193 protein-coding genes, 3 tRNA genes, 3 rRNA genes, 8 pseudogenes and 1 riboswitch (2 of these 208 only partly in view) are annotated in these 230,686 nt (G+C 69.8%); of the genes and pseudogenes, 135 read left to right on the forward strand and 72 right to left on the reverse strand.

Going from position 1 to position 230,686, the window contains the following annotated elements:
• Window positions 1–222, reverse strand: partial view of a hypothetical protein gene (locus BDK92_RS29805; RefSeq protein WP_147457155.1) — the 5' portion only. 69 nt of this gene lie to the left of the window's left edge; only the first 222 of its 291 coding nucleotides appear in the window; the start codon lies at window positions 220–222; its stop codon lies beyond the left edge, outside the window.
• Between the two features lie 1,143 nt (window positions 223–1,365).
• Here BDK92_RS29805 and ruvC point away from each other — a divergent pair.
• The 8 genes from ruvC to BDK92_RS29845 all read left to right on the forward strand — a co-directional run bounded on the left by ruvC (window position 1,366) and on the right by BDK92_RS29845 (window position 11,150).
• A complete protein-coding gene (gene ruvC / locus BDK92_RS29810) occupies window positions 1,366–1,920 on the forward strand; it encodes a crossover junction endodeoxyribonuclease RuvC (RefSeq protein ID WP_121159731.1) in 555 nt (184 codons plus the stop codon).
• Window positions 1,917–2,519 (forward strand): Holliday junction branch migration protein RuvA, encoded by a 603-nt coding sequence (gene ruvA, locus BDK92_RS29815; protein ID WP_121159733.1) that lies wholly within the window; start codon window positions 1,917–1,919, stop codon window positions 2,517–2,519. Before ruvC ends, ruvA begins: the two co-directional genes overlap by 4 nt.
• Window positions 2,516–3,574, forward strand: a complete 1,059-nt coding sequence (ruvB, locus tag BDK92_RS29820; RefSeq protein WP_121159734.1) for a Holliday junction branch migration DNA helicase RuvB — start codon at window positions 2,516–2,518, stop codon at window positions 3,572–3,574. Before ruvA ends, ruvB begins: the two co-directional genes overlap by 4 nt.
• 147 nt (window positions 3,575–3,721) lie before the next feature.
• Entirely contained in the window at window positions 3,722–4,060 is a 339-nt protein-coding gene (gene yajC, locus BDK92_RS29825; RefSeq protein WP_121159735.1) for a preprotein translocase subunit YajC, read from the forward strand.
• Between the two features lie 160 nt (window positions 4,061–4,220).
• Window positions 4,221–6,137 (forward strand): protein translocase subunit SecD, encoded by a 1,917-nt coding sequence (gene secD, locus BDK92_RS29830; RefSeq protein WP_211349413.1) that lies wholly within the window; start codon window positions 4,221–4,223, stop codon window positions 6,135–6,137.
• A 72-nt stretch (window positions 6,138–6,209) separates the two neighbouring features.
• Complete coding sequence (gene secF / locus BDK92_RS29835; RefSeq protein WP_121159738.1) at window positions 6,210–7,421, forward strand: protein translocase subunit SecF; 1,212 nt, start codon at window positions 6,210–6,212, stop codon at window positions 7,419–7,421.
• Between the two features lie 105 nt (window positions 7,422–7,526).
• A complete protein-coding gene (locus BDK92_RS29840; protein WP_121159740.1) occupies window positions 7,527–8,090 on the forward strand; it encodes an adenine phosphoribosyltransferase in 564 nt (187 codons plus the stop codon).
• A 633-nt stretch (window positions 8,091–8,723) separates the two neighbouring features.
• Window positions 8,724–11,150, forward strand: coding sequence for a RelA/SpoT family protein (locus BDK92_RS29845; protein WP_246017591.1), 2,427 nt, complete (start codon window positions 8,724–8,726; stop codon window positions 11,148–11,150).
• A 142-nt stretch (window positions 11,151–11,292) separates the two neighbouring features.
• On the opposite strand, the gene BDK92_RS29850 is transcribed toward BDK92_RS29845, so the two are convergent.
• Together BDK92_RS29850 and BDK92_RS29855 are read right to left on the reverse strand one after the other, a co-directional pair.
• Window positions 11,293–12,132: a peptidylprolyl isomerase gene (locus BDK92_RS29850; RefSeq protein WP_121159741.1), complete on the reverse strand. Its 840-nt coding sequence runs from the start codon at window positions 12,130–12,132 to the stop codon at window positions 11,293–11,295.
• 64 nt (window positions 12,133–12,196) lie between these two features.
• On the reverse strand, window positions 12,197–13,090 hold the full coding sequence (locus BDK92_RS29855) for a peptidylprolyl isomerase (RefSeq protein WP_121159742.1): 894 nt from the start codon (window positions 13,088–13,090) through the stop codon (window positions 12,197–12,199).
• Between the two features lie 367 nt (window positions 13,091–13,457).
• Here BDK92_RS29855 and BDK92_RS29860 point away from each other — a divergent pair, with 367 nt between their 5' ends.
• From BDK92_RS29860 to BDK92_RS29870, 3 genes are all read left to right on the forward strand, one after another.
• The gene (locus BDK92_RS29860) at window positions 13,458–14,177 is read left to right on the forward strand and encodes an MBL fold metallo-hydrolase (RefSeq protein ID WP_121159743.1); all 720 of its coding nucleotides are present in this window, start codon (window positions 13,458–13,460) and stop codon (window positions 14,175–14,177) included.
• A 65-nt stretch (window positions 14,178–14,242) separates the two neighbouring features.
• Window positions 14,243–15,571, forward strand: coding sequence for a histidine--tRNA ligase (gene hisS, locus BDK92_RS29865; RefSeq protein ID WP_121162712.1), 1,329 nt, complete (start codon window positions 14,243–14,245; stop codon window positions 15,569–15,571).
• A gap of 100 nt (window positions 15,572–15,671) precedes the next feature.
• Window positions 15,672–16,616 (forward strand): acyl-ACP desaturase, encoded by a 945-nt coding sequence (locus tag BDK92_RS29870; RefSeq protein ID WP_246017319.1) that lies wholly within the window; start codon window positions 15,672–15,674, stop codon window positions 16,614–16,616.
• A gap of 93 nt (window positions 16,617–16,709) precedes the next feature.
• Here BDK92_RS29870 and BDK92_RS29875 read toward each other — a convergent pair whose 3' ends face one another.
• The 12 genes from BDK92_RS29875 to BDK92_RS29930 all read right to left on the reverse strand — a co-directional run bounded on the left by BDK92_RS29875 (window position 16,710) and on the right by BDK92_RS29930 (window position 27,347).
• Window positions 16,710–19,079 (reverse strand): ABC transporter permease, encoded by a 2,370-nt coding sequence (locus tag BDK92_RS29875; RefSeq protein ID WP_121159744.1) that lies wholly within the window; start codon window positions 19,077–19,079, stop codon window positions 16,710–16,712.
• Window positions 19,076–19,801: an ABC transporter ATP-binding protein gene (locus BDK92_RS29880; protein ID WP_121159746.1), complete on the reverse strand. Its 726-nt coding sequence runs from the start codon at window positions 19,799–19,801 to the stop codon at window positions 19,076–19,078. The genes BDK92_RS29875 and BDK92_RS29880 overlap by 4 nt, the downstream gene beginning before the upstream one ends.
• Entirely contained in the window at window positions 19,798–20,322 is a 525-nt protein-coding gene (locus tag BDK92_RS29885) for a PadR family transcriptional regulator (protein WP_121159747.1), read from the reverse strand. The genes BDK92_RS29880 and BDK92_RS29885 overlap by 4 nt, the downstream gene beginning before the upstream one ends.
• Window positions 20,323–20,489: 167 nt before the next feature.
• Window positions 20,490–21,329 (reverse strand): SGNH/GDSL hydrolase family protein, encoded by an 840-nt coding sequence (locus BDK92_RS29890; protein WP_121159748.1) that lies wholly within the window; start codon window positions 21,327–21,329, stop codon window positions 20,490–20,492.
• A 174-nt stretch (window positions 21,330–21,503) separates the two neighbouring features.
• Window positions 21,504–22,193: a DUF998 domain-containing protein gene (locus BDK92_RS29895; RefSeq protein WP_121159750.1), complete on the reverse strand. Its 690-nt coding sequence runs from the start codon at window positions 22,191–22,193 to the stop codon at window positions 21,504–21,506.
• Window positions 22,194–22,269: 76 nt separating this feature from the next.
• Entirely contained in the window at window positions 22,270–22,593 is a 324-nt protein-coding gene (locus BDK92_RS29900; protein WP_121159752.1) for a DMT family transporter, read from the reverse strand.
• Between the two features lie 47 nt (window positions 22,594–22,640).
• On the reverse strand, window positions 22,641–23,399 hold the full coding sequence (locus tag BDK92_RS29905) for an urease accessory protein UreD (protein ID WP_246017320.1): 759 nt from the start codon (window positions 23,397–23,399) through the stop codon (window positions 22,641–22,643).
• Between the two features lie 20 nt (window positions 23,400–23,419).
• A complete protein-coding gene (gene ureG, locus BDK92_RS29910; RefSeq protein ID WP_246017592.1) occupies window positions 23,420–24,136 on the reverse strand; it encodes an urease accessory protein UreG in 717 nt (238 codons plus the stop codon).
• Between the two features lie 85 nt (window positions 24,137–24,221).
• A complete protein-coding gene (locus tag BDK92_RS29915) occupies window positions 24,222–24,884 on the reverse strand; it encodes an urease accessory protein UreF (RefSeq protein WP_121159756.1) in 663 nt (220 codons plus the stop codon).
• Window positions 24,885–24,889: 5 nt separating this feature from the next.
• A complete protein-coding gene (locus tag BDK92_RS29920) occupies window positions 24,890–26,599 on the reverse strand; it encodes an urease subunit alpha (RefSeq protein WP_121159757.1) in 1,710 nt (569 codons plus the stop codon).
• Complete coding sequence (locus tag BDK92_RS29925; protein ID WP_121162714.1) at window positions 26,596–27,006, reverse strand: urease subunit beta; 411 nt, start codon at window positions 27,004–27,006, stop codon at window positions 26,596–26,598. Before BDK92_RS29925 ends, BDK92_RS29920 begins: the two co-directional genes overlap by 4 nt.
• A 38-nt stretch (window positions 27,007–27,044) precedes the next feature.
• Window positions 27,045–27,347 carry an urease subunit gamma gene (locus BDK92_RS29930; protein WP_121159758.1) on the reverse strand — a complete coding sequence of 101 codons (303 nt, stop codon included), beginning with the start codon at window positions 27,345–27,347 and terminating at the stop codon, window positions 27,045–27,047.
• A gap of 229 nt (window positions 27,348–27,576) precedes the next feature.
• On the opposite strand from BDK92_RS29930, the gene BDK92_RS29935 reads away from it, so the two are divergent.
• On the forward strand, window positions 27,577–28,182 hold the full coding sequence (locus BDK92_RS29935) for a YbhB/YbcL family Raf kinase inhibitor-like protein (protein WP_170208735.1): 606 nt from the start codon (window positions 27,577–27,579) through the stop codon (window positions 28,180–28,182).
• Window positions 28,183–28,345: 163 nt separating this feature from the next.
• Here BDK92_RS29935 and BDK92_RS29940 read toward each other — a convergent pair whose 3' ends face one another.
• On the reverse strand, window positions 28,346–28,540 hold the full coding sequence (locus tag BDK92_RS29940) for a helix-turn-helix transcriptional regulator (RefSeq protein WP_121159761.1): 195 nt from the start codon (window positions 28,538–28,540) through the stop codon (window positions 28,346–28,348).
• Between the two features lie 356 nt (window positions 28,541–28,896).
• On the opposite strand from BDK92_RS29940, the gene BDK92_RS29945 reads away from it, so the two are divergent.
• Both BDK92_RS29945 and BDK92_RS29950 read left to right on the forward strand, forming a co-directional pair.
• On the forward strand, window positions 28,897–29,214 hold the full coding sequence (locus tag BDK92_RS29945) for a hypothetical protein (RefSeq protein ID WP_425462324.1): 318 nt from the start codon (window positions 28,897–28,899) through the stop codon (window positions 29,212–29,214).
• Between the two features lie 49 nt (window positions 29,215–29,263).
• A complete protein-coding gene (locus BDK92_RS29950; RefSeq protein WP_147457157.1) occupies window positions 29,264–29,521 on the forward strand; it encodes a hypothetical protein in 258 nt (85 codons plus the stop codon).
• A gap of 15 nt (window positions 29,522–29,536) precedes the next feature.
• Here BDK92_RS29950 and BDK92_RS29955 read toward each other — a convergent pair whose 3' ends face one another.
• From BDK92_RS29955 to BDK92_RS29980, 6 genes are all read right to left on the reverse strand, one after another.
• Window positions 29,537–30,325, reverse strand: coding sequence for a DUF1684 domain-containing protein (locus BDK92_RS29955; protein WP_121159768.1), 789 nt, complete (start codon window positions 30,323–30,325; stop codon window positions 29,537–29,539).
• On the reverse strand, window positions 30,322–31,158 hold the full coding sequence (locus tag BDK92_RS29960) for an ABC transporter ATP-binding protein (RefSeq protein WP_121159770.1): 837 nt from the start codon (window positions 31,156–31,158) through the stop codon (window positions 30,322–30,324). The genes BDK92_RS29955 and BDK92_RS29960 overlap by 4 nt, the downstream gene beginning before the upstream one ends.
• Window positions 31,155–31,952 (reverse strand): ATP-binding cassette domain-containing protein, encoded by a 798-nt coding sequence (locus tag BDK92_RS29965; protein WP_121159771.1) that lies wholly within the window; start codon window positions 31,950–31,952, stop codon window positions 31,155–31,157. The genes BDK92_RS29960 and BDK92_RS29965 overlap by 4 nt, the downstream gene beginning before the upstream one ends.
• Window positions 31,949–32,854, reverse strand: coding sequence for an ABC transporter permease (locus BDK92_RS29970; RefSeq protein WP_246017321.1), 906 nt, complete (start codon window positions 32,852–32,854; stop codon window positions 31,949–31,951). Before BDK92_RS29970 ends, BDK92_RS29965 begins: the two co-directional genes overlap by 4 nt.
• Complete coding sequence (locus BDK92_RS29975; RefSeq protein ID WP_121162716.1) at window positions 32,851–33,801, reverse strand: ABC transporter permease; 951 nt, start codon at window positions 33,799–33,801, stop codon at window positions 32,851–32,853. Before BDK92_RS29975 ends, BDK92_RS29970 begins: the two co-directional genes overlap by 4 nt.
• 123 nt (window positions 33,802–33,924) lie before the next feature.
• The gene (locus tag BDK92_RS29980) at window positions 33,925–35,487 is read right to left on the reverse strand and encodes an ABC transporter substrate-binding protein (protein WP_211349414.1); all 1,563 of its coding nucleotides are present in this window, start codon (window positions 35,485–35,487) and stop codon (window positions 33,925–33,927) included.
• A 457-nt stretch (window positions 35,488–35,944) separates the two neighbouring features.
• Between BDK92_RS29980 and aspS the strand changes: the two genes are divergently transcribed.
• The 4 genes from aspS (at window position 35,945) to BDK92_RS30000 (ending at window position 40,642) form a co-directional block, all read left to right on the forward strand.
• Window positions 35,945–37,753: an aspartate--tRNA ligase gene (gene aspS / locus BDK92_RS29985; RefSeq protein ID WP_121159773.1), complete on the forward strand. Its 1,809-nt coding sequence runs from the start codon at window positions 35,945–35,947 to the stop codon at window positions 37,751–37,753.
• Between the two features lie 19 nt (window positions 37,754–37,772).
• On the forward strand, window positions 37,773–38,594 hold the full coding sequence (locus BDK92_RS29990) for an SDR family oxidoreductase (RefSeq protein ID WP_121159774.1): 822 nt from the start codon (window positions 37,773–37,775) through the stop codon (window positions 38,592–38,594).
• A gap of 96 nt (window positions 38,595–38,690) precedes the next feature.
• Window positions 38,691–39,287, forward strand: a complete 597-nt coding sequence (locus tag BDK92_RS29995) for a winged helix-turn-helix domain-containing protein (RefSeq protein WP_246017322.1) — start codon at window positions 38,691–38,693, stop codon at window positions 39,285–39,287.
• The gene (locus tag BDK92_RS30000) at window positions 39,287–40,642 is read left to right on the forward strand and encodes an MFS transporter (protein ID WP_121159777.1); all 1,356 of its coding nucleotides are present in this window, start codon (window positions 39,287–39,289) and stop codon (window positions 40,640–40,642) included. Before BDK92_RS29995 ends, BDK92_RS30000 begins: the two co-directional genes overlap by 1 nt.
• On the opposite strand, the gene BDK92_RS30005 is transcribed toward BDK92_RS30000, so the two are convergent.
• Window positions 40,552–41,325: a GNAT family N-acetyltransferase gene (locus tag BDK92_RS30005; protein WP_121159779.1), complete on the reverse strand. Its 774-nt coding sequence runs from the start codon at window positions 41,323–41,325 to the stop codon at window positions 40,552–40,554. The two genes, BDK92_RS30000 and BDK92_RS30005, sit on opposite strands and share 91 nt — an antisense overlap.
• A gap of 106 nt (window positions 41,326–41,431) precedes the next feature.
• Here BDK92_RS30005 and BDK92_RS30010 point away from each other — a divergent pair, with 106 nt between their 5' ends.
• The 13 genes from BDK92_RS30010 (at window position 41,432) to BDK92_RS38595 (ending at window position 67,635) form a co-directional block, all read left to right on the forward strand.
• The gene (locus tag BDK92_RS30010) at window positions 41,432–41,638 is read left to right on the forward strand and encodes a hypothetical protein (RefSeq protein WP_121159781.1); all 207 of its coding nucleotides are present in this window, start codon (window positions 41,432–41,434) and stop codon (window positions 41,636–41,638) included.
• Between the two features lie 75 nt (window positions 41,639–41,713).
• A complete protein-coding gene (locus BDK92_RS30015; protein WP_121159783.1) occupies window positions 41,714–43,273 on the forward strand; it encodes a replication-associated recombination protein A in 1,560 nt (519 codons plus the stop codon).
• Between the two features lie 2,534 nt (window positions 43,274–45,807).
• Window positions 45,808–46,461 carry a hypothetical protein gene (locus BDK92_RS41295; protein ID WP_425462325.1) on the forward strand — a complete coding sequence of 218 codons (654 nt, stop codon included), beginning with the start codon at window positions 45,808–45,810 and terminating at the stop codon, window positions 46,459–46,461.
• A gap of 154 nt (window positions 46,462–46,615) precedes the next feature.
• On the forward strand, window positions 46,616–47,083 hold the full coding sequence (locus tag BDK92_RS30035; RefSeq protein ID WP_121159787.1) for a DUF948 domain-containing protein: 468 nt from the start codon (window positions 46,616–46,618) through the stop codon (window positions 47,081–47,083).
• A gap of 42 nt (window positions 47,084–47,125) precedes the next feature.
• Window positions 47,126–47,431 (forward strand): hypothetical protein, encoded by a 306-nt coding sequence (locus BDK92_RS30040; protein ID WP_121159789.1) that lies wholly within the window; start codon window positions 47,126–47,128, stop codon window positions 47,429–47,431.
• A complete protein-coding gene (gene alaS, locus BDK92_RS30045) occupies window positions 47,428–50,112 on the forward strand; it encodes an alanine--tRNA ligase (RefSeq protein ID WP_121159790.1) in 2,685 nt (894 codons plus the stop codon). The genes BDK92_RS30040 and alaS overlap by 4 nt, the downstream gene beginning before the upstream one ends.
• Window positions 50,113–50,198: 86 nt before the next feature.
• Entirely contained in the window at window positions 50,199–50,660 is a 462-nt protein-coding gene (gene ruvX, locus BDK92_RS30050) for a Holliday junction resolvase RuvX (protein WP_121159791.1), read from the forward strand.
• Entirely contained in the window at window positions 50,657–51,862 is a 1,206-nt protein-coding gene (mltG, locus tag BDK92_RS30055) for an endolytic transglycosylase MltG (protein ID WP_121159792.1), read from the forward strand. Before ruvX ends, mltG begins: the two co-directional genes overlap by 4 nt.
• Window positions 51,859–52,680: a shikimate dehydrogenase gene (locus tag BDK92_RS30060; protein ID WP_121159794.1), complete on the forward strand. Its 822-nt coding sequence runs from the start codon at window positions 51,859–51,861 to the stop codon at window positions 52,678–52,680. The genes mltG and BDK92_RS30060 overlap by 4 nt, the downstream gene beginning before the upstream one ends.
• 582 nt (window positions 52,681–53,262) lie before the next feature.
• The gene (locus BDK92_RS30065) at window positions 53,263–56,670 is read left to right on the forward strand and encodes a LamG domain-containing protein (protein ID WP_147457158.1); all 3,408 of its coding nucleotides are present in this window, start codon (window positions 53,263–53,265) and stop codon (window positions 56,668–56,670) included.
• Window positions 56,671–56,963: 293 nt separating this feature from the next.
• Window positions 56,964–60,338, forward strand: a complete 3,375-nt coding sequence (locus BDK92_RS30070; RefSeq protein ID WP_147457159.1) for a LamG domain-containing protein — start codon at window positions 56,964–56,966, stop codon at window positions 60,336–60,338.
• Between the two features lie 203 nt (window positions 60,339–60,541).
• Window positions 60,542–67,384 (forward strand): polymorphic toxin-type HINT domain-containing protein, encoded by a 6,843-nt coding sequence (locus BDK92_RS30075; protein WP_121159797.1) that lies wholly within the window; start codon window positions 60,542–60,544, stop codon window positions 67,382–67,384.
• An 11-nt stretch (window positions 67,385–67,395) separates the two neighbouring features.
• Window positions 67,396–67,635, forward strand: coding sequence for a hypothetical protein (locus BDK92_RS38595; protein WP_147457160.1), 240 nt, complete (start codon window positions 67,396–67,398; stop codon window positions 67,633–67,635).
• 281 nt (window positions 67,636–67,916) lie between these two features.
• Here BDK92_RS38595 and BDK92_RS38600 read toward each other — a convergent pair whose 3' ends face one another.
• The gene (locus BDK92_RS38600; RefSeq protein ID WP_147457161.1) at window positions 67,917–68,180 is read right to left on the reverse strand and encodes a hypothetical protein; all 264 of its coding nucleotides are present in this window, start codon (window positions 68,178–68,180) and stop codon (window positions 67,917–67,919) included.
• A 30-nt stretch (window positions 68,181–68,210) separates the two neighbouring features.
• Between BDK92_RS38600 and BDK92_RS38605 the strand changes: the two genes are divergently transcribed.
• The 6 genes from BDK92_RS38605 (at window position 68,211) to aroQ (ending at window position 73,189) form a co-directional block, all read left to right on the forward strand.
• Window positions 68,211–68,573: a hypothetical protein gene (locus BDK92_RS38605; protein WP_147457162.1), complete on the forward strand. Its 363-nt coding sequence runs from the start codon at window positions 68,211–68,213 to the stop codon at window positions 68,571–68,573.
• Window positions 68,574–68,745: 172 nt separating this feature from the next.
• Window positions 68,746–69,588: an aldo/keto reductase gene (locus tag BDK92_RS30080; protein WP_121159798.1), complete on the forward strand. Its 843-nt coding sequence runs from the start codon at window positions 68,746–68,748 to the stop codon at window positions 69,586–69,588.
• Between the two features lie 305 nt (window positions 69,589–69,893).
• Window positions 69,894–71,072: a chorismate synthase gene (gene aroC / locus BDK92_RS30085; protein ID WP_121159799.1), complete on the forward strand. Its 1,179-nt coding sequence runs from the start codon at window positions 69,894–69,896 to the stop codon at window positions 71,070–71,072.
• Window positions 71,072–71,575 carry a shikimate kinase gene (locus BDK92_RS30090; protein ID WP_121159800.1) on the forward strand — a complete coding sequence of 168 codons (504 nt, stop codon included), beginning with the start codon at window positions 71,072–71,074 and terminating at the stop codon, window positions 71,573–71,575. Before aroC ends, BDK92_RS30090 begins: the two co-directional genes overlap by 1 nt.
• An 82-nt stretch (window positions 71,576–71,657) precedes the next feature.
• On the forward strand, window positions 71,658–72,737 hold the full coding sequence (gene aroB / locus BDK92_RS30095) for a 3-dehydroquinate synthase (RefSeq protein WP_121159801.1): 1,080 nt from the start codon (window positions 71,658–71,660) through the stop codon (window positions 72,735–72,737).
• Window positions 72,734–73,189 (forward strand): type II 3-dehydroquinate dehydratase, encoded by a 456-nt coding sequence (gene aroQ / locus BDK92_RS30100; protein WP_121159802.1) that lies wholly within the window; start codon window positions 72,734–72,736, stop codon window positions 73,187–73,189. Before aroB ends, aroQ begins: the two co-directional genes overlap by 4 nt.
• On the opposite strand, the pseudogene BDK92_RS40505 reads toward aroQ, so the two are convergent.
• Together BDK92_RS40505 and mptB are read right to left on the reverse strand one after the other, a co-directional pair.
• Window positions 73,097–74,320, reverse strand: a pseudogene (locus BDK92_RS40505) (glycosyltransferase 87 family protein); the annotation flags it as partial. The gene aroQ and the pseudogene BDK92_RS40505 overlap by 93 nt on opposite strands.
• Window positions 74,317–75,912, reverse strand: a complete 1,596-nt coding sequence (gene mptB, locus BDK92_RS30110; RefSeq protein WP_170208736.1) for a polyprenol phosphomannose-dependent alpha 1,6 mannosyltransferase MptB — start codon at window positions 75,910–75,912, stop codon at window positions 74,317–74,319. The gene mptB and the pseudogene BDK92_RS40505, both read right to left, overlap by 4 nt.
• A gap of 168 nt (window positions 75,913–76,080) precedes the next feature.
• Between mptB and efp the strand changes: the two genes are divergently transcribed.
• Both efp and nusB read left to right on the forward strand, forming a co-directional pair.
• Window positions 76,081–76,638, forward strand: a complete 558-nt coding sequence (gene efp, locus BDK92_RS30115; protein WP_121159803.1) for an elongation factor P — start codon at window positions 76,081–76,083, stop codon at window positions 76,636–76,638.
• 23 nt (window positions 76,639–76,661) lie between these two features.
• On the forward strand, window positions 76,662–77,072 hold the full coding sequence (nusB, locus tag BDK92_RS30120) for a transcription antitermination factor NusB (RefSeq protein WP_211349415.1): 411 nt from the start codon (window positions 76,662–76,664) through the stop codon (window positions 77,070–77,072).
• A gap of 99 nt (window positions 77,073–77,171) precedes the next feature.
• On the opposite strand, the gene bldD is transcribed toward nusB, so the two are convergent.
• Window positions 77,172–77,660, reverse strand: coding sequence for a transcriptional regulator BldD (gene bldD / locus BDK92_RS30125; RefSeq protein ID WP_121159805.1), 489 nt, complete (start codon window positions 77,658–77,660; stop codon window positions 77,172–77,174).
• A gap of 285 nt (window positions 77,661–77,945) precedes the next feature.
• On the opposite strand from bldD, the gene pyrR reads away from it, so the two are divergent.
• From pyrR to BDK92_RS30215, 18 genes are all read left to right on the forward strand, one after another.
• A complete protein-coding gene (gene pyrR / locus BDK92_RS30130; protein WP_121159806.1) occupies window positions 77,946–78,530 on the forward strand; it encodes a bifunctional pyr operon transcriptional regulator/uracil phosphoribosyltransferase PyrR in 585 nt (194 codons plus the stop codon).
• Window positions 78,527–79,453: an aspartate carbamoyltransferase catalytic subunit gene (locus tag BDK92_RS30135; RefSeq protein WP_121159807.1), complete on the forward strand. Its 927-nt coding sequence runs from the start codon at window positions 78,527–78,529 to the stop codon at window positions 79,451–79,453. The genes pyrR and BDK92_RS30135 overlap by 4 nt, the downstream gene beginning before the upstream one ends.
• Window positions 79,454–79,481: 28 nt before the next feature.
• Window positions 79,482–80,759 carry a dihydroorotase gene (locus tag BDK92_RS30140; RefSeq protein WP_121159808.1) on the forward strand — a complete coding sequence of 426 codons (1,278 nt, stop codon included), beginning with the start codon at window positions 79,482–79,484 and terminating at the stop codon, window positions 80,757–80,759.
• Window positions 80,759–81,946, forward strand: coding sequence for a glutamine-hydrolyzing carbamoyl-phosphate synthase small subunit (gene carA / locus BDK92_RS30145; RefSeq protein ID WP_121159809.1), 1,188 nt, complete (start codon window positions 80,759–80,761; stop codon window positions 81,944–81,946). The genes BDK92_RS30140 and carA overlap by 1 nt, the downstream gene beginning before the upstream one ends.
• Window positions 81,939–85,313: a carbamoyl-phosphate synthase large subunit gene (gene carB, locus BDK92_RS30150; RefSeq protein ID WP_121159810.1), complete on the forward strand. Its 3,375-nt coding sequence runs from the start codon at window positions 81,939–81,941 to the stop codon at window positions 85,311–85,313. Before carA ends, carB begins: the two co-directional genes overlap by 8 nt.
• Window positions 85,310–86,320 carry a quinone-dependent dihydroorotate dehydrogenase gene (locus BDK92_RS30155; protein WP_121159811.1) on the forward strand — a complete coding sequence of 337 codons (1,011 nt, stop codon included), beginning with the start codon at window positions 85,310–85,312 and terminating at the stop codon, window positions 86,318–86,320. Before carB ends, BDK92_RS30155 begins: the two co-directional genes overlap by 4 nt.
• On the forward strand, window positions 86,317–87,591 hold the full coding sequence (locus BDK92_RS30160; RefSeq protein WP_121159812.1) for an adenosylmethionine--8-amino-7-oxononanoate transaminase: 1,275 nt from the start codon (window positions 86,317–86,319) through the stop codon (window positions 87,589–87,591). The genes BDK92_RS30155 and BDK92_RS30160 overlap by 4 nt, the downstream gene beginning before the upstream one ends.
• A gap of 88 nt (window positions 87,592–87,679) precedes the next feature.
• A complete protein-coding gene (gene pyrF, locus BDK92_RS30165; RefSeq protein ID WP_121159813.1) occupies window positions 87,680–88,522 on the forward strand; it encodes an orotidine-5'-phosphate decarboxylase in 843 nt (280 codons plus the stop codon).
• Between the two features lie 171 nt (window positions 88,523–88,693).
• Window positions 88,694–89,011: an integration host factor, actinobacterial type gene (gene mihF, locus BDK92_RS30170; protein ID WP_121159814.1), complete on the forward strand. Its 318-nt coding sequence runs from the start codon at window positions 88,694–88,696 to the stop codon at window positions 89,009–89,011.
• A 25-nt stretch (window positions 89,012–89,036) separates the two neighbouring features.
• Window positions 89,037–89,579 carry a nucleoside/nucleotide kinase family protein gene (locus BDK92_RS30175; RefSeq protein WP_121159815.1) on the forward strand — a complete coding sequence of 181 codons (543 nt, stop codon included), beginning with the start codon at window positions 89,037–89,039 and terminating at the stop codon, window positions 89,577–89,579.
• Between the two features lie 20 nt (window positions 89,580–89,599).
• Window positions 89,600–89,863: a DNA-directed RNA polymerase subunit omega gene (gene rpoZ / locus BDK92_RS30180; RefSeq protein ID WP_007075826.1), complete on the forward strand. Its 264-nt coding sequence runs from the start codon at window positions 89,600–89,602 to the stop codon at window positions 89,861–89,863.
• An 18-nt stretch (window positions 89,864–89,881) separates the two neighbouring features.
• On the forward strand, window positions 89,882–91,090 hold the full coding sequence (coaBC, locus tag BDK92_RS30185; RefSeq protein WP_121159816.1) for a bifunctional phosphopantothenoylcysteine decarboxylase/phosphopantothenate--cysteine ligase CoaBC: 1,209 nt from the start codon (window positions 89,882–89,884) through the stop codon (window positions 91,088–91,090).
• An 87-nt stretch (window positions 91,091–91,177) separates the two neighbouring features.
• Window positions 91,178–92,371, forward strand: coding sequence for a methionine adenosyltransferase (gene metK / locus BDK92_RS30190; protein ID WP_121159817.1), 1,194 nt, complete (start codon window positions 91,178–91,180; stop codon window positions 92,369–92,371).
• Between the two features lie 65 nt (window positions 92,372–92,436).
• On the forward strand, window positions 92,437–94,506 hold the full coding sequence (locus BDK92_RS30195) for a primosomal protein N' (RefSeq protein WP_246017323.1): 2,070 nt from the start codon (window positions 92,437–92,439) through the stop codon (window positions 94,504–94,506).
• Window positions 94,507–94,683: 177 nt separating this feature from the next.
• On the forward strand, window positions 94,684–95,682 hold the full coding sequence (locus tag BDK92_RS30200; protein ID WP_121162719.1) for an AAA family ATPase: 999 nt from the start codon (window positions 94,684–94,686) through the stop codon (window positions 95,680–95,682).
• Between the two features lie 361 nt (window positions 95,683–96,043).
• Window positions 96,044–96,604: a peptide deformylase gene (gene def / locus BDK92_RS30205; RefSeq protein ID WP_121159819.1), complete on the forward strand. Its 561-nt coding sequence runs from the start codon at window positions 96,044–96,046 to the stop codon at window positions 96,602–96,604.
• A 5-nt stretch (window positions 96,605–96,609) separates the two neighbouring features.
• Window positions 96,610–97,554: a methionyl-tRNA formyltransferase gene (gene fmt, locus BDK92_RS30210; RefSeq protein WP_121162720.1), complete on the forward strand. Its 945-nt coding sequence runs from the start codon at window positions 96,610–96,612 to the stop codon at window positions 97,552–97,554.
• Window positions 97,551–99,101, forward strand: coding sequence for an RsmB/NOP family class I SAM-dependent RNA methyltransferase (locus BDK92_RS30215; RefSeq protein WP_121159820.1), 1,551 nt, complete (start codon window positions 97,551–97,553; stop codon window positions 99,099–99,101). Before fmt ends, BDK92_RS30215 begins: the two co-directional genes overlap by 4 nt.
• A 129-nt stretch (window positions 99,102–99,230) precedes the next feature.
• On the opposite strand, the gene BDK92_RS30220 is transcribed toward BDK92_RS30215, so the two are convergent.
• Entirely contained in the window at window positions 99,231–100,124 is an 894-nt protein-coding gene (locus BDK92_RS30220) for a septum formation family protein (RefSeq protein ID WP_121159821.1), read from the reverse strand.
• Window positions 100,125–100,389: 265 nt separating this feature from the next.
• On the opposite strand from BDK92_RS30220, the gene BDK92_RS30225 reads away from it, so the two are divergent.
• The gene (locus BDK92_RS30225; protein ID WP_246017324.1) at window positions 100,390–101,397 is read left to right on the forward strand and encodes an NAD-dependent epimerase/dehydratase family protein; all 1,008 of its coding nucleotides are present in this window, start codon (window positions 100,390–100,392) and stop codon (window positions 101,395–101,397) included.
• Window positions 101,398–101,535: 138 nt separating this feature from the next.
• On the opposite strand, the gene BDK92_RS30230 is transcribed toward BDK92_RS30225, so the two are convergent.
• On the reverse strand, window positions 101,536–102,408 hold the full coding sequence (locus tag BDK92_RS30230) for an isocitrate lyase/PEP mutase family protein (RefSeq protein WP_121159822.1): 873 nt from the start codon (window positions 102,406–102,408) through the stop codon (window positions 101,536–101,538).
• Entirely contained in the window at window positions 102,405–103,445 is a 1,041-nt protein-coding gene (locus BDK92_RS30235) for a cytochrome P450 family protein (protein ID WP_121159823.1), read from the reverse strand. The genes BDK92_RS30230 and BDK92_RS30235 overlap by 4 nt, the downstream gene beginning before the upstream one ends.
• 156 nt (window positions 103,446–103,601) lie before the next feature.
• Between BDK92_RS30235 and rpe the strand changes: the two genes are divergently transcribed.
• The 6 genes from rpe to ribH all read left to right on the forward strand — a co-directional run bounded on the left by rpe (window position 103,602) and on the right by ribH (window position 109,222).
• Window positions 103,602–104,282: a ribulose-phosphate 3-epimerase gene (rpe, locus tag BDK92_RS30240; protein WP_121159824.1), complete on the forward strand. Its 681-nt coding sequence runs from the start codon at window positions 103,602–103,604 to the stop codon at window positions 104,280–104,282.
• Window positions 104,279–105,241 (forward strand): GGDEF domain-containing response regulator, encoded by a 963-nt coding sequence (locus BDK92_RS30245; protein WP_121159825.1) that lies wholly within the window; start codon window positions 104,279–104,281, stop codon window positions 105,239–105,241. The genes rpe and BDK92_RS30245 overlap by 4 nt, the downstream gene beginning before the upstream one ends.
• Before the next feature lie 162 nt (window positions 105,242–105,403).
• Window positions 105,404–105,581, forward strand: a riboswitch (FMN riboswitch).
• Between the two features lie 169 nt (window positions 105,582–105,750).
• Window positions 105,751–106,812, forward strand: coding sequence for a bifunctional diaminohydroxyphosphoribosylaminopyrimidine deaminase/5-amino-6-(5-phosphoribosylamino)uracil reductase RibD (gene ribD, locus BDK92_RS30250; protein ID WP_121159826.1), 1,062 nt, complete (start codon window positions 105,751–105,753; stop codon window positions 106,810–106,812).
• 3 nt (window positions 106,813–106,815) lie between these two features.
• Window positions 106,816–107,421 carry a riboflavin synthase gene (locus BDK92_RS30255; protein ID WP_121159827.1) on the forward strand — a complete coding sequence of 202 codons (606 nt, stop codon included), beginning with the start codon at window positions 106,816–106,818 and terminating at the stop codon, window positions 107,419–107,421.
• On the forward strand, window positions 107,418–108,719 hold the full coding sequence (locus tag BDK92_RS30260; protein ID WP_121159828.1) for a bifunctional 3,4-dihydroxy-2-butanone-4-phosphate synthase/GTP cyclohydrolase II: 1,302 nt from the start codon (window positions 107,418–107,420) through the stop codon (window positions 108,717–108,719). The genes BDK92_RS30255 and BDK92_RS30260 overlap by 4 nt, the downstream gene beginning before the upstream one ends.
• A gap of 2 nt (window positions 108,720–108,721) precedes the next feature.
• Window positions 108,722–109,222 carry a 6,7-dimethyl-8-ribityllumazine synthase gene (gene ribH, locus BDK92_RS30265; protein WP_121159829.1) on the forward strand — a complete coding sequence of 167 codons (501 nt, stop codon included), beginning with the start codon at window positions 108,722–108,724 and terminating at the stop codon, window positions 109,220–109,222.
• 27 nt (window positions 109,223–109,249) lie between these two features.
• On the opposite strand, the gene BDK92_RS30270 is transcribed toward ribH, so the two are convergent.
• Genes BDK92_RS30270 through BDK92_RS30280 form a run of 3 tightly spaced genes read right to left on the reverse strand, consistent with a single transcriptional unit; the run spans window position 109,250 to window position 111,753 of the window.
• Window positions 109,250–110,047: an amino acid ABC transporter ATP-binding protein gene (locus BDK92_RS30270; RefSeq protein WP_121159830.1), complete on the reverse strand. Its 798-nt coding sequence runs from the start codon at window positions 110,045–110,047 to the stop codon at window positions 109,250–109,252.
• Window positions 110,048–110,050: 3 nt separating this feature from the next.
• A complete protein-coding gene (locus BDK92_RS30275; protein ID WP_246017325.1) occupies window positions 110,051–110,902 on the reverse strand; it encodes an amino acid ABC transporter permease in 852 nt (283 codons plus the stop codon).
• Window positions 110,899–111,753: an ABC transporter substrate-binding protein gene (locus BDK92_RS30280; RefSeq protein WP_121162722.1), complete on the reverse strand. Its 855-nt coding sequence runs from the start codon at window positions 111,751–111,753 to the stop codon at window positions 110,899–110,901. The genes BDK92_RS30275 and BDK92_RS30280 overlap by 4 nt, the downstream gene beginning before the upstream one ends.
• Before the next feature lie 165 nt (window positions 111,754–111,918).
• On the opposite strand from BDK92_RS30280, the gene BDK92_RS30285 reads away from it, so the two are divergent.
• From BDK92_RS30285 to argH, 19 genes and pseudogenes are all read left to right on the forward strand, one after another.
• Window positions 111,919–112,482 (forward strand): SigE family RNA polymerase sigma factor, encoded by a 564-nt coding sequence (locus tag BDK92_RS30285; RefSeq protein ID WP_211349416.1) that lies wholly within the window; start codon window positions 111,919–111,921, stop codon window positions 112,480–112,482.
• Window positions 112,479–113,441 (forward strand): GerMN domain-containing protein, encoded by a 963-nt coding sequence (locus BDK92_RS30290; RefSeq protein WP_121159832.1) that lies wholly within the window; start codon window positions 112,479–112,481, stop codon window positions 113,439–113,441. The genes BDK92_RS30285 and BDK92_RS30290 overlap by 4 nt, the downstream gene beginning before the upstream one ends.
• A gap of 71 nt (window positions 113,442–113,512) precedes the next feature.
• Entirely contained in the window at window positions 113,513–113,776 is a 264-nt protein-coding gene (locus tag BDK92_RS30295; RefSeq protein WP_121159833.1) for a phosphoribosyl-ATP diphosphatase, read from the forward strand.
• Window positions 113,777–113,839: 63 nt separating this feature from the next.
• Window positions 113,840–114,688 carry an ATP phosphoribosyltransferase gene (gene hisG / locus BDK92_RS30300; RefSeq protein ID WP_121159834.1) on the forward strand — a complete coding sequence of 283 codons (849 nt, stop codon included), beginning with the start codon at window positions 113,840–113,842 and terminating at the stop codon, window positions 114,686–114,688.
• A 95-nt stretch (window positions 114,689–114,783) separates the two neighbouring features.
• On the forward strand, window positions 114,784–115,197 hold the full coding sequence (locus BDK92_RS30305) for a PH domain-containing protein (protein ID WP_425462326.1): 414 nt from the start codon (window positions 114,784–114,786) through the stop codon (window positions 115,195–115,197).
• 335 nt (window positions 115,198–115,532) lie between these two features.
• On the forward strand, window positions 115,533–116,147 hold the full coding sequence (gene infC / locus BDK92_RS30310) for a translation initiation factor IF-3 (RefSeq protein ID WP_121159836.1): 615 nt from the start codon (window positions 115,533–115,535) through the stop codon (window positions 116,145–116,147).
• A gap of 19 nt (window positions 116,148–116,166) precedes the next feature.
• The gene (rpmI, locus tag BDK92_RS30315; protein ID WP_121159837.1) at window positions 116,167–116,361 is read left to right on the forward strand and encodes a 50S ribosomal protein L35; all 195 of its coding nucleotides are present in this window, start codon (window positions 116,167–116,169) and stop codon (window positions 116,359–116,361) included.
• Window positions 116,362–116,395: 34 nt separating this feature from the next.
• Window positions 116,396–116,788, forward strand: a complete 393-nt coding sequence (rplT, locus tag BDK92_RS30320; protein ID WP_121159838.1) for a 50S ribosomal protein L20 — start codon at window positions 116,396–116,398, stop codon at window positions 116,786–116,788.
• A gap of 29 nt (window positions 116,789–116,817) precedes the next feature.
• Window positions 116,818–117,696 carry a TrmH family RNA methyltransferase gene (locus tag BDK92_RS30325; protein WP_121159839.1) on the forward strand — a complete coding sequence of 293 codons (879 nt, stop codon included), beginning with the start codon at window positions 116,818–116,820 and terminating at the stop codon, window positions 117,694–117,696.
• Between the two features lie 171 nt (window positions 117,697–117,867).
• Window positions 117,868–118,929, forward strand: a complete 1,062-nt coding sequence (locus tag BDK92_RS30330) for a phenylalanine--tRNA ligase subunit alpha (RefSeq protein ID WP_121162724.1) — start codon at window positions 117,868–117,870, stop codon at window positions 118,927–118,929.
• A gap of 40 nt (window positions 118,930–118,969) precedes the next feature.
• Entirely contained in the window at window positions 118,970–121,492 is a 2,523-nt protein-coding gene (gene pheT / locus BDK92_RS30335; protein WP_121159840.1) for a phenylalanine--tRNA ligase subunit beta, read from the forward strand.
• 253 nt (window positions 121,493–121,745) lie between these two features.
• Window positions 121,746–122,753: an N-acetyl-gamma-glutamyl-phosphate reductase gene (gene argC / locus BDK92_RS30340; RefSeq protein ID WP_121159841.1), complete on the forward strand. Its 1,008-nt coding sequence runs from the start codon at window positions 121,746–121,748 to the stop codon at window positions 122,751–122,753.
• 58 nt (window positions 122,754–122,811) lie between these two features.
• Entirely contained in the window at window positions 122,812–123,984 is a 1,173-nt protein-coding gene (gene argJ, locus BDK92_RS30345; protein WP_121159842.1) for a bifunctional glutamate N-acetyltransferase/amino-acid acetyltransferase ArgJ, read from the forward strand.
• Entirely contained in the window at window positions 123,981–124,916 is a 936-nt protein-coding gene (gene argB / locus BDK92_RS30350; RefSeq protein ID WP_121159843.1) for an acetylglutamate kinase, read from the forward strand. Before argJ ends, argB begins: the two co-directional genes overlap by 4 nt.
• Window positions 124,913–126,133 carry an acetylornithine transaminase gene (locus BDK92_RS30355; RefSeq protein WP_121159844.1) on the forward strand — a complete coding sequence of 407 codons (1,221 nt, stop codon included), beginning with the start codon at window positions 124,913–124,915 and terminating at the stop codon, window positions 126,131–126,133. Before argB ends, BDK92_RS30355 begins: the two co-directional genes overlap by 4 nt.
• Window positions 126,130–127,134 (forward strand): ornithine carbamoyltransferase, encoded by a 1,005-nt coding sequence (gene argF / locus BDK92_RS30360; protein WP_121159845.1) that lies wholly within the window; start codon window positions 126,130–126,132, stop codon window positions 127,132–127,134. Before BDK92_RS30355 ends, argF begins: the two co-directional genes overlap by 4 nt.
• A pseudogene (locus BDK92_RS30365) lies at window positions 127,131–127,607 on the forward strand (arginine repressor); the annotation flags it as partial. The gene argF and the pseudogene BDK92_RS30365, both read left to right, overlap by 4 nt.
• A gap of 103 nt (window positions 127,608–127,710) precedes the next feature.
• Window positions 127,711–128,922 (forward strand): argininosuccinate synthase, encoded by a 1,212-nt coding sequence (locus BDK92_RS30370; RefSeq protein WP_121159847.1) that lies wholly within the window; start codon window positions 127,711–127,713, stop codon window positions 128,920–128,922.
• An 8-nt stretch (window positions 128,923–128,930) separates the two neighbouring features.
• Window positions 128,931–130,394 (forward strand): argininosuccinate lyase, encoded by a 1,464-nt coding sequence (gene argH, locus BDK92_RS30375; protein ID WP_121162725.1) that lies wholly within the window; start codon window positions 128,931–128,933, stop codon window positions 130,392–130,394.
• A gap of 126 nt (window positions 130,395–130,520) precedes the next feature.
• On the opposite strand, the gene BDK92_RS30380 is transcribed toward argH, so the two are convergent.
• Both BDK92_RS30380 and BDK92_RS38610 read right to left on the reverse strand, forming a co-directional pair.
• A complete protein-coding gene (locus BDK92_RS30380) occupies window positions 130,521–130,796 on the reverse strand; it encodes a hypothetical protein (RefSeq protein ID WP_121159848.1) in 276 nt (91 codons plus the stop codon).
• Window positions 130,796–130,981 carry a hypothetical protein gene (locus tag BDK92_RS38610; RefSeq protein WP_147457163.1) on the reverse strand — a complete coding sequence of 62 codons (186 nt, stop codon included), beginning with the start codon at window positions 130,979–130,981 and terminating at the stop codon, window positions 130,796–130,798. Before BDK92_RS38610 ends, BDK92_RS30380 begins: the two co-directional genes overlap by 1 nt.
• Window positions 130,982–131,282: 301 nt before the next feature.
• Between BDK92_RS38610 and BDK92_RS30385 the strand changes: the two genes are divergently transcribed.
• From BDK92_RS30385 to BDK92_RS30400, 4 genes are all read left to right on the forward strand, one after another.
• Complete coding sequence (locus BDK92_RS30385) at window positions 131,283–131,897, forward strand: DNA-3-methyladenine glycosylase (RefSeq protein WP_425462327.1); 615 nt, start codon at window positions 131,283–131,285, stop codon at window positions 131,895–131,897.
• Window positions 131,898–132,233: 336 nt separating this feature from the next.
• Entirely contained in the window at window positions 132,234–133,289 is a 1,056-nt protein-coding gene (locus tag BDK92_RS30390) for an alpha/beta hydrolase family protein (protein WP_121159849.1), read from the forward strand.
• Between the two features lie 163 nt (window positions 133,290–133,452).
• The gene (locus tag BDK92_RS30395; protein WP_121159850.1) at window positions 133,453–134,247 is read left to right on the forward strand and encodes an SIR2 family NAD-dependent protein deacylase; all 795 of its coding nucleotides are present in this window, start codon (window positions 133,453–133,455) and stop codon (window positions 134,245–134,247) included.
• A gap of 90 nt (window positions 134,248–134,337) precedes the next feature.
• Window positions 134,338–134,721, forward strand: coding sequence for an ABC transporter permease (locus tag BDK92_RS30400; protein ID WP_246017326.1), 384 nt, complete (start codon window positions 134,338–134,340; stop codon window positions 134,719–134,721).
• Window positions 134,722–134,744: 23 nt separating this feature from the next.
• Here the strand turns inward: BDK92_RS30400 and BDK92_RS30405 are convergent, their stop codons facing one another.
• The 6 genes from BDK92_RS30405 to BDK92_RS30430 form a co-directional block, all read right to left on the reverse strand.
• Entirely contained in the window at window positions 134,745–135,605 is an 861-nt protein-coding gene (locus BDK92_RS30405; protein ID WP_121159851.1) for a metal ABC transporter permease, read from the reverse strand.
• The gene (locus tag BDK92_RS30410; protein ID WP_246017327.1) at window positions 135,602–136,501 is read right to left on the reverse strand and encodes a metal ABC transporter permease; all 900 of its coding nucleotides are present in this window, start codon (window positions 136,499–136,501) and stop codon (window positions 135,602–135,604) included. Before BDK92_RS30410 ends, BDK92_RS30405 begins: the two co-directional genes overlap by 4 nt.
• Window positions 136,501–137,283, reverse strand: coding sequence for a metal ABC transporter ATP-binding protein (locus BDK92_RS30415; RefSeq protein WP_121159852.1), 783 nt, complete (start codon window positions 137,281–137,283; stop codon window positions 136,501–136,503). Before BDK92_RS30415 ends, BDK92_RS30410 begins: the two co-directional genes overlap by 1 nt.
• Window positions 137,276–138,241 carry a metal ABC transporter substrate-binding protein gene (locus tag BDK92_RS30420; protein ID WP_121159853.1) on the reverse strand — a complete coding sequence of 322 codons (966 nt, stop codon included), beginning with the start codon at window positions 138,239–138,241 and terminating at the stop codon, window positions 137,276–137,278. The genes BDK92_RS30415 and BDK92_RS30420 overlap by 8 nt, the downstream gene beginning before the upstream one ends.
• 327 nt (window positions 138,242–138,568) lie before the next feature.
• Window positions 138,569–139,495: a sulfite exporter TauE/SafE family protein gene (locus tag BDK92_RS30425; RefSeq protein WP_121159854.1), complete on the reverse strand. Its 927-nt coding sequence runs from the start codon at window positions 139,493–139,495 to the stop codon at window positions 138,569–138,571.
• Window positions 139,496–139,772: 277 nt separating this feature from the next.
• The gene (locus BDK92_RS30430; RefSeq protein WP_121159855.1) at window positions 139,773–140,186 is read right to left on the reverse strand and encodes a PaaI family thioesterase; all 414 of its coding nucleotides are present in this window, start codon (window positions 140,184–140,186) and stop codon (window positions 139,773–139,775) included.
• A 114-nt stretch (window positions 140,187–140,300) separates the two neighbouring features.
• On the opposite strand from BDK92_RS30430, the gene tyrS reads away from it, so the two are divergent.
• The 4 genes from tyrS (at window position 140,301) to rrf (ending at window position 147,453) form a co-directional block, all read left to right on the forward strand.
• Entirely contained in the window at window positions 140,301–141,614 is a 1,314-nt protein-coding gene (gene tyrS / locus BDK92_RS30435) for a tyrosine--tRNA ligase (protein WP_425462275.1), read from the forward strand.
• A 657-nt stretch (window positions 141,615–142,271) separates the two neighbouring features.
• Window positions 142,272–143,787: ribosomal RNA gene (locus tag BDK92_RS30440) — 16S ribosomal RNA — on the forward strand.
• 361 nt (window positions 143,788–144,148) lie between these two features.
• A 23S ribosomal RNA gene (locus BDK92_RS30445) occupies window positions 144,149–147,258 on the forward strand.
• Window positions 147,259–147,336: 78 nt separating this feature from the next.
• A 5S ribosomal RNA gene (rrf, locus tag BDK92_RS30450) occupies window positions 147,337–147,453 on the forward strand.
• The 16S, 23S and 5S rRNA genes sit together here, the layout of an rRNA operon.
• Before the next feature lie 219 nt (window positions 147,454–147,672).
• On the opposite strand, the gene BDK92_RS30455 is transcribed toward rrf, so the two are convergent.
• A complete protein-coding gene (locus tag BDK92_RS30455; RefSeq protein WP_121159857.1) occupies window positions 147,673–149,394 on the reverse strand; it encodes a hypothetical protein in 1,722 nt (573 codons plus the stop codon).
• Here BDK92_RS30455 and BDK92_RS30460 point away from each other — a divergent pair.
• On the forward strand, window positions 149,383–150,306 hold the full coding sequence (locus tag BDK92_RS30460) for a Replicase polyprotein 1ab (protein ID WP_246017328.1): 924 nt from the start codon (window positions 149,383–149,385) through the stop codon (window positions 150,304–150,306). The genes BDK92_RS30455 and BDK92_RS30460 overlap by 12 nt on opposite strands.
• Entirely contained in the window at window positions 150,303–151,358 is a 1,056-nt protein-coding gene (locus tag BDK92_RS30470; RefSeq protein WP_121159858.1) for an HAD-IIA family hydrolase, read from the forward strand. Before BDK92_RS30460 ends, BDK92_RS30470 begins: the two co-directional genes overlap by 4 nt.
• A gap of 165 nt (window positions 151,359–151,523) precedes the next feature.
• On the opposite strand, the gene BDK92_RS30475 is transcribed toward BDK92_RS30470, so the two are convergent.
• Window positions 151,524–151,862 carry an SCP2 sterol-binding domain-containing protein gene (locus BDK92_RS30475; protein ID WP_121159859.1) on the reverse strand — a complete coding sequence of 113 codons (339 nt, stop codon included), beginning with the start codon at window positions 151,860–151,862 and terminating at the stop codon, window positions 151,524–151,526.
• A gap of 113 nt (window positions 151,863–151,975) precedes the next feature.
• Between BDK92_RS30475 and BDK92_RS30480 the strand changes: the two genes are divergently transcribed.
• From BDK92_RS30480 to BDK92_RS30585, 22 genes and pseudogenes are all read left to right on the forward strand, one after another.
• A complete protein-coding gene (locus BDK92_RS30480) occupies window positions 151,976–152,638 on the forward strand; it encodes a phasin family protein (RefSeq protein WP_246017329.1) in 663 nt (220 codons plus the stop codon).
• Window positions 152,635–152,898: a hypothetical protein gene (locus BDK92_RS30485; protein ID WP_121159860.1), complete on the forward strand. Its 264-nt coding sequence runs from the start codon at window positions 152,635–152,637 to the stop codon at window positions 152,896–152,898. The genes BDK92_RS30480 and BDK92_RS30485 overlap by 4 nt, the downstream gene beginning before the upstream one ends.
• 34 nt (window positions 152,899–152,932) lie before the next feature.
• On the forward strand, window positions 152,933–153,772 hold the full coding sequence (locus tag BDK92_RS30490) for a TlyA family RNA methyltransferase (protein ID WP_121159861.1): 840 nt from the start codon (window positions 152,933–152,935) through the stop codon (window positions 153,770–153,772).
• Window positions 153,769–154,653, forward strand: a complete 885-nt coding sequence (locus BDK92_RS30495) for an NAD kinase (protein WP_121159862.1) — start codon at window positions 153,769–153,771, stop codon at window positions 154,651–154,653. Before BDK92_RS30490 ends, BDK92_RS30495 begins: the two co-directional genes overlap by 4 nt.
• A gap of 281 nt (window positions 154,654–154,934) precedes the next feature.
• Entirely contained in the window at window positions 154,935–156,692 is a 1,758-nt protein-coding gene (gene recN / locus BDK92_RS30500; RefSeq protein WP_121159863.1) for a DNA repair protein RecN, read from the forward strand.
• Window positions 156,693–156,820: 128 nt separating this feature from the next.
• A complete protein-coding gene (gene steA, locus BDK92_RS30505) occupies window positions 156,821–157,999 on the forward strand; it encodes a putative cytokinetic ring protein SteA (RefSeq protein ID WP_121162728.1) in 1,179 nt (392 codons plus the stop codon).
• A gap of 27 nt (window positions 158,000–158,026) precedes the next feature.
• On the forward strand, window positions 158,027–158,959 hold the full coding sequence (locus BDK92_RS30510) for a copper transporter (protein ID WP_121159864.1): 933 nt from the start codon (window positions 158,027–158,029) through the stop codon (window positions 158,957–158,959).
• Entirely contained in the window at window positions 158,956–159,825 is an 870-nt protein-coding gene (locus BDK92_RS30515; RefSeq protein WP_121159865.1) for a hypothetical protein, read from the forward strand. The genes BDK92_RS30510 and BDK92_RS30515 overlap by 4 nt, the downstream gene beginning before the upstream one ends.
• Window position 159,826: 1 nt before the next feature.
• On the forward strand, window positions 159,827–161,515 hold the full coding sequence (gene murJ / locus BDK92_RS30520) for a murein biosynthesis integral membrane protein MurJ (RefSeq protein WP_121159866.1): 1,689 nt from the start codon (window positions 159,827–159,829) through the stop codon (window positions 161,513–161,515).
• A 79-nt stretch (window positions 161,516–161,594) separates the two neighbouring features.
• Window positions 161,595–162,740 (forward strand): glycosyltransferase family 4 protein, encoded by a 1,146-nt coding sequence (locus BDK92_RS30525; protein ID WP_121159867.1) that lies wholly within the window; start codon window positions 161,595–161,597, stop codon window positions 162,738–162,740.
• On the forward strand, window positions 162,740–165,097 hold the full coding sequence (locus BDK92_RS30530; RefSeq protein WP_246017330.1) for a hypothetical protein: 2,358 nt from the start codon (window positions 162,740–162,742) through the stop codon (window positions 165,095–165,097). The genes BDK92_RS30525 and BDK92_RS30530 overlap by 1 nt, the downstream gene beginning before the upstream one ends.
• A 119-nt stretch (window positions 165,098–165,216) precedes the next feature.
• A pseudogene (locus BDK92_RS30535) lies at window positions 165,217–166,953 on the forward strand (CTP synthase); the annotation flags it as partial.
• A gap of 95 nt (window positions 166,954–167,048) precedes the next feature.
• Window positions 167,049–167,660, forward strand: a complete 612-nt coding sequence (locus tag BDK92_RS30540; protein WP_246017331.1) for an NUDIX domain-containing protein — start codon at window positions 167,049–167,051, stop codon at window positions 167,658–167,660.
• Window positions 167,661–167,944: 284 nt separating this feature from the next.
• Window positions 167,945–169,060 carry an alanine dehydrogenase gene (gene ald, locus BDK92_RS30545; protein ID WP_121159869.1) on the forward strand — a complete coding sequence of 372 codons (1,116 nt, stop codon included), beginning with the start codon at window positions 167,945–167,947 and terminating at the stop codon, window positions 169,058–169,060.
• Window positions 169,061–169,118: 58 nt separating this feature from the next.
• Window positions 169,119–170,162, forward strand: a pseudogene (locus BDK92_RS30550) (site-specific tyrosine recombinase XerD); the annotation flags it as partial.
• Between the two features lie 188 nt (window positions 170,163–170,350).
• Complete coding sequence (locus tag BDK92_RS30555; protein WP_121159871.1) at window positions 170,351–171,280, forward strand: ParA family protein; 930 nt, start codon at window positions 170,351–170,353, stop codon at window positions 171,278–171,280.
• Window positions 171,281–171,320: 40 nt separating this feature from the next.
• Complete coding sequence (locus BDK92_RS30560; protein ID WP_246017332.1) at window positions 171,321–172,355, forward strand: segregation and condensation protein A; 1,035 nt, start codon at window positions 171,321–171,323, stop codon at window positions 172,353–172,355.
• The gene (scpB, locus tag BDK92_RS30565) at window positions 172,352–173,362 is read left to right on the forward strand and encodes an SMC-Scp complex subunit ScpB (RefSeq protein WP_121159872.1); all 1,011 of its coding nucleotides are present in this window, start codon (window positions 172,352–172,354) and stop codon (window positions 173,360–173,362) included. The genes BDK92_RS30560 and scpB overlap by 4 nt, the downstream gene beginning before the upstream one ends.
• Window positions 173,349–174,173 (forward strand): pseudouridine synthase, encoded by an 825-nt coding sequence (locus BDK92_RS30570; protein ID WP_121159873.1) that lies wholly within the window; start codon window positions 173,349–173,351, stop codon window positions 174,171–174,173. Before scpB ends, BDK92_RS30570 begins: the two co-directional genes overlap by 14 nt.
• Window positions 174,174–174,553: 380 nt before the next feature.
• Entirely contained in the window at window positions 174,554–175,234 is a 681-nt protein-coding gene (gene cmk / locus BDK92_RS30575) for a (d)CMP kinase (protein WP_121159874.1), read from the forward strand.
• A gap of 64 nt (window positions 175,235–175,298) precedes the next feature.
• Complete coding sequence (gene der, locus BDK92_RS30580; RefSeq protein WP_121159875.1) at window positions 175,299–176,699, forward strand: ribosome biogenesis GTPase Der; 1,401 nt, start codon at window positions 175,299–175,301, stop codon at window positions 176,697–176,699.
• A 180-nt stretch (window positions 176,700–176,879) separates the two neighbouring features.
• A tRNA-Pro gene (locus BDK92_RS30585) sits at window positions 176,880–176,953 on the forward strand.
• Window positions 176,954–177,037: 84 nt separating this feature from the next.
• On the opposite strand, the gene BDK92_RS30590 is transcribed toward BDK92_RS30585, so the two are convergent.
• From BDK92_RS30590 to BDK92_RS30615, 6 genes are all read right to left on the reverse strand, one after another.
• Window positions 177,038–178,243 carry a tyrosine-type recombinase/integrase gene (locus BDK92_RS30590; RefSeq protein WP_121159876.1) on the reverse strand — a complete coding sequence of 402 codons (1,206 nt, stop codon included), beginning with the start codon at window positions 178,241–178,243 and terminating at the stop codon, window positions 177,038–177,040.
• Window positions 178,243–178,425, reverse strand: a complete 183-nt coding sequence (locus BDK92_RS30595; protein ID WP_121162731.1) for a helix-turn-helix domain-containing protein — start codon at window positions 178,423–178,425, stop codon at window positions 178,243–178,245. Before BDK92_RS30595 ends, BDK92_RS30590 begins: the two co-directional genes overlap by 1 nt.
• Before the next feature lie 176 nt (window positions 178,426–178,601).
• Entirely contained in the window at window positions 178,602–179,930 is a 1,329-nt protein-coding gene (locus BDK92_RS30600; protein ID WP_121162732.1) for a DUF3631 domain-containing protein, read from the reverse strand.
• 872 nt (window positions 179,931–180,802) lie between these two features.
• On the reverse strand, window positions 180,803–181,579 hold the full coding sequence (locus BDK92_RS30605) for a bifunctional DNA primase/polymerase (RefSeq protein ID WP_246017595.1): 777 nt from the start codon (window positions 181,577–181,579) through the stop codon (window positions 180,803–180,805).
• Entirely contained in the window at window positions 181,510–182,436 is a 927-nt protein-coding gene (locus BDK92_RS40510) for an IS3 family transposase (RefSeq protein ID WP_121153561.1), read from the reverse strand. Before BDK92_RS40510 ends, BDK92_RS30605 begins: the two co-directional genes overlap by 70 nt.
• Window positions 182,433–182,744: a transposase gene (locus tag BDK92_RS30615; RefSeq protein WP_121153559.1), complete on the reverse strand. Its 312-nt coding sequence runs from the start codon at window positions 182,742–182,744 to the stop codon at window positions 182,433–182,435. The genes BDK92_RS40510 and BDK92_RS30615 overlap by 4 nt, the downstream gene beginning before the upstream one ends.
• 70 nt (window positions 182,745–182,814) lie before the next feature.
• Here BDK92_RS30615 and BDK92_RS39245 point away from each other — a divergent pair, with 70 nt between their 5' ends.
• Both BDK92_RS39245 and BDK92_RS30620 read left to right on the forward strand, forming a co-directional pair.
• A complete protein-coding gene (locus BDK92_RS39245) occupies window positions 182,815–182,967 on the forward strand; it encodes a hypothetical protein (RefSeq protein ID WP_170208737.1) in 153 nt (50 codons plus the stop codon).
• A 77-nt stretch (window positions 182,968–183,044) separates the two neighbouring features.
• Window positions 183,045–183,230: a hypothetical protein gene (locus BDK92_RS30620; protein ID WP_147457164.1), complete on the forward strand. Its 186-nt coding sequence runs from the start codon at window positions 183,045–183,047 to the stop codon at window positions 183,228–183,230.
• Window positions 183,231–183,270: 40 nt separating this feature from the next.
• On the opposite strand, the gene BDK92_RS30625 is transcribed toward BDK92_RS30620, so the two are convergent.
• From BDK92_RS30625 to BDK92_RS38615, 5 genes are all read right to left on the reverse strand, one after another.
• Entirely contained in the window at window positions 183,271–184,107 is an 837-nt protein-coding gene (locus tag BDK92_RS30625) for an IS5 family transposase (protein ID WP_121159878.1), read from the reverse strand.
• Window positions 184,108–184,402: 295 nt separating this feature from the next.
• Window positions 184,403–185,308, reverse strand: coding sequence for an IS3 family transposase (locus BDK92_RS30630; protein WP_121159879.1), 906 nt, complete (start codon window positions 185,306–185,308; stop codon window positions 184,403–184,405).
• On the reverse strand, window positions 185,305–185,598 hold the full coding sequence (locus tag BDK92_RS30635; protein ID WP_170208738.1) for a transposase: 294 nt from the start codon (window positions 185,596–185,598) through the stop codon (window positions 185,305–185,307). The genes BDK92_RS30630 and BDK92_RS30635 overlap by 4 nt, the downstream gene beginning before the upstream one ends.
• Window positions 185,599–185,776: 178 nt before the next feature.
• Window positions 185,777–186,127 (reverse strand): hypothetical protein, encoded by a 351-nt coding sequence (locus BDK92_RS30640; RefSeq protein ID WP_147457165.1) that lies wholly within the window; start codon window positions 186,125–186,127, stop codon window positions 185,777–185,779.
• 409 nt (window positions 186,128–186,536) lie between these two features.
• Entirely contained in the window at window positions 186,537–186,962 is a 426-nt protein-coding gene (locus tag BDK92_RS38615) for a hypothetical protein (protein ID WP_147457166.1), read from the reverse strand.
• A 785-nt stretch (window positions 186,963–187,747) separates the two neighbouring features.
• On the opposite strand from BDK92_RS38615, the gene BDK92_RS30650 reads away from it, so the two are divergent.
• Window positions 187,748–188,128, forward strand: coding sequence for a hypothetical protein (locus BDK92_RS30650; protein ID WP_121159883.1), 381 nt, complete (start codon window positions 187,748–187,750; stop codon window positions 188,126–188,128).
• Between the two features lie 322 nt (window positions 188,129–188,450).
• Window positions 188,451–190,727: an AAA family ATPase gene (locus tag BDK92_RS30655; protein ID WP_121159884.1), complete on the forward strand. Its 2,277-nt coding sequence runs from the start codon at window positions 188,451–188,453 to the stop codon at window positions 190,725–190,727.
• A gap of 21 nt (window positions 190,728–190,748) precedes the next feature.
• Here the strand turns inward: BDK92_RS30655 and BDK92_RS41300 are convergent.
• Both BDK92_RS41300 and BDK92_RS30665 read right to left on the reverse strand, forming a co-directional pair.
• Window positions 190,749–190,940, reverse strand: a pseudogene (locus tag BDK92_RS41300) (transposase); the annotation flags it as partial.
• A gap of 790 nt (window positions 190,941–191,730) precedes the next feature.
• Window positions 191,731–193,299, reverse strand: a complete 1,569-nt coding sequence (locus BDK92_RS30665) for an ISL3 family transposase (RefSeq protein WP_121159886.1) — start codon at window positions 193,297–193,299, stop codon at window positions 191,731–191,733.
• A 436-nt stretch (window positions 193,300–193,735) separates the two neighbouring features.
• Between BDK92_RS30665 and BDK92_RS30670 the strand changes: the two genes are divergently transcribed.
• Window positions 193,736–194,980: an IS110 family RNA-guided transposase gene (locus tag BDK92_RS30670; RefSeq protein WP_425462200.1), complete on the forward strand. Its 1,245-nt coding sequence runs from the start codon at window positions 193,736–193,738 to the stop codon at window positions 194,978–194,980.
• Window positions 194,981–195,005: 25 nt separating this feature from the next.
• On the opposite strand, the gene BDK92_RS30675 is transcribed toward BDK92_RS30670, so the two are convergent.
• Window positions 195,006–196,169 (reverse strand): IS110 family RNA-guided transposase, encoded by a 1,164-nt coding sequence (locus BDK92_RS30675; protein ID WP_121161597.1) that lies wholly within the window; start codon window positions 196,167–196,169, stop codon window positions 195,006–195,008.
• Window positions 196,170–197,204: 1,035 nt separating this feature from the next.
• Here BDK92_RS30675 and BDK92_RS30680 point away from each other — a divergent pair.
• The 3 genes from BDK92_RS30680 to BDK92_RS30690 are packed head-to-tail and all read left to right on the forward strand — an operon-like array spanning window position 197,205 to window position 201,398.
• Entirely contained in the window at window positions 197,205–198,404 is a 1,200-nt protein-coding gene (locus tag BDK92_RS30680) for an EfeM/EfeO family lipoprotein (protein WP_121159887.1), read from the forward strand.
• Window positions 198,401–199,657, forward strand: coding sequence for an iron uptake transporter deferrochelatase/peroxidase subunit (efeB, locus tag BDK92_RS30685; RefSeq protein WP_121159888.1), 1,257 nt, complete (start codon window positions 198,401–198,403; stop codon window positions 199,655–199,657). The genes BDK92_RS30680 and efeB overlap by 4 nt, the downstream gene beginning before the upstream one ends.
• A 34-nt stretch (window positions 199,658–199,691) precedes the next feature.
• Window positions 199,692–201,398: a phospholipase C gene (locus tag BDK92_RS30690; RefSeq protein ID WP_121159889.1), complete on the forward strand. Its 1,707-nt coding sequence runs from the start codon at window positions 199,692–199,694 to the stop codon at window positions 201,396–201,398.
• Window positions 201,399–201,484: 86 nt separating this feature from the next.
• On the opposite strand, the pseudogene BDK92_RS30695 reads toward BDK92_RS30690, so the two are convergent.
• Window positions 201,485–202,198 (reverse strand): annotated as a pseudogene (locus BDK92_RS30695) (IS256 family transposase); the annotation flags it as partial.
• Window positions 202,199–202,288: 90 nt separating this feature from the next.
• On the opposite strand from BDK92_RS30695, the gene BDK92_RS30700 reads away from it, so the two are divergent.
• Both BDK92_RS30700 and BDK92_RS39785 read left to right on the forward strand, forming a co-directional pair.
• A complete protein-coding gene (locus BDK92_RS30700) occupies window positions 202,289–203,548 on the forward strand; it encodes an ISL3 family transposase (protein WP_211349417.1) in 1,260 nt (419 codons plus the stop codon).
• Window positions 203,478–203,840 carry a transposase gene (locus tag BDK92_RS39785; RefSeq protein WP_211349418.1) on the forward strand — a complete coding sequence of 121 codons (363 nt, stop codon included), beginning with the start codon at window positions 203,478–203,480 and terminating at the stop codon, window positions 203,838–203,840. The genes BDK92_RS30700 and BDK92_RS39785 overlap by 71 nt, the downstream gene beginning before the upstream one ends.
• Window positions 203,841–203,846: 6 nt before the next feature.
• Here the strand turns inward: BDK92_RS39785 and BDK92_RS30705 are convergent, their stop codons facing one another.
• Both BDK92_RS30705 and BDK92_RS30710 read right to left on the reverse strand, forming a co-directional pair.
• Complete coding sequence (locus BDK92_RS30705) at window positions 203,847–204,551, reverse strand: reverse transcriptase/maturase family protein (protein ID WP_246017334.1); 705 nt, start codon at window positions 204,549–204,551, stop codon at window positions 203,847–203,849.
• 479 nt (window positions 204,552–205,030) lie between these two features.
• The gene (locus BDK92_RS30710; RefSeq protein ID WP_246017335.1) at window positions 205,031–206,638 is read right to left on the reverse strand and encodes an alkaline phosphatase D family protein; all 1,608 of its coding nucleotides are present in this window, start codon (window positions 206,636–206,638) and stop codon (window positions 205,031–205,033) included.
• Window positions 206,639–206,845: 207 nt separating this feature from the next.
• Between BDK92_RS30710 and BDK92_RS30715 the strand changes: the two genes are divergently transcribed.
• Window positions 206,846–207,133, forward strand: coding sequence for a hypothetical protein (locus BDK92_RS30715; RefSeq protein ID WP_211349419.1), 288 nt, complete (start codon window positions 206,846–206,848; stop codon window positions 207,131–207,133).
• A gap of 71 nt (window positions 207,134–207,204) precedes the next feature.
• Here BDK92_RS30715 and BDK92_RS30720 read toward each other — a convergent pair.
• The 4 genes and pseudogenes from BDK92_RS30720 to BDK92_RS30730 form a co-directional block, all read right to left on the reverse strand.
• Window positions 207,205–207,896 (reverse strand): annotated as a pseudogene (locus BDK92_RS30720) (IS6 family transposase).
• Window positions 207,897–207,929: 33 nt separating this feature from the next.
• Complete coding sequence (locus tag BDK92_RS39250) at window positions 207,930–208,100, reverse strand: hypothetical protein (protein ID WP_170208739.1); 171 nt, start codon at window positions 208,098–208,100, stop codon at window positions 207,930–207,932.
• Between the two features lie 417 nt (window positions 208,101–208,517).
• Window positions 208,518–212,774, reverse strand: coding sequence for a S8 family serine peptidase (locus BDK92_RS30725; protein WP_170208740.1), 4,257 nt, complete (start codon window positions 212,772–212,774; stop codon window positions 208,518–208,520).
• A gap of 17 nt (window positions 212,775–212,791) precedes the next feature.
• Window positions 212,792–216,418 carry a S8 family serine peptidase gene (locus BDK92_RS30730; protein WP_147457167.1) on the reverse strand — a complete coding sequence of 1,209 codons (3,627 nt, stop codon included), beginning with the start codon at window positions 216,416–216,418 and terminating at the stop codon, window positions 212,792–212,794.
• Window positions 216,419–216,586: 168 nt separating this feature from the next.
• On the opposite strand from BDK92_RS30730, the gene BDK92_RS30735 reads away from it, so the two are divergent.
• From BDK92_RS30735 to BDK92_RS30760, 5 genes are all read left to right on the forward strand, one after another.
• Window positions 216,587–217,282, forward strand: coding sequence for an ArsR/SmtB family transcription factor (locus BDK92_RS30735; protein ID WP_121159893.1), 696 nt, complete (start codon window positions 216,587–216,589; stop codon window positions 217,280–217,282).
• Between the two features lie 889 nt (window positions 217,283–218,171).
• Window positions 218,172–218,245: transfer RNA gene (locus tag BDK92_RS30745), tRNA-Met, on the forward strand.
• 331 nt (window positions 218,246–218,576) lie between these two features.
• Window positions 218,577–218,975 carry a hypothetical protein gene (locus BDK92_RS30750; protein WP_121159894.1) on the forward strand — a complete coding sequence of 133 codons (399 nt, stop codon included), beginning with the start codon at window positions 218,577–218,579 and terminating at the stop codon, window positions 218,973–218,975.
• Window positions 218,959–219,183 carry a hypothetical protein gene (locus BDK92_RS30755; RefSeq protein WP_121159895.1) on the forward strand — a complete coding sequence of 75 codons (225 nt, stop codon included), beginning with the start codon at window positions 218,959–218,961 and terminating at the stop codon, window positions 219,181–219,183. Before BDK92_RS30750 ends, BDK92_RS30755 begins: the two co-directional genes overlap by 17 nt.
• Before the next feature lie 4 nt (window positions 219,184–219,187).
• Window positions 219,188–219,481, forward strand: coding sequence for a hypothetical protein (locus BDK92_RS30760; protein ID WP_121159896.1), 294 nt, complete (start codon window positions 219,188–219,190; stop codon window positions 219,479–219,481).
• On the opposite strand, the gene BDK92_RS30765 is transcribed toward BDK92_RS30760, so the two are convergent.
• From BDK92_RS30765 to BDK92_RS39795, 3 genes are all read right to left on the reverse strand, one after another.
• Window positions 219,439–220,536 (reverse strand): integrase core domain-containing protein, encoded by a 1,098-nt coding sequence (locus tag BDK92_RS30765; RefSeq protein ID WP_121159897.1) that lies wholly within the window; start codon window positions 220,534–220,536, stop codon window positions 219,439–219,441. The genes BDK92_RS30760 and BDK92_RS30765 overlap by 43 nt on opposite strands.
• A 452-nt stretch (window positions 220,537–220,988) precedes the next feature.
• The gene (locus tag BDK92_RS40515; protein WP_246017336.1) at window positions 220,989–221,843 is read right to left on the reverse strand and encodes an integrase; all 855 of its coding nucleotides are present in this window, start codon (window positions 221,841–221,843) and stop codon (window positions 220,989–220,991) included.
• Between the two features lie 21 nt (window positions 221,844–221,864).
• Window positions 221,865–222,041 (reverse strand): hypothetical protein, encoded by a 177-nt coding sequence (locus BDK92_RS39795; protein WP_246016790.1) that lies wholly within the window; start codon window positions 222,039–222,041, stop codon window positions 221,865–221,867.
• A 357-nt stretch (window positions 222,042–222,398) separates the two neighbouring features.
• On the opposite strand from BDK92_RS39795, the pseudogene BDK92_RS30775 reads away from it, so the two are divergent.
• Window positions 222,399–222,548: pseudogene (locus tag BDK92_RS30775) on the forward strand (acyl-CoA dehydrogenase); the annotation flags it as partial.
• A 1,850-nt stretch (window positions 222,549–224,398) separates the two neighbouring features.
• Here the strand turns inward: BDK92_RS30775 and BDK92_RS41305 are convergent.
• The 4 genes from BDK92_RS41305 to BDK92_RS41310 all read right to left on the reverse strand — a co-directional run bounded on the left by BDK92_RS41305 (window position 224,399) and on the right by BDK92_RS41310 (window position 226,888).
• On the reverse strand, window positions 224,399–224,779 hold the full coding sequence (locus tag BDK92_RS41305; RefSeq protein ID WP_147457168.1) for a transposase domain-containing protein: 381 nt from the start codon (window positions 224,777–224,779) through the stop codon (window positions 224,399–224,401).
• Window positions 224,780–224,905: 126 nt separating this feature from the next.
• Window positions 224,906–225,574: an alpha/beta hydrolase gene (locus BDK92_RS30790; RefSeq protein WP_170208742.1), complete on the reverse strand. Its 669-nt coding sequence runs from the start codon at window positions 225,572–225,574 to the stop codon at window positions 224,906–224,908.
• A 301-nt stretch (window positions 225,575–225,875) separates the two neighbouring features.
• Window positions 225,876–226,445, reverse strand: coding sequence for a hypothetical protein (locus tag BDK92_RS38620; RefSeq protein WP_147457169.1), 570 nt, complete (start codon window positions 226,443–226,445; stop codon window positions 225,876–225,878).
• Window positions 226,331–226,888 carry an integrase core domain-containing protein gene (locus tag BDK92_RS41310; protein WP_425462276.1) on the reverse strand — a complete coding sequence of 186 codons (558 nt, stop codon included), beginning with the start codon at window positions 226,886–226,888 and terminating at the stop codon, window positions 226,331–226,333. Before BDK92_RS41310 ends, BDK92_RS38620 begins: the two co-directional genes overlap by 115 nt.
• A 324-nt stretch (window positions 226,889–227,212) precedes the next feature.
• Here BDK92_RS41310 and BDK92_RS30805 point away from each other — a divergent pair.
• The 3 genes from BDK92_RS30805 to BDK92_RS30825 all read left to right on the forward strand — a co-directional run bounded on the left by BDK92_RS30805 (window position 227,213) and on the right by BDK92_RS30825 (window position 230,051).
• Window positions 227,213–227,300, forward strand: a tRNA-Leu gene (locus BDK92_RS30805).
• Window positions 227,301–228,470: 1,170 nt separating this feature from the next.
• Window positions 228,471–228,692: a hypothetical protein gene (locus BDK92_RS30810; protein ID WP_121159902.1), complete on the forward strand. Its 222-nt coding sequence runs from the start codon at window positions 228,471–228,473 to the stop codon at window positions 228,690–228,692.
• A gap of 1,089 nt (window positions 228,693–229,781) precedes the next feature.
• Window positions 229,782–230,051, forward strand: coding sequence for a hypothetical protein (locus BDK92_RS30825; protein WP_121153555.1), 270 nt, complete (start codon window positions 229,782–229,784; stop codon window positions 230,049–230,051).
• Between the two features lie 401 nt (window positions 230,052–230,452).
• On the opposite strand, the gene BDK92_RS30835 is transcribed toward BDK92_RS30825, so the two are convergent.
• Window positions 230,453–230,686, reverse strand: partial view of an NUDIX hydrolase gene (locus tag BDK92_RS30835; protein ID WP_121159904.1) — the final stretch only. It continues 267 nt past the right edge of the window; the window shows 234 of its 501 coding nt (coding positions 268–501); its start codon lies beyond the right edge, outside the window; the stop codon is at window positions 230,453–230,455.

The raw sequence follows: 230,686 nt of genomic DNA on the forward strand, positions 1-230,686 counted from the left end.
GACGGTGTGGCAGTCGCTGTCGGACCAGTTGTTGACGAGAACCTTGGCGTTCACGTCGTAGCCGCAGGTGTTGTCGACCGAAACGGAATCGACACCAGGCGCCCAGCCGAGATTGACGCAGGAGGGGAGGGTTCCGGCCATTGCCGGGGAAGTCCCGCCGGTGACCAGCGTGCCGGTTGCGAGCGCCAGCATTGCGGCGCCGGACATGATGCGTCGTGACATTCGTTGCATGGTTTTTCCCTCCGTGAATGCGATGAGCAGCGCACGTCGCGCACTGATTGGCGTCAACGATCTTGCGGCTCCGTGACGCGACTATGGCATAGGCCGGGAGTACGTGTCTAACCCTTGTCGTGGTCGAGTGTGGAATCCCTGCGGCCGGTTGGCGCGATTACAGAAATCACCCTCCGTGACTGCCTATTGCAATTACGGAATGTAGTTTGGGTGATCACCGGGGTCGACGGTGTCGTCGAGGGTGAGCGGGGCATCGCGTGGAGTGATGATCGTCCGGGCTCTCCGTTGTCATACTGCCGCGCGCGGCCCGGTTGAAGAATCCCTTGACCTGGGAAGATGGATCGATCCCGAGATTTGGGTGATCTGGGTCACGTTCGGAGGTGCGGCTGCTTCCCGGTTCGCTGTCTCCGGCGCAGCGCACTGCGGCCAGCTACGCCCCGCCGGGAGCGGCTACTTTCAGATCGGGTCATGTGTCGGGCGAAACGACCGGCCGGAAGCACGTACGTCGGAGTCCGCCTCGGCCTGCCTCCGTCCGCTCCACAATGGCGTGGATCGCTGTATTCGATTGGCGGATCAGACGTGATGTTCCCGTGGCCCCGATAACGTCCGACGGACACCCGTGTACGGGAGGGTGGTTGCCTCCGCTCCATGCGGACTCATTCTGCAATCGAGTGGAGGACTATTCTTCAGTGACAGTCGTAGAATCCTCGCGACGAGTCCCGGACGAGTCCCGGACGAGCGCTCATCCACTCTGGATGACGTCTACGAAAGGTCGCTCGTCGCACTCTCCTGGTCACGGAGGCTCCGGCATCTCGTATGCCAGCGGGCCCGTCGGTCCCGGCCAGCGGGCGCCCCGCCCGCCTCTCCATGAGACGTCGGCCCCGCGACGCGTCGATGGGTGGCCGGTAGCTCGGCGTCGGTGGGCCTCGGCGTACCCGGAGGGCACGCCCGCCCGCGCCCGAGTGGATGCCGCGACGTGTACACCCAGGAGGGCGCGGGACCCGGGTCTGACGGTCCGGCAGCGCCCCGACGGGCTTTTGTGTGCACGACTGAGGGTCGTGACACCCTGATAGGTGGTTCGGGAGACTATGGTGTCGAACACGTGTACTGCCGGTGCGTAGGGGAGGGGGCGGCGTGCGGGTGCTTGGCGTCGACCCGGGGCTGACCCGGTGCGGGGTCGGTGTGGTCGAGGGTGTGCCCGGCCGACCGTGCACCCTGGTCGCCTACACCGTGGTACGGACCGACCCGGCGGCTGATCTGTCGCTGCGGCTGCTGCACCTTGACCGGGCGTTGACCGAGCTGGTCGCCGAGCACCGGCCGGAGAGCGTGGCCGTCGAGCGCGTGTTCAGCCAGTCGAACACCCGGACCGTGATGGGCACCGCCCAGGCCAGCGCGATCGCCGTACTGGCCGGCGCGCGGGCCGGGCTGCCGGTGCAGACGTACACGCCGAGCGAGGTGAAGGCGGCGGTGACCGGTTCGGGCCGGGCCGACAAGGATCAGGTCACCGCGATGGTGACCCGCCTGCTGCGGCTGGCCGCGCCGCCGAAACCGGCGGACGCGGCGGACGCGCTGGCGTTGGCGATCTGTCATGTCTGGCGGGGCGGGACCCGCGCCCGGCTGGCCGCCGCGGCCGACGCCGCCGCGCGGCGCACAGCGGCGGACGCCGCCCGAGGTGGAGGAACACGATGATCGCCAGTGTGCGGGGCGTGGTGGCCGGGCTGGGTCCGGACACCGCTGTGATCGAGGTGGGTGGGGTCGGGCTGGCGGTGCACTGCGCGCCGGGCACCCTGGCCGGACTGCGGCTCGGCAGCGAGGCCCGGCTGGCCACCACTCTGGTGGTCCGGGAGGATTCGCTGACCCTCTACGGGTTCGCCGCCGACGACGAGAAGCACCTCTTCGAGTTGCTCCAGACGGCCAGCGGGGTCGGCCCCCGGCTGGCCCAGGCGGTGCTGGCGGTGCACTCTCCGGACGCGATCCGCAAGGCGATCGCCAACGCCGACCTTGCCGCCCTGACCCGGGTGCCCGGGATCGGCAAGAAGGGCGCCGAGCGGTTGGTGCTGGAGCTGCGGGACAAGATCGGTCCGGTCGCCATCGGTCCGGACGGCGCGGGTGGCGTGGTCGGCGGGGCGTGGCCGGAGCAGATCCGGCAGGCGCTGGTCGGGCTCGGCTGGACGGTCGCCCAGGCCGACCAGGCGGTGGCCACCGTGGCGGAGACCGTCGACGGTCCGACGCCGCCGGTTCCGGTCCTGCTCAAGCAGGCGATCCGGCTGCTCGGTAAGACCCGATGACCGATTCCGAGGACCTGGTCTCGGCGTACGCCGACGACGCCGAGCGGGACGCCGAGGTCAGTGTCCGACCGAAGCGGCTCTCCGACTTCATCGCCCAGCACCGGGTACGTGACCAGCTCGACCTGCTGCTCCAGGGTGCGATGCGTCGGGGTGCGCCGCCGGACCACATCCTGCTCTCCGGTCCTCCGGGACTGGGCAAGACCACCCTGGCCAACATCGTCGCGGCGGAGCTCGGCACCGGGATCCGGGTCACCAGCGGGCCGGCGATCGAGCGTTCCGGTGATCTGGCCGCGATCCTGACCAGCCTCGCCCCTGGTGACGTCTTCTTCATCGACGAGATCCACCGGATCGCCAAGCCGGCCGAGGAACTGCTCTACAGCGCGATGGAGGACTTCCGGGTCGACGTGGTGGTCGGCAAGGGGCCCGGTGCGACCGCGATCCCGATCGAGGTCGAACCGTTCACGCTGGTTGGCGCGACCACCCGGTCGGGGCTGCTGACCGGTCCGATGCGGGACCGGTTCGGGTTCGTGGCGCACCTCGACTTCTACAGCCCGGCGGATCTGGAGATCCTGCTGCACCGCTCGGCGCGGATCCTCGGCGTACCGATCACCGACGAGGGGGCGGTGGAGGTGGCCCGCCGCTCGCGTGGCACGCCCCGGATCGCCAACCGGCTGCTGCGCCGGGTCCGGGACTTCGCCGAGGTCCGGGCCGAGGGTGTGGTCACCCTGGAGACGGCCCAGGCGGCACTGAAGGTGTACGACGTCGACGCGCTCGGGCTGGACCGGCTGGACCGGGCCGTGCTCAGCGCCTTGATCGACTCGTTCCGGGGTGGGCCGGTCGGCCTCTCCACGCTCGCGGTGGCGGTCGGGGAGCAGCCGGACACGGTCGAGGAGGTCTGCGAGCCGTTCCTGGTCCGGGCCGGGTTGCTGGCCCGTACGCCGCGGGGCCGGGTGGCGACCGAGGCGGCCTGGCATCATCTCGGCCGTACGCCCCCGAATGGTACCTTTAGTAGTAGTTCGGGCCCAACGCCCGATCTGTTCACTGCTGAGTCGTAACTGTCGTGATCTGTTTGTGATCCGTGCCGCATTCGGCGTACACAGACTCACCGACTAGACTTCGCCGCGATCTGTCTGTACAGACAGGAGATTTCGCTTTCGCCGTGACGTACCACGTCGCGACGGGGCCAATGGGAAGGTCATAGCGTGCGTTACCTAGCGGCAGACGGCGGCGGTGGAGCCGGTAGCTTCACGCCGATCCTCGTGATGGTCCTGTTCTTCGGTGTCCTGTACTTCATCATGATTCGGCCCCAGCAGAAGCGGCGCCGCGAGGCCGAGCAGATGCAGTCCTCGATTGGCCCTGGCGACGAGGTGGTCACCATTGGTGGGCTGTACGGCACCGTCGCCTCCGTCGACGACGAGACGGTGACCCTCGAGGTGGCCCCCGGCGTGCACACCAAGTACGCCCGCCCGGCCATCGCTCGTGTGGTCAATTCGGCGCCGAAGCTCGAGTCGATCCCGGATGAGATCGAAGCGAAAGAGTGACCGATCCTCGGTGACACCGGGATCGATCTTCGATCGAAGATAGTAAATAGCGGTACCGGCGTGTGACACACGTCGGAGAGGTACGCATGTCGCCGGGCATGCCGGCGCCCCATCGCCGCCCATCACCAGCGGCCGAACCGTGCAGGGAGACAGGACAGCCGTGGCACCACCTCAGGGACAGATGCACCCCGGGCGGCAACTCGCCGTACTCGGGGGCATCTTTGTCGTCCTCTACCTCTTAGTCTTCTTCGCCGGCGGTGCTAGCGGGAGCTTCCGCGACCGGTTGGAGCCGAAGCTCGGTCTCGACCTGGTCGGCGGCACCCGGATGACGCTTGAGGCCACCAGCCTGAACAACCAGCCTCCGACACAGGAGAACCTGGAGCGCGCCCGGCAGATCATCGAGAACCGGGTGAACGCCCAGGGCGTCTCCGAGGCCGAGGTGGTGACCGAGGGCAACCGCAACATCGTCATCTCGCTCCCCGGTCAGAGTCGGGACCTGACCGAGGTCGGCAACGCGGCCGAGCTGCGCTTCCGCAAGGTGCTCAAGACCGCGGACGGTGGGGCGCCGAGCGCGGTCGCGCCGACCCCGCCGGCGGCCGGCGCCACGCCGGACCCGTCCGGCACGCCGAACCCGAGCGCGTCGGCCGGTGCGCCGAGCGGTACGCCGTCCGCCGGTGCGCCGAGCGGTACGCCGTCCGCCGGTGGCCAGGGCGGGATGGCCCCGGCGCCGACGCCGAGCGCAGCCGCCACCAGCGCGCCGCCGGCCACGCCGACCCCGAGCGCCTCGACCTCGTCGGCCCCGGTGTCGCAGAGCGTCGAGCAGCAACGTGCCGCGGTCCAGCAGAAGGTGGGCCCGGAGGCATGGGCGGCGGCGAGCGCGCTGCAGGCGCCGGCCGACCTGACCACCGACCCGACCCTGCTCGACAAGCTCAAGCCGTTCGGTGAGCTGACCGGTCGGGAGGTCGCCGCACTGCCGGCGGCAATGCAGTTCAACGTACCGACGATCACCTGCGAGTTGCTGGAGCAGCGCCCGCCGGCCTCGATCAGCGCCAAGGACCAGCAGGTCGTGGCCTGTGAGGGCCCGGTGAAGTACCTGCTCGACGTGGCCAAGGTGCAGGGCACCGACGTCAGTGACGCCAGCGCCGTGCTGGACCAGAACAGCCAGTGGGTGGTGAGCCTCAACTTCACCGGCCCCGGGCAGAAGAACTGGACCAACCTGACCCGCGAGGCGTTCAACAACGACGGCGGTGCCTGCGACCAGAGCGCGGTCGGCCCCGACGGCAAGTGCCGGGTCGCCGTGGTGCTCGACAACACGGTCGTCTCCTCGCCGGAGATCCAGGCCGTGCTCACCGGTGACTCGCAGATCACCGGTAACTTCACCAGCAAGGACGCCAACACCCTCGCCGGTCAGCTCCGCTTCGGTGCGCTGCCGGTGACGTTCGAGCCGCAGGAACAGGAGAGCGTCTCCGCGACGCTCGGCTCCAGCCACCTGAAGGCCGGTCTGCTGGCCGCCGGTGTGGGCCTGCTGCTGGTCGCCATCTACTCGTTCTTCTACTACCGCCTGCTCGGCACGGTCATCATCCTCAGCCTGGGGCTTTCCGCGCTGCTGGTTTTCGGCGCGCTGATCGTGCTCGGCCGGCAGATCGGCTTCACGCTGACCCTCGCCGGCATCGCCGGATTCATCGTCTCCCTGGGTGTCGCCGCCGACTCGTTCGTGATCTATTTCGAGCGACTCAAGGACGAGATCCGCGAGGGGCGCAGCCCGCGTAGCGCGGTGCCGCGCGCCTGGGCCCGGGCCCGGCGGACGATCATCTCGGCCAACGCCATCTCCATCCTGGCCGCGGTCGTGCTCTACGTGGTCTCGGTCGGCACGGTGAAGGGCTTCGCCTTCGCGCTCGGTCTGGCCACCATCCTCGACCTGGTCGTCGTCTTCCTCTTCCGGCACCCGATCATGACGATGTTCGCCAACACCAGGGCGTTCCTGTCGCCCCGGGTCAGTGGGCTCGGTCGGGTGCTGCAGCACAAGAACGAGGCCGCGCCGACCGACCCGCGCAACCCGCGGGCCAAGGAGGCCTAGCATGAGCGAGCCAGTCATCCAGGGCAGCGCCACGGCCTTCCCGGTCGGCGCCAAGCAAAGCGAGGTAGCGGCATGAGCGGCCGTAGCGGTCTGGCCACCCGGCTCTACCAGGGTGAGGCCGGTCTCAACATCATCGGACGCCGCCGGCTCTGGTTCGGCATCGCGGCCGGCCTGGTGCTGATCGCGATTCTGGGCATCTCGATTCCCGGGTTCAAGCTCGGTATCGAATTCTCCGGCGGCAACTCGTTCCAGGTGCCGGCCAGCATCGGCACGATCACCCACGCCGAGGAGCAGGTCGACGCGGCGCTGGGCGATCTCGGTGGCGCCGAGCCGGCGCACGTCGTCTCCACCCAGACGGTCAACGGCGTCGGCGGCTCGTTCTACGAGTTGCGCACCACGGAGCTGAACACCGAGCAGTCCAACGAGGTGCAGGCCGACCTGGCCAGCCGGTTCGGCATCGCCGAGGACCAGATCAGCATCAACCAGGTGAGCGCGGCCTGGGGCGACCAGGTCACCGAGCGGGCACTGCTCGGTCTGGTGGTCTTCGTCGTACTGGTCATGATCTACCTGATCCTGCGGTTCGAGTGGCGGATGGCGGTCGCCGCCGTCTCCTCGCTCTTCCTCAACCTGGTGCTGACCGCGGGCATCTACGCCCTGGTCGGCTTCGAGGTGACCCCGTCGACCATCGTCGGCTTCCTCACCATCCTCGGCTTCGCGCTCTACGACGTCGTCGTGGTCTTCGACAAGGTCCAGGAAAACACCCGGGGCATCACCGCGAGCAGCACCCAGACCTACGGCGAGGCGGCCAACCTCGCGATCAACCAGACCCTGATGCGGTCGATCAACACCGGTCTGGTGGCGCTGCTGCCGGTCGGTGGTCTGCTCTTCATCGGTGCCGGCCTGCTCGGCGCGGGCACCCTGGAGGACCTGGGCCTGGTGCTCTTCGTCGGTATGGGGATCGCGGTCTACTCCTCGATCTTCTTCGCGACCCCGGTGCTGACCCTGCTCAAGGACTACGAGCCGCGGATCCAGACCCACACCAAGCGGGTCCTGGGCCGGCGCTCCACCGGTGCCACCGGCCGGCCGGCCCGTCCGGTCGCCCAGAGCGGCACTGAGCCGTCCGACGAGACGACCGACGGCCAGGACGTCGACGAGGCCGCCGCGCTCTCCGGCGCCGCACCGAAGGTCGGCGCCCGCCCGGCGGGCAAGCGCTCCGCGGGGGCACGCGGTGGCCGCCCCGGTGGCGGCGGCGGAAACCGGCCAAGTGGGGCCAAGCGCCGCTGACCCTGGCGGAAGAGGCGACAAGGGCGTCCGGCATGCTGAGTTACACGGCGTGCCGGGCGCCCTTCGTATTGGCGCGACCGGCCCACCTCCGGTGAGAGGAGCAGCGTGACGGAGACCCAGACCGGGGTACGGGGCGACAGCGGCCCGGCCACCGCGGAGCTCGTGGCCAGTCGGGTGCTGGACGTACCGGACTTTCCCCAGCCCGGGGTGGTGTTCAAGGACCTGATGCCGCTTTTCGGCGACGGTGAGGTCTTTCGGCAGGTGATCGACGGGATCATCGCGTACCACGGGCGGGACTCGTTCGACGTGGTGGCCGGGATCGAGGCCCGTGGCTTCGTGCTCGCCGCCGCGATCGCGTACGCGACCGGGGTCGGTGTGGTGCCCGTACGCAAGGCCGGCAAGCTGCCCCGCGCGGCGTACGCCGCCTCCTACGCCCTGGAGTACGGCGAGGCCACCCTGGAGGTGCACCAGGACGCCTTCACCGCTGGTCACCGGGTACTGGTGGTGGACGACGTGCTCGCCACCGGGGGTACGGCGGAGGCGACGTTGGGGCTGGTGGAGCAGGCGGGCGGCACGGTCGCGGGCTTCTCCGTACTGCTCGAACTCGCTTTCCTCGGGGGCCGTGATCGGTTGGCTCCCCGTCCCGTCCATGCCCTTCTGACTGTTTAGTGGTCCTTGTCGTTCGGGACCGATCCGGTGCGTGCGGGGGAGCGGCATCCGGCCGTCGGGACGGGTAGCATTGCCTTTCGCTGACCAGGTGGAGGCCGTTCTACCGGGCTGGCGCCGGACCTGGCCGACCGGTTACGGTCGGCTCGTCCCAAGCGAGGTGTGAGGAGGCCGGTGTCCCACGATGTCGCCCCTCCGGCGGAGGGCACGGTGCAATCGACCAGCGAGGCCGACGGTGTCACCAAGCCGGTGACCACGCCCGCCAGCGGGCCGGTCCCGACAACCGCCGGTACCAGCTCCGTGGCGAACGGGTCGGCCGACGAGGCTGAACCCGTAGCCGGTCAGACCGCCCAGGACGGCGGTTCCGTCGCCCGTGGCGGCGATTCCCGTCCGGCCACCACCGACAACGGCGCGGCCGGTGTCAGCGGTGCCGGGCGTACCGGCGCTGCCGCCCCCTCCGGTGGCCCGGACGGCGCGGTAATCGGCGAAGCGGACACAGGCGCACCTGGCACCACCACACCGAGCGGCGTGGGCAAGGCCGGCGCGCCCGCCGCCACCCGTACCCCGACGGCGGCCAACGGCTCCGCCCCGCACGCCCCCGCGTCACCAGTGGCGGCCGGCGGCACTCCCGCGGCGGTGGTCCCGGTCGCCGTCACCCCGCCCACCGGACCGGCGAACGGTCCGGGCGGCACCGGCGGTGTGGCGTTGCCCGGCCCGGCCGGTGGCGTGGTGGTGCCGGTCGGTGCGGCCGGTCGACTCGTCACCGCCGACGAACCCGGCTCGCCGACGTCGAGCTTCGGTCTGGCCAGTGCGCCGACCGGGCGGCGGGTCCGCGCCCGGCTGGCCCGGTTCAACGCCCCGTGGCAGACGCCGCAGGTGAGCGAGGTGCTGGAACCGCTGATCGCCACGCACCGGGCGGCCCATCCCAAGATGGACGCCCGACTGCTCCAGCGCGCGTTCGACATGGCCGCCCGCTGGCACTCGGGGCAGTACCGCAAGTCCGGTGACCCGTACATCACCCACCCGCTCGCGGTCGCCACCATCCTGGCCAACCTCGGCATGGACACCACCACGCTGGTGGCGGCGCTGCTGCACGACACCATCGAGGACACCAACTACGGCCTCGACCAGATGCGGATCGACTTCGGTGCCGAGGTCGCCCTGCTGGTGGATGGCGTCACCAAGCTCGACAAGGTCAAGCTCGGCGACGCGGCGAAGGCCGAGACGATCCGCAAGATGGTCGTGGCGATGGCGAAGGACCCACGGGTCCTGGTGATCAAGCTCGCGGACCGGCTGCACAACATGCGTACGCTGACCTTCCTGCCCCGCGCGAAGCAGGAGCAGAAGGCCAAGGAGACGCTGGAGATCCTCGCTCCGTTGGCGCACCGCCTGGGTATGAACACGATCAAGTGGGAGCTGGAGGATCTCGCCTTCGGCACCCTGTTCCCCAAGCGCTTCGAGGAGATCAACCGGCTGATCGGCGAGCACCAGCCGCAGCGTGAGGCGCTGCTGCGCCAGGTGACGCAGAAGGTGCAGGTCGACCTCAAGGCCGCCAAGATCAAGGCGGAGACGACCGGGCGCCCCAAGCACCTCTACTCGATCTACCAGAAGATGATCGTCCGGGGTCGGGACTTCAACGACATCTACGACCTGGTCGGCGTCCGCATCCTGGTCGAGACGGTGCGCGACTGCTACGCGGCCCTCGGTGTGATCCACGCGAACTGGCAGCCCGTACCGGGCCGGTTCAAGGACTACATCGCGATGCCGAAGTTCAACATGTACCAGTCGCTGCACACCACCGTGATCGGGCCCAGCGGCAAGCCGGTGGAGATGCAGATCCGGACGTACGCGATGCACCGCACCGCGGAGTTCGGCATCGCCGCGCACTGGAAGTACAAGGAGCAGAAGGGCGCGACGGTCGTCGGCCCGCCGGCCAACATCGACGAGATGACCTGGCTCCGGCAGCTGCTCGACTGGCAGCGGGAGGCGAGCGACCCGAGCGAGTTCCTGGACGCGCTCCGCTTCGACCTCTCCAGCCAGGAGGTGTACGTCTTCACGCCGAAGGGCGACGTGATCCCGCTGCCGACCGGGTCGACGCCGGTCGACTTCGCGTACGCGGTGCACACCGAGGTCGGGCACAAGTGCATCGGCGCGCGGGTCAACGGCAAGCTGGTGCCGCTGGAGTCGACCCTCTCCAACGGCGACGTGATCGAGATCTTCACGTCGAAGTCCGACACCGCCGGCCCGACCCAGGACTGGCTGGGCTTCGTCAAGAGCCCGAGGGCGCGCACGAAGATCCGCCAGTACTTCAACAAGGAGCGGCGCGAGGAGGCGATCGAGGCCGGCAAGGACGCGATCGTCAAGCAGATGCGCAAGCAGGGCATGCCGTTGCAGCGCATGCTCAGCTCGGACAACCTGATGGCGATCGCCCGGGACCTGCACCTGGCCGACGTGGCGTCGCTGTACGCGGCGGTCGGCGACAGCCAGGTCTCCGCCCAGTCCGTCGTACAACGGCTCATGGCCGGCTACGGCGGCGAGGAGGGCGCGGCCGAGGACATCGCCGAGACCGCGGTCGCCACCCGGCCCCCGCGTAGCCGTACCTCCAGCCACGATCCGGGTGTGGTGGTCCGGGGCGTCAGCGACGTCTGGATCAAGCTCGCCCGGTGCTGCACCCCGGTCCCACCGGACTCGGTCTTCGGCTTCGTGACCCGTTCCGGTGGCGTGAGTGTGCACCGGGACGACTGCGCCAACGCCGAGGACCTGCGGGTGCAGGGGGAGCGGATCGTCGAGGTGAGCTGGAAGCTCACCAGCGCCTCGACCTTCCTGGTGGCGATCCAGGTGGAGGCGCTGGACCGGCACAAGCTGCTCGCCGACGTCACCCGGGTTCTCTCCGACGAGCGGGTCAACATCCTCTCCGCGACCGTCACCACCACCCGGGACCGGGTGGCGGTGAGCCGGTTCAGCTTCGAGATGGCCGACCCGAAGCACCTGGGTCACCTGCTGGCGGCGGTGCGCAAGGTCGATGGTGTCTTCGACGCCTACCGGGTCACCTCCGGCGCCTGACCGGCGCCGGAGGTGGGCCCGGGCCCGACACGCTGATCGGCGGGCCGGGAAGCGCGGATGAGACGTAGGACGAACGAAGGGGGCGGCCCGCCGAAGCGGGCCGCCCCCTTTTCGTCAGTGATGGCGGAAGGTGTGCGGAAACTCAGCTCGCCACCGGGCTCATCGTGATCGACTTGATCAGAACTTCCTTCTTCGGGTGGCCGCCACCGGCCTGCTGGGCGAAGGCGCCGTCGTCGCCGGCCGCGCCGACCTGCGTCACCAGGTCCATCCCGCCGGTGACCGTGCCCAGGACCGTGTAGGTCGCGTCGAGCTCCGAGTCGCCGTAGACGATGAAGAACTGGCTTCCGCTGGTGCCGGGCTGGCCGGAGTTGGCCATCGCGATGACCCCGGCCGGGTACGGCGGGCGCTGCTCGGTCGGCAGGTTCTCCTCGGCCATCCGGTAGCTCGGGCCGCCGGTGCCGTCACTGTCGCGCCAGCCCGCTCCGGTGGCGCTCGGGTCGCCGCACTGCAGCACCTTGAGGCCCTCGGTGACGAGCCGGTGGCACTTGGTGTTGTCGAAGAACTTCTTCTCGGCCAGGTGGGTGAAGCTCGCCGCGGTGCACGGAACCTTGCTCAGGTCCAGCTTCGCGGTGATCGGCCCGAGCCCGGTGTCGATGGTCATCGTCTGCGAGCCGGCGTTCGGCGCCGTGGCCGGCGGCAGCCCGACGTCCTTGGTCGTGGGCGAGCGCTGTTCCGCCGGAAGGTCGGTCCAGACGCACTGGGTGGTTCCGGCCGCGGGCGTGGCGGTGTCGGTCGACTTGTCGTCGTCGCCGAGGCTGGCGACCAGCCAGACGGTGCCGGCGATGACCAGCAGCAGAGCCAGTCCGGCGCCGACGGTCGTCTGGAGCTGGCGGCGCTTGCGGGCGGCGGCGGCCCGCTGGGCCATCTCCCGTTCGAGCCGTGCCCGCGCCGCGGCGCGCTGCCGCTCTCTCGTGGACGTCACGGTGACTCCTCCTGGGCTATCTACGCTGCGGTGCTGCGTCCGCGGCTGGTGTCTGGGGCTCTGCTCAGGACTGCCCGGCCGCCGCCGTGGAGGTGGCGGTCGGGGGCGCCGCCGGCGGCGCGGCGGGCGGTGCGTCAGGGGAGACCTCGCCGACGGTCAGGCTCTGGATCACCACGTCGGTCTTCGGTTTCACCTGCTCGCCGCTGCCATTGTCCACCCGTTCCATGGTGCCGATCTTCTGGATCACGTCGAGGCCGGAGCTGACCTTGCCGACGATCGGGTAGCTCGGCGTGGCCGGGCTGAAGTCCTTGTAGAAGATCAGGAACTGGCTTCCGTTGGCACCGGGCGCGCTGCCGATCAGGGCGACGGTCCCGGCGGGGTAGAGCGGAGAGGTGGTGGGCGAGGGGCTCGCCGACGGGCTGGGAGCCGGCGCCGTCGGTACGTTCTCGCTGGTGAAGGTGTACGTCGGGCCGCCCAGGCCGGTGCCGCTCGGGTCGCCGCAGCGCAGCGCGCCCTCGGCGGTGATCTCGTGGCAGTTGGTGTTGTCGTAGAACGACCGGCTCGCCAGGTGGGCGAAGCTCGCCCCCGCGCAGGGCGCGTTGGTCAGGTCGAGGTCCACCGTCACCGGGTTGCCCTGGTTCGTGGTGATGGTCATCGGGCGGGTCCCGGCGGTCGGCAGTCCGGTGGTTCCCGGCACGCCGACGTCCTTGAGGTTGGCGTTCGAACTCGCCTCCTGCGGGGTCCAGGCGCAGATCTCCGGTGCTGCCGCGGGGCTCGGCTCGCGGTCGAAACCGCCGAGCGCCCAGACCGAGCCGACCACGATGAGCGCCAGCGCGAGAGCCGCGCCGACCCCGGCCTGGATCTGTCGCCGCCGCCGGACGGAGGCGGCTCGTCGAGCCATCTGCCGGTCGAGCTTGGCGCGCGCCAACTTGCGCTGCCGGTCCCTGCTGGAAGCCACCCGCGCTCCTTTTCCCTCTACCCTGGTTGTGGCGGACGGCCACCTACCCGCCGTCGGACGTCAAGTGCGCCACGCCACACGCCCGCCAGAGTGTACGGCCATCCGCTGAGAATGTGGTGTACGAGGTGGCCGGTGGGGGAATCCGGTGCCCCGGGCGGTCCTGCGTCGACGCGCCAGACCGGCCTTTCGGATATTTCCCCCATGCCGTTCGACCCCGACCCGGCTCGGATGTCCCGTACGTCGTACGGAGTCCAAATCCGATGGTGTGGTCGGCCCCACGGGTGGGACCGTACGTGTGCCGCGCCGCCCACCCTGACCGGCGGGCTAGGCTGCGGGTGACTTCAGACGTCGACGGGAGGGGGCAGCCGTGTTCGTCGCCGGGTTTCCCGCGGACACCTTCGGCACCAACTGCTACGTGGTCGCGCCCGCGCCCGGAGAGCAGTGCGTCGTGGTCGACCCGGGAATCGGGGTCATCGACCAGCTCGACGAGCTCCTCGCCGAGCACCGGTTGCAGCCCGCTGCCGTACTGCTGACCCACGGCCATCTGGACCACGCCTTCTCGGTCGCGCCGGTCTGCGGCGCCCGGGGGATCACCGCGTACGTGCACCCGGGCGACCGGGAGATGCTCGCCGATCCGAGCAAGGGGCTCGCCGCGGACATGAGCCAGCTCCTCGGCGGGAGGCTGGAGTACTCCGAGCCGGAGGACGTGGCCGAGCTGACCGACGGCGCGACCATGAGCCTGGCCGGGCTGGAGATCACCGTCGACCACGCCCCGGGCCATACCGGCGGGTCGGTGCTCTTCCGCCTGCCGGCAGCCGGTTCGCCCTGGGACGCGGACCAGATCTGCCTCACCGGGGACGTCCTCTTCGCCGGCTCGATCGGACGCACCGACCTGCCGGGCGGCAGCATGCCCGCCATGCTGACCAGCCTGCGGGAGAAGATCCTCCCGCTCGCCGACGACACCGTCGTCCTGCCCGGCCACGGCCCCGACACCACCATCGGCCGAGAGCGCGCGAGCAACCCGTACCTGCATCAGGTGGGTACGCCGGAAGACGTGCGACCCGCAGCTATCCGCCGCAACTGGTAGCTCGCCCACTCGCGCCGCCTCGCGTCACCGAATCCGCGCGTCCGCGCGGAAGTCCAAGGAGCATGATGAGCAAGCCGTCCCCCATCTCCGGCTTTCCCGAGTGGGCCCCGCCGCAGCGGATGATCGAGCAGTACGTGATCGGCCGGATCCAACGGACATTCGAGTTGTACGGCTTCGCGCCACTGGAGACCCGGTCGGTCGAGCCGTTGGACCAGCTACTACGCAAGGGGGAGACCTCCAAGGAGGTCTACCTCGTACGCCGGTTGCAGGAGGACCCCGGCGGGCCGACCGGCGACGACGCGCTCGGCCTGCACTTCGACCTGACCGTGCCGTTCGCCCGGTACGTGCTGGAGAACGCCGGCAAGCTGCAGTTCCCGTTCCGGCGCTACCAGATCCAGAAGGTGTGGCGGGGGGAGCGGCCCCAGGAGGGGCGCTACCGGGAGTTCCTCCAGGCCGACATCGACATCGTCGACCGGGACACCCTGCCGGCGCACTACGAGGCCGAGCTGCCGCTGGTCATCGGCGACGCCCTCAGCGGGCTGCCGATCCCGCCGATCGTGATCCAGGTGAACAACCGCAAGGTCAGCGAGGGCTTCTACCGGGGCGTCGGGCTGACCGATCCGGACGCGGCGCTGCGTGCGGTGGACAAGCTCGACAAGATCGGTCCGGACAAGGTGGCGGCGCTGCTGGTCGAGACCGCCGGGGCGACCGAGGCGCAGGCCAAGGCGTGTCTGGCCCTGGCCGAGATCAGCGCTCCGGACGGCTCGTTCGCCGACGCGGTCCGCGCCCTCGGGGTGGAGCACCCGCTGCTCGACGAAGGGCTCGCCGAACTGGTCACGGTGGTGGAGACGGCCGCCGCGCACTCGCCCGGCCTCTGCGTCGCCGACCTGCGCATCGCGCGTGGCCTGGACTACTACACCGGTACGGTCTACGAGACCCAGCTGCGCGGGTACGAGCGGTTCGGTTCGATCTGTTCCGGTGGCCGGTACGACAACCTCGCCACCGCCGGCTCGGCAACCTTCCCCGGCGTGGGCATCTCGATCGGCGTGACCCGGCTACTCGGCCTGCTCTTCGGCTCTGGTGAGCTGAACGTCTCCCGGTCGGTGCCGACCTGTGTGCTGGTGGCGCTCGCCGACGAGGAGCACCGGCCGGCCAGTGACCGGATCGCGGCGAAGCTGCGGCGGCGCGGGATCGCCACCGAGGTCTCGCCGTCGGCGGCGAAGTACGGCCGGCAGATCCGCTTCGCCGAGCGGCGCGGCATCCCGTACGTGTGGTTCCCGGGCGCCGACGGGGCGGTGGACGAGGTCAAGGACATCCGCTCCGGCGAGCAGGTGCCGGCCACTCCGGACGAGTGGACGCCGCCCGTCGAGGACCTCCGTCCCCTGGTCAGCTGAGCGGCGCGGGGATTCGCCCGGACTGGCTGAGCGGTCCGACTGGCGTTGTCGATCGACTTGACCTACGGTTGCGTAACTTACGCTACCGTAGGGAGAGCCTGTGACTTCCGCCATCACCCGTCCGCTCAGCCAGACCCAGTTGCTGACCGAGCTGGACCCCATCGTCGCCCAGAACCTCGACCGGCACCTCGCGGTCGCGAAGGAGTGGTTCCCGCACGAGTACGTGCCGTGGAGCGACGGGCGGACGTTCGACGGGGTGCTGGGTGGCGAGGCATGGTCGCCGGAGGACACCTCAATTCCCGAGGTGGCCCGGACGGCCCTGGTGGTCAACCTGCTCACCGAGGACAACCTGCCGTCGTACCACCATGAGATCGCGACACAGTTCGGCCGGGACGGCGCCTGGGGGACCTGGGTGCACCGGTGGACCGCCGAGGAGGGTCGGCACGGGACGGCGATCCGTGACTACCTGACCGTCACCCGGGCGGTCGACCCGGTGGCGCTGGAGCGGGCGCGGATGGTCCACATGTCCGCCGGGTACGTCAACGAGCACTCCGACGAGGTGCTGCACTCGTTGGCGTACGTCTCGTTCCAGGAACTCGCCACCCGGATCTCGCACCGCAACACCGGCCGGGTCACCGGTGACCCGCTCTGCGAGCAGTTGCTGGCCCGGGTCGCGGCCGACGAGAACCTGCACATGATCTTCTACCGCAATCTGCTCGCCGCCGCGTTCGAGCTGGCCCCGAGCCAGGCGATGCGCGCGGTGGCGGACGTGGCGGCGGACTTCCAGATGCCGGGCAACGGCATCGACGGTTTTGCCCGCAAGTCGGTGGCGATCGCCCTGGCCGGCATTTACGACCTGCGCCAGCACCGGGACGAGGTGCTGGTGCCGGTGCTGCGCCAGTGGGACGTCTGGAACGTCACCGGTCTGGACGCCGACGGCGAGGCCGCCCGCGAGCAGTTGGCCGCGCACCTGGACGAGTTGGACAAGGCCGCCTCCCGTTTCGAGGAGAAGCGCGACGCCCGGGCCGCCCGCCTCGCCCGCTGACGAAGGAAGGGCCCCTTCTTATCGTTTCCGGTAGAGGAAGGGGCCCTTCCTAACGGCTCGCGGGGGCTCGCCCTGTGGAGCGGGGCGGCGGGGTCATTCGCTGCGCAGACCGTCCGGGCGCATCAGGCGCCAGAGCGCCGGCAGGCTGAGTACGGTCACCAGCAGCACCGTGCCACCGCCGACCCCGGCTAGCTGGGCCAGGCTGGACCAGTCCATCCGTACGGGCTCCCGCACCACCCGTTGCAGCACCGCGCCCAGCGTGGTGCCGAGCACGGTGGCCAGGGCCAGTCCGAGCAGCACCGGCACGGCGGTCTGGAACAGGATCGACCAGCTCATGGTGCTGCGCCGGGCGCCGAACGCCACCAGTACGGCGAGTAGCCGGCGTCGTTCCCGTAGCTGCTCCAGGGTGGTGACCAACAGGCTGGCGCCGAGCAGCAGCATCACCGCCACCACACCGATGAAGAGCCCCCGGCGGATGTCGTGGAAGGTGCTGTCCTCCATCGAGCGGGCCAACGGGTAGACCTCCACCAGGGGGCTGATGTCGGCGACGGTGTTCCGGACCTGTTCCCCGGCGGCTGGCACGGTCGGGTCGAGCGTCAGGTAGACGAGCATGGTCCGGTGGGGAACGGACTGCACGTCCACCGCCCCGGGGGTGGCCAGGAGGCCGGGGTGTCGGCCGCCGTCGGGGGCGGTCCGAGCCGATGCGGGTCGTATTCCGGCGGGCACGGTCCATGACTGTTTAGGCGTGTCGTCCTCGGGGGCGCCGATCTCGAGCCGTTGCCCGGCCTGGGGCAGTGGGGCGGAGAACCGCTCGGTCTCGTCGACGCTGAAGCTGTCGCCGTCAGCGCAGTGGTCCAGGGTGGCCAGTTCGGCCAGCGCGGCACAGTCGCCGACCAGCAGCGGCCAGCTCGGGCGTTCCCCGTCCGGCCCGGTCGGTCCCTCGGCCAGGGTCGCCCCGGTCCGTACGAGGTGGGTCACGGACACCACGCCGCTGGTGGCGCGGAGGCGTTCGGCGATCGTCGCGGTGCTGGCGCCTCCGGTGCTGTCCAGGGGTAGGGCGCCGTACATGGTGGCGCGGGCCGGGTCCTGTCCGGTGCGGAGCTGGTAGTCGGGGGCGACGCCGGAGAAGAGCATCTGGAGCGCGATCCCGCCGGCGATGGCGACCGCGACCCCGTTGACCATGCGGGCGGAGGCGGCGCTGTCGAGCTGCAACCGCCGGGTGGCGAGTTGCCAGGCGACGGTGCCGCCACCCAGCCGACGCACCACCGTTTCCACGAGCCAGGGCAGCACGGCAGTCACCCCGGCGAGCAGGAGCACCACGCCGACCGTGACCTGTACCTGGTTGACCGACCTTCCGGTCTGGTCGACCTGGCCGAGCAGGGGCAGCAGCAGCACGACACCGACGACCGGCAGGATGAGCCGCCACCAGAGCCGACGCCGCGCACCGGCGGACCGGCGAACCACCCCGAGCGGCTCGATCACCACCCGGCGCAGGGCGAGCAGTGCCACGGCGACCGCCGTGACCGGCACCCCGAGCAGGATCAGCGCGGCCAGCGCCGGATCGGGGCGTACGTCGGAGGGGAACACGCTGATCTCCCGCAGCGTGACCGTACCGATGAACTGCCGCCCGACGAGGAAGAAGACCGCCCCGGCGGCGAGCCCGAGCACGGCGCTGACCAGGGACTCTCCGGCGGCGATCCGGGTCGCCATCCGCCGGTCCGCGCCGATCAGCCGCAGTGCGGCCAGCCGGCGGTCGCGCTGCTCGCCGCCGAACCGGACCGCGGTACCGATGAAAACGGCGATGGGCAGCAGCAGGACCACCAGGACGATGAGGACCAGCAGCAGCAGGACCGGGTCGAGGCGCTCACTACTGACGTTCGGCACGCCGAACCGGTCGATCCGGGTGACCGTGGACTGGTCCTCGGTGAGCTGGTCGCTGCCCAGGTAGTAGGCGTATTCGTGGGGACCGCTCAGCCCTTCGTCGCCGATCCTCCCGCTGACCAGGTAGTCGAACCGGGGTCGGAGCAGGGCGCCCGCAGGGGAGGCGAGCAGGTCGGCCAGGGCCGGCGAGACGACGATCTCGCCCGGTGCGGGCAGTCGATCCAGGCCGGGCGGCACCGGTGCGTCGGGGCCCTCCGGGCGCAGCACCCGGCCCCAGATCGAGTGTTCGCCGAAGGTGGTGTTGGCCTGGGCGATCAGCAGGGTGTTCCGGGCCGCTTCAAGTTGCCCGGTGCCGTACGCCTGCTCCTCACGGACGTCGCCGCGACTGGACCGCTCGCCGAGCATGGTCGGGATCGAGACGGCGACCAGGAGCAGCGCCACGCCCAGGCCGACGCCGATCGCGGCCAGTGTGGTGCGCAGGATCCCCTCCCGTCCACCGGCGAAGACCAGCCGGGCGCCGAGCAGGAGGTCGGCCCGCCAACGGCCCGCACCGGGCCGCCGGTCGGGGCGGTTGCGGCTCACCGGGTCACCAGCTCCAGATCACGGGTACGGCCGTCGCGGACCACGACCTCGCGGTCGGAGTACGCGGCCACCCGTGGTTCGTGGGTCACCAGTACCACCGCCGCGCCGGTCTGCCGGGCGGCCTCGGTGAGCAGCCGCATCACCCGCTCGCCGTTGAGCGAGTCCAGGGCTCCGGTCGGCTCGTCGGCGAAGAGCACCCGGGGGCTGGTGACCAGCGCCCGGCCGACCGCCACCCGCTGACCCTGCCCACCGGAGACCTCGCCCGGCCGCTTGCCGGCCACGTCGGTGACCTCCAGCCGCTCCAGCCACTCGCCGGCCCGCCGTTCGGCCTCCCGGCGGCGTACGCCGTCCAGGCGCAGCGGCAGGGCGACGTTCTCCAGGCAGGTCAGTTCGGGCACCAGTTGGCCGAACTGGAAGACGAACCCGAACTCGCCCCGGCGCAGGCCGCTGCGTTCGGCGTCCGACATCGCCGACAGCTCCCGGTCGCGGTAGTGGATCTGGCCGGCGTCGGGCGTGACGATGCCGGCGAGGCAGTGCAGCAGGGTGGACTTGCCAGAGCCGGAGGGACCCATCACGGCGACCACCTCGCCGCTGCGGATGCTGATCGACGCCCCGTCCAGTGCCGGCGTCGGCCCGTACGCCTTGTGCAGGTCGCGGCCGACGAGCAGGGGAGCGCCGGTCGGTTCGGTGCTCGGCTGTGGTGCGTCGCGGTCGGCGCTCATGAGCGCACCGCCGTGGCGAGCTGGTCGAGCCGGGCGGTGGTCAGTTCCAGCCAGCGCAGGTCCGCCTCGAGGTGGAACAGGGCGTGGTCGCAGATGAGCTGGTCGGCGAGGTCGCCGTTGATCTTTCGCTGGGTGAGTTCGCGCATCAGGCGCAGGTGTTCGGCCCGCTGGACGTCGAGGATCTCGGCCGCGTTCCGCTCGGTCATCAGGGCGAGCAGGACCTTCGTGTAGAGCGTGCTCTGCAGGTAGAGGTCGGGCCTTTCCGGGTTGGTCAGCCAACGCTGGACGTCGGTCACGCCGGACGCGGTGACCGCGTACCGCTTGCGCTCCGGTCCTTCGCCCGGTTCGACGCCGTCGACCTCGACCAGTCCGCTCTTCAAGAGTCGGGCGAGGGTCGAGTAGACCTGGCCGTAGTGCAGCGGCCGGCCGTGCCCGAAGCGTTCGTCGTACGCCCGTTTCAGGTCGTAGCCGTGGCGGGGGCGGGATTCGAGAAGCCCCAGGAAGGTCTGCGGGATTGACATGAGAGCTGACTCTACACGAGGTGTATACCCGCGATGTATAGCTCCTGAGCTGGAGCTCGATGTAAGGAAGGGCCCCTTGTTATCGCTTTTTGTATAACAAGGGGCCCTTCCTAACCCCGGTGGGCGACGAGCTGGCGGAGCTTCGCCCGCCCGTCGGACGCGCCGCCCTACCAGCCGAAGCCGGCGGCGTAGGTGACGTTGGCCAACACCTGCTGACCGGTGGCGTTCGGATGGAAGTAGTCCCAGCCGGAAAGCTGGTTCAACGCGAACGGGTAGTTGAACACCGCGTTGTTGTCGAACTTGCAGTTCGCCCCGTAGGCGGCACAGGCCTGGGCGAGCTGGGTGTTGTAGTCGACGACGCGTTGCCGTACCCGGTTGCGGCGGTCGACGTCGGCCTGCGCGTTCGAGGTGGGGTTGGCCAGCATCGACTGGCAGATGCCGAAGAGACTCCACGCGGTACGGGCACTTCCGCTGCCCCGGCCGACCGACCAGAGCCGCTGGATGTCCGGCACGCTGATCACGAAGACCCGGGCGCCCGGCAGGCCGGTCCTGAGGTGGTTGAGCGCGGTGTCGATGTTCGCGCGGAACGTACCGACCGTGGTCATGCTCGACTCGGAACCGGTGCACGCGTCGTTCGCGCCGATCAGCACGGTCACGTACTGCACGCCTCGGGAGACCGCGCTGCTGGCCTGGCCGGGCAGGTCGGCGGAGTCCGCCCCGGTCTGGGAGTCGTTGTAGTTACGCCCGTTGATGGCCGGGTTGGCGGCCCGGATCCGAAGATAGTGGGCGTTGACCGAGGCGTTGTCCCCGGTGCTGAACGAGCGCGAGGTGCAGTCGACGTACCAGCCGCAGGCGTTGAAGCCGCGGGTGATCGAGTCACCGAGGCTGGACATCGAGCTCGGCGGTGGACCGGGGTCGGCGGCGGCGGGGACGGCGCCGACGACGATCGAGCCGATCAGGACGGACACGGCGGCGAACAGGGACAGGGTGTGCCGGGTGAGGGGCATGGGGGCCTCCGGATCACGGGTGCCAGGTGGTGGAGTGTGCGGTGCGCGAATCATATAGACGTACGTCGCTGCAAACAACGCCCCGTGCTGCCCCCCGCGCCCTCCATCGGCGCTGCCCCCGGATGTTAGGAAGGGGCCCTTCCTATACGAAAAGCGATAACAAGGGGCCCTTCCTTACATGGGGGGTTCGGTGGTGGCGGTGGTGGCAGCGGTGGTGGGGGGCGCGGCAGGGAGGGTGAAGGGGGTGAGGCGGGCGCTGATCGCGACCACCATGGGCCAGAGCGACTCGGCGCCGGCCGCGAACCGCTCGGTCAGCCCGATCCAGGGTCCACGGGTGAACATCTCGACGCCGAACCAGGCGCAGAGCCCGATCGGAACGAGGCTGGCGAGGATCGCCGCCGGGCGGCGTACCGCCCAGGGGCGCGGGGTGCCAGGCGACACGGTTTCCGCCCAGGTCGGCCAGAACCGGTCCCGCAGGGCGAGTGTCGACGCCACCGGCCAGAGGGCGAGCGCGACGAAGGCGGTGCCGGCGACGAAGGCGTGCTGGTTCGAACCGCCGTTCTCCGGTTGCGGGAAGAGGGCCACCAGGCCGGTCGCGATCCCGCCGAGCGCGAGCAGGCTCCGGCCCAGCATCCCGGCCACGCTCAGCCCGATGGCGGTGATCACGTAGCAGGCGCCGGCCGCGGCCAGCCCGAGCAGCATGATCCACGCGTCGGTCGCACCGGGTCCGGCCAGCACGCTGATGGTGTCGAAGACCGGGTCGTAGTGGTCTGGTTGACGGGCCGCCCCGGCGGTCCAGCCACCGATCAGGAAGAACGGAGCGCCGGTCGCGGAGAGTAGGGCCCACCACGGCACGGGTCGCATTCGGTCACCGTACTGCGGAGCATTGGTGCAGGTCCGGCGATTGCGGACGGTCGTTGGGCTCTCCGAGACGACACCGTCAGTGACGCGCGCCCAGCTCCAGAGCCGCCACTCCGGCGATCACCAGGACCAGCCCGCCGACCTGGATCCAGGTCAGGCTGTCGCCGAGGAACGCGGCACCGATCGCCGCGACCAGGGCCACGCCGATCGCCGACCAGACCCCGTACGCCACACCCACCGGCATGCCCCGTTTCAGCACCTCGGCGAGGAGGCCGAACGCGATCAGGTAGCCGACGACGACGATCACCGACGGAACCAGCTTCGAGAACCCGTTGGAGATCCGCAGGGCGATGGTCGCGGTCACCTCGCTGAGGATCGCGCCGGCCAACAGAATCCACACCATGCGTCCACTCCTCGACCGCCGCCCGTACCCGCATCCAAACGCGAACCCTATTTCCCTTCCCGCCCGGACGAAAGAGAAGCCCCGACCCGTGACCCGTCCAGGGCGTCGCGAACCGTTGCCAGGTCTGCGCCGGTCGCGCTGAGCAGCACCGCCGGCCCGCCGGCCAGCGGCAGTCGGGCCGCGTACGGTCCGAGCGGCGCCGGTCCGGGCGGCCCGGTCACCGCCCACGTCGGGTCGACCAGGAGCAGCGAACCGGTGACCCGGGCGGCGCCGAGTCCGGCCGGCCCGGACCAGCCCGGGGCGCGGGGGCCCACCGCCAGTTCGTTGCGGAGCAGCGTACGTCCGCCGTAGCGCAGGGTGGTGTCGATCCGTACGTCGCCGACCGGCTCGCCGTGTCGCCCGCAGACCAGTTCGTCCCGCCAGACCAGGGCGGCGCCGTCGGCCAGCTCCAGGACGGATCGGGAGAGGTGGTCGCAGCGGGCCGCCCCGATCAGCGGTTCGGGCAGCCAGCGCAGTCGCCCGCCCGCCTCCACCCGGGCGGTCACCTCCAGCCGGGACCGCTCACCGCCGGCACCGGGCAGGACCAGTGACGCCGCCACGGACCGTACGCAGAGCAGCGCTCCGGCGCCGACGGTCAGCTCGATCCGCAACCGGTCGCCGCCGAGCGGGCCGGCGGCCCCGCCGACCAGGTGCACCTGGACCTCGCCGTCGTCGGTCGGGACGGCCCTGGTCCGGCGGAGCAGCAGCGGCGCCTCGCCGTGCAGTTCCGCCAGCCGGGTGCCCCGCGCGCCGTCCGCGACGGCCACGATCCGGGCCGTCGACCGCATCAGCGTGGGGCCGGTTGCCGCAGGTCGCGGGCTGGTACGTGAGCGGGCGGGGCGTCGATGGAGCGGTCTCGGGTGTGGGCGGCGACGAGCGTACGCACCCACTGCGCCACCGGGGTCGCCGCAGGGTCACGTACCAGGGAGAGGAAGACGGTCGGCAGGTCGCCGCGACGGGCCGCCGCGTCCCGTTCCATCACCGACAGGTCCGCCCCGACCAGCGGTGCCAGGTCCGTTTTGTTGATCACCAGCAGGTCGGCGCCGGTGACCCCGGGCCCGCCCTTGCGTGGCACCTTGTCGCCGCCGGCCACGTCGACCACGAAGATCTGCTGGTCGATCAGCCCCTTGCTGAAGGTCGCGGTGAGGTTGTCCCCGCCGCTCTCCACCAGCACCAGGTCCAGTGGCCCGAGCGTCGTCTCCAACTCCTCGACCGCGTCCAGGTTGGCGGAGATGTCGTCGCGGATCGCGGTGTGCGGGCAGCAGCCGGTCTCCACCGCCCGGATCCGTTCGGCCGGCAGCACCCCGTGCCGGAGCAGGAAGTCGGCGTCCTCGGTGGTGTAGATGTCGTTGGTCACCACCGCCAGCCGCAGTTCCGTGGCGAGGGTCCGGCACAACGCGGCGACCAGTGCGGTCTTGCCCGAGCCGACGGGTCCGCCGATCCCGACCCGCAGCGCCCGGGTGCCGCCGGCCGGGGCGTCGGGCAGCGGTGGGTGCGGGTCCACCCTCGGATCAGGATGGGTGTGCGGCGTTTCCTGCGGACGGTGGCTGTGCGGCGTACCGCCGTCGGTCTGGGACTGGGCGGACTGGTCAGGACGCAAAGAGACGCACCTCCTGGCTGGCATGCAGTTCGGCACCGATCTCCAGCAGGGGCGCGGAGTCGGCGGGCAGGTCGTCGACCGGTTCGTCGACCCGGCCGGCCGCGTCGGCCGCCAGCCGGTCACATTCGCCGGCCAGGCCGGCGAGCAGGGCGTGGACCGCGTACGGGTCGAGGCCGAGCAGCCGTACGGCGGCACTGGCCGGGCCGCTGATCGCGCCGTACGCGCTGGCCACCGCCGCCTCGGTCGGCCCGAGCCCAGCGGCGGCCGTCACCAGTCCCAACGCCACCGGCTGGTGCGGCCCGGCGGGTGGCGTTTCCGCCGGCAACACGACGGTCCCGAAGATCGCCCGGCCGGCGCGGAGCAGTGCCCGGCCCTGGGCCCGGGAGGCGCGACGCAGCGCGGGCGAGGGCGTACGCGCGTCGAGGCCCTGGTCGAGTTCGGCGGCGGGCACCCGTCCGGCGCAGGCCGAGGCGGCGAACGCCGCACCGACCCGGCCGGTGGTGGCGAGCCGCCCGCGCAGGAACTCGGCCAGCCCGGCCAGGTCCCGCAACCGGCCGCTGGTCACCGCGGCCTCCAGCCCACCGGAGTGGGCGTGTCCGCCCGCCGGCAGCCGACCGTCGGCGAGGACCAGGAGCGTGGCGAGCGAGGACATGGCGGTCAGAAGAGGAAGTAGCGTTGGGCCATCGGCAGTTCGGTCGCCGGTTCGGGTTCGATCACGGTGCCGTCGATCCGTACGGTGAAGGTGTCCGGGTCGACCTCGATCCGGGGGAGCGTGTCGTTGAGCGGCATGTCGGTCTTGCCCCGCGACCGTACGTCCGCCACCGGGGCGAGGCGCCGGCCGAGGCCGATCCGCTCGCCGAGGTTCTGCTCGATCGCGACCGGTGCGACGAACGCCAGGCTGGTCGCGGCGGGCACGGAACCGTACGCGCCGAACATCGGGCGGGGCAGCACCGGCTGCGGGGTCGGGATCGAGGCGTTCGCGTCACCCATCTGCGCCCAGGCGATCATGCCGCCCTTGAGCACCAGGTGTGGGCGTACGCCGAAGAAGATCGGGTCCCAGAGCACCAGGTCGGCGAGCTTGCCCGACTCGACCGAGCCGACTTCGGCATCGATGCCGTGCGCGACGGCGGGGCAGATCGTGTACTTGGCGACGTACCGTCGGGCCCGCAGGTTGTCCGCGGCCCCGTCGCCGGGGAGCGCCCCGCGCCGCGCCTTCATCACGTGCGCGGTCTGCCAGGTGCGGAGGATGACCTCGCCGGCCCGCCCCATCGCCTGCGCGTCCGACCCGATCATCGAGATCGCGCCGAGGTCGTGCAACACGTCCTCGGCCGCCATGGTGCTCGGTCGGATCCGGCTCTCCGCGAACGCCAGGTCCTCTGGCACCGTCGGGTTCAGGTGGTGGCAGACCATCAGCATGTCGAGGTGTTCGTCGAGGGTGTTGCGGGTGTACGGCCGGGTCGGGTTCGTCGAGGACGGCAGTACGTTCGGTTCGGCGGCGACGGTGATGATGTCCGGCGCATGCCCGCCGCCCGCTCCCTCGGTGTGGTACGCGTGGATCGACCGGCCGGCGATCGCGCGCAGCGTGTCGGCGACAAAACCGGCCTCGTTGAGGGTGTCGGTGTGGATCGCCACCTGCACCCCGGAGGCGTCCGCGACCCGCAGGCAGGCGTCGATCGCGGCCGGTGTGGTGCCCCAGTCCTCGTGCAGCTTGAAGCCGCCCGCACCGCCGCGCAACTGTTCCCACATCGACTCTTCGCGGACCGTGTTGCCCTTGCCGAGCAGCAGGACGTTCACCGGCCACGGGTCGATCGAGGCGAGCATCCGGGCCAGGTACCAGGCGTTCGGGGTGACCGTGGTCGCCTTGGTTCCCTCGGCCGGGCCGGTGCCGCCACCCATGATCGTGGTGATGCCGCTGGCCAGCGCCGTTTCCAGGATCTGCGGACAGATCAGGTGTACGTGAGTGTCGATCCCACCGGCGGTCAGGATCTTGCCGTTGCCGGCGATGATCTCGGTGCCCGGACCGATCACCAGGGCCGGGTGGACCCCGTCCATGGTGTCCGGGTTGCCGGCCTTGCCGAGCGCCACGATCCGACCGTCCCGGATGCCGACGTCGGCCTTGACGACGCCCCAGTGGTCGAGCACCACCGCGCCGGTGATGACGGTGTCCGGGGAGCCCTCGGCCCGGGTCGCCATCGACTGGCCCATCGACTCGCGGATCACCTTGCCGCCGCCGAAGACGGCCTCGTCGCCGTAGCCGCAGTGGTCCTGCTCGACCTCGATCAGCAGGTTCGTGTCCGCGAGCCGGATCCGGTCCCCGGTGGTAGGTCCGTAAAGCGCCGCGTACCGCCCCCGATCCAACCCGCTCACCGACTCGCCCCGCCACTCGCCCCGCCGCTCGCCCCGTTGATCATGAAGTTGGCGCCGCTTCCGGGCCCGGATTCCGCGCTAACTTCATGATCAACGACTGGGTCCAGGGGGCCGGCGCAGGCGGCGCGGAGGCCGGGGACGATGCGGGCGCCGGCTAGCGGGATCAGGTCGACCGTACGGTCGATGCCCGGTTCGAAGCGGATCGACGTGCCGGCCGGTACGGCGAGCCGGTGCCCCCAGGCCGCCGACCGGTCGAACTCCAGCGCCGGATTCGCCTCCGCGAAGTGGTAGTGCGAGCCGACCTGCACCGGCCGGTCGCCCGTGTTGGTGACCGGCAGCGTCAGCACCGGCCGACCGGCATTGATCACGATGTCGCCCGTACCCGGAAGCACCTCGCCCGGGATCATGTGGTCCACCTTCCCAACGGGCCGCGACGGACCCCTGCCTAGGAGATCGGGTCGTGTACGGTGACCAGCTTCGTGCCGTCCGGAAAGGTCGCCTCCACCTGCACCTCGGGCAGCATCTCGGGCACCCCGTCGAGCACGTCCTCACGGCCGAGCACATGCCGCCCGGCGTCCATCAGATCGGCGACGCTGCGGCCGTCGCGCGCTCCTTCCAACAGGAACGCGGTGATCACCGCCGTCGCCTCGGGGTGGTTCAGTCGCAGCCCACGCTCGCGGCGACGCCAGGCGACGTCGGCGGCGACGTGGATGAGCAACCGGTCCTGCTCGTGTCGGGTGAGGAACAATGCCGTACCTCCGGACAGGGGAGCGAACATCGTGGATCGTGCCAGTCGCAGGTTGCGCAGGTGTTACGACGTTCGGCCGCTGCTCACGGGGCTTCGCGACCCGGTCGGTCCCGGTAGCTTCGTCAATGTACGCAGCGTTGCCACGTCAACGGGGGAGAGGACACGGGGGATGGGGCAGCGGTCGGTTGTGGACCCAGGGCAGCCCATGCATGGAGGCCGGCGACGGGCGGTGACCCGGACAGCCAGCCTGATCGTACTGGTGGTGGTCGCCTCACTGCTGACCGGATGCGGGCAGGCGTCGCCGGTTTATCCAATGCCGACGGTCGATCCGAAGGTGGCGGCCACTCCGACGACGGTGGCGAATCCGACGCCGGCCGCCAATCCGGCGAGAACGATCACGGTCACCAGCTCGGTTTTCGCCGAAGGTGAGCGGATACCTGAGCGGTACACCTGCAACGGCGGCAGCGAGCGGCCACCGCTGGCCTGGTCCGGGGACGTCGGCGAGGCCGTCGCGTTCGCGCTGATCGTGGACGACCCGGACGCGCCGGGCTTCACGTACGTGCACTGGATCGCCTATGACATCCCGGCCACCAGCAGGGAGATCCCGGCCGGTGACCTGCCGGCTGATCTGCTCCAGGCGTCGAACTCCGCCGGTGGGCCGACCTGGGCGCCGCCCTGCCCGCCGAGCGGCGTACACCACTACCAGTTCACTGTGTACGCCCTGAAGCAGAAGATCGGCCTGTCCGCCGGCACCGAAGCCGGCGAAGCCCGCAAGGCGATCGAAGCGGCGGCCATCCGCACCGGCACCCTCACCGGCCTCTACGGCAACGCCTGACATCAGCCTTGGGTTGCATGATCGTCAGGTGCTCTGCCGCCCGACACGCCGTGCAAGAGGCGGCACAACACCTGACGATCATGGCGCCCTGCGGACGCTTACGTCAGGCGTGGTTGCGGACCGGTTACCGCCTACCTTTTCGAGTTTGGGCGGCCTGAACGAATCAGCTTGAGCCGGATCCGTCCAACCGCTGCTTGCGCTTCTCCGCGTACGCCTGCACGTCCGCCGCCGACCAGATTCGTCCCACGGTGAGGTTGGCGATCGGCGCGGGGAAGTCAGCGCGATCGACCAGGATCGCGGCTCGTTGGCGGCTGACTCCGAGAAGATCTGCCACCTCAGCGAGCGCCATCACCTGCATCGGTGCACCATCCGACGAACGGGGGTAGGCAAGTTGTCAATAGGGGGGTTGACTACTTGTCAACCCCTTGCCAAGCTCGTCGGTATGCCCCTGCGGAGAGCGCTTAAACCGATCCCCCTGGCACCCGTCCACCGCTGTACCTGGCGTCGGTTCCGTCGCTGGTGCTCCTGTGGCCTGCGCTGGACGTCCTGCCCCGACCGCCGGACGCCCGTCCCGTACGAGCCGCAGTCCGGTCCTGCCGTCCGCCCTGACCGGGACAATCGCCCGAACTGGGACGCGTTGACCGTCGCTAACCCTCGCGTCGGGCGCCCCGGCTACCCCACCCCCGCTCAACGCTGGCGGGCCAACGGCGGTCGCTGGTGACCGCGCCGCCGCTCCGGCAACGCCAGCACCTCCCGCTGCGCCCGCTCTGGATCTGCCGGACCTGCGCCTCCCCGTGGCCCTGCGCCCCCGCCCGTCTCCGCCTCTGGCACGAGTACGCCCACGACCGCGTCTCGCTCGCCATCTACCTCTCGACGGTCCTGCACGAGGCAGCTGCCGACCTCTACCGTCTATCTCCCAACCCCGGTCCCGACCCGGCGGAACTGTTCGCCAGGTTCCTCGGCTGGACCCGCCGGGCTCCCGGCGTGCGGCTGCGAGAACGAGGACCGAATCATCTTGACGGGCTGTTGTGACCTGGCATGCTCTGCCATGTTTTTGCTGTGTACCAGAGAGGAACGGACAGTGGCGCTCGACAACGGGATCGGATCCAGGATGAAAGCGCTACGCGGATTGATCAGAATCGTGCGTGCCCTGTTCCTGGCGTCGCTCGCGTTGGACTCTGTGCTGGTCGGGTGGCTGCTCTTTTCGGCCGAATCGCCCCCGGAGTTCGCTGTCGGACTCCTGATCTCAGTTCTGATTCCCGGTGGCCTGTACGGACTCTGGAGGCTTCTCGAGCGGCTGGCGACCGACCCCACCGACGTTGGCAGACACGCCAGGTAGGCGATTCACCTCCCGCTACAGGTGCTCGCGGATGCGCTGTTCGCCGGCTTCCACCGGGAAGGGGAGGATGTTCTGGCGGGGCGGCAGCGGGCAGATGAAGGCGTCGGAGAAGGCGCACGGCGGCAGCTCCACCCGGTTGAAGTCCAGCGTCACCGGCCCCGGTCCGGTCGGCAGCGGCACGAACAGGAACCGCGAAGCGGCGTACGACTGCTTGCCGCTGGTCGCGTCCCGGAAGGTGATGTGCGCTTCGCCGACGTGACCGGTGTCCAGGCCGATCATCTCGACCTCGTGACCGTCCACGCTGAACGAGAACGTCCCGATGACCTGGTAGTCGACCTCGCGACCCGAGTTGGTGTGCACCACGTTCTCGGTGCGGTCCACCTCGGCCGGGCGGAACTCGGCGGTGATCACCCAGGCAGGGTCGGGGGCGAACGCCTCGATGCCGGCGAAGTTCCGCACCGCTTCGGCGTGCGGGTCGTAGGTGCGTACGGCGGTGTCGTCGCCCCGGCGGATGATGACCAGCGCCACGTCACCCACGGCGAGCCACTGGCCGTCGCGGATGACCGCCTCGGTGACCGGTTCGCCGTCGACAGTGAGCCCGTCGGCGTCGCTGACCCGGACCACACCGTTCTCGACCGACCAGCGCCCCGGCACGCCCTCGATGACCGTCTCGTCCGAGATCCAGTTGGTGCCGGTCAGGGTCAGGTCACCGCCGGGGGAGGAGACATTCGTTTCCCGCTGGTCGTGCCAGCGTCGCCACTCGTCGGCGAAGTTCTCGCTGGTCACATCGATGTCGACAGTCATTGCGTCTCCTCGGTCCGGGCACTCGAAAGCGCAGTCGAAAGCGCCGCCCCGTCCGGGAGCGGGACAGCCAGATCAGCGGGAAGTTGGGGGATCGCGGCCAGCAGCGCGCGGGTGTAGTCCTGGGTCGGCCGTTCCAGCACGGTCGCGGTCGGACCGGCCTCGACCACCCGGCCGTCGCGCATCACCATCACCTGCTGGCAGAGCTGGCTGACGATCGCCAGGTCGTGCGAGACCAGCACCAGGGTCAGACCGAGTGTGTCGACGAGTCCGCGCAGCAGGTCGAGGATCTGGAGGCGTACGGAGACGTCGAGGGCGCTGACCGGTTCGTCGGCCAGCAGCAGCTTCGGTGACGGGGCGAGCGCCCGGGCGATGGCGATCCGTTGCCGTTGCCCACCGGAGAACTCGTGCGGGTAGCGCCGGCCGTCGTCGGGGTTCAGCCCCACGGCGGTCAGCACCTCAGCGACCCGGTCGGCCCGTTCCGCCCGGTCCTTGCCGATCTTCAGGGAGCGCAGCGGTTCGGCGACGATCGACGCGACCGACATCCGGGGGTTCAGCGACGAGCGCGGGTCCTGGAAGACCACCTGCACCTGGCGCCGGAAGTCGCGCCGGGGCACCCGGCCCAACGGCTGCCCGCCGAAGAGCACCGCACCCGACGTGGGCCGGTCGACGCCGAGCAGGAGGCGGAGCAGGGTGCTCTTGCCCGCACCGGACTCGCCGACGATGCCGAGGCTGACACCACTGTCGACGCTGACGTCGACCTGGTCGAGGGCGGGCCGGGGGCGACCCGGGTACTGGCGCGTCAACGCGTGACCGGCGAGCAGTGGTGTGTTCATTCTTGAACCGTCCCAACCGCCAGGCGGGTCACCTGGGCCGCGCTGGCGACCAGGTGCCGGGCGTACGCGGACCGGGGGCGGCGCAGCACGTCGTCGGTGGCACCGGACTCCTCCACCCGACCGTCGCGCATCACGATCAGCCGCTGCGCCAGCTTGGCCACCACCGGCAGGTCGTGGCTGATGAAGAGCAACGCCACCGAGGTCTCCTCGATCAGTTCGTCGAGCAGGGCCAGGATCTGCGCCTGCACGGTCACGTCGAGCGCGGTCGTCGGCTCGTCGGCGATCAGCACCCTCGGCCGGCAGGCGAGTGCCATCGCCAGCGCGACCCGTTGCCGCTGGCCGCCGGAGATCTCGTGCGGCAGCGCCCGGACCAGGCGGTCCGCCTCGGGCAGACCGACCCGCCGGACCCATTCGACCGCGCGCGTCTGCGCGTCGGCCCGGTTGAGGCCCTGGTGCAGCCGGAGCGGGCCGGCGATCTGGCGACCGATCGGCATCAGCGGGTCGAGCGCGGTCAACGGCTCCTGGAAGACCATGCTGACGGTGTTGCCGCGTACCCGTCGCCAGTCGCGGTCCGGTGCACCGACCAGGTCCCGGCCGTCGACGGTGATCCGGCCGCTGACCCGCATGCCCTCGGGCAGCAGGCCGAGCAGGGCGAGCGCGGTCAACGACTTGCCCGAGCCGGATTCGCCGATCAGGCCGACCCGGTCCCGGGCGTCCAGTTCGAGGGACATGTTCTGGACCAGCGGGCGGTCGTCGAGGGTGATGGTGAGCTGTTCGGCGGTGAGGATGCTCATCGTTTCGCCCCCGAACGCCGCTGGCGGCGCAGCTGCGGGTCGAGGGTTTCCCGGAGGCCGTCACCGAGCAGGTTGACGCCGATCACCGCGATCGCGACCGCGATGCCGGGCAGCAGCACGTTCCAGGGTGCGACGCTCACCGTCGGCTGGGCCTCCTGGAGCATCCGGCCCCAGGAGGGGGCGGGCGGTGGGGTGCCGAGACCGAGGTACGACAGCGACGCCTCGGCGATCACCGCGACGCCGAACGCCAGGGTGGCCTGGACCAGCAGGGTGTGCCAGATGTTCGGCAGCACGTGCCGGACCAGGATCATGATCGGTCCGGTGCCGGAGGTCCGTGCGGCGAGTACGTAGTCCTGGGTGAAGATCCGGCTGGCCGAGATCCGGGTCAGCCGGGCCACCTCGGCGCTCACCCCGACGCCGATCGCGATGATCGCCACCAGGGTCGACGCGCCGTAGACGGTGACCAGCAGCATCGCCAGCAGCAGCGTCGGGAAGGCGATCAGGATGTCGATCACGCCGATCACCGCGTCGTCGGCGACCCGGCCGGCGGAGGCGGCGAGCAGACCCAGCGGCAGGCCGAGCGCGAACGCCACCGCGACCGAGGCGGTCCCGACCCAGACGGCGGTCCGGGCACCGAGCATGAGCTGGGTGAACTGGTCCCGGCCGAGCCGGTCGGTGCCGGCCCAGTGCTCCGCCGACGGCCCGGCGAGCCGGCCGCCGGGGGTGGCCTGGTCCAGCGCGTACGGCGTCCAGACCAGGCTGACCAGGGCGAGCGCCAGGATCAGGCCGAGCAGCACCGCCCCGGCGACCAGCGACGGCGACCAGCCCCGGCGCGCACGACGACCGGCCGCGACCGGAGCGTCCGGTGGCGCGGTGGTGGGCTCCAGCAACGGTACGGTCACGCCTGACCTCGCAGTCGGGGGTCGATGAGCCGCTGGAGCAGGTCGACGGCGAGACCGACCAGCAGCACGGTTCCGGTCATCAGGAAGACCGTGCCCTGCACCACCGGCAGGTCCCGGGACTTCACACTGGTCAGCAGGAGACTGCCGAGGCCGGGCAGGGCGAAGACGCTCTCGATCACGACGGTGCCGATCAGTGAACCGGCGAGCAGCACCCCGAGTACGTTCACCACCGGGGCGGCGCCGTTGCGCAACCCGTGCCGCCACAACGCCCTCGGCAGGCTGTAGCCGAGCGACCGGGCGGTACGCAGATATTCCTGGCCGAGTACGTCGAGGGTGGCCGAGCGGACGTACCGGACCAGCAGTGACGCCTGCGCGATGGTGAGGGTGAGCACCGGCAGGACCAGTGACTCCACGGCGGCGCCCGGCTCCTGCCAACCGGCACGCGGGAAACCGCCGGGCGGCAGCAGCCGCCCCTGGACGGCGACCAGCCAGACGACCACGATGCCGACCCAGAAGATCGGCAGCGCGATGCCGAGCTGGGCCAGCCCGGAGACGGCGACGCCGGTGGCGTTACGGCGGCGCAGCGCGGCGAAGACCCCGACCGGTACGGCGACCAGGATCGAGGCGACGAACGCGCTCAGTGCCAGCGGCAGCGTCACCGGCAACCGGTCGAGGATCTGGTCCAGCACCGGCGTACGGGTGAAGAGGCTGTCGCCGAGGTGACCGGTGAGCAGCCCGCCGAACCAGTCGCCGTACTGGGTGAGCAGGGGGCGGTCGGTGCCGAGCTGGTGCCGGATCGCCTCGATCTGCTCCGGTGGCGAGCCGACCGCGAGCAGGGTGACGGCCGGGTCGCCGGGGAGCACCCGGAGCAGGAAGAAGACCGCCGAGCCGGCGAGGAAGAGCGAGCCGACCAGCCAGCCGAGCCGACGCAGCAGGTAGCGGAGCATCGTCACCGCCACCCCTGCCGGCGCTGCCCGGACCGGCGTCGGTCCAGGTGTGGGTACGGCCGGGGGCCGGCCGGTGACCCGGGGGAGCGGGTACCGGCCGGCCAGGAGGCGCTGACGGGGGACTCAGCGCTGCTTGCTGATCGGGGCGACATAGAAGCTGTCCGTGGTGAGGTTCTTCTGGTAGCCGCTGACCGCACTGGACGCGACCTTGATCGCCGGGTCGAGGAAGAGCCAGTCGCTCGCCGCGTCCTCGGAGATCTGCCGGGCCACCTTCTTCAACAGCTCGGTCTGCTCCGCCTCGGTGGCGGCCGTCTCGGACTGCTTCACCCACTGCTGGACCTGCGGGTTGTCGTACTGCCAGTAGAAGCTCGGGTCGCCGTACCAGACCAGGTCACGCTGGTTGACGTGGGTCATGATCGTGGCCTGGAAGTTGTGGTTGGAGTAGACCTTGTCGGTCCAGGTGGCGTCGTCGATCGGGTTCAGGTTGATCGTGATGCCGGCCTGGGCGAGCTGGCTCTTCAGCCCCTGCGCCACGATGTTGATCGAGTCGGACGGCACGTAGTCCACGGTGAAGGTGAGCCCGTTCGCGTACCCGGCCTTGGCCAGCAGCGCCTTGGCGCTCTCGACGTTGTGGTCGTCGATGCTGGTCAGGTCCTCGAACCAGGGGTCGGTCGGCGGCACCATCGAGCCGAGGATCTGCCCGCGTTCGGCCCAGACCGCGTTCAGCAGCGCCTTGCGGTCGGTCGCCTGGCGGATCGCCTTGCGTACGTCGACGTTGTTGAACGGGGCGACCGAGTCGTTGAAGTTGAACAGTTCCTTGGTGGTCGAGGTGCCCTCGACGACGGTGAACTCCGGCCGGTTCTCGAACTGGGGGAGCACGTCCGGCGAGGTCACCTGGGTCACCAGGTCGAGCTGGCCGGCGAGCAGGGCGTTGTTCTCGGCGGTGGTGTCCTTGAAGAAGCGGTACACCACCTCCTTGTTCTTCGGCGCCGTGCCCCAGTACTTGTCGTTACGGGTCAGGGTGATCGAGTCGCCCTGCTTCCAGCCGCCGACGGTGTACGGCCCGGTGCCGACCACGGTCGTCTCCGGGTTGCCGGCACCGGCCTTGGTCACCGCGGCCCCGGTGGCGGTGAGGTAGAAGAGGAACGACTGCGACCGCTGGCTGAGCCCGACCTTCACCGTGCTGTCGTCCGGCGCCTCGATCGTCTTCATGATCGAGAGGTCCTTCTTGCGGGCGCTGGTCGACTCGTCCGAGGTCACCCGCTTGAGGGTGGCGACCACGTCGGCGGCCTTGAGCGGGGTGCCGTCGGAGAAGGTCACGCCCGGCTGGAGGTGGAACGTGTAGGTCGTGCCCTCCGGCGAGACGTCCCAGGACTTCGCCAGCAGCGGCTCGACCTTGCCGTCGTCGGTGAGCACGGTCAGTCCCTCGACCACGTTGCGGAGCAGCACCTGGGCGTGGCCGGTGTTGCCGCCCTTGACGGTGTTCAGCGTGGTCGGTTCGTTCAGCGACCCGATGGTGATCGTCGCGTCCGGGTTCGCGCCGGCGGCGCCGCCCGACGGGCCGTCACCGGAGTTGGAGCAGGCGCTCAGCAGCAGGGCACCGATCGCGGCGCTCGCGGTCAGCAGGCTGAGTCGGCGGCGGAGATGGCGGCCGGGTGTCGTACGTCCCGGGGTGGGGCTGGGCATCTGTCGGCTCCAGGTAGTGGCGGATCACGATGGCGAAGATCAACATCGGGTGGGATGGATGACGCGGGGTGAGGCGGATCTGCGAGAGGTCCTACGCGTCGGCGCCGCGCTGCGCCGGGCCGGCCGAAAGGCGGCTGTGGCCGTACGGGGTCAAGCGGGGCGGGACGGTGGTGCTGACGACGAGACGGTCAGCGACAACAACAACAGCCGCGTACCGGCGCGACGCCGGTCATCGGCCCAGCGCACTGGGGCGGATACGCGACAGTCATGGGACCGACCCTACTCGCGGAACCGAATTCCCTACCAGACCGATCGGAGTAATCTTGACCACGTTCCGACGGGATACCCCGTGGTCGCTGTGGCCGATCGGGGTGGTGCGGGGGAGGGCCCGGGACGCGCCGAGCCGCCCTGACAGAATGCAGGGGCAACGTCCTGGACCCATGAGGAGAGCCCTGTCGTGATCCGTACCCATGACGCCGGAAGCCTGCGCGCGACGCACGCCGGCAGCACGGTGAAGCTCGCCGGCTGGGTGGCCCGCCGCCGCGACCACGGCGGCGTGATCTTCGTCGACCTGCGGGACGCCTCCGGCGTGGTGCAGGTGGTGTTCCGCGAGGACATGGAGTCGGCCCACGCGCTGCGCAACGAGTTCTGCGTCCTGGTCACCGGTGAGGTCACCCGCCGTCCCGAGGGCAACGACAACACCGAACTGCCGACCGGTGAGATCGAGGTCACCGCCACCGAACTGGTGGTCCTCTCCGAGGCCGCGCCGCTCCCGCTGCCGGTGGACGACCAGGTCGTCGCCGGCGACGACATCCGCCTGCGCTACCGCTACCTCGACCTGCGTCGCAGCGGCCCGGCGAACGCCATGCGGCTGCGCTCCAAGGCCAACCAGCTCGCCCGGAGCGTGCTGCACGAGCGCGACTTCCTGGAGATCGAGACCCCGACCCTGACCCGGTCGACGCCCGAGGGTGCCCGCGACTTCCTGGTGCCGGTCCGGCTCCAGCCCGGTTCCTGGTACGCGCTGCCGCAGTCCCCGCAGCTGTTCAAGCAGCTGCTGATGGTCGGCGGCATGGAGCGCTACTACCAGATCGCCCGCTGCTACCGGGACGAGGACTTCCGCGCCGACCGGCAGCCGGAGTTCACCCAGCTCGACATCGAGATGTCCTTCGTCACCGAGGACGACGTGATCGACCTCGGTGAGGCGATCGTCCGCAAGCTCTGGAGTGAGCTGGCCGGACACCAGATCAGCTCGCCGATCCCACGCATCACCTGGCACGACGCCATGTCCCGGTACGGCTCGGACAAGCCCGACCTGCGCTACGGCGTCGAGCTGACCGAGCTCACCGACTACCTGCGCGGCACCGAGTTCCGGGTCTTCGCCGGGGCGATCGACGCCGGTGGTTACGTCGGCGCGGTGGTGATGCCCGGTGGTGCCGGACAGACCCGCAAGGAGCTCGACGGCTGGCAGGACTGGGCCAAGGCGCGCGGCGCGCGTGGCCTGGCGTACGTGGTGCTCGACGCGGAGACCGGCGAGGCCCGGGGCCCGGTGGCGAAGAACCTCTCCGAGGCGCACCTCGGCGGGCTCGCCGACGCGGTCGGTGCCAAGCCCGGTGACGCGGTCTTCTTCGCCGCCTCGGCCAACCAGCGCGAGGCGCAGGAGCTGCTCGGCGCGGCCCGGATCGAGATCGCCAAGCGGTCGGGGCTGATCGACGAATCCGCCTGGGCGTTCTGCTGGGTGGTCGACGCGCCGATGTTCGAGCGCACGGACGAGGGCGGCTGGACCGCCGTGCACCACCCGTTCACCTCGCCGAACGCCGACTGGGAGGGACGCTTCGAGGAGGCGCCGGACCGGGCCCTGGCGTACGCGTACGACATCGTCTGCAACGGCAACGAGATCGGTGGCGGCTCCATCCGTATCCACCGGGGCGACGTGCAGAGCCGGGTCTTCGACCTGCTCGGCATCAGCCCCGAGGAGGCGACCGACAAGTTCGGATTCCTGCTGGAAGCGTTCAAGTTCGGCCCGCCGCCGCACGGCGGCATCGCGTTCGGCTGGGACCGGGTCTGCATGCTGCTCGCCGGTGCGGAGTCGATCCGCGAGGTGATCGCGTTCCCGAAGACCCGGGGCGGGTACGACCCGCTGACCGGGGCGCCGACCCCGATCACCGGCCAGCAGCGGACCGAGGCCGGCATCGACGCCAAGCCGAAGCCGCCGACTCCCGCCACCGCCGGTACCGCTGGCGTGGCCGCGCCGGTCGAGCCGGTCTGAGCCGGACCGGCCCGGTGCGGTGATCCTGCTCGTCGTCGGTGCCAGCGGTCATCTCGGTGGTGAAGTGTGCCGCCGGGCGGTGACCGCTGGCACCCGGGTCGTCGGCACCTACCACCGGGCGCCGGCCGAGGTCGACGGCGTCGACTGGCAGCCGTTGGACGCACGCGATCCGGCGGCGGTGGACGCCCTGGTGCGACGGACACGTCCGGACGCGGTGGTGAACACCGCCTACGTCTACGGGGACTGGGCGCTCTGCGCGGACGGGGCCGGTTACCTGGCCCGGTCGGCCGTGGCGGTCGGCGCTCGGCTGGTGCACCTCTCCAGCGACGCGCTGCACGCCGGTCGGCCGCAGCCGTACGGCGACGACGAGGCGCCCACCCCGGTGTACCCGTACGGCGCGGCGAAGGCGGCGGCCGAGACCGCCGTACGCCTGATCGCCCCGGCGGCGGCGCTGGTGCGTACGTCGCTGATCGTCGGGGACGAGCGGAGCAGGCAGATCCAACTCTGCCTCGACGCACTCGACCCGAACTCGGGTGTACGTCTGTTCAGCGACGAGATCCGCTGCCCGGTCGACGTGACCGACCTGGCGTCGGCGGTGCTGGAACTGGTCGACTCGGACCACGCCGGTCTGCTCAACGTCGCGGGCCCTGATCCGGTGAGCCGGGCGGACCTGGGTCGCCTGGTGGCCCGGCGGTACGGCCTGGACCCGGACCGGCTGACCGAGACCACGATCGCGTCCACCGGTCTGACCCGTCCGGCGCAGGTGCGGCTGGACAGCTCCCGCGCCGCCGGCCTGCTGAAGACCCGGCTGCGCGGCGTACGCGAGCTGTTCACCGCCTGACGGCGCACTCTCTCCTCCCGGCCACCTTTCTCGCTGACGCACAGATCCTGTGCACAACTATTGTGCATAGGATCTGTGCACAGTTATTGTGCATCCGTGGAGCGAGAACAACCGGGCGTGACGCCCGATCCCCGTGTCGTCAAACTGGACAGCCGGCAGATCCGCACCCTCGCGCACCCGCTGCGGTCGCGGCTGCTCGGCGCGTTGCGGATCGGTGGCCCGGCAACCGCGACCGCCCTGGCCCAGACGCTCGACACGAACACCGGGGCCACCAGCTACCACCTGCGTCAGCTCGCCGAGGTCGGTCTCGTCGCCGAGGACCCGGAGCGGGGCACCGGTCGGCAGCGCTGGTGGCGGGCGGTGCACGAGGTCAGCCAGTGGCAGTCCACCGACTTCGACGGCGACCCCGACGCCAGCGCCGCCTCGGACTGGATCCAGCGCGACCAACTCCGGCTCTTCGCCGAGCAGGCCGAACGGTGGATCTCGGCCCAGCACGACTACCCGGCCGCGTGGCGCGGCGCGGCCGGGTTCAACGACGCGGTCGTGACCCTGCCACCGGACCGCCTCCGTCAGCTCACCGAGGAGATCTGGCAGCTGGTCAAGCGTTACCGGGGCGAGTCTGTGCCGGACGACCCCGGCGCCGAGCAGGTGCTGATCTACCTGACCGCCTTCCCGTGGATGGGAGAGTCCTGATGCCCACGTTGACCGTCCGCCAGGTGCGACTGCGCTATCTGGTCCTGCTCGGCCTGCGCTGGCTCCCGACCGGCCTGCTGATTCCGATCTTCGCCCTGTTGCTGCTGGAACGGGGCCTCACCCTGCCGCAGGTCGGGCTGGTCACGGCGGCGCAGGGGCTGGTCGTCCTGGTGCTGGAGTTGCCGACCGGCGGCCTGGCGGACGCGATCGGCCGCAAACCGGTCCTGATCCTGGCCAGCCTGCTCAGCCTCGCCTCGCTCACCCTGCTCACCTTCGCCGACAGCGTCACCCTGCTCCTGCTCGTCTTCGTGTTGCAGGGCTTCTTCCGGGCGCTGGACAGCGGCCCCCTCGAATCCTGGTACGTCGACGCGATGCTGGCCGCCGACTCCGACGCCGACCTGGAACGGGGGCTGGGCGGCGGCGGCGCGGTGGTCGGCGTGGCGATCGGGGCGGGGGCCCTGCTCAGCGGTGGCCTGGTGGCGCTCGGCCCGATCGGTTCGATCAGCGCGATGACCGTACCGGTGCTGGTCGCCCTCGTGCTCCAGGTCCTTGCCCTGGTCGCCCTGGTCCTGCTCCTGCCGGAGGTCCGCCCGGCACGCGGCGTCACCGCGCTGCGCGACTCACTGCGCGGGGTGCCGGTCGCGATCGGCGGCGCGTTCGGGCTGCTGCGCCGGTCCCGGATCCTGCTCGCCCTGGTCGCGGTCGAACTCTTCTGGGGCTTCGGCATGACCACCTTCGAGACCCTGCTGCCGGTACGCCTCTCCGAGGTGATCGGCGACCCGGATCGGGCGGCGGCGCTGCTCGGCCCCGCCGGCTCGGTCGCCTGGCTCGCCTCCGCTGGGGGCGCGGCGCTCGCCCCGGTGGTCGCCCGGCGGCTCGGGGTCGCCCCCACCGCCGCGCTGCTACGGATCCTCCAGGGCGCGACGGTGGTCGGAATGGGGCTGCTGGCCGGGCCGATCGGGGTGATCGCCGCGTACCTCGCCTGCTACCTGGTGCACGGTGCCTCGAACCCGCTGCACATGGGGCTGCTGCACCGGCAGGTCGACGGTCCGTACCGGACCAGCGTGCTCTCGCTGAACTCGATGGTCGCCCAGCCCGCCGGGGCGCTCGGCGGGGTGGTGCTGACCGGGGTGGCCGGCGCCACCTCGGTCAGCACGGCGATGCTGGTCGGTGCGGTCGTGCTGGCCATCGCCGCACCGCTCTACCTGCCCGCGTGGCGGGCCGGCCGGCGGCCGGTGGCGGTGTCGGATGCCGGGGCAGCGGGTCAGGCGCTGGTGCCCGCGCCGAGAAGCGCCGAGGGAGCCAACGCCACCGAGGTACGCGGCATCGAACCGGCGAACCCCAGTCGCTCGTAGAGCCGGATCGCGCCGAGATTCTCCGTCAGTACGCCGAGGGTCACCTCCTCGGTCTCGTCCAGCAGGGCACGGGTCATCGCGGCGGTGAGCGCGGCGCCCAGCCCCTGTCCCCGGACGTCGACCGCGACCGTGATCCCGGCCAGGAAGCCGGTGCCGCCCCGGCTCCGGTCGGCCCCGGCCGCCACCACCCGGTCACCCGACCGGATGCCGTACCAGGCGCGGACCCGGGGGTCACCCGGACGGGTGGTGCTGGTCGGGAAGGAGCTGTCGACGAGGTCGGTGATCGCGTCGTGGTCGGCCTCGGTGAGGCGTTCCACCCGTGGCTCGGCGGGTTGGACCGGTGGCGGGGTGACCGTCCAGCGGAAGTCCCAGTCGTCGCGGTGCGTCACCTTCAGGTACGTCTCCAGCACCCCGGCGTCGAGCCGGGGCAGGTGTAGCCAGCGCAGGTCGCCGAGGGCTCCGACGGAGAGCAGGTCGGCGGCGAGTCCGACGACCTGCTCGGCGTCGCCGCTCGCGTACCCGGTGGGTCCGTGCGGGCCGGGTCCGGTCCAGATCGTGGCGTCGTCGAGCAGGTAGCCGCTCAGCTCGTTGTCCCGCCCCGCGTACAACCGCGCGTACGGGTGGTCGCCGGCGGCGGCCAGGATCGCCGCCCGCCCCCTGACCAGGGTCGCTCTCGTGATCATGAAGGCAACTCTAGCCCTGCCGGCCCGGGTTCCACGATGGAGATTGACGCGCGCCACGACGGGGTATTGCCAGGTCGACCCACCCCCACCCCCTCGGAGGACCGACATGTTCGCCTACATCGCCGCCGGCGTGTTCGGCTTTGCGCTCCTGCTCGACCTCTTCGATAGTGATCTTGGTGCGCCGGACCTGTTCAACTGGAACACGCTGCTGCTGATCGGCCTGCTCTGCCTCTCCCTCTACCTGGCCGGTGTCGGGCGGGCGCCGGGCGGTGGCGGCGGACGCTGGCGCGGTCGGCGGCCCGGCCGGGGCTGAGCCGTCGACCGACGCGAACCGGCCCGGGATCGGCGCATTTCGAGCGTCCGGGGCCGGGCCGGTAATGTCTTCGTGATGGAGCCCGACGGTCTGTTCTCCCTCACCGGTGACGGTGGGGCGCGCTCCGCGTCCATGGAATCGGGCACCGCCGATGGCTTCACCGTACCCGGCGCCGACGCGCCACTGCCGGTCCGGATGCGCCCGGCGAGCCTCGACGAACTGATCGGCCAGGACCACCTGCTCGCGCCAGGGGCACCGCTGCGCCAACTGGTGACCGGGACGACGCCGATGTCGGTGATCCTCTGGGGTCCGCCGGGCAGCGGCAAGACAACCATCGCCCACCTGGTCGCCGGGGCGACCGAACGACGGTTCGTGGCGATGTCGGCGCTTTCCGCCGGGGTCAAGGACGTCCGGGCGGTGATCGAGACCGCTCGGCGGGAGCGGCGCAGCGGTGGTCGGCCGACCGTGCTCTTCATCGACGAGGTGCACCGGTTCAGCAAGACCCAGCAGGACTCGCTGCTCGCCGCGGTCGAGGACCGGACGGTGACACTGCTCGCGGCGACCACCGAGAACCCGTACTTCTCGGTCATTTCGCCACTGCTCTCGCGCTGCGTACTGCTCACCCTGCAACCCCTCGACGACACGGCCGTACGCCAACTGCTGCGCCGGGCGATGACCGACGAGCGCGGGCTGGGCGGGGCACTCACCCTCGCACCGGACGCCGAGGACCATCTCGTACGCCTCGCCGGCGGCGACGTACGCAAGGCGCTGACCGCGCTGGAAGCGGCCGCCGGTTCAGCCTCCGCCCTCGGCGGCACCGAGATCGACCTGGCCACCGCCGAGCAGGCGGTCGACGTGGCGGCGGTCCGCTACGACCGGGACGGCGACGCCCACTACGACGTGACCAGTGCCTTCATCAAGAGCATGCGGGGCTCGGACGTCGACGCCGCGCTGCACTGGCTGGCCCGGATGCTGGTGGCCGGTGAGGACGCCCGGTTCATCGCCCGGCGGATCGTCATCTTCGCCAGCGAGGACATCGGCATGGCCGACCCGACCGCGTTGAGCGTGGCCACCGCCGCCGCGCACGCCGTCGAGTACGTCGGCCTGCCCGAGGTACAGCTCAACCTGGCCCAGGCGGTCATCCACATGGCGACCGCACCGAAGTCCAATTCGGTCACCACGGCGATCGGCGCCGCCAGCGGGGACGTCCGGGCCGGACGCGGCGGCTCGGTGCCCCGGGCGCTGCGCGACGCCCACTACCCGGGCTCGCGCGGCCTCGGACACGGCACCGGCTACCGCTACCCGCACGACGACCAGCGCGGCGTCGTCACCCAGCAGTACGCCCCGGACGACCTGGTCGGGGTCGACTACTACCGACCCACCGGGCACGGCGCGGAGCGCGCGGTCGCCACCCGCCTCCCGTTGCTGCGCGGCATCGTCCGGGGTACACCCGCCCCGCCCGCCGCGAAGAACGGCCCGGCCGCCGGCAGCACCACGAACACGACCACCAGCGCGGGCGCCGGCACGAACCTGGCCGCCAGCGCGAGCACGAGCACGGCCACCAGCACCGGCACCGGGCGGGACCGGGCGGCGGACGACGACGGCAGAGTGCCTGCCGGAGAGGATCACCAGTGAAATCGCGCGGTTCCGACCTGCCCGAGGACGGCACTGAGGAGCAACGGGAACCTCGATCCCCACGACGTCGCTGGGGCCGGGGCAAGTCCGAGAGCGTGCCCGAGGAGCCGGAGGTCAGCGGCGAGGAGCTCGGCTGGATCGCCGACCTCCGTACGGCCAAGCAGCAGCAGACCGACCTGGGACCGGGAGGTGCCGAGGCCGGTCCGGCCGGTCCGGCACCCGGTGGCCGCGACGCGGGTCGGGGCGGCCGTGGTCTCGGCCCGGCCGGCGGTGTTGGCCCGGCCGACGGCGTTGATCCCGCTGCCGCCGACGCCGCACCACCGGTACGACGTGCCGCCGTGGTGCCGCCGGTCGGACACCCGCTGACCGGCACCGCGTCCGTACGCGCCGAACGCCCGGTGGCGGGTACGCCCGTACCGCCCGAGGCCCGGCAACCGGAGGAACATGATCCGGCCGGGCCGTCCCGACGGTCACGGCCGACGGAGCCCGATGGCGCCGCCCCGATAGGCGAGCGACCGGGCCGACGCGCCGCCTCGCCAGCCGAACCGCCGGCGACCGCCGCCGGATGGGTCCCGCCGCCGTTCGACCGGCAACCGCCGGACCAGCGGCAAGCGCCGCCGCCCGGCCGACACGGGGAGAGTCGGCCGGGAGAGCCCGACGGCTTCCGCCGGCCGGACCTGCCCGTTGACCCTGGTCAGGCGGGACGCCACACCGGACCGCCAGCGCCGCCGGAGGGGCGCGAGCCACAGCCGAGGCACGGTGCGGCGCCGGTGGACGCGTCCCGGCGGCCGGTCGATCCGCGTACCGAGGAGCCGCCCACCGGACGGCGCAGCGCGGTCGCGACGCCACCGGTTCCGGGCGGCCCCGCCATCGGACGACCCGGCCAACCGGCCGTCGACCCGACCGGACCGGCACCCGACGGCAGGTACGGCCCGTCCCGGGACGACACCGATGCCCGTGGGCGCCGGAGCGCTGACCCGGACGAGCCTCGCGGACACCGGAGCGTCGATTCGGACGAGCCGCGTGGGCGCAGGAGTGCGGAGGCGCGCGGACGCAGGGCCGCCGACGCGACGGATCCGCGTGGTCGGGGCATGCCGGAACCCACGGACCCGCGTGGTCGGGGCATGCCGGAACCCACGGACCCGCGTGGTCGGAGTGTTCCGGAGCCCACCGATCCACGCGGTCGGGCGATCGTCGACCCGACCGATCCCCGGGCGCCGATCGTGGGCGAGCAGAACGACCCGAGGGTGCCCCGGTCCGGCAACGCGCCGTCACTGCCCCCGACCGGGGCTTCCGGTGCGGCAGCGGTCCGTCCGCCGGACGCGTCGGAGCAGGCGGCGGGTGGCAACCGTCCGGCCCGCCCCGCCGACTGGATCCGGCGGCCCACCCGTGGCGAACAGACCGTACGTCCGGCCGGTGCCCCGGGCGGCGCCGCGCGTGTGCCCGGTGGCCCGGGAGTTGCTCCCACCGGCCCGGAACCACGACCACGCCGCTCCGCCCCGGCCGACGCGCCGCCGGTCGGCGGCCGACCCCAGCCCGGTCCGCCCGGCCCCGGTTATCCGCCGGGTCACCCGGCCGGGCCGTCCGGTCCCGGACCTGACCGGGACCGGGGTGAGGGCCCTGGCGACCCGCGTGGTGCCGGCCGGGTGGCACCTCCCGGCGGACCGGGTGCGGCTGTTCCGCTACCGGGGTCCGCGGGTCCGCGTGGCGCCGCCGCCGTGCCGCCGGTCGCCGAACCGACGGACCGGGGTGGACGCGCGGCAGCCCGCGCGGTGCCGCCGGTTGCCCCGCCGACCGCTCCGGGAGCAGCGCAGACGCGGCCAACGGGCTCCGGTCCACGGCCGCCCGCCGGTGGCATGCCCGTGGGTGGCATGCCCACCGGTCCGATGCCGCCCACCGGTGGAACGCCCGCCGGTGGAATGCCTGCCGGTCCGATGCCGCCGGCCGGTCCGCCGAAGCGTGACCCGGGTGCCACACCGGCGGGCCGAGGCGCCGCCTCCGTGCCGGTCGCCGGATCGGCGTCGGTCGCCGCACCGAACACGGTTGGCGGACCGAATCCGGTTGGTGGACCGAATCCGGTTGGTGGACCGAACATCGGGGGCGGACCGAATCCGCTTGGTGGACCGAACACCGGGGGCGGACCGAATCCGGCTGGCGGGCCGAACATGCCCGGCGGGCCGCGCCCGGCGGGGCCGGACCCGGCAGGTCCGCGTCCGATGGGCGGGCCGAACCAGCCGGGTCAACAGCGGATGGGCGGGCCGAACCAGCCGGGCCCGCGTCCGATGACCGCGCCGAACCAGCTGATTCCACCCCAGACGGGCGGGCCGAACCAGACCGGTGGACACCCGGTGGGCGGGGCCACCCCGCCGGCCGTGGCCAAGGCGGCGGTCGCCCCGGGGACCGCGGCGGTCGTCCGATCCGCTGCCGTACCCGGCGGGGGGGCGCTCTCCGACGGCCCGGCCGGCGACGACCACGCGCTCGACGGGCCCGCGACGACCGGGACCGGCGAGATCCGGACGCCCCGCTCCGAGATCATGCGGCAGATGCGGGAAAAGCGCCGCCTCAAGGTGATCGCACTGGTCCTGGCCACGCTGCTGGTGCTCGGTGCGCTTCCGCTCTACTTCGGCATCCGGGCGGCGACCCGCGACCCGGTCTTCAGTGCGCTCGACGCGCTCGCCGTACCGCAGTGGGCCGCGGCGCAGGTCGAGGACGACGTGTACGGCAGCCGGTGGTGCCTGATCGAGTGCCGGTTCCGGGAACGGACCGCCGAGTCCGAGCAGGGGGCCGACGAGACGGCGAAGGCGTACCAGGAGGCGCTCACCGCTGACGGTTGGAAGAGTTGGCAGGTCAAGCCCTGCCCGGAGCAGCCGGTCGACGGGCACTACACCTGCTGGCGGCGGGACGAGTTGACCCTCGACCTCTGGGTTCGCCCACCGACCTGCCAGACCGACCCGCTCGACGCCCGTCCGACCGTGGATCCGCCGGACGGTGAGGAGGAGGCACCCGCCTCTCCCGGTGGGGAGCCGCCGAAGTGCGAGGGCGCGGTGGTCTCGATCAAGGTACGGAATGCGATTGACGACGATCGGGTCAAGCCCCAGCCGAGTACGGATCCCTCGCTCACCGGCGAGGACCCCGATCCGATCATTACCGACGATCCGCTCGCCGACCTGACCGCCCCACCGTCGTGAGACGGGATTCGTCACGGACGGTAGGGTCTGCCTGTTGGTACGGAGTGCGGCGTTACGTATCCGGTGCCGCTTTGTTTGCTGCTGGTACGGCGCGTCCGATTGGGCGCGTCTGACGAGACGGTCCGCTAAAACGGTTCGGTAGAGGAGAACACGGGTGTATTCCCTTGGACAGATCGCCGCGCTCGTCTCTGCGGCGGCGTTCCTGCTACTGGTGGGTGCGCTGGTCGTGCCCATCCTGCGACTGCGGCACACGGTCGACGCCGCGACCAGGGCGATCAACGACCTGAACGACCGTACGGCGCCCCTGCTCGGCAACGCGAACGCCACGATCGAGAACGTGAACGTCGCGTTGACGCAGGTGCACACCTCGCTGGACGGGGTCAACATCCAGCTCGCCAAGATCGACACCATGACCGGCCACGCGCAGAACGTCACCGCGAACGTCGCCAACCTCGCCACCGTCGTCTCCGCCGCGGCGGCGAACCCACTGGTCAAGGTCGCCGCCTTCGGCTACGGCGTGCGCAAGGCGGCGGCTGCCCGGCGCAACGCCGAGGAGGACCGCGAGGTACGGGCCACGCTCAAGCAGCAGCGCCGGGCGGCCAAGCGCGGCGAGGGCCGCTGACCTGGTTCCGGTACCGCCGGACCGGGGAGAGAGGATAGGGCCATGAGGCGTTTGCTCTGGCTGGGCATCGGGCTTGCCGTCGGTGCGTTGGTCGTCCGAAAGGTGACCCGCACCGCCCAGTCGTACACACCGGGTGGCATCGCCACGTCGCTGACGGAGTCGGCCGGTGGCGCGGTCGAATCGTTCCGTAGTTTCATCGACGACGTTCGGGCCGGAATGGCCGAGCGTGAGCAGCAGATTCACGAGGCGTTCGCCGCGGGCGAGACGTTCGACGACCAATTCGCCGAGCTGCGCGGGGACCCGCGGATCGGCGATCACGAGATTTTCCCGGAGGATGGCTCCCGATGAAAACGGCGGAGATCAAGCGGCGGTATCTGGCGCACTTCGAGGCGAATGGCCATACCGTGGTGCCGTCCGCTCCGCTGCCGGCCATCAACGATCCGAACCTGTTGTTCGTGAACGCGGGCATGGTGCAGTTCGTGCCGTACTTCCTTGGGCAGCAGGCGGCGCCGTACCCGAGGGCGGTGTCGGTGCAGAAGTGCATCCGTACGCCGGACATCGACGAGGTCGGCAAGACCAGCCGCCACGGCACGTTCTTCCAGATGAACGGGAACTTCTCGTTCGGTGACTATTTCAAGTCGGGTGCGATCAGCCTGGCCTGGGACCTGATCACGAAGTCTCAGGCGGACGGCGGTTTCGGGCTGGACCCGGAGCGGATCTGGCCGACCGTGTACCTCGACGACGACGAGGCGTTCGACCTGTGGAACCGGCAGATCGGTGTGCCGGCGGAACGGATCGTGCGGCGGGGCAAGAAGGACAACTTCTGGTCCATGGGCATCCCGGGTCCGTGCGGGCCGTGCTCGGAGATCTTCTACGACCGGGGGCCGGAGTTCGGCGCCGAGGGCGGTCCGGAGGTCGACGAGGACCGCTACATGGAGTTCTGGAACCTCGTCTTCATGCAGTTCGAGCGGGGTCCGGGCACCGGCAAGGAAGACTTCCCGATCCTTGGTGACCTGCCGGCGCAGAACATCGACACCGGCATGGGCCTGGAGCGGATGGCCTCGATCCTGCAGGGTGTGGACAACCTGTACGAGATCGACGAGGTGCGGCCGATCCTGGACCGGGCGGCGGAGCTGACCGGCAAGCGGTATGGCGCCCACTCGGGGCACGCGGCCAGCGAGTCGCACCCGGACGACGTACGGCTGCGGGTGGTCGCCGACCACATCCGGACCGCGTTGATGCTGATCGGTGACGGGGTGACCCCGTCGAACGAGGGTCGCGGTTACGTGCTGCGGCGAATCATGCGTCGGGCGATCCGGGCGGTGCGGCTGCTCGGCTGGCAGGAGCGGGCGCTGCCGGAACTGCTGCCGGTGGCCCGGGACTGCATGTCGCCGTCGTACCCGGAGCTCGCCAGCGACTTTGACCGGATCTCGCAGTACGCGTACGCGGAGGAGGACGCCTTCCTCTCCACCCTGCGGGCGGGCACCACGATCCTGGACACCGCGATCGCCGAGTCGAAGGCGGCGGGCAAGCCGGCGCTCACCGGTGAGCGGGCGTTCCAGCTGCACGACACGTACGGCTTCCCGATCGACCTGACCCTGGAGATCGCGGGGGAGCAGGGGCTGAAGGTCGACGAGGAGGGCTTCCGCCGGCTGATGGCCGACCAGCGCTCCCGGGCCAAGGCCGACGCGCAGGCCCGCAAGACCGGACACGTCGACCTCTCCGCGTACCGGGGCGTGCTGGACCAGGGCGGACCTGTCACCTTCACCGGATACACCGAGGTCAGCCGCGAGTCCAAGGTCCGGGCACTGCTCGGCGGGGGCGGCACGCCGGTCGAGGTGGCGGGCGAGGGGGAGACCGTCGAGCTGGTGCTCGACACCACCCCGTTCTACGCCGAGGGCGGTGGCCAGCAGCCCGACCTGGGGCTGATCACCGTCGGCGGGGGGCAGCTCGAGGTCCTCGACGTGCAGCAGCCGGTGCCGGGACTGATCGTGCACCGGGCCCGGGTGGTCCGGGGCGAGGTGCGGACCGGCGAGGCCGGGATGGCCGAGATTGACGTGACCCGGCGCAAGGCGATCTCCCGTTCGCACACCGCGACCCACCTGGTGCACCAGACCATGCGGCACTTCCTCGGTGAGTCGGCGACCCAGGCGGGTTCGCTCAACGCGCCGGGGCGGCTGCGGTTCGACTTCAACACTCCGACCGGGGTGTCGCCGAGCGTGCTCGCCGACGTGGAGCAGCAGGTCAACGAGGTGCTCCTGGGCGACCTGGAGGTGCACGCGTTCATCACCTCGCAGGAGGAGGCGCGGCGGCTCGGCGCGATGGCGCTCTTCGGCGAGAAGTACGGCGACGAGGTCCGGGTGGTCGAGGTCGGTGACTACGCCCGCGAACTCTGTGGCGGTACGCACGTCTCCCGTTCCGGTCAGCTCGGCCTGGTGAAGATCCTCTCCGAGTCGTCGATCGGTTCCGGCGTACGCCGGGTCGAGGCGCTGGTCGGCATCGACGCGTTCCAGTTCCTGGCCAAGGAGCACCTGCTCGTCTCCCGGCTGGCCGATCTCTACCGGGTGCCGAACGACCAGGTGGCCGACCGGGTCGAGCAGACGGTGTCCCAGCTGCGGGACGCGGAGAAGGAGCTGGAGAAGCTTCGCGCGCAGATGGTGCTCGGTGGGGCTGCCGCGTTCGCGGCCGGGGCCCGTGACGTGCGCGGGGTGGCCTACGTCGGCATCGAGGCGCCGGAGGGCGCGGCGGGCAACGACGTACGCACCCTGGCCCAGGAGATCCGCGGCAAGATCGACGCGGCCCGTCCGGCGGTGGTCGCGGTGACCGCCCGTTCCGGTGGCAAGGCGTCGCTGGTGGTGGCGCTCAACGCGGCGGCGAAGGCCCGGGGCCTGGCCGCCGGTGACCTGGTCAAGGCGGCGCTCTCCGGTCGCGGTGGCGGCAACGCCGACCTGGCCCAGGGCGGTGGCGTGCCGGCCGAGCAGGCACCTGCCCTGCTCGGGGCCGTGGAAAAGGCGATCGCCGAGGCGTGATGGATTGCACGGAGGCAGATCGTCGTGGTCAGATCGTGAACCGCGGCGGTCTGCTTTCCGTATGCAGCGAGGGGAGGTCAATCGGTATGGGGCATTTTTCGCCCGGAGTACGACTCGGTGTCGACGTCGGGAAGGTGCGGGTAGGCGTGGCGGTCTGCGATCCGGACGCCATTCTCGCCACCCCGTTGGTCACCCTGGCCCGTGATCTCACCACGGATGACGAGGCGGTTCCGTCGGACATCGCGGAACTCGCGCGCCTCGTCGAGCTGCACGGAAGTGTCGAGGTGGTGGTCGGTCTTCCGGTGAACCTCGCCGGTGTGCACGGCCCCGCCGCAATTCACACCAAGGCGTACGCGGCCCGACTGGCCGACGTGATCGCCCCCGTTCCGGTGACTCTCACGGACGAGAGGATGTCGACGGTGGTGGCTACCCGTAGGCTGTCCGAGCGGGGCGTCAGGGGAAAGCGTCAACGAGCCGTGGTCGATCAGGCGGCCGCGGTGGAGATCCTGCAGAGCTGGCTAGACGCGCAGCGGAGGCGGACCAGATGATCGACGACTTGGAGCTCGCGTTCGACGAGCGGACGGAGAAGGGACAGCACCGGCGCGGTGGCACGCGCGATCCGAAGCGGAAAGGCAAGGGCGGCCGGGGTAAGACGGTCGTCGCCCTGCTGCTCGCCTTCGTCCTGCTCGGGGTGCTCGGCGGCGGTGCCTGGTATGGCTTCGACCGGGTCCAGGGCCTGTTCGGCGCCCCGGACTACGAGGGCACCGGCACCGAACAGGTGATGATCGAGATCAAGGACGGCGACTACCTCGCCGACGTCGGCAACACCCTGCTCAGCGCCGGTGTGGTCAAGAGCGGCAAGGCGTTCGTCAATGCCGCGGACGGCAACGACGCCGCCACGAAGATTCAGCCCGGCTTCTATCAGGTGCGCAAGGGAATGTCGGCGGCGGCGGCCCTGAACATGCTGCTCGACCCCAAGAGCAGGGTGACAAACAAGATCACCATCCCGGAGGGTCGGAGCGCCAAGCAGGTCTACAAGCTCCTCTCGGAGGCGACCAAGATTCCGGTCGCGGACTTCGAGGCGGCGGCGAAGGACCCGCTCAAGCTCGGTGTCCCGGACTGGTGGTTCAAGCGCAGCGACAACAAGAAGGTCACCCCGTCGATCGAGGGTTTCCTCTTCCCGGACACCTATGACCTGCCGCCGAACGCCACCGCCGACACGATTCTCAAGGAAATGGTGGACGGGTTCCTGACCGTCACCGGGCAGATCAAGTTCGCCGACACGGTGCCGGAAAAGCTCGGTGACATCAGCCCGTACGAGGCGCTGATCGTGGCCTCGCTGGCGCAGGCCGAGGCGGGTAACCCCGACGACCTCGGCAAGGTCTCCCGGGTCGCCTACAACCGGTTGTTCAAGCCCAACGCCGAGGTGCCGTGCGAGTGCTTCGAGATGGACGTGACGGTCAACTACTGGCTCGAGGTGCAGGGCAAGCCGACCAAGGCGTCGAAGGACATGACGGCGGCCGAGATGGACGACCCGAAGAACCCGTACAACCGCAAGCTCAAGGGCTTCATCCCCACGCCGATCAACAACCCAGGCAAGCTCGCGATGCAGGGGGCGATGGACCCGCCAAAGGGCGGCTGGTACTTCTTCGTCGCGACCGACAAGGAGGGCCACTCGGAATTCGCCGAGACGTACGCCGAGCATGAGAGGAACATGGACAAGTCACGAGAGGCCGGCATCATCTCTTGACCGAGTCCGCCCGCAGGGCCGCAGTGCTCGGTAAGCCGATCTCGCACTCGCTCTCCCCTGTGATCCATAACGCGGGTTACGTGGCGGCGGGGCTGACCGGCTGGTCGTACACCGCCATCGAGTGCGCCGAGGCCGAGCTACCGAACCTGGTGGTCGGCCTCGGCGCCGAATGGGCCGGGCTGTCGCTGACCATGCCGTTGAAAGAGGTGGCGCTCGCGGTGGCCGGTGCGGTCTCGCCGGTCGCCGCCGCCGTCGGTGCCGCAAACACCCTGGTACGCCGCCCCGACGGCTCCTGGTACGCCGACAACACCGACGTCCCCGGCATGGTCACCGTGCTCCGGGCGGCTGGGGTGTCGGCGGGTGCCACCGTCACCGTGCTCGGCGCCGGTGGCACCGCCCGGGCGGCGCTGGCCGCGGCGGCGCAGCTGGACGCGAAGCGGGTGACCGTGGTGGCCCGGCGCCCCGAGGCGGTCGACGAGCTGCTGCCGGTGGCCCGCGCGCTCGGGATCGCGCTGGTGCCCGGCGCCTGGGCCGGAGCGGCGGAGCATGCCACCGCGGACGTGGTGATCTCCACCGTGCCGAAGGGCGTCGCCGATCCGCTCGCCGGGCAGATCACCTGGGCACCGTCGACGGTCCTCTTCGACGCGCTCTACGACCCCTGGCCGACCCCGCTGGCCGGCGCCGCAGAGGCCGCCGGCTGCCGGATCGTCTCCGGACTCGATCTGCTGCTGGCCCAGGCGGTCGGCCAGTTCGAGCAGTTCACCGGCGTACCGGCGCCGGTCGCCGCGATGCGGGCCGCGCTCGCCGCCCGCCGCTGAGCCTTTCCCGCCCTCGTAGCGGTCTCTTCTCTGATCCGGGACGTCGCTGCCATCGTCTAGTTGATCACGGACGGTGGCGATCTCCCGGTTCTCGGCTGGTCAGTGTGCCGTTACCGGAGCATTTCAGAGGGTTATCGACCGTCGTTGCCGAGCGTGAACGAGATCACCGTCTGGGTAACGGTAGGGCCCTGGTAAGGCACGCTCCGTTCGTTCCGTCAAAGCTACCGGTACGTAGCCTGGCATCTTCCTGGGAAAACTACGTTGAGCAACTGTCGGTAGTGGACTGTTGACAGTTTCCTGAGAGCCCCCCTACCGTTCCTTGACTTTTGAGGTGCTCGAGCACGGGGGAATTGGATGCCGTTCGGTGTGGGTTCTGCCCTGCCCTTCTACAGGCTGGCCTGGCCGCTGGCGTTGGTGCTGGCAGCTGGAACCGTGATTGTCGGTGCCGCTGGGCCCGCGACGGCCGCAGCCCCCGCAGCGCCCTCTGTCTCCTGTGTCGATAGTGCGCCGTCGGAGGCGCGGGCGGCGTTGGTTGCTGCCGAGTGTGGTCGTCCGGTGGTGGTGGAGTCGTCTCTGACGGAGATGACTCAGGTGGTGGCGTTGGCGGAGGGTGGGTTCCGGTATCAGGCGTCGGTGGCGCCGCAGCGGGTTCGGCGGGCTGATGGGTCGTGGGCGCCGATTTCGCCGGATCTGGTGCGTCAGGCCGACGGTTCGTTGAAGCCGGCCGCCACCCTTGCCGATGTGTCGTTTTCCGCCGGTGGGTCGGGTCCGTTGGTGACGTGGCGGGAGGGTGTTTCGACGTTCACGTTGTCGTGGCCGTTGGGTGCGTTGCCGGTGCCGAAGGTGAGCGGTGCGACGGCGACGTACGAGTCGGTGCTTTCCGGGGTGAATCTGCATGTGACGGCGACGGCTGAGGGTTATACGCATTCGGTGGAGTTGTTGACGCCGGCGGCGGCGAAGAATCCGGCGGTTCGGCAGTTGCGTTACGTCACCGGCGGCAATACGCGGGTGGAGCGGGCGAGTGACGGTACTCTGCGGCTGCTCGGTTCCGGTGGCGGTGTGGTGGCTACATCCGGTGCCGCGCGGATGTGGGATTCGTCGAGTGACCCGGCGCGTGCTGGTGAGGTGTTGCCGGCGGTGGCGGCTGCGTGGGCGTCGGGTCGGGTTGCGGTGCCGGTGGGTGAGCCGGCTACGGCGGTGGAGCCTGCGGTGACGTCGCGGATCGCGCCGGTGGCGTTGGCGCTGGACGGCGAGCAGTTGACGGTGGTGCCGGACAGCAAGCTGCTGGCCGACCCGGCAGTGACGTACCCGGTGTTCGTGGATCCGCCGTTCGAGAAGTTCCAGTCGAAGTGGGCGTACGCGACGAGCAACGGGGAGAACAACGACGGCACCTCGGCCCGGGTGGGCCGCGAGCCGGCCGATACCGGTTCCGGTGAGCTGTACCGTTCATTCTTCGAATTCGTCACGACGCCGCTGCGGGGCAAGAAAATCCTGTCGGCGTATGTCGCGTTGACCCTGGACCACTCTTACTCGTGTGATTCGACGCCGGTGACCATGTACCGCACGAGTGGGATCACCGTCAACAGCGGTGGGCGCATGAGTTGGACAGCCCGCCCGTTGCCCGGGGTTTCGGTGGCGTCGTGGTCGGGCCACGCGAACGAGACCGGCGGGTGCGGTGCGCTCCAGGACGACATGCGCGCCGAGTTCAGCGGGACGATCAAGGGCGATCTGCAATGGGCCCTGGATTCGGGATACACGGGTTATACCGTCGGGCTGTGCGCGTGTGACACGAACGGCGGCCAGGAATCGAACCAGCAGCGGTGGAAGAGATTCTTCACCGACAAGGGCTGGCTCGAGGTGACCTACGATTCGGTTCCCACCGTGCCGAGCAACCTCAGCACCTCGGGTCAGGCATGCGGTGCCACCATCGGCACGTCGTCTCCTGTATTCAAGGCGTACTACGGTGACGCCGACGGAGCCGGGGACAGCCTGACCGGGTTCTTCGAGTACCAGGAGCTGCCGTCCAGTGCGGTGGTGAGCAGGACCGGACAGGTCAAGCCGGGCAACAGTTACGGCGAGTCCGGAGCATTCGTGCTCGGTGCCGTTTCAGAGGGCAAGTCCTACCAGTGGCGGGTGAAGACCAGGGACGCGGCCGGGGTGGAGTCGCCGGACTGGTCACCGTGGTGTCGTTTCACGGTCGACACGGCGAAGCCGCCGCGCCCGGGCGTGTCCTCGTCGGCGTACCCGAACGACGGTGTCGCCCGTGGCGGACCGGGCATCTCTGGGGCGTTCACCTTCACTGCCGGGGTCCAGGATGTGACGCGGTACGTGTACGGATGGTCCGGCAGCCCGCAGCCGATGACCACGGTGACCGTGTCACGGGGCGCCTCCTACACCGTGACGTTGACCCCGCCTCGCCACGGCTACAACACCTTGAACGTGTACAGCCTCGACGGTGCGGACAAGCAGAGCGACACCAACGCCTACAGCTTCCTGGTGAACGCCCCGTCCGCCCCCGTGGCGAACTGGCCGCTCGACAGCATCGACGCACACAACCTCACCGACACCCAGGGCGATGCCGACCTCAGCACGGTGGGCAGCGTGACATGGGCACCGGACGTCCGGATCATCGGCGAGAGCGTCGCCTCGTTCAACGCCTCGTCGTACCTCACGACTGCCGGGCCGGTACTGGACACCTCCAAGTCGTTCAGCGTGGCCGCATGGGTACGTCTCGCCGACATCGCCCCCAACAATCCCGACGTCGACCTGGACATCGGCAATCGGACGGTCCTGGGACAATCCGGCTCGAAGCAGAGCGGGTTCTATCTCGGCTACCGGACCGACGGCGTCCAACCCAGGTGGTCGTTCGCGATGCACGGAGCCGACCTTGACCAGGGGACCACCTGGGATACGGCGAATTCGTCCGCACTCGTCACCTCAGCGGACGTGGGCAGATGGGTACACCTTGCCGCCACATACGACTCGGCCACCCGCACGATGCAGCTCTACGTCAACGGTTCCCTGGCAGGCTCCACGGCCCGGTCCGCGAACCCGTGGAACGCGAATGGCCCGATGACGATCGGGGCTGCCAAGTACACCCCACCCGGCGGCACTCCGCTCATGATCGGTCAGTGGCCGGGTGAGATCACCGAGGTACGAGCCTGGCAACGGGTGATCGTTCCGGACGATCTGTTGGGCAGTGACGGCGATGACGCCACGGGAACGGACCCTGTTGCCGGGATCCTGGCGCCCACGGAGGTTGCCTCGTGGGACTTCAACGGTGGTCTGCTTTCCGGGTGCGGTACGGAGACGAGTGACAGCTACTGGTCGCAGTCGTTGCGGCTGTACGGGTGCACCGACCCGTACTCGCCCGAGCAGACGGCCGGCTACACCGGGGACGCGCACGACGACAACGACGCGTTGTGGCTCAATCAGGAACAACCGGATGGGTACGGCGGCAGCGGTGACGGCAACGGTTACGCCGCCACGACCCAGCCGATCGTGCGTACCGACCAGTCGTTCACTGTCTCGACCTGGGTGAAGCTGGCGCGGACAGATCGTGACCAGGTAGTCCTTTCCCAGCAGGGGAACAACCTGTCGCGCTTCATGCTCTATTACAACCAGCCCGACGGCCGGTGGCGCGTCTGGATGTACCACGAGGATGGCGGTAGCCGTCCGGGCAGTGGCGTGAGTGGTAGCACGGCGGTCGTCGACAAGTGGACGCATCTCACCCTTGTTTTCGACGCCGGCCGAGCCACCACGAGCATCTACGTCGATGGTGTCCTGGCCGGAATCACCGCTCACGCCGGAGCGGCCTGGAATGCGACAGGCCCGTTCAGTGTGGGCCGGGCCTTCTACGGCCAGACACTGGCGCCATTTTCCGGCTCGATCGACCAGGTGAGGGCCTTCGCCGGGGCGATGTCCGACCGGGAGGTACGGAACCTGTACTCCGGTCGGACATCGCCCCAGGCAGGTCGTGCTGGGCAGTGAACCGCCGACGCTTCTCCCACGAACGTCCACCGTCCGCCGGCCAATTTCTTGCTGCCACTACAAAGGGAATCTTGATGCTGTCCCACCTGGTATCCACCTCCTCTTTCCGGAGACTTGCCGGGCTCCTTGGGCTCCTGCTCGTCGCTCCGGTTGTCGTGGCTCTGCCGCAGCCGGCGCGCGCTACCGCAGTTCCCTCTGTCTCCTGCGTCGACAGTGCGCCGTCGGAGGCGCGGGCGGCGTTGGTTGCTGCCGAGTGTGGTCGTCCGGTGGTGGTGGAGTCGTCTCTGACGGAGATGACTCAGGTGGTGGCGTTGGCGGAGGGTGGGTTCCGGTATCAGGCGTCGGTGGCGCCGCAGCGGGTTCGGCGGGCTGATGGGTCGTGGGCGCCGATTTCGCCGGATCTGGTGCGTCAGGCCGACGGTTCGTTGAAGCCGGCCGCCACCCTTGCCGATGTGTCGTTTTCCGCCGGTGGGTCGGGTCCGTTGGTGACGTGGCGGGAGGGTGTTTCGACGTTCACGTTGTCGTGGCCGTTGGGTGCGTTGCCGGTGCCGAAGGTGAGCGGTGCGACGGCGACGTACGAGTCGGTGCTTTCCGGGGTGAATCTGCATGTGACGGCGACGGCTGAGGGTTATACGCATTCGGTGGAGTTGTTGACGCCGGCGGCGGCGAAGAATCCGGCGGTTCGGCAGTTGCGTTACGTCACCGGCGGCAATACGCGGGTGGAGCGGGCGAGTGACGGTACTCTGCGGCTGCTCGGTTCCGGTGGCGGTGTGGTGGCTACATCCGGTGCCGCGCGGATGTGGGATTCGTCGAGTGACCCGGCGCGTGCTGGTGAGGTGTTGCCGGCGGTGGCGGCTGCGCGGGCGTCGGGTCGGGTTGCGGTGCCGGTGGGTGAGCCGGCTACGGCGGTGGAGCCTGCGGTGACGTCGCGGATCGCGCCGGTGGGGTTGGCGCTGGACGGCGAGCAGTTGACGGTGGTGCCGGACAGCAAGCTGCTGGCCGACCCGGCACTGACCTATCCGGTGTTCGTGGATCCGCCGTTCGAGAAGTTCCGGTCGCGGTGGGCGTACGCGACGAGCAACGGCGAGAACAACGACGGCAGCTCCGCGCGGGTGGGTCGTGAGCCGGCCGATACCGGTTCCGGTGAGCGGTACCGGTCGTTCTTCGAGTTCGACACCGCGCCGCTGCTGCGCAAGAAGATCATGACGGCGAATGTGCGGTTGGTTCTGGATCATTCCTACTCCTGCGACTCGACGCCGGTCCGCATGTACCGCACGAGCGGGATCACCGTTGGTAGTGCCGGGCGGATGGGCTGGACGACGCGTCCGCTGCCTGGGGTGTTCGTAGCCGGCTGGGACGGGCATGCGAACGAGACCGGTGGATGTGGTGCGGTCCAGGACGACATGGACGCCGAGTTCGGCGGGTCCATCAAGGGTGACCTTCAGTGGGCGCTGGACTCGGGCTACACGGGTTACACGGTCGGGTTGTGTGCGTGTGACACCAATGGCGCGGAGGAGTCGAATCAAGAGCGGTGGAAGCGGTTCTACACCGACAAGGCATGGCTCGAGGTGACCTACGACTCCGTACCCGCGACGCCGACAAGCCTCACCACGACAGGACAGGCATGTGGCGCGACTATCGGCACCTCGTCGCCCACCTTCAGAGCGTTCTACGGCGACCCTGACGGTGCCAACGACAGCCTGACCGGTCACCTCGAGTTCCAACTGCTGCCGGACGGGCCGGTGGTGGGGATAACCGGGCCGACCAAGCCGGGTAACAGCTACGGCGACTACGTGCTGGCCAGCCTCGGGTCGGGCAGCCCCGAGGGCAAGACCTTCCAGTGGCGGGTGAAGACCCGGGACGCTGCGGGGTGGGAGTCGCCGGACTGGTCGCCCTGGTGTCGGTTCACTGTGGACACGGCGAAACCACCGCGTCCAGGGGTGTCGTCGTCGGGTTACCCGAACGACGGAGTCGCCCACGGCGGTCCGGGCATTTCGGCGATCTTCACCTTCACCGCAGGTGTCTCGGACGTTACGCGCTACGTCTACGGGTGGGCCGGCAGCCCACAGCCGATGACCACGGTCAACGTGTCGCCCGGTGCCTCCTACAGCGTGGTGTTGACGCCGCCGCGATATTCGTCCAACACGTTGAACGTCTACAGCCTCGACGGTGCCAACAAGCAGAGCGATACGCACTCGTACAGCTTCCTGGTGAAGGCACCGACGGCGCCCGTGGCGCACTGGCCGCTGGACACCATCGATGCGCACAACCTGACCGACCAGATCGGCAACGCCGATCTGACGCCCACCGGGAACCTCTCCTGGGCGAACGACTCGCGAATCATCGGCGCGGCCACCGCTTCGTTCGACCGCTCGGTACACCTGTTGACGTCGGGGCCGGCGGTGAACACCACCCAGTCCTACAGCGTCGCGACGTGGGTCCGGCTCGGCGATTTCGACCCGAGCGACCCCGACATCGACCTGCCTGATTGGAACCTGACTGCCGTCTCGCAGTCCGGGACGAAGGTTGGTGCGTTCGCACTCGGCGTCCGGATGCTCGACGGCCAACCGCACTGGGGGCTGGCCCTGCCCGGAATCGACATGGGCGAGGGGGGCAGCGGTACGACCCACGTGGTGTCGCCTGCCGCCCTGACCGTCCGGGACGTGGGCCGGTGGGTGCATCTTGCCGCCGCGTACGACTCCGCCACCCGCGAGGCCCGGCTGTACGTGGACGGGGTGTTGGCTGCCTCCGCGACGCGTACGCCCGCCACCTGGAATGCCACCGGCCCGGTGATGATCGGCGCGATCCGGTGGACCCCGGCCAGTGGTGTGCCGGGTCTCTCCGACGCCTGGCGGGGACAGATCACCGACGTACGGATGTGGCAGCGCGTGATGGTCCCCGATGACCTGACGGGTACAGCCGCGAACGCCGCTGCCGGTACACCTGCGACACAGGGGATCCTGGCGCCGACCGAGGTGGCCTCCTGGGACTTCAACGGTGGGCTCGCCTCGTCGTGCGGGGCGGCAACGAGTGCCAGCTACTGGTCGCAGAGGCTGAGCCTGTACGGCTGCACCGACCCGTACTCCAGTTCGCAGTCGGTCGGCTACACCGGCGACGCGCACGACGACAACGACGCGTTGTGGCTGAACAGCGCGCAGCCGGACGGGTACGGCACAGCGGGCGCCGGCTACGCCGCCACCTCCGGCCCGATCGTCCGCACCGACCAGTCCCTCAGCGTGTCGGTGTGGGTACGGCTGAACGCGGTCACCGCGGAGGAGCAGGTGGTGCTCCGGCAGGGTGGCGGCGACGGCGCGGTGAAGTTGTACGTCCTACCGGACGGCAGATGGCAGTTCGCGATCATTTCGCCGGACGGCTCGGGCGGTGCCTCCTGGGCCGCCGCCCTCTCCGACGCGCCGGCGAAGCTGCACGACTGGGTGCACCTGGTCGGTGTGTTCGACGCCAGCACCGGCATCGTGCGTCTCTACGTCGACCGGGTGCAGCAGGCGGTAACGGGCAGCGGTGCGACCGGGAAGGCTTTCACGGCTCCGATGGTCGTCGGCGCCGGTGACGCTACCTGGGGCTACCTGCGTGGCGACATCGACCAGCTGAAGCTCTTCGCTGGCGCGATGTCCGACCGCGAGGCCAAAGCCTTGTACGACAACTCGTAGCCGGCCCGGGCCCGCCACGCCGATGTGTCGGCGGGCCCGACCGGCACGCGCAGTCTTGCTCTGGTTCATCCCCGCATACCCCCTGTTGGCGGAGGTTGTTGATGTTCGCTCGATCGGTCCCTGGCCATCGTTCTGGTAAGCTGCGTCGTGCCCGGTGGCAACGAACGGTTGGCGAGCGCGGCACCGTCGCTGTCGCGTACGGCATGGTCGCGGTCCTGGTGGCCGGGTTCCTGGTCGCCACGCCGCAGCCGGCGCAGGCCGCACCGACGAACCTGTCGGTGGTCCAGCCGAAGGCGGTGACGGCGAAGCCGGTCGCGGCGAAGCCGAGGCCGGCGGACATGACCCAGGGGGCCGGCAAGGCAGCCTCGGCCAAGACGGTGTGGCCGGCGGCGGGCGTCGCTGAGGCGAGCCTGATCGGGCAGAGCGCCCCCGGCACTGCCCGCGCCAACGGCGGGGACCCCCTGCCGGTGGTGGCGCGCGCGGGCTCGTTGCCGGTCTGGGTTGGCCCCGCGACGGCGAGCGCCGGCACCAACCGGGCCGCCACCACGGCGACCGCCGCCGTCTCGAGGGCGCGGGTAGAGGTGCTGGACCGGGCGAAGGTGCCGGCGGGCTGGCAGGACGGCGTGCTGGTGCGGGTGGGTCGCGCCGACGCGGTGACGGGGGCCGGCCGGGTGCAGCTCGGCGTGGACTACAGCGGCTTCGCCGGTGCCTTCGGTGCGGACTGGTCGACCCGGCTGCGACTGGTGGCATTGCCCGAGTGCGCGCTGACCACCCCGTCCGCGGCCGGTTGCCGGGGTACGGAACTGCCGTCGCGCAACGACGTCTCGGCGAAGCGGGTGTCGGCGGATGTGGAGCTGCCCGCAGCTCCCTCCACCGCCGCCGCCAACGCGTCGGGCACGCAGTCGACTGGGCAGCTGCTGGCGTTGCGGGCGGCAGCCTCGGGTGATGCCGGCAACTATGGTGCCACCCCATTGCAGTCCTCCTCGACCTGGGCGGTCGGCGGCTCGGGCGGTGAGTTCTCGTGGTCGTACCCGATGCGGGTTCCGCCAGTGCTGGGCGGCCCGGCGCCGAGTCTGTCGCTCGCCTACTCGTCGAGCGCGGTTGACGGGCGCAGCGACGCGTCGAACAACCAGCCGTCGTGGATCGGCGAGGGGTTCGAGTACACCCCGGGTTACGTGGAGCGCCGATACACCCCGTGCAGCGAGGACATGGCCGGGGAGGCGACGAACGACACGGCGACCGGTGACCTCTGCTGGGGCACCGACAACGCGGTGATGTCCCTCAACGGCCGCTCCGCCGAGCTGGTACGCGACACCGCCACCGGCCAGTGGCGACTCAAGGGTGACGACGCCTCGAAGGTCGAGCACCTGACCGGCATGACCGCCAACGGCGACAACGACGGCGAGTACTGGAAGATCACCGCTGCCAACGGGATGCAGTACTTCTTCGGCCAGCACGCGCTGCCGGGGCAGACCTCGACGACGAACTCGACCAACTGGGTCCGCGTTTACGGCAACCACCCCGGTGAGCCCTGTTACAACGCGACGTTCGAATCTGCGTACTGCAACCAGGCGTGGCGCTGGAACCTGGACTACGCCATCGACACCCACGGCAACACCATGTCGCTCTGGTACAGCCGCGACGGAAACAAGTACGCGGCGAACAACACCGACTCGAACGCGGTGATCTACCACCGGGGTTCGACGCTGAACCAGATCCAGTACGGCACCTGGGATCGTGGCGCCGCCGACCGTTCGGTGACGCCGACGGCCACGGTGGTCTTCACCGCCGCGGACCGCTGCCTGTCGGACTGCACGATCCACGACGAGGCGCACTGGCCGGACGTGCCGTGGGACCAGGAGTGCGCTGGTACGGAATGTCCGGGCAAGTACTCGCCGACCTTCTGGACCACCAAGCGGCTCGCGAAGATCACCACGCGGGTGAAGGGTGTTACCCCGGACGTCGAGTCGTGGACCCTGAACCACACCTTCCCGGACAACGGCGACTCCTCCCGCAACGGCATGTGGCTGGAGAGCGTCGCCCACTCGGGCGGCACCACCACGACCCCCGAGATCAACTTTGACTTCGTCCACCGCCCCAACCGGGTCGACACGATCGGTGACACCAAGCCGCCGCTGTACTGGATGCGGATGGGCACGATCTGGACCGAGACCGGCGGCAAGGTCTCCGTCGTCTATTCGGACCCGCAGTGTGTCGCGAACTCGGTGATGCCGGCCTCCCCGGAGACGAACACCCTCCGCTGCTACCCGGTCCTCTCCGAGAACGCCGCCACCGGGAAGACCGAGACCGAGTACTTCCACAAGTACGTCGTCAACCAGGTCATCGAGTCCGACTGGACCGGCGGCGGCACCGACGTGACCAGCTCGTACGAGTATCTCGACGGGGTGGCCTGGCGGCACACCGACGACAACGGACTGACCCCGGACAAGTTCCGCACCTGGTCCGACTACGGCGGCTACGGCCGGGTACGGATGCGCCAGGGTGACCCCGTCGGCGGGCAGCAGACCCTGACCGAGTCCCGCTACTACCGGGGCCTGCACGGCGACAAGGCGTCCCCCTCCGGCGGCACCCGTAACATCCAGATGCCCGCGATCGACCTCAACGGCGATGGTGACACCACCGACCCCGAGGACGCGCCGCAGGTCAACGACGAGGACACCTTCGCCGGACAGGTTCGCCAGCAGATCGTGTACAACGGTGTCGACACCGATCCCATCTCCACCACGGTCAACCAGGCGTGGCAGTCCGCGCCGACGGCGACCCGGGACATGGGCGACACCACCGAGTACGCCCGGTACTCCGGTGTCGACGCCACCTGGAACGCGGTCAAGCTCGACGGTGGGCGTGGCTGGCGGGTGACCAGGCAGAACAACACCTTCGACTCGTACGGCATGCCGGACACCACCACCGACTTCGGTGACCTGGCCGTTGCCGGCGACGAGATGTGCGCGGACAACACGTACGCCCGCAACACCGGCATCAACCTGCTCTCGTTGCCGTCGCGGGTGCAGACGTTCACGCTCCCCTGTGGTCAGGCGCCGACCAGTTCCGACCACATCTTCAGCGACATTCGCACCTCGTACGACAAGCAGGCCGCGGGCGTGGCGCCGACCAAGGGCGACGCCACCACGGTGGAGACGCTCAAGGACTGGACGTCGGCCGCCGGCACCACCTTCATGACCGCCTCCCGCACCACGTTCGACGTGTTCGGCCGGGCGGTCGAGGCGTACGACGCGCGGAACAACAAGACCAGCACGGCCTACACCCCCGCCTCGGGCGGGCCGGTGACCAAGGTGGCCACCACCAACCACCTCGGCTGGGTCTCCAGCCAGACCCTGGAACCGACGTTCGGCCTGCCGATCGAGACCAGCGACGTCAACAGCAAGGTCACCACCCTGAAGTACGACGGACTGGGTCGGCTGACCAAGGTCTGGCTGCCGAACCGACTGATCGCTGCGAACCCCGACTCGCCGTCGATGCAGTACGACTACCTGATCCGCAACACGGGCGGGGTCAACGCGGTCACCACGCGGACGATCAACGCCGAGGGGAATTACGTCACCTCGTACGCCCTCTCCGACGGACTGCTGCGGGGCCGGCAGACCCAGACGGCCGCCGTCTCCGGCGGTGGCACGGTCTTCACCCAGACCGACTACGACAGCGCCGGCCGGGTCGCCTACAGCGCGGGCAACCACCATGACCCCGCGTTGACCGCGGGCACCAAACTGGTCGCGATCGCGCCCTGGCAGTTCAACAGCCAGAACGTCAACGTGTACGACCGCGCGTCCCGGATCACCGACTCGATCCTGATGACCAGTGGTCAGGAGAAGTGGCGGACCCGGACGGTCTACGGCGGTGACCGCACCTACGTCACCCCGCCGAGGGGCGGCACGCCCACCACCAGCATCACCGACGCCCAGGGCAACCTGGTCGAGCTGCGCCGGCACTCCGGTGGCTCCACCAGCGGCCCCTTCGACGAGACGAAGTACAGCTACACCCGGAAGGCGCAGCTCTCCAAGGTCGTCGACGCGGCCGGCAACGAGTGGACGTACGGCTTCGACCTGCTGGGTCGCCAGATCAGCGCCGACGACCCGGACAAGGGCCTCACCACCTCCTCGTACAACGATTTCGGTGACCTGACCTCCACCAAGGACGACAACGACAAGACGCTCGTCTACACCTACGACAGCCTGGGTCGTAAGACCGGCCTGTACGAGAACGCGGTAACGACCGCCAACAAGCGTGCCACCTGGGCGTACGACCCGAGTGGCGCGAAGGGTCAGCTCGCCTCGTCGAGCCGTTGGACCGACAGTGGCGTCAACGAGTACAAGGTCGCGATCGCCGGTTACACGGCGCTGTACCAGTCCACCGGCGAGGAGTACACCATCCCCGCCAGCGAGACGGGTCTGAGCGGGTCGTACTTCTTCGGTCGCAGTTACAAGGCCGACGGCAGCAGCCTCGCCACCCAGTCCTTCCCGAACACCGCCGGGCTCGGTGGTGAGCAGCTCACCTTCACCTACGACGGCGTGACCGGGCTGCCGGAGCAGGTCCAGACGAACTGGCCGGGTGCCGGCCAGTACGTCACCAACACCGACTGGACCGCCTTCGGTGAGCTGGCGTTCGTCCAGTACCAGCAGACCGCGCAGAACTTCCTGCAACGTTCCTTCGTCTACGAGGACAGCACCCGACGGCTGCACAGCGCGAAGGCGAACCGCCAGATCGCCCCGCAGTTGCTCGCCGACGTCAACTACGAGTACGACGAAGCCGGCAACATCACGAAGATCGCGGACACGCCGGCCGGCGGGACCGCCGACACCCAGTGTTTCGGCTATGACTACCAGCGGCGACTCACCGAGGCGTGGACGCCCAGCGGCGGCAACTGCGGGACCGCACCGACCGTGGCCGGGCTCGGCGGGCCGGCACCCTACTGGCACTCCTGGACCTTCGACGAGGTCGGCAAGTCCATCGGCAACCGGGTCACCGAGACCAAGCACGCCGCCACCAACACGGTTTCGACGTACAAGTACCCGGCTGCCGGCGCCGATCGCCCGCACGCCGCCACCCAGGTCGTCACCACCGGCACCGGCGCGGGTACGAAGAACTACACCTTCGACGACACCGGCAACACCACCTGTCGGCCCAACCCGACCGCGGTCAACAACACCTGCCCGCCGGGCACCGGTAGCCAGAAGCTGACCTGGGACGTCGAGGGCCGGCTCGACACGCTGGTCGACGGCGCGACGACCAACAAGTACGTCTACGGCGCCGACGGCAATCGCCTCATCGCCCGCGACGGCACCGGCAAGACGCTCTACCTGCCGGGCATGGAGGTCCACTACACCACCAGCGGCGGCTCCACGACCGCCACCCGCTACTACAGCCACGCCGGGCAGGTGATCGGGTCACGTGCGCCCGGCACCGACATCACCTGGGTAATCGGCGATCAGCAGGGCACCCAGCAACTCGCGGTGAAGTCTGGCGACCAGGCCATCACCCAGCGGCGGCAGACCCCCTACGGCGGCCCGCGTGGCACCAACCCGGTCTGGCCCACGCCGAAGGGCTTCGTCGGCGGTGACAACGACCCGACCGGTCTGGTCCACCTCGGTGCCCGCGAGTACGACCCCGGCACCGGCCGGTTCATCAGCCTCGACCCGATCATCGATTACACCGACCCGCAGCAGATGCAGGGTTACAGCTACGCCAGCAACACCCCGGTCACGATGAGTGACCCGGATGGTCTGATGCCGCTGATCACCGAGACTCCCCAGGGCGACGCGCAGCACTACCGGGAGACCGGCGAGCGGGTCGTGATGGGCAGCAAGGGCAAGTTCACCGTCCGCAAGGAGCCGGTCCGCAAGCCCTCGCTGATCAGCTCGGACCAGGGCGGCCCCACCGATGCGGACGTCGAGCGGGCCAAGAAGATCAAGAGTGAGAGTGTCATCTCGATCATCGTGAAGGCCGGCGGGCAGATCCTGCTGGACCTGATCGGGGTCAACGACATCCTCGGCTGTATTGGCGGCAACGCCATGGACTGCGTGTTCGCGGTCGCCGGCATGCTCCCCTGGGGCAAGGCGTTCAAGCTCATCAAGGACAGCAAGCGCATCGCCGGTACGTTGGCCCGCGCCGCGAGAGCGGTCCAGAACTTCTTCGAAGAGGTCAAGTGGGCAACCAACACCCTCAAGAGGGCCGAGGATGCCGCTGAAGCCGCCGCCAAACAGGTCGACGATGCCTTCGGTAGTTGTCCGCTGCACAGCTTCGCCGCTGGTACCAAGGTCGTTACTGCCGACGGCGACGAAGTGCCGATTGAGGAACTGGACGAAGGCGACCGGGTCCTGGCGACAGACCCGGAAACCGGCAAGACCGAAGCCCGCACCGTCACCAAGACCCACATCAACAACGACACCGCCCTGACCGACCTCACCATCGTCTTCGCCGACGGCAGTAGTGAGGTGGTCAAGACCACTCAGCACCACCCGATCTGGAGCGAGACCCGCAAGGCATGGATCGGCGCTGCCGACCTGGAGACTGGGGAACACCTCCTCACCCTTGACCGCAAGCCCGCCATCGTGGACGAGGTCGCCTCCTACGCCGGCGCCGAGGTCATGTACGACCTCACCGTCGACGTCACCCACACGTACTATGTGGTGGCCGGCGACACCCCGGTACTCGTACACAACTGCGGAACTGGCCCGTCTGGACTAATCGACCTTGACGCAGCTTCTGCGTCTGGCGCAACTCTTCAAAGGGGCGGTTACTCGGTTGCTGGGCGCGCCTTGCAGAAGCATGCAGATCGCGCGGGCACCGGTTCAAATTGGCCGAGACCCGCCGGACGAGAAAACCCTCAAGGATGGAACTCGGCAGGGCAGGACATGCTCGACGATATTCTGACGAATCCTGACTCGGTCGCCCATCTAGGGTATGGTCGTGTGGGTGGTCAGTGGCAAGACACACTCGATGTTCGGCTTCCTGGTGGCCGAGGAGCACGCTTTGATCTCAATGGCAACTTCTCGGGTTTCCTCGACTAGGAGCAGCGCAAATGGCTAGCGAAGACTACGAGGGTCGTAAGATCCAAGTTGTTAGCTTCGATGACGCGACAAGCGACGAGCGTATCGTCGAGTTCATTGATCCTGCCGTGTCATCAGCAGAGTCGGTGGTCGCAGTATTCAACCGAGGTTCGGACTGGCGTGACGCGCGCGTTTCAATTAATCCGAGATTGGATGGCGTGTCGGCCGAATTCCTGATCTGGGCGTTGAACATCGCGCGTCGCGTGATGTAAGTCCATGCAAATTAGGGGCCGTCCCGCCTTCTGGGGCGGAGCTTGAGCGGGCTCGACCGGATACCGGTTGAGCCCGCCTTCCTTTCGGATCCGACGACGCTCGGCGGCATTCCGTAGCGTTGCTGCGTAATGGCGTTGTGCGTCGATGGGTGCGCTTGGTCGCCCGTGTTGCCGTCAGCGTTGCCGTCGCACGAACGCAACGTTGACATCGCGGCGCATAAGCGGCAGGCGAGTATCGTCAGTCAACACTCGCTGAGCTTGGAGGATGCTACGGCTACCGGTCATGAATTCGTCGGCGTCGGGGCGCGCGATATCAGTAACAGCAGGGGTGTTTTTTCCGGAATAAGAAAAATACTTGCGGGTTCCGTATCGATCCTGCGTCGCTTGCCGGTGCCCACCGGCCCGGTCTGTCGCATGTGCACCTCAAAGTATTCGACGAAGCCGGAAAGGCATTGGCCAATAATCACATCCCCCTTATTGGATCGTAAATGGTAATTGTCGAAGGGTAAGGCAGCGATGACCGCGCATTTGAAGCAGATACTCAATGATGTCTACGGTAGAAGAGGGTAACGGTGGTGAGCGTTTCGGGTACCCGTCGTTTCGGTGTGGAGATCTTGCTTAGCGACAAAGCCGGTTTGACTCATGTTCAGTTGGCTGGCGAGATGATTGCCGCCAACGCTGCTATAAATATCTGGTATGCCGAGAAGTTGTTGGGGGTGGTGCCTGGGGTTGAAAGGGATAAAATCACGGACCCGATTGTGGAACTTGAGAAGGAATGTAGGCGTGCCTGGGCTTCTTATCGAGATCAGGAAGACCCATTTTCGGGTGCTGGGTCAGACGCGCTTGTGCGAGCACAGGAGCGGCTCATCACCGCTATGTGGAATGTTTTGCCGCCTGAGTATCGACCACATCCCATTGCCCGCCAAGGGTTGGTCTAGCGGTATTCAAGGTGGCTGGGGTGGAGCGTTGTGCTCGACGCGGACGGTGAGCCGGCTCGGCAGGCGGCCGAGGAGCAGGTCGACTGGTCCGGCACCGCGGTTCTGGTCCCAGCCGGTTAATGGTCGTGTCGGAGGTAGCCTCGTACGGATTCCGACTCGAGGAGACTGAAGCATGACGTCATCGGCAGCGATCGCACCGACCCGACAACTGGTGAACGGGGCGAGCATCCCGCAACTCGGCCTGGGGACCTGGCCGATGTCGAACGCCGAGGCGGAGGTCGCCATCGCGCAGGCGATCGAGATCGGTTACCGCATGGTTGACACCGCCTACAAGTACGGCAACGAGCAGGGCGTCGGACGGGGGCTGCGCGCCTCCGGCGTACGTCGGGAAGATCTTTTCGTCACCAGCAAGCTCAACGGTGAGTGGCACGGTGTACGCGAGGCCCAGGAGGCGTTCGAGCAGAGCGCGGAGCGGCTCGGCGTCGACTACCTCGACCTCTTCCTGATCCACTGGCCGCTGCCGTGGCAGGACCGGTACGTCGAGGCGTTCGAGGGTCTGACCAAGCTGCTCGCCGACGGGCGGGTACGCGCCATCGGCCTGTCCAACTTCAAGCCGGCGCACATCGACCGGATCCTCGCCGCGACCGGCGTCACGCCCGACGTCAACCAGGTCGAACTGAATCCCCGGGTGACCCGGGACGCGGTCCGCGCGTACGACAGCGAGCACGGCATCGTGACCCAGTCGTGGGGGCCGATCGGCCAGGGCGGTGACCTGCTCACCCACTCCACGATCACCGAGATCGCCCAGCGGTACGGCCGCACGCCCGCCCAGGTCGTGCTGCGCTGGCACCTCGAACTCGGGCTGATCCCGATTCCGAAGACCTCCTCGCCGGAGCGGATGCGGAGCAACATCGAGGTCTTCGACTTCCGCCTCACCGAGTCGGAGGTGGCCGCACTTTCCGCCCTGGACCAGGGGGAAGAGGCCGCGACCGACTCGGACACCACCGGTCACTGACCCGCCGATCGCGGGTCGTGGCCGCTCGCCGTCGCGGGTGAGATGACCGGGAATGACCTACATGGAAGAACGTGTGCCTACACGTTCTTCCATGTACGAGGTGAACGCTTTATTCGCCTCAGCGCGGCGGCCGACACACCCCGGCCCGGGAGCCGCCCCGCAGAACAGCCGTCCGCACGACGGGACGGGGGCGGTGCGGTACGCCGAGCGGGTGGCGGCACGTGCCAGACTGGGCAACTGGCATGTGGGTGGCGTCCGGTGGGAGAAGAACCAGGGCGACCCCATCGGGAGGGGAAGGTTCTGCCTTGTTGCGCTGGTTGACCGCGGGTGAATCGCATGGCCCGGCACTGGTCGCGCTCCTCGAAGGGGTGCCCGCCGGGATCGAGGTGACCAGCGAGGAGATCATCCGGGAGCTGGCCCGCCGCCGGCTCGGCTACGGCCGGGGCGCGCGGATGTCGTTCGAGCGGGACGAAATCGAGATCATCGGTGGCGTACGCCACGGTCTGACCCTGGGCAGCCCGTTCGCCGTACGGGTCGGCAACTCCGAGTGGCCCAAGTGGCAGACCGTGATGTCGGCCGACCCGGTCGACCCGGACGAACTGGCCAGCCAGGCGCGAAACGCCCCGCTGACCCGCCCCCGCCCCGGTCACGCCGATCTCGCCGGCATGCAGAAGTACGGTCACGCCGACGCCCGGCCGATCCTGGAGCGGGCCAGCGCACGGGAGACCGCCGCCCGGGTCGCCGTCGGCACGGTCGCCAAGGCGCTGATCCGGCAGGGGCTCGGCATCGAGATCGTGTCGCACGTGGTCGAGCTCGGCTCGGTCGCGTCCAAGCCCGGCCTGCAACCCCGCCCCGAGGACGCCGAGCGGATCGACGCCGACCCGCTGCGCTGTCTTGACCCGGAGGCGAGCGCCCGGATGGTGGCCGAGGTCGACGCCGCGAAGAAGGACGCCGACACTCTCGGCGGCATCGTCGAGGTGCTGGCGTACAACGTTCCGCCGGGTCTCGGCAGCCACGTGCAGTGGGACCGCAAGCTCGACGCGCGGCTCGCCACCGCGCTGATGTCGATCCAGGCGATCAAGGGTGTGGAGATCGGCGACGCCTGGCTCCAGGCCCGGTCCCGGGGTTCCGTCGCGCACGACGAGATCGTGCCGACGGCGACCGGGGTGCGCCGGGTCACCGACCGGGCCGGCGGCCTGGAGGGTGGCATGACCACCGGAGAACCCCTCCGGGTACGCGCCGCGATGAAGCCGATCTCGTCGCTGAACCGGGCCCTCGCCACGGTCGACGTGACCACCGGCGAACCCGCCACCGCGATCAACCAGCGTTCTGACGTCTGTGCGGTCCCGGCGGCGGCAGTGGTCGCCGAGGCGATGGTGGCGCTGGTGCTGGCCGAGGCGGCGACCGAGAAGTTCGGCGGCGACTCGATCGCCGAGATCCGGCGTAACCTCGCCGGCTACCTGGACAACCTGGTGATCCGCTGATGGCCCCCGTCTGCATCCTGGTCGGCGCGCCCGGATCCGGCAAGACCAGCACCGGTCAGGTGCTCGCCGCCGCGCTCGGTGTCGCCTTCCGGGACACCGACGCCGACATCGAGACGGCCGCCGGCAAGCCGATCCCGGAGATTTTCGTGGACGAGGGGGAGGAGCACTTCCGTACCCTCGAACGCAACGCCGTGGTGACCGCGTTGGGTGAGTTCGACGGGGTGCTCGCCCTCGGCGGCGGCGCGATCCTGGCCGAGGCGAACCGGGCCGCGCTCGCCGGTCACACCGTGGTCCACCTGTCGGTGGAGCTGACCGACGCGATCCGCCGGGTCGGGCTCGGCGCGGGTCGGCCGCTGCTCGCGATCAACCCGCGCGCCACCCTCAAGTACCTGCTCGACCAGCGGCGACCGCTCTACCAGGAGGTCGCCACGCTCACCGTGATCACCGACGGGCGTACACCGGAACAGGTGGCCGAGGAGATCCTGCAACTGCTCAAGCCGTGACGCCCTTCCTTCGTCCGTCATGCGGACAGTGGGCGGGGCGGTTGCGAGGGGTTACCGCAGTAGCGGATTAGGCTCGGGCGCGATGGACGAGCTGAGAAAGATATCGATCGGCGGCGAGCGGGCGTACGACGTGCTCGTCGGCCGTGACCTGCTTGACGCGTTGCCGGGCCTGCTGCCCGGCGCGGACCGGGTTGCCGTGCTCTACGCGGCACCGCTGAAGGCGTTGGCCGACGCGCTCGCCGAACGGGTGCGCGCCGACGGCCGTACCCCGCTGCTGGTCGAGGTGCCGGACGCGGAGGCGGGCAAGAGCATCGACGTCGCCGCCCGCTGCTGGGACCGGCTGGGCGAGGCGGGCTTCACCCGTACCGATGCGGTGGTCGGGGTGGGCGGCGGCGCCGTCACCGACCTGGCCGGCTTCGTCGCCGCCTGCTGGCTGCGCGGGGTGCGCTGGGTGGCGGTGCCGACCTCGCTGCTCGGCATGGTCGACGCGGCCGTCGGCGGCAAGACCGGGATCAACACCGGGGCCGGGAAGAACCTGGTCGGCGCCTTCCATCCGCCGGCCGGGGTGCTCTGCGACCTGTCCACGCTCGACACCCTGCCGCAGGCCGACCTGGTCGCCGGGCTCGCCGAGGTGGTCAAGTGCGGGTTCATCGCCGACCCGGTCATCCTCGACCTGGTCGAGGCCGACCCGGTCGCGGCGAGGAGTCCGGCCGCGCCGGTGGTCCGGGAGCTGATCGAGCGGGCGATCCAGGTGAAAGCCGACGTCGTCTCCGGCGACCTGCGCGAGTCCGGCGTACGCGAGATCCTCAACTACGGCCACACGCTCGCCCACGCGATCGAGAAGGCGGAGGGCTACCGCTGGCGGCACGGGCACGCGGTCTCCGTCGGGCTCGTCTACGCCGCCACCCTGGCCCGGCTCGCCGGCCGGCTCGACCCGCTCACCGCCGACCGGCACCGGAGGGTGCTCGAACTGCTCGACCTGCCGACCGGCTACCGGGCCGACGCCTGGCCGGAGCTGTTGGCCACGATGCGGGTGGACAAGAAGGCCCGGGGGGCGCGGCTGCGTTTCGTGGTACTGGACGGGCTGGCCCGGGCGGCCATCCTGGAGGGGCCGGACGAGGGCCTGCTCCGGGCCGCGTACGACGAGGCGGTGGCCCGGTGACGAAGGTTTACGTCCTCAACGGCCCGAACCTCGGCCGGCTCGGCACCCGCCAGGTCGACGTGTACGGCCTGACCAGCTACGCCGGACTGGTCGAACTCTGCGAACGGACCGGGCGGGAGCTCGGTCTCGACGTCGAGGTGCGGCAGACCGACGCGGAGCACGAGTTGATCGCCTGGCTGCACGAGGCGGCCGACGAGGCGGCTGCGGTGGTGCTCAACCCGGCCGCCTGGTCACATTACTCGTACGCGGTCCGGGACGCCTGCGCCCTGCTCCGAGCCCCGCTGGTCGAGGTGCACATCTCCAACATCCACACCCGGGAGGAGTTCCGGCACCACTCGGTTGTCTCCGCGGTCGCCACCGGTGTGATCGCCGGGTTGGGCGTCGACGGCTACCGGTTGGCGCTGCTCCACCTCGCCGACCGCCTGGCGGCCGATCGGCAGGCCGACGAGTAGGGCCAGCCCGATCCAGACGTAGGCGTTGGAGCCGATCAGCCCGTCCACCCCGCTCGCGTCGTTCCACCAGAGCCAGACCACGCTGCTACAGAGCAGGACGTACGCCACGGCGGTGGCGGTGCCGAGCCGTCGCCGCCGCCGGCCCGGTCCGGCGTCCACCGCCGCGCCGCCGAGCACCGCCAGCGCGGGCAGCAGCCAGACCAGGTGGTGCACCCAGGTGATCGGACTGACCAGGCAGCCGACGATTCCGGTGAGGGCCGCACCGGCGAGCTGGTCGCCGGCGCGGGCGGCCTGGCGTACCCGGACCGCCCAGAGCACCCCGACGACGAGCACCACGGCCAGCCAGGTGCCCCGCCCCAGGTGCGGGTCCCACCGGGTCAGCACCCCCTGCAACGACTGGTTCGACACGTAGCCGAGATCACCCACCCGGTCGGTGTTCCATAGCGCTTCGGTCCAGAAGACGTACGACGAGTGGGGCGCGAGCAGGGCGGCGACGCCGGTCGCGGTGGCGGCGGTGCCGGTGGCGACCGCGGCGGCGCGCCACCGCCCGCTGAGCACCAGGTAGCCGATGAAGACCACCGGGGTGAGCTTGATGGCCGAGGCGAGGCCGATGCCGATGCCGGAAAGTCGTCCCCGACCGGTCCGGGAGACCATCACGTCGGCCAGGACGAGCATCAGCAGGAGCAGGTTGACCTGACCGAAGCTGACCGTGTCCCGGACCGGTTCGAAGATCGCCACGGCGCAGCCGGTGAGCGCGAAGGCGTACCAGCGGGGCCAGCCCCGGCGGCGGGCGATCGGGTCGAGCAGCCAGTAGATGACGAGTGCGGCCGCGGCCACGTTGACCGCGATGCTGGTCGCGATCGCCGCCGGCCAGTTCAGCAGCGACAGTGGGCTCATCACCAGCGCGGCGAAGGGCGGGTAGGTGAAGCCGTACCGGGTGCCGGGGCGCAGGTAGTCGTAGAGCTGGCCGCCGTCACGCAGCCAGTACGTCACCGCCCCCCGGTAGACACCGACGTCGAAGAAGCCCCGGTGCGCCGGGACGGTGGCCAGGAAGAGGGCGCAGAGCGCGACCAGTACGGCGACGAGCAGGACCCGGTCCCGGGTCCGGCGGGGCGTCCACGGTCGGCTCATCGGGTTCCTCTCGACGGTGACGGTGTGGGTGCCGGCCGCGGGCGGTGGGCCACGTCGTGCTCGACCGTCAGCGGCTCGGCGGCACGGCGGTGATCGGCGGCGGCAGCCGGCGCAGGCCGGAGCAGGAGGCCGGCAGCGAACCGGAGCAGCAGCAGGTACGTGGTGGTCAGGTGGCGCCCGAGTCGGGACCGGTGCCGTACGGCGAGGATCAGCAGGGCGGCGAGCCCGCCGCCGAGGAGTGCCTGACCGAGCTCTGCGATTCCGGGGGCGAACCCGTCCGGCAGGATGATCACGGCCAGCCCGGCGCAGGCGAGCGCCGCCCAGCGGCGCAGCCGGCCCTCGGCCGCGGCGGCGGCGACCGGGACCAGTCCCCAGAGCAGGTACCAGGGACGGATCGCCGGGCCGAAGAGGACCAGCGCGCCGAGGCCGAGGCCGAGGGCGTACACCGGTCCGAGTTCGTCGCGGCGTAGCCAGAGCAGCAGTCCGGCGGCGAGCGCGACGGCCAGGCCGGCCCAGCGCCAGAACGAGACCGCGTGCGGGGCGACGTCCGCGCCGATCAGCTCCAGCAGCGCCCGGGTGGCCCGCCCCAGCGCGCTGCTGAGCGACCAGTTCGCGGCGGAGACCGGGGTGTCCAGGGCGGCGATCCAGCCGTATCCGGTGCCGGCCAGGGCGGTCACCGCGACGGTGGTCCCGATCGCCACCACGGCGGTGCCGGCGAGCGCGCGCGGGGTCCGCCAGCGCCCGGCGAGCTGCCCGGCCCAGAGCGGTGCCACGAAGACCAGGGCGACCACGGCCGGCGCCTTGACCAGCGCGGCCAGTGTCAGCAGCGCGGTGCCGAGCGCGGGGTGGCGGGCCATCGCCGTGGCCAGTCCGGCGCCGAGCAGCCCGACCATCAGCGCGTCGTTGTGTGCCCCGCCGACCAGGTGGATCAGGACCAGCGGGTTGAGCACCCCGAGCCAGAGGGCGGCGGCCGGGTCGACGCCGCAGCGCCGGGCCAGGCTTGGCAGGACGGCGGCGAGCAGGAGCACCCCGGCCGCCGCGACCAGGCGCAGGCCGATCACGCCGAGGGCGAGCTGGGTGCCGGTCACCGCGGCGACCGCGGTGGCCAGGAGCAGGAAGACCGGGCCGTACGGGGTGGTGGTGTGCTGCCAGATCGCCGGGACCTCCGCCGCCAGCGGCCCACCGAGCGTGGCCGGGCCCTGCTCGTACACGTCCAGCCCGGCGCCGACCATCGCCCCCTGCGCCAGGTAGCTGTAGACGTCACGGCTGAACATCGGTGGTGCGACCAGCAGTGGCGCCGCCCACAGGGTGAGCGTGACGAGGAGCGCGCCCGGGGTCGGCGGGTGGTCGCCCCGGACCAGGCCGCCCAGTCGCCACCAGGCCGCGACCAGCAGCGCGAGTCCGAAGGAGGCGCAGACCAGGGCGGGGCCGGGGTAGTGGCGTACCTCGTCCAGGGCGACCAGGGCGGGGAAGGGGTTCCGGGAGGGCAGCGCGCCGGTTCCGGCGGCGCCGAGAGCCAGCAGGAGCACCCCGGCCACTCCCAGAGCACGGCAACGGGCGAGCGCGGAGAGGTGGGTGACCGGGTGCGGCACCCGTGCACGTTGTCAGTGAAGGATGTCTCGGATTCGGCCGTGAGTTGTCCGGGGTGTGACCGCCGCGCGTCCGCTCTCGATCAACCGCCCGTACCCGTGCCAGCGCGGAACGGTTCCCGGCAAGTAGACTTGGCGGGTCTGTCCGCCAATTGAAGATCAAGGCAGGAAATGGCCACCACCAACGACCTCAAGAACGGTCTGGTCCTCAACCTCGACGGCGAACTCTGGGCTGTCGTGGAGTTCCAGCACGTCAAGCCCGGCAAGGGCGGTGCTTTCGTCCGCACCACATTGAAGAACGTGCTGTCCGGCAAGGTCGTCGACAAGACCTTCAACGCGGGCACCAAGGTCGAGACGGCCACCGTCGACAAGCGGACCATGCAGTACCTCTACGCCGACGGCGAAGACTATGTCTTCATGGACCTGGAGACCTTCGACCAGATCCAGGTGCCTGGCGGCACCGTGGGTGAGGCGGCGAACTACCTGCTGCCCGAGGCCGAGGCGATCGTGGCCACCCACGAGGCCGTGCCGCTCTACATCGAGCTGCCGACCAGCGTGATCCTCGAGGTCACGTACACCGAGCCGGGTCTGCAGGGCGACCGTTCCACCGGCGGCAACAAGCCGGCGACGGTGGAGACCGGCGCGACCGTTCAGGTGCCGCTCTTCATCACCACCGGTGAGAAGATCAAGGTCGACACCCGCGACGGCCGTTACCTCGGCCGCGGCTGATGGCCGAGGGCCCCAAGTCGCAAATGCCCGCGCGCCGCAAGGCACGCAAACGGGCACTGGATGTGCTTTACGAGGCGGATCAGCGGGATCTGCCGCCGGTCGAGGTGCTCGCCGGGTACCTCCAGCGGCTCACCCCGCCGCCGCCGGAACACCTGGAGTACGCGATCGGTCTGGTCGAGGGGGTGGCCGGTCGGCTCGACCGGATCGACGAGCTGATCGCCAGCTACACCGAGGGTTGGACGCTGGACCGGATGCCGGTGGTCGACCGGAACCTGGCCCGGATCGCGGTCTACGAGTTGCTCTACGTCGACGAGATCGACGACGCGGTGGCGATCAGCGAGGCGGTCGAGTTGGCCAAGCAGATGTCGACCGACGACTCGCCCCGGTTCCTCAACGGGGTGCTCGGCCGGATCGCCGAGTACGCCACCCGCTGAGCGGGCCAGTCACCGTCGTACGAGGAAGGGGCGCCCGACGGGCGCCCCTTCTCGTTGTTCACGGTGCGGTGGTGCGGTGGTGCGTTCCTGCCGTCGTGCTCAGGAGGCGAAGAGCGCCCGAGGATCGGCGACGAGTACGCCGTGCTCGGTGAGCCGCTCGATCAGCCCGGAGGGGGACGAGTCGTAGACGATGGCGAGCGCGCGCAGGTCATCCGCGCGGATCGACAACACCCGACCGTTGTAGTCGCCACGCTGCTGCTGGATCGCGCGGGCATAGCGGGCGACGTACGCGAGTTCCTCGGAGGCCTCGTCGTAGAGGCGCTCCAGGTCCAGGACGATCTTGTTCGTGGGCTCGTGCCGGACCCCGCTGCCGTCCGGCAGCAGTTCCGCCACGGGCACCCGGTAGAAGTCCGCCAGCTCGGCGAGGCGCGAGACGGTGACCGCACGGTCACCACGCTCGTACGACCCGACGACGACGGCCTTCCAACGCCCGTTCGACTTCTCCTCCACCCCCTGCAGGGACAGCCCCTGCTGCTGACGGATGGAGCGCAGGCGGGCGCCCAACGACTTGGCGTATTCAGAGGGCATTCGGACACTCCCAGTGCTGGCTCGGGGATCTCCCCAGCGGTCGCTACGGAGCGTGACGGTACGGGGATTGAGACGGGTGGTCAAGTGCTCGTTACCTTCCCGTTGGCAAGATCGTGGTCACGAAGCTGAAATCTCTTCGCTGACCGGGTGGTCAGCGCCCCGCCCGGGTTCGTCGACCGGTCGCTGGTAACGTGGTGATCAGCCCCCGGCCTGACCGCATGCGGTCCGGGTCGGATCCGACATCCTTTAACGACCCGTCCAGTGAGGCGGGGAAGGAGGTCCGCCGTGGCCTTCCCGCAGGCCGCCCAACCTCCGGTGGCATCGCCACCGTCTGTGAAGGTCATCCTGACCAGCGCCGATCTGCATCGTGTGGTCGACCGGATCGCACACCAGATCCTCGAGAAGACCCAGGGTGCCGCCGACACCGTGCTGCTCGGCATTCCCACCCGAGGGGTTCCACTCGCCCGCCGGCTTGCTGCCCGGATCAGCACCTTCGAGGGCATTGACGTACCCGTCGGTGTGCTCGACATCACGCTCTACCGGGACGATCTCCGTCGGCACGCGACCCGCGCCATCGGCCCGACCGACGTGCCGCCCGGCGGCATCGACGGCAAGCGGGTGATCCTGGTCGACGACGTCCTTTTCTCCGGCCGCTCGGTCCGGGCCGCGCTGGACGCGCTGAGCGACCTGGGCCGTCCCAGTTCGGTACAGCTCGCGGTGCTGGTCGACCGAGGGCACCGGGAACTACCCATCCGGGCCGACTACGTCGGCAAGAACATCCCCACCGCGCTGGCCGAGAGCGTCAAGGTCACGCTCGCCGAGGTCGACGGTGCCGACGAGGTCAAACTGTTCGGGAGGCCAACGCTGTGATCAGGCACCTGCTCTCCGGGGCCGACCTGGACGCCACCACCGCCACCCGGATCCTGGACACCGCCGCCGAAATGGCGACGGTGGCCGGGCGCGAGGTGAAGAAGCTCCCCGCGCTGCGCGGCCGGACCGTGGTCAACCTCTTCTACGAGGACTCCACCCGGACCCGGATCTCGTTCGAGGCGGCGGCGAAGCGGCTCTCCGCCGACGTGATCAACTTCTCGGCCAAGGGGTCGAGCGTCTCCAAGGGCGAGAGCCTGAAGGACACCGCGCTGACCCTTCAGGCCATGGGTGCCGACGCCGTGGTGGTCCGGCACCCCGCCTCCGGTGCCCCGCACCGGCTGGCGAACTGGGTCGACGGGGTGGTGGTGAACGCCGGCGACGGCACCCACGAGCACCCGACCCAGGCACTGCTGGACGCGTACACCATGCGCTCCCGGCTCGGCCGGCTGGCCGGCCTCCACGTCGCCGTCGTCGGCGACGTGCTGCACAGCCGGGTGGCCCGCTCCAACGTGCTGCTGCTCTCCACCCTCGGGGCCAAGGTCACCCTGGTCGGCCCGCCGACGTTGATCCCGGTGGACATCGCCGCCGCGCTGGCCCCCGGCACCGACGTCTCGTACGACCTGGACAGCGTTCTGCCCAGCGCCGACGTGGTGATGATGCTCAGGGTGCAGCGGGAGCGGATGGCCGACTCCTACTTCCCCTCCGCGCGCGAGTACGCCCGCCGCTACGGCCTGGACGGGCCGCGCATGCGCCGGCTGCCCGAGCACGCGATCGTCATGCACCCCGGCCCGATGAACCGGGGCATGGAGATCGCCCCGGAGGTCGCCGACTCACCCCGTTCCACCATCGTCGAACAGGTCGCCAACGGCGTCTCCGTCCGGATGGCCGTCCTGTACCTGCTCCTGGGGGGAAAGAACCAGTGAACCGTCCACTTCCGGGGGGAGATCCGCAATGAGCACGTACCTGATCAAGGGCGCCCGGGTGGTCGGCGCCGAGCCGACCGACCTGCTGCTGCGCGACGGCGTGGTGGTGGAGTCCGGCCGTGGCCTCGACGCGCGCGGCGCCCGGGTGGTGGACGCGGACGGGCTGGTGGCCCTGCCCGGCCTGGTCGACCTCCACACCCACCTGCGCGAGCCGGGCCGGGAGGACGCCGAGACGGTCGAGTCCGGCTCCCGGGCCGCCGCGCTCGGTGGCTACACCGCCGTCTGCGCGATGGCGAACACCTCGCCGGTCGCGGACACCGCGGGCGTGGTCGAGCAGGTCTGGCGGCTCGGCCGGGAGGCCGGTCTGGTCGACGTGCAGCCGATCGGCGCGGTCACCGTCGGGCTCGGCGGGGAGCGGCTGGCCGAACTCGGCGCGATGGCCGACTCGGCCGCCCGGGTCCGGATCTTCTCCGACGACGGCCACTGCGTCGCCGACCCACGACTGATGCGCCGGGCGCTGGAGTACGTCAAGGCGTTCGACGGGGTGATCGCGCAGCACGCCGAGGAGCCCCGGCTGACCGAGGGCGCCCAGCTGCACGAGGGTGAGGTCTCCACGCGGCTCGGGCTGACCGGTTGGCCGGCCGTCGCCGAGGAGGCGATCATCGCCCGGGACGTGCTCCTGGCCGAGCACGTCGGCAGCCGGCTGCACGTCTGCCACGTCTCCACCGCCGGCAGTGTGGAGGTGCTCCGCCAGGCCAAGGCGCGTGGCGTCCGGGTGACCGCCGAGGTCACCCCGCACCACCTGCTGCTCACCGACGAGCTGGCGGCGAGCTACGACCCGGTCTTCAAGGTCAACCCACCGCTGCGTACCGCCAGCGACGTGGCCGCCCTGCGCGCCGCGCTGGTCGAGGGGATCATCGACGTGGTCGCGACCGACCACGCCCCGCACGCCCTGGAGGACAAGGAGTGCGAGTGGGCGTACGCCCGGCCGGGCATGCTCGGGCTGGAGACCGCTCTGCCGGTGCTGCTCTCGGTGCTCGGTGAGCGCTGGGACCTGATCGCCGAGCGGATGTCCCGGATTCCGGCGCGGATCGCCGGCCTGACCGAGCACGGACACGATCCGGTGCCGGGGGCCGTGGCCAACCTCACCCTGGTCGATCCGGCCGCGCGCCGTACCGTCGACCCCGCTGAGCTGGCCAGCCGCAGCCGCAACACCCCGTACGCCGGCACCGTGCTGCCCGGCCGGATCATGGCCACGTTCCTGCGGGGCGAGCCGACAGTACTCGACGGAAAGGCCGTTAAATAATGCGACGCAGGCCCGCGATCCTCGTACTGGAGGATGGTCGGACGTTCCACGGTGAGGCGTACGGCAGTGTGGGGGAGACCTTCGGTGAGGCGGTCTTCAACACCGGTATGACCGGCTACCAGGAGACGCTCACCGACCCGTCCTACCACCGCCAGGTGGTGGTGCAGACCGCGCCGCACATCGGCAACACCGGGGTCAACCATGAGGACGACGAGTCCGGCCGGATCTGGGTGGCCGGCTATGTGGTCCGCGACCCGGCCCGGATCGGCTCCAACTGGCGCGCCACCGGCGGCCTGGAGGACCGGCTCGCCGCCGAGGGCGTGGTCGGCATCTCGGGTATCGACACCCGGGCGCTCACCCGCCACCTGCGCGACTCCGGTGCCATGCGGGTCGGCATCTCCAGCCTCGACGACGACCCGAAGGCGTTGCTGGCGCGGGTCCGCGCCACCCCGGAGATGGTCGGCGCCGACCTGTCGGCGGAGGTGACCACCGCGCAGCCGTACACCGTGGCCGCGGAGGGCACACACCGGTTCACGGTGGCCGCGCTGGATCTGGGGATCAAGCGGAACGTGCCGCGCCGGCTCGCCGCGCGGGGCGTGACCACGCACGTCCTGCCCGCCTCGTCGAGCATCGAGGACCTCCTCGCCACCGGCGCGGACGCGGTCTTCTTCTCGCCCGGCCCGGGTGACCCGGCCACCGCCGACCACCCGGTCGCGCTGGCCCGTGAGGTGCTGAACCGGCGGATTCCGCTCTTCGGCATCTGCTTCGGCAGCCAGATCCTCGGCCGGGCGCTCGGCTTCGGCACCTACAAGCTGGGGTACGGCCACCGCGGCATCAACCAGCCGGTGCTGGACCGGGTCACCGGTCGGGTGGAGGTCACCTCCCACAACCATGGCTTCGCGGTCGACTGGCCGGGTCGTGAACCCGGCCAGGAGGTGCCGACGGGCCAGTACATCGAGACGGACTTCGGCGCGGTCGAGGTCAGTCACGTCTGCCTCAACGACAATGTGGTCGAGGGCCTGCGGGCCAAGGATGTGCCCGCGTTCACCGTGCAGTACCACCCGGAGGCCGCTGCCGGCCCGCACGACGCCGACTATCTCTTCGACCGGTTCGCAGAGCTGATCGAGGGCGAACGGCAGGGCGGACAGAGCCAGGGCGACAAGAACGAGAGCGGAAAGCATGCCTAAGCGGACCGATTTGCAGCATGTTCTGGTGATCGGTTCCGGCCCGATCGTGATCGGCCAGGCGTGCGAGTTCGACTACTCCGGCACCCAGGCGTGCCGGGTGCTGCGCAGCGAGGGGCTGCGGGTCAGCCTGGTCAACTCCAATCCGGCGACGATCATGACCGACCCGGAGTACGCCGACGCCACCTACGTCGAGCCGATCACCCCGGACTTCGTCGAGCTGGTCATCGCCAAGGAGCGGCCGGACGCGCTGCTGCCCACCCTCGGCGGCCAGACCGCGCTGAACACGGCGGTGGCGCTGCACGAGTCGGGCGTACTGGAGAAATACGGCGTGGAGCTGATCGGCGCCGACATCGACGCGATCCGGCGCGGTGAGGACCGGCAGCTCTTCAAGGAGGTCGTGGCGAAGGCCGGGGCCCGGATCGGGCTGCCCGACCCGACCGCACTGGTGCCGCGTTCCCGGGTCTGTCACTCGATGGACGAGGTCCGGCAGACCGTCGGTGAGCTGGGCCTGCCGGTGGTGATCCGGCCGTCGTTCACCATGGGCGGCCTCGGTTCCGGCATGGCGCACACCGACGAGGACCTGTCCCGGATCGCCGGGGCAGGGCTCGCCGCCAGCCCGGTGCACGAGGTCCTGATCGAGGAGAGCGTGCTCGGCTGGAAGGAGTACGAGCTCGAGCTGATGCGCGACAAGCACGACAACGTCGTGGTGGTCTGCTCGATCGAGAACATCGATCCGATGGGTGTGCACACCGGCGACAGCGTGACCGTGGCGCCGGCCATGACGCTCACCGACCGGGAGTACCAGCAGCTCCGTGACCTCGGCATCGCGGTGCTGCGTGAGGTCGGGGTGGACACCGGCGGCTGCAACATCCAGTTCGCGGTCAACCCGGTCGACGGCCGGATCGTCGTGATCGAGATGAACCCGCGGGTCTCCCGCTCCTCGGCGCTGGCCTCCAAGGCCACCGGCTTCCCGATCGCCAAGATCGCCGCGAAGCTCGCCATCGGCTACACCCTCGACGAGATCCCCAACGACATCACCCTGCAGACGCCGGCCGCGTTCGAGCCGACGTTGGACTACGTGGTGGTGAAGATTCCCCGGTTCGCGTTCGAGAAGTTCCCCGGCGCCGACCCGGAGCTGACCACGACGATGAAGTCGGTGGGCGAGGCGATGAGCCTGGGCCGCAATTTCACCGAGGCGCTGAACAAGGCGATGCGCTCGATGGAGACGAAGGCGGCCGGTTTCTGGACCGTGCCGGATCCCGACGGGGCGACCGTCGAGTCCACCCTGACCGCACTGGCTACCCCGCACGACGGCCGACTGTACACAGTGGAGCGAGCGCTCCGGTTGGGTGCCTCGGTCGCCCAGGTCTCCGCCGCCTCCGGCGGCATCGACCCGTGGTTCCTGGACCAGATCGCCGGGCTGGTCGACCTGCGTGAGGAGATCATCGGCGCACCCGTACTGGACGGCGCGCTGCTGCGCCGGGCGAAGCGGGCCGGACTCTCCGACCGGCAGCTCGCCGCGCTGCGCCCGGAACTCTCGGCCGAGGACGGGGTACGCGTACTCCGGCACCGGCTGGGGCTGCGCCCGGTCTACAAGACGGTCGACACCTGCGCGGCCGAGTTCGCCGCGAGCACGCCGTACCACTACTCGTCCTACGACGAGGAGACCGAGGTCGTCGGCTCGGACCGGCCCAAGGTGCTGATTCTCGGCTCCGGACCGAACCGGATCGGGCAGGGGATCGAGTTCGACTACTCCTGCGTGCACGCCGTACTGGCGTTGCAGGGCGAGCCGGGCGCCGTCGGGGTGGGGACCGGGTACGAGACCGTGATGGTCAACTGCAACCCGGAGACCGTCTCCACCGACTACGACACCGCCGACCGGCTCTACTTCGAACCGCTCACCTTCGAGGACGTGATCGAGGTCTGGCACGCCGAGGACAGCTCGGGCAGGGCGGCCGGCGGTCCCGGTGTGGTCGGTGTGATCGTCCAGCTCGGTGGGCAGACCCCGCTCGGGTTGGCCCAGCGGCTCAAGGACGCCGGCGTGCCGATCGTCGGCACCTCGCCGGAGTCGATCAACCTGGCCGAGGACCGGGGCGCGTTCGGCGCCGTCCTCGCCCGGGCCGGCCTGCGCGCACCCGCGCACGGCACCGCCACCTCGTACGACGAGGCCAAGGCGATCGCCGACGAGATCGGTTACCCGGTGCTGGTCCGCCCGTCGTACGTGCTCGGCGGTCGGGGCATGGAGATCGTCTACGACGACCCGACGCTGCGCGACTACATCGGTCGGGCCACCGACATCTCGCCGGACCACCCGGTGCTGGTCGACCGCTTCCTCGACGACGCGATCGAGATCGACGTGGACGCGCTCTGCGACGCCGAAGGCGAGGTCTACATCGGTGGCGTGATGGAGCACATCGAGGAGGCCGGCATCCACTCCGGAGACTCCTCCTGCGCGCTGCCGCCGATCACCCTGGCCAGCTCGCACCTGGCCGAGGTACGCCGCTACACCGAGGCGATCGCCCGCGGGGTTGGCGTACGGGGGCTGCTCAACGTGCAGTACGCGCTCAAGGACGACGTCCTGTACGTGCTGGAGGCCAACCCGCGTGCCTCCCGTACGGTGCCGTTCGTCTCCAAGGCGACGGCGGTGCCGCTGGCCAAGGCGGCGGCCCGGATCATGCTCGGCGCGACCATCGCCGACCTGCGCGCGGAGCGGCTGCTCCCGCCGACCGGGGATGGCGGTGCGCTGCCGGTCGACGCCCCGATCGCGGTCAAGGAGGCGGTGCTGCCGTTCAAGCGGTTCCGTACCCCGGCCGGCAAGGGCGTCGACTCGCTGCTCGGCCCGGAGATGAAGTCCACCGGTGAGGTGATGGGCATCGACGTCGCCTTCGGGCACGCCTTCGCCAAGTCCCAGGCCGCCGCGTACGGCAGCCTCCCCACCACCGGCAAGGTCTTCGTCTCGGTCGCCAACCGGGACAAGCGCGCCATGATCTTCCCGGTGAAGCGCCTGGCCGACCTCGGCTTCGAGATCGTCGCCACGGTCGGCACCGGCGAGGTGCTGCGCCGGCACGGCATCTCCTGCACGTTCATCGGCAAGCACTACGAGGAGGCCGGTGCCCGCCCGGACGCGGTCTCGCTGATCGCGGCGGGCGAGGTGGCCCTGGTCATCAACACCCCGCAGGGCTCCGGGGCGAGCGCCCGCTCGGACGGCTACGAGATCCGCAGCGCGGCGGTGAACGCGGACATCCCGTGCATCACCACGGTGCCGGGTGCGGCGGCGGCGGTGATGGGCATCGAGGCGCTGATCCGGGGCGACATGACCGTGCGGCCGTTGCAGCAGCTGCACGCCGCCCTGCGGGCTGGCGAGTGATCTTCGAACGGGTGGTCCGCCCCGGGCTGTTCCGGCTCGGGGGCGGGGACGCGGAGACCGCGCACGAATGGACCCTGCGGCGGCTGGCCGGCCTCTCGAGGCGGCCGGCCGCGCTGGCCGCGCTCCGCTCGGCGTACGCGGTCGCGGCACCACGTCGGGTCTTCGGCCTCGACTTCCCCAACCCGGTCGGGCTCGCCGCCGGCATGGACAAGAACGGGGTTGCGCTGCCGGCCTGGCCGGCGTTGGGCTTCGGCTTCGTCGAGGTCGGCACGGTGACCGCGCACGCCCAGCCGGGCAATCCCCGGCCCCGGTTGTTCCGGCTGCCGGAGAGCAGTGCGGTGATCAACCGGATGGGCTTCAACAACGCTGGCGCGCAGGCGCTCGCCGATCGGCTGGCCGGCAGCCGGCCGCTCGGCGTACCGCTCGGGATCTCGCTCGGCAAGTCGAAGGTCACCCCGCTGGACGAGGCGGTGGCGGACTACCTCGCCTCCTACCGGGCACTGCGCGAACACGGTGACTACTTCGCGGTCAACGTCTCCTCGCCGAACACCCCGGGTCTGCGGGCGTTGCAGGACCGGGAGCATCTCGACGCCCTGCTCGGGTCGCTGGTGGGGGAGAAGCCGGTGCTGGTGAAGATCGCCCCGGATCTCACCGAACCGGCCATCGCCGAACTGCTGGCGGTCTGTCTCGACCGGGGCGCGGCGGGCGTCATCGCCACCAACACCACGCTCGGCCGGGGCGGCCTGGCCGCTGTCGACGTACCCCGCTCGGCGGAGGCCGGTGGGCTCTCCGGCGGGCCGCTGACCGTACGGGCGCGCGAGGTCGTCTCCTTCGTCCACCGGGAGACCGGCGGGCGGCTGCCGGTGATCGGGGTCGGCGGGATCATGCGCCCCGACGACGCGAACCGACTCTTCGACGCGGGAGCGAGCCTGGTGCAGCTCTACACCGGATTCATCTATCGGGGGCCGGGTCTGGCCCGAGCGATCGCGCGGGCGGCCCGGCCGTGAACCCCGCCGAACTGCTCGCCGCCGACCGGGCCCATGTCTGGCACCCGTACGCGCCGATGCCGGCCACCACGGAGCCGTACCTGGTCGCCGAGGCCGAGGGCGTACGTCTGCGCCTGGCCGACGGGCGCGAACTGGTCGACGGCATGTCGTCGTGGTGGGCGGCAATCCACGGTTACCGGCATCCGACCCTGGACGCCGCGGTGGTCGGGCAGCTCGGCCGGATGAGCCACGTGATGTTCGGCGGGCTGACCCACGAGCCCGCCATCGAACTGGCCCGCAACCTGGTGGAGCTGAGCCCGCCCGGACTGGAGCACGTCTTCCTCTGCGACTCCGGGTCGGTGAGCGTCGAGGTCGCGGTGAAGATGTGCCTGCAGTACCAGCTCGGCCGGGGCCGCCCGGAGCGGCACCGGCTCGCCACCTGGCGGGGCGGCTACCACGGCGACACGTTCCAGCCGATGAGCGTCTGCGACCCCGAGGGCGGGATGCACCACCTGTGGCGCGACGTACTGCCCCGGCAGGTGTTCGCGCCGGTGCCGCCGGCCGGCTTCGACGCCCCGGTGGACGAGGCGTACGCGGCGGCGCTCGCGGACCAGATCGCCCGGCACGCGCACGAGTTGGCCGCGGTCATCGTCGAACCGGTCGTGCAGGGCGCCGGCGGGATGCGGTTCCACAACCCGCACTATCTCCGGGTGTTGCGCGAGGCGACCCAGGCCCACGGCGTGCTACTCATCTTTGACGAGATCGCTACTGGTTTTGGTCGCACCGGTACGTTCTTCGCCGCCGAACACGCCGGCGTCACCCCGGACGTGCTCTGCCTCGGCAAGGCGCTCACCGGCGGCTACCTGAGCCTCGCGGCGGCGCTCTGCACGCCGGAGGTGGCCCGGGGGATCGGTGCCGGTGGCGTGCTGGCGCACGGGCCGACCTTCATGGGCAACCCGCTCGCCTGTGCGGTCGCGAACGCCTCCATCGGGCTGCTGCGGGCGGGAAACTGGGCGGCCGAGGTGGCGAGGGTGCAGGCGGGACTGCGGGCGGGCCTGGAGCCGTTGCGTGCGGCGCCCGGTGTGGCCGACGTACGGGTGCTCGGCGCGATCGGGGTGGTGCAGCTCGACCACGAGGTGGACCTGCCCGCCGCGACCGCCGCCGCGGCCGAGCGGGGAGTGTGGCTGCGTCCGTTCCGCGACCTGGTCTACACCATGCCGCCGTACGTCACCGACGACGAGGACGTGGCCCGGATCGGTGCCGGGGTGGCCGCCGCCGTCGCCGCGGGCTGAGCACGTCGGGACGCCCTTCGGCCCCTGCCCCACTGACTTGGCTGGAGACCGCGGCGCGGGTGCGCGGCGGGCGACGAGAGGAGAGGCGATGGAGAGCTTCGGGACCCGGTTGCACCGGGCGATGGCGGAGCGCGGCCCGCTGGCAGTGGGGATCGACCCGCACGCCGCGCTGTTGGACCGCTGGGGGTTGCCTGACGACGTGACCGGGCTGGCGCGGTTCAGCGAGACGGTGGTCGAGGCGCTCGGCGACCGGGTGGCCGTGGTCAAGCCGCAGTCCGCGTTCTACGAACGTTTCGGATCCCGTGGGCTCGCGGTCCTTGAGTCAACTATCCGACAGTTGAGAGAAGCTGGCGCTCTTGTGCTTCTCGACGTCAAGCGTGGCGACATCGGCTCGACGGTGAGCGCGTACGCCGCCGCGTACCTTGATCCATCCAGTCCGCTGTATGTCGATGCGATCACCGCGAGCCCGTACCTCGGCGTCGGCTCGCTCGCGCCGATGTTCGACACGGCGGCGGCGCACGGCGGCGGCGTCTTCGTGCTCGCGCTCACCTCGAATCCCGAGGGCCCGGCGGTCCAGCACGCGCGCGGGGCCGATGGTCGGACCGTCGCGCAGACCGTGATCGACGAGATTTCCCAGCTCAACGCGGGTGCGGAGCCGCTGGGCAGTTTCGGGCTGGTGGTCGGGGCGACGATCGGCGACACCGGCCACGACCTGTCCCGCGTACGCGGACCGCTGCTCGCGCCCGGCCTCGGCGCCCAGGGAGCGAGCGCCGCCGACCTGCGTACGGTCTTCGGTCGAGACCTCTCGACGGTGCTCCCGTCGTACTCCCGCGAGGTCCTCGGGCACGGCCCGGACCGGGCCGCGCTGCGCGCCGCGGCGGACCGTGCGCTGGCCGACTGCCGGGCCGTACTGGGCACCACCGTTGAGTGACAGCTCGATCACCTCATCGTGATCATGGCGAGTCCACGTTGCCGAAAACTCCGCTGACCGCTAGTTTTCCCGGCGCTGGGAACCACATACCCCTTTGGTTCCCAGCCACCCCACGTTTCACAGATGCGGCGGTGCGTTCCGCCCGTCGCGATAGGGACCTGAGGAGAACTGGTGCCGCTCCCCCAACTGAGCCCCGAACAGCGTGCAGCCGCGCTGGAGAAGGCTGCGGAGATCCGCAAAGCCCGTGCTGAGCTGAAGGAGCAGCTCAAGCAGGGCAAGACCACCCTCGCCGCCGTCCTCGACCGGGCGGAGGCCGACGATGTCGTCGGCAAGCTGAAGGTTTCGGCTGTCCTGCAGGCGATGCCGGGGATCGGCAAGATCCGGGCGACCCAGATCATGGAGAAGCTCAAGATCGCCGACAGCCGGCGTCTGCGCGGCCTGGGTGACCAGCAGCGCAAGGCACTGCTTGCCGAGTTCGCCGCCAACTAGTTTCGGCAGCGTGTAGAAACAAGCAGTGAGCACGGCGGACGACGCGCGCCCGGCGGCTCGTCTCACGCTCCTTGCCGGTCCCGCAGGGGCCGGCAAGGGAGGCGTGGTCGAGCTGATCCGGGCGCGTTCGTCCGTGTTGTGGGTGTCGGTCCCGGTGACCACCAGGCCACGCCGACGGCACGAGGTCGACGGGGTGGGCCACCACTTCGTCGACCGGGCCGAGTTCGAGGCCCTGGTCGCCAGCGACGGACTGCTGGAGTGGGACCGGTACGCCGACCACCTCTACGGCACACCCGGTGAGCCGGTACGAAGCCGGTTACGGGCCGGCCAACCCGTCCTGATCGCGCTCGACCTGGCCGGCGCCCGGCGGGTCCGGGCCGCCATGCCAGGGTCCCGTCTGGTCTGCCTCGTCCCGCCCGGGGTGGTTCCGCCGACCCCCGAAGCACCCGCCGAGTCGGATATCGACCTGGTCGTGGTCAACGACTTCGCCGAGCGTGCGGCGGAGGAACTGGTAGGCTTGCTCGGTTCATCCTTTCTGACTCCCGCTCAGCCGCGTACCAGCGGTTGAGAGACACAGAGGTTTATCTCGTGGGTTCCATCGCCAATCCCGAAGGCATCACCAACCCGCCGATCGACGAGCTGCTGGAGAAGACCACCTCCAAGTACGCGCTGGTCATCTTCGCGGCCAAGCGGGCCCGCCAGGTCAACGCCTACTACAGCCAGCTCGGTGAGGGCCTGCTGGAGTACGTCGGACCGCTGGTAGAGACCACGCCGCAGGAGAAGCCGCTGTCGATCGCGATGCGCGAGATCAACGCCGGTCTGCTCACCGCCGAGCCGACCGACCAGCCGTAAGGCTGACCGAGACCGCTCATGCCCGCTCAGGTCGTCCTCGGGGTAGGCGGGGGCATTGCCGCGTACAAAGCCTGTGAGCTGCTTCGACTCTTCACCGAGTCGGGGCACAGCGTCCGGGTCGTACCGACCGCCTCCGCCCTACGGTTCGTCGGGGCACCGACCTGGGCGGCGCTCTCCGGCCAGCCGGTCGCGGACGACGTCTGGGCCGACGTGCAGGACGTTCCGCACGTCCGCCTCGGCAAGCAGGCCGATCTCGTGGTGGTCGCACCGGCCACCGCCGACCTGATCGCGAAGGCGGCCCACGGCCTCGCCGACGACCTGCTCACCAACACACTGCTCACCGCCCGCTGCCCGGTGGTGCTGGCGCCGGCGATGCACACCGAGATGTGGGAGCACCCGGCGACGGTGGCCAACGTGGCGACGCTGCGGGCCCGTGGCGTACAGGTGATCGAGCCCGCCAGCGGTCGGTTGACCGGCGCCGACACCGGCAAGGGGCGGCTTCCCGACCCGGCGGAGATCTTCGCGCTCGCCCGACGGGCGCTGACCCGGGGTTCGGTGCCGCCGCGCGACCTGATCGGGCGCCGAGTGGTGATCACGGCTGGTGGCACCCGGGAGCCGCTGGACCCGGTGCGCTTCCTGGGCAACCGCTCCTCGGGCAAGCAGGGTTACGCTTTCGCCCGTACCGCTACTGCGCGTGGCGCTATGGTTACCCTGATCGCGGCAAACGTCTCCCTCGCCGACCCGCCCGGGGTGGAACTGGTCCGGGTCTCCACCACCGAAGAGCTGCGTAAGGCCACCCTCGCGGCGGCGGACGGCGCCGACGCGGTGGTGATGGCGGCGGCACCGGCGGACTTCCGGCCGGCGACCTACGCCAGCCAAAAGATCAAGAAGACCGAAGACGGTGCGGTGCCCACCATCGAGCTGGTGACGAACCCCGACATCGCCGCCGAACTCGGCGAGCGGCGACACGCCGGTCAGGTGTTGGTGGCCTTCGCGGCCGAGACCAGCGACGCTGAGGCCAACGCTCGGGGCAAGCTGTCCCGGAAGAAGGCGGACCTGATCGTGGTCAACGAGGTGGGGCAGGACAAGGTGTTCGGCGCCGACTCCAACACCGCGGTCGTGCTGGGCTCGGACGGATCAAGGACGGCTTTCCCGGAGCAATCCAAGGAAGACCTCGCCGACGCCGTCTGGGACCTGGTAACAAAGCGCTTAACCGCTTCGTCTTAACCGCTGAACACACTGTCACCTTGGAAATGGTCCATTGTCGGCGGCGCTACACTGCCCCGACACTCTTCGAGCACCTTTAGGAGCACCGTGGCACGCCGCCTGTTCACTTCCGAGTCGGTCACGGAAGGCCACCCGGACAAGATTGCTGACCAGATCAGCGACGGCATCCTCGACGCGCTGCTGACCCAGGACCCGCGCAGCCGGGTGGCGGTCGAAACCCTCATCACCACCGGCCAGGTGCACGTCGCGGGTGAGGTCACCACCAAGGCGTACGCCGACATTCCGACGATCGTGCGCGACACGATCCTCAACATCGGCTACGACTCCTCGAAGAAGGGGTTCGACGGCGCCTCCTGTGGCGTCAGCGTCTCCATCGGCTCCCAGTCGCCGGACATCGCGCAGGGTGTGGACAGCGCCCTTGAGCTGCGGTCCGGTTCCTCGGAGAGCGCGCTCGACGCCCAGGGCGCCGGCGACCAGGGCATGATGTTCGGCTTCGCCTGCTCGGAGACGCCCGAGCTGATGCCACTGCCGATCGCGCTGGCCCACCGGCTGGCCCGCCGGCTCGCCGCGGCCCGCAAGGACGGCACGATCCCGTACCTGCGGCCCGACGGCAAGACCCAGGTCACCATCGAGTACGAAGGCCTGCGGCCGGTCCGGCTCAACACGGTGGTCGTCTCCAGCCAGCACGCCGCCGACATCTCGCTCGAGTCGCTGCTCACCCCGGACGTACGCGAGCACGTCATCGCCCCGGAGCTGGAGGAGCTCGGGCTGGAGACCGACGGCTACCGGCTGCTGGTGAACCCGACCGGGCGGTTCGAGATCGGTGGCCCGATGGGCGACGCCGGCCTCACCGGCCGGAAGATCATTGTGGACACCTACGGCGGGTACGCGCGGCACGGTGGCGGGGCCTTCTCCGGCAAGGACCCGTCGAAGGTCGACCGGTCGGCCGCGTACGCGACCCGCTGGGTGGCGAAGAACGTGGTCGCCGCCGGGCTGGCCGAGCGGTGCGAGGTGCAGGTCGCGTACGCGATCGGCAAGGCGCACCCGGTGAGCCTGTTCGTCGAGACGTTCGGCACCGAGAACGTGCCGGTCGAGCGGATCGAGAAGGCCGTCAGCGAGGTCTTCGACCTGCGGCCGGCCGCGATCATCCGCGACCTCGACCTGCTGCGCCCGATCTACCAGCAGACCGCCGCCTACGGCCACTTCGGCCGTGAGCTGCCGGACCTCACCTGGGAGGGCACCGACCGCGCCGCCGACCTCAAGTCGGCCGCGGGAGCCTGACCACCGCGAAGCGCAGCGACCGGCAGCCCGCGACAGGGCTGCCGGTCGCTCGCGTCTGTGTCGATGTGCCGCTGGCCCACCTGGACCGCCCGTTCGACTACCTGGTCCCGGCCGAGCTGGCCGAGACGGCCCGCCCCGGCACCCGGGTCCGGGTCCGCTTCGCCGGTCAGCTGGTCGACGGCTGGCTGTTGGATCGGGTGGAGTCCTCGGAACACACCGGCCGGCTGACCTACCTCGAACGGCTGGTCTCGCCGGAGCCGGTGCTCGCCCCGGAGATCGCCCGACTCGCCCGGGCCGTGGCCGACCGGTACGCCGGTGGCCTGGCCGACGTCCTGCGCCTGGCGGTGCCGCCCCGGCACGCCCGGGTCGAGTCGCAGTCACCACCCACGCCAACGCCCCCACCCGTCCCGGACCCCGCCGAGTCGGACGGGTCCGAGTCGGACCCCGCCGAGTCGGACCCCGCCGAGTCGGATAACGCCGAGTCGGACCCCGCCGAGTCGGATAACGCCGGGTCGGACGGGTCCGAGCCGGATAACGCCGGGTCGGACGGGTCCGTGCCGGTGGTGACGGCGGAGACCGACGGCCCCGGGCGGGGCTGGCGCGACTATCCGGCCGGCCCGGGATTCCTGCGGGCGCTGACCGATGGTCGCCAGCCCCGGGCGGTCTGGTCGGCGCTACCCGGAGAGGCGTGGGCGGAACGGTTCGCCGAGGCCGCCGCCGCCACCGTACGAGGTGGGCGGGGCGTGGTCGCGGTGGTTGCCGACGCCCGGGACCTTGACCGACTCGACGCCGCGCTCACCGCCGTACTCGGCCCTGGCCGGCACGTCATGCTCGCGGCAGCGCTCGGCCCGGCCAAGCGCTACCGGGCCTTCCTCGCCGCGCGGCGAGGGCAGGTGCCGGTGGTGATCGGCACCCGGGCGGCGATGTTCGCCCCGGTGGAGCGGCTGGGACTGGTGGCGATCTGGGACGACGGGGACGATCTGCACGCCGAGCCGAGGGCCCCGTACCCGCACGCCCGCGACGTACTGCTCACCCGGGCGCAGCTTGCCGACGCGGCGGTGCTGGTGGGCGGGCATGCCCGTACCGCCGAGGCGCAGCAGTTGGTGGAGACCGGCTGGGCGAAGGAGATCGTGGCCGACCGGGCGACCGTACGGGCCAGGATGCCGCAGGTGACCCCGACCGGTGACGACCCACAGCTCGCCCGGGATCCGGGTGCGGCCACGGCACGGCTGCCCAGCCTGGCCTGGGAGGCGGCCCGCGCCGCCCTGCGGGCCGACGCGCCGGTGCTGGTGCAGGTGCCGCGTCGGGGATACCTGCCCTCGGTCGCCTGCGCGAGCTGCCGCGCCCCGGCCCGTTGCCCGCACTGCTCCGGGCCGCTCGCGCTCGGTTCGGCGAACGCCGTACCGAGCTGCCACTGGTGCGGCCGGGTGGCGGCGGCGTACGCCTGTCCGCAGTGCGGCGGTCGGCGGCTGCGCGCGTCGGTGGTCGGCGCCCGGCGTACGGCGGAGGAACTGGGGCGGGCGTTCGCTGGTGTGCCGGTGCGGACCTCTGGTCGGGAGGAGGTGCTCGCCTCGGTCCCGGCGGGGGCGGGGCTGGTGGTGGCCACCCCGGGTGCGGAGCCGGTCGCCACCGGCGGTTACGGGGCGGTGCTGCTGCTCGACTCGTGGGCCCTGCTCGCCCGGGCCGACCTGCGGGCCGGTGAGGAGGCGTTGCGGCGGTGGCTGACCGCGGCGGCGCTGGCCCGGCCGGCCGCCTCGGGCGGCCGGGTGGTGCTGGTCGCCGATGGTGCGCTGGCTCCGGTGCAGGCCCTGTTGCGTTGGGATCCGGCCTGGTTCGCCGGGCGTGAGCTGGCCGAGCGGCGTGAGTTGGGCTTCCCGCCGGCGGCGCGGATGGCGAGCCTGACCGGAACGCCGGAGGCCGTCGCCGATCTGCTCGCCGCGACCCGGCTGCCCGACGGCGCGGAGCTGCTCGGCCCGGTGCCGGCGGCGCGGGGGCAGGAGCGGATGCTGGTCCGGGTGCCCCGGGGGCGGGCCGCCTCGCTGGCGGTCGCGTTGCACGAGGCGGCCGGGGTACGGACCGCTCGTAAGGCCGCCGAAGCGGTACGGGTCCAGGTCGATCCGTTGGACCTTTTCTGACCGGTTCGGCTGTCACCCGGGAGTGCCGGCGGACATGCGGTCCGCCGGGAGGCTGGTTCACGCGTGGTAAAGTCGCCCCTCATGTCGCCGCCCATTGGTGTGACGATGCCGTGATCACACCGGTTCGGTGTGCAATCGAGTGATCCTAGTCAGTCTGCGATCAGGGGTGTGTGCGTCGTGACCGGTCGTCAATCGATCGTTCTGAATGGAGATCTCGGCAGCGGCAAGAGCACGGTGTCGATCGAACTCAGCAAGCGGCTCGGCCTGCGCCGGATCAGCGTCGGCGACCTCTACCGTGAGATGGCGCAGCGGCGTCAGATGACCACGCTCCAGCTCAACCTGCACGCCGAGCTCGACCAGGCGGTGGATGGCTACGTCGACCAGCTCCAGCAGGACATCGCCGACTCCGGTGAGCAGTTGATCGTCGACAGCCGGCTCGCCTGGCACTTCTTCCGGGACGCGCTCAAGATCCACATGATCACCGAGCCGACCGAGGCGGCCCGCCGGGTGCTGGCCCGCCCCTCCGGCCCGGCCGAGAGCTACGCCTCGGTCGAGGAGGCGAAGGCCAAGCTGCACGAGCGCAGCGAGAGCGAGCGTGGGCGGTTCATCCTCCGGTACGGCGTGGACAAGGCGAAACTGCGCAACTACGACCTGATCTGTGACACCACTCGGGCCTCGGCGATGGAGGTGGTCGAACACGTGATCGCCGCCTTCGAGGGCTCCCTCGGCAAGGAGGTGCTGCGCGACTCCCCGCCGCTGCTCCTGCTCGACCCCGGCCGGATCTACCCCAGCCAGGAGATCCAGGGCCTGCGCGGGCTCTGGGAATCGGACTTCGTCGCCGACGTCGCCCAGGCCGGCGAGGCGGCGCTGGAACCGCTGAGCATCGGTTACACCGGCTCCGAGTTCTTCGTCGTCGACGGCCACCGTCGGCTCAGCGCCGCCCTGCGCAACGGCTTCAAGCTCGTTCCCGGCCGGCTGGTGGCCGAGGTCGACGAGCCCGTGGTCGCTGGCCGCTCCGCGATCGAGTTCTTCCAGGCCGAGGTGGGACTGGGCGCAATCTACGACTGGGACGCCGCGCACAACGTCTCGCTGCCGTTGCCCGAGCACGTGCTCGCCCAGGCCGAGGCCGCCCCGGCGGACCCGCTGCTGACCAGCGAGGCCGGCATCTCCTCGTAACCGGTCTCCTGCCGACCCGGATCTTCCACTGGCCCGCACCTTCCACCGGCCCGGACCGGTTCGATCCAAGACGGCCCGGCACCCGGCTGCCGGGCCGCCGCCTGGCGACACACCACCCCCCGGCGTGCCCAGCAGGCGCCCGTACCGGCCGGTGGGCCAGATCCAGCGGACCGGCCCAGCCCCCACGCGCGACGAGCCGTCGCCCGTGTCGGTGGCCTGAAATCTGCCGGTACCGCCGCCGTAGACTGGTACGGCAGTATCCATCCCGCCCGCCCTGTCCTCCGGGCGGGCGTTCCCCCGGGTGGCCGTCCCAGCCTCACCAGCCGAGCCGTCCCGCCCACCAGTTAAGGAGCCGTCCCGCGTGACCGTCCAGCCCATCCGTCTGTTCGGGGATCCGGTGCTGCGTACGCCGGCCGAGCCGGTGGTCGACTTCGATCGGGAGCTGCGCAAGCTGGTCGCCGACCTGACCGACACCATGCGTGACCGCAGCGGTGCCGGACTGGCCGCCCCGCAGCTCGGCGTCGGCCTGCGGGTGTTCACCTTCGACGTGGACGACGTCGTCGGGCACTTGATCAACCCGGTGCTCTCCTTCCCGGACGAGGAGGAACAGGACGGCCCGGAGGGCTGCCTCTCCATCCCCGGCCTCTACTTCGACACCAAACGCCGGCAGAACGTCGTCGCCAAGGGCTTCAACTCGTACGGAGACCCGCTCCAGATCGTCGGCACCGGCCTGATGGCCCGCTGCGTGCAGCACGAGACCGACCACCTCGACGGTGTGCTCTTCCTCGACCGACTCGACACCGAGGGGCGCAAGGAGGCGATGAAGGCGATCCGCGCGGCGGAGTGGTACGACGCCGGTGCGCCGCCGGTGGTCAAGGTCAGCCCGCACGGCGCGGGCGGCCCCTTCGGGCTCGGTCGGTGACCGGGGTGCGTCTGGTCTTCGCCGGTACGCCGGCCGTCGCGCTGCCCGCCCTCGACGCCGTCGCCGCCTCCCGGCACGAACTGCTCGCCGTGGTGACCCGTCCCGACGCCCCCGCCGGTCGTGGCCGGGGCCTGGTCCGGTCGCCGGTCGGCGCCTGGGCCGACGAGCGGGGCATCGAGGTGTTGACCCCGGCCCGCCCCCGTGAGCCCGAGTTCCTCGACCGGCTCCGTGAGCTGGCCCCGGACTGCGTGCCGGTGGTCGCCTACGGTGCGCTGGTGCCGCCGGTGGCACTGGAGATCCCCACCCACGGCTGGGTCAACCTGCACTTCTCGCTCCTGCCCGCCTGGCGGGGCGCCGCTCCGGTCCAGCACGCGGTGCTGCACGGCGACGAGCTGACCGGCGCGAGCGTCTTCCAGCTCGAAGCCGGGCTCGACACCGGCCCGGTCTTCGGCACCGTGACCGACGAGATCCGTCCCACCGACACCTCCGGTGACCTGCTGACCCGGCTCGCCGCCGCCGGTGCCGGGCTGCTCGTGGCGGTCCTCGACGCGATCGAGGAAGGCACCGCGCGGGCCGAGCCGCAGCCGGCCGACGGCGTGTCGCTGGCCCCCAAGCTGACCGTCGACGACGGCCAGGTCCGCTGGACCGAGCCGGGTTTCGCGGTCGACCGGCGGATCCGCGCCGCCACCCCGGCGCCCGGCGCCTGGACCACCTTCCGCGGCGACCGGATCAAACTCGGCCCGGTCCGCCCGATCGCCAACCCACCCGAACTCACACCAGGGGAGCTTCTCGTCGAACGGAACCAGGTACTGGCCGGCACCGCCACCACCGCTGTAGCGCTGGGCGAGGTGCGGGCGGCAGGCAAGAAGCCGATGTCCGCCGCGGACTGGGCGCGCGGCGTCCGGGTCGCACCGGGTGAGAGCTTCCAGCCCGCCGAGGTGACCGCATGAGCGCCCCGCTGGAGAACCGCGACCGGACCGAGCGCCCGGACGAGAACGGCCCCGACCGTTCCGCTGGCGATCGGGCGGCCCGCCCGGACGAGCGCGGCCGGAACCGTACCGACGACCGGGGGCGGGACACCCGGCCGGGCCGGGACCGGTTCGCCGGCCCCGCACGTGGCCGACCCGCCCAGCCACCGGCCGACCTCGCCCGCCAGGCGGCGTACGAGGCGGTGGCGGCGGTGCACCGCGACGACGCGTACGCCAACCTGGTGCTGCCGGGCCTCCTGCGGGACATGCGGCTGCACGGCCGCGACGCCGCCTTCGCCACCGAACTGACCTACGGCACCCTGCGGGTCCGGGGCACCCTGGACGCGATCCTCGCCGCGGCGGCGGGGCGCGACGTGGCGCGGATCGACCCGCAGCCGCGTGACGCGTTGCGGATCGGCGCCTACCAGCTGCTCTACACCCGGGTGCCGGCGCACGCCGCGGTCTCCGCAACGGTCGACCTGGTCCGTTCGGTGGCGCCCGGGGCGACCGGGTTCACCAACGCGGTCATGCGGGAGATCTCCGGCAAGGACCTCGACACCTGGGTCACCGAGCTGGCCCCGTCGTACGAGTCCGACCCGGTCGGGCACCTGGCGGTCGCGTACAGCCACCCGGAGTGGATCGTCCGGTCCTTCGCCGAGTCCCTCGGCGGCGATCTGGCCGAGACCCGCCGGCTGCTGATCGAGGACAACGAGCGTCCGCCGGTGCACCTCTGCGCCCGGCCCGGCCGCGCCGATCCGGTCGAGCTGGCCGAAGCGGTGGGCGGGGCGCCCGGCGCCTTCTCGCCGTACGCGGTCTACCTCGGCGGCGGCGCCCCGGGCGACCTGCCCGCGGTGACCGAGGGCCGGGCACACGTGCAGGACGAGGGTTCGCAGCTCGTCGCGACGGCGCTCGCCGCGGCCCCGGTCGAGGGGACCGACAGCCGGTGGCTGGACCTTTGCGCCGGCCCCGGCGGCAAGGCGGGCCTGCTCGGCTCCCTGGCCGCACAGCGGGGCGCGACCCTGACCGCGGTGGAGGTGGCCGAGCACCGCGCCCGGCTGGTCTCGCAGGCGGTCCGTGGCCTGCCGGTCACCGTGCTCACCATGGACGGGCGGACCGCCGGCAACGATCCCGACCTGCCGGCGGGTGGCTTCGACCGGGTTCTGGTCGACGCGCCCTGCACCGGGCTCGGCTCGTTGCGGCGGCGTCCGGAGTCACGTTGGCGTCGCCAGCCCTCCGACCTGCCACCGCTGACCCGGCTCCAGCGGGAACTGCTCACCGCCGCGCTGCGGGCGGTCCGCCCCGGCGGGGTGGTGGCCTACGTGACCTGCTCGCCGCATGTGGTGGAGACGCACGTGACGGTCACCGAGGCGGCCCGGCGCTCCGGCGTACCGGTCGATTTTGTCGACGCCCGGCCGCTGCTGCCGGCGGGCATGCCCGGCCTCGGCGACGGTCCGACCGTGCAGCTCTGGCCGCACCGGCACGGCACCGACGCGATGTTCCTGGCGGTACTGCGCCGCAGCGGCGAGTAGCCGCCCTCGGTCCGTCAGCGGCTGTCGCACCAGTGGGGTGTCACGCGGGTCGTCCGACCGGCGTGACACCCCACTTCGTGGCTTTGTCGGCAGGGCCGGCCCGTTCCGGGACGACCCTGCCGACCCCGGTCAGTTGATCGGCAGCCCGCCGGACCCGGCACCCCTGAGGGAACGGGTCACCTGGCGCTTGTCGAGCCAGAGGAAACAGTGCACCCCACGGTTGCCGGCGTCCCACTCCGCCTCGCCGGGGTAGTAGGTGATCCAGCCGCTGCGGTACTTCATGTCACCGTTGTTGGGCACCTTGGCGAAGCTGGCGATCGCCGCGAGACAGCCCCGCTCGATCCGGCCCTTGTCCTTGAGGAGCGCGTCGTACGAGACGTCTGGTCCGTTCCAGATCCCGGCGAACTCGGTGTTGTGCTTCGCGGTGCAGTTCACCGGTTGCATCTCGAGGATTTCGCCGTCGGCATCGAGCTTCGGGTTGAAGCAGCCGTACGCCAGCGCGGAGGCCCCGCTCATCGCGCCCTTGAGGCTGCCGGTACGGGCCACCACGTCGCGGTTGTCCAGGCCGTCGATCTCGCCGACGTCGCACCGGAACCAGCGGGCGCCACCGGACCACGCGTAGTTCGATGGCGGGATCAGGCTCAGGGTCAGCCGACCGGCCCGCCAGTCGCCGCCGACCACCTCGTTGACCTTCGTGTCGCACTCCGCCCGCGCCGTCCGCCAGGCGGGCGAGCCGTCCGGCGGCGGGGTCGCCCGGTCCGCCTCGGCGCCGGTGAAGGTGCCCACGTACAGGGTCTCGGCGTCGTGTTGCTCGGCGCACTCGACCGGCTGGTAGGAGCTCAGGAAGCCGACCTCCACGAACCGGGGGTGGCAGGCACCGACCGCCGGAACCACGGCGACCGGCTCACCGATCGCCGCCCAGTCGTCGGTCAGGTTGCCGTCCACGCCCGCTGGCAGCGCGCAGCCACCCAGCGTCAGCGCCGTCAACCCACCGAGTGCCACCGCAGCCAGCCACCGTCGCATGTGCTCGTCCTCCCCGGGGACCCGACGGCCAGCTTCCCCGCCCGGCCGGGCGGGGTGGGCCATCGGCCGAGCAGCATACCGGTACCGGGCCAGCACGGTTCCAGTTGCGTCAGCATCGGGGCGTGCCCGGGTCGGCCGCCCGTCCGGGTAGCACCGCCACCCGCCGGTCCACATGCGTCGGTCGACCAACGGTGCCGGATATCCACCGATCGGTGCGGTCCGGGCCGGAACGGGTGTCCCCGGCAGGAGCTGGATCGTCGTACGATTGCTGGACCTCTCACGTCTCTGCCTCGCAGCGGCGGAATCTGGCCAGATCGGACCCCACGTGCACGTACTGGTCACCGGTGGGCTCGGCTTCCTCGGGCACGCGGTCAGTCTCCACCTGCTCGCGTCGGGACACCGGGTGACCGTGTTGAGCCGGCGTAGGTCCACCGAGCGGCTCGCTCCCGGAGCCGAACTGGTCACCGGGGATCTGCGGGACCGGGCACGACTGGCCCGGCTGGTCGGCGAGGGCGGATTCGACGGCGTGTGCCATCTGGCCGCGCTGACCAGCGCCGGGGACTCGCTCACCGACCCGCTCACCTATTTCGACGTCAACGCCGTGGGCACGTTCAACCTGCTCAAGGCGTTCGAGCAGGCCAGTGAGGAACGGCCGGGAATCTCCTTCGTGTTCGCCTCGACCAACATCGTGTACGGGTCGCGGCCCGAGGGGGCGCTCACCGAGGACCTCGACACGCACCCGGAGAGCCCGTACGCCACCTCCAAGGTTGCCGCGGAGCAGCTTGTCGCCGCGCAGGCCTCGATCGGGGCGATCGGTGCCACGACCCTGCGTCTGTTCAACCTCGCCGGCGCGGCCGGTGGGGTGGGCGACCTCGACCCGGGTCGGATCGTCCCGAACGTTTTCCGGGCGATGACCGGTCAACTGCCGCACGTGACCCTCAACGGGGGCGGGGCGGCGGTCCGTGACTTCGTGCACGTGATGGACGCGGCGGAGGCGTTCCGGCTGGCAGTGGAACGCACCCGGCCCGGCGAGCACCGGCTGCTCAACATCGGCAGCGGGCACGGGACCAGCATGCTGGAGGTGGTCACCACCGCCCAGCAGGTCACCGGTCGGACCGTCGACGTACGCCGGCTGCCGCCCAAACCCGAGCCGTTCCGGCTGACCGCGGACATCAACCTGGCCCGGGTGATGCTCGACTGGGAGCCCCGCCGGTCGGCGTTGGCGGAGATCCTCACCGACGCCTGGGCGGCGTGGCCGGTGCCCGGTCGTTGACCGCTGTCGTTGACCGCTGTCGTTGACCGCTGTCGTTGACCGCTGTCGTTGACCGCTGTCGTTGACCGCTGTCGTTGACCGCTGTCGCTGTCGCTGTCGCTGTCGTTGACCGCTGTCGCTGAGTTGGTCGGCGCCGGGTCAGCGCGGTGCCCGGCGGCCCGCCTCCCGGACCAGCCGTTGCAGCCCGTGATAGTCCACGGCCTGACCGGGTGGTGGTGTGCTGCGGTGCGCGGCGTCCGCGACGGCCAGGGCGGCACCTAGGGCACTGCGGTAGAGGGCCGACCCGGTGCTGACCCGGGCCACCCCGGCGGTCCCGCAGGCGCCGAGGTCGAGGCCGGGCTGCCAGAGGATGTTCAGCGGCAGGTCCACCGCCTTGGCCACGGTCGCGATCTCGGCGGGTTCGGTCAGGCCGGGCACGAACACGCCACTGGCTCCGGCGTCCCGGTACGTGGCGAGCCGCCGGACGGTCTCCCGGACCCGGTCCCGCCCCCGCCCATCTCCGGTTAGGAAGGGCCCCTTCACATCCCTATGCGTTAACAAGGGGCCCTTCCTTCCGACGGGGAGCCAGTAGGTGTCGGTACGGGCGTTGACGAAGAGCGTCGGCGCGGCGGCGGTGACCGCACCGATGATGGCGGCGTGCTGCTCCGGTGATCGGAGTCGTCCGTCCGCCCGGCCGTCCTCGAGGTTGATCCCGGCGACGCCGATCTCGGCGAGTTCGGCGGCGAGCGTGGCGACCAGGGCCGGATCGTCGCCGTACCCGCCTTCGAGGTCGACGGTGAGCGGTACCGGTAGCCGGGGGACGAGGTGTCCGGCGAGGGCGACGGTGAGTTCGGCGCCGGCTCCGGCGCCGTCGGGTAGGCCGACGGAGGCGGTCACGCCGAGGCTGGTGGTGCCGACGGCGGGGAAGCCCGCCTCGGCCAGCAGCAGCGCGGAGGCGACGTCCCATGCGTTCGGCAGGAGGAACGGGGAGCCGCGTCGGTGCAGTGCGGCGAAGTCCGAGGTGTGGGTCATCGCCGCTCCATCAGCAGTCGCGTCGGCAGCCGCAGGTTCGGCCGGGGCTCGTAGCCCATTCGTTGTCCCGGCACCGGCCGCAGGCCCCTGGCCAGGGTCGCGCTGAGGAAGCCGCCGGCCACCGCGCGGGCCTGCGTCGCTCCCGGGCAGGCGTGCGGACCGGCGCCGAAGGTGGCGGGTGGAGCGGGCGGTCCGGTCTCGGCGGCGGCGAGCAGCACCCACACCGTCGCGCCCGGGGGTACGCCGACGCCACCGAGCGCGACCGGGTCGGCCGCGTGTCTGCGGGTGCACTGCACCGGCGGCTCCTCGCGGAGCGTCCGTTCGACCAGCCGACCGATTCCGGTGGGGGCGGTGCCGTCCGCGGGGGTGGCCGCGAGCAGTGCGGAGCCGATGAGTGCGGCGGTCGCGTCACGTGCCTGGAACAGTATTCCGGCGACGGCCGCGACCCGCTCGAAGTCTCCCGCTCCCACTGGTGTGAGCAGCGTGGTCAGTTCGTCGGCGACGGCATCCGGGTCGTCCGGGGTGGGTGGCGGCGCCAACGTCGGGGCGAGCGCGTCGCAGAGCCGCCCGACCAGGGTGACGGTCCGGTCGCGGTCGATGGGGGCGACCCCCAGCGCCGTGGCCAGTACGGCGACCGGCACCGTCCGGGCCAGCGGCATGACGTCGAACGGGGCGCGCCGCCCGTCCAGTAGCGGCCCGGTCTGTTCCTCGGCCGCGCGACGCAGCTCGTCCGGGTTCGGCAGCAGTTCCTCGACTAGCGCGCGACGGCGGGTGTGCGCGGCGCCGTCGGAGAAGCGTGCCATCCGCGCCTGTAGCGCTCCGGCGGCGCCGGTGCTCACGGCGGTGGGCGGCACCCGTAACGCCGGCGAGTTCAACGCGGCGGTGACATCCTCGGGCCGGGCGACCACCCAGCCGTCCGGGTGCCGGTGTGCGGGGCGGGCGCGTAACGCCGCGTACCGCTCGGCGGGGTGGGGGCAGGCGGCGATCTCGGGCAGTGGCGGTGGGACGCGGCGCGGCGGTGGTACGGCTTCGGGCACGACGTGGACGCTAGGTGCCGGACGCTTCGGTCGGCGCCGAACAGCGGCCGGCCGTACGCGCGAGCCGGCAGCCGCGTGGCGGTCGGCGCGGGCCGGTTGTGGGACGGGTCCGGTGGCCCGTGTCGTACGCGTGGCGCACGTTCGTAGACTGGCCCGGTGACCGCACCGACGCCGATCATCGCGCCCAGCATTCTCGCCGCCGACTTCGCGCATCTCGCCGACGAGGCCCGGGTGGTCGAGTCGTCGGCGGACTGGCTGCACGTCGATGTGATGGACAACCATTTCGTGCCGAATCTGACCATCGGGCTGCCGGTGGTGCAGAGCCTGCTCGCGGTCACCACGCTGCCGTTCGACGTGCATCTGATGATCGAGGATCCGAGGCGGTGGGCTCCGGCCTACGCCGACGCCGGGGCGTACAACGTGACCTTCCACGCGGAGGCGTGTGACAACCCGGTCGCGCTCGCCAAGGAGCTCCGTTCGGCTGGCGCGAAGGCGGGGCTGGCGATCGACCGGGACACTCCGATCGAGCCGTACCTGGAGCTGCTGCCGAGTTTCGACACCCTGCTGATCATGACGATCAAGGCCGGGTTCGGTGGGCAGCGGTTCATTCCCGAGCTGTTGGACAAGGTGCGGGCGGCTCGCCGGCATGCCGCCAGCGGTCATCTGGAGCTGCGGATCGAGGTCGACGGCGGGATCGCCGCGGACACCATCGAGCAGGCCGCCGCGGCGGGGGCTGACGCCTTCGTGGCCGGCACCGCCGTCTACGGCGCGGCCGATCCGGCGGCGGCGATCGGGCATCTGCGGGGGCTGGCCGAGCGCGCCGTGCCGCGGCCGTGACCGTCGAGCCGGCCGAGGAGCCGAAGGACCTCATCCTGGTCGTCGACGACGACGAGGATATTGCCCGTTTTGTCGAGTTCAACCTTCGGTTGCACGGTTTCGACGTACGGCACGCCCGGGACGGCCAGGAAGCCCTGGACATGATCGAGGCGCAGCGGCCCGACCTGGCCGTGGTCGACCTGATGATGCCCCGGATCGACGGCCTCGAACTCACCCGCCGGCTGCGCGCCAACCCGCTGACCTCCGCCCTGCCGGTGATCATGTTGACCGCCAAGGGCATGACCGTGGACAAGGTGCACGGCCTCACCGCGGGGGCGGACGACTATCTGGTCAAGCCCTTCGACACCGCCGAACTCATCGCCCGGGTCAGCTCCACCCTGCGCCGGAACAAGGAGTTCCGGGAGGTCTCCCCGCTGACCGGGCTCCCCGGCAACAGCCGGGTCCGGCGGGAGATCACCGACCGGGTCCGCAGCGGCGTCGACTACGCGGTCGGCTACGTCGACATCGACCGGTTCAAGAGCGTCAACGACCGGTACGGCTTCAGCCGGGGTGACGAGTTCATCAGCGCCCTGGCCCGCAGCCTGCACCGGGCGGTGGTCTCGGTCGGGCTGCCGCCCGCGTTCCTCGGCCACATCGGCGGCGACGACTTCGTCATCGTCTGCACCCCCGACCAGGTACGTCCGCTCACCGAACGCGCGGTGGTCGACTTCGAGAAGGCCGCCGACGAACTGTACGACCCCTCCGACGCCGGGCGCGGCTACGTCGAACTGCGCGACCGGCGGGGGAACGTGCAACGGGCCGCCCTGGTCACGCTCTCCATCGGGGTCTCCCTGTCGGTGCCGGAACGGCGGTTCACCGACCCGCTCGAGGTCATCGCCGCCGCCTCGGAGATGAAGAGTCTGGCCAAGCACCAACCCGGTTCGTACGTGGCGGTCGACCGACGCCGGGTGGAGAGCTGACGGCACCGGGCGGCGACCTGACGGCACCGGGCGGAAAGTTGAGCCGGCCGCCCGGATATTCCCGCCCGATTGGGCGCCCTGCGGAAAGATCGACGTTGTGAGGTAGGTCGCGTCGATGGCGATCGAGGCGGTAAAGCGTGTAAGACTCACGACGTACCCACCACGCGCTGGCGGGACTCGGTGAAATTCCGAACCGGCGGTGATCCGCGGCCTCGGCCACGGTAAGCCCGCGACCCGGACGACCCTGTGTCGGACGGTGGACCTGGTGAGAACCCAGGGCCGACGGTTGAGCGCGGGCTTCCCGCCCGCACTCAGACAGTCCGGATGGGAGACAGCGCGCGGGACGGACGGGTCTCGAACTGCGCCCTTCGGCGTCCAGCTTCGTCGACCCCGCCCGGGTCGGCTCTGCCGTCCCCGGGTTTCTCCGCCACCGCCTGCTCCGGTTCGTGCCGGAATGTCTCCCACTCGTCGCGCGTTTGACCGACGGGCGAGGAGAGTAGGACACGGACATGGTGAGCGTCTCCACCGATGCGGCGATGCGTCGGGCGATCGAGCTGGCCGCGCGCGGCCTGGGCAGCACCAGCCCCAATCCGGTGGTTGGCTGCGTCCTGCTCGACGTCAACGGCGAGTTGGTCGGGGAGGGGTTCCACGCCTACGCGGGCGGGCCGCACGCCGAAATGGTCGCGCTGGCCCAGGCCGGTGAACGCGCCCGGGGCGGCACCGCCGTGGTCACCCTGGAGCCCTGCGACCACACCGGCCGTACCGGCCCCTGCACCGGAGCGTTGATCCAGGCCGGAGTGGCCCGGGTGGTGATCGGCGTGCCGGATCCGAACCTGGTCGCCTCGGGTGGCGCGGCCACCCTGCGGGCCGCCGGGGTCGAGGTCGAGATCGGGGTACGCGCCGCCGAGGTGGAGGCGGGCAACATCGCCTGGCTGACCGCCGTACGACGGGGCCGCCCCTATGTCATCTGGAAGTTCGCCTCCACCATCGACGGCCGCTCCGCCGCTGCCGACGGCACCAGCATGTGGATCACCTCCGAGGCCGCCCGGATGGACGTACACGCACTGCGCGGCACGGTCGACGCGGTGCTCGTCGGGATCGGCACGGTCCTCGCCGACGACCCGCGCCTGACCGCCCGGAACCTGCGCGACGGCAGTCTCGCCATCCGGCAGCCGTTGCGGGTGGTGGTGGACAGCGAGGGTCGTACCCCGGCGGATGCCCGCGTGCGCGACGGCGCCGCCCGCACCTGGGTGGTGACCACCGCGGAGGTCGGCGCCACCAAGGAGGACCGGGTCGACCTGGACGCCCTGATGACCGGGCTCTACCAGCGGGGCGTGCGGGCCGCGTTGCTGGAGGGCGGACCGACCCTCGCCGGCGCGTTCCTCGCCGCCGGCCTGGTCGACAAGGTCGTCGGTTACGTCGCGCCCAAGCTGCTCGGCGCCGGCCCGGCGGCCCTCGCCGACGCCGGACCACGCACCATCTCCGAGGTCATCGACCTCGAGTTCGTCGATATCACGCAGGTCGGCCCCGACCTGCGGATCACCGCGCTGCCCCGAAAGAGGGAGGGCTGAGACATGTTCACCGGCATTGTCGAGGAACTGGGCGAGGTCGTACGGCTGACCGACACGGGGGCGGACTCCGCCCTGGTCGCGGTCCGCGGCCCGGTGGTTACCTCGGACGCCCGACACGGCGACTCGATCGCGGTCAACGGCGTCTGCCTGACCGTGGTCGACGTCGACGGTGACGTCTTCACCGCCGACGTGATGGGGGAGACCCTGCGACGCTCCGCCCTCGGCGGGCTGCTGCCCGGGGACCCGGTCAACCTGGAACGGGCGGCGACGCTGAGCACCCGGCTCGGCGGGCACCTCGTCCAGGGACACGTCGACGGGGTCGGCGAGATCATCGGCCGCGAGCCGGCCGAACAGTGGGAGACGGTCCGGTTCTCGCTGCCGGCCGCGATCGCGCGCTACGCGGTCGAGAAGGGCTCCATCACCGTCGACGGAGTGTCCCTGACCATCGCGGAGATCGGTGACGACACGTTCGCCGTCGGCCTGATCCCGACCACGCTCAAGCTCACCACGCTCGGGCACAAGAAGCTCGGCGACCCGGTCAACCTCGAAGTGGACGTGGTCGCCAAGTACGTCGAGCGGCTACTCGGCACCGGAAAGGCCACGTCATGAGCGAGTCCGTCCTGGAAGACTCCGCACTGCGCGAGTCCGACCTCGTCGAACCGGCCCTCGCCGCCCCGCCCGGGTTCGACCCGGTAGAGGTGGCGATCGCCGAGATCGCAGCCGGTCGACCGGTGGTCGTCGTCGACGACGCCGACCGGGAGAACGAGGGCGACCTGATCTTCGCGGCCGAGTTGGCGACCCCGGAACTGCTCGCCTTCATGGTCCGCTACACCTCGGGCTACATCTGCGCGCCGATCACCGAGGAAGAGGCCGACCGGCTCGAACTGCCGCCGATGTACCACACCAACCAGGACCGCCGGGGCACCGCGTACACGGTGACGGTGGACGCCCGCGAAGGCGTCAGCACCGGCATCTCGGCCGCCGACCGGGCGCACACCATCCGACTGCTCGCCAACCCGTCCACCAGCCCCACCGACCTGGCCCGGCCGGGACACGTGGTGCCGCTACGGGCGCGGGCCGGCGGCGTGCTGCGCCGGGCCGGACACACCGAGGCCGCGATCGACCTGGCCCGGCTCGCCGGGCTCAACCCGGCCGGTGTGCTCTGCGAACTGGTGAACGACGACGGCACCATGATGCGTCTGCCGGACCTGGAGAAGTTCAGCGCCGAACACGGGCTGACCCTGGTCAGCATCGCCGACCTGATCGCGTACCGGCGGCGGACCGAGAAGCAGGTGGAGCTGGCCGCCGAGGCGAAGCTCCCCACCCCGTACGGGCAGTTCCGGGCGCTCGGCTACACGGTCGAGAACGACTCGGCGGAGCACGTCGCGCTCGTCTACGGCGAGCTCGGTGACGGGCAGGACGTGCTGGTCCGGGTGCACTCCGAGTGCCTCACCGGCGACGTCTTCGGTTCGTTGCGCTGCGACTGCGGGCCGCAGTTGCAGGCCGCCCTGGCACGGGTGGCGCAGGAGGGGCGCGGCGTGGTGCTCTACGTACGCGGACACGAGGGTCGGGGCATCGGCCTGGTGCACAAGTTGCAGGCGTACCAGCTCCAGGACCAGGGGCGGGACACCGTCGACGCGAACCTGGAACTGGGCCTGCCGGCCGACGCCCGGGACTACGGCACCGGCGCGCAGATCCTCTACGACCTGGGCGTACGGTCCATGCGCCTGCTCACCAACAACCCGGCCAAGCGGGCCGGGCTGGAAGGCTACGGGCTGACCATCACCGGGCGGGAGAGTCTGCCGGTGCGAGCCACCCCGGAGAACGTCCGCTACCTGCGGACCAAGCGGGACCGGATGGGCCACCTGCTGGGTGAGCTCGACGGGATCACGGAAGGATCGGCGTAACGATGGCTGGTTTCGGGGAACCGGGAGCGACCGCGGTGGACGCGGCGGGGCTGACCGTGGGCGTGGTCGCGGCCCGCTGGCATGGCGAGCTGACCGACCACATGGTCGAGCGGGCGGTCGCCGCCGCCGAGGCGTCCGGGGTACGTGAGGTACGGGTGGCCCGGGTCTCCGGCTCGGTGGAACTGCCGGTCGTCGCCCAGGCACTGGCCCGCGAGTACGACGTCGTGGTGGCCCTCGGGGTGGTGGTCCGGGGCAGCACCGCCCACTTCGACTACGTCTGCCAGTCGGTGACCGAGGGGCTGACCCGGGTCGCGTTGGACGCCGGCAAGCCGGTCGGCCAGGGCGTGCTCACGGTCAACACGATCGAGCAGGCCCGGGACCGGGCCGGCCTGCCCGGGTCGGCCGAGGACAAGGGGTGGGCGGCCACCATCGCCGCCCTCGACGCCGCCCTGGCGATCCGGGACCTGAAGCCGCGTTCCGGCCAGTTGGGCTTCGGCGGCTGAGTGACCGTACGGATCGGGGCCGGCCGGTCAGAGCCGGCCGGCCTCGATGATCCGTCGGAGGAACTGGCGGGTACGCGGCTCGGTCGGCTCGCCCAGCACCCGCTCCGGTGGTCCCTGCTCGATCACCCGCCCGCCGTCGAGGAAGCAGATCCGGTCGGCGACCTCCCGGGCGAAGCCCATCTCGTGGGTGGCCAGCACCATCGTCATCCCGTCCGCCTTGAGGTCGCGGATCAGGCTCAGTACCTCGCCCACCAGTTCCGGGTCGAGCGCCGAGGTGACCTCGTCGAGCAGCATCAGCCGGGGTGAGTTGACCAGTGCCCGGACGATCGCGACGCGCTGCTGCTGGCCGCCGGAGAGCCGGTCGGGGTAGGCCTGGGCATGCTCGGCCAGACCGACCCGGTCGAGCAGTTCGCGGGCCTGTGCCTCCGCCTCGGCCCGGTCGCGCCGGTGCACCCGTAGTGGCGCCAGGGTGATGTTCTCCAGCACCCGCAGGTGTGGGAACAGGTTGTACGACTGGAACACGATGCCGATCCGGCGACGTACCAGGTCGGGGTCGATCCGGGGGTCGGTGATGTGCTCGCCGTCCAGGTGGATCGTCCCGTCGTCGATCTCCTCCAGCAGGTTGAGGCAGCGCAGCAGGGTCGACTTGCCGGAGCCGGAGGCGCCGATCAACGCCACCACCTCGTGTTCGGCCACGTCCAGGTCGAGCCCGTCGAGCACCGGCCGGCCGGCGAACGACTTGCGCAGGCCCCGGCAGGCGAGCAGGCCGGGGCCCGGATCGGGGGTCGGCTCCGGGCGCTGGGCGCTCTGATCGGTGAGGGTCATCGCTCAGCCACCCGCCTGGCGGCGGGCGGCGCGCAGCGTCACCCAGTCGGTCACCGCGATCAACGGGATGGCGAGCAGCACGAACAACACCCCGGCGACGATGTACGGCGTGTAGTTGAAGTGCTGGGCGGTCTGGATCTGGGCGGCCCGTACCGCGTCGATCGGTCCGGCCAGGGAGACGAGCCCGACGTCCTTCTGTAGGGCCACCACGTCGTTGAGCAGCGGCGGGGCGACCCGGCGTGCGGCCTGGGGGAGTACCACGTGGCGCATGGTCTGCCGGTGGGTCAGCCCGAGTGAGCGGCCGGCGGCGAACTGGCTCGGGTGCACCGACTCGATTCCGGCCCGGAACACCTCGGCCAGGTAACCGCTGTACGTGATCACCAGCGCGCAGCCGCCGAGTACCAGTACCGGTGGCATGCCCTGTAGCCGCAAGCCCGGCACGCCGAGGGTGAAGACGTAGAGCACGATGATCAGCGGCAGCCCCCGGAAGACGTACGTGTAGCCGGTGGCCAGGGCCCGGACCGGGAAGAAGACCGGCCCTCGCAGGGTGCGCAGCAGCGCCACCACCAGGCCGAGGGCGAGCGCCCCGAGTGCGCAGAAGAAGAGCAGTCGGACGTTGAGCCAGAGTCCGGTGAGCACGTCGGGCAGGGCCGCCCGGGCGATCTCCAGGTCGAGAAAGGACTGCCGGACCCGATCCCAACCGGGCGACCCGGTCACCGCCACCACCAGCAGGGTGCCGAGCAGCCCCGTGGAGGCGGCGGCGACCAGCACCGAGCGGACAGTCTGCCGGCGACGGTGGGCGGCCCGCTCGCGGGCGATCGCGGAGGGGGCGGGGGCGGGGGCGAGCAGGCTCACGTGAGTTCGGGCGCGCCCGCCGCCTGGGCGAGCCACTTCTTCTCCAGCTCGCCGAGTGTCCCGGCCTCGCGTAGCTGGGTGACCGCCGCGCCGACGCACCCGGTCAGCCGCGAGTCCTTGTCCAGCACCAGCCCGAACGTCTCCGGTACGCCGACCTGCGGCACCTGGCCGACGATGGTGGCGTCGGTCAGTTCGGCGCCGGTGATGTAGAACGCGGTCGGCAGGTCCACCACCAGCCCGTCGATCTGTCCGTTCTGGAGCGCCTTCTTGGCGTCGTCGTTGGTGTTGAACACCTGCGGCTGCGGTCCCGGTTTGATCACGTCGGTGATCGCCTGGTAGCTGGTGGTGCCGACCTGGGCGCCGAGCTTGGCGCCCGACAGGTCGGCCAGCGTCGTCTTGCCGGCGATCTTCGAGGACTTCAGCGCGATCACGGTCTGCCGGACCAGGTAGTACGGGGCGGAGAAGTCGACCGCCTGCTTGCGTTCCTCGGTGATGGAGAACTGGTTGATGTCGAAGTCGAAGTCCTTCGGCCCCGGAGCGATCGCGTTCTCGAACTTCACCCGGTTCCAGACCACCTCGGTACGGGCGTAGCCGAGCCGCTCCGCGACCGCGTACGCGACCGCCGACTCGAAGCCCTCGCCGTTCTCCGGCTTGTTGTCGTTGAACCACGGCTCGTACGCCGGCTCGTCGGTGCCGATGGTGAGCTTCCCCGGGGTCTTGGTGGTGAGGGACGCCTTCTCGCAGGACGCCTGGGCGGGAGTCGACTCCACGTCCTGTGGGGCGCAGCCGGCGAGGGCGGCGAGGAGGGCGGTCGCGGCCCCGAGGGCGACCGGCACGGTACGGCGAGCCATGGCGGACAGCATAGGCGCAGCCACGTAGACGTCGATAGGAGTTTCCCATTACTTCAGTAGGGATTGCGGACCGTCCTGGCGGGACGCGGTCGACTTCTGGTCACACTCTGGCGTGGACCGGCCACCGGCGGTAAACCGGAACCAGGACCCGCGCGTCGTCCACAGGTGACCATCCACGCGCTGCCCGACGCGCTCGGCGGGAGGACCATGCCGTACCCGCGGGCACCGCAGTGGAGCGCGGACGAGGCGGTCACCCACCTCTTCGCCACCCACTACCGCCCCCTGGTCCGGCTCGCCGTACTGCTGCTGCGCGACCAGGGCGCGGCCGAGGAGGTCGTCCAGGACGCGTACGTGGCGCTGCACGGGCGCTGGCCCGGGTTGCGCGATGCCGACCGGGCCCTGGCGTACCTGCGGGTGACGGTGGTGAACCGGTGCCGTTCGGCGCTGCGTCACCGCCGGGTGGTGCAGGCACACCTGGCCACCGCCCGGCCCGCGCCGGACGCGCCGAGCGCCGAGGCCGGTGCGCTCGACCTGCTCCGCCACGACGCGGTACTGGCCGCGCTCCGGGCCCTGCCCACCCGGCAGCGGGAGGCGATCGTGCTGCGCTACTACGCCGACCTGTCGGAGGCGGAGACCGCCGAGGTGATGGGGCTGAGCCGGGGGGCGGTGAAGAGCCACACCTTCCGTGGCGTCGCCGCCCTGCGCCGGTCACTGGGTGCGTTGCGATGAACGAGGAGCTGCTGCGTCGGATGCTCGCCGAGGAGGCGGCCCGGGTCGAGGTGTCGCCGGTCGCGCTGGCCTCGATCCGCCGCCGCATCCGGCGGCGCTGGTGGCGCCGAATCCGGGTGGTCCCGATTGGTCGGGGCCTGGTGGGGGCCGCCGCTGTAGTGCTCACCTGCGTGGTCGGGGTGAGCACCTGCGGCCCGCTCGCCGGCCCCGGGAGTCCGGCCGGTCCGGTGACCGCCCCGGTCGCGGTCTATTACCAGGGCGGCGACCCGGAGCGCCGGCTCTACCGGGAGTTCCGGCAGCTCGCGGTCGGTGACGGCTCCTCCGCCGCCCGGGTCCGGGCGGCGGTCCGGGAGCTCCTCGCGCCCGACGGGGCCGACGACCCCGACTACGGCAGCGGCTGGCCGGCCGGGTCCGGGCTGCGCGGGGTGACCGTCGACACGGGCACCGCCACCGTCGACCTCTCCGGTGTCGCCGGCCGGTCGGGTGCCGTCTCCCACCCGGCCGACGACCGGGGCGCGGAGCAGACGGTCCAGCAGCTGGTCTGGACGGTCACCGCGGTGACCGGGATCACCGGGGTACGGGTGCTGCTCGACGGGGCACCGGTGGACCGGCTCTGGGAGCGGGTCGACGTACGGGGGGTGCTGCGCCGGGGACCGGCGGTGGACGTACTCGCCCCGGTCTGGTTGATCGACCCGCAGCAGGGGGACCGGGTCGGCGGCCGGTTCGAGGTGCATGTCGCCGCGCTCGCCGGTGAGCCCACCGTCCATCTCCGGGTGCGACAGGGGGACCGGACCGTGGCCGAGCAGGTGCTCGCCCTCTCCGCCGGCCCGTCCGCCCAGGGCGAGGCGGAGCTCGTCCTCACCCTCGCGCCGGGCGACTACACCCTGCGGGCGTACGTCGTCTCCGTGACCGACGGCGCCGAGCGGTTCGCCGACGACCACCGGGTGACGGTCGGCTGACCGGTCCACCAGGTGGCCGGGGACGACCCGGCGCGGGGGCCGGCAGCGGGTAGCTGCGAGAATCCGATTCCGTGAAGACGTTCGAAGAGCTGTTCGCCGAGCTGCAGGCCAAGGCCGCCGCCGGCACTCCGGGCTCGGCGACGGTGGCCGCCCTGGAACGCGGCGTGCACGCGATCGGCAAGAAGGTCGTCGAGGAGGCGGCCGAGTCGTGGATGGCCGCCGAGCACGAGGGCCCCGAGCGGGCCGCCGAGGAGATCTCCCAACTGCTCTACCAGGCCCAGGTGCTGATGCTCGCCACCGGCCTGGAGCTCAAGGACGTCTACCGACATCTCTGAGGTGCCACCCGCCCCCGATTCAACGGTCGAACCCTGATCCCGCCGATCGAAGGAGCACCTCAGATGCTGCGCATCGCCATCCCCAACAAGGGCACCCTCTCCGCCCCCGCCACCCAGATGCTGCGCGAGGCGGGCTACCGCCAGCGCACCGACCCGAAGGACCTGGTCTGCCGGGACGAGCCGAACGACGTCGAGTTCTTCTACCTCCGTCCCCGGGACATCGCCACGTACGTCGGCTCCGGTGACCTTGATCTCGGCATCACCGGCCGGGACCTGCTGATCGACGCCGGCAGTCCGGCCGAGGAGGTGCTCGATCTCAACTTCGGCGGCGCCACCTTCCGGTTCGCCGCCCCCCCGGAGACGATCACCTCACCGGACGAGATCGGCGGACGCCGGATCGCCACCGCGTACCCGGGGGTGGTGGAACGCCACCTGACCGAGCGGGGGCTGAAGGCGGACGTGGTCCGGCTCGACGGTGCGGTCGAGAACGCGGTCCGGCTCGGTGTGGCCGATGTGGTCGCCGACGTGGTGGAGACCGGCGCCACCCTGCGCCAGGCCGGCCTGGTGATCATCGGTGAGCCGATCCTGCGCTCGTCGGCGGTGCTGATCCGGCGGGTCGGCGCTCCGACGAACAACCAGAAGGCCGAGCAGTTGCTGCGCCGGCTGCACGGAGTCCTGGTCGCCCGCCGGTACGTGATGCTCGCCTACGACGTCCGGGCCGACCTGCTCGACCGGGCCACCGCGCTCACCCCGGGGATCGAGTCGCCGACCATCTCGCCGTTGCACCGGGAGGGCTGGGTGGCGGTCCAGGCCATGGTGCTGCGCAACGACGTACACCAGATCATGGACGAGCTCTACGATCTCGGCGCCCGGGCGATCCTGGTCACCGCTATCGACGCCTGCCGGCTCTGACGCCCCACGGAGAGGGTCGGTGCGGCCGGGGTGGCAAAATGACGGTCGTGACCGAATCCGACCTTGTACGGCTCCGTCCGCACCGTCTCCGGGTGATGTGCTGGATCCTGGCTCCGGCCCTGGTGGTGGTCTTCACCGCGCTCGGGTTGGCGCTGCACGGTTCGACCGGCCAGGGTGCGGCGACCTTCCAGCGCGGCGACTCGTTCGCCATGATCGGGCTGGGCGTGCTCGGTGCCGTGGTGGTCCTGCTCTTCACCCGGGTGAAGGTCGAGGCCGACGCGGACGGGATCCGGGTGCGCAACGTGATCGGTTCGTACAACCTCCCCTGGGAGGTGGTTCGGGCGGTGCGTTTCGACCGTGGCTCGCCCTGGGCGAGCCTGGAACTGCACGACGACGAACTGGTGCCGATGATCGCCCTGCAGGCGGTCGACAAGGATTCGGCGGTGGCCGGGGTACGGGCACTGCGCGCTCTGCGGGATCGCGCGCAGCCGCTGCCCGCCGCGAGCTGACCCCGGTCCGACCCGCCGAGGGTGCCCGTTTTCACGGCTTCCCACCTGACCTGCTAACCTTGTCAGGTCGACCATGCTGTCGTCTCTGATGACAGCGTCAAAGCGGAGCGCCTGCTCCCACCCGAGTCGCCCCAGTTGGTGGCCGGGTCCGGTCACCGGCCCGGATCCTGATCCGAGCCGGACGTGCGGCGTAGTGTCGCGCTGACCGGTCGAGCGGGCCCTGGCATGTGCCGGGGCCTTCTGCTTTCCGGGTCGGTTCCCACCCGGGAGCCGGCGAGGGGGTCGGCACCGAAGGAGAACCGACTCGAGGAGGCCCCATCAGCGTCGAACCACGCGTGAACGAACAGATCCGGGCACGTGAGGTCCGACTGGTCGGCCCTGAGGGTGAGCAGGTGGGCATCGTCCCGCTGGAGCGCGCTCTGCAGCTGGCCGCGGACGTCGACCTGGACCTGGTCGAGGTTGCGCCGATGGCGCGCCCGCCGGTGTGCAAGCTCATGGACTTCGGCAAGTTCAAGTACGAGAGCGCACTGAAGGCGCGCGAAGCGCGGCGTAACCAGCAGCAGACCGTCATCAAGGAGATGAAACTCCGGCCGAAGATCGACCCGCACGACTACGAGACCAAGAAGGGTCACGTGGTGCGGTTCCTCAAGGCGGGTGACAAGGTCAAGGTAACGATCATGTTCCGTGGTCGCGAGCAGAGTCGCCCGGAACTTGGCTACCGGCTCCTCCGCCGGCTCGAGTCGGAGATCTCGGAGCTGGGGTACGTCGAGGCCGCGCCGAAGCAGGACGGCCGAAACATGATCATGGTTCTTGCTCCGCACCGCGCCACCAAGGCCGCCGCCACGGCGGCCAAGGCCGGCGGCCCGCGTGAGCGAGAGGCCGGTGCCGACGCGATCGACGACGCAACGTCGGTCGAGGCGGCCGAACCCGCCGGCACCGTCGGCGAGTAACAGGGGAGAGACGCAACAAATGCCGAAGATGAAGAGCCACACCGGAATGGGCAAGCGGGTCAAGGTGACCGGCTCCGGCAAGATCGTCGCCCAGCAGGCTGGCCTGCGGCACAACCTGGAGAAGAAAGCCTCCAAGCACACCCGCCGGCTCACCGGCACGGTCGAGGTTGCCGCGGTCGACGCCAAGCGCATCAAGAAGCTGCTGGGCCGCTGACGCGCCCGCCACTTAACCCGAAGGAGTAGTTGAGATGGCACGCGTCAAGCGGGCTGTAAACGCCCAGAAGAAGCGTCGTACCCTGCTGGAGACCGCCAGTGGCTACCGCGGTCAGCGCTCCCGGCTGTACCGCAAGGCCAAGGAGCAGGTGCTGCACTCGATGCAGTACGCCTACCGGGACCGTCGCGACCGCAAGGGCGACTTCCGGCAGCTCTGGATCACCCGGATCAACGCGGGCGCCCGGGCCAACGGGATGACCTACAACCGCCTGATCCAGGGGCTCAAGCTCGCTGGTGTGGAGGTCGACCGCAAGATCCTGGCCGACATGGCCGTCAACGACGCGGTGGCCTTCGCCGCCATCGTCGAGGTGGCCCGTGCCGCTGTCGCGGCCGAGGGCACCGGCGGCGCGGCGGCTCAGGCCGCCTGACCAGGCAACAGATGATCGAGGCGCCCCGTATGCCGTCCGGACCGCAGGTGGGGCGCCTCGACCATGTCCGGGGCGCGGACCAGCAGGCGTTCACCCCCCGTACGCCCAGGGTGGTCGCCGCCCGCCGGCTGCAACGACGCCGGGACCGGGACAACACGGGCCGGTTCCTCGCCGAAGGGCCGCAGGCGGTCCGGGAGGCCCTGGACCGACCCGGTGTCGTGGTGGAACTCTTCGGCACCCCGGCCGCCCTGGACCGGTACGCCGAACTCACCGACGCCGCGTACGGCAGTGGGATCCCGGTCTCCCCGGTAACCGACGAGGGGCTCGCCGCGCTGACCGAGACGGTCGCCCCGCAGGGGCTCGTCGCCGTCTGCCACCAGTTCGACCGTCCGCTCGCACAGGCACTGGCACGGGCGCCCCGCCTGGTTGCCGTACTCGCCGAGATCCGGGACCCGGGCAACGCCGGTACGGTGCTGCGTACCGCCGACGCCGCCGGGGCGGGCGCGGTCATCTTCGCCGGTGACGCCGTCGACCCGTACAACGGCAAGTGCGTGCGGGCCTCGGCCGGCAGCCTCTTCCACGTCGACGTGGTCCGGGCCACCGCCCCCGCGGCCGTGGTCGCCGCCCTGCGCGAGGCGGGACTGACCGTGCTCGCCGCCTCCGGTTACGGCGAGACCGACCTGGACGACCTGGCGGACTCCGACGGACTGGCCAGGCCGACCGCCTGGTTGTTCGGTTCCGAGGCGCACGGCCTGCCCGCCGAGTTGGCCGACGCGGCCGACGCCCGGGTCCGGGTGCCGCTGCACGGCCGGGCCGAGAGCCTTAACCTGGCTGCTGCCGCCGCCGTCTGCCTGTACGCTTCGGCCAGAGCGTTGAGAACGAAGAAGTCAGGAGACCCCGCCGCATGAGTGCCAGGACGGACTCGTTTACCCAGCCCGCCGGTGTCGGCGGGCGGCAGGGCTGACCCTTTTCCGCTCTCCTCTCCCCACCGGTGGGCTGCGGCGGCGCCGCGCGTCCGTAAACTCTGATGGCCGCCGCGCCGAGGCTGGCCTTCCGCCGTGAGGGAGCACCCGTACGCCATGACCTACCGCAACGATCCCTACGACCCGAAACAGGTCGCCCTGCTCGACCAGCACGCCCTCGACGAAGCCGTCGCGGCGGCCCGGGCGGCGTTCGCCGCCGCCGCAGACCCGGACGCTCTCGCCGCGCTGCGCCCCGCGCACCTCGGTGACCGGGCACCGATCTCACTGGCCCGCCGGGAGATCGGCGCGCTGCCGCCGGCCGCCAAGTCCGATGCCGGCAAGCGGGTCAACGAGGCCCGACGGGCGGTCGAGGCCAGCTACGACGAGTGGCGGGCCGAGCTTCAGCGAGCCCAGGCCGAACGGGTGCTCGCCGAGGAGCGGGTCGACGTCACGCTCCCGTACGACCGGCGCCCGCGTGGCGCCCGGCACCCGTTGACCCTGCTGATGGAGCGGGTCGGTGACCTCTTCGTCGGGATGGGCTACGAGGTCGCCGAGGGACCGGAGCTGGAGTTGGAGTGGACCAACTTCGACGCGCTCAACATTCCGCCGGACCACCCGGCCCGTGGCCTGATGGACACGTTCCACGTGGACGTCCCGGGACTGGTGCTGCGTACGCACACCTCACCGGTGCAGGCCCGGACGATGCTGAGCCGCAAGCCCCCGATCTACGTGATCTGCCCGGGGCGGGTCTACCGCACCGACGAGTTGGACGCCACTCACAGCCCGGTCTTCCACCAGGTCGAGGGGCTGGTCGTGGACAAGGGCATCACGATGGCACACCTGCGGGGCACGCTCGACCACTTCGCCCGGTCGATGTTCGGGGCGGACGCGCGGACCCGTTGGCGCCCGCACTACTTCCCGTTCACCGAGCCGTCGGCGGAGTTCGACGTCTGGTTCCCGGAGCACCGTGGTGGCGCCCAGTGGGTCGAGTGGGGTGGCTGTGGCATGGTCAACCCCCGGGTACTGCGGGCCTGCGGGATCGACCCGGACGTCTACTCCGGCTTCGCCTTCGGCATGGGCATCGACCGTACGGTCATGGTCCGCAACGGGGTCAGCGAGATGCGGGACCTGTTCGAGGGCGACGTGCGGTTCACCCGCGCACTCGGTGTCGAGGCGTAGCGGCATGCGGAATCGAATTTCGGAAGCGGTGGTCTGAGTCATGCGAGTTGGTGTTTCCTGGCTGCGCGAGCACGTCGACCTCCCCGTCGACCTCGGCCCCGAGGAGCTGGAACAGGCGCTGGTGAACCTCGGCCTCGAGGTGGAGTCCATCGTGGACCTGCGGGCCACCGTCACCGGGTCGCTGGTGGTCGGCGAGGTACGCGAGATCGAGGAACTGACCGGCTTCAAGAAGCCGATCCGGTTCTGCCGGGTGGACGTCGGTGCCGCGAACGGCACCGGCGAACTACAGGAGATCGTCTGCGGCGCGACCAACTTCGCCCCCGGCGACCGGGTCGTGGTGATCCTGCCCGGCGGGGTGCTTCCCGGCGGCTTCGCGATCGGCGCCCGCAAGACGTACGGGCGCAACTCCCACGGCATGATCTGCTCGGTGCGCGAGCTGGGGCTCGGCGAGGACCACGCCGGCATCCTGGTCCTGCCGCCGGAGACGGTGGCCAAGCCCGGTGACGACGCACGGCCGGTGGTCGGGCTCGACGACGTGGTGGTCGAACTGGAGATCACCCCGGACCGGGGCTACGGCCTCTCGGTGCGTGGCATCGCCCGCGAACTCTCGCACGCCTTCCAGGTGCCGTTCCGCGACCCGGGTGTGGTGCCGGCCCCCGGCGCCACCGAGACCCCGGCGTACCCGGTCGAGGTCCGCGACCCGGTCGGCTGTGACCGGTTCGCCGCCCGGCTGGTGCGGGGGGTCGACCCGACCGCGCAGAGCCCGCAGTGGCTGCGGCAGCGGTTGACCGTCGCCGGTATCCGGACCATCTCGCTGCCGGTGGACATCACCAACTACGTGATGCTGGAACTCGGCCAGCCGATGCACGCCTTCGACGCCGACCGGTTGACCGGGGCGCTGGTGGTCCGCCGGGCGCTGGCCGGGGAGAAGCTGACCACCCTGGACGGCGTCGCCCGCGTGCTCGACGCCGAGGACATGGTGATCTGCGACGCCGGGCAGGCGAACCCGGCCGGTGGCGAAGGGGTGCCGATCTCGCTCGCCGCGGTGATGGGCGGCCAGACCAGCGAGGTGGTCGCCAGCACCACGGAGGTGCTCTTCGAGGCGGCGCACTGGGACCCGGTCATGGTCGGGCGCACCGCCCGCCGGCACAAGCTGTTCAGCGAGGCCGCCAAGCGGTGGGAGCGCGGGGTGGACCCTGGCCTGCCGTTGGTCGCGCTCGACCGGGCGGTGGAACTGCTCACCACGTACGGCGGCGGCTCGGCGGGGCCGGAGATTCTCGACTTCAACCAGGTCGCGCCGCCCGCCTCGATCGCGCTCGACCCGGAGCTGCCGACCCGCCGGATCGGGGTGACGTACCCGCCGGCGCGGGTGGTCGCACTGCTCGAGGAGGTCGGCTGCACCGTCGTCTCCGAGGCTGAGCTGCTGCGGGTCACCCCGCCGAGCTGGCGGCCCGACCTCACCGATCCGGCCGACCTGGTCGAGGAGGTCGCCCGGCTGGGCGGATACAACGAGATCCCGTCGGTGCTGCCGCTCGCGCCGCCCGGTCGTGGCCTCACCGCGGAGCAGCGGCGCCGCCGGGTGGTCGCCCGGACGTTGGCCGAGAACGGGTACGTAGAGGTGGTGTCGTTCCCGTTCGTGTCGCCGCAGTTCTTCGACCTGATCGGGCTGCCGGCCGACGACTCCCGTCGCCGGGCGGTCCGGCTGGCCAACCCGCTCTCCGACGAGGAGCCGTTGCTGCGTACCACGCTGCTCAGCTCCCTGCTCGGGGCGCTGCGACGCAACGTCGGACGGGGTCAGCGTGACCTGGCTCTCTACGAGATCGGTACGGTCTTCGAGCCGAAGCCCGGTGCCGGCAGCCCGCCGCCGATGGCGGTCGACCACCGGCCCAGCGACGCCGAGTTCGCCGCCGCCGACGCGGTCCTGCCGCACCAGCCCCGGCACGTGGCCGCGGTGCTCAGCGGTGAGATCGAGCGGACCGGTTGGTGGGGGTCCGGGCAACCGGCGGGGTGGGCCGACGCGGTGGAGGCGGCCCGGATCGTGATCGCCGCCGCCGGCATCCTGGACGGGCAGGTGACGGTGCGGGCGGCGCAACGCGCGCCGTGGCACCCGGGTCGCTGCGCCGAGCTGCTGGTGGACGGAACCGTGGTCGGTTATGCGGGCGAACTGCATCCGGCGGCCGTGGAGGCGCTGGAGCTGCCTCGGCGTACCAGTGCGATGGAGTTGGACCTGGACCTGCTGCCGGAGGCTCCGGTGCGTCCGGCGCCGCGGATCTCCGGGTTCCCGCCCGCGTTGATCGATGTCGCCCTGGTGGTGCCGGAGGAGGTCGCCGCCGCGGACGTACAGCGGGCGTTGGTCGACGGTGCGGGCGCCCTGCTGGAGTCGGTACGGCTCTTCGACGTCTACGCCTCGCCGCAGCTCGGTGCGGGGCGTAAGTCGCTGGCGTACAAGCTCACTTTCCGGGCGACGGATCGCACCCTGACCGTGGAGGAGGCGGTGGCGGCCCGGGACGGGGCGGTCGCCGAGGCGGCGTCGCGGCTGGGCGCCACCCTGCGCGGAGCCTAGGAACTGTCGCCCTGCGGGGTGGTGGAAGTAGCGCCGGGGCCGGTCGTCAGACCGGCCCCGGCGGCGTTTCCCGGCCGTCTCCTCGGTGCTGTCCGGGCTGTTCCGGTGCGGTTGGGCTGTTTTCGGTGGCGTCCTGGTCTGCTTCCGGCGCGCCAGCGCGCCACGACCATGAGTGATCATTCAGGGCGCCGTATGCTATTGCGGTCTCGGACCTGCCCTGATAGTTTGTCCGCATAGAAATGCGGAGGTGGGCATGGGTATCCGAGTGGCGGTCGCCGGAGCCAGTGGTTACGCGGGTGGCGAGCTGTTGCGCCTGATCGCCGGACATCCGGAGTTCGATCTGGTGAGTGCCACCGCGCACAGCCAGGCCGGCGCACCGGTGTCGGCTGTGCACCCGCACCTGGTCGGCCTCGACCTGACGCTCGGCCCGACCGAGGCAGCCACACTGGCCGACGCGGACCTGGTCTTCCTGGCCCTGCCGCACGGCCAGTCGGCGGCGCTCGCGGCGGCCCTACCGGAGACCGTCAAGGTGGTCGATCTCGGCGCCGACCACCGGCTGCGCGACGGCGCCGCCTGGCACCGCTACTACGGCGGCAGCCACGCCGGCGCTTGGACCTACGGTCTGCCCGAACTCCCCGGCCAGCGGACGGCGATCGCCGCCGCGAACCGGGTTGCCGCCACCGGTTGCTACGCCGTCAGCACCATCCTTGCTCTCGCCCCGCTGATCGCGGCCGGAGCGGTCTCCACCCAGGACGTGGTGGTGGTCGCAGCCTCGGGCACCTCCGGTGCCGGCCGGGCCGCGAAGGTGAACCTGCTCGGCAGCGAGGTGATGGGCGACCTGACGCCGTACAAGGTCGGCGCCCACCAGCACGTGCCCGAGATCAAGCAGGCAACCGGCGCCACCAGCCTCTCCTTCACCCCGGTCCTGGCGCCGATGCCGCGCGGCATTCTCGCCACCGTCACCGCGCTGCCGCTCGGCGCCGGTGCGTCGGACCCCCGCTCGGTGCTCGCCGACGCCTACGCGGACTCCCCATTCGTACATGTCCTGCCCGAGGGGATCTTTCCGCACACCGCAGCCACCTACGGTTCCAACTCCTGCCACCTTCAGGCGACCGTGGACGTCGACTCGGGCCGCGTGATCGTGGTGAGCGCCATCGACAACCTCGGCAAGGGCGCCGCCGGTCAGGCAGTGCAGTGCGCCAACCTGATGCTCGGTCTGCCGGAGACCACCGGTGTGCCGGTCCACGGGGTGGCGCCGTGACCGGAACAAGCATCCGTCCCGGCGGCCTCGCGCCGCAGCTGACTCAGGAGCGCGAATCATGAGCGTCACCGCACCGCGGGGGTTCCGGGCGGCCGGCGTGGCCGCCGGCCTCAAGAGCAGTGGCTTGGCCGATGTCGCCCTCGTCGTCAATGACGGCCCGGATGCCACCGCCGCCGGGGTCTTCACCACCAACCGGGTCAAAGCCGCGCCAGTGCTCTGGACCGAGCAGGTCGTCCGAGGCGGAGTGGTCCGGGCGGTGGTGCTGAATTCCGGTGGCGCCAACGCGTGCACCGGCGCGCCCGGTTTCCAGGACACCCACGCCACCGCAGAGCAGACTGCGGCCAGCCTCACGGGTTCGAGCGCCCGGCTGATCCTCGGTGCCGGTGAGGTGGCGGTCTGCTCGACCGGACTGATCGGCGAGCGTCTGCCGATGGAGAAGCTGCTGCCCGGTGTGCGGGCCGCGGTGCGCGGGCTGGCCCGGGACGCGGGACTGGCCGCCGCCGAGGCGATCATGACAACCGACACCCGGCCGAAGACGACCGTCGCCGCCGGCACCGGCTGGACGGTCGGGGGCATGGCCAAGGGCGCCGGCATGCTGGCCCCCGCCCTGGCGACGATGCTCTGCGTGCTCACCACCGACGCCGTTGCCGGATCGGAGGCGCTCGACACCGCGCTCCGCGCCGCGTGTCGGGTCACCTTCGACCGGATCGACTCCGACGGCTGCATGTCGACCAACGACACCGTGCTGCTGCTCGCCAGCGGGGCCTCGGGGATCGAACCGACCCAGGCGGAACTCACCGCCGCGGTCACCGCAGCCTGCCACGACCTGGCCCAGCAGTTACTGGCCGACGCCGAAGGTGCCACCAAGCAGATCGCGATCGACGTCACGGCGGCGGCGAGCGAGGACGACGCGGTCGAGGTCGGGCGGTCGGTGGCCCGGAACAACCTGGTCAAGACGGCGCTGTTCGGCAACGACCCCAACTGGGGACGGATCCTCGCGGCCGTGGGCACCACCACTGCGGCGTTCGAGCCCGACCAGCTCGACGTGGCGGTCAACGGGGTGTGGGTGTGCCGTTCCGGCGCAGCCGCCGAAGACCGGGCCAAGGTCGACCTCGGTGGCCGTGACGTGACCATCCAGGTCCGGCTGAACGCCGGTACCGAGGCGGCCACCGTCTGGACCAACGACCTCTCGCACGCCTACGTGCACGAGAACTCGGCCTACTCGTCATGACGGTGCACACGCCCGCGCGCGACAACGGCGGGTCCACGGCCAGCGGCCCGCTCTCCCGTGACCTGAGCCAGGCACAGCAGAAGGCGGCCGTGCTGATCGAGGCGCTGCCCTGGCTGGCCCGTTTCTCGGGTGCCACCGTCGTGGTCAAGTACGGCGGCAACGCGATGATCGACCCCGAACTCCAGCGAGCCTTCGCCGCCGACATGGTGTTCCTGCGCTACGCCGGGCTGCGGCCGGTTGTCGTGCACGGTGGCGGCCCGCAGATCTCGTCGATGCTGAGCCGGCTCGGCATCGTCAGCGAGTTCAAGGGTGGGCTCCGGGTCACCACGCCCGAGGCGATGGACGTGGTCCGGATGGTGCTCGTCGGCCAGGTCGGCCGGGAACTGGTCGGGCTGATCAACGAACACGGGCCGTACGCGGTCGGCCTCTCCGGTGAGGACGCCCGGCTCTTCACAGCCGTCCGGCGCCCGGCGTACATCGACGGCGAGGCGGTCGACATCGGCCAGGTCGGCGACGTCGCCACGGTCAACGTCGACGCGCTCACCGACATCCTCGCCGCTGGCCGGATCCCGGTCATCTCCACCGTCGCACCGGACGTCGACGGGGTGCTGCACAACCTCAACGCCGACACCGCCGCCGCCGCGCTCGCGGTGGCCCTGGAGGCACGCAAACTGGTCGTCCTCACCGACGTGCCCGGTCTGTACGCCAACTGGCCGGACACCTCCAGCCTCATCTCCGCGCTGACCGCCGACGAACTGGCCGAACTCCTGCCCAGCCTCGAGTCCGGGATGGTGCCGAAGATGGAGGCGTGCCTGCGCGCGGTGCGCGGCGGCGTCCCGGCGGCACACGTGGTCGACGGCCGGGTCGCGCATTCGACCCTGCTCGAAGTCTTCACCTCGGAAGGATTCGGAACCATGGTGATCTCGTCATGACATCGCTGGTCGACCGCTGGTCGCAGACCATGATGGACAACTACGCGGTGCCGCCGGTGGCACTGGTTCGCGGTAGCGGCGCGGTCGTGGTGGACGAGAACGGCCGAGAGTATGTCGACCTGCTCGGTGGGATCGCCGTCAACGCGCTCGGCCACGCCCACCCGGCCGTGGTCGCCGCGGTCTCCAAGCAGGTCGCCACGCTCGGACACGTCTCCAACCTGTTCGTCGCCGAGCCTCCGGTGGCGCTCGCCGAGCTGCTGCTCGCGTTGGCCGGTCGGCAGGGGCGGGTCTTCTTCGCCAACTCCGGCACCGAGGCGAACGAGGCGGTCTTCAAACTCTCCCGGCTCACCGGACGCACCCACGTCGTCTCCACCGTCGGTGGCTTCCACGGCCGGACCATGGGTGCGCTCGCGTTGACCGGGCAGCCGAGCAAGGCGGACCCGTTCCGGCCGCTGCCCGGCGACGTCACTCACGTCGCGTACGGCGACGTGGCGGCGCTGGAGGCGGCCGTCACCGACGCCACCGCGATGGTGATCCTCGAACCGATCCAGGGCGAGAACGGTGTTGTCGTTCCCCCGGCCGGTTACCTCACCGCAGCGCGGCGGATCACCGCCGCGCACGGCGCCCTGCTGGTGCTCGACGAGATTCAGACCGGGATCGGACGGACCGGACACTGGTTCGCCCACCAGGCCGAGGGCGTCGAGCCGGACGTCGTCACCCTCGCCAAGGGTCTCGGCGGTGGCCTGCCGATCGGCGCCTGCCTGGCCTTCGGTCCGGCCGCCGAGCTGTTCACACCGGGCCTGCACGGCACCACCTTCGGAGGCAACCCGATCAGCTGCGCGGCGGCGCTCGCGGTGGTCTCCACCATCGCCAACGAAGGTCTGCTGGACCACGTCAAGCGGATCGGTGAGCGGATCCGGCGTGGTGTGGAGGCGCTCGGACACCCCCTGGTCGCCGAGGTTCGTGGCGCTGGCCTGCTGCTCGGCGTGGTGCTGACGGCCCCGGCATCCCCGGCGGTCGCCGGCCTCCTGCGCGACGCCGGGTTCCTGGTCAACCCGGTGCAACCCAATGCGTTGCGGCTCGCCCCGCCGCTGATCCTGACCGCCGAACAGGCGGACGCGTTCCTCGCCGCGCTGCCGGCCGCGCTCGACGCCGCCGCCCCGGCGCCCGCCGGGTCACCGGCCGACGCGGCGTCCGAAGCGGCGGTGACCCTGTGATCCGTCACTTCCAGCGCGACGACGACCTCTCCCCGGCGGAGCAGTCCGAGGTGCTCGACCTGGCCGCCCGGATGAAGGCCGACCGCTTCGTCGCCCGCCCACTGGCCGGCCCCCGGGCCGTCGCGGTGCTCTTCGACAAGCCGAGCCTGCGGACCCGGATCTCCTTCGACGTGGGCATCGCCGAACTCGGCGGACACCCGATCATCGTGGACACCCAGGCGACCCACTTCGGTCGCGGCGAGTCGCTCGGCGACGCGGGTCAGGTCCTCTCCCGCTACGTCAGCGCGATCGTGCTGCGAACCCACGGAGACGCTCGACTGGCCGAACTCGCCGCCGGAGCGACCGTACCGGTGGTCAACGCCCTCACCGACGGCTTCCACCCGTGCCAGCTCCTCGCCGACCTGCTCACCATCCGGGAGCGGTGCGGCGGGACCGCCGGCCGGACCCTGGCCTATGTCGGCGACGCGGCCAACAACATGTCCCACTCGTACCTGCTCGCCGGTGTGACCGCCGGCATGCACGTACGCGTGGCCGGTCCGCCCGGTTACGACCCGACGGCAGCGGTGGTGAGCCGGGCTGCCGAGATCGCGGCCTGGACCGGCGGCTCCGTCCAGGTGTTGCGCGATCCCCGGGAGGCGGTCGACGGGGCGGACGTGCTCGCCACCGACACCTGGACGTCGATGGGACAGGAGGGCGACGGCCGGGACCGGCTCACCCCGTTCTGGCCGTACCAGGTCAACAAGTCCCTGCTCGCCGTGGCGGCGCCCGACGCGATCGTGCTGCACTGCCTGCCGGCGCACCGGGGCGAGGAGATCACCGACGAGGTCCTCGACGGCCCGCAGAGCGCGGTCTTCGACCAGGCCGAGAACCGCCTGCACGCACAGAAGGCGTTGCTCTCCTGGCTTGTGGAGGCCTCGGCGACGGCACCGGGAGGCACCGGCGTGTCGGGGCCCGTGACGACGGACGCGACGATCACACCGTCCGGGACACTGACGTCATGACCAGCCCGTTGACCCGGACCGCCCGGCACGCCCGCATCGTGGAGCTGATCCGCGAACAGCCGATCCGCTCCCAGACCGAACTGGCCGAACTGCTCGCCACCGACGGCGTGCAGGTCACCCAGGCCACTCTCTCCCGAGACCTGGACGAGTTGGGTGCGGTCAAGGTGCGCGGCGGCGACGGACCTGCCGTCTACCTGATCCCAGAAGACGGCAAGCGACCGTTGCGCGACGCCGAGCAGGCGCCCGCACGCCTGATCCGACTGCTGCGCGAACTGCTCACCGGAGTCGACTCCAGCGGCAACATCACCGTCCTGCGTACCCCGCCCGGCGCGGCGCACTACCTGGCCAGCGCGCTGGACCGGGCGGGCCTGCCGGAGGTCGTCGGCACCATCGCCGGGGACGACACGATCCTGGTTGTCGCCCGTACGCCCGACGGTGGCGCGGCACTGGGGGAGCAGCTTTCCGGGTGGGCCGTGAGCCAGCCCGGGCTACCGATACTCGATCAGAACCGGCCAGGCGAAGGCCAGCAGCCGACGTGGGTCGTGGATTCATCAATGTTGAGAGGAGCAGGACACCATGACTGAACGCGTGGTACTGGCGTACTCCGGGGGACTGGACACCTCGGTAGCCATTCCGTACCTGGCCGAGCAGACCGGCGCCGAGGTGATCGCGGTGGCGATCGACGTGGGTCAGGGCGGCGAGGACATGAACGCCATCCGCCAGCGGGCCCTGGACTGCGGTGCGGTCGAGTCGGAGGTGGTGGACGGCCGCGAGGAGTTCGCCGCCGACTTCTGCCTGCCGGCACTGCGCGCCAACGCGCTCTACATGGACCGCTACCCGCTGGTCTCGGCGCTTTCCCGGCCTCTGATCGTCCGGCACCTCGTGGCAGCGGCCAAGAAGTACGGCGGCACCATCGTGTCGCACGGCTGCACCGGCAAGGGCAACGACCAGGTCCGGTTCGAGGTGGGCATCGGCGCTCTCGCGCCCGATCTGAAGGTGCTCGCGCCGGCCCGGGACTTCGCCTGGACCCGGGACAAGGCGATCGCGTACGCCGAGGAGAAGGGGCTGCCGATCGACGTCACGCACAAGTCGCCGTACTCGATCGACCAGAACCTCTGGGGCCGCGCGGTGGAGACCGGCTTCCTCGAGGACATCTGGAACGCGCCGATCGAGGACGTCTACTCCTACACCGCCAACCCGGCCGAGCCGCGCGACCCGGACGAGGTCGTGATCACCTTCGAAGCCGGCGTCCCGGTCGCCATCGACGGCGAGACGGTCACCCCGTACCAGGCGATCCTGGAGCTGAACCGCCGTGCGGGCGCGCAGGGCGTCGGTCGTCTCGACATGGTCGAGGACCGGCTCGTCGGCATCAAGAGCCGCGAGGTCTACGAGGCGCCGGGCGCCATCGCCCTGATCGTCGCCCACCAGGAACTGGAGAACGTCACCGTCGAACGGGACGTGGCCCGGTTCAAGAAGGGCGTCGACCAGCGTTGGGCCGAGCTGGTCTACGACGGGCTCTGGTTCTCGCCGCTGAAGCGGGCGCTCGACGCCTTCATCGACGACACCCAGCAGCACGTCACCGGCGAGGTGCGGCTCACCCTGCACGGCGGCCGCGCAGTGGTCACCGGCCGGCGCTCCGACGCCAGCCTCTACGACTTCGGCATGGCGACCTACGACACCGGTGACACCTTCGACCAGTCGCTGGCCAAGGGCTTCGTGCAGCTGTGGGGCCTGCCGAGCCGCCTGGCCACCGCCCGGGACACCCGGTTGGGCGGCGCGCAGCAGTGACGTTCAAAATGGCGGGCGTGGACGACAAGGGTCTGACCGAGAACAGCGCCGGCACCAACCGTACGAGCCTGTGGGGCGGCCGGTTCGCCGGTGGTCCCGCCGAGGCCCTGGCGCGACTGTCGGTCAGTGTCCAGTTCGACTGGCGTCTCGCTCCGTACGACCTGGCCGGGTCCCGGGCGCACGCCCGGGTGCTGGCCGGGGCGGGTCTGCTCGACCCGAATGAGCTCGGGCAGATCCTCGCGGCCCTGGACGACCTGGAGGCGGCCTGCGCCTCCGGGGCGTTCCGGCCCACGGTGGACGACGAGGACGTGCACACCGCGTTGGAGCGTGGTCTGCTGGAGCGGCTCGGCAGCCTCGGTGGCAAGCTGCGCGCGGGACGCTCTCGCAACGACCAGGTCGCCACCGACCTGCGGCTCTATCTGCGCGACCACGCCCGGGGCGTGGCCGCCCGGCTGGTCGAGCTGGCCGACGCCCTCGCGGAGCAGGCCGGACGGCACCTGGACACTCCCGCACCGGGCATGACCCATGTGCAGCACGCCCAGCCGGTCGCCTTCGGCCACTGGCTGCTGGCACATGTCCAGCCGCTGCTGCGCGACCTGGAGCGGCTGCGCGACTGGGACCACCGGACCGCGGTCAGCCCGCTCGGGGCCGGTGCGCTCGCCGGCTCCGGCCTGCCGCTGGACCCGGTGGCGGTCGCGAAGGAGCTCGGTTTCCGGGCCTCGTTCGCGAACTCCATGGACGCGGTCGCCGACCGGGACTTCGTCGCGGAGTTCCTCTTCGTGACCTCGCTGATCGGTGTGCACCTGTCCCGGCTCGGCGAGGAGGTCGTGCTCTGGACCTCGCAGGAGTTCGGCTGGGTGGAGCTGGACGACTCCTTCGCCACCGGATCGTCGATCATGCCGCAGAAGAAAAACGCGGACATCGCCGAGCTGGCGCGGGGCAAGTCCGGACGGCTGGTGGGTGGCCTGGTGGCGGTGCTGACCATGCTCAAGGGCCTTCCACTGACGTACGACCGGGACATGCAGGAGGACAAGGAACCGGCGTTCGACGCGGTGGACACCCTGCAACTGCTGCTGCCCGCACTGGCCGGCATGATCTCCACCATGACGGTCCGGGTGGACCGGATCGCCGCTGCCGCCCCGGTTGGATACTCACTCGCCACCGAGGTCGCCGACTGGCTGGTGCGCAAGGGAGTGCCGTTCCGTGACGCTCACGAGGTGACCGGCCGGCTGGTTGCCCTCTGCGTCGCCCGGGAGTGCGCACTGGACGAGGTCTCCGACTCCGACCTCGCGACGGTGAGTGAGCACCTCGATCCCGATGTCCGTACGGTGCTCTCGGTCCGTTCGGCCCTGGCCGCCCGGACCACTCCCGGCTCGACCGGCCCCGGCCCGGTCGCCGACCAACTCGCCGCCGCTACCGACCAGCTTGAGAACTGGCGAAATTGGGCGGCCGAGCAGGTAGTGCCTCGCTGAGGTAGGTGCGCCAACCGACGCCCGCGCTTCCCCGGAACGGTCCGAGTCGACCGGTCCGGGGAATGCGGGTCCGGGGAATGCGGGGGCCGTGGCCGGCCTACCGGAACTCGGCGGGCCGAGGTCGCCTCAGTCGAACTGCTCCCCGAGCGCGGCGGGGTCCTCCGCGCCGGGCAGCGCGGAGACCCGTACCAGCGCGTCGAGTTGACCGAGCGGCGTGCCGTCGCGGGCGAGTTGCTGGCCACTGACCCAGACCCACTCGTCGTCGTAGTAGCTGGAGAGGTCGTCTCGTACCGATTCGACCCGGAGGAACAGGGTGAAGCCGCCGTAGCGCCAGTCCTCCTTCGACAGCTCCAGAACGGTGCCGGCGGGTACGTGTGGCGGCTGCGGCGAGGTCGTTCCCATCAGAACCGCCGAGCCGCGGCGTTGCGTCGCACGCTCAGCGTGGAGCAGGCGGGGCAGCTCAGGCTGCTGCCGCAGGCGGCGCACCAGCGGCGGGAGACCCGGTAGGCGTACAGGCCGGCGATGAAACCCACCGTCATGCCGCTGATCGCTGTCACGGTGACGACCACGACAAGTCCTCCGTCCATCGACCGAAGCGAGCGACGCGGTGGCGACGCCCGAGGTGTTGGCGACAGAAGGTAACTCTCGTGGTAACCCCGCGTGAGCTGCAAGACTTCGTCACGGGTTACCGGGCGAGTGAGTCTTTCTCGCCATGAATCATCTCCATTCGCTCACGTCGGCGGCACCCCGAACCGGACTCGACCGGCCGCCACTGCCGCCGTCGCGCGAGGTCCGCCGCACGCGCGAGGGGCCCCGTCACGCGCCGGGGCCGGCGAGTGCGACCGGCCCCGGCTGTGGTGTGCTGACCGGGTGACCGAGAGGGCGGGTATGGGCGAGGGGACGGAGATGGAACTGGCGACGATGCTCGCCGGGCCACTGTTGCCCGCAGCGCGCGGCCTGCTCAACTGCACCCTCACCGCCGGCGGGGTCACGGTCCGCCTGACCGAGGTCGAGGCGTACGCCGGAACGGCCGGCGACCCGGCGTCACATGCACACCGGGGACGTACGCCACGTAACTCGGTGATGTTCGGTCCGGCCGGGTACGCCTACGTCTACTTCACCTACGGCATGTACTGGTGCATGAATGTGGTGACCGGGCAGGAGGGGGAGGCGTCGGCCGTACTCCTTCGGGCGGGTGAGGTGGTCGACGGGCTCGACCTGGCGCGGAGTCGACGGACGGCCGTACGCCGAGATCTAGATCTTGCCCGTGGGCCGGCGCGGCTCTGCGCGGCGCTCGGGGTGGGCCGGGCCGCCTACGGACTGTTCCTGCTCGGCGATGGTCCGGTACGCCTGGCGCCGCCCGCCGAGCCCGTGCCACCGGCGGCGATAGCGGCCGGCCCGCGGGTGGGGGTTACCAGCGCCCACGACCGACCCTGGCGGTTCTGGCTGGACGGCGACCCGACGGTGAGCGTCTACCGCCGTCACACTCCCCGGAAGGCGTGAGCGCGAGCCGTCTCTCCCGTCGGGCGTGAGCGCGAGCCGGCCGTTCTCCCTCGATCGTGAGCGCGAGTGGCCGTTCTCCCGGCTGGGCGTGATCACGTTCCGCCCGGATCCCGCTGGGCCTGATCACGATCCGTCCGGGCCCGCCGTCTCGTCCGCGCGGGGTCGGCCGATGTGTCGGGGTGGCGCAAACCGTTGAGGCTGAGGGTTGGCCGTCGCGATGCGGCGCGGCGGGCCGACGGACGGAGGAACCATGGACGAGCGGGATGTTCGCCGAGGAGGTGGCCCCGGGCGGGATTCGGCCCTGGCCGTGGCGATGGTGGCCTGGCCGTTCACCCCATGGTGACCTGGGCGGACGCGGGCACGGGCGAGCTGGCACTGCCGGTGCCGACCGGCCTGCACCCGGTGGGGCGTACCACGCTGCACCTCGTCGACCCGGAGCGTCCCGATCCCTGGTCACCTCATGAACGGCGCGAGCTGATGGTGTCGGTCTGGTATCCGGCGGCGAGCGCTCGGGGGCAGTCGGCGTCGTACGTCAGCTCGGCGGAATCCGCCCTGATCCTTGCCCTGCGGGAGATCACCGGTGAGCCGTCAGACCTGTTCGCCAACGTCCGGACCCATGCCCGGACCGGGGTCACGCCACTGTCCATGACGGAGCGTCTGCCGCTCGTGGTGCTCTCACCCGGTTTTGCCTTTCCGCGTACGTCGCTGACCGGCCTGGCCGAGGAGTTGGCCAGCCGGGATTACCTGGTGGCCGCGATAGATCACAACTACGAGTCGGCGGCGATCACGTTCCCGGGAGGTCGGATGACTGGGTTCCTGGCCGGGAGTCTCGAACCGGACGGGCCGACCGTCGCCGGTGACCGGGCCGCCGACGTCTCCTTTGTCCTTGACCGGTTGGCCGGCCCACGCTCGACCTGGCCGGCCGCGTCGCTGGTCGATCCGGACCGGATCGCGGTGGTGGGGCACTCGATGGGCGGTGCCGCCGCGGCCCGCACCATGCTCGCGGATCGGCGGGTCCGGGTCGGGATCAATCTGGACGGCGCGTTCCAGCCGGTACTTCAGGGCGACCTCGACCGCCCGTTCCTGATCGTCGCCGCCGAGGGGCGTGGCCGACCGGAGAGCAATCCGGACTGGACCCGGAGTTGGCCTCGACTGACCGGCTGGAAGCGCTGGCTCAGCGTGGACGGTACGACACACAGCTCGTTCACCGATTTTGCCCCGCTGGGCGAGCAGATCGGACGGCCGATCCAGTCGCTGCCGGCCCGGCGCTGTGTCGCGATCACCCGCGCGTACGTCACCGCCTTCCTCGACCTCCACCTACGGCAGTGGCCCCAACCGTTGCTCGACGGTCCGGTGCCCGCCCACCCCGAAGTCCACTTCCGTCAGCCCTGAACCCGCACGTCAGCCCTGAACCCGCACGTCAGCCCTGAACCCGCACGTCAGCCCTGAACCCGCACGTCAGCCCTGAACCCGCAGGTCAGCCCTGAACCTGCGGCTTGGAGGCTGCGGGAAATCGGGTCGCCGTGCTGCTCGACGGCACGTAACGTCGGCCGGCATGGAAGCAGCCGTCCCGGACTGGGCGTACGGCGTGGGGCGGGTCGCGGTGCTGACCGGGGCGGGTATCTCCACCGACTCGGGCATCCCGGACTATCGAGGCCCCGATGGCGTCTGGACCCGTGACCCGAGCGCCGTCTCCGCCTTCACCTACGACAACTTCATCTCCGATCCGGAGTCGCGGTCCCGGTTCTGGCGTGTCTATCACGACCATCCCGCCTGGCGGGCGGAGCCGAACACCGCTCATCGGGCACTGTCCGACCTGGCACGTTCCGGTACAGCGGTCCGGGTCCTCACCCAGAACGTCGACGGGCTGCACCTGCGAGCCGGTTCCGATCCGCGTAAGGTCCTCGAACTGCACGGCAGCATGCGGGAGGTCGTCTGCCTCGCCTGTAGGACCCGGACACCGACCGAGGAGACGTTGCGCCGTGTCGCCGCAGGCGAGGACGATCCGGCCTGTCTCGACTGCGGTGGCATCCTCAAGCTCGCGGTGGTCCTCTTCGGCGAGTACCTCGACTCGGACACCCTGGGGCGCGCCGAGCAGATCGCGCGTGCCAGTCAGTTGATGCTCGCGGTGGGCAGTTCGTTGCAGGTCGAGCCGGTCGCCTCGCTCTGCGCGCTGGCCGTCAACTCCGGTGCCCGGCTGGTGATCGTGAACCGGGACCCGACGCCGTACGACGCGCTTGCGGTGGAGGTCGTCCGCGAACCGATCGGCACCGCGCTGCCCCGGATCGCCGCGATGCTGGCCGTCCACCGGTCAGCCGAGTCGCGGCCGCTCGACCGGACCGGCGGGTAGCGGCTCGACCGCTCGCCGCCGCCGTCGACTGTGCCGGACAGGCGCGATTCCATCCATCCTGGCAGTGCAGTCAAGCGCAGTTAACGTTGGATGTATGGCTCGGTCAACGCCGATGCCGCGCGGGCGGCCGGTATCCGTACCGACCGGGTGGTGTTCATCGTGTTCATGATCGCCGGTGTGCTCGCCGCCCTGGCCGGTCTGCTGATGACCGGTCGGCTCGGCTCGGTCGCCGCGGCCCAGGGACAGGGCATGATCTTCACCGTCTTCGCGGCGGCGGTGATCGGCGGGGTGAGCATGGACGGTGGCAAGGGCACCCTCTTCGGCGCCCTCTGCGGTGTGATCGTGCTCGGCCTGATCAACAACATCCTGACCCTCGCCGGTGTCTTCGCGCAGTGGATCCAGGCCATCTACGGTCTGATCATCCTGGTCGCGTTGCTACTGGCCCGGCTCACCACCGGCAAGGCACAGGACTGAACGACCGGCGGTCGCGGTTCCCGTCACCGGTACGGGTCCGCGGCCGTCGGCCCGGTCGACGCCCCGGTACGGAGCCGGCGCAGTACCGGCCGCAGCCAGCCCCCGCCGACCAGCGAGAGCAGCAGGATCGCGGTTGCCACCAGCGTGATGCTCGCCCCCGCGGCCACGTCGTACGCGCTCGACACGAGCAGGCCGGCGACCCCGCTGACCGCGCCGAAGAACATCGCCAGTCCGGTGATCACGCCGATCCGGTCCGACCACGCTCGCCCGGCGGCGGCCGGTGCGACCACCAGGGCCAGGGTCAGGATGGTGCCGACGACCGGAACCACCGCCACGATCACCAACTCGATTCCCACCAGCAGCACCAGGTCGACCAGCCCGGGACGGAGGCCCGCGGCGCGGGCGCCGACCCGGTCGAAGCCGACGAAGAGCAACTGCCGCGCCCCGAGTGTCGACGCCAGCCCGACCAGACAGAGCACGGCGGCGATCACCACCAGGTCTCCGGTCGACACCGTCAGGATCGAACCGACGAGGAAGGACGAGAGGTCCCGGCTGAAGCCGTTCTGGGTGGCGACCAGCCCCACCCCGAGGGCGAAGCCGGCGGAGAGGATGACACCGGTCGCCGCCGCCGCGTCCTGGCCCCGGACCCGGCTCAGCGCCGCCACGGCGATCGCCACGAGCAGGCCGGCGAGCGCCCCACCGAGGTAGATGTTGATCCCGATGATGCTGGCCGCGACCACACCCGGAAAGGTCGCGTGACTCATCGCCATGGTGAAGAAGGAGAGCCGGCGCAGCACCACCTGCACGCCGACCAGCGCGGCCAGCAGGCCGACCAGCATCGCCGCCACCAGGGCCCGGTGGAAGACGTCGTCCCACCAGCTCATCGCAGGCTCCCCTCGGCGGCTGTCGTACCGGGCAGCGCCGCCCGGCGTCGGGCCCGTCCGGCGCGTAGCGCGCCGACCGGCAGCGCGAGCAGATAGGCCGCCACCAGTGCCAGCACCACCGCCGACGCGGAGGTGAGCCGCAGGCCGAAGTCGACCGAGGCGGTCCAACTGGCGAGCAGGCCGAGGTACCCCGCGACCAGGGTGACACCGGTCCCGATCACCGCCATCACCGACAACCGGTCGGTGAGCAGGCGCGCGGTCGCCGCCGGCACCAGCAGCAGGGCGACCACCAGTACGGTGCCGACGGCGCGGACCGCGGCGACCACGACCAGGGCGACGACGACGTTGAGCCAGGCGTCGAGCCAGCCGATCCGGTAGCCGGCGGCGGTGGCCCCGACCGGGTCGAAGGCGCGGAACACGAATATCCGGGCACTGACCGCGAGCACGCCCAGCACGACGATCGCCAGCAGGCCGGTCTGCAACAGCTGCGGTTCGCTGACGGTGAGCACCCGGCCGAAGAGGAATGAGGTCAGGTCGGCGGTGTAGGAGGACCGGCGGGAGACCAGGATGACGCCGATGGAGAACATCGCGGTCAGCATCACCGCGATCGCGGCGTCCTCGCTCAGCCGCCCGTGCCGGGTGAGCAGGCTCAGCGCGACCGCGGTGACCAGGCCGGCGACGAGCGCACCGCCGAAGATGCCCTCCACGCCGCCGGCGAGGTAACCGACCACCACTCCCGGAAAGACGGTGTGGGTGAGCGCGTCGGCGACGAAGGAGAGTCGTCGGACGAAGACCAGGACGCTGACCGGCCCGCACATCAGTGCCAGCAGGGCCAGCTCCGCCAGCGCCCGGGCCATGAACGGCGGCGCGAACGGGTCGATCAGCAGAGCGCGCATCACGGTTCGACCAGCACTGTGCGGCCGCCGGGCAGTTCGACCGCCTGACTGCCGTACGTCTCGCGCAGCAGCGCGGGGGAGAGGGTCCGCTCGGCCGGGCCGAACGCGTACTGGCGACCGTTGAGCAGGCAGACGGTGTCGCAGGCGTCCCGGGCGATGGTCAGGTCGTGGGTGCTGACCACCAGCGCGGTGCCCTCGGCCCGCAGGTCCGCCAGCACCCGCAGGATCTCCTCCTGACTTGGTGCGTCGAGGCCGTTGAACGGTTCGTCGAGCAGCAGCAGCCGGGGCTGCGCCGCGATCGCCCGGGCCAGCAGTACGCGTTGCCGCTGACCTCCGGAGAGCAGGCCGAACCGGTCCCGCGCGCGGTCGGCCAGTCCGACCCGGGCCAGCGCCTCGGCGGCGATCCGCCGGTCGGCCCGGCCCGGCGGGCGGAGCCAGCCGCTGTGCCGGTAGCGCCCCATCAGCACCACCTGTCCGGCGGAGACGGGGAAGTCGGCGTCGAGGCTGTCGACCTGCGGGACGTACGCGGCCAGCCCGCGCGCGCCGGCCGGCGGGTGCCCCAGGATCGTCAGCGATCCGCCGAGCAGTTGCGCCATGCCGAGGACGGCCTTGATCAGGGTCGACTTACCGGCGCCGTTCGGCCCGACCAGCGCCAGTGCCTGGCCCGGTTCGACCCGCAGGTCCACGCCGTGCAGGACAGTCCGGCCGGCGTAGCCGACGCTGGCCCGCGAGAAGCGCAGGGCAGCGTCGGCGGCCGGTGTCGGGGCGGGTGCCTCAGCCACCCAGGGCCTTCACGATCGTGTCGGTGTTGTGTTCCTCCGCGCCGATGTACGTCCCCTGTGGCGTCCCCTCGGTGCCGAGACTGTCGCCGTACAGCGCGTCCTCGCCACCGACCACCTTCACCCCGGCCTGTTGGGCGATCGCCTCGGCGCTCTTCGGCGGCAGCGAACTCTCGCTGAAGATCGCCTTGGTGCCGGTCGCCTTGATCTTCGCGACCAGGTCGGTGAGCTGCGAGGCGGAGAGTTCCGCCGAGGTGTCCATGCTCGGGATGACGGATCCGACGAACTCCAGTTGATAGCGGTCGACGTAGTACCCGAACGCGTCGTGATTGGTCACCAACTTGCGCTGGCCGACCGGCAGGGCATCGAATTTCTTGACGTTCTCGGCATCGAGTGCGTCAAGCTTCGCCGCGTAGTCCTGGTAATTCTTCTGGTACGCCGCCGCGTGTGCGGAATCGGCGGAGACGAGAGCCTTCTCGATATTCTCGGCCATGATTCTGGCGTTGCGCGGATTGTGCCAGATGTGCGGGTCGCCCTCGGCCATCTCCTCGTCGTCGGGGTCACCCCTGCGCAGGGTCACGCCCTGGCTGGTGTCGACCACGGTGCCCTTGAAGCCGGCCGAGGTGATCGTCTGGTCCAGCCACTTCTCCAGCCCGACACCGTTCTTGACCACCAGCGACGCGGTGCTGATGGCCTGGATGTCGGCGGGGGTCGGCTCGTACTCGTGCGGGTCGACGTTGGGCTTGATGAGCTGGGTCACCCGTATCCCGCTCCCGCCGACATTTCGGACGAAGTCCGCCACCTCGGGTGTCGTCGCCACCACCGGCAACTGCTCGCCATTCGCGGAGGATCCGGCCGTACCCCCGTTGTTTCCGCTGTCCGTGGAGCCGCAAGCGGACACGGCATATACGGTCGCGAGCGCGACCGCCGCCCGTACCGCCCAGGATGCTGACGCTCTCAACAATGCCTCCTTCGTAATTGAACTCCGGGAACGCTAGCCCTCCTCATTTCCTATCGTCTAATGGAGTCATTAGCACGAGAGCATGTGTCATTCGGGCGGTGGCCGTCGGTCGTGTCGTCTTCATGGTCGACACCATTGGGAGGGCACCTGCGGGAAGCGGCCGACGTTCGTTGCGACGGCGGTACGGGCCGACCAGTCCGAGGTCGCTGCGCTGAGCCGTACACGTCCCCGGTGGCAAACATGAGGCGACGCCGCGAGGAGTGATCCTCGCGGCGTCGCCGTAGGTACGTCTCCACCCGCTCCAGATCGGAGCCGGCGGTCCCCGGTTCAGACCGGCGCTGCCGCCGACCGGTGCTGCTCGGCGGTGTCCGCCTCGATCCGCTCCGCGTCGCGGTTGGCCCGGTACTGCTTGACCGAGTACGCCAGCGCCGCCGCCCAGATCAGGTAGATGACGGCGTAGACGGCGTACCGGACACTGTCCGAGGCGTCGATCCAGTCGCTGCGCAGCAGCGAGCGGCTGTTGGTCAGGATGATGACCCCGCCGACCGCGGAGCCGAGGATCCGTGGCGGGATGTGCCGGACCAGCCAGGCGGCGATCGGCGCGGCGATGACGCCGCCGATCAGCAGAGCGGCCACCCAGGCGAAATCGATGTTCTCGCTGCCGATGCCGACCAGGAAGCCGAGGCTGGCCGCGATGGCGACCAGGAACTCGCTGGTGTCGATCGAACCGATCACCTTGCGCGGCTCCATCCGACCGCTGGCCAGGATCGCCGGGGTGCCGACCGGGCCCCAGCCGCCGCCACCGGTGGCATCGACAAAGCCGGCGACCAGCCCGAGCGGGCCGAGGAAGCGCTTGCGCAGCGGCAGGCCGAGGCGGTCGCGGGGGATGCCGAAGGCGGTGAAGCGGACCAGGATGTAGATGCCGAGCGCGAGCAGGATGAGCGCCATCACCGGTGCGGCGACCTCGGTGGAGAGACCGGAGAGAAAGGTCGCCCCGGCGAACGCGCCGATCGCGCCCGGAATACCGATCTTGGCGACGACCTTCCAGTCGACGTTGCCGAACTTCCAGTGCGCGGCGCCGGAGGCGAGCGTGGTGCCGATTTCGGCCAGGTGCACGGTGGCGGACGCGGCGGCCGGGTTGGTGCCGATGGCCAGCAGCAGCGTGGTGGAGGTGACGCCGTAGGCCATGCCGAGGCTGCCGTCCACCAACTGGGCGCCGAGGCCCACCAAGGCGAGGAGGAGGAGTTTGCGCACGGTGGTTCCTTTCCCTGAATCAGTCGCCGGCGTTGGTGCGTGGGGGTCCGGCGTGAGGGCAGGAGGCGAGGCGGTGTTGTTCCCTACTTAAGTGATAGGGATTGTGCGCTACTCGGATGGCGGGGTCAAGAGTTGGCGCCAGGCCCGGACAGCCGTCGACGGGTGCGCGACAGAAGGCAGCAGCCACCCGGCCGCGTACTGGTCCCGTATCCGGGAGAGGGAACGGGCGCGCAGGGCGTACCCCGGAGGTCGAGCTGGCGGCGGTGGGAGCCGGCGGCTACCGGGCGGACGTGCCGGTCGGTGGCGTCTTGCTCAGATTCTGTAGCCGCACCTGGCCCCGGGCGACCAGCCGGTCGTCGGCATCGGTGATGACAACCTGCCAGAGCTGCTGGCTGCGGCCCTGGTGCACCGGGGTCGCCACCGCGGTCAGCTCGCCGTCGCGCACCGCGCGCAGGAAGTCGGTCTGGTTCGAGACCCCGACCACCTGGCCCCGGTCGGCCCACCAGAGGGCGCCACCGATGCTCCCGGCCGACTCGACCACCGAGCTGTAGACCCCGCCGTGCTGGATTCCGTACGGCTGGTGCAGCTCTGGTCGGCAGTCCCACCTGATCACCACGCGCTCGGCGGTCGCCTCGTCCAGCCGCAGTCCCAGCAGCCCGGTGAAACCACCGGTCAGTTCGGGTAGTTCCATGGCTGCGCCTCCTCGACCGGGCGGACGCCCTCGCCGGTGATCATCCGCCGGACACCCTACCCGCCTGGTAAACCGGGTAGGGGCCACCAGCGGGGATGGGGGAGAATCCCTACCGTGACCGATAGCAGCACCGTGACCGAGAGCAGCGAAACACCCGCCGGATCGCCCGGGCCAGGGTCGCTGATGGATGACCTGCAGTGGCGGGGCCTGATCCAGGACGCCACCGGACTGGAGGAACTGCGGGCGCAGTTCGCCGCCGGGCCGGTGACCTTCTATGTCGGCTTCGATCCGACCGCGCCGAGCCTGCACATCGGAAACCTGATGCAGATCACCACCGCGCGCCGGTTGCAGCTGGCCGGAAATCGCCCATTGCTGCTGGTGGGGGGCGCGACCGGACAGATCGGGGACCCCAAGGAGAGCGCGGAGCGGTCACTCAATCCGCCAGAGGTGGTCGCGGGATGGGTGGAGCGGATCCGTCAACAGCTGTCCCCGTTCGTCAGCTACACCGGCGACAACGCCGCCCAGTTGGTCAACAACCTGGACTGGACCGCGGCCATGTCGGTGGTCGAGTTCCTCCGCGACGTCGGTAAGCACTTCCCGATCAACAAGATGCTCGCCCGGGAGGTGGTCCGCGCCCGGCTGGAGAGCGGGATCAGCTACACCGAGTTCAGCTACCAGCTTCTGCAGTCGCACGACTACTACGAGCTGCACCAGCGGTACGGGTGCCAGTTGCAGTTCGGTGGTTCCGACCAGTGGGGCAACATCACCGCCGGAGTCGACTACATCCGGCGCCGCGGTGCCGGCCCGGCACACGCGTTCGTCACCCCGCTGGTCACCAAATCCGACGGTACGAAGTTCGGTAAGAGCGAGAGCGGCACCGTCTGGCTCGACCCCTCGATGACCAGTCCGTACGCCTTCTACCAGTTCTGGATCAACTCGGACGACCGGGACATCAGCCGCTACCTGCGGTACTTCAGCTTCCGGTCGCACGCCGAGATCGAGGAGTTGGAGCGCGCCACGGCGGAGCGACCGGCGGCCCGGTTGGCGCAGCGAGCTCTGGCCGAGGAACTCACCACCCTCGTGCACGGGGAGGAGGAGACCCGCCAGGCCATCGCGGCCAGTCAGGCGTTGTTCGGGCGCGGTTCGCTGGACGAGCTCGCCCCGCAGACGCTGGAGGCCGCGCTCACCGAGGCCGGACTGGTACGCCTCGCGGAGTTACCGCCGGTTGCCGTACTGCTCAAGGAAGCCGGGTTGGTGGCGAGCCTGAACGAGGCGCGACGGGCGATCACCGAGGGCGGTGCGTACGTCAACAACGAGCGCGTGTCGGATGTGGACGCCACGGTGGCGCCACAGGCGTTGCTGCACGGCCGATTCCTCGTACTGCGTCGGGGCAAGCGCACCTTCGCCGGTGTGGAGCTGGCCGGTTAGCCGCGTGTGACGCGGAACGCGTCCGGCGGATTTGACGATCAATCCGCCGGACGCGTAACTTTCTCTCTGCCCGCAGGGGAACGGACGGAAACGGTGGAAACAACACCGGAAGGCCGGATCTGCGGGACAACCTCCAGGCTCTCCAGCGGGCAACCGCTGGTAGGAGACTGGCCGGGCGGAGCGACACGGACGATCTGCTGGTTGGGTCGATTTGGCGTCGCGGGTCTGACCGGGTATGGTTTCAGGTCGGCAGGGAACCGGACGGCGCGCGGGTGAGACCGCGGACAGGACGGCCTGCAAATCCCTCTGGAACTTCTACGGCGGATCACCCGCCGCGACTTTCCATGGGATTGAGTAGGACAAACCGGGAAACACCGGTTTGACTCGGCGGAAACGACCGGGTAGCGTAGTAAAAGCGCCGGGCGGGAACGCCGGGTGTGAATGGAAGTGGGAATAGAAGCCCCGGGTTGTGGGCCCCTTGGTTGGGGTTTGTGGTCTGGTGTGTGGTTGTTCTTTGAGAACTCAACAGGGTGCTTGATAAGCCAGTGCCAATTATGATTTATACCCGGGCCGGCTTGCCTTTCTTTCGGGATTGGTTTGTTGGTTTGGATTCCTTTGGCAACTTTTTTGTTGCCGGGACATTTTTTCCACAGATTTTTGTTGGAGAGTTTGATCCTGGCTCAGGACGAACGCTGGCGGCGTGCTTAACACATGCAAGTCGAGCGGAAAGGCCCTTCGGGGTACTCGAGCGGCGAACGGGTGAGTAACACGTGAGTAACCTGCCCTAGGCTTTGGGATAACCCTCGGAAACGGGGGCTAATACCGAATATGACTTCTGGCCGCATGGCTGGGGGTGGAAAGTTTTTTCGGCTTGGGATGGACTCGCGGCCTATCAGCTTGTTGGTGGGGTAATGGCCTACCAAGGCGACGACGGGTAGCCGGCCTGAGAGGGCGACCGGCCACACTGGGACTGAGACACGGCCCAGACTCCTACGGGAGGCAGCAGTGGGGAATATTGCACAATGGGCGGAAGCCTGATGCAGCGACGCCGCGTGAGGGATGACGGCCTTCGGGTTGTAAACCTCTTTCAGCAGGGACGAAGCGAGAGTGACGGTACCTGCAGAAGAAGCACCGGCCAACTACGTGCCAGCAGCCGCGGTAAGACGTAGGGTGCGAGCGTTGTCCGGATTTATTGGGCGTAAAGAGCTCGTAGGCGGCTTGTCGCGTCGACTGTGAAATCCCGCGGCTCAACCGCGGGCTTGCAGCCGATACGGGCAGGCTAGAGTTCGGTAGGGGAGACTGGAATTCCTGGTGTAGCGGTGAAATGCGCAGATATCAGGAGGAACACCGGTGGCGAAGGCGGGTCTCTGGGCCGATACTGACGCTGAGGAGCGAAAGCGTGGGGAGCGAACAGGATTAGATACCCTGGTAGTCCACGCTGTAAACGTTGGGCGCTAGGTGTGGGGGACCTCTCCGGTTCTCTGTGCCGCAGCTAACGCATTAAGCGCCCCGCCTGGGGAGTACGGCCGCAAGGCTAAAACTCAAAGGAATTGACGGGGGCCCGCACAAGCGGCGGAGCATGCGGATTAATTCGATGCAACGCGAAGAACCTTACCTGGGTTTGACATGGGCGGAAATCCGGCAGAGATGTCGGGTCCTTCGGGGCCGTTCACAGGTGGTGCATGGCTGTCGTCAGCTCGTGTCGTGAGATGTTGGGTTAAGTCCCGCAACGAGCGCAACCCTCGTTCGATGTTGCCAGCGCGTTATGGCGGGGACTCATCGAAGACTGCCGGGGTCAACTCGGAGGAAGGTGGGGATGACGTCAAGTCATCATGCCCCTTATGTCCAGGGCTTCACGCATGCTACAATGGCCGGTACAATGGGCTGCGATACCGTGAGGTGGAGCGAATCCCAAAAAGCCGGTCTCAGTTCGGATCGGGGTCTGCAACTCGACCCCGTGAAGTCGGAGTCGCTAGTAATCGCAGATCAGCAACGCTGCGGTGAATACGTTCCCGGGCCTTGTACACACCGCCCGTCACGTCACGAAAGTCGGCAACACCCGAAGCCGGTGGCCCAACCCTTGTGGAGGGAGCCGTCGAAGGTGGGGCTGGCGATTGGGACGAAGTCGTAACAAGGTAGCCGTACCGGAAGGTGCGGCTGGATCACCTCCTTTCTAAGGAGCACCTGCCCGCGAAAGTGGGTTAGGAGCCCGCATCATCCGAATGTGGTGGTGGGGTGCTCGATGGCGGAGACACTGGTGAGTTTGTTGCCGGCAACGGCCACTTTTGATGTGAGTACAGCCCTTTGGGGTGGGAAAGCGTTTGGTGGTGCGGCTGGTGGTGGATGATGAGCACCCTGTTGGGTCCTGAAGGAACAAACACGTGTGTTTGTTGTTTCGGGTTGCCAGGCATGGCCTGTCACTGCAAACGGATCTCCGGAGCCAGGTTTTTTTGGTGGTGGGGTTTGGTGTGGTGGTTGTGGGTTGTGGGTTGGTCGTTTGTTGAGAATTGCACAGTGGACGCGAGCATCTTTGTGGTCAAGTTGTCAAGGGCGAACGGTGGATGCCTTGGCACCAGGAGCCGATGAAGGACGTGGGAGGCCGCGATAGGCCTGGGGGAGCTGTCAACCAAGCTGTGATCCCAGGGTGTCCGAATGGGGGAACCCGGCAGCAGTCATGTGCTGTCACCTGCACCTGAACACATAGGGTGTATGGAGGGAACGCGGGGAAGTGAAACATCTCAGTACCCGTAGGAAGAGAAAACAAAATGTGATTCCGTGAGTAGTGGCGAGCGAAAGCGGATTGAGGCTAAACCGGCTGCGTGTGATACCTGTCAGGGGTTGCGTGGTTGGGGTTGTGGGACTCTGCTGATTCAACTGACATTGGGTCGAGAAGTTATAAAACCAGTTGCTAGCCGAATGGTGTGGGAAAGCCAACCGTAGACGGTGAGAGTCCGGTAGGTGAAAGTGGCTGGTCTTCTGTGGATGTTCCCGAGTAGCGGCGGACCCCTGTAATCTGCCGTGAATCTGCCAGGACCACCTGGTAAGCCTAAATACTTCCTGGTGACCGATAGCGGACAAGTACCGTGAGGGAATGGTGAAAAGTACCCCGGGAGGGGAGTGAAATAGTACCTGAAACCGTTCGCCTACAATCCGTCGGAGCCTTTAGGGGTGACGGCGTGCCTTTTGAAGAATGAGCCTGCGAGTTAGTGGCATGTGGCGAGGTTAACCCGTGTGGGGTAGCCGTAGCGAAAGCGAGTCTGAATAGGGCGTTCAGTCGCGTGTCCTAGACCCGAAGCGGAGTGATCTAGCCATGGGCAGGCTGAAGCGTGGGTAAGACCGCGTGGAGGGCCGAACCCACCAACGTTGAAAAGTTGGGGGATGACCTGTGGTTAGGGGTGAAAGGCCAATCAAACTCCGTGATAGCTGGTTCTCCCCGAAATGCATTTAGGTGCAGCGTCGCGTGTTTCTTGCCGGAGGTAGAGCACTGGATGGTCTAGGGGGCCCACAAGCTTACCGAAATCAGCCAAACTCCGAATGCCGGTAAGTGAGAGCGCGGCAGTGAGACTGCGGGGGATAAGCTTCGTAGTCGAGAGGGAAACAGCCCAGATCACCAGCTAAGGCCCCTAAGCGTGTGCTAAGTGGAAAAGGATGTGGGGTCGCATAGACAACCAGGAGGTTGGCTTAGAAGCAGCCACCCTTTAAAGAGTGCGTAATAGCTCACTGGTCAAGTGGTTCCGCGCCGACAATGTAGCGGGGCTCAAGTACACCGCCGAAGCTGTGGCATTCACATGTGACTTCGCATGCTCCTTTTGGGGTGTGTGCAGGTGTGTGGATGGGTAGGGGAGCGTCGTGCCGCGGGTGAAGCAGCGGAGTGATCCAGTTGTGGACGCGGCACGAGTGAGAATGCAGGCATGAGTAGCGAAAGAAGGGTGAGAAACCCTTCCGCCGGATGACCAAGGGTTCCAGGGCCAGGCTAATCCGCCCTGGGTGAGTCGGGACCTAAGGCGAGGCCGAGAGGCGTAGTCGATGGACAACGGGTTGATATTCCCGTACCCGCGAAAGAGCGTCCGTGGTGAACCTCATTGTGCTAACCATTTGATGTCGTTGATGCCTTCGGGTTGATGCGGTTGATTCTGGGAACCTGGTGGGTAGTAGTCAAGCGATGGGGTGACGCAGGAAGGTAGCTGAGCCCGGCCGGTGGTTGTGCCGGGGTAAGCGTGTAGGCCGTGTCGTAGGCAAATCCGCGACGCATGTGGCTGAGACGTGATGCCGAGCCGATTCAGGTGAAGTCAGTGATCCTATGCTGCCGAGAAAAGCCTCTAGCGAGTTCTTAGCGGCCCGTACCCCAAACCGACACAGGTGGTCAGGTAGAGAATACCGAGGCGATCGGGCGAACTGTGGTTAAGGAACTCGGCAAATTGCCCCCGTAACTTAGGGAGAAGGGGGGCCGGAGACGTGAAGCCCCTTGCGGGTGGAGCGTTGTATGGCCGCAGAGAGCAGGGGGAAGCGACTGTTTACTAAAAACACAGGTCCATGCGAAGAAGTAATTCGATGTATATGGACTGACGCCTGCCCGGTGCTGGAACGTTAAGGGGACCGGTTAGCTCTTTCGGGGGCGAAGCTGAGAACTTAAGCGCCAGTAAACGGCGGTGGTAACTATAACCATCCTAAGGTAGCGAAATTCCTTGTCGGGTAAGTTCCGACCTGCACGAATGGCGTAACGACTTCCCCACTGTCTCAACCACAGGCCCGGCGAAATTGCATTACGAGTAAAGATGCTCGTTACGCGCGGCAGGACGGAAAGACCCCGGGACCTTTACTATAGCTTGACATTGGTACTCGAATTAGCTTGTGTAGGATAGGTGGGAGCCGGTGAAGTCCATACGCCAGTATGGGTGGAGGCAATCTTGAAATACCACTCTGGTTGATTTGGGTATCTAACTTCGGACCGTGATCCGGTTCAGGGACAGTGTCTGGTGGGTAGTTTAACTGGGGCGGTTGCCTCCTAAAATGTAACGGAGGCGCCCAAAGGTTCCCTCAGCCTGGTTGGCAATCAGGTGTTGAGTGCAAGTACACAAGGGAGCTTGACTGTGAGACTGACAGGTCGAGCAGGGACGAAAGTCGGGACTAGTGATCCGGCACTTGCGAGTGGAAGCGGTGTCGCTCAACGGATAAAAGGTACCCCGGGGATAACAGGCTGATCTTCCCCAAGAGTCCATATCGACGGGATGGTTTGGCACCTCGATGTCGGCTCGTCGCATCCTGGGGCTGTAGCAGGTCCCAAGGGTTGGGCTGTTCGCCCATTAAAGCGGTACGCGAGCTGGGTTTAGAACGTCGTGAGACAGTTCGGTCCCTATCCGCCGTGCGCGTAGGATACTTGAGAAGGGCTGTCCCTAGTACGAGAGGACCGGGACGGACGAACCTCTGGTGTGCCAGTTGTCCCGCCAGGGGCACGGCTGGTTGGCTACGTTCGGAAGGGATAACCGCTGAAAGCATCTAAGCGGGAAGCTCGCTTCAAGATGAGGTATCCCACCCATGCAAATGGGGTAAGGCCCCCAGCTAGACTACTGGGTTGATAGGCCGGAGATGTAAGCTCGGTAACGGGTTGAGTTGACCGGTACTAATAGGCCGAGGACTTGATTACTAAGGTGCTACGCGTCCACTGTGTGATTCCCGACAAGCGAACAAGACCCTGTTGGGTTGTTTGTTAAGTCGATAGTGTTACGGCGGTTATAGCGGTGGGGAAACGCCCGGTTACATTCCGAACCCGGAAGCTAAGCCCTCCAGCGCCGATGGTACTGCACTCGGGAGGGTGTGGGAGAGTAGGACGCCGCCGGACAAACCTCCAGTCAAGGGCCGCCCCATCCGGGTCGGCCCTTGACTGCGTTGCTCCGGCCCAAGTGCCATCAGGAAGGATGTACCCGTGAGTTCAGGACCGCAGGGCGACGACCGTCAGCGCCGAGGCGACGATCGCCCCAACCGTGACGGTGGTCGTGGCGGATCCCCGCGTCGAGATGACCGCCCGCCCTACCGAGGCGACCGTGATTCCCGTGGCGGATCAGGCGAGCGTGGCGGCTACTCCGGTGGTGGGCAGCGAGGCGGCCAGGGCAGTACCGGCGGCGGCTACCGCAGTGGCGCCGGGCGGAGCGATGGTGGTTTCCGCTCCGGTCCCCGCGATGGTGGTGGCTCCCGTGAGGGTGGTTTCCGTTCGGGTCCCCGTGAGGGTGGCTTCGGTGGTGACCGCGATTCCCGTGGTGGCTCCCGCGAGGGTGGTGGCTTCCGCAGCGGTGGCCCGCGCGAGGGTGGCTCCCGTGAGGGTGGTTTCCGTTCGGGTCCCCGTGAGGGTGGCTTCGGTGGCGACCGGGACTCGCGTGGTGGCTCCCGTGAGGGTGGTTTCCGTTCCGGTCCCCGCGATGGTGGTGGCTCCCGCGAGGGTGGCTTCCGTTCCGGTCCGCGTGAGGGTGGTGGCTCCCGTGAGGGTGGTTTCCGCAGCGGTCCGCGTGAGGGTGGCTTCGGTGGCGACCGGGACTCGCGTGGCGGTTCGCGTGAGGGTGGCTTCCGTTCCGGTCCGCGTGAGGGCGGTGGCTCCCGTGAGGGTGGCTTCCGTTCCGGTCCCCGTGAGGGTGGCGGCTCCCGCGAGGGCGGTTTCCGTTCCGGTCCCCGCGATGGTGGTGGCTCCCGTGAGGGTGGCTTCCGTTCCGGTCCGCGTGAGGGTGGTGGCTCCCGTGAGGGTGGTTTCCGCAGCGGTCCGCGTGAGGGTGGTTTCCGTTCGGGTCCCCGTGAGGGTGGCTTCGGTGGCGACCGGGACTCGCGTGGCGGCTCCCGTGAGGGTGGTTTCCGTTCGGGTCCGCGTGAGGGTGGCGGTTCCCGTGAGGGTGGTTTCCGCAGCGGTCCGCGTGAGGGTGGCTTCGGTGGCGACCGCGATTCCCGTGGTGGCTCCCGTGAGGGTGGCTTCCGTTCCGGTCCGCGTGAGGGTGGCGGCTCCCGTGAGGGTGGTTTCCGCAGCGGCCCGCGTGAGGGTGGCTTCGGTGGTGACCGCGATTCCCGTGGTGGCCCGCGTGAGGGTGGCTTCCGTTCCGGTCCGCGTGAGGGTGGCGGCTCCCGTGAGGGTGGCTTCCGTTCCGGTCCGCGTGAGGGTGGCGGCTCCCGTGAGGGTGGCTTCCGTTCCGGTCCCCGCGATGGTGGCGGCTCCCGCGAGGGTGGCTTCCGTTCGGGTCCCCGTGAGGGTGGCTTCGGTGGTGACCGCGATTCCCGTGGTGGCCCGCGTGAGGGTGGCTTCCGTTCGGGTCCCCGTGAGGGTGGCTTCGGTGGCGACCGCGATTCCCGTGGTGGCTCCCGCGAGGGCGGCGGCTTCCGCAGCGGTGGCCCGCGCGAGGGTGGCTTCCGTTCTGGTCCCCGCGATGGTGGTGGCTCCCGTGAGGGTGGTTTCCGCAGCGGTCCGCGTGATGGCGGCTCTGGTGGGGACCGCGACTCCCGAGGTGGCGGATTCCGGCGAGAACAGGACGGATACCGCCCAGCTCGCGACGATCGGCCACGTGGCGACGACCGGCGTGGATCGGAGCGTGAGGGCGGTTACCGGGGGCGCGAGGGCGGCGATCGGAACCGTACCGAGGCTGGACCGAACCGGTTCGACCGCGGATCCTCGCGTGAGGGCGAACAGTCTGGCCGGGCCGACGCGCCCGTACTCCCCGACGACATCGTCGCGAGCGACCTTGACGGCGCCGTACGGGCGGAGCTGCTGTCGCTCACGAAGCCGGTCGCCGAGACGGTGGCTCGACACCTGGTGGCGACCGGCCAGCTGATCGACGAAGCACCCGAGCTCGCGCTTGCACACGCGCTTGCCGCGCGGCGGCTCGCCTCGAGGATCGCGGCGGTACGTGAGGCAGTAGGTCTGGCGGCGTACCACGCCGGCGAGTGGCAGACGGCTATCGCGGAGCTGCGTACCTACCACCGGATGAGTGGCAAGCAGACCCACCTTCCCGTACTCGCCGACTGCGAGCGGGCGTTGGGGCGGCCGGAGCGGGCGATCGACCTCTTCCGGGGGGCTGACCGCGAGGCGATGGACCCGGCCCAGGCGATCGAGCTGTTGATCGTCGCAGCTGGTGCCCGGGGTGACCTGGGACAGGGTGACGCGGCGGTGGCCATGCTGCAGGTCCGAGAACTTACCGGTGCGGTTGATGAGCCCTGGGCTGCCCGACTGCGTTACGCCTACGCGGACGCGCTGCTCGCCGTGGGTCGGCGGGAAGAGGCGCGGGAATGGTTCGCTCGCGCGGCAGACGCCGATGAGGACGCGGAGACGGACGCGGCGGAGCGGTTGCTTGAGCTCGACGGCGTGGTCCTCGAGGGCGATGACGATGACGAGGTGGACGACACCGACGTCGACGAGGACGCCGACCAGGACGAAGACGACGACGAAGACGACGACGACGAAGACGACGACGACGAAGACGACGACGACGAAGACGACGACGACGAAGACGACGACGAAGACGACGACGAAGACGACGACGAAGACGACGACGACGAAGACGACGACGACGAAGACGACGACGACGAAGACGACGACGACGAAGACGAAGACGACGAAGACGACCGCGTAGGTAGCGGGTCGGAAGCGGAGGCTCAGCCGGTTTCGGAGTCGCGCGACGACACCGAGGGACCAGCAGAGCGCAGCGGGCCGTCCGGATCATGAGTGGCACCCCGGCAGGGTCGCTGGTTGACGCGTACGACCTGGTCATTTTCGACCTGGATGGCGTGATCTACCTGATTGATCGCCCGATTGCGGGTGCGGTCGAGGCGGTGGCCCGGTTGCACGCGGAGCGGAAGCCGCTCGCGTACGCGACCAACAACGCCTCTCGTCGTCCTGCCGAGGTGGCCGAGCTGCTCGTCGGGATGGGCGTCAACGCCCGTCCCGACGAGGTGCTGACCTCCTCCGTAGCGGCCGCTGCCGCGTTGGCCGAGCGTCTTCCGGCCGGCGCGGCAGTGCTGGTGGTCGGCGCGGAGGCGTTGCGTGCCGAGGTCCGTGCCGTCGGCCTGGTGCCGGTCGAGCGGGCTGACCAGTCGCCGGATGCGGTGGTGCAGGGCTACGGGCCACAGGTCGGGTGGACCGATCTGGCCGAGGCGTCGGTGGCGATCAGGGCGGGAGCGCTCTGGGTCGCCACCAACACCGACCGCACGCTGCCGAGTCCACGCGGCCCGTTGCCAGGCAACGGCTCGCTGGTGGCGGCACTGCGTACCGCACTCAACCGGGACCCCGACCTGGTTGTCGGAAAGCCGGAACCGGCCCTGTTCGGGACTGCCGCGCGGCAGGCCGGAGCGGAACGGCCCCTGGCGGTAGGCGACCGGTTGGACACCGACATCGAGGGGGCGGCCCGGGCCGGCATGGACAGCCTGCTCGTGCTCACCGGGGTCAGCTCGGCGGCGGACCTTCTGATCGCGCCCCCCTCGACGCGCCCCACGTACGTGGCGCACGACCTCCGGGGGCTTTTCGACGCCGACTCGGTAGTGCGCCTCGGCGTGGGTCCGACACCGGCAGAGGATCAGGCCGGCCCGGTGGTCATCGAGGCCGACGGGTGGCGACTCTCGCTCGACGGCCAGAAGGCGGAACTCAGCGGAGCGGGACGGTCCCTGCACGCGCTGCGGCTGCTCTGCGCCGCTGCCTGGTCGGGGCACCCGGTTCTCCGGGTACGGCCCGGGTCGGAGGCTGCCGGCACGGCACTGGGTGAGCTGGGCCTCACCAGCTGAGCGTCAAGCGGGTCGGCTCGAGGGATTCCTGCCGACGACGCGGGGACTCCTGTTTGCCCGGATCCGATAATGGGTCCGGGCAAACGGCGTCTTGTCAGCTCGCCGCCCCGAATCCCGCCCTGCGGATGCGTGCCCGACAGGGGGGTGAGGCGGCTATGGGTTTCGCTACAGCAGTTTGCGCAGTTTGAGCAGGTCAAAGGGATTGGCGTCGACAGAGATCCGTCGGGCGGCGAGCGCCTTCGGGACATCGAGCTGACCCGCCACCAGGGAGACGAGATCGTCACTGGTCGTGGTCAGGGCGATTTTCGCGTCCGGGTCGTCGCCATCGGCGAGGTCGACCAGACGCCCGTCACTGATTCGCCCGTGGAAGGCGCAATCCAGGTCGCTGATCCGGCAGGCCAACGTCCGTTCGAGGTTGACGTGATCCCGGACCTGGGCCGCATTCGCATCCATTCGCGCCGCCAGGTTATGCAACGCCTCTCGGCACTCGTCAACGCTGGCCAATGCTCGCCCTCCTTGTCGCACGCCACGACCGTTCCCCGGCACCGTACCGCACCAGGGGGTGACCGGCGCCCGGTAGCGTGACAGCTGATAGTCCGACAGCGAAAGGATTCGGGATGCAGGACGCGTGGCGGGCCTACCTGGAACTGGCCATGGGCGTGACCGAGTCGTCGAGGAAGCGAGCCCAGTCGGTCGCCAGGAAACTGGTCGGTCAGGGCGGCGCGACCGCGGCCCAGTTGCAGGCTCTGGCCGAGGAGCTGAGGTCCACCGGGCTCGCCAACCGGGAGGCTATGACCAAACTTGTCCGGTTCGAGGTTGACCGCGCGCTCGGCGTGGTCGGGCTCGCCACCCAGGAAGAGGTCGCGAGCCTGAACGATCGGGTCGCCGAGCTGGAGCGGGAGCTGCGTCGCGCGCGTACCGCGACGGCCGGTCCGAGCGGGCCACAACCGGGCGGGACCGAGCCCGACGCCGCCGCCCCCGAGACTGTGGCGAAGAAGGCTGTGGCGAAGAAGGCCGTGGCGAAGAAGGTTGTCGCCGCACCGGCCGTCGCCACGCCAGAGGTGGCTCCGCAGGCGGTGGCCAAGGACGCGGTGGCCCAGGACGCGGTAGCGAAGAAGGCCGTGGCCAAGAAGACCGCTGCCTCCCTGGCGAAGAAGGCCGCCGCGGAGCAGGCTCCGCCCGCGACCGCGAAGAAGATCGCCGCGAAGCGACTGCCCCGGCCGGCCAAGAGGGTCGCCTCGGAGAAGTTGCCGCCAGCCACCGGTACCGGTGAACGGTGAGCAGCGCTCCCATCCCCGGGCCACCGCGTCCCGGCGTACCCGGGGCCTATCGGCCCGCACCACCCCCGGCCGCGCGCCCGGTCGACCTGGCCGGCCCGACCGGTTCCGAGGGTTCCGACGGTTCCGGCCACCCGGCGGTGGACGCGGCGCTGCACGCCATCGCGAACGCCGCGAACCTTCCCCCGGCGGACCAGATCGCCCAGTACGAAGCCGCGCACCATACTCTTCAGGAGACCCTGGCCACCATCGACCAGGCCTGACGATCCCCCCTTTTTCCCACCGGAGAGCCCTCGCATGGCACGTCGCACCCGGCTTGATGCCGAACTCGTTCGTCGTGGTCTGGCCCGCTCACGCGAGCAGGCCGCCGCGCTGGTGGAAGCGGGACGGGTCCAGGTACGAGGCATGGCCGCCCGCAAGCCCGCGGCCATGGTCGACCCGGCGGACGCGGTCCGGGTGCTCGGCGACGACCCGACCCAGGAGTACGTCTCCCGTGGCGGGCACAAGCTTGCCGGCGCGTTGGCCGCGTTCGGGCCGGACGGGCTGACCGTGACCGGCCGCCGTTGCCTGGACGCGGGGGCCTCCACCGGCGGTTTCACCGACGTGCTGCTGCGCGCCGGCGCGGCCGAGGTGGTCGCGGTCGACGTCGGCTACGGCCAGATCGCCTGGTCGTTGCGGAGCGACGAGCGGGTACGGCTGTTCGAGCGGACCAACGTACGGACCCTCACCCCGGAGCTGATCGACGGTCAGGTCGACCTCACCGTGGCTGACCTGTCGTTCATCTCACTGCGGCTGGTGCTGCCCGCCCTTGCCAGCTGCACCCGTCCCGACGGTGACCTGGCGTTGATGGTCAAGCCGCAGTTCGAGGTCGGCCGGACCCGGGTCGGCCAGGGCGGGGTCGTCCGTGATCCGGAGCTGCGTGCCGAAGCGGTGTTCCATGTCGCCACCTCGGCGGCGGACCTCGGTCTGGGGCTCGCTGGCGTGGCGGTCAGCCCACTGCCCGGCCCGAGTGGCAATGTGGAGTTCTTCGTCTGGCTACGACAGGGTGCGCCCCCGGCCGACGAGCAGTGGGTGCGTTCGGTGGTGATGGCCGGTCTGCCTGGCGACCGGCAGGCGACGGAGGAGGAGGTCGGATGAGCCGTACGGCACTGCTCGTCACACACACCGGCCGGCGGCGCAGCACCGAGCACGCCCGTACGGTCGCGGCGGACCTCATCGCGGCGGGTTTCGAGGTACGGGTGATCGCCGAGGAGGCGGAGGACCTCGACCTGCCCGGAGTGGTGCCGGTCAGCGGTATGACCGCGGCCGAGGGCGCCGAGATCGTGTTCGCGTTGGGCGGTGACGGGACCTTCCTGCGCGCCGCCGACCTGGCCCGGCCCGCGAAGGCGCCGTTGCTCGGGATCAACCTCGGCAAGGTCGGATTCCTCGCCGAGGCGGAGATCCACGATCTGGACCTCGCCGTGCGGGACGTGGTCAGTCGTGACTACACAGTGGACGAGCGGCTGACCCTCGACGTGCGGGCCGAGTTCGAGGGCGGTCCGACGATCGAGTCCTGGGCGCTGAACGAGGCGAGCGTGGAAAAGGGCGAGCGGGCCCAGATGCTCGAACTGCTCGTCGACGTCGACGGCCGGCCACTGTCCCGGTACGGCTGTGACGGCGTGGTCTGCGCCACCCCGACCGGTTCGACCGCGTACGCCTTTTCGGCCGGAGGACCTGTGGTCTGGCCGGAGGTGGAAGCCTTGCTGCTGGTGCCGATCAGCGCGCACGCGTTGTTCAGCCGGCCTCTGGTAACCGCGCCCACCTCCACCTTCGTGATCACTGTGGACCCGTTCACCACCCTGGCCGTGCTCTGCTGTGACGGCCGCCGGGTCTACGACCTGCCGCCGGGTGCTCGGGTCACGGTGCAGCGCGGAGCCCTGCCGGTGCGGATCGTCCGGCTCCGGCCCCGGCCGTTCACCGACCGGCTGGTGGCCAAGTTCGGACTGCCGGTGCAGGGCTGGCGCGGCGGTCGCAGCTAGGTGACGCCCCTCGGAGGTGGCGCGGCCTCCTCGGTCCGCTGAAACAGGCTCTTGCCATGTTCCGGACAAACGGCCAATGGAGCCGTACGTCACGGCACGCCAATCGTGACGTTATGACGTCCGGTGGTGACGCGGTGCCGACGAAATGCCTTGTCTTGGTCCCGTACGTCGGCCCCGGACGGCTCCCGGCTCCTCCAGGAGACGTTCCCGGTCGAACCGTCCGGGTTCGGGCCGCCCGTCGGGTGGTCAAGTGTCGGCCCCCGCCACTACTGTCGGGTGCTGTGCTGGAAGAGCTTCGCATCACCGGGCTGGGCGTCATCGAGGACACCACACTGCCGCTGACCAGCGGCATGAATGTCATCACGGGCGAGACCGGCGCGGGCAAGACGATGGTGGTGACCGGTCTCGGGCTGCTCTTCGGTGGCCGGGCCGACGCGGGACGGGTCCGTGCCGACCCCGGGCGCGCGATGGTGGAAGGGCGGTTGCGGCTGAGTGAGCCGACCGCGACCGCCGTGCACACCAGGATCGTCGACGCCGGGGGTGAGCCGGACGACGACGGGGCGGTGCTGCTCAGTCGTACGGTCACGGTCGAGGGTCGGTCCCGGGCGCACATCGGCGGCCGGAGCATGCCGGTCTCGATGCTCTCCGAGGTCGGCGAGCAGGTCGTGGCGGTGCACGGGCAGTCCGACCAGCTGCGTCTGCTGCGCCCGGCCGAACAGCGGGCCTCGCTCGACCGCTTCGGTGGGCCCGAGCACGAGAAGCTGCTGGAGAGCCTGCGCGAGACGTACACCGAGTGGCGGCGGATCGCCGACGACCTCGCCGACCGGCGGCGTAACGCCCGTGAGCGCAACCAGGAGGCGGATCTGCTCCGGCTCGGGCTGGACGAGATCACCCGGGTTGACCCGCAGGCCGGCGAGGACGACGAACTCAAGGAAGAGGCGTCTCGGCTGGAGCACGCCGAAGGGCTGCGTACGGCCGCGCAGTTGGCCCACCAGTGCGTCGCCGGTGGGACGGAGCCGGCTGACGACACCCCGGACGTGACCGCGTTGCTCGGTACCGCCCGACGCACGCTGGAGGCGCAGGCTGGGGTCGACCGTATCCTCGGCGACCTCGCCGGCCGGCTGGCTGAGGTCGCGACCCTGGTCGGTGACGTCTCCGCCGAACTCTCCGGTTATCTCGCCAGCCTCGACGCCGATCCGGCGCGGCTGGAGACGATCTACGAGCGGCGCGCGGCGCTGCGCGCGCTGACCCGCAAGTACGCCGACGACGTCGACGGGGTGATCGCCTGGGCGGAGCGGGCCCGGACCCGGCTGTCCGAGCTGGACACCTCCGACGACCTGCTGGAGGAGTTGGACCGGGAACGGCAGCGGCTCGCCGGCGAGGTGGCCGAACTGGCCGCCCGGCTCTCGGCGGCACGTCGTGAGGCGGCGGTCCGCTTCGCCGAACAGGTCAGCGTCGAACTCGCCGGGCTGGCCATGCCACACGCCCGGATCGAGGTGGCGGTCCTGCCCCGGCCGGCGGGGCGGACGGAGCCCACGCTGACGGTCAACGGCACCGAGGTCGGCGTCGGCCCGGACGGTGCCGACGAGGTCGAACTCCGGTTGCTGGCCCACCCCGGAGCACCGTCGCTGCCGTTGCAGCGCGGGGCGTCCGGTGGCGAGCTCTCCCGGGTGATGCTCGCCATCGAGGTGGTCTTCGCCGGCTCGGGTGGGCCACCGACGCTGGTCTTCGACGAGGTCGACGCGGGCGTCGGCGGGCAGGCCGCGGTCGAGATCGGGCGCCGGCTGGCCCGGCTGGCCCGCAGCCACCAGGTACTGGTGGTAACCCACCTGCCGCAGGTCGCGGCGTTCGCGGACCGACACCTGGTGGTGGCCAAGGACACCGGAGGCGCGGTGACCACCAGTGGGGTGCGGGTGGTCGAGGACACCGACCGGGCCCGGGAACTGGCCCGGATGCTGGCAGGTTTGCCGGACTCGGATCTGGGTATCGCACACGCGGAGGAGTTGCTGGCCATGGCGGCCAGGGACCGCCGACCATAGCGGGGAATGTGACATCTCGCACATGGAACAGGCAATGAGTGTGGTTCGCTAAGGTAACGGCCTGCTTGCCGCCCTGCTCAGGCATGTCGTGACGGAAAGTCGTGCGCGCGCATGCCAGGATGGTCCCGATGCGTCTACCCATCTTGCGCCGGACCCGGACCGCGGAACCGGGCATCGTCGTGGGCACCGCCCGCCTCGACCGCCGGACCAAACGTCTGGTGGGTCGCCTGCGCCCCGGTGAGATCGCGGTGATCGACCACGTCGACCTCGACCGGGTCGCTGCCGACTCACTGGTCGCGGTCGGGGTCGCCGCCGTCCTCAACGCCAAGCCCTCAGTCTCCGGTCGTTACCCCAACCTCGGACCCGAGGTGCTGGTCAAGGCCGGTATCCCGCTCGTGGACGACCTCGGTGAGGACGTCTTCCAACTGCTGCGCGAGGGCGACACCGTCCGGATCGACGGCAACACCGTCTACGTCGGCGACGAACCGGTCGCGCACGGCGGCCGGCAGGATCCGGAGACCGTGGCGAAGGCGATGGCCGACGCCCGGGAAGGGCTCTCCGTGCAGTTGGAGGCCTTCGCCGCCAACACCATGGACTACCTCAAGCAGGAACGTGACCTGCTGCTCGACGGGGTCGGCCTCCCGGACATCGAGACCTCGATGCGGGGTCGGCACTGCCTGATCGTGGTACGCGGCTACGACTACAAGGCCGACCTCGACGTGCTGCGCCCGTACATCCGGGAGTTCAAGCCGGTGCTGATCGGCGTCGACGGTGGTGCGGACGCGCTCGTCGAGGCGGGCTACACCCCCGACATCATCATCGGCGACATGGACTCCGTCACCGACGACGTGCTCCGCTGCGGCGCCGAGGTGATCGTCCACGCCTACCCGGACGGGCGGGCACCGGGGCTGGCCCGGGTGGAACAGCTCGGCGTCAGCGCCATCACCTTCCCCGCCGCCGCCACCAGCGAGGACCTCGCCATGCTGCTCGCCGACGGCAAGGGCGCCTCGCTGATCGTCGCGGTCGGCACCCACGCCACCCTGGTCGAGTTCCTCGACAAGGGTCGTGGCGGCATGGCCTCGACCTTCCTCACCCGGCTCAAGGTGGGCGGCAAGATGGTCGACGCGAAGGGAGTCAGCCGGCTCTACCGGCAGAACATCTCCGGATCGTCGCTGCTGCTGCTGGTCCTCTCGGCGGTGGCCGCGATGGCCTCCGCGGTGGCGGTCTCGACCGTGGGCAAGGCCTATCTCGGGGTGGCCTCCGAGTGGTGGGACAATCTGGTCTTCCAGCTCGGGCAGCTGTTCTAGGCCGTCCACGATCAAGGGGCTGTAAGCGTGATCAATTTTCGGTACCACGTGGTCTCCATCACCGCGGTCTTCCTCGCCCTGGCAATCGGGCTGGTGGTCGGGACAGCGGCGCTCAACGGGCCGGTCGCCGACTCGCTCAGCGCGAGCGTCAACGAGCTGCGCAAGGACAACGACCAGCTGCGGGAGACCGTCGGCAGCCTGCAGGAGGAGGTCACCCGGGAGGAGGACTTCGCCCGGGAGTCGGCACCGCTCCTGCTCGGCGGCAAGCTCGCCGGACACCGGGTGCTCGTCCTCTGCCTGCCCAGCGGCGAGAAGCACGTCGACGGGGTGATCGAGATGCTGCGGCAGACCGGCGCCACGCTCACCGGCCGGATCGACATCCAGGACAAGTTCGTCAAGCCCGACAACAGCGTGGACCTGCTCGGGCTCGCCGAGCAGGCCGCCCGGCCCAGCGTCTCGGCCAACGGCCTGCCCGGCAACAGCAACGGTGTCGAGACCTCCAGCGCCTTCCTGGCCAGTGCCCTGTTGGACCGCCCCGACGCGACGGTGGTCACCGAGCAGGACCGCCGGTCGGTGCTGGACGCGTACAGCAACGCCGGGTATCTCACCGTCAGCGACAAGGTGACCGGACCGGCCGAGGCGGTCGTGGTGGTCAGCGGACAGCCGTACGTCGACCGCGACTCCGCCCAGAAGGACCAGGCCGTCGTGACCATGACCGAACAGTTCGACAAGGCCGTACCGCTCGTCGTCGCGGGCAGCGGCACCAGTACGGGCAACGTCGTCCAGGCCGTCCGGGACGATCCCGCACTGAGTAAGACGATCTCCACCGTCGACCACGCCAACACGGTGCAGGGGCAGGTCGTGACCGCGCTCGCGTTGATCGAGCAGGTCATCGACAAGAAGGCCGGCCAGTACGGGCTCGGCGCCGGCGCCACGCTCCTGCCGAAGCAGCCCGAGTGAGCGCGCAGCGGAGCGCCGGCCGCCGCTGGGTGGCCGGCCCGGCGGCGTTGGCCGCACAGGCCGCCCTGCGGCTGGTCAACCGGCTACCGGTGGCGCCGGCCCTGGAACGGACCAACTTCCGTGGCCGGACCGTCACCCTCGCCGGGGGACCGGCACTCGCCTCCGCGGCCTCCGCCGCCGCCGCGATCGGCGCACCCAGCGGCCCCGCCGCCGCTGCCGCCCTGGTCGCCGGCATCGGCTCCGGCGCGGTCGGCCTCTACGACGACGTGGTCGGCGCCCGACCCGAGCAGAAGGCGGCCAAGGGTTTCGCCGGGCACGTCGGCGCGCTGCGCCAGGGACGGGTGACCAGTGGGCTGGTCAAGGTCGCCGGTGTCGGGGCCGCCGGTCTGGCCGCCGCCGCGCTGCTCGCCGCCGACCCGACCGTACGGTCCCGACGTCGGCGTCGCGGTCGGCTCGGGCAGGCGGCGGACGTACTGCTCGGCGCCGGGGTGATCGCCGGTACGGCGAACCTGGTCAACCTGCTCGACCTGCGCCCCGGGCGGGCACTCAAGGCCGGCGTGCTGCTCGGCGCCCCACTGCTGCCCGGCCCGACCGGGGGACTCGCCGCCGGACCGGTCGGCGCCGCCAGCGGACTGCTCCCGGCAGACCTGAACGAGGAGATCATGCTCGGCGACTGCGGGGCCAACGCGCTCGGCGCGCTGCTCGGGGTGGCACTCGCCGCCCGTACCGGGCCGGTGGGGCGGGCCGGCATCCTGACCGCCCTGGTGGCCCTCACCGCGGCCAGCGAGAAGGTCAGCTTCACCCAGGTCATCCAGAACACCCGAGGGCTGCGCGAGCTGGACGCCCTGGGCCGGCGACCCTCCTGACGTGACCGCACCGGCACCCCTCGCCGGCGCCGGCCGCGTCGCCGGGGCAGCCGCGCTCATCGCCGTACTCACCGTCGCCAGCCGGCTCGCCGGCTTCGGGCGTACCGGAATCTTCACCTGGGTCGTCGGTAAGACCGACCTCGGTGGCGTCTACGTCGTAGCCAACACCGTGCCGAACATCGTCTTCGAGATCGTCGCCGGTGGGGCGTTGGCGAGTCTGGTCGTACCGCTGCTCGCCGGCGCGGTCGCGGCCGGTGACCGGCGTGCGGTCGCCGAGACCACCGGGGCGCTGCTGACCTGGACGGTGACGCTGCTGGTCCCGCTCGCGGCCCTGGTGGCGCTCTTCGCCGGTCCGATCGTGTCGCTGATCATCGGTGACCTGACCCCGGCCCAGCAGGACGCCGGGACCCGGATGCTCCAGATCTTCGCCCCGCAGCTGCCGCTGTACGGAATCGGGATCGTGCTCACCGGCGTGCTCCAGGCACACCGGCGGTTCGCCTGGCCGGTGCTCGCGCCGCTGCTCTCCAGCCTCACCGTGATCGGCGTCTACCTGCTCTTCGGCGCGGTCGAGGGGCGCGGCGAGCCGATCGCCCGGACCGGCACCGACGGTCAGTTGATCCTCTCGATCGGCACCACGCTCGGGGTGCTGGTGCTCTCCGGCTGCCTGCTTGTCCCGGTGAGCCGGCTGCGACTGCGACCCCGACCCGGGTACGGCTTCAGCGCCGAGAACCGCCGCCGGGTCGGTGGGCTCGCGCTGGCCGGCGCGGTGACCCTGACCGGGCAGCAGGTGGCCCTGCTGGTGATGCTCCACCTCGCGGCCAGCGCCGACGTCGACAACCCGGTGGTGCTCAACCTCGCCCAGACCATGTACCTGCTGCCCTGGGCGGTGCTGGCGGTGCCGTTGGCGGTGGCGGCGTACCCGACGCTGGTCGCCACGTACGCGGACGGCGACGAGGAGGTGTTCCGGCGTACCCTCGCCCCGACCACCCGTGGCCTGCTGATCTTCAGTTGCCTCGGCGCGGCGGCGCTGATCGCCACCGCGGTGCCGGTGGCCCGGTTCTTCTTCCCCACCGCCCCGGGCCCGGCCGCCGCGGCGATCGCCGGCTTCGGACCCGGGCTGCTCGGCTACGGCCTGTTCGCCGTCCTCTCCCGGGCCCTCTACGCACGTGGCGAGACCCGGTCGGCGGCGAGCACCACCGCCGCCGGCTGGCTGGTCGTACCGGTCGTCGCGGCCCTGCTCTCCTGGCTGCTGCCGGACGCCGACCGGCTGCTCGCGGTCACCCTGGCCAACTCGATCGGCATGCTCGCCCTCGGCGGCCTGTTGATCCGGGTGGTCGCCCGGCGGGCCGGTCGGGCGGCGCTCGCCGGCCTCACCCGGTCCGGGCTGGTCGGCCTCGCCGCCGGTACGGCCGCCGCGCTCGCCGGCAGCGCCGTCGCCCACTGGTTGCCCGGAGTGCTCCCCGCCACCCCGACGAAGGTGGATGCTCTGCTTCAGGGCATGCTGTCGGGAGTCGTTGTAGCGGCGGTGTTCCTCGCCGTGGCCTACCCACTGGACCGGCACGACGTACGCCCGCTGGTCGGTTCGGTGACCCGGCGTCTGAGCCGTCTGACCCGTCGGCTGCGACTCGGTGCCGGCCGCGACGGAACCCGCCCGGGTCGGGGAGACGCAAAGGAGACGGTGTCCGGGTGAGCGCGAGGAGTGAGCTTGCGAGCCCCGCAGTCGCGAACGAAGGGTCGGCTTGGTGAGCGCGAGGAGTGAGCGGTCCGGGATGGCGGGCGGTTGGGACGGATCGGTCGTCCTGCTCCTCGCCTCCAGCACCGGCGGCGTCGGTCAGCACGTTGTCTCGGTGGCACGCGGACTGGTCGCCGGAGGCGCCTCGGTCACCGTCTGCGGGCCGGCCGCGACCGATCAGCAGTTCGCCTTCACCGCCACCGGCGCGCGGTTCGTCCCGGTCGAGATTCCGGCCAGCCCGACCCCGGCCGACGGGCGGGCGGTCGCCGCCCTGCGCCGGGTGCTCGCCGGGCCCGTGGATGTGGTCCACGCCCACGGGCTGCGTGCCGGCCTGGTCGCGGCGCTGGCCCGGCCGCGCCAACCGCTCGTGGTCACCTGGCACAACGCGGTCCTCGCGGGTGGGCTGCGCGGGCAGTTGTCCCGGTGGGCCGAACGGATCATCGCGCGGCGGGCCCGGGTCGCCCTCGGTGCCTCCGCGGATCTGGTCGAGCGGACTGTCGCGGCCGGCGCCAGGGATGCCCGACTGGCCCCGGTCGCCGCACCGGCCCTGCCGACCGCGCGGCGCAGCCGGGCCGCGGTACGGGCCGAGTTCGGGGTGGCCCCCGATCAGCCGTTGCTGCTCTCGGTCGGCCGTCTGCACCCGCAGAAGCGGTACGACGTACTCGTCGAGGCGGCGGCTGGCTGGCGGGACCTGAAGCCACCGCCGGTGGTGCTGATCGCCGGCAGCGGCCCCTCCTATCTGCCGTTGGCCGCCGACATCTCGGCGGCACGGGCCCCGATCACCCTGCTCGGACACCGTACCGACGTCGCGGACCTGCTCGTCGGCGCCGACCTTGCCCTGGTGACCAGTGACTGGGAGGCACGTCAGCTCTTCACCCAGGAGGCGTTGCACAGCGGCGTGCCGCTGGTCGCGACCGCCGTCGGCGGCATCCCCGAACTGGTGGGGGACGCGGCGGTGCTGGTGCCGCCGGCCGACCCCGCCGCGCTCGACCGGGCGGTGCGGGACCTGCTCGCCGACGACGCCCGGCGGGCCGAGCTGGGCCGGCGGGGCATCGCCCGGGCGGGGACCTGGCCGACCGAGGCCGAGACCGTCGCCCAACTGGCCGCGCTCTACGCGGAGCTGGCGCCGGGACCGGTTCGTACGTCGGACACCCCGCACACCCACGACCACGGGCGCGGCTGATGCTGCGTCGACTGGTGCCCGTGTTCCTGACCGCGGCGGTCGTGGTGTCGGCCGTCGCGGCACTGGTGGTCCGGCCGGCGGTCGGCGCCCCGCAACGTACCGCCGACTACGTGGTGTTGGCTGGTATCGCCGGTCTGCGTTGGGAGGATGTCGACCCGCAGAGCACGCCGAACCTGTGGCAGCTGGCCGAACGGGGGTCGATCGGCTCGCTCTCGGTGCGCTCGGGTCGGACACCGACGTGTCCGGTGGACGGCTGGCTCACCCTCGGCGCGGGCAACTACGCCGCCTGGGACGGAAGCCCGGTCAGCGCCGACTGTTCACCGCCGGAGGTGACCGTCGAGCAGCCGGACGGTATCGGCGCGAACCTGCCCGCGCAGCAGACCACGGTCAGGTACAACAAGGAACAGCAGCCCTGGGGTGCGATTCCCGGGGCACTCGCCGAGTCGGTGCGCTGCACCGCCGCGATCGGCCCGGGTGCCGCGATCGCCGCCGCCCGCCCGTTCGGCCGGGTCGACCGGTACGCGCCGACTCTGCCGGCGAACCCCAGTGAACTGCTCGCTTCCTGCGTACTCAGCATTGTCGACCTCGGTGCCGTCACCGGGGAGGATCCCGCCGTACGTGCCGCCGCCGCCCGCCGCGCGGACAGCGCCCTGGCCCGGGTGCTGGCGGCCCGGCCGGCGCGTTCGCTGGTCGTGGTCGCGGGTATCTCCGACACCGACGAGACCTCCCGGCTGCACGTCGCGGTCGCTGACGGCCCCGGCTGGTCCGGGGGTTGGCTCACCTCCTCCGGCACCGGCCGCGAGGGCTACGTACAGCTGGTCGACCTGGCACCGACCGCGCTTGCGGCGGTCGGTCGGCCGATGCCGGACCGGCTCTTCCTCGGACAGGCGGCGACGAGTGTGCCCGGCCGCCCGGCCGACCTGGCCACGGCGATCGCGCAACCGGCGGACGCGGATCGGGAGGCGGGCGCGCAGCGGCACGTGGCGAGCTGGTTCTTCGTGTTGCTGGCCGGGATGCAGTGCCTGCTCGCGATCGCGGTGCTGCCGCTGTTGCGGCGGGCCCGCCGGCACGCCGGTCCGACCGGCCCGGCTCCGGCTTCCCGCCGCCTGGTGGCGGTGGTCGAGGTGCTGCTGATCGCCGCCGCGTTGGCGATTCCGGCGGCCCTGGTCGCCGATGTGGTGCCGTGGTGGCGGGCGGACCAGGGGGGCGTCTACTTCGGGTTGGTCACCGTCTTCGTCCTGGGTGTCGGTGCCGCCGGGATCCGGCTCGCCCGGATCTACCAGCGGACGCTGGGGCCGATGGGCAGTGTGGCGGGGCTGGCCGCGCTGGTCGTCGGGGTGGACGTGGTGACCGGTGCCCGCCTGCAACTCAACGGTGTCGCCGGCTACTCGGCCCTGGAGGGCGGCCGCTACGCCGGTCTCGGCACCGTCGGGCTCGGCGTCTTCGTCGCCGGGACGCTGCTGGCGGCCGGCTGCCTGGCCCAGCAGGTACGGCGGAGCTGGCGACCGGCGGTGGTGGTGCTGGTCGGTGGCATCGGTGTGGTGATCACCGGCAGCCCGTACCTGGGTGCCGATTCGGTCGGGGCGGTGGCGATGACCGCCGGGGTCTGTGTCGCCGCGGCGATGAGCACCGGTGGCTGGCTGACGCTTGGCCGGCTCGCCTGGGCGACCATCGCCGGCCTGGCGGTGACCATCGGTTTCGCCGTGCTCGACATGCGCGCTCCCTCGGGGCAACAGGGGAGCCTGGGGCGTTTCCTGGGCGCGGTGGCGGATGGTACGAGTGGGCTGACCATGCACCGGTCCGGCGCCGCGAACATGGACGCCCTGGTCGGCAGCCCGTTGACCGTGCTCGCGGTGGTCGGCGGGGTGCTGGTGTGGTTCGCCCTGCTGCGCCCGTGGGGTGGCCTGAAGCGGCTCTTCGGGATCTATCCCGCGGTACGGGCGGGGATGGCCGGAATCACCGTTGCCACGCTGATCGGCGGGGTGCTCGGCGGGTCGGCGCTGAATGTGGCCGGTGCGGCGGCGGCGTTGACCGTGCCGCTGGCGGCCCTGGCCGCGTTGCGGGTGCTCGACCACGCGGCGGACCGTACCCAGCCGGTGCCGGTCGACGGCGGGCCGTCGGGGGAGTCGGACCCGGTGCGGCGTTCGGACCGTCCGGGGCCGGGTGAGTCGGATCCCGTGCGAGGGCCGCAGCCGGCGCAGGGCCCGGACGAGGTGGAACGTCTCCGCCCGGCGGATGACGCAGGTGCGGCGGAAAACCCGAACACGGCGGACGATTCGGACGCGACGGCACGTTCGGGTGCCGCGCAGGGGCCGGGGGAGGTCGCCCCGTCGTCGGCCGAACCGAGCCGGCAGTAGGTGCGACCGGCGGGGCCGGCCGTAGGGGTGTTACCGTGGAATCCCGTGGATCGCGTGATCAATTTTCTGATCAACACGACGGTCTGCACGACCGCAACGGACGACCACGGGAGCAGGCGTTGGCCCCATCAGCACGGACGACCAAGCACATTTTCGTCACCGGGGGCGTCGCCTCCTCGCTCGGCAAGGGCCTGACCGCCTCGAGCCTCGGAAATCTGCTCACGGCTCGCGGTCTTCGGGTCGTGATGCAGAAGCTCGACCCGTACCTCAACGTCGACCCGGGCACGATGAACCCGTTCCAGCACGGTGAGGTCTTCGTCACCGAGGACGGCGCCGAGACGGATCTCGACGTCGGCCACTACGAGCGGTTCCTCGACCGGGCGCTCTCCGGCAAGGCGAACGTCACCACCGGCCAGATCTACTCCGCGGTGATCGCCAAGGAGCGGCGTGGGGAGTACCTCGGCGACACCGTCCAGGTGATCCCGCACATCACCAACGAGATCAAGGCCCGGATCCGGTCGATGGCCGACGCGGACGAGGACGGACGTACGCCGGACGTGGTGATCACCGAGGTGGGTGGCACGGTCGGCGACATCGAGTCGCTGCCGTTCCTCGAGGCGATCCGGCAGGTACGCCACGACATCGGCCGGGACAACTGCTTCTACCTGCACGTGTCCCTGGTGCCGTACCTCGCGCCCTCCGGCGAGTTGAAGACCAAGCCGACCCAGCACTCGGTGGCGGCGCTGCGCAACATCGGCATCCAACCGGACGCGATCGTCTGCCGTTCCGACCGGGAGATTCCGGACACGCTCAAGCACAAGCTCTCGCTCTACTGCGACGTCGACCGTGAGGCGGTCATCGCCGCCCCGGACGCGCCGAGCATCTACGACATCCCGAAGGTCCTGCACAACGAGGGCCTCGACGCGTACGTCGTACGTCGGCTCGGGCTCTCCTTCCGGGACGTGGCCTGGCACGGCTGGGACGACCTGCTCGAGCGGGTGCACCACCCGCAGCACACGGTCCGGGTGGCGCTGGTCGGCAAGTACGTCGACCTGCCGGACGCGTACCTGTCGGTGAGCGAGGCGATCCGGGCGGCCGGGTTCGGTCACCGGGCCCGGGTGGAGCTGCGCTGGGTGCCGAGCGACGAGTGCGTCAGCCCGTCCGGGGCGGCCGCCGCGCTGGCCGGGGTCGACGGCATCGTCATCCCCGGTGGCTTCGGCGTACGCGGCATCGAGGGCAAGATCGGCGCCTCCCGGTACGCCCGGGAGAACGGAGTCCCGATTCTCGGCCTCTGCCTCGGCCTGCAGTGCATGACCATCGAGGTGGCCCGTCACCTGGGCGGGCTCGAGGGTGCCAACTCGCTGGAGTTCGACGAGCAGGCCAGCCACCCGGTCATCGCCACCATGGCCGACCAGGAGGAGATCGTCGCCGGCAAGGGCGACCTCGGCGGGACCATGCGGCTGGGTGCCTACCCGGCCCGGCTCACCGAGGGTTCGATCGTCGCCCAGGCGTACGGCGACACCGACATCAGCGAGCGGCACCGGCACCGGTACGAGGTGAACAACGCGTACCGGGACGCCCTCACCAAGGCCGGTCTGCGGATCTCCGGCACCTCGCCGGACGGCCGGCTGGTCGAGTTCGTCGAACTCGACCGGGAACTGCACCCGTTCTTCGTGGCGACCCAGGCGCACCCGGAGCTGAAGAGCCGTCCGACCCGCCCGCATCCGCTCTTCGCGGCGTTCGTCGGTGCCGTCGTCACGTACTCGCACGCCGACGAGCTCCCGGTCGAACTGGCCGCTACGGCCGCCGCTGCCGCGGCTGCCGGCGCTGTCGAGCCAGCCGACGCCGGCACGGCGGAACCGGACGCCAACGCCGGGGACGGGGCCACTGCGGCACGGCGGACCGCCGGCCAGAACGGCGCCAGCCGGTCCAGCCGGGCGAGGTCGGCCTCGTGACCGCCGCGCCCGGCGAGCACCGGTACGAGGTGAAGTCCCAGACCGAGCGGTACGACGGCCGGGTCTTCTCCGTCGTCACCGACGAGGTGGTGATGCCGGGCGGCCGGGTCGCGCCCCGGGACTACGTACGGCACGTGGGCGCGGTCGGGGTGGTGGCGCTCGACGACGACGGCCGGGTGGTCCTGATCCGGCAGTACCGCCACCCGATCGGCCGGATGCTCTGGGAGCTGCCCGCGGGCCTGGTCGACGTGGTGGGGGAGGCGCTGCCGGCCGCTGCCCTGCGGGAACTGGCGGAGGAGGTCGACCTCACCGCCGGTCAGGTCGACCTCCTGGTCGACCTGCACACCTCGCCGGGCGCGTCGACCGAGCTGATCCGGGTCTTCCTGGCCCGGCAGCTCGCCGACGTGCCGGTGGCGCAACGGCACGAGCGGCGGGACGAGGAGGCCGAACTCCAGGTGGTCCGGGTCGACCTCGACCAGGCGGTGGCGATGGTCCTGGCCGGTGAGATCACCAACGCAGCCTGCGTCGGCGGTGTGCTGGCCGCGGCCCGTGCCCGCGACCTGGGCTGGGCGCCGCTCCGACCGGCTGATGCCCCGCTGCCGGGCTGACCGCCCTGTTTCCGGCAACCACGGGCCGGCTCCGGTCGTCGTCGCGTACGACGGCCGGAGCCGGCCCGTTGCCGTACCCACCAATCCAGAGCTACGCCGGTGCCGGGCCCGGTACGACTGACACATCGTCAGGCTCAGCCGTCACTGCCTGTCACAATGGCGGCTGCTCGACCCGTCCGACGGTTCTAGACTGCCGCCGGCGGTACTGATGGACCGTGCCGGCAACGAAGCCGGCGCGTGCCGAGCGTCCGGGGTGTTCGACCCCGGAAGGAAGGTGTCTCATCGTGAAGGTCGGAATCCCCCGCGAGGTCAAGAACCACGAGTACCGCGTGGCGATCACCCCGGCGGGTGTGCACGAGTTCATTCGCGGCGGCCACGAGGTCTTCGTCGAGGCCGGAGCCGGAACCGGCTCGTCGATCACCGACGAGGAGTTCGCCTCGGCCGGTGCGACGATCCTGGCCAGCGCGGACGAGGTCTGGGGCACCGCCGAACTGGTCCTCAAGGTCAAGGAACCGATCGCCGAGGAGTACCACCGGATGCGTCCCGGTCAGGTGCTCTTCACGTACCTGCACCTGGCCGCCTCGAAGGCGTGCACCGACGCCCTGCTCGACCGGCGGGTCACCGGCATCGCGTACGAGACGGTGGAGACCGCCGACCGGGCGTTGCCGCTGCTCGCCCCGATGTCCGAGGTCGCCGGCCGGCTCGCCCCGCAGGTGGGCGCGTACCACCTGATGCGCTCCGGCGGCGGGCGCGGGGTGCTGATGGGTGGCGTCTCCGGCGTCTACGCCGCGAAGACCGTGGTGATCGGTGCCGGCGTCTCCGGCATGAACGCCGCCGCCATCGCGCTCGGCCTCCAGGCCGAGGTGCTGCTGCTGGACCGTAACGTCAACCGGCTGCGCCAGGCCGACGCGATCTACCGGGGCCACCTGCAGACGGTGGCGTCCAACGCGTACGAGATCGAGCGCGCCGTGCTCGACGCCGACCTGGTGATCGGCGCGGTGCTGGTCCCGGGCGCGAAGGCCCCGACGCTGATCTCCAACGAGCTGGTCTCCCGGATGAAGCCCGGCAGCGTGCTGGTGGACATCTCGATCGACCAGGGCGGCTGCTTCGAGGACTCGCGGCCGACCACCCACGACAACCCGGTCTACCCGGTGCACAACTCGCTCTTCTACTGCGTGGCGAACATGCCCGGCGCGGTCCCGCACACCAGCACGTACGCGCTGACCAACGTCACCCTGCCGTACGCTCTGGAACTGGCCAACCACGGCTGGCGCGAGGCGCTGCGCCGCGACCCGGCGCTGGCGCTCGGCCTGAACACCCACGACGGCCAGGTCACCTACGGGCCGGTCGCCGAGGCCCACGGCATGAGCAGCGCCTCCCTCACCGACGTGCTGGCCTGATCCGACCAACCACCGTCGGGAAGGAAGCCGGGGCCTGACCGGACAGCAGCGTGAGGCCGGAGACGGGGAGCAACCGTCTCCGGCCCTGCGTCGTGCCGTCCGTGGTTATCTCGACCACCTCACGGTCGAGCGGGGGCTGTCGACGAACACGCTCTCCTCGTACCGTCGGGACCTGGACCGCTACCTGGCCGAACTGGCCGGCGGCGGGGTCACCGACCTCGCCGCCGTCGCACCGGCCGACATCACCGGCTACATCGCCCGGCTGCGCGAGGGGGACGACCGGCACCCGCCGCTCGCCGCGGCCTCGGCCGCCCGCGCCGCCAGCGCGGTCCGTGGACTGCACCGGTTCGCGCTCCGGGAAGGGCTGGTCGGTGCCGACGCCAGCCGTGACGTCCGGCCGTCCGTGCCGACCCGCCGACTGCCCCGGGCGCTGGACGTGACCGAGGTGGTACGGCTGCTGGAAACCGCCACCCCGAACCAGACCGGCGGCGCCGACGGCCCGCTGGCCCTGCGGGACCGGGCCCTGCTGGAATTTCTCTACGGCACCGGTGCCCGGATCTCCGAGGCGGTCGGCGCGGCCGTGGACGACCTCGACCTCGAACTCGACCGCGTCGGCCCGGCCGATCCCGTGCCCGATCCCGTGCCCGGCGCCGAAACGTCCGGTCCGCGACCGTACGAGGGCACCGCCGTGCTGCACGGCAAGGGGGGACGGACCCGGACCGTACCGATCGGCGGGTACGCCACCGAGGCGCTGCGCGGCTATCTCGTCCGGGCAAGGCCGCTGCTGGTGGCGAACGGCCGGGGCACACCCGCGGTCTTCCTCAACGCCCGGGGCGGCCCGCTCTCCCGCCAGAGCGCGTGGACCATTCTGCGTCGGGCGGCACAACGTGCCGGGCTGCCGGTCGACGGGCCACGGGCCGTCTCACCGCACACCCTGCGCCACTCGTACGCCACCCATCTGCTCGACGGCGGCGCCGACGTACGGGTGGTGCAGGAACTGCTCGGCCACGCGTCGGTGACCACCACCCAGGTGTACACGTTGGTGACAGTGGACCGGTTGCGGGAGGTGTACGCTACCGCTCACCCGCGAGCCCGAGGCTGACCGGCGGTTCTGCCGTCGGTTCTGCCGCGTCGACACGCCGGCACGGTGCCCGCAGGGGTGACGGGACGTGGCGTACAGTCGGCATCGGCGCGGGCCTCCTGAGGCGCAATCGAGGTTCGCAGCGGCGCTGCGCGGGACGCCGATCGGCTTCGACGCCGAGCAGTCGTCGGAAGGGGGCGGACAAGGACATGGCTGGCAACGGTGACCGTGCTGAGGCGTGGACCTCCGCGCTCCGCGAACAGCAGTCCGGGTTCGACCTCGGCGCCGATCTCGCCCCGGCGGACCCCACCGCGTACACCATGCGCAAGCCCATCCCGGAGCCGATGCCGACAGACCGGCACGGTCCCGCCCGGATCCTGGCACTGGCCAACCAGAAGGGTGGCGTGGGCAAGACCACCACGACCATCAACCTGGGTGCCGCGCTAGCCGAGTACGGCCGCAAGGTGTTGCTGGTCGACTTCGATCCGCAGGGCGCTCTCTCGGTCGGGCTCGGCGTCAACCCGCACAACCTCGACCTGTCCGTCTACAACCTGTTGATGCAGGACGACGTCACCGCCGAAGACGTCCTGATCAAGACGGACGTGGCCGGGCTGCACCTGCTCCCCGCGAACATCGACCTCTCCGCCGCCGAGATCCAGCTGGTCAACGAGGTCGCCCGGGAGATGGCCCTGGCCCGGGTGCTGCGTACGATCCGCAAGGAATACGACTTCATCCTGATCGACTGCCAGCCGTCGCTCGGTCTGCTCGCGATCAACGCGCTGACCGTCGCGCACGGGGTGCTGATCCCACTGGAATGCGAGTTCTTCAGCCTGCGTGGGGTGGCCCTGCTCCTCGACACCATCGACAAGGTGCGGGAGCGGCTCAACTTCGACCTGGAGCTGGAAGGCATCCTCGCCACCATGTACGACAGTCGCACCACGCACTGCCGGCAGGTGCTCCAGCGGGTGGTGGAGGCGTTCGGCGACAAGGTCTACCAGACCGTCATCACCAAGACCGTGAAGTTCCCCGAGTCGACCGTCGCCGGTGCCCCGATCACCACGCTCGACCCGGCCTCGTCGGGGGCGCGTAACTACCGGCAACTGGCCCGCGAGGTGATCGCGCAACAGGCCGAGCGGTAGCCGGCCGTTGCCCATCCAACCCGTAGACTACGGTCGTCGGGTGACCGCCCCGCCCGCCGAGCAGCCTCCGGCCGAAGCAGCCGACGCCGAGGGCCCGCCGCTGGTCACCGACGATCCGTCGGCCGCAGGGGATGTCGTCACCCAGGACGAGGCGCCCGCCGAGCCGACGACCGGATTCACCGTACGGCTGGCCAACTTCACCGGCCCGTTCGACCTGCTGTTGCAGTTGATCGGCAAACACAAGCTCGACGTGACCGAGGTCGCCCTGCACCAGGTCACCGACGAGTTCATCGCCTACATCCGGGCGATGGGCGACGACTGGGACCTCGACGAGGCCAGCGAGTTCCTGCTCATCGCCGCGACCCTGCTTGACCTGAAAGCGGCCCGGCTGCTGCCCGCCGCCGAGGTCGAGGACGAGGAAGACCTGGCCCTGTTGGAGGCGCGGGACCTGCTCTTCGCCCGGCTGTTGCAGTACAAGGCGTTCAAGGAGGCGGCGAGCCACATCGCCGGGTTGGAGTCCGTCGGGTCGCGGCGCTACCCGCGCGCGGTCAGCCTGGAGGACCGGTACGCCCAGGCCCTGCCCGACCTGGTCCTCGGCATCGGACCGGAACGCCTGCTCAAGCTAGCGATCAAGGCGATGACCCCGAAGCCGGTACCGGTGGTCTCGATCGCCCACATTCACGAGGTACGGGTCAGCGTCCGTGAGCACGCGGCCATTCTGCGGGACCGGTTGCGCCGGATGGGCACCGCCACGTTCCGCCTGCTCTGTGCCGACTGCGAGTCGACCCTCGAGGTGGTGGCCCGGTTCCTGGCCCTGCTGGAGCTGTACCGCGAGGGCCTGGTCGGCTTCACCCAGGTACAGGCGCTCGGCGAGCTCACCGTACGGTGGACCGGCCCTGCCGACGGCGGCACCGAGCTCGACATCGACGAGTACGCCGGTTCCCCCGCGCCCGCCACCGCGCCGCCGTCACCGGAAGGCGGCCAGCCGCAGCCGGAGGGTCCCGACAGCCCGGCCGACAGCCCGGCCGACAGCGGCGGCGCTCGCGAGCGGACCACGGAGGAGGAGCCAGGATGACCAGCGAGGAACGGCGGGACTCCCCGGACTCCCTGGCCGACCAGGCCGCCGCCTGGGTGCCCCCGTGGGCCCGACAGGTGTCGACCCCGGCGCAGCGACCAGCCGAAGCGCCGGGGGAGTCGACCGAGTCCACCGCGCCCGTCGACTCCGTCGAGTCGGCCCCGGCGGACGAACCGGTAGACGCCGACAGAACGGACGATCCGGCTCCGCCGATTGAGGTCGACCCGCCGGCTGGGGTGGACCGGGCCGCGCCGTCGGCCGGGGTCGACGAGGCCGACGAGGTCCCCGGGGCGAACGAGGCGCACGAGGTCCCCGGGGCGAACGAGGCGCACGAGGTCGACAAGGTCGACGAGGTCGTCGGGGCGTTCGAGCCTCCGGTAGCGCCCACCGGCCCGATGCTCGCCGCTCCGGTCGAGCCGCCGGCCGTACCCGCCGAGGAGCCCGCCCGGCTGGCGTTGGTCGACGACGACGAGCTGCGCGCCGCCCTCGAGGCGATCCTGCTGGTCGTCGACGAGCCGGTCGCGGAGATCGTCCTGGCCCAGGTGCTGGAACAGCCCACGGACCGGGTCGCCGATATGCTCGAGCGGATCGCCGACGGATACACCTCCGCCGGGCACGGATTCGACCTTCGCCGGGCAGCCGGCGGATGGCGGCTCTACACCCGCCCGGAATACGCGACGTACGTCGAGCGGTTCGTCCTTAACGGGCAGGCTGTCCGGCTCACCCAGGCGGCGCTGGAGACACTGGCGGTGGTCGCCTACAAGCAGCCGGTCACCCGGTCACGGATCTCCGCCATCCGCGGTGTCAACTGCGACGGGGTCATCCGTACCCTGGTAACACGCGGCCTGGTGGAGGAGTGCGGCAGCGAACCGGACAGCGGTGCCTTCCTCTACCGTACGACGACATTGTTCCTCGAGAAGCTCGGGCTGAACACCGTCGACGAACTCCCCCCGCTGGCCCCGTTCCTCCCCGACGATCTGGAAGAGATAGCCGATGCCCCGCGATGACAGCCGTACCCGGGTGACCCGCACCACCGGGAGGGCAACCGACCGACCGAATGGTGGTGTCGGCCAACAGGGCGAATTCGGCGCGCAGGAAGGCGCCGAACGGCTACAGAAGGTGCTCGCCGCCGCTGGCGTCGGCTCGCGGCGCGCCTGCGAAGACCTGATCTTCCGCCGCCGGGTCACCGTCGACGGAAGGGTCGCCGAGCTCGGAGACAAGGTCGACCCGGCCACGTCGGTGATCCACGTCGACGGCGAGCGACTCATCACCGACACCCGGCTGGTCTACCTCGCGATGAACAAGCCCCGCGGGGTCGTCTCGACGATGGCCGACGAGAAGGGCCGGACGGCGCTCGCGGACTTCCTCGACCGGGTGGAGGAGCGGGTCTACCACGTCGGGCGGCTCGATGCCGACAGTGAGGGCCTGCTGCTGCTCACCAACGACGGCACCCTCGCCCACCGGCTCACACACCCCTCGTACGGGGTCCAGAAGACGTACCTGTGCGAGGTCGCGGGCCCCCTGCCCCGCTCGGTCGGCCGTCGACTCCTGACCGGGGTGGAACTCGAGGACGGCTCCGCGAAGGTCGACTCGTTCAAGCTGATCGACACGCTCGGACGTACCGCCCAGATCGAACTGGTGCTGCACGAGGGGCGCAAGCACATCGTCCGCCGGCTCCTCGACGAGGTGGGCCACCCCGTGTCCCGGCTGGTCCGTACCCAGATCGGCCCGATCCACCTCGGTGACCTGCGCGCCGGCCGCACCCGTCGGCTGACCAACGCGGAGATCGCCGCGCTCTTCAAGGCCGTCGGTGACTGACCGGCGATAGCGGCGGTACGGCCGGCGGAACCACCCCACCAGCCCAGCGGTGCCCGGAATCGGACTCCCCGGCACTGTCCGGCAAAATCTCCGGGAGCGCGTCGACCAAGATTCACCTCACCTTTGACCACCCGGGGTGGCACGCTCGGCCACCGGGCGGCCCGGGCGCACCCGTACCGTCGGGGTCGCCAGCGGCCGGCCCGCGGCCCTCGGTGCCGGTCGTCCGGGGTGGCGTGGGTCCCCCGGCACAGAGCCGCACGCGGGGTGATCCGACCGACGGGGCATGATGGACGACGACGAGTGCACCTTCGTGTGCGGATGAGCGACCTCGCTGGCCGGGATCAAGGCCGGTATGTACCGAAACTGAAGAAGGAGGAGCGGTGGCGGAAAAGGTACGGACCGGGCGATGTGTGGTCGCCGTGGACGGCCCGTCCGGCTCAGGTAAGTCCACCGTTTCCCGGCGGCTGGCGAGCGCGCTCGACGCCCGCTACCTCGACACCGGTGCCATGTACCGGGCGATCACCTGGGCGGTCCTACGCGCCGGGGTCGACCCGAAGGACGCCGAGGCCGTGGTCAAGGTCGCTGGCGAGGTCGACCTGGCGATCGGCGTGGAGCCCGACGCAACCTGGGTCAGCGCCGACGGGGTCGGTATCGACCAGGAGATCCGCGGCCCCGAGGTGACCGGTGCCGTCTCCGCCGTGTCGGCGGTCCCGGCCGTACGGGAACTGCTCGTCGCCATGCAGCGGGGCATCATCTCGGCGGCCGAGCGGATCGTCGTGGAGGGCCGGGACATCGGCTCCGTGGTCGCGCCCGACGCTGACCTGAAGGTCTACCTCACCGCCTCCGCCGACGCCCGCGCCCAACGACGCAGCGCCGAGTACGCCACCGACGTCAACACCACCGCGGCCGACCTCGCCCGCCGGGACCGGCTCGACTCCACCCGCTCAGCCGACCCACTCCAGCAGGCGAGCGACGCGGTCGTACTCGACACCACGGCGATGAACATCGAGCAGGTCGTGGCCCGCCTGCGTGACCTGCTCGACGGCAAGGTCGACGCATGAGTGCCCGCACCAACCGGCTTCGAGCCGGATTCCCCAGAGTCAACAAGCGGAACGAGGCAGTGGCATGAGCCCGGACGATGGCTGGATCGAGCTGCGAGAGCCCGATCTTGAGGTCGAAGAGACCGGGCCGGTACCGGTGGTCGCGGTCGTCGGCCGCCCCAACGTCGGCAAGTCGACCCTGGTCAACCGGATCATCGGCCGCCGGCAGGCGGTCGTAGAGGACGTACCCGGGGTGACCCGGGACCGGGTGCCGTACGACGCCCAGTGGTCCGGCCGGCAGTTCACGGTGGTCGACACCGGTGGTTGGGAACCGGACGCCCGTGACCGGGCCGCCGCGATCGCCGCCCAGGCCGAGATCGCGGTCGCGACCGCCGACGTCGTGCTCTTCGTCGTCGACGCCGTGGTTGGCGCCACCGACGTCGACGAAGCGGCGGTACGGATGCTGCGTCGCAGCGCGAAACCGGTGATCCTGATCGCGAACAAGGTGGACAACGCGGCCACCGAGATCGAGGCGACCTCGCTCTGGTCGCTCGGGCTCGGCGAGCCGTTCCCGATCTCCGCACTACACGGCCGGGGCGCCGGTGACCTGCTCGACGCGATCCTGGACGCGCTGCCCGACCCGCCGCCGATCAATGAGAACGCCCCGCGTGGGCCGCGCCGGGTCGCCCTGGTCGGCCGGCCGAACGTCGGCAAGTCGAGCCTGCTCAACCGGCTCGCCAAGGAGGACCGCGCGGTGGTCGACTCGGTGGCGGGCACCACCGTCGACCCGGTCGACAGCCTGGTCCAGATCGGCGGCGAAACCTGGCAATTGATCGACACCGCCGGCCTGCGCAAGCGCGTCGGCAAGGCCAGCGGCACCGAGTACTACGCCAGCCTCCGTACCGCTGGTGCGATCGAGGCGGCCGAGGTCGCGGTGGTTCTGCTGGACGCCGCCGAGCCGATCAGTGAGCAGGACCAGCGGGTGCTGTCCATGGTCACCGAGAGCGGCCGGGCACTGGTGATCGCCTTCAACAAGTGGGACCTGGTCGACACCGACCGGAGGTACTACCTGGACAAGGAGATCGAGCGGGAACTGCGGCGCATTCCGTGGGCGATCCGGGTCAACGTCTCGGCCAAGACCGGCCGTTCCGTGGACCGGCTCGCGCCGGCGCTACGTACCGCGCTGGCAAGCTGGGAGACCCGGGTGCCGACCGGGCAGCTCAACCAGTGGCTCACCGCCCTGGTCCAGGCCACCCCGCACCCGGTACGCGGCGGGCGCGCGCCACGCGTGCTCTTCGCCACCCAGGCGGGCACCCGCCCGCCCCGGTTCGTGCTCTTCACCACCGGCCCACTCGACGCCGGCTACCAGCGGTTCGTCGAGCGCAAGCTGCGCGAGGAGTTCGGCTTCGAGGGCAGCCCCGTCGAGGTGTCGGTCCGCCCGCGCAAGAAGCTCGGCCCGGGTGGCCGCGGCAAGGCCCACGGCTGACCCGGTAAGCCCCCCTTCCGTCTCCGCCCCACACTCCCCATCCGCCTATCTTCCTAGGACGGCGGTAGGGGGTGTGGGGCGGGCGACGGAAGGTGAAAGACGGAGAGGGCCTGTGTGCGAGGCCTGATGCGACTGCGCTACTCTGTAGCGGCTGCCGCACCGGGTACGAAGTGGTAGCAACGGGACGTGGCGCAGTTTGGTAGCGCACTTGACTGGGGGTCAAGGGGTCGTCGGTTCGAATCCGGCCGTCCCGACAGTTGCTAAGGAAGCCGTTGATCAGAGCATAAGCCCTGGTCAACGGCTTCCTTCGTGTTAGCGGTGAGGTAGTCCGTAGCGATCTAGACGACGCGTAGCTGGGGACCATCTGGGGACCGACGTGCCTTCAGGTGCGCACTCAGCGCCGCACCCGCGTCCCTGAACGCTCGCCGGTCCGGGTGTAGGTACCGCTGGGTCGTGGTGAGCTGGCCGTGTCCTGCGATCCGTTGGAGCACGTGCACCGGTACGCCAGCGTCGGCCATCCACGTCAGCCCGGTGTGCCGTAGGTCGTGCCGGCGTAGGTGTTCGTACCCCAAACTGACCACCACGTCATCCCAGTGCGTCGCGTCCCGAAGTACCGCAGTGCTGATCCGTCCGCCGCGCGGGCCGACGAACAGCCGCGAGTCTGGCTTGGTGGCGACGTCCAGGCGCCGGGCGACGATTGGCTGAATCTCTTCGATCAGGGGCACGAGTCGTGCCCGCTTTCCCTTTGTCCCCTTGTCGATCAGGCCACCCGGTCCGGCGGTGGTCTGTCGGCGTACCGTCCACATCCACGTTTCCCGGTCGATGTCCTCGGCGCGGACCCCGGAAACCTCACCGATGCGGGCCGCGGTGCAGGCGGCGAAGAGAACCACGTCGGACCATCCGGCGTATTCGTTTGCGGATGCGGCCACGAGTGCGGCGGCAAGCGTGGTGAGCGCTTCCCAGTCCGCGAGTGCGAGCGAACGCGGGTCGTCCAGCTCGTCTTCTGCCAGCTTGAATTCGTGCTGCCACCCGGTAACGACGGCGGGGTTTCGATCCCGGATGCCATCACGCACGGCCTGCTCCATGACTCGCACGAGCACGGCGATGGTGTTCTTCACTGTGGACCGGCCACAGCCGTCCGCGATCCAGCCATGTACGGCCCGGTCTACGGCGCCGTTGGAAATCATGCGGACGGGGATGTGTCCGAGTGTCGGCACGACCCGCTTTCGCCACCCGGCAAGGTAAGGGTCGAGCGTCTTGCGCTCCAAGCCGCGTAGCGCCAACGTCATGACGCTCTCGCCGTAGTCGGTGAGGCGCATCGTTGCTGCCAGTGGGTCGAGGCCGCTGGCAGCAGCGTTCGTCATGTCGTCAATCCACTGCTGTGCTTCCTCGGGTGTTTCGGTGGATGTCGACTTGGACCGGCGTTCTTTGGTGACCGGGTCGGTCCAGCGGACACGCGCTCGGTACGCCAGTGTCCGCCCCGGGCGGTGTTCCACGTCGGGCGACAGCGTGACGCCGATCGGGGGTTGTTGAGGACTTGCCATCACGCCGCCTCCGGGTTCACACGGCGCGCGGACAGCCACCGCTGTACGTCCGCCGTTGCGTACTTCACGACTCGCTCTGAGATCTGGATGAAGGGTGGTCCCTGGACCGGTGGCGCTGTGCGCCAACGGCGAATGGTCGACGGGTCCACGTCGAGCAGTTCGGCAAGTTCCTCGGTCGACATGAAGGGCTTCGCGGAGAGGTTGAACGCTTCGTCTTCCTGGGGGTGAGGGATGGTGGCGTCGCCGTTTCGGGCCACGAGTCGCACGGTAGGTGCCTTTCCGGTCGGCAGGGTATCCGTGGAGGGGGCGAAGACTCTCACAGCACTTGAGCGGGCTGATTCAGCGGCTCGGCGGCCGGTCACGCCAGGCGGTCGGTGACACGTGGCCGGGGGGTATCCGTACCATCCGTACCAACCTCGTTTTCCCTGCTCAGGGCTGGTACGGATTGGTGTGCTGGTACGGATTGATGCGTACCAGGGACATGCGCGCGGGTGGTTCGTGGTACGGATTGATCCGTACCAGGCAGGTGATCCGTACCGGGGATGACCTGCGGAAACGACGTTGGTACGGATGGTACGGGTACCCCGGTGGCGGGCTCCGGCGGTGTTGCGGGGCAGTACCGGTTCCACGCGTCGGTAAAGGCGTCGCGGGTGTAGCCCTTGGCCTGGCCGACACGGAAGCGGATGGTGTCGGACTTGATCCCGAACTCCCGCAGGTGGTCCCCAAGCTTCTTCCCGGTCAGCCCAGTTGGGCCCGAGTCGGCCCAGGGCGCTTCCGGGTCGCCGTTGAGCACGGTGAGCAGGTCACCGGTCGGCGCGGCGGTCGGCTCCCCGAGGACGGTGAACGCGGTGCGGATGTCGGCGAGCAGGCGGACGCGGGTGGAGACGTTGCAGGCGTCGTCGGCTTCCGCGGTGAGAGTGGTAACCGCGATCCGTGCGCGTTGTGGCCAGGTTCCTCGGGCGAGGTCAGCGACGGCCACGAGGGGTTCCCAGGTGTCGGCGGCCCGGTCTTCGACCGGCATAGCCGGTTCGGCGGCTTCAAGGTCGGCCAGGTGGGCGCCGAGCCATTCGGTCAGCCTTTCGGCCACCCGTCGCAGCGCCGGGCTGTCGCGTCGGTGTCGGTACGGTGCCACCGTCTCGCCTGGCGCCCGGCGGCGCATCCGCACGACGACGGCCCGGTCTTCGATGGTGTCGGGCATGGCGCCGATGCCGGCGAGTGCGGCCATAGCGAAGGTGGGGATCTTTTCCAGGCTGTGCGTGTTGCTGTCCCACCGAATTGCGGCCCGGTTGCGCTGGTGGCCGGCGTTGAGCAGGCCGCGTAGGTCTTCGTTCGCTTCGGCCTTGCCGTTGCCGAAGATGGTGTCGGCTTCGTCTACGAGCAGGGTCGGTGGGCGGTCGGTGCCGATGGCCCGGTACACGGCGGCGGGGGAGGCGTTGACGGTGATGAGTGGGTTGTGGCAGGTGCCTTCCACGATGTCGAGCAGGCGGGACTTCCCACAGCGCTTTTCTGGTGCCCGGATGACGAGTCGGGGGGCGTGTGCCCATGCCGGTAGCGCGTGGCTGGCCGCGATCCACAGCACCACGGCGTCAACGGCTTCCGGTGAGGGCAGGATGACGTACCGGGTGAGGCAGGCGTGTAGGTCGTCCAGGATCGCCGCGCCGTTGGTCGGCTGGTTCGGGTTGGTCATGGATTCACTGGCGCTGCTGTAAGTGCGGCCGGGGAGGGTCGTGGGTGCGGGTGGTGTCATGGGTTTCTCCTCGGTGGCGGTGTAGCAGCCGCATCCGCCCCAGTCGTTGGGGTCGTAGGGGGCTTCGGAGGTGGCGCGTGTGCTGGTACTGGTGATGCGGTGGCGCAGGTCGGTGAGAGGAAGCGGTCGCACGGTGCCGCCTCGGCGGTCGCGCAGGATGGCGACGTTCTTGCCGAGGGTGGTTCGCATGTGTTGTTCGGCGGCTTCGTTGGCGGCGTACCGGTCGGGGAAGACCTTGAGCAGCCGCGCCCATTGCGCCTGGCCGGCGCGGACGCATGCGCCGCCGCAGTTGTTGTGCGCGAAGCCGAGTTCGTAGAGCCGGGGTGGGGTGATGCCCGCCTTGCGAGCAGCGTCGAGAAGGTCGCTCTTGTCGCTGAACGGCGGGTCGCACAGGGGTGCTTTCACCTGCCAGGGCCGGTGGCCGGCTTCGATCGCGGGAAGCCGGTGGGTTTCGGTCCAGTCGATGCCGACGTAGACGGTCGTGTGATCGGGATCGGTGTGCTGCTCAAGCCACCGCCGGGAAGGAACCTGCTTGAGTAGCTTGGAGCACGGAGCGATGAGGGAGTTTCCGATGATGCGCTGGTCGGAGAACACGTCCCACGGCGTGCGCCCGTCCGCTACCCGGGTAATGGGTACCCCGATGTCGGCAGCGGCTTGGTCAATGAACCGGTAGAGGTCTTCGTCTTCGACCAGGGTGTCAGCGAACAGCAGTGTGAGGTGTTTGGTCCCGTAGGTCTCGGCGACCTTCCTGGCCACAGCCCAACTCGTGATACCGCCGGAGAAGGTCACCACATGCCGGTGCGGCTGGCCGGTCATGCCGTGAGCCCTTCGGCTCGGAACCCGTCCCGGATGGCGGCGCGGATGTCCCGCTCGGTCTGTTCGGCCTTCCGGCCGGCGGTGGTGAGTGCGTTGATGGCGTCGGCCTGGTCAATGGCGTCGGCGGCAACCATTCGGGCTACGCCACGTGCGGCGCCGTAGAGGGTGGTCCGCCGGGTGCCTTCCGGGGCGCGGGTGATCGCGTCGAGGTGGGCAGCCAACAGCCGATCGGGATGGGAGATGCCCCCCACCTCACGGGTGCTGATCGGCGCGGCCGGGGTGGGCGGCGGTGCCGGCACGGCCGGTTGGCACGCCTGAACCAGTGCGGGGGGCATCTCCTCCACTTGTCGACCCGGTATCCACCGGTACCGGCGGCCGGTGGCTGGGTGCACGGACGGCGGGAGTACGACGTAGCCGCCGTCGGCTTTCACGTCGATGCCCGGACCGAGCCCCATGCCGGGCTTGCCCTGGCTGCATGGAATCGGCGTGCCGGGGTGCTGGTAGTACAGGTGCCGCCCACCAGAGCCGGTGACGACGTGCGCGGTTGCCGGCAACAGCCCGGCCACGATCAGGTTGCGCATGGCGGTGTCGCCACCGTTGCGGGGGTCGATGTCGACCACGACCAGCCCGGACGCCGTACCGGTCCGCAATGCCAGTTGTCCACCGGGGATAGTGAGTTCCCCCCGCTTTGATGGAGCGGTGGTTACCTGCTGCCGGCCGGCGCAGGGGTGGCGATAGGTGGCTCGGCTGGGTTGCTCTGGCGGATACGCCAGGCGGTTTCGTACTCGTCGGGGCTGAGGTAGCCGAGTTCCTTTTGGATGCGGCGGGTGTTGTACCAGCCGTCGATGTAGGCGAAGATCGCGTTCTCGGCCTCGTCTCGCGTCCGCCAGCTCGTGCGGTAGACCAGTTCGATCTTCAGGGTGGACCAGAAGTTCTCCATCAGTGCGTTGTCGTACGAGTCGCCGACGGAGCCCATCGAGGGCAGGATTCCGTTGTCTTGCAGGCGTTCGGTGAAGCGGAACGACGTGTAGTTCGAGCCCCTGTCCGAGTGGTGGATCAACTGGCCGTCGCGGACGTCGCGGGACCAGATGCCGTATTCGAGGGCGGCGAGGATCAGGTCGGTGTCGCAGCGGTCGGAGGTCTTCCACCCGACGATGCGGCGGGAGAAGACGTCGCGGACCGCAGCGAGCCAGAACACGCCCTCGCCGCAGGGGATGCGAGTGGCGTCGGCGACCCACAGCCGGTTCGGCCCGGCAGCGGTGAACTGCCGGTTGACCAGGTCCGGTGCCGGCGTGTGCCGTGGGTCCTGCTTCGTGGAGCCGCCGCGCCAGCCGCGACGGAGGAACGCGCCCTGCCAGCCCTGGGCGGCCATCAACCGCTCGACCCGCTTGCGGCCCACCCGGATGCCGTCGCGGCGTAGCTGCCGGTGTACCCGGTCCGCGCCGTAGGTGTGCCCGGACGTGGCCCAGACCTCGTGGATGTTGGAGAGCAGGCCCAGGTCGACCACGTCGCGGTCGCAGGGCTGTTCGGCCTGCTTGACCCACGCGTAGTACGTCGAGGCGCCGATGTTGAGGACCCGTAGTAGGAGCGCGACCGCGAACTGGTCACGATGTTCGTGGATGAACCTCATGACCGTCGCCGGGTCGGGTCGAACTCCGCCGCGAAATACGCGCTCGCCGCCTTCAGGATCTCGTTCGCCCGCCGCAGCTCGCCTACCTCTTTACGCAGCCGCCGGTTCTCCTCGGCCATCTCGCTGGTGGGCCGGTCGTGACGCTCACCCGCATCAGCCTCGGCCTGCCTGATCCAGTTCCGCAACGCCTCGTGATGCACGCCGAGTTGCTCGGCCAGGCGCCGGATCACCGGCTTCGGGTCCGACTCGCGGTACAAACGCACAGCACGCTGACGTAGCTCATCGGGGTACTTCTTCGGTGCGACCACAGAAACTTCCTCCCCACGGCCATCAGACCATGATCAAGAAGCTCCATGAAAGCGGGGGTGGCTCACGTTCATGGATCGCGTCGATCAGCTCAAGCGCCATGCCTTGCGGGTCCAGGCTGTCGTCATCGACCGCAGAACCGTCGCCTGGCAGTCTCGCAGCACTGCCATCGCCCACCCCACGCCCGTCGAACCGGGCCGGATCGGCGATTCGGCGGCCACGTGAACTCGAAACGCCTTGGCGGCGATACATAGGTGACGGCAGGTAGGTCAAGAGGGGGTTCGGAGTGGGGCGAGCAGATCGTGGTGCTGTTGATGCTGGTTGACCGGCGGCCCGGGGTGGAGCAGGAATCGGATGCCTGGTACGTGAGTGCCTCTCTGTCGGACCGTTCCCTGTTCACGGTTCTCTACGATCGGCATGCGCCGGCCCTGTACCGGTACGCCCGTGGCCGCGTGGGTGTCGATGTCGTAGACGACGTGGCGTTCTGAGAGGGCGTCTAATTCACGAATTTTGTGAGTGATGCCGTCTTCAGTCGTCTCGCCAGGTTGGGGTGGTTTCGGCGGTGACGCGTTTGGTCAGGTTGTCGATCATCGCGATGCGGATCATGCTGGCGGAGTTGTCGGGCAGGGCTTCGTAGTCGCGGGCCAGGCGCCGGTGGAGCATGAGCCAGCCGAGGGTGCGTTCGACGACCCAACGGCGTTTGACCAGTGAGAACCCCTTGATGCGCGAGTCTTTGGTGACGACTTCGACGTCGACGCCGAGGGCGGCGCCATGTTCGATCACCTTGTTCCTGAAGCCGGCGTCGACCCAGGTCTTCGACAGGCCGGGGTGGGCGGCTTTGGCTTGGTCGAGCAGGTTGATGCCGATGGTGTTGTCGCTGGCGCTGGCGGCGGTGACGACGACCGCGAGGAGTAGGCCGAGGGTGTCGGTGACGATGCCGCGTTTGCGTCCGACGATCTTCTTGCCGGCGTCGGTGCCCTGCGTGGGCAGGGGTGCGTTGGTGGAGGTCTTCACGCTCTGGGTGTCGATCACGCGGGCGGTCGGCTGCGCGGCGCGTCCGGCCTTGGTGCGGGCCAGTCCGGTGAGGTCGTAGTTGAGCTGGGTGGAGATGCTGTCGCCTGTCCAGGTCGCGAAGTACCAGTAGACGGTTTGCCATGGTGGGAGGTCGTGGGGCAGGTAGCGCCAGGCGATGCCGGTGCGGTTGACGTAGAGGATTCCGTTGAAGATTTCTCGGAGGTCGTGGGTGGCGGTTCGTCCGCGGACTCCGGCGTCGGTGCGGGCCTGGCGCCCGGCGGTCAGCCGGGGCTCGATCAGGGCCCAGCGGGCGTCGGACAGGTCGGAAGGGTAGGCGGGTCGCTTGGTCACGCAATCGGTCCACTGTGGATGGACGGGAATGGAGCGCACACCAAGTCCGACGATTACTCAACTTCTTGAATCAGACACGTCCCGTGGGACGAAGCTGGCATTTTGATGCGGCGTGAACCGGGCCGAATGGCGTCTATAGTCGCAATATGGCCGCCCGATCGGCCCAGCACTCGGCCCGGCCAAGCCGGGTCAACCCATCCCGGACCTGATTAAAACGCCCTCTAAGATCAACTATCGAGAGCGCGACATCGGTCACGCCGATCAGGTCTCCGCCGCTCGACCATTGAAGTGACCCCTATTGGCCGGACACCTCGATGTCTGTCAGGGACTCTCGGTGGACTTTTTCGTAGGTGTCGGGGCTGACGTTACCCAGACGACTGTGCCGGCGGCGAGGGTTGTAGAAGCCCTCGATGTAGGAGAACACCTCCATCTCCAACTCGTGTCGGCTGGGCCAGGCGCGGGTGTAGACCAGTTCGGTTTTCAAGGTCGCGAAGAACGTCTCGGCGAGGGCGTTGTCGTAGCAGTCGGCGACTGAACCCATGGAGGCCGGGACGCCGCAGGAACGCAGGGTCCGGCCGAACTCGAAGGACGTGTACTGGGTCCCGCGATCCGAGTGATGAATGACCTGATCGCGGGCGGGTCGGCGGTGCTGGATAGCCATGCCGACCGCGTCGAGGATCAGTTCGGTGCGCAGGTGGTCGGCCATGGCCCAGCCGACGACCCGGCGGGAGTAGGCGTCGACGACCACCGCGAGGTAAAGGAATCCTTCCCAGGTGCGCAGGTAGGAGATGTCGCCGACCCACAGCCGGTTCGGGGCGATGGCGGTGAACTGTCGCTGGACCAGGTCCGGTGCGGTCGCCGTGGACGCGGCCCTGCGGCGAGGCTTGCCGCGTCGCCGGCGGTGGGCTCCCTCGATGTCGGCCAGGCGCATCAGCCTCGCTACCGCCTTGCGGTTCCACCGGTGGCCGCGTTCGTGCAGTTCGACGGTGAGTCGGCGGGCGCCGTAAAACGCCGCAGTGTTCAGACCAGGCACCTCGGCCCGGTGCTGGTCGTGGCGTTCCCGGTCGGCGGCACGTTGCCGGCCGGCGCGCAGCCACTGGTAGTAGGCGCTGTGGCCGACGCCGAGGAGGCGGCAGAGTAGACGGACCGGGTAGCTGGTCTTCTCGGCGTCGATGAACCGGTACACGTCGGTCCGGTTCACCGCTCCGTCTCGCGTGCGAAGAAGACCGCGGCTTTTTTCAAGATCTCCTTCTCCAACTCCAACTGGGCGACCTGACGACGCAGCCGCAGGAGCTCGGCCCGCTCGTCAGCGGCCAGGTCACTGGGCCGGCCGCCATCACGTTCCTGCCGCAGCCGGTCGACCCAGTTACGCAACGTCTCGTGGTTGACGCCCAACTCTCGGCCCACGTCCCGGATCGTGCGACCGGAGTCGAGCACCAACGCCGCAGCCTGGCGGCGGAACTCCTCGGGGTACTTGCTCTGTCGAGCCACAGCGATTTCCTCCTCCTCGGCAGGATGCCAAGTCAGGAGGTGCCCGGTCTCAGGGGGTCACTTCAAACCGGGCCTCGTCCGTAAACGCCTGATCCGCATGGTGAATCCCCTCCAACCACGGGGGTGGAGGGGCTTCACACGGACCTTTGTGACGGCTGTCTGCGTCGTGCCGCTCAGATCACAGCCAGCCTGAGCACCTGCGGTCGGTGTTGGCGTCGCTGGTGCACAGCTTGGGGTAGACGTTGCTGGTAACGGAGACTTCGTACCAAAAGCTGATTGAGAGGTCACCGTTGCCTCCCGTCACCTCGTCAATCTCCTCACCACTCGCGCCGGTGCCCGGGTGCTGGAGCCACAGTTCGGCGCGGCGTCCGTCGGTGGCGGTGTCCTCAAGCCAGTAGTCGACCCAGGTACCACTGACAGCGTCCCAGCACATCGAAAAATGGAGGTAGGCGCCTGAGATGGTTGCCGATCCGTCACGGCAGCCGGCGGCAGGTGCGGCAGCGGCTGGCGTGGAAGACACCGTCAGCATCGCCCCAGCCACCAGTACGGCTGCGGCAGTGGAAGCGAGCCCACGACCGATAGAACGCACAGCGGAAAATCTGCCCATAACGTCTCCCAAAGGTGATCTGCAATCAACGCAACAAAATTGGTGGGTGTTTCAGTGACAAATGACCCGCCGCACGCCGCCCACTACGGCGACCTGAATTCATGGCTCGCCAAGGAGCCTCGGTAGCCGTCGCGACGAACATCTAAGCGGACTTTCCGCCCGCTGACACGTCACCCAGTCAGACGGTTGCCGTCGGGGCTCATCGCGTTCCGAACGCCGCCCTGACGCCTCATCAACGGGCACCAGGGCGACGATCGTCGCGACTTCGGAACCAGGGTGAGATTGCCCCCGGGGGCGTATTCACCACGCCACTCGCGGGCCGCCCCTCAGATCACAGCCAGCCGGTGCACCTGCGGTCGGTATTGGCATCACTGGTGCACAGCTTGGGATAAACGTTGCTGGTTGCACTGCCGTTGAACCACCACGCCTCCGACCAGTCGCCGGCACCTCCAGTGACCTCGTCAACCTCCACCCCGCTCGAGCCGCTGCCGGGGTACTGGAGGTAAAGCTCCGCGCGGCGTCCGTCGGCGGCGGTGTCCTCGAGCCAGTAATCGACCATCGTCCCGGACGAGTCCCAACACATGGAGAATTGCAGGTAGGCGCCCGAGATGCTTGCCGATCCGTCACGGCAGCCAGCGGCAGTGGCCGCAGCGGCTGGCGCGGAAGAAACCGTCAGCATCGCCCCAGCCACCAGTACGGCTGCGGCAGTGGAACCGAATCCACGACCGATAGAACGCACAGCGGAAAACTTATTCATAACGCCTCCCCTAGTAGTGACTAACACTGACACGAGACTATGGATGGCGCTATCAAAATGTCTAGACGATCATTTGCCACATTGGGGTCGAAATCGAACAAAAGCACCGCATCTTGATTGCGTACGGAATTGAGCCGGTCGCAAATCCGCAGCGTGTCCCACGTTTGACTACCGTCTTCAATTGTCCGGGACAGATCCGTACGGTTTCGTACACCATGATGCCTTGTTCGGGATGAGTGGTGATGATTGGCTCGCCCCATGTCGGCCAAAAGAGCGGCGCGCCCAGCTTTCGTCGTGGCCCTGGTGGCCTTCTTCGTCCTGCTCACCGCGCGCCGGCTGCAGCGACCATCGCGACTCCGGCCGGACCGCCGCCTGACGTGGCAAACTGCCTGAACGCTCCACCTCCCCCCCCTCCAGTTCGCCGTCACCGGCCCAGGTCTGCTTCCGGGCCTATGGTGACCAGATCTGGGTCTATGACCGCGACACGCCCTAGGCGGCCATCGGCATCTGGGAGAACCAGCTCTACTACGACGGGGCGTGGAACGGTTACCGCAGCGGCGACTGCCAGAACCTCGAGGGCGAGGGTGAATGGGGCGTGTGCAACTACGACTTCTACGAGGACAGCACGACCCACCTTTACGGTGATCAAGGCAGTCGGGTGCGGTTCCGGGCATGCGGCGCCTGGGGCTGTTCCGGATGGTCGTCCTGGTGGCGTAACAACAACTAGCCACTTCCACTTCGCGGCGCCGTCCGAAGAGAGAGCATCTATTTGAAGGGAACAAATCATGATGCGCACATTGTGGCAACGGGGGGCCGTGGTGGCGGCGGCATGCATTCTGGGGGCCGGGGCGTCGGTAGTCACCGTTCAGCCCGCTCAGGCAGCGTGCAGTTGGACCATCTCGACGCCGGTCAAGAGCGGCGGCAGGGCGGTCACCACGGGCACCACCGCAGGCTGCGGCGCCTCATCCGGCTGGGAAACGCAGCTCTACGTCTGGAACGGCGCGAGCTGGGAGTTGTTGAACTACGTCAGCTTCAGCGGTAACACGAGCCGCTCCACCAGTCACACCTGCTCGGGTACGGGTAGCGAGACTTTCAAGGGCGCGATCTACAACGCCTCCACCGGCGCGTCCAAGACGTCGACGACAACGCTGGCCTGCGGCGTCTGATCCCGGCACCGACGCGATGCGCACCAGGAGGGTGGCCGCGGCTTACCCGGCCGATCGCTCTGGTCAGCAAAACGTCCTCATGAGCATCCGACTTGCCACGGTTGTGAGTTGAATCGAGCCAGTTAAACTCCTCAGCGTGCAAGATCGAGCACCTGTGCCCAGCAAGGCAACCACCCCAGAGGAATACGTGGGAGCGCTCCGCCAGCTGAAAGCCTGGTCGGGGCGCTCCTTCCGTGATCTGGCACGTCTGGCCCGGGAGAGAGGACGGTTCCTGCCCGCGAGCACCCTGAGTTCGGCGCTCCAACGACCAACCCTGCCGTCGATGGACCTCGTCATCGCTGTCGCCGAGGCGTGCGAGCTGACGCCGGACGAGGTGGCTGAGTGGGTGCGCCTGCGCCGTCAGCTGGCTCGGCTGGAAGCCGAGGGGGAGCCGGCCGTCGTCGCTCCCGTTGACACGGGCCTGGTCACACCGTACCTGCTGCCAAGCGGGCCGACCTCGTTCGTCGGGCGGAAGGCGGAACTGGCCCGAGCCGGCCGGATCCTGCTGGCCGGCGGGCAGAGCGCGCGTACGGTACTGATCACCGGCCCTGCCGGCGTCGGAAAAACCACCCTCGCGGTCCGGCTGGCGCAACTGGCCGTCGAACAGTTTCCGGACGGACAACTGTTCGCTGATCTGCGTGGCCCGCAGCCCCAGTCGGGCAACTCCTGGCACGTTCTCGGTGTCTTCCTGCGCACACTCGGCGTCAACAGCCACTCTGTTCCCGCCGCGCTCGAAGACCGCATCAACCTTTACCGCAGCCTGCTCGCGCAGCGAAGCGTACTCATCGTTCTCGACAATGCCGCCGCAGGTCGGGACCTCCAGGGACTCATCGTCTCGGGGCCGAGGACCGCCACCATCATCACCAGCCGGAGTGTCCTACCCGGGCTGGACGGCTACCGGGTCCCGCTGAGAATGCTCAGCGAGGCGGAGGCACTGGAGATGGTCAGGTGCATAATCGGCGAGGAGCGGGTCTCCCAGGAACAACCCTCCGCGTTCCAGATCGTCAACCGTTGCGCCCGCCTGCCGCTGGCGGTGTGGATCGCCGCAGCGCGCCTGGCAGCCCGACCGGACATGCCCCTGAGCGCCCTGGCCAGGGCTCTTGCCGACGAGCATCGAAAGCTCGACGAACTCACGGTCGGCGATGTGGCGGTACGTGCCAGCATCGAGCTGACGTATGCGGCACTATCCAGACCTCAGCAGGAGGCGCTGTCCTATCTGGCGCAGCTCAACACCGTCGACGTCGCCCCGTGGGCACTGGCGGCCCTGATGGACGTCTCACCAGCTGACGCGGCGAAGCTTCTCGAAGACCTGGTGGAGCTGCACCTGCTACGGGTGCGTTACACCGAAGGCGCCTCACCGCGCTACCAAATGCATGACCTGGTCTCGGCGTTCTCGCGCGACAGGGCCACACAGATCCTCACGCCGGCCGAGACGGAGCGGGGAAGGCTGCGGATGCTCGGCGGGGCGCTGGGCCTGGCGTGCGCCGCCGGCAACCGTATCAACACCGACTTCGACGAGGTGCCATTCGCCGCCCCTCCCTGGTCATTCAGCGCTCAAACGCGTGACGCGGTCCTGAACGATCCGCTCGCCTGGTTCAGGGACGAGTACGGATTCCTCAAGGCGCTCGCCGAAGACATGCTCCCGTCCGCACCACTGCCCGCAGCTGGTCTGATAGTGGCTCTCGCGCCATTCATGCAACTCTCGGGTTACTTCGACGACTGGCTGCACCTGCACGCGGGTGCGCTGGTTCAGGCACCCAGCGGCCCGATCGGGGCCAGCCTGCGGCGAAACCTGGGTGAACTGTCGACGATCGTGGACGACTACCCGGCGGCAGAACGCTATTACCACGCGTCGATCGCGATGCTTGATCCCGCCGACGAGGCCCGCCTCGCCAGTACCTCAGCCGGGCTGGCCTACCTGTACCGGTTGCAGAGCAAGTACGCCGAGGCGGAAGAGTTCTTCGGCAAGGCGATCAACCTGGCGGGCAGTGCCGGCAATGACAACTGCCTCATCTATGCGACCACCGGTCTCGGGGTCACGCTGATGGAACAGGGCCGTCTCGGTGAGGCAGCGACAATGTTCGACAAAAGCCTGTGGCGCAGCGAGGCCACGGGTTACCTGCCGGGGCAGGCGCAGGCGTGGCGCTGCCTCGGGCAGATCAGCCGGCTGCGGGGGGACTACGCCGCAGCCGAGCGGCGCTACCGGAACGCCGAGCGCATCAGCCTGTCCCTGGGCGACCAGCTGACCGCCACCCACGCCGCGTGCTGGCTCGGCGATGTCCTCATCAAACAGGGCAGAGCGGTCGAGGGCCGGCGCGTTCTGGCCGAATGTCTCTGGATCTACCGAGCCGCAGCCAACCGCTGGGGGGAAGCGGCCGCCTTACACTGCCTGGCCGAAGCTCAGTTATTGGCTGGGAGACCGGATCTCGCACAACGGCGCGCCCAGGCGGCAGTCTCTATCTGGACCGAGATTCATTCGCCCTACTGGCTGGCCATGGCCAAGACCACCCTCCGAAGAGCCAGGCAGAGACTGGAGCAGTCCGACTCGGTGAGTGATTGAGATGGGTGCCACCGGCAACTGCCGCCACGAATACCCTGTTCGCATCACGTACAGGATCCTGTCGACCACGTGCCGACGCGGATGCTTTCGCACCCTGCCCGGTTCCTTGGTCAACGGCAACAACAGCTCGATGACCGTCTCGATGCAGACCGCCGTGGTGATCTGCTCCCTGGTCTTCGTCGTCGGTACCGCTGCGCAGAACTTCGTCATCATCGACCTGGAGTCCGTGCACGGCGGCTGGCGGGGCGTTCGGAGGCGGACGCCCAGTCGCAGGCACCCGGTATCCTCCTCGGCTTCCGTATTGTCTGCAGCCTGTATTTCGTGGGAAACGCCGTCGGGTTGTTTGCCGTCGCGGGCATGCCTGAGTCTTCTGGGTCGCGATACTCGTCAACGCGACGCAGGCAGCCGGCGTGGTCGTCATTCCGCACGAGGTCTTCGGGGTCACAAAAGACCGATTCGGTACGGCAGGACCGCTGCCCTCGCTCGTCGCCGACGGTGGAGCGGTGCTCCTCGCGCTGATCCTGCTTGCATCACTTGCGGTGTACCGGACTCCGTGGGCCCGAGGCGTCGGCGTACCCGAAGTTGCACGTCGCGGCCCTCGCCGAGGGTGGCAGCCACGCGATCATCGGCGCCGTGCTGGGGCCCCTGCCGTATCCGGGAACGCACCCTGGCACCTGACCTGACCTGACCTGACCTGTGCGGTGCAACCCGACATGTTGGTCTTGGCCGACGCCGGATTGTTCTCCTGCGACCTGTTCAACCGCTACGCCGACACCGGCGCGCCTGGGCCACCAGGTACGCCGACGCAGTCGATGACGCCCAGGAGCGGTTCGAGGCGAGCAGACGTTCGCCCCAACCCATCAGCTCGGCGTCACCGGTGAAAGCGTCCAACCCACCGGTGTGATTGAGCGGCGACCATAGTAAGGCCGCCGAACGCACGAACCTGTCAACGGCGGCTGAAGTCTGGCTCTGGCACACATTTTGTGACTGATCTTCGGGTGGTTCATGGGGTGGCTAGGACGCGTTTGCGGAGGAGGTCGAGGTTCGCGCGGCCGTACATCTGTCGCTTGATCGTTTTGATGCGGTTGACCTGGCCTTCGACCGGGCCCGAGCTCCAGGGTTGGGTGAGGCCGGCGACGACGGCGTCGCGGTCGCTGACCAGACCGGCGGCGAAGCCGCGTAACTCTGGATATCCGGCGTGCCGGGCGCGGTTGATCCAGGCGTTGAGGTGTTGTCCGGTGCCTTGGTGGCGGACCAGTGCGGCGAACCCGCGGGCGAGGTCGGCGATGGTGTCGAGGTCCGGGCAACGACTGCAGGCGTCGGCGAGGTCGGTGTGGTCGTCCTCGGTGAGTTTGTGTCCGGGGCGCATGATCCAGGCGGTGATCCGCTGGGCCGATGGCACCGGGACAGTTATGGCGGTGGGTCGGGTGCGGTTCGTGGTGAGCCAGTCGTGCAGCACGCGCAGGCTGCCGTGATAGCCGCAGGCCACGATCTCGGCATGCAGGTCAGCTGTTTCGTGGACGCCGTCGGTGAGGCGTTGCCGCAGGTAGGGGTGGAATGGGGCGAGGACGCTGGGTCGGCTGCTGGCGTTCGGGCCGATCAACGTCTCGGCGGTGGCGGCGCGGGCGTACTTGTGGGCGGTTCTGACGTTCATGTCGAGGCGGCGGGTGGTCGCGCTGATCGATAGCCCTTCGGCCCCCAGGGCATGCACGGCGGCGTGGCGTTGGCGAGTGTTGGCCGCGCGGCGTCCCGTCGTGACCGGCTCGACCGTGGGCGGCGTGGCCAGGACGGGTATCGGATCGGTGTGCGTGCGTAGGCAGCGGCGGTGCCCACGGATGACCTTCTCGATGGTGTCGCTGAGGTTCTTGAGCAGGTGCCACCGGTCGGCGACCTGAATCGCGTCAGGTGCTCCCTTGCGGGCGCCGTCGGCGTAGCCGCCGCCGCGGTCGCGGCAGATGATCTGGACTCCGGGGTGCTCGCGCAGCCAGGCGGCGAGGGTGTCTGCGGTGCGGTCGGGTAGGACGTCGATCGGCCGGCGAGAGTGCATGTCGATCAGCACGGTGCCGTATCGGTGCCCACGGCGTCGGGCGAAGTCGTCCACGCCCAGCACCGTCGGCGTCACCGGTGGCGGGTCGGGCATCCGCCGGATCATCCGGATCAACGTCATCCGGGACACCGACACCGTCAACCGATGCGCCAACCGGCTGCCCGGTCGGCCGCCCAGCGCCACCGCGACTGCTTCCAGGTCACCCGCCGCCAGGACCGTGTGACGGGCATGTCGACGGGTCAGCCCAGGCACCTGCTCGACAAACGTCCGCCGCCGGCACCCGCTGTTGACGCAGGCGAATCGGCGGACCGTCAGCGCGAGCAGCACCTCATGGCCTCCCAACCTGACATCGGCCAACCGCCGAACATATCGACCATGCATGGTGGACGACCAGGTGCCGCAAGCGCCGCACGGCATTTGCACCGTCTGTGTCGCCGCGTCGATCCTGACCCCGACGCCCCGCACCACCACCGCTTCCAGCCGCAACCCCACCAGATGCGGAAGCAACGCCGAGATGATCTCCACCCGCGCACTCAACCCGAACTACCGACGAACGCGACTCACAAAATGTGTGCCAGAGCCAGTCGTCAGACGTCGACTACCGCTTCTTCGTACGGCCTGTTCGTCCGCCGCGGCGATGACCGGCCGCGCACAACTGCCGCTGTCCGTGCGCGCTACCCTCAGCCAGCACCGTGCCGCTCCGTCTTGACCTCTGGCGTCGATCCACGTCCGGATCTGGCTCCCGTTACGTTCTTGGAGCCCTCGTGTTGGGGGTGTAGGCCAGCGGTTTCGGCATGACTCATGGCTCCTGTCGTCATGATCTCAGAGGTGGTGTCACCGGGACCGCAGGGCGTTCGTGACCGCTTATAGGGACCTGGCCGGTGCAGTGTGGAGGCCTTTGTAGCGTGGCTGCCGGCGCGTCGTCCGCGGCTGGCCTACCCACCGTGACAAGGAGCGCCTGTTGACCAAGTCCCATGACATCAGCCCCGGCGGGGGCCGCGGATTCGAGATCTTCTGCGGCGTTGACGTAGCCCGGGAAACCCACTACGCGGTGGCTCTCGACCGTGACGGGCGGCGGCTGGTCGAGCGTGCGCTGCCTAACGACGAGCCCGCCCTGCGGGCGCTGTTCGCCGAGCTGGCGGAGCACGGCCGGCTGCTCATGGTCGTCGACCAGCCCGCGTCGATCGGGGCGTTGGCGATCGCGGTCGCCCGCAGCATGAACATCGAGGTCGGCTACCTTCCTGGGTTGGCGATGCGACGCATCGCAGACCTGTATCCCGGTGAGGGCAAGACTGACGCGCGAGACGCATTCGTCATCGCCGACGCCGCCCGGACTTTGCCGCACACCCTGCGGCGGGTCGGCCCGGACGAAGAGACCGTGACCGCCTTGGGTGTGCTTGCCGGCTACGACGCCGACCTCGCCGCCGAGGCGACCCGGCTGACCAACCGGCTGCACGACGCCTTGCTACACGTTCATCCAGCCCTGGAACGGTTACTCGGCAAGCACTTCCGTCGCCGCGGTGTGCTGGAACTACTCACCGCGGCAGGGACTCCGCAGCAGCTTTGCGCACTCGACGAGGACGCGTTGCGTCAAGCGCTGGCACCACGGTCACGGCGTCTCGCGCTGACCCTGCCGGCGCAGATCCACACCGCGTTGGAACAGCAGAGCGTCGTCATCCCCGCCACCGTGCAGTACGGGCGGGTGATCAGCGGTGTCGCCGCCCAACTGCTGGCGGTCCTGGACGAGCGGGTGTCTGTCGCCCACGACCTGGACACCCTTCTGAAGGAGCACCCCCTCGTCGAGGTGCTCATCTCGATGCCCGGCGTCGGAGCCAGAACCGCGGTCGCGCTGCTGCTAACCCTCGGCGACGGCAGCACGTTCCGTACTTCCGGACACCTCGCTGCTTATGCCGGACTGGCGCCCGTCACCCGCCAGTCCGGACGCACCATCCGTAGCGAACGCCAGCCCCAGCGCGGGAACCGGGCACTCAAACAAGCCCTGTACCTGTCCGCGTTCGCCAGCCTGAAGCACCCTGACAGCCGCGCCTACTACGACCGGAAACGCGCCGAGGGCAAGAACCACACCTCAGCGCTTCTCTGCCTCGCCCGACGCCGCACCGACGTCCTCTACGCCATGGTCCGCGACCGCACCCCCTACCAACCCACCGTCCCGTCGAACGACGACGGCACCACAACAACGGCTTGACACGCGTCATAGGGACACCTCTGTGTCAAGAGGCGGCGAGGAACGGTGTTCTAGGCTGGGTGTTGGCGGGTCCGGGAAGTGACTGTTCCGAAGTGCCGGCTGTCGGGATTGAGCTGGCCGCGCTGGATTGAAGTGTCGCTCCCACTTGTCCTCCCGGACCCGTCTCTCCTGCTCCAGCATCCTTGATCATCTGCTTGTAGACCAGGTCGGAAAGTCGCCGTTTCAGGGCCCTCATCGCTTCCATCGACGTCTTCCCGGCAGCGAGTTTGCGCCGGTAGTAGTCCCGGCCTTCGGTGTCGTTGCGGAGCTGGACGATGGCCATGATGTGCAGAACCCGGTTGATGCGGCGGTTCCCTGCCCGAGACAGGCGGTGGCGTTGCTGGTCGCCGGAGGACGCGTCGATGGGGGCGGTGCCGTTCCAGGAGGCGAAGTGCCCGCGGCTGGCGAACCGGTGGATGTCACCGACGTCGCCGATCAGTCGGGCGGCGCCCGACGGGCCGATACCGTTGAGCCCCAGAAGGTTGCTGCCGGTCGCCTCGACGAGTTCGGTCAGCTGCGTGTTCGCGGCTTTGATCTTCTTGTCGATGCTCGCGAGTTCGGTGATGAGTTCGGAGGCGAGCTGACGGCGGGTGCGCCCGACGATGTCGCGGGGCCGCACGGTGTTGAGCAGGGCACGGGCCTGCGGCGCGGATAGGAACTTCTTCGCCCCGCCCGGCAGGAGTTCCAGGAGCAGTTGGTGCAGCCGGTTGATGGTGTCCGTGCGTGACCGGCCGAGGTTGTCGCGTCGGTCGACCAGCAGCCGCAGCGCGACACCGGCGTCGTCGACGGTGACCTGCCGCAACCCCTCGGTGCGCAGCGCGACCACAGCCACGGAGTGCGCGTCGACGGGGTCGGTCTTACGGCCTTGACCGGTGGCGAACATCCGGGCCCGGGCAGAGAGTTTCGCGGGGACATCGACAACGGTCTCGCCGTCGGCAACGAGGCGTTGAGCGATGTGCCGGCCGATGCCGTTGCAGCCCTCGACCGCCCAGAGACGTTCCTTGTACTGTCGGCCGAGGGCGAGCATCGCCTGGTAGCCGTCAGTGTCGGTGCCGAACCGGCCCTGGGCCAGGACTTTTTCGCGGTCGTTGACGACCTCGATGGTCGCGGACCGTTTGTGGGGGTCCATGCCGATGATCACGCGTGCCATGTTGTCCTCCTCGATCATGCCGAGTTGATGTCGGCGAGGAGGGCAGCGCTACTTCGAGCTGGGCAAACCCCTCTTGAGCCTCTCCGCGCCACGGTGACCGGCGGGCGCATGCCAGATGAGAGCCACACCAAACTGCGGTGGGCAGCCGATGAGAGAGCTATCCCGCCGGTCACCTCGACCAAGCCTGGCCGGGCTGCGGTCGTAGGTCCAGTTAACAAGTAGCCGATGAGCGGATTGCGCCGTCTGGCTCTGCGATGATCGGTAGCGTCCGTCGATGCTCAGTTGCGGGACTCGGAGATACGAATCGAGATGGTGCGTCGGCGCACGTGGCGTGAGCGGATGCGCGGCGATTTCCGAAAACAGGTGATCCTTCCTCCCCCTGCCACGCTCCTGGTTACTGCGCGACCCAAAATCGATAGAAGTGCGCTCCTCGATACGCCGCTCCCGTCGTTGGTCATTGCGATACGGGTGGCCGTCCTCGAGCTTCGGTTCAGCGTCAACAAGAAGCATCGCTAGGTCGTCCAGATGTGTCCACTGGGCCGGCCCAGCCTGGCGCGACCAATTGTGACGCTGCCCAAGTAGCATGCCTTCCAGCGAGTCGAGTCGGAGGCAGCTGACCTCGGCAAACCGCCGACCAACACGGTCGCCGATGCACCGTGCTTCCCGTCGCGTGACCGCTTCATCCGCGTCACCGGTGGGGGGTTCTGTGCGGTCCGCGGGATCCGACTCATCAGAAGGCGTGATTGGCGACAGACTGAACACCAGAGCACCGATCAGTGCGCAACCGGTCGTCGCGTCACAAACCGTCGTGTACCCAACTGGTAAGCAACGCCCAATTTCGTTTCGGCGTCGGTGAACTACCGGTGAACCCTCTGGGAAAGCTCTCACGGAGAGTGGCTCCGGTCCGAGGCGTTCACCTAGGGTTAATTTCGTTCCTCAAGCCCCAGTTGAAAGTTCCGTTCCACGAGCCCTACTTGAAAGAAATTCCCTGTGCCTTTTCCCGCTTTTGTGCTGCCGAAGAGGTCACGGCTTCTGGTGATCCCGGCCGTGATCGTGGCGAGCGTGCTCCTCACGCTGCTCGCATTCTTCGCGTCCCGGGCGGCTGGCGTAGGACAGACACGGGCGGCTGGCGCCGGACGAGCGCCGTCAACGGCGGGAGCGATCGCGGTCGTCAACGGGTTCGACGCGTGTGGTGAGGGATGGACGGGCCCGGCCACCGGCGGAGCCTTCGACTTCGCTGTGTCGAACTCCACCATCGCCGGCGAAGCGATCTATCTCGAGGGAGCCGACGACCATAAGGTGTACGCCGAGGCCGAGGGCCTCGGACCGAGTACCGTATACCATCTGAAGGTTACCCTCGCCGACGGACGGTACCGCTTCGTCTGCATACCGACCGGCAACGATCCCATCGCCGGGCCCGTGGTCACGGTGCACGATGCCCCCGCCGGGCTCGTCCTCACCCCCGGCATCCAGGTCGTGACCCGCGCCGACCTGCTCCCCGCTGCCCGCGCGTATAACGCGTGGGTCCGCGCCCGCGTGACGGGGTTGGCGACCGACGCACGCCGGCTCAACACGGCGATCACGGGCGGCGACCGGGGTGCCTCCCAAGCGGCCTGGTTGACCGCCCAGCAGGACTACTCCCGGCTGGGCGCCGCCTACGGCGCCTTCGGCGATCTGGCCGACGCCATTGACGGGGATCCGGCCCCCGGCACCACGGCGCTCGATGACCCCGACCTACACGGGCTACGCAGGATCGAAGGACTGCTGTGGAGCGGCCGACCGGTCACCGACGCCGCGCCTGCCGCCCGGCAGCTCACCACGGACGTCGGGTCCCTCGACGCGACGCTCGCCACGACCCCGGTCAACGCTATCGATCTCGGCCTACGCTCGCACGAGATCCTCGAGGACGCCATCCAGTTCACCCTGACCGGCGCGGACGACGGCGGTTCGCATACTGGTCTGGCCGTGATCGCAGCCGACATCGACGCGACGCGCGCCGTGCTCGACCCGATCCGGCCCCTCGTCGCACCGCGCTATCCCGAACTGAGAGACACCGAAGCGTGGCTGACCCGCAGCGCCGCGCTCGTCGCCTCCTACGCGACCGGGAGCACGTGGCGCCCCCTGGATTCGCTGGACCGTGCCCAGCGCGAGGCGCTCGACGCTGATCTCGAGCGCACCGTCGAACTGCTCGCCCCGGTCGCTTCGATCACCGACCCGAGGGTGGCGGACCGATGAGCGGGAACGAACCCACCCGGATCGTCGGGCGGCGCGGATTCCTCGGCGCCGGTATCGGCGCGGCCGCGGTCGCCGCCGGTATCGGCACGGCCGCGAGCGGCGTCGGCCGTGGCACGGCGAACGTGACCCCCGAGAAAAGCCCGCCCGCGCCCCGCCGGTTCGCCTTCCACGGCGCCCACCAGCAGGGCATCATCACCCCGCCCCAGGCCGCGTCGGCCTTCCTCGCGCTCGACGTCACGGCGGCGAACCGCTCCGAGCTGCAGGAACTGTTCCAGTCGATCACCGCACGCGCACGGTTTCTCACCGCTGGTGGTGCGCCGGAGACCGTCGGCATCACGGCGCCGCCGTCGGATTCCGGCGTCGTCGGACCCGAGGTCGGGCCCGACGGGCTCACCGTCACGCTGTCAGTGGGCGCGAGCCTCTTCGACCACCGCTACGGGCTGGGCGAGCGGATCCCCGCAAGGCTGCGCACGATGCCGGACTTCCCCAACGACGCGCTGCGTCGCGATGTCTGCGACGGGGACCTCATGCTGCAGCTGCGCGCCGACCACGCCGACACGGTGATCCACGCGATGCGCGACATCACCCGGGCCGCGCGCGGTGGGGTGCAGGTCCGATGGCGAATGGACGGGTTCATCTCCCCGCCTCGCCCGAGCGGCACGCCGCGCAACCTCATGGGATTCAAGGACGGCACCGCGAACCCGGACATCGACGACCCGGCGCAGATGGCCCGACTGGTCTGGGCCGCGACCGATGGGAGCGAGCCTGCCTGGACCGCGGGCGGCAGCTACCACGTCGTCCGGCTCATCCGCATGCTCGTCGAGTTCTGGGATCGTGTCTCACTGCGCGAGCAGGAGAACATGATCGGGCGCTCGCGCGACGTCGGCGCACCCCTGACCGGCGTCCGGGAGACGGACGCGCCGGATTATCTGAACGATCCGAACGGCGACGCGATCCCCACCGGCGCGCACATCCGGCTCGCGAACCCGCGCACGCCCACGACCGACTCCTCGCGGCTGCTCCGCCGTGGCTACAACTACGACGCGGGCCTGGACGCCAACGGCCAGCTCGACATGGGCCTTATCTTCACGACCTTCAACCAGGATCTCGAGCGGCAGTTCGCCACCGTGCAACGGCGGCTGGTCGACGAGGCCCTGACCGACTACATCTCCCCGTTCGGCGGCGGCTACTACTTCGCGCTGCCCGGCGCCCAGGACGAGCACGACTGGCTCGGCCGCACCCTCATGAGCTGACCTCTCCAGAAAGTCAAGTGGAAGGAACCACGTAATGCCGCTCGTCCGTCCCCTAGGTGCCGCCGCCGCGGTCGCCGCGCTAGCCGCAGCGGTCGCGATCGGCGGCGTGTATACCGCCGAGACATCGGTGAACGCCGCGCCCAAGGCCGACAACTCCGCCAAAACGGCGACCCCGATCAAGCACGTCGTGGTGATCTACGACGAGAACAACTCGTTCGACCATTACTTCGGCACCTACCCGCACGCGGCCAACACCGACGGCACAACGTTCAAGGCCGTGCCCGGCACGCCAATCCCGAACAACTACATCTCCCACCCGGAGCTGCTCACCAAGAACCCGAACGCCTTCAACCCGCAGCGTCTGGACGCGGCACACGCGCTCACCTGCGACCAGAGCCACTCCTACGGCAGCGAGCAGAAGGCCTTCGATGGCGGTCTGATGGACCGTTTCGTCGAGGAGACCGAGACCAGCAGTTGCAGCCCCTCCACCCTGTACGGCACCGACGGCATCGTCATGGACTACTACGACGGCAACACCGTGACGGCGCTGTGGAACCTCGCCCAGAACTACTCGATGAGCGACAACAGCTTCAGCACCGGCTTCGGCCCGTCGACGCCGGGTGCCCTCAACCTGGTCTCGGGCAACACGTCCGGCGCGCTCACCGTCAACTCCGTTACGGGAAACCCGACCTCGACGACGACCAGCACCGTGACGAGTGACCCTGACCCGTACTACGACGACTGCGCCGACAACAACCACACCAAAACCAGCAACCTCATCAAGATGACCGGCAAAAACATCGGCGACCTGCTCAACCAGCGCCGCGTCAGCTGGGGCTGGTTCCAGGACGGCTTCACGCCGACCACGACCGCGGCCAACAGCCCGACCGGCTACGCCGTCTGCGGCGCCCAGGTGCCGATCACGGCCGAGAACGCGAACTTCCCGCTCGGTGCCTACGTGCCGCACCACGCGCCGTTCGCGTACTACCAGTCGACCTCGAACCCGCACCACCTGCTGCCCGCCTCGCTCGATGAGGTCGGTCACGACGGTCAGGCCAACCACAACTACGACGTGAGCTACTTCTACCAGGCGCTGGCCGCCAACAAGCTCCCCGCGGTCTCCTTCGTGAAGGCGGCGGCCGCCCAGGATGGACACCCTGGCAGCTCCAACCCGGTCGACGAGCAGATCTCCCTGGTCAAGGAGATCAACGCGATCGAGGCGTCGCCCGAGTGGGCCGACACCGCGATCGTGCTCGCCTATGACGACTCCGACGGCTGGTACGACCACGTGGTCGCCCCGATCACCAACGGCAGCGCCGCCGCCGGCAACTCCGCGATCTGCACCAATGCCGCGATTCTCGACATCGGCGGCGAGCAGAACCGATGCGGCCCGGGCCCCCGCCAGCCGCTCCTGGTGATCTCGCCGTTCGCGAAGAAGAACTTCATCGACCACACCCTGACCACCCAGTCGTCGATCCTGAAGCTCATCGAGGACAACTGGAGCACCGGCCAGATCGGCGGCGTCTCGGCGGACGCCTCCGCGGGAACTCTGAACAACATGTTCGACTTCAAGGCTCCCCCGGGGCAGGCGACCCGCCTGACCCTTGCCGCCAACGGCACCGTCGCGTCGGTCATCAAGGTGCACGGGCACGGACAACCCCCGGCACCCGGGTGCGGCGACTCCCCGGACCCCGGCAAGCCCGGCCCCGGTGAGGCCGCGCCCCCACAGCCGGGCTGCTGACCCTCAGGTCCGAAAGGGGCGGGACCGGCTTCGGCCAGCCCGCCCCTTTGGGCCTGTCTCGTGAAGGGTGTTTCCGGCGATCTTGGTTAGTAGGTTTCAGCGGTTGGGAAGCGGTCGTTGAAGGTGATGGCGAAGGCGTTCAACGCGGGTTTCCACCGCATCGCCCACCGCGTCCTGCCGGTCCCGGTCGGGTCCAACGATCGGGTCACCAGGTACAGACACTTCAACGCCGCCTGCTCGTTCGGGAAGTGCCCCCGGGCCTTGACCGCCCGCCGGTAGCGGGCGTTCAACGACTCGATCGCGTTCGTCGAGCAGATCACCTTCCGGATCTCGAGGTCGTAGTCGAGGAACGGGATGAACTCCGCCCAGGCGTTGTCCCACAACCGGATCACGGCCGGGTGGCGCCCGCCCCACTTCTCCGCCAGGTCGTCGAACGCGGCCCAGGCCGCGGTCGCGTTGACCGCGGTGTAGATCGGCTTGACGTCCCGCTTCAACTCGTCCCAGCACCTGCGTGACGTCAACCGGAACGTGTTACGGATCAAGTGAATGATGCACGTCTGCACGATCGTGCGGGGCCACACGTTCGTGACGACCTCCGGCAGCCCTTTCAACCCGTCGCAGACGAGGAAGAACACGTCCTTGATACCCCGGTTACGCAGGTCGGTCAGCACGCTCATCCAGAACTTCGCACCCTCACCACCGGTCCCGGCCCACAACCCGAGAACGTCCTTGTCCCCGTCGAGGGTGACCCCGATCGCGGCGTAGAACGGCCGGTTGCTCACCTGCCCATCCCTGACCTTGGCTCTGTCGCTGATCTTGTGATGTGGACGGTTCCGTCCCGCTCGTCGTTACTTCGTTGATCATGTCCAGCGTGTTCGCTTGGGGAGCGGTTGCTGCCGCATCTGTCCGGTCTGTCGATCGAGGTGGTTGAGCAGCGTGACGGCATGGTGGTGTTGTCGGGCCGGATCCGGGCGACGACCGCGCGGTGCGGTCGGTGTCGGCAACCGTCAAGCCGGATTCATGGGCGCTATCAGCGGCGGTTGCGTGACGTCGCTGTAGCTGGGATGGCCTTGGTGCTGCAGGTGCAGGTTCGGCGATTCCGCTGCGACAACACCGGTTGCCCGGCGAAGACCTTCGTCGAACAGGTCGAAGGGGTGACCACGCCGCATGCGCGGTTAACGGCGGGCCCGAAAGTCACGCTGACGCAGATCGGTCTCGCGTTAGCCGGCCGGGCCGGTTCCCGCCTCGCTGTGGTCATCGGATCTGCCGCAGGCCGTGACACGCTGTTGCGACTGGTCAAGGCTTTGCCCGATCCACCGCAGGCCCCGATCACGGTGCTCGGCGTCGATGACTTCGCGTTCCGGCGAGGGCGCCACTACGGCACCGTTCTCATCGACATGGCCAGCCACCGGCCCGTGGACATGTTCGACGGCCGTGACGGTGACAGCCTCGCCGCTTGGCTGCGGCAACACCCCGAGATCGAGGTGATCTGCCGGGACCGCGCCGGTGGATATGGTGAAGGCGCCCGCCTGGGTGCGCCGAACGCAGTACAGGTCGCGGACCGGTTCCACCTCTGGCAGAACTTGGGCCAGGCGGTCGAGAAGACCGTCAACGCGTATCGGTCCCGGCTCGCCTCGCCGGCCCCACCGCCCGCCGACGACACCATGCCCGCCCAACTGCGGCAACTACCCGAGCTCAAGATCGTTACCCGGCTTCGTGAGCACCACGCCGCCGTCCACGAACTGGCCTCTCAAGGGTGGAACAAATCAGCGATCGCCCGCAAACTCGGCCTTCACCACGCCACCGTCCGCAAATACCTCAACGCCGCCACCGCCGCCGAGTTGACCGTCGTGTCCGAGCAACGCGCACCTGGTCGACGACTACGTCGCCTACCTGCACCAGCGTTGGAACGAAGGCGAACGCAACGCCACCCAACTGTTCCGCGAAATCAAACACCAGGGCTATCCCGGCGGCGAGCTCGTTGTCCAGCGCTACCTGCGCCGCTTTCGCCGCGGCCGAGGCCACGCCCCGGACCCGGGTCCGAAACCACCATCAGTGCGCCAGGTGACCTCATGGATCATGACCCATCCCGACCACCTCGATCCCCGCGGCGCGATCAAGCTGCGCGATGTCCGCAGCCGCGACCGTGATCTGAACCGGCTGGTCAAACACGTTCGAGCTTTCGCGGTCATGATGACCGGCCGCCCCGGCGACCGCCTCGAGGAATGGATCACCGCTATCGAACACGACCCCCTCACACCGCTGGCGGGATTCGCCCGCAACCTGCGCCGCGACCTCGACGCGGTCCGCAACGGCCTTACCCTGGCGCACAGCTCCGGAGCGGTCGAAGGCAACATCAACCGCCTCAAGATGATCAAACGCCAAATGTTCGGCCGCGCCAGTCTCGACCTGCTCCGCAAACGCGTCCTACTCACGCACTGACCTACTTCACACAACCGGCGACCGAGCCCTTATGTGCACCACCCGGGTCTTGGCCTGCGACAGCCGCAGACCCAGCGGGGCGAGTACTTCAGCGATGTCTTCGCGCAGATTCTCCACGTCGTCTCGGCTGCCGTGCACGAGTACGACGAAGTCGTCCGCGTAGCGGACGATCCGCCAGGTCGGCAGGCCCTTGCCGCGACGAGCGTGACGGCGGTAGAGAGTGCCCATCGTCCCGTCCGGCTTCCACGGCGCCATCACGTGCTCGTCGAGCGCGCTCAGCGCGATGTTGGCCAGTAGCGGTGACAGGATCCCTCCCTGCGGGGTGCCGGTGTTGGGGTTTTCCCGGGGCAGGCGTAGCACCAGGATGCGTATCGTGTGCACGGTCCGTGGCCGGCCCGGGCGTTTTGGTCGAGATCGTGTCGCGTGATGGCGTGCGAGCAGGTCGCGGTGCCAACGCAGTACGGTGTCCGGGCGTACCAGCATCTGCAATCCGCGCAGCACGTGCCGCGGCAACCGGTGCAGCAGAGCGGCCAGGAACGCCCGATCGCTCGGCTGAAACAGCGGTCGCTGTTCGCCCGGTTGCCGCTGCAGGATCGTGATCTGGTGACGTAACGCCAGGATCTCAGCATCCTTGTTCCGGTCGCTCGTCCGCAGGAGGCGCAGCATCGTGGGCGCGTTCGTCACGCCCAGGTACGTGAGTCGAAGCAGCACGGATGATTATGTTGCCGTAGCGAGCGACGGCCTGTGTAGCGCGTCCGGCTCAGGTGGCAGCCGTCGAGGTCCTGGGATGATGAGACAGCTCTCTCACCTGCTCGGATGGAGATTTCGGCAAGCGCAACCTTGAGGACGGTGCGTGTTCATCAGCAAGTCCGGTACCTGGGGGCGCGGTCCGTCTGGTTCTGCTCGAGGATCCGGCGGAGAGCCGCAAGCCGCTGGAGGAGTTGGCCAGGAAGGTCGCCGGCCGAATGTGATCGGATTGCCCGCCGTGGCCCGGTGGCCGATTCACCGAGAGTGGGTGGGGTCGGTGCCGCCCGGCCGGCGTCCGTCGCGACGAGCCCTCATCCGCCTGGCACCGTGGTGAAGCCGGCGCCGTCGAGCCGTCGAGCGGTCGCCGGGCGTGAAGACGACCGCTCGACGGGTCACGTGCGTTGCCGTGCCGCGGGCGGCAGGCCCGAAGGGTCGGCGACCCGTCAGGCGGCGACGATGTTCGGGCGCCCGGATTCGACCGCGTACGACGCGCTCGTGTAGACGGGCGTCCTGCGTACCGCGATGGTGTCGACGACGCGGATGTCGGTCCGCCACACCTGCCGGTCCACGCGGACGCGCAGATAGCCGCGGCGCGACCCGTCGAAGTAGCGCACATGCGGGTTGAGCAACGGGTTCGTCGCCTTGATCGGGGCGTCGAAGGCGACCGGGAAGTCCGAGCTGATCGACGTGGCCACGAACTCGACCGCCACGCTCGGTGAGGCTGGGTCGTCGAAATCGAGCTTCAGGTCGCTCATCCAGGTCGAGTGGATGTCGCCCGCGAGTACCACCGGATTACTCACCCGTCCGGCGGCCAGCAGCCCGAGCAGGCGGTCGCGCTGTGGTGCGTACCCGTCCCACTGGTCGAGGTTGGACATCGTCGGCGGCACCAGGGCCGGGTTGGGGAACCGGATCCGGCTCATCATGACCTGCTGGGCGACGACGTTCCATCGCGCCGAGGACCGCAACAGTCCCTGGTTGAGCCAACGTTCCTGGTCTTCGCCGGTCAAGGTGCCCGCGGTGTTCGTCCGACCGGCGCCCTCCGGTCCGAAGTCCCCCGGGAACCCGCCGGGCTGGTCGGATCGGTACTGCCGGGTGTCCAGGACGTTGAACCGGGCCAGCCGGCCGAAGTCGAACCGGCGGAAGATCCGCAGATCGGCGCTGCCCGGTCGCAGGTCGGCCCGGATCGGCATGTGCTCGTAGTACGCCTGGTACGCGTTGGCGCGCTGCCTGGCGAATTGCTCGGGGGTCTGCCGAGCGGCCCCGGTGTCGTCGACCTCGTCGAGGTGGCCCGCGTAGTTGTTCTCGGTCTCGTGGTCGTCCCAGGTCACGATCCAGGGAAAGGCGGCGTGCGCGGCCTGCAGCGCCGGATCGGTCTTGTACTGGGCGTGCCGGTTGCGGTAGTCGCTCAACGTGCTCAGCTGGTCGAGGCCCGGGGTCTGCGGGGCGACGTGGGCGCGGTCGGCGAACGCGCTGCGCGGGTCGTACTCGTAGATGTAGTCGCCGAGGTGCAGCACCACGTCGAGGTCCTCGTCAGCGAGCCCCCAGTACGCCGGCCAGTAGCCGTTCTGGAAGTCCTGGCAGTTGACAATGCCGAAGTTCAGCCGGGACGGGTCGGCCCACGGGCTCGGGGCGGTGCGGGTACGCCCGACCGGACTGAGCTCGCCCAGGGCGCGGAATCGGTAGAAGTACTCCCGGCCGGGCTCCAGCCCGCGTGCGTCCACGTGTACCGAGTGGCCAAGTTCCGGCCGGGCCCGGGTCACGCCGTGCCGTACCACGCGCCGGAACCGTTCGTCGTGCGCCACCTGCCAGGCCACCTCGACCGGCCGGCGCAGTGAACCGGCGTCGTAGAGGTCGTGCACCAGGCGGGTCCAGAGGATGACCGCGTCCGGTAGCGGATCGCCGCTGGCCACACCGAGCTTGAACGGCGCGGCCGTCGACGTACCGTGGGCGGCGGCCGGACCCGTGGCGGCGGCGACGGGCAGCACTGCCGCACCCACCGAGGCCGCCGCGCCGGCCATGAGTTGTCTTCTGCTGACCAGGTGTTCGGACACGTGTTACCTCCAGGGTGGCTGGGTTCGTCGGCTCACTCTGGCGAGTGGAATCGACCGGCCACCCAACACGACCCGAACATCTGGGGGCCGGCGGCGGCAGGCCGTCGTCAGGCGCGAAGCGTGGCCATACGCTGGAACCACACTGGATCAGCTCGATCGCCCATTCGTCGTCGGCGGTGGCCGGGTAGCCGCCGTGGGAGGTGGGACGTGCGCATCGCCAGCTACAACGTCGAGAACCTGTTCAACCGGGCGCGCGCTCTCGACCAGCGGACCTGGTCGGCCGGGCGGCCGGTCCTGGAGGCGTTCCAGCGGGTCTGCGAGCTGTTGGAGGAGCCGACGTACACGGCCGAGGTCAAGGACGGCATCCTCGGCGAACTGCAGCACCTCGGTCTGCGTCGCGGAGACACGGCGCCGGCATCGCTTCCAGCGGTGGCGGGATCGACCGGTCGTCGTTGTCGAGCCTGGTCAACACAGCCCATACGTGGGTCGGGCTGAGCCCGTTGAGGACAGCGGGCGCCGTTGCGTTATGGGATCGACGGATGCGGTCAACCCGCGTCGGGTTGAGGTCAGATGGCCAAGGCGAGGGCGGCGAACGCCGTAGACACCCGCGTTGCCGGCGGAGCGTCGACGGCGAGTTCGTAGTGTCCGCGGCGGAGGTTCCGCATGAACGCGTGTCCGGCGATGATCACCTGTGCCGTCTTGTCGTCCGTAGTCCGCGCATCGGTCTCAACCGGTGTTTCAGCTGGCTGTGATTAGCCTCGATCGGATTGTTCGCGTACCGCTCGACGTGGTGCCATGCGGACGGGATCAGCTCATCCAGCACGCCGGGGTAGACCGCGGAGGCGTCGGTGACGACCTCGCTGGCTGTCACCTTCACCGTCGACAGCGCCCGTCGGAAGAACCGCCTGGCCGCGTCGGCATCTCGGCGCGCGCCGAGACCAGTACGTCGATGACCTGCCCGTACTGGTTGACCGCCCGGTACACATACCGCCACACGCCGTTTACCCTGACGTACGATTCGTCGAAGAACCACCTGTCACCCGGCGAGTGGCGGCAGAATCGGGCGGCGTCCGCCAGCAGCGGCGTGAACCGCTGCACCCAGCCGGTAGACGGTCACGTGATCGACCTCGACCCCACGCTCGACCAGCATTTCCTCGACGTCGCGGTAGGACAGGCTGTACCGCAGGTACCAGCGGACCGCGACGACGATCACCTCCGACGGGAACCGAAACCCGGCGGACGCCGACCTCGGAGGCAGCCACGGGCGAGAGCGGGTCAATGATTTTACTGCTCAAGCCTGCCTTGATCGCGGCCAACCCTCAACGTGACAGAGCCCGGCGAGCTGCGTCAGGACCCCGGTCAGATGGGCCAGTTGCAGGCCAGGGCGGGGATCGGCGACCAGGCACTCGGCGTACGGACTGACCCAGAGCGCGCCCATGATCGCGGTAGCCAGCAGCAGCACCAGCTTCGCGACGACCCAGTAGTGCCGGAACAGCCCTTACCGGGTACGTAGCGACAGGATCACGCTGGAGGCCAGCGCCACCAGGAACAACGGGATGCCCAGGCTCGGCACCAGCGCCCCGAGCAGGGTGTAGCGCTGCGTACCAGTGCCGGATCGGTGCTGCGGATCGCGACCAGGGCGAGTACCAGCATCACTAGTTTCTGGCCGATCAGGGCCACCGAGGCGACGATGTGCACGGTGGTCAGTGCCTTGTGTGATGGGTCGGATGCTCTCGCCCGCCCAGTCTCGGCGGGCCGGTACGCGCTGTCGTCCGTCCCAAAGCGGCCCTCGGGCTACGCCGGGGGGTCGCAGCGGCGGTACGGTCCGGAGCGCGGACGTGGGGGCCGGTCCGGGTTGACCGCACCGACCCCCACCGCGTCACAGGTCGGGGCGTTCGGTGACCCGTACGGCATTGAGAAGCGGCGGAGCTTGTCCCCGGCTTACCAGCGCCAGCCGTAGCGTCCCGCCCGTGACCTCGACCCGCAGCCGTCGAACGTCGCTATGATCCGCCGGGGGCCGGTAGTCGGCGAGCAACGTACGGCCTCCGGCGATCACGTCGAAGCGTCGGTCGGCACCGGTCGGGCCGGCGACATCGCGGAAGGTCAACGCCACCTCGTAGACCCCGTCCGGTAGGTGGTGGAACTCGTAGCCGAAGGTGCCGACCCGGGCATCCGCCGCGACCGGGTCGCCCACCTGAGCGTCGGCCGCCCTCGTGGTCCGGCCGTCCCAACCGAAGTCGCCGGACCCGGTGAACGGTCGGTCGGCCCGCCAGGTCGTACCGTCGGGCCCCACCACGCGTGCCCCGCCCACGTTGACGGCGATGTCGTACCGGGGCACCCCCACGGTGACCGGGATCTGGAGTACGCCATGGTTGTAGCCGGTGTTCGAGGTGACGAGGAGTTGGGCCTGGCGGGCCTCGCCCGGTGCCAAACCGGCCGTGTCGACAAGAACGTCGACGACCGCCGACTGTCCCGGCCGGAGGGTGCCGGAGGTGACGGAGGTGGTCAGCCACGGCTGGTCCACCGGGCTCGGGATCGCCGGTTCGACCACCCCGATTTCCTGGCTCGCCACTCCCCAGATCCGCCCGTCCCGGTCGAGGTCGATCGAACCGAATGGCTGCCCGACCGCCGCCGGGTAGGTCAGCTCACCCAACACCCCACAGCCGTCCGGATCCACCCGCAGAATCCTCGGTTCCGTCTGCTGCACGTAGATCTCCTTCGTCGCCGCATGCCAGGCCAGTCCGCTCGCGGTGATGTCGGGCAGGTCGCAGGAGTCGAGCACGCTGCCGGGACGGGCGTGGGACTCACCGGAGACGTGGTAGAGCCTGCGGACGGCCCGGTCCCGGGCGGCGAGGTAGAAGGTGTCGTCGTCCGGGCGGTACGTCAGGGTGATGGCGCCCTGCCAGGGGTGGTTGTTGCCGGGAACGTCGAGGGTGAGCGCACCGGTGGCGTCCCAGCACCGCAACCACGTCTGCGGTTCCGCGAGGATGCTTTCGTACACCTGGGCACCGCACATCCGGCCACGACGCGAGTCGTAGGTGAGGTCACGCAGCCGGAGCACCGTCTCCTCGGCCGGTGTCACACCGAGCACCCGCCCGGTAGGTGTGCCGTCGGGGCGGAACTCGTGCACCGAGCCGGCCGTGCCGTCGCCCAGCCAGACGTTGCCGGTGGTGGGGTCGAGGCCGATTCCCAGGACGGTGGACGTGCCCGCGATCCTGGGCCGCCACGCCTGCTGGGCGTACTGGCCCGGCGCGGTCGGTGCGTGCGCCTCGGCCACCCGGTAGTCGGCCGGCAGATCGCCCGAGTTGGTGAGCCGGACCGTGCGCCGCTGCCGGCCGAGGTTTTCGCCGACCACGGTCAGCTTGGACAGGTCGGCGGTGACCGTACCGCTGGCGAGCGTGGCGTCGGCGGTCACCCGCTGTGCGTCGTGCTCGATCCGGACGGTACGGCGGTCGGCGGCGTAGTGGCCCGACGTGATCTCGAGGATGTGTTCGCCGGGCGGCACCTCGACGAAGTAGCGGCCGTCGGGGCGGATCTGCTGCCGGCGCCGGAGTTGTCCACCACTCCACACGCTCACCGTGCCACCGTTCACGGCCCGGCCGTCGTTCGCGTCGCGTACGGTGCCGGACGCGACTCCGCTCGCGGGTGGGCGGAACCGGATCGCGACGTCGTCGGAGAGCACCGGCTCGGCCTGGGAGTAGTACATGCCGGGGGGTGGGGCGTAGCCCCAGATCCCCACCGTGGCCCACCTGCCACGGTTGACGGGGTCGAGGTTCCGGTACTGGTAGGTGACCGTGCCGTCCTCGCCGAGCAGCGCCTCGAACGACACCCGGTACGTGCCGACCTCGTTCTGGTTCTCGTCGTAGTCGGTCGCGGTCAGGTCGCGCCACTCGATGACGAACTGGCGGCGTGGTGCCTGGCCGACCACCGCCGTTCGGATCGACGAGTGGTCGTCCAGGAACAGCTGGTCCAGGTACGGGGCCAGTTCGGTGCTGGCCCTGCTGCGTAGGGAGATCCGGCCGTCGCCCCAGACGGTGACCCGCTCGTGGAACTCGCCGAACAGGCGGAACGGGAAGGGCAGGTCGACCGGCAGTTCGATGTGCAGACCGCCGCCGGAGGCCCGGTCCACCAGCACCCGGTCGGCCTCCACCCAGCCCGACCGGTGTTCCGCGCAGGTGTATCCGTATCCGCCGGTGTCGGTCCGGCTCGACACCTTCGGGCGCACCGCCGTGTCGCCCTCGACGGTGATCTCCGTGGTCGTCTCGACCAGGCAACGGTCGCCGGAGAGGGTCAGCCGGTGATTGCCCTCCGGTACGTCGGTGAATTGGAAACCACCGTCGGCGCCGGTGGTGACCGGTGGCAACGGGGTGCCCACCAGGGTCGCGGTGAGCCCGGCCACCGGTGTCCCGTCCTCGCGTACGGCCACTCCCCGCACCGGGCGCCGGGGCGCCTGGGCGATTGCGACGTCGATCGTGGTCGTGCTCCGCTCCGGCAGTTCCACCGTGCGGCGGTGGGTCCGGTAGCCGTAGCCGCCGATGTCGATCGTCACCGTGCCGGCGGCCGAGACGAGACGGTAGGACCCGTCGGCCGAGGCGGTGGTGGCCCGGACGACCGACCCGGCTGCGGCCTGGACCGTGGCACCGGCGACCGGGGCACCGTCCGCGTCCGTCACCCGACCGGTGACCGTGGCGATCGCGTCGCGCGGGGCCCGGCCGACCGCCGGGAACACGTCGAGCCTGCCCTCGCCCCAGGTCTGGTCGTTGCCGGGGACACCGCCGCAGTCCAGCGCCGCCGGGGCGTCGACCGCCACGCCGTCCAGTAGCGCCCGGATCTCCGCCGGTCGACCGACCAGCAGGGGAGCGGCGGAGAGCAGCAGCGCCACCGCGCCGGCGACGTGCGGAGCGGCCATCGAGGTGCCGCTCCACTGTTCGTACCCGTCACCCGGCACCGCGCTGCGTACGGCCACACCGGGCGCAGCGATGTCTGGTTTGCCGTCCTGGTAGCCCCTGGAGGAGAAGTCCGCGATGCGGTTGTCCGTGTCGAAGGCCGCCACCGAGTAGGCATCCGGCAGGGCCCCCGGGTAGCCGACGGTCTGGCAGAGCGGACCGTCGTTGCCGGCGGAGAAGACCGGCATGATGCCGGCGGCGACCCAGGCGGAGAGGATCTGCTGTAGCACCGGTGGTCCGCCCGGCCCGCCCCACGAGTTGTTCACCACGTGCGGACGCAGGTCGGGGCGGGGATTCTGGCCGGACAGGTCGGTCGGCGCGAGCATCCATTGCATGGCGGCGGCGAGGGCCCGGTAGCTGCAGGAGCGTGCCTCGCAGCCCTTCGCGCTGATCCACTTGGCGCCCGGCGCGACCCCCACGTGGTTGCCCGGCCCACCGTCACCGACCATCGTGCCGACCGTGTGGGTGCCGTGCCCGGTGTTGTCGCACGGTTCGAGTGACGGGTCGCCGCAGACGTACGACGGGTCGAACCAGTTGTAGTTGTGGTCGAAGGTGCCGTCCCCCCGACTACCGCGATAGCTCGCCGCGATCGCCGGATGGTCGTACTCGGCGCCGGAGTCGATGCTGCCGACCACCGTGCCCTCACCCCGTACGCCGTATTCCGACCACACCTTCGGCGCGCCGACCCGATCCACCCCCCACGCCACGTCGGTGCTGGTGGTGCCCGCCGCCTTCGCGGGGTCGGGCAGTGGGACCTCTCCGGTCGCGGTGATCCGGGCGACCTCCGGGCGGTTCCGTACGACGTCGAGTGCCGCCTGGTCACCGAGCCGGACCAGGACCGCGTTGGCGGCCCAGAAGCCGGTAGCGGCCACCCCGTTGGCGGTGAGCTTCGAGAGCAACGCCGATTGGCTCCGCGCGGCGGTCGTCTGCAGGGCGTGGTGCACGTACCGGCCGCGCTCGCCCCAGTCGGCGATGCCGGCGGCGGCCGACAGGTCGGCCTCCGCGTCGAGCAGGACCCAGAAGTCGGTCCGGCCGTGCGCGGCGATTGCGCCGGTGACCTCGGCGTCCACGGTCACCCGGCCGGTGCTGCTCGCCTCGGTGTCGAGCGGGGCCGCCCCGGCCGCGCCGGGGGCTGACACCGCGAGCGTCGCGGCCAGCGCGAGCGCGAGGCCGTGTCGCAGTGAACTCATCGTGGTTCTCCTCGCGGTCATGCCGACGGGAACGGCCGGTGGGTGGCCCGCAGGCCGCAGATCATCGGGTCCTGCGAATCGGGCGACCCGACCAGCCGGACATGGAGTTCGCCACCGGTGACGGCGACCGTGAAACGTTGGCGGGCGGCGGCATTGCGGCCGGCCGCGCCGGCGATGTCGTAGCCGGCCAACAGCCGCTGCTCACCCGCGTACACGTCGAACCGGCGTTTGCCGGGCGCGGCACCGTTGATCTCGGCGAACTCCAGTTCGAGCTCGTAGTTGCCGCTGGGCAGACCGGCGAACCGGTAGCCGACCGCCCCGACCCGGCAAGTCTGGTAGAGCGTGTCGTCGTCGGTGCCGGCGATCGCCTTGGTGGTCGTGACCACCCGGCTTTTGCCCTCGTAGCCGAACTGACCCGCGTACGGCTGGTCCGCGGCCCAGGTTCCGCCAGCCAGGTCGGTGTACGCCGCACCACCGGCGTCGATCCCCTGCTCGTATGCGGCGACCGTCAGGTGCACCGGTACCCGGGTCCAGCGTGGTTCACGGCCGGTGGCGGAGTAGAACATCAACTCCTCGGCGTACTCCCCGCCGGACAGGCCGGTGCTGTCCGCCGTCACCGGGACGGTGACCGTCTCGCCCGGGCCCACGGTGACGAAGTGGTACCGCCGCCCGTCGGGCAGCCGGAGCCAGGTGGACGGGTTGAAGGTGGAGATTTGGACGTCTGCGGCGGCGCCGCCGCTGTTGGTCAGCCGCACGTCGTAGACGCGCTGCTGGCCGGCGACGAGATCCGCCCGTCCGTCCCAGCCCGAGACCGCGATCCGGGCGGTGGTGAGGGCGAGGTCGACTCCGTGTCGAGTCGCGCCGTCAACGACCTCGACGGTGCTGCTCGCTGCGGCGTACCCCTCCGCGTTGCCCTCGATCGTGTACCGGCCGTCGGGGAGCGCGAGCCCGAAGACACCACCGACCACCGGCACCGTCGCGACAATCTGACCCGTCGCGTCGCTTGCGGAAACGGTCGGCTGCCGGACGTCGTCGACCGCGCGACCGTCGTTGTGGTCGGTGACGCGGCCGAACACCAGGCCGGCGGCGGGCGGGGTGTAGACGATGGAGCGGTCGTTGGTGAGCGCGTCGGTCCGGTAGGTGTACGGCAGCGCGGTGCTGCCAGCCTCGTCCTCGATGCCGACCGACACCGAACTGTAGGCGTCACCGGCACCGCGCTCGGCCGCGTCGTCCAGTCCGGCGTACTGGAACCGTACGGTCCCGTCCTCGCTGAGCACCGCCTGTACCGTGATCCGACGTTGCACGGCGGGGTTGCCCAGCAGCAGCCGTACGTTGCGCCACTCCACGGCCAGCCAGCGGTGTGGCGAAATGCCGCCGCTCCCGGTACGCACACTCGCCGAGCCGTCGACAAAGAGATCCGCCCAGTAGGGGTAGAGGGAGCCGTCCGGCTCCGGACCGTCCGGTAGCGGGCCGCCCGGCTGACTGCCGAGGACGTCGGCGCTCAACGGGCGGAGGTCGGTGGCGATCCGACCGTCGACGTGGATCCGAACCGACTCGGTCGCCTTGCCGTAGAGCCGGAACGGGAACGGCAGCGCGAGGTCGTACGCCGCACCGGTTCCGGTGATCGGCAGCGTGGTGTCGGTGGGCCGGAAACCGTTCGGCTCCTCGTGGCAGCCGTAACCGCGTCCGTCCCGGCGCCGCTCGGCGGTGATGGTCGGTGTCTCGTCGCCGTCGACGGTCAGGTCGAGAACCTGCCCGAGCACGCACGCCCCAGCCGTGGTCAGCAGGCGGTACCGGCCCTCGGGCACACCCTCGAACCGGAAACCGCCGTCGGGGGCGGTCTTCACCGGAGCGAGCGGCGTGTCGGAGAGGGTGACCTCGACCCCGAACACGGCCGCTCCCGCTGGGTCGGCGACCCGTCCGGTGACGGTGTGCCGGACGACCGGGACGAGGGCGAGGTCGACCCGGATCGTGCCGTCGGCCGGTACCTCGACAGTGGTGGACGCCGGTCGGTAGCCGAACCCGGTCGCGTCCAGTGCGAACCGACCCGCCGGTGTGACAAAGCGGTAGCTCCCGTCCGCCTCGGTGTCGGTGCGCTGCCCGTCGGCGAGCCCGACGGTCACGTCCGGCACCGGCGCGCCGGTCGTCGCGTCGGTCACCACCCCGGTCACGACGCCGGCGGCATCCCGTGGGGCGAGCGCGACCGCCGCTGCCGCGTCCAGTCGCCCCTCGCCGTACACGTTGTTGTCGTTGGAGGTGCCACCGCAGGAGGTGTCGGCCGTGTCGACGGCGGAGGCGTCGAGTGCCGCCCGGATCCCGGGCAGTTCGCCGCGCAGCTTCGGTGCCGCCGCGAGGATCAGTGCCACCGTGCCGGTCACGTGCGGTGTCGCCATCGACGTACCGTCGCCGACGGCGTAGCCGTTGCCCGGCACGCTGCTGAGGATCGCCGAGCCGGGCGCGGAGAGGTCCGGTTTGGTACCGCCGTCAAGCGGTGAGCTACCGCGCGCGGAGAAGGGCGCGACCGTTCCCTCACGGTCGTGGGCCCCGACCGTGTACGCCTCCGGGTAGCTGCCCGGGGCGTCGACGGTGGCGCAGGTGGGGCCGGAGTTGCCGGCGGCGAAGACGGGCATCACTCCGGCGGCGGCCCAGGCGCGTACCGCCTGGCGGAAGCCCTCGAAGGCGCCGTCCGAGTTGCCCCACGAGTTGTTCACCACCTGTGGGCGCAACTCGGGTCTCGGGTTGCGGCCGTAGCGGTCGGTCGGGGCGAGCATCCACTGCATCGAGGAGAGCAGGCTCTGGTCCGAGCAGTAGTCGTACTCGCAGCCCTTGGCTGCGATCCAGGTGGCGCCGGGTGCCACCCCGATTCGGTTGCCGGGACCGGCGTCGCCGAGGACCGTACCGGTCACGTGGGTGCCGTGACCATTGTTGTCACAGGGCGCCGACCGGGTGTCGCCGCAGACGTAGTTCGGGTCCCACCAGTTGTAGCCGTGCTCGTACGTCCCGTCGCCCCTGGTGCCCCGGTAGCCGCGTACCAGCGCCGGGTGGTCGAACTGTGCCCCGGTGTCGATGACACCGATCGTCACGCCCTCGCCCCGGACGCCGTACTCCTGCCAGACCCGGTCGGCGTGGATCATCTCGATGTTCCACGCGACCGGGTCGTCCTCGTCGGTGGTGGCGGTGGCCGTGGGACGCGGTACCCGGTAGGTCCTCGGCGCGGCGATCGTTTGTACGTCCGTCCGGCTGGCGACCGCGTCTAGGGCCGTCCTGTCGCCGGTCACCAGTAGGGCGTTGGCGGCCCAGAACGACTCGACCTTCGCGCCCCGGGCGGTGAGCGTGGCTTGCACCGGGGCCTGGCTCCGTTGCGCGGCGGCGCGCAGCCGGTTCGTGACGTGGCGGCCCCGCTCGCCCCAGTCGGCGATCCGGTCCGCGCCGGAGAGGTCGGCGGTCTGGTCGAACATCACCCAGAACGTGGTCGACCCCTGCCGGTCGAGCGCCTGGGTGACCTGCGCGTCGACCCGGGGCAGATGGGTGCGGGCGTCTGTGTCGGGGCGGGCACTGGCCGGAGCGGCGAGGCCGCCGGCCAGGATCACGCCGGCCGTCACAGCGGCCGGCCACCAGAGGGGAATTGTGGATCGTGGCTTCACCGGAGGCGTCCTTTCGGTGGCAGAACCCCGTCGGGACGGACGGTACGGGCATCGATCATCAACTGTGAAGGAGATATGAAGTCACAATTCAATAACCCTGAAGGACTCCATCGTGGGGGTGAGGGGCCGCGACGTACGCTGGGGCACTCACAGTGACGAGGAGAACGGGTGTCGATCCAGAACACCGATGGCACCGACCGGGACTGGCGTAGGCCCCGCGACCCGGACCGGGCCTACCTCACCGACCCGAGGGCGATCAGAGTGCTCGCCCATCCCGGTCGACAGGGGATCCTGCGGCGCCTTCAGGCCGACGGCCCGGCCACCGCCACCGAATGCGCCCAGGTCGCCGGGATGACTCCGAGCGCCGCCAGTTACCACCTTCGACAGCTTGCTCGACACGGTTTTGTCGCCGAGGCGCCGGGACGCGGCGACATGCGCGAGCGGATGTGGGAGGCGCGGATCCGGGGCTACCGCATCGACGATGTCGAGGAGCCGTCAGCGCAGCTCGTCGCCACGGTGCAGGAGCTGTTCCAGGCGACCCTCCAGGCATCCGAACAACTCGCCGTCCGGTGGATGGAGCGGCTTCCGCAGGAGTCATACGCCTGGCGTGACTCGGCTCAACTCGCCACCAAGAGCATCCGGGTCAACCCGGCGGAACTCCGGGTGGTCTACGAGCGTATGGCCGAGATCCTGCAGCCCTACCTCGCCAACCGGCGGCCCCGGGAGGACGCGCCCGCGGACGCCCGCTTGGTCCACGTCGACCTGCGGATGCTGCCCTGGGCAGACCCCGCTCCGGTGGTGGCCGTCGAACCGGCGGAGCCCAAACAGGACGGGCGGGAAGCGTACCGAGACCGGGGACGGTGATCGCCGTCCGCCCTTCCGGCTCGGAGGGGAATTGATCGACGTATGGTGCTCGAATGAGAGCGAATGCGTTTCGCCATTGTCGGTCGAATCGTGCCGGTGAGCTTCGCGGGCACGTTCTTATCGGCGGTCGGAGCCTGTGGGGCTTGTAAAGCCGGTTCGGCTATGCGGCCTACGAATACTCGTTGATCAACCCGCCGAGGATCGGGCGCCGTTGGACCCTGGCGGCGGTCAAGTCAGTGACTCCCGACGGCGGGTTGGGCGGCTGCTGGCCGAGCGATCGATGTGGTCGGTGGCTGTGGTGGTGGGTCGTATATTCGGTGAGGACGGCGTGGGGTGGCGCTCGCCGGCGATGAGCATCCGGTGTGCGCATTCCTGGCGTACGGTGCCCACCCATCGTTCGGCGAACGCGTTCGCCCGGGGTGTCTGAGGCGGGGTCTTGATCACGTCGATGCCGTCCGCGGTGAATACGGTGTCGAAGGCCGCCGTAAATTTCGTATCGCGGTCGCGGAGCAGGAACCGCAGCCCAGCCGCGTTGGTCGAGGTCCATCAGTAGATTTCTCGCCTGCTGGGCGACCCAGGCACGGGTTGGACGGGCGGTATCCCTGCGGCGTTCGTTGAGGCATACAAGGTGCGGTAGTCCCGACCCGTTACGGGCGGGCCGTCGATGTGATCGAAAGTCGGCGTGCTCCGGGGAGTTGGTGCTGCGGTCAGCGAGTGAACGCCGACGACAACAAGTAGTTGTCGGCCCTTGAGGTAGATCGGCCGCCGTGTTCGATTGAAGAGGTGCCTGTAGCGAGGGTGCGGTGGCCGTACCTCATGCTCAGTACCCGCTCTCCCAGTCGGGGGCGTGAAAGTGGGCCGTCGGTTGCGCCAAGAGTTGAGCGGCGATGCGGGGGCGGGAGCGGCTGGGCAGCTCGCTGGGCTCATAACCCAGAGGTCGCAGGTTCAAATCCTGTCCCCGCTACAACTGAAAGTGCAGGTCAGAGCCCCGCTCCCAGATTGTGGGGGCGGGGTTTTTGATCTCCTTCCGGGCACAGTCCGGGCAGACGAAACACCACGAGGCGACACGAGATAGTGGGACGTCGATCTTCGCTGTATCAATCATCAGTTGGACGTCGAACCTCCTCTATGTCAGGGAAAGTTTGTGTTCCGTCCGGAGGCATCCTCGAACTCAAGTCCATCGATCCCGTGGTGGCGGCAGTCCGACCCTATTCGAGCGATGCCATGCCCCGGCTGCCTTGCGGTCGATCAGGCCCTCTCGTCAGCTCAGCACCACGCTGGGCCGGCCGCACTGGTGCCGGAGTGGCTGAGCCTGCTGATCCGCCGGGTCGACGCGGAGGCGGTTGCCTGGGTCCGGCCCAGCGGGCTGGAGGAGCGCTGGCGGGCCCAGCACCTGCTCTCGCTGGCCGCCTGCGCGCTGCTGTTCCTCGGCCGCTCGTCGACCCCGGAGACGATCAAGCCGTTCTTCCTCCGGCTGGCCGCCCGGGCGGTGGCCCGGTATGCCGAGACCGAGCCGAACGCGGTACCGGCCCGCCCCGCCCCGGTCACCACCAGCACCGGGCCAGACCGGGTGGATCGGTTGGCTGTGCCGAGAGTGGCCGCAGACGCACGCCGCCGCGACCGCCCGGGACCGGGCGGCGGAGGCCGACGCGTTTCGCGAGGACGCGCTGGGCGGGTTGGACCGGGCCGATGACTTCGTCGAGTTCGTCCGTGAGCTGGACGGCCCGGAGCCGGACGTACGCTGGGGCACCCGGGGACACGAGGGTGAGCCGGCGGACGAGGCGTACCTGTGCCCGATCGACCTCTGCGCGCGCCGCGAGCGACGCACGCCCGGGGGAGCGGTGCCGGTCTGCCACCTGACCCGAGACGGGCAGGGGCGCCTACGGTCGAGTCTCGGGTAACCGGATGCTGTTCGACACGCCGAGCCGGCTGTCCTGGTGGCGGTGGCTGCCGGCGCCGCTGCTCTGGAGTACGGTCGCGCTGATCGCGCTGAGGGTCAGCCAGCCCGGCTGGTGGCGGTCGCTGACCCCGGCCGGCGCCGCCGACCCGCCAGCGGTGGCCGTCACGGGCGCCGCAGTGCTCGCTGCCGGCTGGATCGCCGGCCTGCTGGCCGAGGTGCTGAGCGTTGCGGGTGCCGAGAATGGCGTCCGCGCTGGTCAAGCGGCGTTCTCGTATTCGTGCAGGAGTCCGCCGAGTTGATCGCGTCGGTGGACGTTCAGGCGTGTCAGCGTGGCGGGATCGGTTATCGGTTTGGGTAGCGGACGCAGAGGTCGGGCGTTCGCGATGCCCCGATGAGGTCGATGCCGGTTGTGGTGGCGTTCGTACTCGCGCAGGGCTTGCAGTAGGTGCGCTTGGCTCCAGATTAGTGTCCGGTCGAGTAATTCATGCCGGCAGGCTTGGATCCACCTCTCCATGATCGAGTTCATGCGCGGTGTCCGTACCCGGCTGAGCACGACCGCGATCCCCGCGTCGGCGAGGATCGCGTCGAACAGGGCCGGGTACTTGCCGTCCCGATCCCGGACCAGGTATTTCACCGTGCGTTCGGTGTCCTCAAGGTCCATCATCAGGTTCCGGGCCGCCTGGGTTACCCAGCTGGCGGTCGGATGAGCGGTGGCGCCCAGGACGCTGACCCGGCGGGTGGCGTGGTCGATGACGGCCAGGACGTACAGCCTGGCACCGGTCATCGTTGTGGTCTCGAAGAAGTCGGCCGCGATGATGGCCTGCGCCTGCGAGCGCAAGAACGTCGCCCAGCTGGTGCTGGCACGCTGGGGCGTCGGGTCGACGCCGGCATGCTGGAGGATCTCCCAGACGGTGGAGGGGGCGACCTTTACCCCGAGGACGAGTAGTTCGCCGTGGATGCGGCGGTATCCCCAGGTGCTGTTCTCGCGTGCCAGGCGCAGGGCCAGCCGGCGGATCGACCGGACAGTGCGTGGCCGCCCGGATCGCCGCGGCCGGGAGAGTCTGGCGTGCCGGCGGGCGTCCAGGTCATGGTGCCAGCGCAGTACGGTCTCCGGGCGGACCAGCAGCCGCAGGCTGCGTAGGACGTCGCGGGGTAACCGGTGCAGCACGGCGGCGAGCCATGCCCGGTCAGCGGGGGTGAATCGGACCTTCTCGCCGTGCAGTTGCCGTTCGAGGACCATGACCTGGTGCCGCAGCGCCAAGATCTCGGCATCCTTGTCCCGGTCGTTCATTGGCAGCAGCCGCAGCAGCGCGAGAGTGTTGGTCACACCGAGGTAGGCCAGTCGGAACAGCACAGCAAGTCATCCTCGCGCAGCGCTCCACATAGATCATCGCCGCAGGCGGGCCGAGAGTCCTCGACCCTACGCCGGCGTCCTGATCTCAGTAATCAAGAGGGCCGTGACCAGGATGGACGAGGTTTTCGGCACTCGCAAGGTTGAAGCCTCAAGGTCATCGCGAACATCGCCTTATGCGTATGCGGATTGATGAATCGACAGGTTATCTCTCCTCCCGGGCTCGACTCTCTGAGCTATTCAACGAGTTGATAGAGTTGAGCGATGCGCTCACCGCCAGAGCGTCCTGGCTTCCTGAATGTGCGTTGTGTGAATCCAAGTTGCGATAAGTGAGATCCGCCGCCTTCGGTTCTCAAAGGATGCAGATCCGGTGAGTCTGGCGGTGTCCATCATTTGAGTGGCGGGCGCCGCCAGGCGTTTGATGGTGCGGGTGTCGAAAATCCCATCCGTGCTGGTCAAGCGGCGTTTTTGTACTCGTTCAGGAGCCCGCCGAGTCGGTCGTGTCGCTGGACGTGTAGGCGCTTCAGCGCGGTGGGGTTGGTGATCGGTTCGGGTAGCGGACGTTCGTTGTAGAAGACCTCGTACTCGCGGAGCGGGTGTAGTAGATGTCGCTGGTTGAGAATCAGTGTCCGGTCGAGGAGTTCACGTCGGCAGGTCCGTATCCAGCGTTCCTTGATCGCGTTCATCCGGGGTGTCCGGACGCCTGTGTGTACCACGGTGATGCCGGCGTCGGCGGGCACCCGGTCGAACAGGGTCGGGTATTTGCCGTCCCGGTCGCGGATCAGGTATTTCACCGGGCGTCTCGCGTCTTCGAGGTCCATGACCAGATTCCGGGCGGTCTGGGTCACCCAGGCTGCGGTGGGATGTGTGGTGGCGCCGAGGATCCGGATGCGGCGGGTGGCGTGTTCGATGACCGCCAGGACGTAGAGGCGGGCGCCGGTCAGGGTGGTCGTTTCGATGAAGTCGGCGGCGATGACGGCCTGCGCCTGGGATCGTAGGAACGCCGCCCACGTGCTGCTGGTGCGTTGAGGTGCCGGATCGACTCCGGCATCCTTCAGGATCTTCCAGATGGTGGAGGCGGCGACCTTGACGCCCAGGACGAGCAGTTCGCCGTGGGTGCGGCGGTATCCCCAGGTGGCGTTCTCCGAGGCTAGGCGCAGGACGAGCCGACGGATGGACCGGACTGTTCGTGGTCGCCCGAGTTGGTGGGGGTGGGAATGTCTGGCGTGTCGGCGGGCGGTCAGGTGCCGGCGCAGCACCGTCTCGGGGCGGATCAGTAGCCGCGGGTGGTTCAGTGCGGTTCGCGGCAACGGGTGTAGCAGGGCGGCCAACTATGCCCGGTCCGCCGGGGTGAGTTGGACGCGGTCGCCGTGCGGTTGTCGTTTGAGGACCGTGATCTGGTGCCGGAGCGCGAGGATTTCGGTGTCTTTGTCGTGGTCGCTCATGGGTAGCAGTCGTAGCAGGGCGAGGGTGTTGGTCACGCCGAGGTAGGCCAGTCGAAACAGCACACCCCCTCGTCGCGCAGTACTCGACGTAGACAACCGTTGCGATCCAGCCGAGAGGTTCCACGTCTTCAGCGGAGCCTTCCGCCTCGATGATTTAGATGGCTGCGGCCAGGACGGATGAGCTTTTCGGCACTCACAGGGCCAGAAATGCTCGTCCCGCCAGAGGCGCCGGGCGAGCGCGTCGGCTTGCGGCGTGGGAAGCAACGCCATCTGTTCGCCGTACCAGCGCCGCCAGTGCTCGAAGTCAGGATCGACGGCGATGTCGTAGGTCAGCTGCGGGCTGCCTGGGCCGGCGCCAAGCCCAGCAGCATCCGGGGTCATAGCCCGCCGCGCCGACCCCGCTGCGGCGCCGGTGGACCTCGAACGCGCGGCGGCAACGGCATGACCACCGAGTACGGCGTAGCGACGCTGCTCGGCACCGTACGCGCGACCCGGATCGCCCCGGTCAGCCGCGAAATGATCCTCAACTTCGTCGCGCAACACGTGCTGGGGCAGGAGAAGTCGTACTGACGGATCCGACACCTGCGGTTTCGCAGACGCAAGAACCTAGGGGCGCACGTACGGTGTTTTCTGGTTTATGTCCGTTACGGCGTTTGACCATCTAATCTTCGCTTTTGGGGAGCAATCAGGCCGATAGCCGAAGAGTCGGCTTCTCCTCGCCCGAGCAGGAGTCATGGTGCCGCAAAAGTACACCCGCCGAATCACCGGCAAGAAGATCATCGCGAGTTGCGCAGTGGGCGTGACCGCCGCGCTCACCTACGGCACCGGCCTGGCCAGTGCACATCCGCTCCCTACCACGCTGACCAGCGCCGTAGCGCCTGGCCAGACATCGCCCAGCCCGGCCGCAACCGCCGATCGCACGCGAGCGGGCATTCCGTCTGCGCAAGCAACCCGCACGCCGACACCCACGAAATCAGCCCCCACCGTTGGCAGGGCGGGAACCGGGCCCCGCCCAGCCGCGCCGGCACCTTTGGTTGCGACGCTCACGACTGTGGCGTCACCGAGCGTGGTGTTGGGTAGTGGTGGTCAGGTGTTCGATACGGCGACGCTGTCCGGTGGGGTAAACAATCCCACGGGGACGATCACGTTCGTTCTGTTCCGTCCGGGGGATACGACGTGTTCGCGCGCGCCGGTCTTCGACTCAACCGTGCCAGTGTCAGGTAACGGAATTTACCCGTCGCGCTCGTTCAGACCGACTACGGCGGGCACGTACCGGTGGGTTGCCTGGTACAGCGGGGACCTGAACAACGTGTCGGTATCAACCACATGTAATGATCCTGGCGAGTCCGTCGATGTGACGCCTGCCCGGACGTCATTGAGGATGATGCTGTCGCGGGATGTGACATTGGGTGGTCAGGTGTCGAGTACGGCGATACTCACTGGCGGGGTGGACCCGTTAGGGCTAATCATGCTCCGCCTGTTTGGTCCGGGGGATACGACGTGCTCACGTGCGCCAACGTTCTCCGACAACATACCGGTGTTCGGTAACGGCCGCTACGATGCGGGCCCGTTTATTCCGACTGCGGCGGGGACGTACCGGTGGACTGCCTCGTACAACGGGAACGCGAATAACTTGCCGGCGTCAACGACGTGCAATGACCCTGGTACGACTGTCGAAGTCCTGCCTGCCCCCACGTCGTTGAGGACGACGGCGTCGCCGAGCGTGGCGCTAGGTGGTCAGGTCTCGGATACGGCAACACTCACCGATGGGGTGAACCCGACAGGGACGATCACGTTCCTTCTGTTCGGTCCCGGGGATCCGACATGCTCGAATCCTCCGCCGTTCCGGTCGGAAATAACGGTGTCGGGTAACGGCGATTACACATCGACCCCGTTTACTCCGGATGCGGGTGGCACGTACCGGTGGACTGCCTCGTACAACGGGGACCCGAACAACTCACCGGCCTCAACGACGTGTAATGACCCTGGGGCGTCCGTCAGTGTGACGCCGGTGCCCGTGTCGTTGAGGACGACGGCGTCACCGAGCGTGACGCTGGGTGGTCAGGTCTCAGCTACGGCGACACTCACCGATGGGGTGAACCCGACAGGGACAACCACGTTCCTTCTGTTTGGTCCCGAAGACGAGACGTGTTCGGGTCCGCCGGTGTTCACGTCAACCGTTCCGGTGTCGGATAACGGCAGTTACACATCGGCCCCGTTCATTCCGACCTCGGTTGGCGCGTACCGATGGACTGTCTCGTACACTGGGGACGCGAACAACTCCCCGGCGTCAACGACGTGCGGTGATCCTGATGGATCGGTTGTAGTCACCGCGGAACTCCCTGTCACCGGTACCGACGTCCGGTTCCTCACGTCGCTGGGGGCAGGACTCCTCACCTTGGGATGGCTGCTCACCGTTGTCACCCGCAGAGGCTCCCGGCAACGTCTGGCGAGGCCGAGATCGTGCACGAGTTGACCGAAGAACCGTGGGGCGGGAACGGGCCGAGTCGCTGCCGGGCCTGCCGCAAGGCGCTCATGCTGGGAGCGGGCGCCGGAAGCCCGTGCAGACCAGCGACGAGTTTCGCCCGCACCTGCCGGGAGCCCCGATCGGCGAACAGGCCAGCAGCAGGCACACCACGACCCGGGCCGGCAACAACCGGACGTTGCTGTGTACGCAGGGTCGTGGCCAGGACCTCATCGGCCATCTCGAACGGCGCGAGACGGGTCAGCTCACCGAGAGGACCGGCCGCGAACGGACCGGCGGCTGCCGTGACCGTACGGGTTATAGCAATTTGATCCACCGAGCGGGGTTCCTGGTTCGGGTTGTCTTGGAGTGACAAACCTTGATACCGGAACCCCGCTTCCCGTTACCCGATCAACACGCCCCTTGACCAGCCCCACCCACGCCTAACTGAACGGCGTTGCGACTAGGCCTGGCCCACGATGACGTGTCCGAGGGCGGGTAGGTAGGGCGTAACCGGATCCCCGTCGGAACGTGCGACGGGCTTTATGACATGGGCTCCGAAGTCGGGCGTGTCCGGGCGCGGCCCGTGAACTCCGAAGGGGGTGCCGTCGTCGTTGTTTTCGGCCGAGGTCGCGAAGACTCCTCCAGGGACGCGGAGGTTGCTTGCGTGGTCTACCCCGGCGGAGGGGCAGCCGAGGAAGACGAGGTTGTCGACGTCGAGGCTGCCGGATTTGGCGGCGGCGCCGATGACCAGGCCACCGTAGCCGTGGCCGATGACGCTGATCCGGGCTGGACGTGGGCCTTCGTGAGTAGCGCGGATCCCGGCCACGAATCCCACCAGCGCGACGGCGGCCGCGTCCGCCCGGGAGGAGCTGCCCGCGTCCCGCGGGCTCCTCGGGGCGTCGTAGCCGGCCCAGGCGATCACGGACACGGGCTCGGTGGTTTGCGAGCTGGCCTGCTGGTGAAGCAGCTCGGCAGACTTTAGGTGGGTTCCGATGCTGCTCAGTCCGCTACCGATGCCGGGAACGTAGATCGCGGTGTACGTGGCCTGATCGGGGTTGCCCCTGGCCACAGTGGCCTGACCGTTGCCGCTCATTGGTTGGAAGCCAAGCACGAGATAGCGTTCGTCCAACGCCTGTAAGGTCGCAAGCCCGTCCTCCAGAGTCGGCTGGGCACCGTTCTCCCGTGTACCACCGGAGCGCCCCCTACGGCCAAAGAGTCCCATTTGCTCACCTTCCATCGGATGGATGGGTCAATGTAGTAGCCCCACGCTAGCGGCGATGCTCGGTAGTTGGGGTGCCCAGATCCGTGCAGGTGATCTCGGTCGGACCACTCCGCGCGACGCTGACCCCGCTCGTGGTCGAGGACGGGCTTGCTGGGCGCGGGCATGTGCCCTGACCGTATCGGCCCGTCTGCGTGAGGCGGGTCGGCGGTCAGTCCGGTCGCGTCGTGAATCGCAGCGCCGCCTCCGAGCCGCCGGTGTCGAGTGCCAAACCGTCCGTGTCGGTGAACTGATTGAGCCGGGCCAGGGCGACATCGGGTGAGGTCACGTCGTGGAGCGAGACGAGTATCCCGGTGAACGTTAGCCAGGCATCGGCGTGGACTGGATCGATGCCGAGATGATCGATATCACCGGACACGGTTGCCACAGCCCTCAGTGAACGTCCGCGTTGCTCGACCAGATCGAGGGTGGTCGTGTTGAAGCGGTGATGCAGGTAGTAGTAGAAGCTGGCCTCTGCTGGCTTCCCGAAGCTTGCGTTCGTCATGTGGTGCCCGGCGAGACGTCGCCAGCTCCCCGCTGGGATGGAAAGCCACCCCACGGCAAGGCTGAGCGGAGTGTCTTCGTCCTTGCGCGAAACGTCCTCGAAGGGAAAGTTAAAGCACCAGGTCAGCGTTGGTGGCAGTTGCTGGGACGGGTTGTCGAACAGGAACCCGTACCACTCACCCCCCGCAGCGGCAACAAGGTCTTCGATGTGAAGCTTGTCCTCGTCATCGGTCTCCACACCGACGATGCCCTTGCCGAAAATCTCGTCCGGGCAGGTCGAGCGGCATGCTCGTATTCGTGGAGGACGCCGCCGAGGCGATCGCGTCTTCGTGCGTTGAGGTGTGCGATCTCGTCTGGGTCGGTGACCGGTGCGGGCAGCGGGTGGAGTGGTCGGGCGTTCGCGATGCCCTGGTGCGGGCGGTGCCCGTTGTAGAACTGTTCGAACTCGCGTAGAGCGTGTAGGAGATGTCGCTGGTTCCAGATCAGGGTGCGGTCCAGGAGTTCACGCCGGCAGGTTTGTATCCAGCGTTCCATGATCGAGTTCATGCGGGGTATCCGGACGCCGTTGAGCACGACGTCGATGCCCGCGTCCTTGAGGACGGCGTTAAACGAGGGTAGGAACTTCCCGTCCCGGTCGCGGATCATGAACCGGGCCTGGTGGCCGGCGTCCTCGAGGTCCATGACCAGGTTCTTTGCCGTTTGCGCCACCCATTTGGAGGTCGGGGTGCGCGGTCGCGCCCAGGACGCGGACACGGCGACTGGCGTGCTCGATCACGGCGAGCACGTACGTTCGCGCCATGAACGTCCGCGACGGCACACGTCGCTGCCTCGCCAACTTGCATTTGGAGATGTACCGCGGCTCGGCATGACGGTGCACTCGACCGGGCGCTCCTGTCCCGACGGCGGGGGCGTTGGGGAGCAGATTGGGAGCAGCGGGGCGCGCCCAACAGCGCTGAACGGCGTTCAACCCGGTTGAGCTGCTCTGATCGTCCCTGCGTCTACCAGGGGCGTTGACATCCGTGCTGGTCAGAGCGTCGCGGACCGTTCCTTGACACGGAAGAGGTCACTGGTTCAAACCCAGTATCGCCCACCAGCTGTATGAGCAGGTCAGCGGCTCGTTACCGGATTACCGGTAACGAGCTGTTTTGGTTGTGCTCCTTACATTGGGAGCAAACTGGGAGCACATGATCGTCATCCCCTGGGATGATGCGTCGGGGTCGCGGGGGCTGGACCTGTGCCGGTGGTACCGCAGCCCAGTCCCTGCCCGCCTGGTCGAGGCGCCGTGCAAAGCGGGTGTTCAGCTGCGCCATGGAGTTTGCGCGGCGACGCGGGCCGGGAATGCCGAGCGGCTCGCTGGGCTCATAACCCAGAGGTCGCAGGTTCAAATCCTGTCCCCGCTACAACTGAAAGTGCAGGTCAGAGCCCCGCCCCCAGATCGTGGGGGCGGGGTTTTTGATCTCCTTCCGGGCGCAGTCCGGGCAGACGAAACACCACGAGGCGACACGGGATAGCAGTCCGTCGATCTTTGTTGTCTTGGTCGTCTGGCTAATATCACGGCTCGTCGATGTCGGGGGAAGCGGCTCTTATGAGTGGAAGCATCCCTGAACTCAAGATGATCGATCCCGTGTTGGTGACAGCTCCGTGAGACGGCTGGGTATGTGGGTTGTGTTGAGGACGGCGCCGGACCCGTGGATAGATCGGAGTGCCCGGCGGCGCGTTCATCTGCTCGGCTGCATCGCCCTGGTAGGCCCGTGGGCACGGCAATGACTAGTAGCTCGGTCTCAGGTGCCTCTCAGGGCGAACCGTACGTTGCCGGCTCTGCCCGGCGGCCTACACAGGTCGGCCCTCCTGTCCTGCCAGCGACCCACCTCGCATGATTCGGCATCGCGGGTCGGTAGCGGTTCGAGGTGGGCGCGACTCCACCTTCACCCCGCTGATTCCGGCACCTTGAACGGGCACCACTCGGGCAGGTTCTTCGGGCACCGCCTGACATGACAGGGGATCGGCGACCGCTGATCATTAGCTTCTTTGGGTACCAGCGACCGGGTGCCGAAGATCGGCAGCTTGTTCCGGTACCAGTGTGTGGGGAAGAACGGGGCGGGAGATGGCGCTCACAGTAAGCCGTTTGCTGATCTTGGGGCGGTGGGCGTAGGCAGGTTGACCACCGCGAACGGGTGGGGTCGCGGTGCGGCTCGCGTAGCCGGCGGTGGCTGGATCGATTCAAGGCTCGCGCGGCCCGCGATCAGACGGATCGGCGTTTCTGGTGGGCCTCGACCTGCCGGCGCAGCTCGCGCCCTCGCCGGGCAAGGACTGCAAGTTCTCGGGCGATGCTCCTGGCCCTGGCCCGCAGTTCCTTCAGCTCACGGTCCAGATCGGCGGCCTGTTTTGCATCGGTCGCGCTGGTGGGCATCGGTGCATTCCGGCCGCTGGCGGGCTTCTGATGCTCAGCTCCGACCATGCGGGAATGGCCCTGGTTGCCGCGTAGCCGGGCGATGACCGGCGGGAGGTCCGGCCGCAGGTAGGCACTATCGTCCCGGCCGGCCGTCCCGCCTCGGCCGGCGTTGCTTGGCCCGTTGTCACCGGGCAACCCGCCGCGTTGCTCCTCGCCCGCCATAACAGCCCTCACGCTCCCGGTCCGACGTGTGGCCGGCCCCACCCCTAGGGATGGGGCCGGCCGTGCTGCGGGTCGGCGGAGTGGTGCGGCAGAGGTGACACCTGGCCGTCGACAGCGTGCACCCTTCTCCGTGTCCATCGATCGGCACCGTCAACGGTGACGGGTCCGCAGCGGGCAAATGTGAAGGGTTACGGTTCCGGGGCACCGGCCGCGTGTCGAACCTGGTGCCGAAACATGTTGCCGATCATGACCCCAGCGCACCGGTTGGCATCGAAACCAAGTGCCGATCCTCCTCATCGACAAAACACGATCACTAGGATCGCCGGCCCCGCTGGTGCCCGAAGAACCTGCCCGAGTGGTGCCCACTCAAGGTGCTGAACTCAGCTGTCATACAGGAGTGCATGGACGCCGGCGCAGCCCCGCCCGGTGACCTCTCACCGTTGCGCTCGATCTCCGTGCCGCGATGATCGGCATGCTCTCGCTATGGATCAACGAGCCCAACCTGCCGTGGCCACCCCTCGCGGAGCAGGTCGATCGATTTCTTACCAAGCTCGGCGGACTCGCACCACCGACGGGGACTGAAGACCGCGGCCTCTGATCAGCGGCGCTGCCCTACCAGCCACACCAGTATGCGCCGGCTTCCTGATCTGCCGCAGATAGCGCGCGGCCCGTCGGCTCCGTCGGCGGTGACCTCGCTGTGCAGGGTGACGTCCTGGACTTCGATGCCGGGCCGTTGTTCGATGCTGTCTGCGATGCGGCGCAGCAGTGCCGGGACACTGTCTTGGCCGCGGCCTGCCGGATTGGCCTGTGAAGCCGCGACTCGGCCCGCCCGTTCACCTCCGCCCTTCGGCGCCGGATGCAGCGATTGGCGGCGGGCGGTACGGACGAAGATAGGGGCGGTGGGGTGACATCCGGGATCTGTGGGGATCGGGCGGCCGGCGGTGCGCGGATAATGGGGGGATGAAGCGAGAGGTTCGCCTGATGCGGTTGGCCGGGACGCGCGCCGACGGTGCGGTGGCGACGGGCGCGGCGGCTACAGGCGCGCGGGCTGCGGGGGCGGCGTCGCTCGGCGCCCTGGCCGTCGGGGCGCTGGCCGTCGGGGCCGTGGCCGTTGGGGTGCTGGTCATCGGGCGGTTAGCTATCCGCCGGGCGGTGGTGCGGGAGCTGCGCGTCGGCCGTTTGGAGATCGACGAGCTGGTGGTGCGGAGCCGACCCGCTGCCGAGGGATAACCCGCTCGCGCAGTGGACGAGTCCGCATCTAGCCGCGATCCACGCTCATCCTTCCGTCCTCCTGTGACCCAACGTAGTTAGATCAGGCAGCCGTCCTGGTGGCCGACGGCAGTCCTCGATGCACCCGACGTCGATGCGGCGGCTTGTGGATCCTTGTAGCTCATCGTGTACCTGGCTCTGCACTCCAAGCCGTACCCCGACACCTGGTGGCGCGAGCCGGCCGGCTGGATCGCTGGGGACCCCCGCTGCGGGCTGGGTCCGGCCGAAGGTTACCGGGCGCACACCCGGGCGCTGAACCGCGACCAGGTCACCGCGCTGTGGCGCCTCGACGTGCGAGCCGCGGGTCACCATCGTCGTCATCCGCAACCTTCGACCGGACGCGACACCGCAGCCTAGAACCCTCAGCGGCCGCCATCACCAGTTGGACAGGTGGAACTTGATCTCGAAAGCTGCCCGAGCAGCACGTCGAGTATCTGGACCCGACCGGAGAGCGGCTGCACGCCGTCCCACCAGCACACTGCGATGATCTCCTCATTCGGGGTGAAGTCGCGCCCGTGCGGCACCGCGCACGCCCCGAAGACGGCCGCGTACTCCGAGCGCCGTTCGGGACCAAGAGCGAACCGCGCATGGCCGGC

This window comes from Micromonospora pisi (assembly GCF_003633685.1).
Taxonomy (GTDB): domain Bacteria; phylum Actinomycetota; class Actinomycetes; order Mycobacteriales; family Micromonosporaceae; genus Micromonospora_G; species Micromonospora_G pisi.

Coding starts and splice junctions, on each gene's coding strand:
- ruvA (WP_121159733.1), top strand. CDS start 1,917: ATGATCGCCAGTGTGCGGGGCGTGGTGGCCGGGCTGGGTCCGGACACC.
- ruvB (WP_121159734.1), top strand. CDS start 2,516: ATGACCGATTCCGAGGACCTGGTCTCGGCGTACGCCGACGACGCCGAG.
- secF (WP_121159738.1), top strand. CDS start 6,210: ATGAGCGGCCGTAGCGGTCTGGCCACCCGGCTCTACCAGGGTGAGGCC.
- hisS (WP_121162712.1), top strand. CDS start 14,243: ATGAGCAAGCCGTCCCCCATCTCCGGCTTTCCCGAGTGGGCCCCGCCG.
- BDK92_RS29880 (WP_121159746.1), bottom strand. CDS start 19,801: ATGAGCGCCGACCGCGACGCACCACAGCCGAGCACCGAACCGACCGGC.
- BDK92_RS29885 (WP_121159747.1), bottom strand. CDS start 20,322: ATGTCAATCCCGCAGACCTTCCTGGGGCTTCTCGAATCCCGCCCCCGC.
- BDK92_RS29890 (WP_121159748.1), bottom strand. CDS start 21,329: ATGCCCCTCACCCGGCACACCCTGTCCCTGTTCGCCGCCGTGTCCGTC.
- BDK92_RS29895 (WP_121159750.1), bottom strand. CDS start 22,193: ATGCGACCCGTGCCGTGGTGGGCCCTACTCTCCGCGACCGGCGCTCCG.
- BDK92_RS29900 (WP_121159752.1), bottom strand. CDS start 22,593: ATGGTGTGGATTCTGTTGGCCGGCGCGATCCTCAGCGAGGTGACCGCG.
- BDK92_RS29915 (WP_121159756.1), bottom strand. CDS start 24,884: ATGTCCTCGCTCGCCACGCTCCTGGTCCTCGCCGACGGTCGGCTGCCG.
- BDK92_RS29925 (WP_121162714.1), bottom strand. CDS start 27,006: ATGATCCCGGGCGAGGTGCTTCCGGGTACGGGCGACATCGTGATCAAT.
- BDK92_RS29940 (WP_121159761.1), bottom strand. CDS start 28,540: ATGCAGGTGATGGCGCTCGCTGAGGTGGCAGATCTTCTCGGAGTCAGC.
- BDK92_RS29955 (WP_121159768.1), bottom strand. CDS start 30,325: ATGACTGTCGACATCGATGTGACCAGCGAGAACTTCGCCGACGAGTGG.
- BDK92_RS29960 (WP_121159770.1), bottom strand. CDS start 31,158: ATGAACACACCACTGCTCGCCGGTCACGCGTTGACGCGCCAGTACCCG.
- BDK92_RS29965 (WP_121159771.1), bottom strand. CDS start 31,952: ATGAGCATCCTCACCGCCGAACAGCTCACCATCACCCTCGACGACCGC.
- BDK92_RS29975 (WP_121162716.1), bottom strand. CDS start 33,801: ATGCTCCGCTACCTGCTGCGTCGGCTCGGCTGGCTGGTCGGCTCGCTC.
- BDK92_RS29980 (WP_211349414.1), bottom strand. CDS start 35,487: ATGCCCAGCCCCACCCCGGGACGTACGACACCCGGCCGCCATCTCCGC.
- BDK92_RS30000 (WP_121159777.1), top strand. CDS start 39,287: ATGCCCACGTTGACCGTCCGCCAGGTGCGACTGCGCTATCTGGTCCTG.
- BDK92_RS30005 (WP_121159779.1), bottom strand. CDS start 41,325: ATGATCACGAGAGCGACCCTGGTCAGGGGGCGGGCGGCGATCCTGGCC.
- BDK92_RS30010 (WP_121159781.1), top strand. CDS start 41,432: ATGTTCGCCTACATCGCCGCCGGCGTGTTCGGCTTTGCGCTCCTGCTC.
- BDK92_RS30015 (WP_121159783.1), top strand. CDS start 41,714: ATGGAGCCCGACGGTCTGTTCTCCCTCACCGGTGACGGTGGGGCGCGC.
- BDK92_RS41295 (WP_425462325.1), top strand. CDS start 45,808: ATGCGGCAGATGCGGGAAAAGCGCCGCCTCAAGGTGATCGCACTGGTC.
- BDK92_RS30040 (WP_121159789.1), top strand. CDS start 47,126: ATGAGGCGTTTGCTCTGGCTGGGCATCGGGCTTGCCGTCGGTGCGTTG.
- alaS (WP_121159790.1), top strand. CDS start 47,428: ATGAAAACGGCGGAGATCAAGCGGCGGTATCTGGCGCACTTCGAGGCG.
- ruvX (WP_121159791.1), top strand. CDS start 50,199: ATGGGGCATTTTTCGCCCGGAGTACGACTCGGTGTCGACGTCGGGAAG.
- mltG (WP_121159792.1), top strand. CDS start 50,657: ATGATCGACGACTTGGAGCTCGCGTTCGACGAGCGGACGGAGAAGGGA.
- BDK92_RS30065 (WP_147457158.1), top strand. CDS start 53,263: ATGACTCAGGTGGTGGCGTTGGCGGAGGGTGGGTTCCGGTATCAGGCG.
- BDK92_RS30070 (WP_147457159.1), top strand. CDS start 56,964: ATGACTCAGGTGGTGGCGTTGGCGGAGGGTGGGTTCCGGTATCAGGCG.
- BDK92_RS30075 (WP_121159797.1), top strand. CDS start 60,542: ATGGTCGCGGTCCTGGTGGCCGGGTTCCTGGTCGCCACGCCGCAGCCG.
- BDK92_RS38595 (WP_147457160.1), top strand. CDS start 67,396: ATGGCTAGCGAAGACTACGAGGGTCGTAAGATCCAAGTTGTTAGCTTC.
- BDK92_RS30080 (WP_121159798.1), top strand. CDS start 68,746: ATGACGTCATCGGCAGCGATCGCACCGACCCGACAACTGGTGAACGGG.
- BDK92_RS30090 (WP_121159800.1), top strand. CDS start 71,072: ATGGCCCCCGTCTGCATCCTGGTCGGCGCGCCCGGATCCGGCAAGACC.
- aroB (WP_121159801.1), top strand. CDS start 71,658: ATGGACGAGCTGAGAAAGATATCGATCGGCGGCGAGCGGGCGTACGAC.
- efp (WP_121159803.1), top strand. CDS start 76,081: ATGGCCACCACCAACGACCTCAAGAACGGTCTGGTCCTCAACCTCGAC.
- nusB (WP_211349415.1), top strand. CDS start 76,662: ATGCCCGCGCGCCGCAAGGCACGCAAACGGGCACTGGATGTGCTTTAC.
- bldD (WP_121159805.1), bottom strand. CDS start 77,660: ATGCCCTCTGAATACGCCAAGTCGTTGGGCGCCCGCCTGCGCTCCATC.
- BDK92_RS30140 (WP_121159808.1), top strand. CDS start 79,482: ATGAGCACGTACCTGATCAAGGGCGCCCGGGTGGTCGGCGCCGAGCCG.
- carA (WP_121159809.1), top strand. CDS start 80,759: ATGCGACGCAGGCCCGCGATCCTCGTACTGGAGGATGGTCGGACGTTC.
- carB (WP_121159810.1), top strand. CDS start 81,939: ATGCCTAAGCGGACCGATTTGCAGCATGTTCTGGTGATCGGTTCCGGC.
- pyrF (WP_121159813.1), top strand. CDS start 87,680: ATGGAGAGCTTCGGGACCCGGTTGCACCGGGCGATGGCGGAGCGCGGC.
- coaBC (WP_121159816.1), top strand. CDS start 89,882: ATGCCCGCTCAGGTCGTCCTCGGGGTAGGCGGGGGCATTGCCGCGTAC.
- BDK92_RS30215 (WP_121159820.1), top strand. CDS start 97,551: ATGAGCGCCCCGCTGGAGAACCGCGACCGGACCGAGCGCCCGGACGAG.
- BDK92_RS30220 (WP_121159821.1), bottom strand. CDS start 100,124: ATGCGACGGTGGCTGGCTGCGGTGGCACTCGGTGGGTTGACGGCGCTG.
- BDK92_RS30230 (WP_121159822.1), bottom strand. CDS start 102,408: ATGACCCACACCTCGGACTTCGCCGCACTGCACCGACGCGGCTCCCCG.
- ribD (WP_121159826.1), top strand. CDS start 105,751: ATGGTGAGCGTCTCCACCGATGCGGCGATGCGTCGGGCGATCGAGCTG.
- BDK92_RS30255 (WP_121159827.1), top strand. CDS start 106,816: ATGTTCACCGGCATTGTCGAGGAACTGGGCGAGGTCGTACGGCTGACC.
- BDK92_RS30260 (WP_121159828.1), top strand. CDS start 107,418: ATGAGCGAGTCCGTCCTGGAAGACTCCGCACTGCGCGAGTCCGACCTC.
- ribH (WP_121159829.1), top strand. CDS start 108,722: ATGGCTGGTTTCGGGGAACCGGGAGCGACCGCGGTGGACGCGGCGGGG.
- BDK92_RS30270 (WP_121159830.1), bottom strand. CDS start 110,047: ATGACCCTCACCGATCAGAGCGCCCAGCGCCCGGAGCCGACCCCCGAT.
- BDK92_RS30280 (WP_121162722.1), bottom strand. CDS start 111,753: ATGGCTCGCCGTACCGTGCCGGTCGCCCTCGGGGCCGCGACCGCCCTC.
- BDK92_RS30290 (WP_121159832.1), top strand. CDS start 112,479: ATGAACGAGGAGCTGCTGCGTCGGATGCTCGCCGAGGAGGCGGCCCGG.
- hisG (WP_121159834.1), top strand. CDS start 113,840: ATGCTGCGCATCGCCATCCCCAACAAGGGCACCCTCTCCGCCCCCGCC.
- BDK92_RS30305 (WP_425462326.1), top strand. CDS start 114,784: ATGTGCTGGATCCTGGCTCCGGCCCTGGTGGTGGTCTTCACCGCGCTC.
- rpmI (WP_121159837.1), top strand. CDS start 116,167: ATGCCGAAGATGAAGAGCCACACCGGAATGGGCAAGCGGGTCAAGGTG.
- rplT (WP_121159838.1), top strand. CDS start 116,396: ATGGCACGCGTCAAGCGGGCTGTAAACGCCCAGAAGAAGCGTCGTACC.
- BDK92_RS30325 (WP_121159839.1), top strand. CDS start 116,818: ATGCCGTCCGGACCGCAGGTGGGGCGCCTCGACCATGTCCGGGGCGCG.
- BDK92_RS30330 (WP_121162724.1), top strand. CDS start 117,868: ATGACCTACCGCAACGATCCCTACGACCCGAAACAGGTCGCCCTGCTC.
- pheT (WP_121159840.1), top strand. CDS start 118,970: ATGCGAGTTGGTGTTTCCTGGCTGCGCGAGCACGTCGACCTCCCCGTC.
- argC (WP_121159841.1), top strand. CDS start 121,746: ATGGGTATCCGAGTGGCGGTCGCCGGAGCCAGTGGTTACGCGGGTGGC.
- argJ (WP_121159842.1), top strand. CDS start 122,812: ATGAGCGTCACCGCACCGCGGGGGTTCCGGGCGGCCGGCGTGGCCGCC.
- argB (WP_121159843.1), top strand. CDS start 123,981: ATGACGGTGCACACGCCCGCGCGCGACAACGGCGGGTCCACGGCCAGC.
- BDK92_RS30355 (WP_121159844.1), top strand. CDS start 124,913: ATGACATCGCTGGTCGACCGCTGGTCGCAGACCATGATGGACAACTAC.
- BDK92_RS30370 (WP_121159847.1), top strand. CDS start 127,711: ATGACTGAACGCGTGGTACTGGCGTACTCCGGGGGACTGGACACCTCG.
- argH (WP_121162725.1), top strand. CDS start 128,931: ATGGCGGGCGTGGACGACAAGGGTCTGACCGAGAACAGCGCCGGCACC.
- BDK92_RS30380 (WP_121159848.1), bottom strand. CDS start 130,796: ATGGGAACGACCTCGCCGCAGCCGCCACACGTACCCGCCGGCACCGTT.
- BDK92_RS38610 (WP_147457163.1), bottom strand. CDS start 130,981: ATGGACGGAGGACTTGTCGTGGTCGTCACCGTGACAGCGATCAGCGGC.
- BDK92_RS30385 (WP_425462327.1), top strand. CDS start 131,283: ATGGGCGAGGGGACGGAGATGGAACTGGCGACGATGCTCGCCGGGCCA.
- BDK92_RS30390 (WP_121159849.1), top strand. CDS start 132,234: ATGGTGACCTGGGCGGACGCGGGCACGGGCGAGCTGGCACTGCCGGTG.
- BDK92_RS30395 (WP_121159850.1), top strand. CDS start 133,453: ATGGAAGCAGCCGTCCCGGACTGGGCGTACGGCGTGGGGCGGGTCGCG.
- BDK92_RS30400 (WP_246017326.1), top strand. CDS start 134,338: ATGTATGGCTCGGTCAACGCCGATGCCGCGCGGGCGGCCGGTATCCGT.
- BDK92_RS30405 (WP_121159851.1), bottom strand. CDS start 135,605: ATGAGCTGGTGGGACGACGTCTTCCACCGGGCCCTGGTGGCGGCGATG.
- BDK92_RS30410 (WP_246017327.1), bottom strand. CDS start 136,501: ATGCGCGCTCTGCTGATCGACCCGTTCGCGCCGCCGTTCATGGCCCGG.
- BDK92_RS30430 (WP_121159855.1), bottom strand. CDS start 140,186: ATGGAACTACCCGAACTGACCGGTGGTTTCACCGGGCTGCTGGGACTG.
- BDK92_RS30470 (WP_121159858.1), top strand. CDS start 150,303: ATGAGTGGCACCCCGGCAGGGTCGCTGGTTGACGCGTACGACCTGGTC.
- BDK92_RS30480 (WP_246017329.1), top strand. CDS start 151,976: ATGCAGGACGCGTGGCGGGCCTACCTGGAACTGGCCATGGGCGTGACC.
- BDK92_RS30490 (WP_121159861.1), top strand. CDS start 152,933: ATGGCACGTCGCACCCGGCTTGATGCCGAACTCGTTCGTCGTGGTCTG.
- BDK92_RS30495 (WP_121159862.1), top strand. CDS start 153,769: ATGAGCCGTACGGCACTGCTCGTCACACACACCGGCCGGCGGCGCAGC.
- steA (WP_121162728.1), top strand. CDS start 156,821: ATGCGTCTACCCATCTTGCGCCGGACCCGGACCGCGGAACCGGGCATC.
- BDK92_RS30525 (WP_121159867.1), top strand. CDS start 161,595: ATGGCGGGCGGTTGGGACGGATCGGTCGTCCTGCTCCTCGCCTCCAGC.
- BDK92_RS30530 (WP_246017330.1), top strand. CDS start 162,740: ATGCTGCGTCGACTGGTGCCCGTGTTCCTGACCGCGGCGGTCGTGGTG.
- BDK92_RS30555 (WP_121159871.1), top strand. CDS start 170,351: ATGGCTGGCAACGGTGACCGTGCTGAGGCGTGGACCTCCGCGCTCCGC.
- scpB (WP_121159872.1), top strand. CDS start 172,352: ATGACCAGCGAGGAACGGCGGGACTCCCCGGACTCCCTGGCCGACCAG.
- BDK92_RS30570 (WP_121159873.1), top strand. CDS start 173,349: ATGCCCCGCGATGACAGCCGTACCCGGGTGACCCGCACCACCGGGAGG.
- der (WP_121159875.1), top strand. CDS start 175,299: ATGAGCCCGGACGATGGCTGGATCGAGCTGCGAGAGCCCGATCTTGAG.
- BDK92_RS30590 (WP_121159876.1), bottom strand. CDS start 178,243: ATGGCAAGTCCTCAACAACCCCCGATCGGCGTCACGCTGTCGCCCGAC.
- BDK92_RS30595 (WP_121162731.1), bottom strand. CDS start 178,425: ATGTCGACCGAGGAACTTGCCGAACTGCTCGACGTGGACCCGTCGACC.
- BDK92_RS30600 (WP_121162732.1), bottom strand. CDS start 179,930: ATGACCAACCCGAACCAGCCGACCAACGGCGCGGCGATCCTGGACGAC.
- BDK92_RS40510 (WP_121153561.1), bottom strand. CDS start 182,436: ATGAGGTTCATCCACGAACATCGTGACCAGTTCGCGGTCGCGCTCCTA.
- BDK92_RS39245 (WP_170208737.1), top strand. CDS start 182,815: ATGGATCGCGTCGATCAGCTCAAGCGCCATGCCTTGCGGGTCCAGGCT.
- BDK92_RS30640 (WP_147457165.1), bottom strand. CDS start 186,127: ATGCTGACGGTGTCTTCCACGCCAGCCGCTGCCGCACCTGCCGCCGGC.
- BDK92_RS38615 (WP_147457166.1), bottom strand. CDS start 186,962: ATGAATAAGTTTTCCGCTGTGCGTTCTATCGGTCGTGGATTCGGTTCC.
- BDK92_RS30650 (WP_121159883.1), top strand. CDS start 187,748: ATGATGCGCACATTGTGGCAACGGGGGGCCGTGGTGGCGGCGGCATGC.
- BDK92_RS30655 (WP_121159884.1), top strand. CDS start 188,451: ATGGACCTCGTCATCGCTGTCGCCGAGGCGTGCGAGCTGACGCCGGAC.
- BDK92_RS30675 (WP_121161597.1), bottom strand. CDS start 196,169: ATGGCACGCGTGATCATCGGCATGGACCCCCACAAACGGTCCGCGACC.
- efeB (WP_121159888.1), top strand. CDS start 198,401: ATGAGCGGGAACGAACCCACCCGGATCGTCGGGCGGCGCGGATTCCTC.
- BDK92_RS30690 (WP_121159889.1), top strand. CDS start 199,692: ATGCCGCTCGTCCGTCCCCTAGGTGCCGCCGCCGCGGTCGCCGCGCTA.
- BDK92_RS39785 (WP_211349418.1), top strand. CDS start 203,478: ATGACCCATCCCGACCACCTCGATCCCCGCGGCGCGATCAAGCTGCGC.
- BDK92_RS30725 (WP_170208740.1), bottom strand. CDS start 212,774: ATGAGTTCACTGCGACACGGCCTCGCGCTCGCGCTGGCCGCGACGCTC.
- BDK92_RS30760 (WP_121159896.1), top strand. CDS start 219,188: ATGCTGTTCGACACGCCGAGCCGGCTGTCCTGGTGGCGGTGGCTGCCG.
- BDK92_RS41310 (WP_425462276.1), bottom strand. CDS start 226,888: ATGGACCTCGAGGACGCCGGCCACCAGGCCCGGTTCATGATCCGCGAC.
- BDK92_RS30825 (WP_121153555.1), top strand. CDS start 229,782: ATGAAGCGAGAGGTTCGCCTGATGCGGTTGGCCGGGACGCGCGCCGAC.